The sequence below is a fragment of the Candidatus Mycoplasma haematominutum 'Birmingham 1' genome, assembly GCF_000319365.1.
Classification (GTDB): domain Bacteria; phylum Bacillota_I; class Bacilli_A; order Mycoplasmatales; family Mycoplasmoidaceae; genus Eperythrozoon_A; species Eperythrozoon_A haematominutum.
The window spans coordinates 115,344-346,029 of sequence record NC_021007.1 but is presented as its reverse complement, the minus strand read 5'-3'; the positions used below and the strand labels follow the sequence as shown (position 1 = coordinate 346,029).

The window sequence follows — 230,686 nt, the reverse complement described above, 5'->3', positions numbered from 1 at the left end:
CTCTCTCAGTTAAGTAAAGATGAGAGAACAGCTCTTTGAGAAATGCTTAAACTTTTTGAAGAATTAGAGAAAGAAAGTGCACAATTATTTCCTAAATTTAGAGATATAGACGACAAGATAAAAATAACCATCGCTTCTTCTACTAGTAGACCTGCTCGTAGCGTTTTAGAGACTCATTTAAGTCAAATGGATTGAATGTCTAGACCACAGATTAAATATGAAAATCCTCAACCGAAACCTCGTTGGGGCAGCTCTCGCATCGTAAATAGTACTGGCTACTGGACTCACTGGGCTGTAAATCCCTTTAGAACTTTTATGGAGGAAAAAGACTATAAACCCTTGATAGACAATATAAAAAAGTCTGCTCAAGACAAAAAAGTACAGAGTCGATTAGGAGCGTTACGCAGAGGATCCTATTGGAATACCTACTATCCTACACATGAAGACAAGTTGAGAGAGCAAAAACTTGCTAATGCTAAGGAAGAGCTTGTTCACAAAGTAGCGCTACAACTTTTGGGATGAATGGGCCAAGCCAAAAAACCCTTATACCCCTAGGATTACTACTTGTTAACTCGAAAGTCTAAAGGTGTAGTAACTCTCCTACTTCTAGGAGCTCCCTCAGGAGCTTCTCTATCTACCCTAAATTTAGGTAATATTTGAGTTCCTTCGGGGGGGGGCGCTAACTGGTACACAGAGTAGTAACTATGACTTTCAGGAGCAAGTCTTAAATCTTGAAGCTGAAATAAAAGACTTAAGCGTTCCTAGTCAGAGAAAAATTATCGCTCCTAGTTTAAGAGAAGTACAGGAGAAGGTCACATTTACTGCTCCACAGCATTTAAATAACCATTCTTCAACCACTTCTATTAAACACACTTACTTAGAAATAGATAAAGAGGGAAAAGCTATCAAACTCAATGAAGATAGTACTAGTAAAACTAGAGAATATCAGTTAAAGAGCAAGAAACATTTGCAAAAATATATCTCAGGAAGAGAGAAGGTAGAAAGATTTGCACAGTCTCTAGAGAGCAAACCTAGGAGGTCGAGAAGATCAGTGCAGGCGCAAGAATATCCGAAATTATCTCAGGAAGAGCGGGAATCTCTGCTAGAAATGTATAAATTATTTGAAGATTTAGAGAAGGAAAGAAACAAATTAGCACCTAAATTTAATGAGTTAGATCAGACTTCTTCAATCAATTTAGAAACTAGTAATAGACCAAATAGATCAGAGCTAGAGTCTAAGTTAAGACAATTAAGATGGTCTACTCAATCGGAAATTGAATATACTACTGAACGAGCAGCACCTTATGGCAAACCTAAGATTCCTAATTCTTGGTTAGATTGGAGTAAAAATCCATATAAATTATTTCTGGAAAGTTCCTCCGAATATACCACATTAATAGATAAAATGACCAAAGCCTCTCAAGATCGAGATAGGTATTTACAGCGACAACTCCCCTGAGGATTTTTTAGCACTTTAATAGGTCCAGGTACTGTTAAATCTACCTATTCAGCTAAAAATTCTTTCGATAGTAAAGTATCAGCCGCTAGAGCAGACTTCTCCAATAAAGTGGCACTCAAACTACTAGTTTGAATGGATCAACATAAAAAACCCATATATTCTTAGGACTACTATTTGTTAACTCGAAAGTCTAAAGGTGTAGCGACTATTCTACTTCTAGGAGCTCCTTCAGGAGCTTCTCTATCTACCCTAGATCTAGGTAGTTTTTACTCCCCCTCTACGGGGGGGGGCGCTAACTGGTCCACAGAGTAGTAACTATGACTTTCAGGAGAAGGCCTTAAGTGTTGAAGCTGAAATAAAAGACTTAAGAGTTTCCAATCAGAGAGAAAGTAGCACTCCTCATTTAGCAGAAGTTAGTAGTAATATAGATTTTTCCCAACAGTCAAAAGTAGATGAACGGGAAAGTTCAAAGATTGTTGGTGAATTAAAGTCTCAAGTTCAGAGAGAGGGAAGAGTCTTGGAGATAAATACAGAGCAGAGAGGAAAAGTTAAATCAGCTCTCTCTAAGTATGCAAGAGATTTACCTAACTTTAAAGTAGCTAGAGAATATATTCAGAAAAATTGAGAATCGTCTAAGCCTAATGAAAGAACTAGAAGATCGATCAATGCTAGACAAACTCCGGATGTTCTAGACTTGGAAAAACGTAAATCACTCTCTAATCTCTATAGAGGCGTTAGTCAACTATTTAGAGATAGAGAGAAATTGAATAATAAATTAAGTAAAGAGTCGGGAAGCTCCTCTAATTTGTCTGTTAGCGAAGGCCCTAATTCTGGAGAGGTAGAAAGGTCACTGCAACGCATAGGATGAGAAGTTCAAAGAGAGTTAGATATTAAATCTAAGCGGAATAAACCTCACTCTAGAGCTAATCAATATGGTTGAATAAGTTGAACTCAAAATCCCTACAATCTGTTTTTTGAGAGCGAAACAGACTTTTTAGCCCTTGTTCAAAAAGTTGGAGAAACTGAAACAGCACTGGCACAATATTTGTCTAGTAAGCGAGCAGCCGGAACTTTTGCACTCCTACTAGGTCCTGACACAGTAAATAGTGTCTATAGGGATAAACATAAATATGAGAATGCTGTATCCACAGCTAAATCAGATATATCTATTAGAGTAGGTGCTAAACTCCTAATTTGAATGAATCAATTAAAAAAGGAGTCCAGTAAAAATTAATTTAAGATTAGGAAGCATTCTAGATTATTAGGAGTTTTAGTAGTATTATCAGCTCCTTCAGGTATTGCTTTTTCCACTCTAGAGCTAGGTAGTTTTTACTCCCCCTCTACGGGGGGGGGCGTCAACCAACCTAATCAAACAGAACTATAGCCTAGGCTCTGAGAAGTTAGAGACAGAGGATAGTATTTCTGCAATCAATATAAATCCTGAGCAAAAGGTTGAGTCAATAAGTTTAGCTGAATTAGCACCAAAGTTGGAATTACTAGAGAAAAATAGCATTGAGAGCCATCCCTCCCTATTAATTAATAAGTCATTACGTAGTGAAATAGGAAAAGAGACTGAAGTGCTCGAAATTAAATCAGATTCAGCTAAAAAATATGAATCAGTGTTAAAAGAAACTAAACCTTATTTGAGTGATTTTCATTCGGGTAAATCCAAAGTATTAAGTTTTCAATCACAAGAGAATCGTAGTAGGTCAAGGCGAAGCGAAGCCAATAGTAGAACTTCCTTGTTGAATGTTAGAGAAAGAAGTTCTTTTTTAGAGCTTTATAAAAGTTTTGAAAAAATGGAAAAGGATAGCTTGGGATTTCTAGAAAAATTACAGAAAATATCTAGTTTAGAGCACGATCGCTCTAAATCTTTAAATAAACCTCGACATTCGGAATTAGCACAAATTCTTAATAGAATAGGATGAAGTAAGCTGCAGAAAATCCAGCTTATTAGACCTCGCAAAAAAAATGAACCTCAAGTTGCTCCAAACAGAAGAAATTCTTTCAATTGAAAGAGTTGAGCAGAAAATCCCTATAAAAAGTTTTTTAGTAGTGAGGAAGAATACTACAAATTAGTAGAAGGGGTTAATAAAGCTAAACAAGAATATGAAAACTATATGAGAAGCAAAAGAGGAACTTCGTTATTAGCTTTAGCGTTTTGCAGCACCTGTCAAGATTCTATTTTTAGTGAAAAGTCTTATTATCAGAGCAAAGTAGATTATGCTAAAAGTGCTGTAGATATGGTAATTTCCTCTAAGTTATTCTCTTGAATGAATTTATAAAAGACCAAAGAATCTCAGTAGAGTAGTAAGGGTGTAGGGAGAAAAACAGGGGGGGAAAACCCTCCCTTTTTTTCTTATTTAATTAAGTTATTTTGATTCTTGAAGATCTTATCTGTATAATTATTTTTTTATGCATCTAGAGCTGTAATTTTTTAGTTTATGTTGTTGAAATACAAGGTATTAATTCCAGCAGTTTCTGTTGTTACCGCAGGCGGAGCTTCTTATCCTCTACTATTTAGTGGAAGTAATTCCACTTTTGCAACAGGAAATTCTACAGCGCTGAAATTAGAAGGCCCAGAGATTGGGAGCAACAATAAATCTTTGGGAATAAATTCCAGCCAAGCCTCCTCCCTGTCTGTTTCAACCTTAAATTCAACTCCAAACACCTCTATGGAGTTAAAAGCAGAGTCTAGCGAAGTATCAATTGATACTCAATCAGGGATTATGCAGTCAGATTCTTTACCAATTCAGAATCTTCAGGGAGAATTACAGAAGGAAAACCAAGTAGGATCTATTTCGGAAGAACAGATGAAGGAATTTCAGGAAGCGTTAGCATATGTAAAAGAATCGCAGCAAAAATTTAAGATGCTGTCAGATAAGGTGAGCGAGTACAGAACTACTCTGACAGCTAGGGGAGACATTTCTGCTACTAGAACTTTCCACGAAAGCGGGACACAAGCTCTTTCACAACAACACAGAGAAGCTTTAATGAAGTTTTATGAAATGTATGCTAAGTTGGAGAACTTCAAGTCTGACAATCTTTTAAAATTAAATTCTTTTTATCCAAACTCTAATGTCAATAAATTATTTTTGAATAAAAAAGTTACCACAGAAGTAGTATTAGACAGCTTACAAGCTATCGATTGAAAGGAAAAAAATATCAGAATATTTCAAGACAAGGAAAAAAGAAATAATTGAGGCTGAGGGGTTTGAGATAAAAATCCTTTTAGAGTGTTTTTTGTTGGAGAAGGAATTTGAAAGAATAAGGTAGAAAAATTTCAAGATGCTTTAGATATCGCGAAATTAAATAGAAAAGATATTCAAGCGTGTTCGTCTCCTGCTTCTGCATCTATGACAGAAAGAGATCAAGCAATTCAAGCGTGATGTAAAGGAGACAATGAAAGATTTGCACAATTAATAGAAGGTTACAAATCTGAGATAGAACTTGATATAGCTTCTTGACTTTTAGATCAAATGAAATTAATTCAAACAGAAAGAGAAGAATCGCAATAAAAACTCTCTAGAGTAAAGAGTATTTAAAAGGAGGCTATAAGCCTCCTTTTTCCCCCTTTAGTCTAGGGAAATAAAATTTCTTATGAATTTTCAGACCAATGAAGAATTTTCTAAGTTATAAGAGGGCTCTGCCCGCCTCTTTAATTCTCACCATCCCCACTACCTTTAGTTATTGATCTTTTGAAAATTCAAATATAGATTTATTATCTTGGATTAATCGGGGGGGGGCGCCAACTTGAAATAAAAAATAAAGAAATAGCACCAGTTTTAGGTTCACTACCCGTAAAAGATGAAAAGCCTACATTTTTATCTGATTTCAAGCATCATTTAAGTAAAGATTCAGAAAATTGAAAAATACGAGAAATTGTAGAAAAAGATTTAACTATAAAAAATCAAGTGGATGAAAAAGGCCATTCAGTAGATTTAGTAAATAATTTGAATTCTCAAGTAAGCCTTGAATCAGGAGTTTTAAAAGTAGATCAAGATACAACTCAAAAATATTCAGATCATACAAAAGGACTTTTTATACACCTAAAAGATTTTCAAAAAGGTTTAGAAATGGTTTCAAAATTTCAACAGAAGCAAAGGCTTCGATCTCAAAGAGCAACAAAACCCTCAAAAAGAGAAGATATTTTAGTACTTAATAAACCAGCGAGACAATCAATTAAAAAATTTTATGAATCTTTTGACAAATTATCTAGAGAAGAAAAAAATTTATTAACCAAATTAAATGAGGTTAGCGGTCACAGAGAGAAGTCTAAAAAGAAATTTGATTCTCGTTATAAATTACAAGATGTACTTGTTGGTCTAAAAAGAATGGGATGAGAAGATGATGCAGTAGGTTTAGTTAGTAAAACATTGAGTAGAAAAAGGATTAAACCTACTTTAGCAAATTGATACGGTTGAGGCTCTTGGGAATCAAGTCCCTGAAAATATTTTTTTGATTCTGCTGAAGAATGAAAAAGCAAAATCTCTGTGGTCGATAGAGAGAAGCAGGCATTAGAAAAATATCTAACAAGTAAGAGAGGCTGCATAGCTTCGATGATTTTCGGAAAATGGGGAGTTGACAGGTGTTATAGCGAAAAATCTAAATATGAAGGCAAAGTTTCAGAAGCGGAGGAAGCGATCAGCCTGCATATAGCAGCTTGAATGCTGAGACAAATGAATCTTTTAAGTTAGAGGGAGGAATGATTTTATGTAAAATTATTTTTTTAAATTTTTTCAATGTTCTGAATATTCAAAACTAAATTGGGTCTATTAGTACCTTTATCAACTGTAGTTGCAGGAACTCCTATTTTTTTGTATGCAAAACCATCTTTAACTGGTACTACAACCGGGGGGGGGGGCGTCGATAAGGCCCTAACTGAGAAGGACTATTCTTTAGTAGGCAAAGAGCTTAATCTTAGCTCTCCCGGGATTCCGGGGGTCTTTTTACAGCAAGAAGGAAAGTCTAATTCTTTTTATATTGCGGAGAATCTCCAAGGCTCTTCCTCCAACAATCTACAGGAAGGTTTTAATTTATCAAGCTTTGATGATAAATCTTGATCTCAAAGTTTAAATCAGGAAATTAAAAAAGAGCAAGATATCTCAAAAGTAGGAAAAGATCAAAAACAATTGTATGAAGATGAAGTTAAAAAAATTCAAAATATAAAAATTAATTTTCAAAGCGCCCAGGAAAAAGTTAAAAAATATTTAGATTCCAAAAACGATTCAACTCCAAGAGTTAAAAGGGAAAGTCAAGATAATCAAGAAATTTATTCTCTGACTCCAGAAGAGAGAAAAGCTTTACTACATGTTTTTGAGGGCTTCTATCACTTAGATCAGCAGAAAGCTTCTCTATCCTCTGAGTTGCAAAAAGCAAGCCAAGGCAATTTGGAAACAATAACTTCCAATTTGGATGCAGGTTTGAAACAAAAAGTGAAGCAGGATTTATCAAAAATTAATTGAAGTTCTGGAGAGGTTAAGTTAAAAAAATCAGGAGAGCAGCCAAAAAAGAAAAATAATTTTTATGGTTGAGGAACTTGAGAAAGAACACCTTTTCAAAACTTTTATGATAATCAGCAAGAATGATTAAATGCTATGGAGCATTATGAAAAAACTTTGAATTTACAAAATAAGCAAGTGTCTCGAACCAGAAAGAAATGCGGTTTTGCCAATATTGGATTTAGTGGAAAAAGAAGTTCACACTCAAATACGTGTGATCTCAATATTCAAGGACATAAACAAGTTGTACAAAAACACAAAGATGTAATAGAAATGCATATAGCTAAGTGACTTCTCACTAAAATGGGTCAGTTATCTTCAGAAAAGCTAGAAAGGAAATAATTTAAAAAAAGGAAGGTAGGGGGTACGACACCCCCCCCCTTCCTTTTTTACTATTTAGCTAATAAAATAGAGTCGAATTAACTTATATTTTTTTGTGAAAGCCGATTGAAAAGTCCAGGTTGCATTACCAACCTTATTAATTAGTACAACTGTTCCCGGAATTATTTTTTCTGCAGGGGATAATTTTATGAATAATACTTCATTTGCTGTAAATACGGGGGGGGGGCGTCAACCCAGGAAATCGATAATCCTGAATCTAAAAAAATTAATTTAGAACAACTCAAAATTCGAGATTTAGATCTTCCCAAAAAATACGAGCACAAGATAATGGATTTACAGACTACATTCAATGAAGAAAGTTTTTCATTAGACAAAGAAAGGATGTTAAATAAGGAAGACTCGGAGAGATTTATTCAAAAAGCTTATTCAGAAGTCAATAAAGAAATATCCACTCTGAAAATAAAAAGCGCTCAAGCAGAAAAAGTTACAGCAGAAATACAAAAATTAAAAAATTATTTAAAAGACTTTAAAAACGGAGTCCAATTAATTTTGGATGCCGGAAAAACAAATACTCAGCTTAAATCTAAACGGTCAACTAAACTAGAGGCTGCTCCATTAAGCCAAAATCAGAGAATAGCTTTCAAGAAATTCTATGAAAGTTTTGACACTTTGAATTCAGAAGGTAAAAAATATTTTTCAGATTTAATCAAGACTAGTGAAATGACCATCTCAAAAATACCTCTTTACACTTTGAAACATAATTCCAGAGATATATCGAGACAATTGCAAAGAATTAATTGAGAAGGTAAATCCGTTGAATTTAAATTCAAAAATTTAAAGGGAAAGAAAAATTCCAGTGATGGAAATTACGGTTGAGGTAACTGGTCTAGTAACCCTTTTAGTTATTTTTATGAAGATGAAAAAACCTGAAGAGAAGCAGTATCTACAAACGATGAAGCTGAAGCTGCATTTGAATCTTATATGGCAAGAATGAGATTTCCATGTTTAGGATCTACTTTATTGGGAGCCAAAATGGTTGAACATTGTTATTCTTCTAAGAGTTGATATGAATCTCAACTAAATAACAGCAGAAGTAGTGTAGAATATCATATTTCTCGCTGGATGATTAGTCAAATGAAGTATTCGTTATAAAAAGCTTTCCAGCCGGTATATTAAAATAGTTTCTACCTGGAGGTGGTATTTGACTAATTTTGAGTCACTCTTTCGGTTCGCGACCAACTTCCTTTCGCACTTGTATCAGTATTAGCTCATTTTAAGAGGGGGTTAACCCCCCCCTCTCTACCCTCCCCCTCAGACAGTTTGCTGGGTTATAGGATATAAGAATAATCACTTAGTTTTCTTTTAAAGTTGAATCTCAACAACAGAACATTATTGACCTCTCTAGGAATTTTGTTAGCCGGAGGAGGACTTTCCCCTGCATTATCTAATCTTGATACAGTATCTTTTACCCTTCCTTTCGGGGGGGGGCGGCACTCAGCCCCTAACAGGTAAAGAATTAGATAACTTGAATTATCATCAAAACTTAGCTTTTGAAGGAAAACAATTGTCTAGCCTAAATATAAGAATGAAAGAATTTAAAGCCCAAGATATAAAAGAAGTCAGGGAGCAGATTTTAGAGTTGAATAAATCAACTCAACTGGAAACTACAAACTCTGCAGAAAAAGCTTTAGGAATAACTAGTGAAATAGGTCGAGAGACTCAAACACTACAAATTGATAAGAACTCTACTGATGAGGTAACTACAGCTAAGAGTAAAATTTCTTCTCAACTTTCTAACTATAAATCCGCACTTCAAAAAGTACAAAATTATCAATCTACAACTTCCATGAGAAAAAAGAGGAGTACCAAAAAGTCATCAATTCCTGAATTAACTCCCCAAGAAAGAAAAGCTCTTTCCGACTTTTATAAACAATTCCAAGAGCTTAAACAAAAGAAAGGTAATTTTTTAACTAGATTACAAAAAGTGGAAAATTCATCGGAAGCTATTTCAGACAGCTTCAAAACTGACTGCGAATCTTGTAAAAATGTTGAGGCTGCACTCCAAAAAATTAATTGAGAGGGTCCAACTTTAAATATTTTCACTAAAAATGATCGAAAATGAACTGGAACCTCCCCAATCCCTCAAGCTGAGAGCTGAAAAACTTTATGGGGAGATTGAGATAAAAGAGAAAATCCTTATTCACATTTTTGGGAAGTTACTAATTCGGAAAGTGCTAAAAGTTCTGCAAAAAATAGATGAATTTCCGCAGTCGACAAAATTTTTCAAAACAGAAAAAAATATTACCAAACTGTAAACAGTTCTAGTTGAAGAGCGTGCGGGTTAACTATAGGTTTATTTGGAGCTGATTGCGGTTACAGCAAAAAAGGTTCAATGGAACAGGAAATTAAAGATTCACACTCCGAGATAGAGCTGACAGTAGCTAAGGCTCTGTTAACTTGAATGTCTCAACTTAGTTAAAAATGATGTTGCACAAAAATAATAAAGTTGCATTAGCATCACTAGGTGCATTAATTTTAGGGGGCGGTACTTTGCCAGCTACTTCAGGAAATTTAAATTTTTCTCTTGATTTATTGCATTTGTCGAGGGGGGGGGGCAACCACCCAATTACAAGAATTAAAGCTTACTAGTAATCTTTTGCAACTAAATGATACTCCTACTAAAAATATGAATTTAACTGGAAAGTCAAAAATAGAAGCTAGAAAATTAAATGATATTCCAACCGCAGAAATCAATTTCCAAAAGATAGACAATGTAGAAACGGCAGAGCCCTCCCAAAATGTTAGAGAGGTTTATTCAGAAGTCAAAAGAGAAAATACAGCCTTAAATATTAATTCAGAATCAGCTACCGAAGTGAAAACAGCTACTCAAAAAATTTCTGCAGCCGAATCAGCAGCTTACAAGTCAGCTGTAGCAAAAATACAAAAATATAATGCTCCCTCCAGGAGAAAGAGAAGTGTAGCTCAAATGAAGCCTCAAATAGAAAAATTAACAGTTACAGAGAAACAAGCAATTCAAAAATATTATGAGCAGTTTCTCTATTTAAATCAAAAAAGAGATCCTCTCCAGACTCAGTTGAAGACAATAGATAGCAATACTATTTCAGAGACTACTATATCTGCTCAGAAAGATTGTGAAATTTGTCCAGAAGTTGTAGATGCAATCAAAAAAATTAACTGAGGCGGAGAGGAATTAAGTTTGTTCAATAAATCCAAAAAAGCTTGGAGGCAAACAGATAGACCCCCTCAGGAAAGTCAGGTGGTGACTACTTGAGGCTCTCAATGAAATAGAAGTCACCCTTTTAATTTTTTCTATAAGCAGGAGAATAAATTTAAAGAAGCTGTGAAAAATGTAGTTAATACTAGAAAGAAATATTATGACACCGTCAATAGCAGCAGTTGAAGATTATGCGGTTTAACCATTAGATGAATAGGAGCCAGTTGCGGCTATCAAACTAAAGGACCAATGGAACAAAAAATTAAAGATGCTCATTCAGAAATTGAATTGCATATAGGTTCTACATTATTGCAATTTATGCAGCAATTAGGGAATTAATCTAAATCTAGCCAGGATAAATATTGGATAGTTGTTATGAATTAATCGTTAAAGAAGTTAATTTTTTTCAGAAACCAAGCAAGAATTAGCTATATTTCAAAAAACTCTTGAAGCTTAGATTTAAAAATTATTTTCCATTAGCGATATTGTTGGCTGGAGTTAGCGGAGCCACTCCCTCTTGAAGCTATTTTTCCCTACCCAACTTAGCCTCGGGGGGGGCTCTCCCAGTTTAGATTTAACAGCTCAATCTTCTAGTACAAAATCTATTAATTTTGGAACTTCATACATTTCCAATATGACGGCAGTAGGAGAACAGAAAAGCCTCAAGGATTTAACTATTAAGAATTATCTGACTTCCCAGGAAATGGAATTAGCAGAAGCTATCTCCGATTTTGGTCTCTCGAAATCTCAAGAAGATTTACCTTCCCTTTTCAAAGAGATAACGAAAGAAAATAAAGTGACGGAAATTAATTCAAATGCTAAGACTTTAGTACTTCAGAATCAGTCAAAATTACAGCATAAGGCAAGATCTAATTTTCAAAAGGCATTAACAAAATTAAAGGCTTATTCAGGATTGACTTCTAAAAAAGGAAATAGTGAATTATCTAAAGACGAACGTACATCAGTGCGAGACTTTTATGAATCTTTTAGCACCTTAAAAACAGAGTCATACAAACTAAATAGAAATATTAGGAACGCAGAAGGTTTAGAAAGGGATGCAAAAGTAAGTGCAGATAGCTGTAAGGAGTGCACTCAAATTCTTAGCGATTTGACAACTGTAGGATGAACACAAGATGAATTAAATGTATTGGAAAGAACTAGAAGTAAAAGGGTTAGTTACAGAGCTAAAGCGCCTTTAAATTTAGAGCAAGTAATTTCAATGTGGGGAAAATGAGAAGCAGGCACTAATCCTTTTTATTATTTTTTTCAAGACGAAAATGACTACAAAGGAGAATTAACCAAAATGTTGCAGGCTGAAACAGCATATTTCAACGATATGAATAATGCGGGCAAAGCTTTTTGCGGAATTTTATTTTTACCTATTCAGTCCTTAAGTCGAGCATGTTACGGAAATAGAGATTCTCTTAAAAAGGCTGTTGAAAATTCCAAATATAGTTTTCAGTGAAAAATAGGTTCAAAATTAATGAAAAATATGAATCAATTAAGTTAACTTTTCTTTGCTGCAGCATAAAGTCAGGTGGGTAATTCCTGTAGCTTTATTGTCAGGGGCGGGAGGAATTGCTCCCGCATTAGGAGAGCTCTCCCCACCAACATGACCCACACTGTTCGGGGGGGGGCGTCAGCTCATTTAAAACTTTAGGAGAATCTCCACTTAATAAAAAAGCCTTAGAATTAGAAGTCCAAAAGCCCACAAATGTAAAAAATAAAAATTTTTCAACACTTGAAACTTCTGCATTAGATATAGAAGTTACTAATATTTTGGAGGGCGAAAAGATAGATAAATTGGAAATAACACAAAATGCACAACAAAACGTACCCAAGCTTTTTGCAGAACTAAAGAAAGAAGCTAAAGTTGTAGAAATTGATATTCAATCCAAGAGTAAAATTTCCTCTTTTCAAAAAGAATTAAATCGCAGCTCACATCAAAACTTTCAAAAAGCACTAGGAAAAGTAAAAAATTTTAAGAGAGAAAGTTCTAGCGCTGCCCCATGTAGCAGGCAACCGAGATCAGCTGCTACTCAAGTGCCAAAATTATCATCACAGGAGAAAAAAACAATTAGTGATTTCTTTCAAAAGTTTGAAAATTTGAGTCAAGACAAGACGAAATTTTCTGATGAATTAGAGAATTTATCTGGAGAGGTAAAAATATCAAAATTAACTGAAACGATATGTTTAAGTTGCATTCCCAAAAATCTTAGGGAAATAGGATGAAGCGAACAAGAATTAAATATTTTCGAAAAAACACCTTCTTTTAGGAGAAATCCCATTTCCACCCATATGTACTATCAGCAAACTCAAGCACTCAATTCTAGTAAAGCTAAGTCCACCTGAGGAGCTTGGGAGTCTAAAAATCATCCATATCATGAGTTATTTTCTACTGAAGAAGAATGATTAAAGTATGTAACTCAAATTAGTGAAGCTTGGAAGAAATACTATAGCTATATGAATAGTCCCAGCAGAATTGCTACTACTGTTTTTACTTTTGGAATGGCAGGAACAACTGAAAAAAGTGGACTGGAGAAAAAAATAGATGAATCTAAGGCATCTCTAGAACTGGCGATAGGCACTAAACTTATGCAATTAATGAATCAATTAAGTTAATTTTTAATTGATTCGAAATAGACTAAGGGTAGCAATTCCCCTAGCTTTGCTCGCTTCTGGCGTTGGGGGAGCAACACCGAATTTAGGGGCAATTTCACTTCCACCTTGATCTATCGGGGGGGGGCGCCAATGCACTTCAAATTCAGAAGGAAGCATCTGTAGGGCTACAAAAATTAGAGCTAGAAAGCAAAAATATTAATAATTTAAGAGATAAAAATTATGCAGAAATTTCTACCACCACAATAGAGTCACCTCAAGAGAAAATAGCAGCATTATTAGAATTAAATACTTCAGCCGAAATAGGAGCAGATGCCACAAATATTCCCACTATTTTTAAAGAAGTAGATAGAGAGAAAAAATTAGAGCAAATAGATAGAAAGTCTAAAAATAAGGTGGAAGAAGTGAGTAAACAATTAAACTTCAATGATCGTAGGAAATTTCAGTCAGCACTAGATAAGGTTAAAAATTTTGGAATAACCAACACTTTGCCCGCTCCAAGGATAAAGCGATCCCCAAAATCTATGACCACCTCTCCCCATTTGGATTTACAGGAGAAACAAGTAATTAGTGCATTTTTTAGTAAGTTTGAAAGCTTAGATAGCGAACAATCAAAATTATTTTCTGAACTGTCTAAAACCTCAGAAGTTGAACAGTTAAAAAAATTAAATTCAGCTTCCTGCATCTCTTGTATTCCTAAACATCTAAGAACAATAGGATTTACTAGTCAGGAGTTAAATATATTTCACCAGAGAACTAGACATCGTTCCAGTCCTATAAATAAATATCAATATTATTCGGATAATCCTCAATTTGAGAAAGAGCAGGCAAAAACTACTTGAGGAGCTTGAGAAAGTTCCAGTCATCCCTATAGATATTTATTCGAGTCTGAACAAGATTGACTTGATGCAGTAGGGAGAATATCTGATGTTTGAAAAGCATATTACAGCACTATGAACAGTAGGGGAAGAATTACATGTGTTGTTACAAGTATGGTGCTGCCTATAGGAAATTTATGCAATGCCGGGAAGGCGGCTTTAGAAAAAGAAATTGAAGACTCTAAGGCAGCACTTGAACTAGAAATAAGCACTAAATTAATGAATATTATGAAGAGACTGCAAACTTATAAAAATTAGGGTGAAAGACTAAATGAAGATTTAAGATTTTTTGATACTAGCTAAATTAATTAGCTCAGGCTTAGCCAGCCTAAGCGCTTCCGGATTAGGTCTTTATTTCATACCTAAGTTTTCTGATTCAAAAAATTCAACAGCTGATTTCATTTATTCCACCGGAGAAGCATTTGATAGTAAGAAATTTTCAACTTTAGAAAATAGTAGAACCTCTCTTTTACAAACGTTAGAGGGAATGAAACTTAAATTCCAGAAAATTACTGAAGAATTAAAAAAACAGCGAGAGGAGAAACACAATTCCCTGAACACTACTTTTCAGAATATTACACAGGAAGAGGAGAAACTGAAAGCTGAATATGAAAAGGGTCAGAAATGATTAACTGAAATTGGAAAAATTATTAAAGGTATTCAAGGAGCAAATTCTAAGAAGTTACAACTGGATGCAATAATTGCAGAAATTGATTATCTAAATGAATCGCTCGCAAAAATTTATAGTAATTTCCGAACTTGAGGTTTTGCGCTAGAACAGTTTATCTGCGCTATCGACAACCAAACTCAAACTAAAAAATGTGATAAAGAAGAACTTAAAGATTGATTATTAACTTCCACTAGTGAAACAAGCGCTAGAAACATTATTGCGCAAACTTCCTCGGGGGGGGCACAAAAGCCTCTCAAGAAGCACTTACTCAATTAACAGAGTCTAAAAAAATCTTGAAAGAAAAGCAGGAACAAATTAAAAAAGCACTAAAAGCATTAAGAGACAAAAATATCTCTAAATTACTTGAAGGCTCTTTATTGAAGGCTGCAAGAGATTCACTCAACAGAGAGATAGAGCTGCATAGTCAATTTTTAAAAACTTGGAATGATAAAGGATTAGAAGAATCAATGAAAGAAATTAAATCACAAACAGAAAAATTAAATTCTTCCTATCAATCTTTGGAGGAAACTTATAAAAAATGAGAGATAATTAAGCAGCATTTAAGCTCGATACATTCTTATTCATCATTGATAGTTAATTCCATTTGTAGTCAAAAACAAAGTCAGGAGCAGCAGAGCGGAGAATGTTCAAACATGTTAAATCAAACAATTTAGAAGTTGATAGGATTAGCAAAGTTAGTCAGTGTGGGATTGTCAGGACTAAGCGTTACCAGTTTGGGAGCTTTTTTCATACCTAGTCTCGCAGAGCTAGATAGTGAATCTACCGACCTTGTTTATTCGGAGGCAGAACAGGAAATTTCTGATTCGAAGTTAGTCAATTTTGAGACCAAGGAGGCAATCGTATTAAAAAAATTAGCAGACTTACTGGAAAAATTTAAGACAGCATTACAGGGAATAGGCACTACTACTAGTAAGACTCACTCCGAAATATTGACACAATTTTCGAAGGTTAAACAGGAAGAGGTAGAATTGCAACAATCGTATGAACAAAATAAATCAAAATTAGCTGAGTTAAAGAAGTTAGTGGAGGATCATTATTCTATAAATCAAAGAAAATTGCGAAATTCTGCAGAATTGCAGCAAACTCAATTTATAAATAAGTCCCTTCATTCTATTGGAACTACTGTAGATGCTTGGGGCAAGGCTATAGAAACTATTTTGTGCGAAATTCACAATTCAGCTGGAAAAACTCAATGCACAAACTTAAACAATTGACACAAAGATGACCAATATGAGAAAACCACAACATTGGAAGTAAACCTCGGGGGGGGGGCGCCAACACCACACAAGGCGAAGGCTCAAAACAAGCTATAGATACTCTTAAAGGGGTAGTTACTCAATTAGCTGGAAAAAAGCAAAAGTTGAAAGAATTAATAAAGACAAATGTAGGCTTAAATATAAAATACTGAATTCAACAGTGAAATCAAGAGCAGACAGATAAGTTCTATAGTCACCAATTGACATCTTCCCAAACTAAGCTTCAGTCCATGAATGATGAAATTCAAAAGGGAGTTACTGAGAGTAATCAGAAGGCAGAAAAATTAAATGAAACTTATACCAAATTAGCTTGATCTAATAAAAAATGAGAACAGCTGAAGCAGGCATCTTCTACTATTTATGCCTATCAAGGATTATTAAAAAATGCATTGTGCACTAATCTACACAATATAAATAAAGACGGATGTAAAGAATTAACTATAGCTAAATAAATTTATGTCATTTCCATTAGCTAAATTAATTACTTCTGGAGTATTAGGACTTAATACTTCTGGACTTGCGCTATATTTCGGCCTTCAACTTTTTGAAGGAGCCTCCACCTCCCCTCTTTTTGATTCTTCTAGTTCAAGCAATCTAGTATCAGAGGGGAAAGCATTAAAAAAATTCATAGATGGGGAAAAATTAATTATTGAAAAAATAAATGCAGAAATTTCTAAATTTATTGAAACTCTCAAAGCGTTAACTACAGAAAAAACTCAGGAATACTCTAAAATCAGGGAATTTTTTGAGAAAGTGTCTAGTACAGAACAAGAGTTAAAGACGTTTTATGATAGCAATAGGGAAATATTGGAGGAAATAGGAAAGTTAGGCAAATACGAACACGATGTGTCTGCTAAAAAATTGGAGGCAGAAGAAAGTGCTAAAAGGCTGGAATTTTTGAAAGAGAGTTTAAAGAAAGTTAGTGGGGTAATGCATGGATGAGGCGTTTCTGTGCAGGAGTTGATATGTGCGCTTGAAAACGCAGCAGAAAATAATTGTCGCTCCAAAGCCAATTCATGATTCAGCTCAAACAGTTCAGGAAGTACTAGTAATTTAACCGGGGGGGGGCGCCGACAGTTCAAATCCAGGAACAGGCTCAGATCAAGCCAAAAAACAGCTACAAGATTCCAAAGAAGAGTTAGAGCAAGAGCTTCAAAAACTCAAAAGAGAGTTCTGAACTAATTTAATGAGTCTTTGAGCCAGAACTCATGAAAAAGAAATTGTAGATACTTTTAAAAATAGAATAGAAACAGCATTAACACAGTTAAAACAACAATTGAACACCCAAAAAGAGAAGTTAGACTCTAACGCGCAACAAACTCAATTTAAGACTGAAGAGTTAAATAAGTTTTATTCCAACTTAAATGATTTTTACAGGAAGTGAGAAGGTATCAAGATGCTTGAGAGCAGCATTTCCCAATATAAGGGAGTTTTGGAAAATTACAGAAAGAAGAGTCTAGTTAGTGAGGGAGATTCCTCCCTAGGTAGATAGTTTTGCTTTCTCTAGCTAAATTAGTTAGTTCAGGTTTAACTGGACTAAGCGCTACTGGTTTAGGAGCTTACTTTACTCCCGGGCTACTTACTGATGCGGGAGAATCTTCCAATCTACTGTATTTTTCCAATAGTGATGAATTTTCTGAATCTCAATTAACAAGACTTACGGATCAAAATAAGGCAAATTTAGATAAACTAGAGGAAATATTTAAAAATTATTCAGCTTCGATTGCAGCATTAATTGACTCTATTAAGAGCGAACATAAGACAATTACATCTTTTTTTACAAAAGTGCAGGAAACAGAATCCAAATTACAGCAGCTATACGAAAAGAATGAAACTTATTTAAAACAGTTGCAGGAATTTATGAAAACTTACTATGAGACTAGTGAAAAAAAATTACAGATAGAGCAATTATTACATCAGACTAAGTACTGAAATAAATTTCTTCTTTCACTAGGAAATGTAATTTCCGGTTGAGGACTTTCCCTAGAGAAATTTTTGTGCGCCATTAATGATCAACGGGGAACTAAAAATTGTGATACTGAAACAAAAACTTGAGTTACAGAGAGCGAATCTACAGGAAATACTACCGTTCAAGCTCAGTGGGGGGGGGGGCACTGAAGCATCCAGCACTGCACTTAAACAATTACAGGAGGCAGCAGAAAAAATTAAGCAGGAAAAAGAAAAGCTAAAAAAATTATTTGTGGGTACAGGAGCACTAAATTTCGCTACTATTCATAATCAATCCTATTTGGAGCGAAAACACTCTGCATATGAAAAAGGATTATTAGCACTTCAAGAATTACAACGTCAATTTAATGAGGAAATTCAAAAGATAGATAATTCTAGCAAAAGCGAGACAGATACCTTAAATGAAAATTACACTAAACTTCAAAGTTCCATTACTAAATGAGAGGAATTTAAAAAAGTAACTTCTGCGATTCACAGATGAAGGGGAGATATTCAAAATTCAATTTGTGTGTTATCCCCCTCTTCAACTCAAGGCAATTGCGTTTTTCCCAAAAACCTTTAGTTAGAATCACTCAAAAATGCCTTTTTTAGGTTTATCTAAGTTAGTTAGTCTAGGACTTACAGGGCTAGGCTCTACAGGAGCAGGAATATACTTTACCCCTTTTTTAATAGAGGGGAAAAGTTTCCCAGGACAGCTATCGAATGATAGGGGAGAGGAAATTAATGTTTCTACCTATCTAGAAAGCGCAGCAGAGCTTGAGTCTAAATTATCGGGCTTGTATAGCAAATTTGAGTCGGTGCTTAAAAATACTCAATCGAAAAAAGAAACTCAGAGGAAAGAAATAGAAACTAGTTTTCAGAAAGTAGCTGAACGGGAAGAGAAATTGGAATCAGAATATAAGCAAAATGAAAAGTTAATTCAAGAGATGGAAAAAATTTTGAAATCTCTGTTTGAGAACAATAAAAAGAAATTAGAAGTCGAAGCAGCCTTGAAAAGTTTTTCAACCTATAATCAGCTCATGTTTCAGGCTAATTCTTATATGCATGAATGAGGTAGCTCTCTAAAGAAATTTATCTGCGCTATCGATAATAAAGGAGCAGCTTCAGATTGTGAGTCTAAAGCCAAAGAGTGATTGAAAAATCAAGGCAGCACTCAAGACGCCGAACCAGTTGCATTGGCTAGTACTTCGGGGGGGGGCACAGAAAGTTCGAAAGCGGCACTTAATCAGTTAGAACAGTCAAAACAGGCGCTTGAAACCAAGTTACAAGCATTAGCTACAGCACTAAATAAAAACTTAATTCAACAACTTAAGGTAACAGTAGCTGAAGCTTTATCTACTCAGGGAAAACAGCACTATGAAAATAAAGCAACTTTTTTAACTTCACTTTCAAATTCTTTAACTCAGAACTTACAGACTTCGGTTGCAACAAGTCAGGAAACCACTAGAGAATTAAATAAGTCTTATGAAAACCTAAAGACTAATTATCAAAAGTGGGAGATAATTAAATCCAATGAAACTGTATTACATAGACATAAATCAAGTATTCAGTCTTTTTTATGCAATGACCTCCATCCCAGAGAATCAACTGTCTGTCCCAAACAGCTTCACTAATTAATTTATGTTGTCTTCATCAACTAAATTAATTAGCTTAGGACTTACAGGGCTGGGCTCTACAGGTATAGGAGCTTACTTCACCCCTCAATTATTGGTGGGGAAAAATAGCGATTCAGACTTAATATATAGTGAATCAGCTTCTCAGGAGCTAGATAGAAGTTTTTCGAAGTTTCTCTCCTCGGAACAAGAGCTGAAATCCCAACTAGAAGCGTTGATCTCAAAATTTAAGACAACTATAGGAGATACTAATAGTAAGAAAAGTAAGACACACTCGGAAATACAACAGGAATTGCAGCAAGTGTCAGAAACAGAGGGGAAGCTGCAGAAAATCTATCAAGAAAGTAAAGATATACTCTCTAAACTAACAGAGTCATTTAAAAAGTTACATGAAATGGAGGGCAAAAGATTAGGACATGAGGCAGTACTGCAGAGTTTGGATTACTCCAATAAATCACTACATACCTTGGGAAGCGCAATTTACTCTTGGGGAGAATCACTCGAGAAAATTGTATGTGCACTAGATAATAAATCTAATTGTGATAGCTCCGCAAAAGAATGATTTAAAAAGACAATTGATGCGGCTCAATCTTCAGTTAGTGCACAGGGGGGGGGCACAGAAAGCTCAACAAATGCACTCAACCAAATTAAAAACTCAAAAGAGGAACTTACTAAGAAACAAACTGAATTAAGAGCTTTAATTACAAAAATTAGAGATGCTCACTACTCAGGATTATTGCAAGAATTATTTAGAAAAAATTTCCTCACAGGTTTTAAGGACAAAATAGAGACTAAAAAAACAGAAATTAAAAAAATTGAAGCTGAAGAATTAAAGACTAAGGTAGACGAGGGAAATCAGACAGTTCAGACTCTCAATGAATCTTATGGAAAATTAAAAGATAGTAATAGAAAGTGGAAAACCTTAAAGTCTAATGCTGCTGTTTTAGGAAGATATAGTGGTCAATTACAGCATTATCTATGTATGCTCTCTTCAAGTCAAAGTCCAGCATTATGTCAGATGGATTCAGTACAGTCTTAGAATTTTTACATTTAGGCTCTAAAATCTGCTAGTAAAGTCTTTACCTAGTTAATATGACATTTTCTCCACTCTGGCTAAAGTATGCAGTTATATTTGCGGGAGTTAGTTCTGCTTCAGTAGTTCCCCTAGCGTATTCATTTGGAGATCACTTAAATTTCTTTAATTTCAGGGGGGGGCAGTTAATTAATTCTGCAGAAATAGGGAGAGAATTAACTACTAAAGATACAGCAGGCTATGCTAATACTCTTGCGGGAGAAGCTGCATGAAATGATTTAGCTGTTAATCACGCATTCTTTGAAAATATGAAAAGAACTGTAGATTTGAGTGAATTTAAAAAATTATATGGTGCTAGGGAGTTCAAAGAAGAAGCTCTCAGTGGAGCTCGAATAACTAAAAAAGATGAAGGACCTAGTGGAGCGAAAGAGATGACAATTTTAGATGCTTGGGAAAAATTCTTCAGGGAGGATAATAGGAAAGTACCGGAGGGGAAGATTTTCTCTTACTTTAGGGAAGGTCAGGAAAAATTACCTTTTTGAAATTATGATTTTCCATACATTGCTGTAGAATTTCCCAAAAATTACGAGTTGCCTAATAATCTTGTGAAAAGCACCCTAGAAGAGGGTTGAGTTAAGGTGGATCAGCATTCACTACCTACAGAATTGGAGGAATACAGTACTAAGTGAAAAGGTTTTACAGCTTCAACTGATAATTTCCAGAAGGTTATGTCTTCTAGCGGTGCTGAGAGAGAAGAACATAAGAGAAGAGATACTCTAAATAAGATAGTTAAAGCATCTGACGATGCGGATCTATATTTAGTCTCAGCTCCGGAAAAATTACTGAGACTCTGGCTCTCTGAGTGAAAAGATTCTAAAATCACAGAATCTCAGGGAGAAAATAGTAAGTATGCTCTTTTCAAAAATAATCACTATCAAGCTACTCAGTATCATCCAGAGGTCTCAGTACTTTCTAGATGACATGAGGGCAAAACTTATAGAATGTGAATACATCACAAACCTCTTTCTGAATATCAGGCGAGAAATAATAATTCTTGAAAGCGGGCGGTAGAAGGTCGACAGAGAATTTCTGTAGGCAAAGATAAAAAATATGTAGATCCTAAGTTAAAGTGAGGAAATAACTTTTTATTAAATCTGATGAGCTGATATGCTTATACCTATAAACTAGAGGGTATAAACTCTCCTGCTAGAATTACGTACCAAAATATAGCTAAAGCAGGAGCTTGAAACCTACTAGATATTTATGAATTAGATCGTGGAGCTAATTCTAAGAATCTAGGATATAGGGATAATTTTGCAAAGTGAATTTCGGACTGATACTCTGGAGTTAATCGAAATACTCAGAGATATTGAGAGAATGTTTACAACAAGTTCAACTTAACAGATATGACTCACTTTTCGAACAGATGGGAGAGAATTCAGTGAGTAGGTAAGACAATGGATGAATTAGAGCGGGATTGAGGTCAGGTAAAGGTAACTAAACCTACATTGAAGCGGAAATAGTTGAGTGGGATAATTCCAGAGAGAAAGAGAGAGTCAAATTAGTCATCTCTAGCAATTTAATTCTCCGGAAATGCTTTTTCTCCCCAAACTGACTAGTTTAGGCTTAACAGGATTGAGCGCTTCTGGATTATCTGCATATTTCCTACCCCAATATTTGAGCAGTAAAGATACTAATTTAATTTATGAAAGAGAAGAGATTAGCGAGTTAGATAAAACTCAGTTTTCCAGATTGCTAGCAACTGAACAGCAATTGTTGACTCAGATAAGGGAAAAATATCAGTTGTTTAATAAGGCTATTCAGGGAGTAGCTAAGACTAAAAATAAAACTCATACTGAGGTAGAAGCACAGTTAAAGAAGGTAAGTACAGCAGAACAGGAACTAGAAAAAATTTATAGGGAGCTTCAGGAGTTAGTACAACAGTTGGGAAAATTAGGAGTCCAACAAACTAGGATAGCTGCTCAAAAGTTAGATATTGACTCACTAGTGTCAGCATTAAAGTACTACAATGATGCTATGCTAAAAACCGGTACTGTTATTTCTCAATGAGGAGCAGCAGTAAATCAGATTTTGTGTGCTTTTAACAATAATGACGGAGCTAAAGACTGTGCTAGTGTAAATCAATGACTATCAAACAACACGGAAGGAGTGACTACTGAAAACTCATCTCCATCCGTTAGTAGCTCCGAGGGGGGGGGCACTCCGGCCTCGAAAGAAGCAAAAACTCAACTAGAAAGCTCAAAAACAGTTTTAACTCAGCAACTGGATAGTTTGAGAAAATTGGTGAGTAAAAATGCAATTAACCACTTGTGAGGCTCATATCAAGAGACAGCTTATACTAAAGTGCAACAAGAATTAAAGACACTATCTGATGGACTTAAAAAAGTTTCAGAAGAACACAGTAAGACAATTACCACTAAGATAGAAAGCAGCAAATCTAAAACAGAAACTTTAAACCAATCCTATGCCTCTCTGCAAGAAATATACAATAAATGAGAAGCATTAAGGCAAGGAGAAAAAACCCTTGCCAATTGATTAGGTCAGCTTCAAAACTCTATCTGCAATTCTCCATTAACTCCGGATAGCTCAGTTTGCAAAACGACTAGTTAATGAGATGTCTAAAAAATCTAAGAAAGAGTCGAAGCCACAGTTAACAGAGGAGGAGAAATTGAGAAAACGATTAGAACATTTAGAAGCTGAATTAGACCAACAGGAGGTAATTATTGATGCTGCAGAGAAAAAAATATCAGAAGCTGTTCAAGAATTAGATGAAATAGAGGCTAAATTATATGAATTGGATTTAAAAGCCAAAAAATCTTAAATTTTTAGACTTTTATCTTTAGTTAATCTTTATTTTTTAGTAGAAATTTAAAATGATGTTTTCCCTTTCTAAATTTTTGCTAGGAGGAAGCACTATAGCCTCCTCTGGAGGAATAGCTTCATACTTAGTTCCCTACACATCGGTTTCTGGAGAAACTTTTTTCTTTAGATCTCAAGAAGGAGTAGACTTTCAATTAGAAAAATTAGAACAACTTCTAGGGGAAACTAAACAAAGGCTAAGTGAGTGAAAAACTAAATTTAATAAGTCCAAAGAAGCTGCTGAAGCTTCTAAAGATCAAGAATTTACTACTTCTCTAGATTTATTTGAGAAAATAGCTGTTAATGAAGCAAGCTTGACTTCCCTCTATGAAACTATTAAGTCTAAAATAGAGACTCTGAAGTCTAAGTCTGAAGAATTAAAGCAGCAGGTAGAGCAGAAATTGAAATTAGAGTCAGATTTAGCACTAGTAAAAACCTCTCTGGACTATGGGAATCAATTAAATAGGCTGCTAAGTACTTGGGAATCTTCCATGTCTAAAGTAATTGCAGAATTTCAAACTAACCAATCCTCAAGCGAGTCAAGTAGTTCGGGGGGGGGCGACAACAGAAGGTCAAAAGGCTCAAGAAACATTAACTTCAGTTAAGTCTAAGTTCGAAGAATTAAATAAAAGCATTACAGAGACTAGATCTAAAATCACCGAACACCAGCTAGGTACTGTTTTGCAGGATTGGCAACTTTATGCTCAAAAATTAAAAACCACTGCGATTATTACCTGGCTTGAGCAATATATGCAATTAGTGAATAGTACTATTCAGAAAACCAACAATAGAGCTTCGCAGACAACCAGCGAACTAAATACTAATAGTGAAAAATTGAAAAAAAGTCACGAAAATTACAATAAATTTAAGACTTTACAGGCCAATTTTCACAGTTTTGGAGAAAAATTCCAGTTAGAAATTCAAAACATTGAAAAATTTTTAGGTAGTTAATTTTTTAGAAAACCGGGGGAAAACTACTTAAACTTACTCTTTTTAAGGGTAAAATTTAGTTTTTTACCCTTTTATTAGTGAGTTTTTTAGAGTCGTTATTAGAACAAATAAGAAAAACTTTAATCTTGTTACCGTTTGCGGACGGTAACAAGATGCAGTATATCGGTGCCGGTGTAGCTATGTTAGCCGGTTGCGGTGCCGCGTTGGCTCAGGGTTTCATTGGAGGTAAGGCAATTGAGGCGTTGGCAAGAAACCCTGAGGTCGAGGCTCTGATATTTCGACAGTTCATTGTTGGTGCAGCAGTGTGTGAAAGTGTTGCTATATACGGGCTAATAATAGCGATCTTACTTATGTTTGCTGTTAATGGCTAATAATAGCGATCTTACTTATGTTTGCTGTTAATGGCAAAATTTTCAATTTTGACAAATATCAGCAAACATTACAATCAACAACCTCCAGTAAATAAGAAGCTTTTTTCCTAATTAAAAGGCGCCTTTTTCAAGGCACCGAAAAACATCTCTCTACTCTCTTGATTACGATTTATTCGGTTTTCATAGCAGCTTGGTTTTAAAGCTTTAGATAAAAAGGGAAGGAGGAGATGAGTTTAAAGCTGCAGCTATTAGGTACTTTTTTAACTACTAGTGCAGTAGCTACAGTTGCAACTCCCCTAACAATGATTTCTAAATTCTCTGTTTATGATGAACCATTCTCGGAATTAACTTTGCAGAAAATAGTTGAGGAGGCTGATAAAAGTTATAAATCTAGAGGAGGTACTAAAAAGATAGAAGATATTTTGACTGCAGAGAGAATACAAGAATTTTCTCAATTAATGGGTAAGGTAAAGTTACACTCTGCTAACAAGAGAGATATGATTAATCCACCTATAGAGTTAAGCCAAACCGAGAGGGAGTTGATAGTTAGTTTTTATGCAGCTTATTCTCTGTTAAAGCTAGAAAATACTGAACTTTTCTCCCTCTCCAGAGAGGTCGATGATGATAGCTTTAAACCTTTTGAGGGGTTGAAAGCTGGTAAGGTATTGCAGTCATTAGATAGGTTAGATTGAACTTCAGAAAATTTATCCTTTTCTAAAGTGTCAGAAACAGAGGAGGCGGGAAACAGTTCAGCAAGTTTTAACACTCTCTATTCAGAAATTCCCACATTAAGGGAGAAGTTTAAAAACCCACAAATAGAACACAGTGAAAAATTGAAGAAAGAGGCAATTTGAGACATCTCAAATTGATTAATTAGGGAAATGGAGGGAATTCATAAAGCTTACTTTTAGTGTCTTTGAGTAAAAAACATGAGATATTAATTTTTTATTCTTTTTAAAGATGTAGAGGCCTCAAAGGGCGGCGGTTTGCCGCTTGTTTTTTGAGAGGGAGGTAAAATTTTTTTACTGCATACATCTACTAATATCTAAAGGTAGTTTCTAGTTGCTTAGAAGTAGAACTAAATTAGCTCTTCCAGTAGTTGTCTTAGGGTTAGGAGCTAGTTCTACCCCTTCACTAACTAATTTCTTTTCACTCTCTTTACCCTTTCTTACTTTCGAGGGGGGGGGCACCGGAAAATTAGCAAATAACGAGCACAGCTATGTTTCTCACACTCTTTCCCTAGAGTCAGAGCTTAGTCAAGTGAAGATAAGTCCGGAGCGAAAGTTAAATGCTGAGGAATTGAGTCAAGATAATGTTCAAGTGCTGGATTTATCATCTCAGGAACAAGTGAATGAATCAGACCAAAAAGGAACTATACAGTCAATTTATTCTGAAAATATAACAGAGGGTAAAGCACTTCAGTTAGATGGAGAAAGCAAGTTAAAAACTCAGGAGTTTGCCTCCAAAAGCCTTCCCCATTTAGCAGATTACATTTCTGCAAAAGATAAAGTTGAGAGATTACTAGGTAAGCCTACCAGAAGAACAAGGAGGAGCGCAAAGTCTAATCAAGAAGTAGGACTTACATTAAAGGAGCGGAAGGCTTTGCTAGCAATGTTTAAGTTATTTGAAGACTTAGAAAAGGAGAGGGATAAACTCTCTCCTAGAGTTTATAGTCTGGATGGAAGTGAGGCGCAGCTCACTTCTGCTCAACGACCTAGTCTTGCTGAAATTGAAGCCAATTTGAGTAAAATGCAGTGAACTACTGCACCTCAGGTAAAGTATTTAGAGAATTCTGGAGGAATTTTTAGAAGGACTTCTACCTCTAGTTGAAAAACATGGACTAACAATCCATTTCATGTTTTTTTAGATAGGGAATCAGACTACACTTCTTTACTTACTAAGGTGTCTCAGGCTGAGGCGAAACTATCTAGACAGAGACAAGCTGATTCAGTTAAGGGCGGACTAAGGTATAAAGTGATACTCTCTCCAACTGCTCAGGGATTTAAGCAGGAGGTAGAGGAGGCGAAGGCAAAAATATCTATGCAAGTAGCGGCAAAATTACTGCGCTGAGCCAATCAGTGAAATTTTCAAACAGCATAAATTTAATAATCAGTCTTGAGTCATGCTAGGACTAAATTGATTGGAGCACTATCTCTATTATTAGGAGCCCCTTCAGGGGCTTCTTTGGCTGTTTCAGAGCTAAATTTTCTTGATTTAGGTAAACTGTTTAGTCCCTTGGGGGGGGGCTCCAGCTTAACTACTTCGGACTATCCCCTCAACCGGAATACTTTAGATTCAGGAGATAAAGTTCAGAGCATAAAAATAGAGCTTAAGGAAAAACAGAGCCCTTCAAGCTTGGACAGCATTAACGGCGCTGTAAATTTCACTGATGAAAAAGATATAGATCACAAATTTAAAGACTTGAACATTCAAGACATTTATATGGAAGCTGAAAAGGAGGAGAAGACATTAACTCTAAGGGAGAAGGGAAAAGTTAAGGTAAGGGAATCTCTTTCTAAAGTTCAGAAACACCTACCTAACTATCAGACAGGAAAGACTAAGTTTGACAGGTGATTGCAAATGCAGTCTAAATCAAGTAGACGAAAAAGAGCAGCTGCACATAATAGTTTCCTTTCTCTAACAAGAGATGAACGTACAGCGCTCCTAGAGATGTTTAAAGAATTTGAGAAGTTAGAGGGCAAACAAAGCATACTTATCCCTCAATTGGCAGAGATAGATAGTAATTTAGCTGGAGTAGCTGCAGCTCAGAAAGTTAAGCCGAAAAGTGTTGAAATTGAGCGAAAACTTAGGGAGATAAATTGAATGACGGGTTCAAAAATTAAATATACCCAGCCTACAGTCAGGAAACGTAGATGAGGGGCCAGCTCCCCCGCTCTCCCTGATTGAAAAAAGTGAGAACTTAATCCCTTTAATCTTTTTCTGGAAAATCAGTCAATTTATACTTCCCTAATTCGCAAAGTAGAGCAGGCTAAACAAAATAAACAGTACCAGCAACGCAGTGAGGTTTTTTCAAGGGGAATACAGGCAAAATTTTGACCCTCTTCTCAAACACAAGAATTTCAACAGAGAATAGAGAGAGCTGAAGAAGATATTACTTTCCAAGTTGCATCCAGACTTTTAAGTTGAATGAATCAAATATAACTTCTACCATTTTTTAGCCTTAAAAAAGTTTGGTTATAAACAGAAGAGTTCAACTTATGGGAGGAATGACAATCCTTTTAGCTGCACCTTCTAGCACAGCACTAACAACTCTTGAGTTAGGTAACTTTTCGCTGGGCAATCTTATGGCTTCGGGGGGGGGCTCCCATCATCTAGAAAATAAATATCCTGAGCGGACTGCTCAAACCCTTGAGTTAGAAGGAGCAGCTAAGAACTTACAGTTGAACAAATCAGAGGGAAAAGTACAGGACTACAAATTGAAGGAGAGCAGCACTGTAGACATAGATTTAACCGATAAGCAATCGGTCAGCGATTTAACTGAAGGAGATACTATCAAAACTATATATTTAGAAGAACATCGAGAAGGTGAGGTACTAAGTTTAAGTGAAGAGGGCAGGGAAAAAGCCCAATCTATTATTACTGAAAGCATTCCTCACTCTAGGGATTATTTCGCAGCTAGAGAGAAGGTCAATGCTTTTTTTAAGTCCCAACAGGTAAGCGCATCTAGGAGAAGCCGCAGAAGCGCTACTGAAAAAAGTAAAGTTATTACCTTAACCCAACATGAGAGAAAAGCTATTCTAGAGATGCTTAAATTATTTGAAAAACTAGAAAAAGAAAAGGCAAATCTTACCCCTAAAGTAAATAAATTAGATAATTCAACCCTCCCTTTAACTCAAACAAGCTTTAGACCATCGTTATCAGAGATAGAGCAGAATTTACTTCAAATTGGCTGAACTTTCCAACCCCAGGTGAAATATGAAGAGAATTCATCCAGATGATCTAGGTCAAGCACTCCAAGAAGATGAGCCAATTGAGAGCACAATCCCTACCATGTTTTTCTCTCCAGTAAGCAAGATTATGACTCCCTGATCAGAAAAATTCAAACCACTCAATCTTCTTTACAGGCCCAAAAGAATAAAGATATGCTGACAGGCGGACTACGCCGCAGAATGATACTTTCTCCTGAGGCGAAAAAGATAGAGGCTCAGGTGGAGGAAGCTAAGTCAAGAATAGCTATGAAGGTTGCAGCTAAAATGCTTATCTGATTGAATCAATTTGAAACTCCATCTATATAAAAAGGCTGATTAGCCCTACTTGCACTATTCCAGAGTTAAGTTACTTGGAGCACTTTCACTATTATTAGGAGCTCCTTCAGGAGCGACTCTTTTATCTTCAAATCTAGGTAGTCTCTCCCTAGAGAATCTATTCACCCCCTCCTTCGGGGGGGGGCTTTATCCTAGGTTAGATAGAAATATGGATCAACCGCAAGAGCTGCAGCTATCGTGAGGGGAAAAAATACAGTCTCGAAGCATTGATAAAAATTATTCAGTCGGTTCGACTAAACTCCCATTAATGTCTGAAGAGAGAATTGTAGACATGATGCAAGAGCCAATAGCTGAAAATAGTATTGCCTCTTGCACCGCAAAAACTATTGCACAAGAGGCAGAGCATGAGCAAAAAATATTGAAATTTCAGGAAGAAAGTCAAACCCCCTATTCTCAAGTGAAACAAGAGGCTAGCAAATACTTAACCCCATATAATTCCGGTAAGAAGAAGTTAGAGGCTTTTCTAGGGAAAATTAGAGGTAAGAATCAGAATATTAGAGTAGATAAGCTTTCGAAATTAGAAAGATTAGCTTTTTTGGAAATGTATAGACTTTTTGAAAAATTAGAAAGTGCTAGAGAATTATTAATACCTAGTTTTCAGGAAATTGCAAACGTAGACGCCATCTACTCGATTTCCAAGGATAGACCTAAGATTGAGAAAATCCAATCACAATTAAGGGAAATGAGTTGAACTGCTAGGGACCAGATAATATATTCTGATACTACCTCTAAAACCAGATGACCTAGACGCGCCAGTCCCTCCAAGTGAGATAATTGAACTTCCAATCCATTTAATTTATTCCTATCCAATAAAAGAGAGTATGATGATTTAGTAAATAAGGTAAAGAGCGCTCAACAAAAATTAGAACGGCAAAAACAGACCGATACTTTTCACAGGGGGAGACAAATGAGAGTTTGGCTTTCCCCACAAGCTTTAGCAATTCAAGCTCAGGTAGATGAAGCTAAAGCTAATTTAGAAATGAAAGTAGCTGCTTCGATGTTAGGCTGAATTAATCAAATAGACCCCACTCTCTTATAGGATGCAACTGCTGCTGAAGTAAAGTATGGTAATACTCCATTTCACTGAACCTGCTTTTTAGTATTCTGTAGGACTTTAGAGAGAGTCGCGGGGGAGACTCCCCCGTCAACTCTATGTAGCATTAAGGGTGCGTTAATAAATATTTTTTAGAATCACGTTTAAAAACAAATGTGTAAAATTTAATTTTTATTCATATTTAAATTAATTTAATTTAGATATGCCAGCAAAATATAGAATATTTTTTCCAACATTATCTATTCTTACTGCAGGAGGCGCGACTCTACCCTTAGCTTTTAATACAAATTCTTATAGTGCCAGTGGAGGCAGCACTTACTCAATCTCTAGCATAGACAGCCCTGCTGTAGCAGACGCCACTGTCAATAATCACTCTCTGGACTTCACATCAAATAACTCACCTTCAGCTGCTATTGCAGTTTCAGAAACTAGCTCTACTCCCGAAACAGCTCTAAACCTAGACACTGAAAGTGCTGAATTTGCATGAGAGCGAGAAGACGACATTTTAGGTTCAGATGCATTTGAAATTTCCACTTTACAGGATGAGATTGATAAGGTAGCTCAAGTTAGAGAAATATCAGAACAGCAGATAAAAGAATTTCAGGCAGCTATTAAATATGTCAAAAAATCTAAACAGGGATTTAGGGTAATTACAGATAAGGTAAAAGAGTATCAAGACACTCCTGTAGCTCAAGGGGTAGAGTCTGCTATTAGAACTTTCCAGGAAAGTGGAGCCCAATCTTTAACTAAGAAGCATCGAGATTCTCTGCTGAGATTTTTCATTATGTATTCTCGATTAGATAAATTTAAGTCCATTAATTTGTCTAAATTAGATGATTTAATGAATGCTGAACATGATTTAGCCTCTACTTTTCCAGAAGTCCCTGTAATTTCTTACAAGAAAGTAGTAACGAATTTAAATAAGATACATTGAAAGCGCAAAGATTTAAGGTTGTTTAAGGGAGAAACGGATGAAAATAATTGAGGATGGGGAAAGTGAAAAAACAATCCCTACAGCATTTTCTATTCAACTGAAGAAGTATGAAAGTCCAAGATAAATAGATTTGTAGATGCTCAGGCTTTATTCAATATGAATAAAAATGAAGAGGCTACATGTTCTGTAGATGCAGAAAACAGCGTTAGGAATCAGGCTCTACAGGAATGGTGTAAGGGAGATAAGGAGAGATTTAAGCAATTAGTTGAAAGTTATAAATCTGAAATAGAACTAGATATAGCCTCCTGATTATTGAATCAGATGAAAATGATTCACAACGCTAGATTAGCTCGAAAATAAAACTCTTGTAGCGAAAAGTTTAAAAGAGGCGGCTTTTAGCCGCTTCTTGTTATCTTTTAGATAGTGGGTTTTGCTGTAACACTTTTTTATTAATTTCTAGCAAAAAAACAGAGAGGGTAGTAGGAATATATTACCCGAGAATGTTTAAGCCCTTTTTCCGCTCCCATAAATAAAAGAGAGATTAATTCAAAATAAATTGTTGCTCAGAGTTTATAGTAAAATTATTTTTTTCAATTCCTTATATGTTTTGAAATTTCAAGGCAAAGGTTGCGCTATTAGCTCCCGTCATAGCTTCTGGAGCTTCAACCCCTATATTTTTTCATTCAAGAATAGGAGATAGTTTAGGAATCAACGGGGGGGGGCGCCGACAGAGTCCGAGGTGATAAAAATTATGCTTTAGGATTATCAACTCTTCCACTTAGAACTTCTGGTGATGCAATAGTACTACCTCCTGTTACCAACCAGAGTCAATTATCAGACATTACAAATAATCACTCAGAATATATTTCGGAAGATTTTTTAAGCTCTAAGCCACTTCTTCATATCCCTCCCAAAAATTTATCAAGTAGCTTTGCTAGAGAGATTGAAAAAAGAGATGTAATAAGTCGGGTTAATAATGAGCAGGAAAAAGCTTATTTAGGGGAAATGCAAAAAATGGAACGAATTAAATTTAACTTCACGAACGCTAAACATAAAGTAGAAAAATATATGGAGCATAATAAGAGAAGTAGCCACACAATAAAACGATCGACAGTGGACAATCAACTAGAGCCTTTAACTCCAGAGGAGAGGAAGTCTCTAATGTATTTTTTCGAGGGATTTCATAAATTAGATCAGAAAAAAAGTGCACTTTCCCTGAAATTAACTGCCGTAGCGCCTAATGAAGAAGTATTAATTTCTCCCGAGTTAGATCCAACTCTTAAGCGTAAAGTTAGACAATCTCTGCACAAAATTAATTGAGATAAAAATGAAGTGAAATTATTCAAACGACTAGAAAATTACCCTTCAGATGCCGGTAATCTTTTTGGATGAAAAAATTGACAGCAGTCTCCTTTTAGTGTTTTTTACGAGGATCAACATCCTTGAATGGAGGATATGCAAGGTTGATCTACTACCTTAAATGTTCAACAAAAAAGAGAGAAACAAGATAGGCAGCGGTGTTCTTTTTCCTCTATTGGATTTGGAGGAAAAAGAAATACAAATTCCAGAAGTTGCGCCCCTCCTAAACAAGAATACAAGAAGATAGTTCAACACAAGAAAGATGTGATAGAAATGCATATAGCATCTTGATTATTGCAGAAGATGGGCCAACTTACCCAAGATTAAATAAATATAGACATAAGGTAGTTACCTGAGAATAAGGAGGGGGCTCTCGCCCCCCCCCTCTTCTACTAAATACTACTTAGGTAAAATGGAGATTACCTTAATGTGTTCACTTCAGTTAAATGGGAAATTAAATTCAGAATTAGCAAAGAAGAAACAAGAACATTAGGAAATCGTTAAATAAATATAAAGAAGTATTGGAATGGGAAAAACAAATGTCAAGAGTAGTGTAGATTTATGCTACCCCTCACTAAATTAGTAAGTTCTGCTTTAACTGGATTAACCACTTCTGCTTTAACTATTTATTTTTTGCCTGAATCCCTAGCAATTCCGGGAAAGGAGTCAGATTTAATTTATTCTCCAGTAGATCAGGAAGATTCTACCAGATTATTAGCTAAATTTACAGCCACTCAAAGTGAACAGTTAAAAAATTTAGAAAAGTACCTAAAAAAGTTTGAGGAGGCTGGCACTAGACTTCTAACACTAATTAAGGAGGAGCACTCAAATATTTCTTCCTTTTTCAAAAAAGTACAAGATTCAGAAGAAAGCTTAAGGGAGTTCTTGGAACAATATTACAAGACTAGTGCGGAAAAATTACAGCTTGAAGCACTGCTTAATCAGTCCAAATTTTGAAATAATTCTCTCTTTAGAGTAGGTAATCTTATTTCAGGTTGGGGAAAATCTCTTGAACAATTATTATGTGCAATTAATGATGCTTCAGCTTCGCGAAATTGCAGCACTGTCGGCGCAGACTGATATAAATCTACTTCCGAACAGGTTGATGCTACTGCGTCACATTTGCAGGGGGGGGCACTCAACATTCGAAAGATGCACTCCAAAAGTTAAAGGAGGCTGCAGAAAAAATATCAACTGAAAAGAAGAAGCTTCAAGTATTATTAAAGGGTATTTCATATTTAAATTTGATGAATTATGAAAAGGAAGCTTATTTAACTGCAAAAGATAATTCCTATAAACAGGCAATAGAGCAATTTAAAAAATTCCAGGAATCGTTTAATACAGAGTTGCAAAAAGTCTCAGAAAATAGCGTCAAAGAAACAGAAACTTTAATTAAAAATTACCTAAGTCTACAAGAGTCTAATAAAAAATGAGAAAAGTTGAGGAAAATTACCTCCGGAATTTATAGTTGAAAAGGAAGGCTTTTAAATTCAATTTGCAACCTTTCCGGAGGTAATGATCAACAGCATTGCACTACTCCCACAACTCAATAATTAGCACTTAAGTAATGCCCCCCCCTGGGGCCTGTCTAAACTAATTAGTGCAGCTTTCACTAGTTTAGGTATTACAGGATTAGGGGCGTATTTCGCCCCTCATCTTTCAGTAACTAGCGGAAAAAGTCATTCTCTCTTATTTGGAGAAAGCGATATAAGGGAAAATGAGCGGCAATTATTTAAATTACTTGAAGCAGAAAATAATCTCTCAAAAGAGTGAACTGCAATTTCCGAAAAATTTAAAAAAGCGCTGAAAAACACAACTACAAAGAAGGGGGAGAAATATACAGAATTAAATGATGCTCTTTAAAAAGTATCTCAGGAGGAAAAGAAGTTGGAAGAAGCTTATCATGAGTTGAAGAAGGTTTTAAAGCAACTGGAGGAGGCTTTTAAAAAATTAGGAGATTGAGATTCCAAACGTCTAACTCATGATGCCAAAATTCACCAATTATCTTTTGCTAACACCTCTCTATTGACATTAGCGAGAACCATCTACAAGTGAGGAGAAGAGTTGGAAAAATTTGTATGTGCTATAGACAATAAGGAGAATTGCGAAACCAGCTCTAAGGATTGGGAAAAAAAGAGGAATGAAAGCCCTCCCGTTTCTCAGGCTTTAGGGCAAACACAGAATGGTCAAGCTTCAGCAGCTGCACTTCAACAATTGCAAGAATCTCGGAAGGTAATTATCTAAAAACAAGAAAAGTTACGAAAAGCTCTCTCAGCTATTAAGTTCAATAATTATGCAGGACTTATGGAAGAGTCCCCGAGACGCAATTACCAAGAGGGATTACAACGCAAAATAAAGGAACAAAAAAGCATTATTGAAAAGTTACAGAATGAACAGCTAGCTAAAAAAATAGAAGACAACAATACTCAACTGAAGAGCCTTAATACATCTTATGCGAAAACTGTTGAAACTAACAGAAAGTGAGAAAACCTAAAAACTAATGAAATGATTATTGGAAGCTACAGCGGAGCTATTGAAAATTTTCTATGCAATCTGACGTCTAATCACTCCAGTGAAAGTTGTAAGCCTAATACCTAAAAATTGACTAGTTTAGGAGGGATAGTGAAATATATTTCAGTCTTAGGAGTATATTTTTCTGGAGGACTTACACCTTTGATTTATCATACTGTAGATACTAGTACCTCAGGGGGGGGCAATCCTTAACTAAAAAAAATGAAATTAACGAATATACATTCGGGAGCTTTCCCTCCATAAGAGGCAATTATTCTAGAAGTTCCACTGATCTTCAAATATTAGAGAAAAATAAGCTTTCTCCGCTGGAGATGTTACATCCAAACAGACAGATATCTTTCTCTGAGAGTAACTGGACAAGTCGCTACTTTCCCACGGATTTTTTCGATTTAGGGGAAGAATTTTTTGAAAGATTAGATAGCCTATCATTTACCTTTCCCTCAAAACATTCGTTCTATCTCTTTCTAAAAGAAAAATTTCCGGGCGTTTCATTTACACTTCGCGAAGCTGATGTAAAGTCTAATCTCGAAGCAGCTGATATTAATGCGGCGCAAAAAGCTCAATTAATCACAATAGATAACACTAGTGAAAATGAAACTCAGCAGAAGATAAACTCTATAGCTATTAGGGAGGCGTTAGCTTACTTTTTTAGTCCCAAGTGAGAATTTGGAAGAGAGTTGAGTAAATTAAGAGGAGTGGTTCAAACTTCGCACCGCTTTGAAGCTTTTTCAGTCAATTCAGCCGAAAAGGTCAAGGTTATTTTTACGAGAGGTTATGAAGATGTAAATTATCATCTTTCTTTTACCTTAGCTGCTGATTTATTTAAAAATTGTGATTGAAGTAGACAGATGTACAGACCTCAAATTAAACAGGAGGTGCCCCCCCCCAGTAGTTCAGCTGAGTTAGAGGACAAAATAGTCATCATTGGTAGTTGAGTTCCTCCTAAAAATAGTTAGATGAGTTGATCCGCAAATCATAAAATCCCAATTGGTGTGTCTCAACTTTAATTAGTAATGCTTTTCACGTACCCAGCACTCTTAAAATATGCATTCATCTTTACCGGAGTTAGCTCAGCTACTGTGACTCCCCTAATTTATTCCCTAGGCGTAGTAGATACTTTCAGCAGGGGGGGGCACTCATATAGTCCTCACCTAGGAACAAGGGAGGCTCACTCCACAATAGATACTATAGATTTTGAAAAAATTAACGCTGCGGAAGCAAATTGAGCTGGATTATCTATAAATCACGCCTTCTATGAACATATGAAAAAAGCGGTTCCCATAGAAGAATTTCGAAAGATTTACGGAGCATTATCACTTAAAGAGGAGGACTTTCAGGGAAATAGAGTAAAGCAGAAGGGAGGACCTAGGGGAACTCAAAATATGTCTATTTTAGATGCATGAGAAAAGTTCTTTAGTGAAGGGAAGTCCAATACTTCTGAAGGGATATTTTCTTACTTTAAACCAGGAGGGGAAAAATTACCTTTCTGGAATTATGACTACCCATATGTTGCTGTAGAATTTCCCAGAGAATTGAAGTTACCGGAAGGATTAGTTCAAACTTCTCTAGATAAGGGGTGAATTAAGATAGATGGAGACACACTACCCACTGAGTTCGACCAACATAGTATGAATTGAAAGGGACTATCCGATTCATCTCACAACTTTAAGAGAATACTTGATTCCAAAGGTTATGAAAGAGAAGAGTATATCGCTCAAAATACCTTGAATAAGATAATGAGAGCTTCTCCTGATGCGCATCTCTATTTAGTCACCTCTCCAGAAAAGTTATTAAGACTATGATTGGGAGATTGGAGCGATTCAGCTCTTAGTGAAGTTCCAGTTAGAAATGAATATGCTCTCTTCAAAAACAATCACTTTAAAGCAACTGCAGATCATCCAGAGGTAACTATCTTAACTAGATGACATAAAGATAGAACCTACAGAATGTGACTACATCACAAACCATTGGTTGAAACCCAAGTTAAAACTAACAGTAAAGTTAAATCAATACTTGCGGGAAAACATAGATTCTCTGTAGATAAAGCTGAAAAACGATTAGATCCTAAATTGAAGTGAGGAGATAACTTCCTTTTAAATTTGATGACCTGATATGCTTACACATATAAGCTATCAGGAGAAGCCTCTCCCGATAAAATTACCTACCAAACTTTAGCTAGAGTTGGAGCTTGAAACCTACTAGATATTTATGACCTAGATAGGGGAGCTAATTCAAGAGACAGGAGATATAGAGATAATTTCGCAAGGTGAATTGCGGACTGATACTCTGGAGATAATTTAAATTCTCAAAGATATTGAAAGAATGTATACAATAAGTTCAACTTAACGGATATGAGACATTTCGGTGCGCGTTGAGAAAGGATTAAGTGAATCGGACAAACCATGGATGAATTAGCTAGAGAGTGAGGTCAGGTAAATAACTGAAAACCTAGAAGAACTTAGCTTTTAAATATAAGAGGGGGAACTTCCCCCTCTATTGAAAGTTTCCTACTATTTAGTAAAGATGGTTAGAGGTAAAATATTTTATACCAAAACATTTCCATCCCTAAAAAGGGATAGTAGAAAACTTTAATTTAAATACCAATTTTTAATTGTTTGATAGTAGTGATAGAATTATGACACCTGTTATGAACAATTCTTAAATATAGGTGCAAGGTTAATAGATTTAATGAAGCAATTTTAAGTCACTAGATGTTTTCTCTCTCTAAATTTTTGATAGGAGGAGGTGCCGCATCTTCTTCTTTAGGATTATCTGCCTTTCTCGCTCCCCTCTTAACTTCTACAGGCCCTAACTCTATTTTTGATGCAGATTTATCTAATGAAGTAAATTTGGAAAGATTGCAAACCTTAACGGAAGAGTTGAAGACAAAACTCGATGATTGAATTTCTAAATTTGATCAATCCAAGGGGGAAGCCCAGAAATCTAAAAACGGAGAATTCGAGAAGTCACTTTCGCTAATGACTGCAATTCAGGGAAATGAAGAAAATCTGAAGAAACTTTATGAAGTTATTCAGGAAAAACTAAAGACAATGGGAGAAAAATCGAAAGAATTAACAAGCGAAGTTGAGAATAAGTTAAAACTTCAGTCAAATTTGTCTCAACTAAAGACAGTGTTATCTAACTTAAGCTCACTCCTGCAGCTCTTATCTTCTTGAGAGAATAACATTTCTAAGGTAATTCAAGAGTTTGAGAACCATAAACCAGAGAACTCAGCAAGCACGGGGGGGGGGGGCACTGGCCAGACGACAGAAACAGAGGGCCAAAAAGCCCAAAAAACATTAGAAGAAGTTAAAGAACAGTTTAAGAAAATAAAGGAAAATATTTCAACTGTCAGTTCTAGTTTTAAGAGCCAACAGTTGCAGATATTTGGCAAAGATTGAGCAAATTACTTAGACTATTTAAGCTCTAATGTAAAAATTACCTGGCTAGAGCAGTATCTGCAACTCCTAAACAGAACTGTTCAAACTACTAATAAAGATGCCACTAAAACTACAGCAGAGCTAAATAAAAATAGTGAGTCACTTAAAAAAAGTCACGATGAATACAATCGACTTAAATTAATGGAGTCTAGCTTCCACAGATACAGTGAGGACTTTAAAAATCACCTAAAGAATATGGCAGCTTTCTAGCTAAATGTTTTATCTTTCCAGATTGCTGTTAGGAGGAGGCACTTTAGCCTCCTCAGGAGGATTATCAGCCTATTTTATACCTTCATTAACTTCTATGGGAGAAAGCACTATATTTTCAGGGGAAGAGTCGAGAGATAGAGACTTAAATTTTCAGAGACTTGAGAGTCATGCAGCAGAAACAACAGCAGCGTTAACGAAATTGATTTCTGATTTTCAAAAATCTAAAACCTTTACAGCTAGTGCAAAAGAGAATAAACATAAGAAGTCACTAGAGTTAATGGCTCAGTTGGCTACAAGTGAAGAAGCACTACAGAAACTCTATAAACATATGGAAGAAAAGTTAAAAAACCTTCAGCAGGAATCTCAAACTCTCTCAGCAACTATTGAGGAAAAGTTAGGTTTGGATGCTCAATTTCAGCAGATTAAAGTCTCTCAAGGCACTCTAAATCAATTAGTAGAGAGATTAAAGCAGTGAGAAACTCAATTGAATACGGTTATTTGCGTATTCAAACAACAAGGACAGGAAGATGGTCAACAAGATTGCAATCGTACTTCATCTACCCTGTTAAGCAGTGTTTTAAGTTCAGCTAATTCTTCAGAGGGGGGGGCGTCAGAGCAGACTGCAGTACAAAACGGAGGAGCATCAACTGAGGGAGAAAAAGCTAAGCAAACATTAGCTGCAGCTCAGAAGGTATTTCAATCTCTACAACAGTCAGTATCTCAAGCTAATTTACAGGTACAGCAAGAAGCTATGAAATTGATCTGAGAAGAGTTAAAACGTTATCCTGAATGATTGAAATTACAGTCAAAGATTCAATTAGTTGAAACTCATATACAGCTAATTAACAGAACTATTCAGAAAACTAGTGAGAGTGCAGCTACCAAGACAGAAGAATTAAATAGTCAGAATCAAGAGTTAAAAGTAACTTACGATAAATATGAAACTTTAAAAAAATGAGAATCTAGCTTTCACAGTTTTATAGCACAATTTCAGCATAAAATGAGGGAATTGAAGGGCGATTCTACCAACTCAGTTACACTCTCAGAGGGATAAAATTTAGTACAGAATCTGATGATTTCAGGTTTGGATTGATAGTTTTTTTACAATAGCTTAAATAAGGTAAAACCGGACAATTTGCTGAGAGTTTGATTCTGGCTCAGGATTAATGCTGGTGGTATGCATAACACATGCAAGTCGAACGAAGAGGGTTTACTCTCTTAGTGGCGAACGGGCGAGTAACACATATTTAACTTACCTGCACGAGGAGAATAGCAACTCGAAAGAGTTATTAATACTCCATAGGTTTGAGACCCAAATTAAAGGGAGCGTTCTGGGAAACTAGAGCTTCGCGAGCAGAGAGGAGTATGTCCTATTAGGTTGTTGGTGGGGTAATTGCCTACCAAGCCGATGATGGGTAGCTGGACTGAGAGGTCGACCAGCCGCAATGGGATTGAAATACGGCCCATATTCCTACGGGAAGCAGCAGTGAGGAATTTTTCACAATGGACGAAAGTCTGATGGAGCAATACCATGTGAACGATGAAGGTCTTCTGATTGTAAAGTTCTTTTATTTAGGAAAAAAAGCTTGATAGGAAATGATTAAGCCTTGATTGTACTAAATGAATAAGTGACAGCTAACTATGTGCCAGCAGCTGCGGTAAAACATAGGTCACGAGCATTATCCGGATTTATTGGGCGTAAAGGAAGCGTAGGCGGACAAATTGATCTATTGTTAAAGGCACTTGCTCAACGAGTTGTTTGTGATAGATATCGTTTGTCTAGAATTAGTTAGGAGATACTGGAATTCAATGTGTAGCGGTGGAATGCGTAGATATATTGAGGAACACCAGAGGCTAAGGCGAGTATCTAGGACATAATTGACGCTGAGGCTTGAAAGCGTGGGGAGCAAATGGGATTAGATACCCCAGTAGTCCACGCCGTAAACGATGGGTATTAGGTATTTGGTCTAGGACTGAGTGCTGTAGCTAACGCGTTAAATACCCCGCCTGGGTAGTATATATGCAAATATGAAACTCAAAGAAATTGACGGGGACCTGAACAAGTGGTGGAGCATGTTGCTTAATTCGATAATACACGAAAAACCTTACCGAGGCTTGTAATCTTTTGCGAAGCTATAGAAATATAGTGGAGGTTATCAGAATGACAGGTGGTGCATGGCTGTCGTCAGCTCGTGTCTTGAGATGTTTGGTTAAGTCCCGTAACGAGCGCAACCCTTCTCTTTAGTTAAATAGTTCTAAAGTGACTGAATCGTAAGATATAGGAAGGCTGGGGCCAAGTCAAGTCATCATGCCCCTTATGCCTCGGGCTGCAAACGTGCTACAATGGTAGGCATAATGTGTCGCAATCTAGAAATAGGGAGCTAATCACCGAAAACCTATCTCAGTCCGGATAAAAGGCTGCAATTCGCCTATTTGAAGTTGGAATCACTAGTAATCCTGTGTCAGCTATATCAGGGTGAATGCGTTCCCAGGTCTTGTACACACCGCCCGTCAAACTATGGGAGAAAGTACTAGTTGAAACCGTATTAAATTACGTCTAGATTGGTAATTTTGACTGGAGTTAAGTCGTAACAAGGTACCCGTACGAGAACGTGCGGGTGGAAAACTTTATATATATTTGGAAGAGGTTGTCTTGTCTAGTTTTACCCTGCAATTGTTAAAAACTATCTGAATTACATAGAGAACTTAGAATAGAATACAAAATTTTAGAAATTTGTGTTATTTGTTAAGATAAAATAGCTTAATAATTATGTCTTTTTTCCCTTTGGCTAAGGCTGCTCCTATCTTTGGGGGGTTAACTTTAGCTTCAGTGGCGCCGTTATCGCAAGCAATACCTGAAAATTTTGCAGAACGTACTTTCCAATTATCTAACTGTGTTATGACTAACTGAAATAATAATCAGGCTACTGTATTTAAGTGTTTGCAGGAACAAGATGGTACTGCTTGAGCGTTCTATTTAAATTCCCAGTGAAATACTTGATTCTATGGAAGTAGTAGGAGTGGACAGAGTGGTACTAGTGGTAGAAGTTCAAGTGGTTTGCAGGGTAATACTACCTTAAAGATTGAAAAAGGTCATTTCGAGATTGTGGTTTCCAGTGGAGGGGAGGGAGGTCAGAGCAAAAAATTAGAGGTAGTTCAGGTGGAAAACCAAAATGGTAAGGTACGCGCTTATGCTCCATCATCAGTAAATAAAGAACCAAAGAATGCAAACTTACATACTCAACTTCAATCCTCTCTTCAATCCATTGAACAAGAAGCTTCAAAAAATACATCTGCTCCCTCTCGTTAATTTTTAGGGACTTTACTGATAATTATTACCTAATTTAGGGAAGTTAATATCCTCCGAAAGGAGGATATTTTTTATTAGTCTGACTTGTTTTGGTACTTTTATAAAGCTCTTCAGGTAGTTAGATATTTATTAATTACCTTGAACTGCAGGGGGGGGCATTGTTCAGTATTTAAGTCCACTAAGATTTGTGAGCTCCTCTTTTCTTTCTAACAGAATAATTATTTTTGCATCCACTATCCAAGAAAGCACTCTCTATGTTAGCTATATTTTCCGCAGGATCAGGGGCCACTTCCTATTCTTTAGCTAGTGGAGCCCACATAGTTCCTCAATTGTCTTTTAGTGGCAGGAGGATAGTCTCCGCTTTAGATACCTTTAGTAGCTCCAATAACTTAATCTTGGAAGCCCCCTCCTCCAAAGGATTAAACGGATCCCCCTTTAAAAGCAGTGAAAATAATACCTTAACTATTAATTCCAATAATTTAGTAGAGTTAAGCACTCAGGAAAGCTTAAATCAAACATTAAATCCATTGATTTCAAATACATTCAGCGAACTGCAAAGAGAAAATAGAGCTATAGAGTTAGAGAAAGAGAGTGCTGAAGCAATTAAGATAGCTAGGGAAAAAATAAATAAAGAAGATAGTCAGCTGTTAATCGGTGTAGTGCAGAAGTATAGAGACTACAATTCTGAAGCTAAACCTAGGAGACGGAGAAGGGAGATTGACAGTACCTTTCCAACACTAAAGGAAACACCTAGTCTAAGTGATCAGGAGAGACAAGTCCTCTCTAAACATTATGGTCAGTTTGTGAATTTAAGTGAATTGAAGCATAATTTTGAGGGAGTACTTACCGGAGCAGATGGAGGGAATAATAGTAGTGAAATAGGTGAGATTAGAGAGAGAATAAGATTACGGGAGGGAATAGATTCTCTAAGGATAATGAGGTGAGATTATCCTACTCTGCAACTTTTTGGAGGGAAATACGGTGCTCAGAGAAGAGATACACTAGATCCCCAGAGGGTTAGGGCCTGAAAGAATATTGAGTGCAAAGACGAGCATTGTGGTTGAACTAGGTGAGAAGATAATCCCTATCGTAATTTTTTCGAGTCTGAGGAAACTTGAAAATCAGCAATTCTAGCTATTACTACTCCACAGCAGAAGTTAGTGGATAATATAGATAATCCTAGAAAGGTAGTATGTAGTATGTTGTTCTTCCCAGGAATGGAAACTTTTGTAAGTTACTACAGCTTCTTATGGTTGATTAGAAAAGCGTATATATCCAGAAACGGTGCTGAATTTAAAAAGCTAAGTGAAGAATCTTGCGGTTCAAATGAGCAAAATTTACGATTTAAAGAGATAGTAGAAGCCAAAAATAGCCTTCAGTTTAAGATAGGATCAGAGCTTCTAGAGAGAATGAAGCTCCTAAATATAAAAAGTTAGTCTAATTACCTAAAGGGTTCAAGGGGAGGGGGCAAGCGCCCCTTCCCGTTGTAGTAGCTAAGTTTTAGGGATTTTGGTTTCTGGAGCCTCAAATTCAAAGAGCTTGTAGGGCATTTCCTCTATATTTTTCTTAACTTCGGCTATCAATTGAGAGTTAGAGTCTTGTAATTTCTTTAGGGCTGTATTCAACTTTTCAGTTTCCTGTTTTACAGCTGCTTGTAACTTAGAATGATAGGCTTGTATCTTAGTTTCGAGCTCTGCCTTCAAGCTAGAGGTAGAATTATTTAGTTGCGCTGATAATTGATTACTCTTGCGAGAAAGTTCCACCGATTGTCTAGACTGTTGAATAGCTAAGTCTAAGGATGCTCGTTGCAATTGGTCACCAGCATTTTTTCGCGCACCGGCTTTCTCTTTAGTAGAGCTATTAGAAGCTTCAAGTGCTTTAAATTTCCTTTCCGACTGTTGTTTTTCAGCTGATAGTCTAGCCGACTCTTCAGAAATCAAGCCATCCCCTGCAGTTGATAGGGAATCTAAATCACTATTGAGACTATTTAGTGACTTATTCATGAAGTTGGAGGAGGTGCTGAAAGCTCAGGCATTGATTGCCCCTGTAAGTCCTACTATAGCTCCAAATAAGTATTTGTAGTATATCAACTAGCGCAAAGAGACTCAAAAAATGAATTATACATAGAGGCATTATGGTCTAATTAAGGTAGTAATTAGTTCCTCCCCATCAGGGGAGGAATAATAGGTGAAAAATTAAGTATTAGAGTTTGTTTGAAGTATTTTTGGTTGCGTACGCCTCCTCTAATTAAAAAAGTTTAGATGGATTTTTAAACTATTTCCCCCCCCTAGAAGGGGGAGAATGACCAGCATTTCCCTAAATTAAGGTGAGGAGTTTATTGTTAAGAAGAGGCCTTTTGCTGTTTTTCATGTAGATGAGTGCATCAGTCTTTTCCCTGCGGAATTTCCTCAAAAATGGATTCAGGCATTTTTTCAATACATAACTTAACTCTTTGAATTAACTGAGTATTAGAGTCTTGTAACTTTTTGAGAGCGTCTTCTAGCTTTTGGGTCTCTGAAGAGACAGTATTTTTTAACTGAGAGTGATAATTTTTAAATTGCTCTTCTAGTTGGGTTTTAAATTCCTGAGTTGAAGTTTGCAAACTTTTGGATAATTCTAAGTGTTTTTGGTTTAAAGTTGACTGCTGCTGATAGGATTGAAGATTGAGTGCTGAATTTTTAGATATGAGATCGTTTCCCGCCTCTCTTCTAGTTCTAGATTTAGCTTTCGCTTCCTGATTTTGAGTGTTTAATTTTTGAAAGCTTTCTGTCGAAGTTGCCTGTTCACTTGAAATCCTCTCATTCTCTCCCTCTAGTTGAGCGTCTCCCTCGCTAGAGATATTTTCTAATTCCCCTGAATAGGTTGTTAGTTCTCTTGTAATTAATGCCCCCCCCCCAGGGGACTGAAGGCTAATGCATTAACTCCTCCCGCAAGCCCAGCAATAGAAGTCAGTAAATACTTAGTGAAAATCACAGGATTTAGTGGAGAGGTTTAAATCTTTCGCAAGATGAATTTAAATAGAAGCGTTTTCAGGGGCAGCAACTACCTCAATGGGCTCGCTCTTTGATTTTTTAAGTTGCTGTTTCTTATATCTTCTTTTAGTTAATAGGGAGATAATTTTGGACAAAATAAGTCGTTTTGCAATTGCAAGAATAATTGATCTAAGTAGAGAAACTCAGAAGTTCACCATAAACTCCTAGTTATTTTGTTTAGCAGTTGATCTTAAATGCTGAGTTGCAGGGCATCAGTCTTTTTCAGGCTCAAAGATAGATTGAGGCATTTTCTCCAAGCATTGTTTTAAATCACTAATTAGCTTCTTATTAGATTCAGTTAAAGTTGTCAAGGCGGTTTCTAATTTTTGAGTTTCTGCTTGTACTGTTTGTTGCACTGACTGAAAAGCTGTCTGTACATTCGTGTCAAAAGAGGACTTCATCTTCAAATTATTGTCTGCTAGCGTCTTCTCCATCGAGAGCTTTTTAGTTTGCAATTGATAATCTTGAGAAACTCGTTTTACCCTTAATTGGACATCTGCACTAGCTAAGCTTTCTCCCGACTTTTTTCTCTCACCGGCTTTAGATTTAGTTGCATTGTTTTGATCATCTAGTTTTTTAAAATTAGCCTCTGATTTAGTTCTCTCTGTTTGAAGTCTTCCATTTTCTTTCTGAATTAAACCATCATTTTCAGTAGAATTACCCTCTAACTGATCTGAGAAATTTTTTAATTCTTCAGTGACTAGCGCCCCCCCCGAGGAGCTAAAGACTAGAGCATTTATTCCTCCGGCAAGTCCAGCTATTGCGGTAAATAAGTACTTAGTGAAAATCACTAACCTAGTTAATTTTGTCTAGGCAACAGACTAAGCAGCTGAGTTAGCTCTAAATTGTTGAGTTTCAGGGCATCAATCTTGATCAGGAGTAAATATAGCTTCTGGCATTTTTATGAGACATTTTTTCAAATTATCAATCAACTTACGGTTCGATTCTTTTAAGGTTGTAAGTGCACTTTCTAATTTATCAGTTTCTTGTTTCACTACTGTTTGTAGCGCATTAAAAGAGGCTTGAACTTTTGTCTTTAACTCAGTTTTAAATGATTCAGTTTTTGAATTTAATTCTGACTGTAATTTTGTTTTTTCTCTACCTAAAGCTGCATTCTGCGTAAGATTCTGTCAGACTAAATTGTCATTGGCCCTAGTTAAATTGTTTCCAGCTTCCCTTCTAGACCGTGAACTAGATTTAGTATTTTTATTCTCATTCTCTAGTTTTTTAAAGTTCTCAGCCGACTTAGACTCCTCAGTCTTAATTCGACTATTTTCACTATTTATTAAACCATTGTGGTTAGTTTCAGCAGTACCTAATTCACTATTCAGTTCTTCTAGTTCTTTAGAGGTTAACGCCCCCCCCGAGGAGCTAAAAACTAGAGCATTCACTCCTCCAGTTAAAGCAGCTATGGCCCCAAATAAATATTTAGTGAAAATCACTAAGTTAATGTAGAAGTTATTTTACCTTAAAATACAATTCTTTCCCCCTAATAGGGGGGGGAATAGACCAGCTACTTTAGGTAGTTTTTTTCTTTTCCTCAGCATTAATGTAATCACAGAAATTGTCATTATGTTTCTTCAGTTTATCTGGTTCTACAAATATAGAGTTAGGCATTTCTTGGATACATTTTTTAACTCGTTCAATTAATTTTTTATTAGACTCTGTAAGATTCTGCAATGCAGTTGTTAACTTCTTATTCTCAGCATCTACTGAAGCTTTAACAGTCTCAAACAGTTTTTTAACACCATTTTCTAAGTTTTGCTTAACTTCTGCAGTGCCTTTTTCAAGTGCTGACTGCAGCTCATCCTTTTTAGCATTTAATGCTCTATCTTGAATGCGTCTCTCTGAGTTAAGGTTGTCATTCACCCCTTTCATAGCATTTCCCGCATCCCTTCTAGCCCGAGATTTTGATTTAGTCTCTTCATTTTGAGTCTCTAATTTCTTAAAGTTTGATTCTGATTCTTTTTTCTCTCCATCTAATCTCTCAGCTTCTCCTGCAATGAGACCATCACTTTGAGTTGAGCTATTTTCTAATTCAGTCGAAAAGCTTTCTAACTCTCTAGTAACTAACGCCCCCCCCGAGGAGCTAAAGACTAGAGCATTAACTCCTCCGGTAAGTCCAGCTATTGCGGAAAATAAGTACTTAGTAAAGATCAAAAACTCTAATTAAAGCATCACTTTAAATAATTAGGTCTTTGAATTCTATTAAACTGTGGAGGAACGCATACTGGATGTAGCAGGGCATCACTCTTGATCAGGCTTGAAAATAGCCTGCGGCATTTCTTCTAGGCATTTTTTAAGTTCTTGAATTAGCTTTTGATTAGATGCCTGTAATGTCTTGAGCGCTTCCTCCAATTTTGAACTTTCAGCTTTTACTACTTGAGAAATTTCTTGAAAAGATTTTGTGACATTATCTTCAAGAGTAGTTTTTAAAGTCTGAGTAGTTTCACTTAATTTACTCTCTAATTTATGTTTTTTCTCAGATAATTGATAGTTAGATTTATGTTGCGTTACCCTTAATTTTTGGTCTTCAGTTGACAGTGCTACACCAGCAGCTCTTCGCATCCTAGACTTACCCTGAGTCTCTGTATTTTTAGTTTCCAGTTGCCTAAAGCTTTCCTCAGACTTATTCTTTTCTGAAGATAATCTGTCAGATTCAGTTTTTATAAGTTCATTTCTCATAGAGAAGTTAGAGTCTAATTCACTATCCATTTCTTTTAATTCTCTAGTAACTAACGCCCCCCCCAGGGGACTGAAGGCTAATGCATTAACCCCTCCAGTAAGTCCAGCTATTGCTGTAAATAAATACTTAGTAAAAACCACTAAGGATTAATAAGAATCTAGCCCTAAAAGGGCTAGAAAGCAGAAAAAATTAGGATTTAGCCGTTTTCGACTTTTGTTCAGCAACATAATCACAGTAGCTTTTTCCCTTTAGTTCACTAGCCTCAACAAAAATGGATTGAGGCAACTGTTCAATACAATTTTTTACCTTTTCAATCAATTGGCGGTTCGATTCTTGAAGCTTCGCAAGTGCTTCACTTAATTTTTGAGTTTCTTCCTGTACAGCTTTTTGGACAGTCGAGAATGCTTCTTTCGCACCGCTTTCTAACTTAGATTTAAATTCGCTTACCTTGGAGTCAAGAGTAGACTGTAGAGATTTTCGCTTTTCTTCGAGTGCACCGTTCTGCTTTATCTGGTTCAATCGTAATTCATAGTCACTTTTCTGCAGCTCTTCTCCCGTTGTTCTTCTGGCTCTAGATTTAGTTTGAGTGTTCTTATTTTCTGTATCTAACTTGCTGAAATTTTCTTCAGCCGTCTGCTTTTCCTGTGCAAGTCTCTTATCTTCACCTTCTATTAATTTATCTCCACTCTCTAAATTGGTTCTTAACTCATTCTCAAATTGCTGTAATTCCTGACTAACTAACGCCCCCCCCGAGGAACTAAAGACTAATGCATTAACTCCTCCTGTAAGTCCAGCTATCGCAGTAAATAAATATTTAGTGAAAATCATCTAACTAAGACTTCCCTTCAGCGACTGGAGACTTACATTTTCTATCTTCTTCCTTCTCCTTAAATATTTCATATGGCATATTCTCTATGCATTCTTTCACTCTCTGTATTAACTGCTTATTAGATTCTTTTAGGTTATCAAGAGCTTTAGAAAGTTTATCAGTCTCCTCATCTACTATTTTTTTAACCTCTGTTCTTAAAGTCTGTACTTTTTCCTTAATTCCAGTTTTGAAAGTTTCAAGAGTCGTTTTTAGGCTATTTTCAAGCGTTGTCTTTTGAGCATTTAGTTTAAAGTTTTGGCTTCTCCTCTCTGAGTCTAGTTTGTAGTTTTCAGATTGCAGAGAATCTCCTGCAGACCTCCTACTTCTGGATTTCCCCCTAGTCTCTTCGTTTTTATCATTCAATTCCTTAAATTTAGACTCAGAGGTTTTTTGTTCTTCAATAATTCTCTCATTTTCTTTATTGAGTTGACTCTCTCTATTTTGAGAATCGGAGTCTAAGCCCTCAGAATATGAACTCAGCTCCTTGCTGATTAACGCCCCCCCCAAGGGGCTGAAGGCTAATCCATTTACTCCTCCAGTTAAACCTGCAATTGTTGCAAATAAATATTTTGTAGAAATTATTTTAGGTAAAGATTAACAAATTTTTGAAGTCATTTTACCTGGATTAATTCTGTTATACTTTCCCCCTCCAAAGGAGAGTGGCTGTCTTGAAAAAGTTAACTTGAGTTAGAGTCTTTAGCTTGTCTTTGTTCTTCCACATAATCGCAGTAACTTTTGTTTTCTAACTTTTTAGGATCCACGAAGATTGATTGTGGTAGCTCATTAATACAATTTTTTACCTTTTCTATTAATTTTTGATTTGATTCTGTTAAATTTTTAAGAGCTTCTGATAATTTCTCATTTTCTCTATCTACTGAAGTTTTAAGAGCTTGAAATAACTTTTGAACTTTTTCTTGTACTTTTTCGCTAGCACTTTTTGTATCACTATTTAATTTTTCCTGTAGTTCCTTCTGTTTACTCTCTAGAGATTGATTACTTTCTCTTGCCTGCCTATCAAGTTGATAGTTTTCCCTAGTTAACTCTTCTCCTGCGCTTCTACGTTGCCTAGATTTTGCTTTAGTACTCTCATTTTGATCATTTAGTTGGCTGAAATTTTTCTCAGCTTCAACCTTCTCCCTATTTAAACGATCACATTCCCTAGTAATTAAGTCTGAATTAGAGTCGTCACTATCAGATATCTCCCTTTCAAAGTCCTGAATTTCTTGTCCGATCGTCGCCCCCCCCGAGGAATTGAAGACTAATGCATTAACCCCTCCTGTAAGTCCTGCTATTGTTGTAAATAAATATTTAGTAAAAACCATGTAAATTAAGTTTTTTGACTATCATACAGGCACTTGCTTTCTTCAGGCTTAGTTACAAATATCTCTTGAGGTAGATTTTCTATACATGTTCTAACTTTTTGAATTAATTCCTGGTTAGATTTTTGCAGGGTCTTTAAAGCATCCTCAAGCCTTTTAGTTTCTTCATCCACCTTGGACTTAACTTCTTGAAATGCTGTCTTAACACTAGCTTCTAGGGAGGTTTTGAAACTGTCAGTACTGCTTTTCAATTTCGCCTCTAGCTTATTTTTTGTACTATTTAATTCACTGTTATGTTTATAGTTAGAGAGCTTCAAGTTATGATCTTCCTTACTCAACTGTTCACCGGCTGATCTCCTGCTTCTAGATTTATCCTTGGTTTTTTCATTTTCATCTTCTAAATTTTTAAACTTAGTCGATGATTCTTGTCGTTCTTTATTCAGTCTACCTTCTTCTCGAGAGACTAGAGAATCTCCCTCCCTAGAGGAGTTGTCTATTTCCCCGGAATAGTTTTGCAATTCCTGCTGGATTAAGGCCCCCCCCAAGGGGCTAAAGGCTAATCAATTAACTCCACCAGCGAGACCAGCTATAGTCGCAAATAGGTATTTGGAAAATACCATAGTTTCAAACTAAATCTTAGAATATAATAAAGTCTGAGTCTAAATGAGAGTTGTTAACTTCTAACTAGAAAAGGTAGTGCCTGTATCTTTTGCCAAAGTAGCAGTGCTAGGTTTAGGAGGGGCAACTACTGCTTCCGGAGCATATCTCTTTCTAAAACCTGAATCTACTGAGGTGGATACTCGTTTTGCAACATTTTATGACTCTATGAGAGACTCTATTATTTCCGAAGAAGATAGGGAAGAACTTCAGCAAATGGGCATAGAAGTAGAGAAATATATTAGAGAGAGAAATTCAAGATTTAGTTCAGCAGCACTCTGATTGTTAGAGAAAGATAATCATAAGACTTTATTTTCAGATATTGCGAAAGTAGTAGGCAAGAAAGAAGGGTGAGAAGCTACTGTAGGTAGTTTAGGGAATAGACTACAGGAATTAGTTAGAGAAGTTAAAAAAGATAAGGAAGAAAGTACGAGAGTAGAGTTCTCAGAAGATAAGTTGGTGGCTAAGGCATTGAAAGCCGATTTGAAAAATATTACCTCTAATTTAGAGAGTTTGCGAGAATCCTGCAGACCAGATAAGAAAATTGACTGTAATTTAGAGAATCTTTATTTGCCAGTAGCTGAATTACTAAAGAGCTGGGAAAACGATGATGAAGAAGTCTTACCTAAATCAACGGAAATTACTGCTTTAACACCCAAGTCCTCAGCTAAGTAGTACTTAGCAATCCTTCTTCCCCTAGAGAGATAGTTTCCCTACAGCCCCTAAAACTGTGGAGTTTTCCACAGGGGGGGGCGAAAATCTCACTGGAGGTTAGTCAATTCTGTTAGGTTGTCTAGAAAAGAACCGGAATTACAGCTCTCAATAGTAGATGATGATAATCAGCTATCTAGAAGGGAAAGAGAGTACTTTTTTGAATCAGATAGGGTTAGAGCAGAATCTCTTAGAACTTGAAAAATTCACCTTACCATTGTGGTGTCCGTAGCATTATTGATTAGCGCTGCAGCACTTATCTATGTATTTGCAAAGGGATAATTTTTCCAATTTAGTCTAATCTCTAGCTAGAATAATTGAGTTTTGGGTACTGAATGGGCACAGTATTCAATATTCGGAGTTGTCACACTTATATTTTTAGGTTTTATATATCAGTGAAATAAAAATCCCAAAGCTAGGGGACTAGAAAAGCTCTTAAAGTTTAGGAGAGAGCTTTTCGGATTACGTAAAGATTTTCTCTTCTTAATTCAGAAGAAAGATTTACACGATTCTAAGGTAGAGTCTTTTCTCTCTGGTTTAAAAGTACCTTCAGGCAGGGGAGTTTCAGCTAAGAAGGTGACAACCACTCTTGATAAAAAGTCAGTTGAGTTTAAACAATTAGTAGCTGATGAGCAGGTATTATTACTCTGCAAGAGACGTATTCTAGAGTTAATTAGGGAGTTAGAAGAATTAAATAGTAAAGCACTACAGAAAGCTTTAAAAAGCTTTAATAAAAAAGGAGAGACTGAAAATTGGGAGGAAGAACTTTCAAGATTAAAAGAGGAGACAACAGAACTAAAGGATAATCACAGCAGGTTAAGTCACGGATTCCTAGATTTTCAGGAGAAAGCAAGGAAAAAATTGCTAACCTTTAAGACTCCAGCGTAGATTATATGCTTTCAGTGAAATCCAAGGCTAGGAATTTCATGAATAAATTATTTCCACCTGAACAGACAGAATCTATTGAGGAATCTATATATAAAAATGGGCTTGACAGTCAGATGTATTTTAGTGCTCAGCGAGAGGCGTTAAATAAAGAATTGAATCACATGCAGAAGTCCATTTCTGCGGAAAGTCTTAACGCACCGAAGCTGCTCCTCTCGGGTGCTGAAGAAATTGAATTTAGCAAGCTTAAAGAATTGATTATGAATCATGACAAATTCTGAGATACCAAAATATCAGGTGCTGAAGACTTTGTTTCTCCAAACTATACAGCTTTAGTAGAGAAGAAGGAAAAACTGAAAGCAGAGGGCAAAGCTTCTCAAGCCGAATTAGAACCAATTGAAGATAAGGAGAGAAAAATACCGTTACTCCATAACTGATCTGTAGGAGAGGATGCAGTAGAAGAGTTACTCTCTAAAAAATTAGCTAAGGCGGGGGTAAATGCACTCATCGTCTTAACTGATGATGCATACACCAGACAGTTAGTAGGTTACAGGAGAATTATCTCTATACTACAGGACCTAAAAATAGAATTTTTTGAATACACAAATATTCAGCCTTTAGTAGATAGAGATACAGCACTTAAAGTAGTAGAATATGCCTACAAATGTAGGGCTAATTCATTTTTAGTTGTAGGCTCTAATTCTCTAATTGATTTCTCTAAGTTAATAATTAAGAACCTTATAAAACCTAACAGTATAAAACTTTACTCTAATAGAAGTAAGCCAGTAGTTTCAGCATATTACTCTATTTTTTCAGTACCTACACTTGTAATGCCTAGCCCCAAGATAGTAGAACAGAGTGTACTAGTTAATAAACCTTTCCTTAAAAAATTAGACTATTTTGATCAGTCAATTTATCTCTTCAATCCTATAGATAGTTCAGACCATGTATTCTACTATCCTGTGTTTATACTAGAGTATCCTAAGAAAAAGCAGATGGAGTTACTCCATCTGCTCTTCTTTAAGCTACTATTTAGTTATTTTGATAGTGAGTTAAATAGCAAGGACCGTATGAGGTTAATTAGAGAAGTTAAGTCTATAGAGTGATATCTAAATTATTTGTTGCGAAATTCAGATCTAACCTTAGTGGATGCCAAAATCATTATGGAAATAGCTGCTAAGTGCTTTGATGGGAGATACTTTATGACTAAATCTTCCTACTGAACTTGATATAAGTTAGCAGCGAATTTAACCCAGATAACTAAGATAGAACTCTATAAATCACTGGCTCTATTCTTACCTTCCTTTCTAGAGTACATAACTCTAAATGACAAAGAGGGTCATGATAGAGCCCTTGAATTAGCTTATATTATGTACGGTGTCGTTTCTACAGAGGGTTTACTGTTATATCTGATTAAACATATAGAAAAATTTGGACTACCTACCAAATTTTTTGATATTCCATTCCTAAAGGATATAGATACTAAATTCATCCAGCTATTGATGAAGCAGGCATCCCCAATGTTATGTTCCCACAAAATATCTAAGACAATAATTCAGAATTTAGCTGTCTGGTAGCTGAGCCTTATGAGGGTGGTCTCCACCCTTATATATCTTTAGCTTTCTCAGTAAAGCTCTAGAGAGATATCTATTTTTAGGAAGCATTCTCTTTACAGCTAACATAAGTAATTTATCTGAATATTTCTCCAACATTTCAGCACCGCTCCTGCATTTTAGTCCTCCAGGATAGCCTGAATGTCTATATCAATATTCATTTTTAGCTTTATTTCCAGAGAGTCTTAACTTATCCGAATTCACTACAACTATGAAAGCACCACAATCGTATGAAGGGGTGAAGTCTACCTTCTCCTTTCCCCTGAGTAGAGTTGCTATTTTTACTGCAAGTCTACCTAAATATTCTCCCTGAGCATCTAAGAGAATCCACTTTCTCTGAGCCCAAGCCTGTTCCTTAGTTAATAGGGTAGTCTTAAACATAAACTCCTAAGCTAAAAAAGCTAAGCAGAGGGGAGGCGTTTAGCCTCCTCTAGAGTCTTAAAGTGAGTTTTACAGTACTGTTCTGCCTTAAATCCCCTTTTCCTGTGTAGCACTCCAAAAGCTCTAACAACTGCTGAAGAAGCACCTAACGGCAATTCATAGTCCAAGCTCTTGGAGAGTTTATCTACTTCCTCTAGAAATAAATATCTACTGATTATAGAGGAGATAGCACAAGATAGATATTTCTGTTCAGCTTTAGTTTCAAAAAAAGTTAAGTTTATTCCCTCTATATTAATACTCTCTAAGTGTTGATAGTATTTTTTAGCTGTACAGAATTGATCAACTATGGTTTTAGGAGGAAATAGCTTCCCTTTCTCTCTTAGAAGTTTTTCCAACTTTTCCCAAAGTAGGTTGTGTCCATAACTTAGCAGGAGGTTAATATTCTGGAATTTTTCATAAATCCGATTATATTCTGAGATTTCAAAGGAAATAGATAAGATTCTCCAGTCTAATAGCTCCTGTAATTTAGGAGCTAAATAGTATACAGTAGCATCACTTAAGAGCTTGGAATCATTAATTTTCTGCAGTATATTTTCATTTTTAAGTAGAATATAACCTTCCGAATCTAAATATGTAAGTGAAATATGAAGTCCTCCAAAGAAATCTCCCTTACCACTTTCATCTGAAGCTGCTTCAGCTTCAGTGAAGGAATATCTCAGTATTAACTCAACTGTCTGGGCGCAATTTTGAAAATAGGTAGAAGCTCCTCAAAAAGTCTAGCTACTAACTGCACTAATGCTAGTCTAGCTAATTTAGTGGTAGGATTGTAGTCATATGAAATAGAGAAAGAATCATAGAAAGAGTGAAACTTCTGAGCTAGTGAATATAAATATGCTGAGAGAATATTAGGCTTGAGAGTTTCTACCGCTTTACTAAATTTCGACTGGGAATACAAGATTGTCTGAATTAATTCAAGTTCAGTATCACTATTGAGTGCTTCGAAATTTAACTCTTCTGGAGAAATTTCTAGCTTTAGAAGTTCTGAAAGTTTAGAAGCTCTGGAATATGCATACAATATATAGAAAATAGGATTATTGTAGTCTTTATTTCGTAATTTATCTATTTCTATATCTAGTTCACTTTCTTCATCTCTAGAGCTTAAAAATCATCTAATTTCATCAATAGAGAGGTATTGTTTCAGTTCAGCAAGAGTTAGGTAGATATTTTCCCTCTTAGAGAAGATCACTTTCTTTCCATTTACAACCAATCTAGAAAGTTGAGTAAGTTTATATCTAACTACTTCTTGAGGCACTCTTAGACACTTAAAAAAGGCCCTCATTCTACCTATATGACCTTTATGGTCAGCTGCCAATGTATTTACAACAGTACCGTTTTTGCCTAAAAACTCTAATTTATAGAGATGGTAAATTAGGTCTTGACCAAAGTAAGTAAGGGCACCATCACCCTTTACAATCACATCATTTTTTCCCAAATCAGGATCAAATGCTTCTGTTCTAAATCAGAGTGCATTATCCTCTAGGTATATATGATCTTTGATTTTGGAGATAAGACTTGTTAATGCACCTTCAGAGCACAGCTTACTTTCGTAATCCCAGCTATCAATCTTGATTTTTAATTCTTCTACCTCTTTTTTTATCAGTTTTAGGAAGAAATCTACTGAGTAGGTAGTAATTTCTGAAGTAATTTCCCTATTTTGGAGTTCTCAGTAGTATCCAAAGTGTTCACCTATAGACCTCGCACAGTCGCGCACATTTTCATCAGTATATTTACACTGACTAATACTTAAATCTAGTGGAGAGGCTTTAGCTAGGTATGAATGCATATTGTGAATTGAGGCAATTAACTCCTTTATCTGAGTTCCTCCATCATTTACCAAATAGGACCTATACACTGAATTACCGTTATATTCCAATAAGTTAGAAATAGTATCTGTAATTACACCATTCCTGATATGACCTATGTGTAACGCACCGGTAGGGTTTGCAGAAATTATCTCTATGAAATATTTTGCAGACCTGTTTTCCGGCGCGTTAGCTGCAAAGATAATTTTTTCAACCTTTAGAGAAGATAGATAAAAATCTTTAATAACTTCTGGAGAGACAAAGAAATTAATATAACCTTTTGTCACTTCCATTCTGGAGATATATTCATGTTTAGGTATTTTTTGCGCAAGTATTCGTTCACTTTCTTCCAGTGTCTTTCTGTATAGAGAGGCAAGTATAAATGGGAGATTAGTATTGAAGAGTCCATATTTAGGATGTCTGGACTCTTCCAGTACTATCTTGTCTTTTAGAAGTGTAAATTGACTCTCTGCCACAACATCTTGCAGAAAATTAGTTAATCTCTCTTTAAGTTCTAGTATCACCTCTAGTTACTTAGAGTTAAGCTAAAACTCCTAAAGTTTAAAAGCTATCTCTTAATTAAATTTATCTGAATAAATTTCCTTATCTAATATATAAGTAAAGTTTTAGGGGAAGTAGAACACACCCTCCCCTTGTTTTCGGATGCGTAGTTTAATGGTAAAACAATAGACTCCAAATCTATTGAGTGTGGGTTCGATTCCTTCCGCATCCGCCATTTTTAAGCAAATTATCTAGATTTAACTTATTTAAAATTTAAAGTTTTTATTGTATAAAAAGTCTTAGTTACGATTAGGATTTTTTAATTAAGGGAATCTTCCATATTAGTTGAGTGCAATTTGAGAGCTTGCGCAGCATTGAAGGGAACTCTCGTTTGTCAGCCTCTCACTCCTTCCCCTTTCTAGCCTTCTACTTTTTACTGGGAAACAATTTGACTGATCAAAGCCAGAAGGCGTTAACTCTTATATCAAATTATTTGTAATCGATGAGAGTAGTGCTGCAGGAACGCCTGCAGCAGTTTCCGTTACCTCTACTTCAGGGGGGGGCAGTCAAGTTAGTAAATCCTATGAGATAGTACAGGTTTCTGCCGAAGCAGGAGGAAGCCGCTCCTCTTTGAATAGCAAGTTAGCTTTAGTTGCCAAAATGCCCTTAACTTCTATAGAAAATTTGTCTAATTGAGAATATTGTTTGCCTACTTCATCTCCCTTAACCACTACCACTCAAGTGCAAGTTCAGGCTGCAGTTTCTACTGAAAGTGCATCATCTGGAGAGTGTTCGTTGCAAAAATGATCTTCCAGCAGTAGTTCTGGAGAGAGCAAGAATACCTCGGGCAATCCAGAGACAATCAAATACCTCCTAGAACTAGCTTCTAAGTATATTAGATTACAGCATCAGGTAAATATGATCTATTTATTTCACGCCAAAAAACAGGAGAATTCTGCTAGCAGTTCAACTGCAAGTAGCAATGACTTATCTAAAGTGAATGGAGAATGCGGTTTCAAATCCGACACTGCAGGAGAGGCCAACTCTACCTCCACTTTAGCCCAGCAAATGCTTTTAACCTCAACAGCGAAGGTGAAAAAGTGTCTACCCTTTCCCCTATTAGTTGAAATTTATCTGAAATTGAAATCCAGTACAGCTACAACTGTAGCTTCTTCTGAATCCACTACCTCTAGCTCTATTACCCAGGAAAAGATTAAAAATGGAGAATTGTGAGGTCAACTTTCCTATGGTCTTACTGATTATTGGGGAAATGTCAAGCAAGTAAATCGCCATGGAGGAAATGAAAGTGCGCAAAAAGAACCTGTGTTAATCGAGGTCCCATTAATACTGAATTACACTCTCTCCGAACCTAGCGATAGCAGTGATGGTTGCAATTCTACAACTTCAAATAGCGATGATAGTAAGCCTAGAAATTTTGAACAGCTCTGGCAAAAGTATACAGATAGATCATTGAGGTTGTGTCACTACCTTAAAAATAAAGAAACTAAAAAGGAACGATAACTTTTAGTTCAATAAATTGTGTCGTTTCTGGAATGACTCCAGGCTTGAAAAGTTGGAGGAGTCTTTAGTGGACTAGTCCTACCCCTGTTATTATTACATTTTTCGAAAACAGAAACACCTCAGCTCGTCGTCAATGGTTGAACACTTCCAACTTTAAATGGTCTTTATTCTAGGGTTAGGCTTTTTTTAAAAAATATCAAAACACCTCAATCAAGTTCCGATATCGTCCAAACTAGCACAGGGGGGGGCAAAAGTTCAGAAAGTCAAGTTCCTGATTTAATTGTGGAGGTGCCGCTAAACTACTTTGGAATTGCCTCTAGATATAGGTACTGTTTACCAAATTCTTCAAACTTAAAGGCAAAAGTGGAGGCCAAGCAAGTTGCAAGTACGGAAACTCCCACTTGTCAACTCATTTCCCCCTCTACAAGTACCAGCGATTTAAAGGAAGAGGTATTAAATTATCTACTTGACTTAACTACTAAGTATATTTCTGTTCAGCACGCAGCTAATATGGTCATGTTTTATGATGATAAGGTAAATTTTTCAGGCTCTAGCTCCAAGTTAAAGCAGTTGAGTCGAGATTGCAGTATCTCTTCCGCTCAAGATAGAGATGTTGTAAGGGAATTTTTTCTGCACTCTATAGCTAAAGCTAAAAAATGTCTTCCTTCCCCGACTGCTGTAGAACTTAATTTGAGACTCCCAACCTCAACCAACTCTGAGGATATAGGTGCGTTAACTAGGGAGAAGCTAGCTGGTGGAAGTTTATCTGGTGTTTTAAAGTATGGTATTTTTGACTACTGGACTACTAATTTAGTAAAGTCCAGTAGTAATCAAAAGGGAGTGTCAGTTAAGGTTAATTGACCAATTGTTTATTCACTTTCAGACTCAACATTAGAGCAATGCTCACTCAATGCTTTTCACGCACGAGTAATGGAACAACAGTTAAGTATTTCAGCACTTTCTAGCTGCTTCACCTCAGCTAGGTAATAGTGAGCTTTTGAGAGTTATTTAGCCAGTGGCAGGGGGGGGCTGCTTTCGCAACTGTGTTGGCCGCAATTCCAATACTTAGTATTTTTGCACTGAGTTCTCAGGGAAGACTAAATATTACTGGTTGAGAGTCTTCAACCTTTCACGGTCTCTATTCGAGAGTCAAACTATTTATAAAAAATAATGGAGGAAGTCAACAAAACGGCACAGCCGATCTAGTGGCTCAAGTACCACTTTCGGAATTAGGGAATTATTCTAAATACAAGTGATGTATTTCTGATAGTTCTAAGTTGAAGAAAACTGTTTCGGAACCGCAAACATCTGTAAGTGCTGAAACAACTGGTCCAAAATGTGAGCTTCAATATTTTTCTGTAGGAAGTAGTGAGAATCAACTAGAGTCAGGAGTAGCCTCCTATCTACTAGAAACAATTACTAAATATCTAGAGGTGCAGCATGTAGCTAATATGTTTGTACTGTACGACAAAAATACACAGCAAGAGAATAAAAGCAGCAATGGTGCTGTTACGAAAATTGCAAATGCATGCAAGATTTCTAAGTCTGATGCTTTTGAGGTTGTGAAAGAATTATTTTTAGGTTCAGAAAAATGATCAAAAAATTGTTTAATGTCTCCAATTATTGTTGATCTTGAGCTTAAGTTAAATGGTTCAACTTCTACTACAGTAGTTACTCAAACAGCTGAAACTACACCCTCCGCATCATTAACCAAGGAGAAGTTACAGTCTGGAACTTTAAGCGGACGTATCAATTATGGAATTTTTGACTATTCTTCATATAAAAAATTGAAGGAAATTCCCTCCAGCAATAATGGAGGCAATAAAAATTACTCCCTAAAGATTAATTGACCCATTCCATATAAGTTGAGTTCACCTTCAAGAGATAATACCGATCCATGTTCACTAGAGAAGTTGCATGAAAAAACTAGAAAGCGAGAGTTGAAGTGAGAAGATATAAAGAGTTGCATTAGTTCTGTATCATAGATGCATTGAGTTTTTTCTGAACTTCTCTTTTTTAACAGTGAACACATCGGATGAGGAGTAGGTTTAGTTGCATGTATGATTATTTCTGCAGTAGCTACCTGAAAATTTGCTACCTGAAAATATTCCAAGCAAATAGGCAGAAAAGATATGATTACTGCTTCCCAGGTGAGAGAACTTTACAAGCAAATAGGCAGAACTCCCACAGAAAAGCAAATTAAGCAGATGCTGGCAGCAGTAAACAACAAAACTAGGAATTAACAAAACACTCTAGGAGAGAGGTAAGTTAAAAGTGAGTTTTTACTCACTTTTACTTCCCCCTCCAAACCTCACTGGAGCATTACATCTTGGACATCTCTGAAATATCATACTTCAAGACTTTAGGTATAAGTGAGAGGAAATTAGGAGAACTTCTACATATTGGGCTATTGGAGTAGATCATGCAGGCCTTTCCTTTCAATCTAAATTTGATTCCCTTTACGGTGCGAAATTTTCGAGGGATAGAGAATCAGAATACTTAGCTGAGATGCATAAATATGCAGAAAGTCTAAAAAGTCAGATTCACTCTCAATTTGCACTAATCTCCTCTTCACTTCCTATTTCCCGAAGTAGATATACACTCGAAGAGGATTCAAGGAAATTCGTACTTAGTGTTTTTTCAATGTTGTTCTCCCAGGGATTAATTTATAGGGCTAAAAAATTAGTTAACTGAGATATTCAACTTAAGGAGGTACTATCTGATTGCGAGATAGAATACAAATCCTCCACCTCCAAACTCTACTATCTGAAATATTTTGCAGCTGATGGGAGGGACGAAGAGTATTTAACAGTTGCTACTTCAAGGCCTGAAACTATTTTTGGAGACACAGCTCTCTTTGTGCATCCCAATGATGAGAGGTATATCAAGTGAATTGGAAAAAAAGTTTATATTCCTGGAGTTAAAAAAGAAATACCAATACTCTCAGATGTCTCAATTGATCAGGAATTCGGTACTGGAGTAATGAAGTGCACTCCAGCCCATGACCCTCTAGACTGGGAGCTAGGGAAAAAATATGCACTTGACTCAATCTCTGTTATTGATGAAGATGGGAGATTAAATGCACTTACTGAAGAATTCAAGGGATTAGATAGATTTTTAGCTAGGGAAAAAATAATAGCTAAATTGTCTAAACTAGGATTTTTAGAAAAAGTGGAAGACTATCAGACTAATCTAGCATTTTCCACAAAAAGTAATACACTCATAGAAAAAATGGTTACAGAGCAGTGATTTCTCTCAGCTGCTGTTTTAGCTAGGAAAGTTGCACGCACCCTAAGGGAAGGTGGGTTTAAATTTAAGGTTTATCCTGCCTCTCAAAAGGAGAGACTATTGACCTATCTAGATAATATGGAAGACTGATGCATTTCTAGGCAAATACCCTGGGGCATAAAGGTACCGATAGTCTATGACAGGAAATTTAGAAAATACAGAGTTAACCAAAAAGTTACTAATCCTGAAAGAGAGAGTCAGGAAGATATAGTGCTAGACACTTGATTCTCCTCAGCACTCTGACCTTTTATAGTATTTGAGGGAAAGCCTTGAGATAGGGAGAAATTTTTCCCCTTCAATACCTTAATTACAGGGAAAGATATTTTGCTACCCTGAGTCTCTAGAATGTTGTTCCTTTCATATCACTTAATTGCAAAATTGCCCTTCAAAAATGTTTATTTACACGGATTATTAAAGAATAAGGCGGGAGAGAAAATGTCTAAATCTCTGGGAAATGGAATACTTCCCGAAGCACTTTACGAGAAGTATAGTTCTGATGTAATACGAATAGCTTTTCTAATGAATACTAATTTTGATAGAGATATCAGATATAGTGAATTAATCTTTCAAAAGGCTGCTACCTTTTTACATAAATTAGAGCATATATTCAGTTTTTTTAAACAAAAAATAAATCCTGATTTGAATAGACAACTACTGGAGAAACCAGATCACTTCAATTTTCAAACATTAAGGTGAGTAGAACGCTGAATATATAGAAATTTCACACTTCTTGGTGAGCGAATAGAGGAGCTTTATGCTCAATATGATTATTTTTCACTGGTTAGGGAGATTATGACTTTTTACACAGAGAGCCTTTCCAATAGATTCCTTGAACTATTTAAGTTAGAGCAAAATTTGAGTACAGATCTTATAAAATTCCTAGCTTACACTTGAGAGGTTGCAACCAGAATAATTTATCCTTTAGCCCCAGCTTTTGCAACCAGAACATACAGAGAGATATTTGGTAGGGAAATTAGGGGAGTGTATCCCAAATATTTCTATCCAGATCAAATTACAAATGACTCTCTCAGATATGAGTGATTCTTTGAATATATGAGAGAGGTAAGGAGAATATATCAGGCACTCTCACTGGATTATTCTAGAACAGTCAAGGTGACTGTTATATTGACCCCTAAGTCTAAACATACTGAGAGAGAGTTAGAGGAGTTTGGGCACTACTTTAAGAAGTTAAATCATCTTCTAGTGCGGTGCGCTAATATAAGGAGAGAAGCACACTTCCCTACGATCAAAATCGGCGCGCTTTTTTTTGAGTTGGAAGGTGCTTTTTTTGATAGAGGTAAATATGCTGAATATGTAGAAAGAGAGGCTAGGAAATATGCTTTTGAGGTGGAGCGAGCTAAGCAAATACTTTCTCGAGAATCGTTCAAGGAGAACGCTCCGGAGGGGCTCTTAAAGCAAGAAAGAGTTAAATATAGGGACTATTCTTCAATGTACAAGTTTTACTCAGAATTAGAAGCACAGCTGAGATAATTAATGGCTGCTGAGGCAAAAGATATTTATTTTCCCACTAGGTTACTAATGTTTTGATACTGACTGACTTGCCCTCTATTATTACTAATGTTCTTCGGATTACTTTATCTGTTTCCTAAGCTTCGTTGAAGGTTAATTGCAACTTTTTGAAGTCGGCACTGAGATTATTTCAGGAACTTAATTCCATTTGCCTGAATAGTCTTAGGTACTGTTCTGCTAGTTAATACAGTGTTATCTATTTTCTATGTAATTGATATTTGAGCTATAGGAAATAACTCTAAATATTCTGTATATTGAACTGCTAATGGAAGTGACTCTCCACTTCTAAATTTTTGTTCAATTATCGGTTTCGGTGCTGTACTCTACTGAGTTGTAGGAGTAGTAAGTTACAGAAAATTTTGACTTACTCACTTTAAGTCTTCTATTCGAGAAATGATTAGAAATAGTTAAAAAATGAGAGTTATAGACATTAACTATATGAATTGCGCTATCTGAAAATTAGTGAGAAAGAATGATTATTCCTATCTTTTGTGCTGTTGTATGCTATTGTTTTTATTCCGATGTGACCTAATAGCCTGGTGTTTGCGCCATTACTTATCTGATATATCTATCTATTTCGGCTTTCCTGAGTTAAATCATTTTGATGATTAGGAGGCACTGTTGTTTTTTATCATTTCTGAGAAGCTTCTTCCCTGTTTGTTACAGAAAAAATAGGATTATCCCCCTTCCTTTCTTGCTGCAGAAGTTGACTACAAGAAAGATTGGTTAGGATAGTGGAGTCTAGGTATTCTGGGGAAACAGGAGTGGCTGTAAACTACCTACTCTTTAATAAGAAAGGAGTAGAGTTAAAACCATTTTTAACTCAGCTGAATCAACTTTCAGTCACCCACCTATTGGTGGTGAGTGGGATGCACCTAAATATTCTGAAAAAAATAATTGAGAAACTAGGGAGCCGCCTTCCCTCTAAAAAATTGAGCAGAGCTTTAGTATTAGTGGTTTTAGGTACATATAGTTGAGCTACTGCATTTTCAGTTCCCTCCTGTAGAGTTTTTTTGGAAGAATCGGGAAGTGAAATTCTGAAAGACAGGAAGACTACTCCCCTAATTAAGTGAGCAAAAGCTAGCTGATGCTCCTTTTTACTCTTCCCCCATTCTATAAATTCTCTAGGCTTTTTCCTATCATACTCCATTTCCCTTCTGTTCAGACTTATTGATAAACTAGAACTTTTAAAGTTAAAAAATTGAGTGCTAAAAATGAGCATTGCTGCTTTAATTGCTACATTTACATTCTCATACAAAACTAGAAAATTATTTCCACTTTCAATTCTTAATCAATTGTTTTTGACTCCAATAATTACACTTGTATTTATCTTCTTTCTAGTGAGTTGACACTTTCCCTTCTTAAGTAGTATTGGAATAAAAGTGTATGAATGATTTAGCTCTTTTATATTTACCTTAGGATTAAACGGTGCTTATATTGAGAGGGAGAAAGGGTCCTATTTAGAGCCTCTTTACTTTAGTGCTATACTTGCATGTTTGGGATTAATGATTTCTAAATTGTACTTGTCCTCAGGAGAGGAGTATAGGTACTCAAAAGGAGTTCAGCTAAATTCTAGGTTCGCCTAGGAGGGTAGTGCTCTGAATATATATTTCTAGAAATATTGACTCTCTAGAGCTGAAGATAGAGGAGTTCTTAGAAAAATTTAAAGGAGCGGAAATGCTACATTTGCGTAGACCAAGTTTCGAGGATATCAAGAATCAACTACTTCAGGTGCGTTTGTTTGGGGAGATAAAGCATTTTTTGTTTGAAGATTTTATAGGTTCTTTTGCAGACATAGAAAAACTATTTAGTAGCCTTGCACTTGATGCAACTATATTAATTACTAAATTGGTTGAGCAAAAGGTAACCTTACCTTGATCCTTAATAGAAAAATTAGAGGACAGAAATTATCTATTGAATAGAGCATCTTTAAAGTCAAGAATTAAATATTTAGAGTTAGTGCTCAAAAGGGAGGAGGTAACACTTTCACCTCACTATTTATCTTTGGTAAAAAAGGGAGGACTAAATAGTGCTATTCAGATTCGAGGTATAGTAGAGCAATTGAAATTGTTGGGAAGCTCTAGTCAAGATGAATTAAGCGAGTCAACTTTAAGGGCAATTATTAGTTCCAATAATGTAGTTGAATATTTAGATGAAAAATGATCCTTTTTAGAGTGATATCTTACTGGAAGAATTAAAGAATGATATTTATTTTTGCTGAAAGTCAGCACTTCTAGTAGTTTTATTCAGGAGTTTTTGCGTTCTTTCTGTAGTTCTCTAAATTACAATTTTTGAAATAGTAGACACAATATTGAAACTCTATTAGCTATCAGGGAATTAAGTTATAATTTCTTTATTTTCACAGAGTCCTATATATTTAAAATCAAAAAAGACTCTTTTTCCCCTGTAACCTACTTCTTCTGGAAGAATAGGCCGTTAAGGCCTCTCTTGTGGATGAATTAAGGTGGATATAGAGTTAAGTTAAATATGTCTCTACAAGTGAGTGAAATGGAGAGCAGAGCCTGCTCTTCACTATTTGAATTAGTCAAAGATTATCTAACTAAGTTATCTTTTTGCGGTCGCTTCCTAGATGATTTAAGTACTGGAGAGGAGGAGAGTATTGATTTCCTCACTACCTCTTTCAGTCTCTTTAGGGAGTTAGGAAAATTAAGTTTTAACTCAAATCAGGTAGAAGGATTAATTCCTAAATTCAGGGAAGCTCTTGAGAAAAGTAAATCTAAGAAGGTAAGTGTTGAGACAGTTTTTAACAGCAATTATGCTGGAGAAAAAGAGTGAGTTGATGAGGTTAACTATATATATGTTTGAGTTTTAAATAGCTATGGACTTAATCTAAAGACAAGTAATGTTAGTGAAATTCAGTCTAAATATGCTTCTATTGAGACTGTTGAAGTTGAAGTACAGCCCGAGAATCAACTTGAAGGGGAGGGGAGGACTCAGAAAGTATTGTCCGGAAAAAGGGGGAGAGCTTCATCAAAACATTGGGGAGGATTATCTATATACAGAAATATATTTCGAGTGCACAAATTGGGGGATATGGATGATGAAGAGAGCTTTGAATATATTGTTTCTAAAACTCAGGCAATGGAGAGGTTGGAGAGGGAAATCAGAAGCGGAAGAGTGTATGTTTATCTCTCCAAACCTTCAAGAAATCCTATATTGAAGAAGTATTTTTCCTATCTTTGTCTTGTGGGAATAGTCTTCAGCGGCGTTACATTTTTAGTTGCACTAATTAATGCTACCTCAAATTCAAGTGGTTCAGGTGGAAGTAATGGAAAATGACATCCTACACTCTTTACAGTGATGAGTTTTATATTTTTCTTACTCTCCTGAAGGGAAAATAATAGAGGATTAGAAAATGAAAACTTTAAGTATTGTTTTAGTAGAAAGATTTTCTTCTACTACTTTTTTCTCTCCTCTTGATTTCTGTTAAGTTCGGTTGGAGGAACTTCTTCAGCTGATGGAGGTTACTCTTCCCTATTTTCTGGAGATACTTCTGCCACTGTATTTTTTGCCCTCCTAGTTTCGGTTGTAATTATCTCAGTAACTTTTTTCCTTGTAGGATTTTTCTTTTTAAATCCTAAGAAGAATAAGGAATTAATAGAGAGATTGTTAAATAAATATTCAAGCCCTCCCTATCTAAACAGGTAATTTAAATGATTCAGGCAAGTGTACCTCTGTTGAGGGGCGCAACTCCTAGAAGAAATAAGTATAGACCATTATTGTTTTTCAATTTGATTCCAAATATTGTTTTTGGATGCTTTATAGGATTTTTTGTTCACCTAATAATTATTGCGGGAGTATTAATTGCCTTATTTACACAGAGTAGAGACTATCAATTACTTTTTTATTCCGCTATTGGAGTAGTAGTGTTTTCTATTTCCTTTGTAATTTATAGATATAGATTCTGAAAGGTGTTACGTATCCCCTCCTACAAGAGTTTTTTGATTTCTAGAAATAAATTACTAGTCTGACTGTGGTGAACTTTTAATGCTTGGTTATTAAGTTGTTGAGCCGCAATGGTGTGTGTAGGAGTATTTAATGGATTTTCTTGAACGCATCAGACATCTCCTCAACAGTTAGTGTTAACCTCTAATGGAGAAATTACTAAATTGAATGGAATTGTATTGTGAGTCGTTCACTGATTCCTAATAGCTCTATTGAGTTTGAGCTATAAGAGACTATTTGAGGTATTTAGATATGGTCAGGAAAAATTGAAATTGAGAAGGGCTCAGTTGAAACAATTTAGAATACGAGCTGAAGAGGAGATAAAACTTCAAACCGCAGCTGCCTAGAGCAGGAAATATTTGGAAAGTGAAAGGTGATTTCGACTCAATATTATGAGCTCAGTATTGGCTCTTTCAGCTTATATTGGACTCTCATTTATCTGGGATTTAATAATTAAGGGTTCAGATGCAGTTAGTGGAAAATTCCCTAGAGTTATTACTGCAATACTTACCTCAGGAATTCAGTTTGCATTTTTAAATTGACAGCCTCAATTATTACTAAAAGCATTTAAACTTCAACTTTTAAAGAACAACTACTCTTACTGAGCAGCTACCTCTCTATACCCTAAAAGCAAGAGGGCTCTTTTCGGGCTTAAATTTACCGTAGCGGGCGTTTGCCTGCTAGGGTTTCTCTCCTCTCTTTTTATATTTGCATTGGGTTGCGGACTTTCTTCAGAGGCTATAAAGAATAGCACCGGGGTTGACTATTATTTTGATAAGTGATATGCCCTTGCTGGGGCTGTATTGCTTCCTACATTGAGGGCTTTTACCTCATTAGTGTATATACCTAACTGAAGTTACAGATTGTTTTTCAGAATTTAGTATTGTGGCAGCTTTGCTCCCCTTTTTTAATAGTCAAGACAATAATACTACCCAAGAATTTATAGGAGGGGCGCTAGCAGTGACGATTTTGATACTACTCTTAGGACTATATTATAGGTGCAGCATTGAGAAGGCCCAAACTTATCAGAGATTACCTAAATTTACATTTTTGGTATTTCTCTTTATTAGGTGGGTAAAAAAGAGTTCACTTCAGATGTTGGGGGAGAGATATAAATTTGCAATTCCCTTTCTTATATACATAGTCTTTTATTTTTGAGGCACAAGTTTAGTGAGTATGTTTGGATTTCGGGGAATAGGGGCTGTTGCACTAGTACCTCTTAGCATTTCCGCTGTGGTGTTTGCCGGTACTGTAGGAATAGGTATTTCTGCAAAGGGATGAGGTTTCTGTAGAGAATATTTTGTCTGAATGAAGTGTAAGGGCAAAAAGGTAGTTCCAATTCCTGATGTATTGAAATTACTTGGAGAGTTGGGCAAAGTTGTTTCACTGGGACTTAGACTCTGGGGGAATTATTTTGCAGGAGCACTAGTATTATTTTTAGTGAGTACTTTTCTAGAATCAGTAAAAACTAGTGCAGGACTTGCAGGTTCTGCCTCAATCTCCTCTATTGCTTCATTTCCACTTCACTTCTATTTTGATGTCGTAGATGGAGCACTTCACTCTATGATTTTCCTACTTTTAACTCTTTCGTATTGGATGATGGCCAAACACGTCGAACATGGAAAATAGCCGCTGACAATGGTGGACTATCATCATTAATCCAAGACTTCATTAAATTCTTCGTGGCAGCATCTCCACAGGTAATAGTTGCACACATACTCTCCTCTATCTCAACAATAGTGTTCATTGTCTACTTTTTTTGAAAACCTACAAATAAATTCATAGTAAAACAGAAGGAGAAGTTGGATAAGGCACACACAGATTTAGCGACTGTAACTAAAGAGACTAGGGTAGCTTTAGGGGCACTTTCTGAGAGAAGGGAGAATTTAGCAGCAGAGCATACTAAGTTCCTGTCAGAGAAAGATGAGAGAGAGAAACGCATGATAGCCCAAAAAATGGAGGAGATTGAAAAGGAGAAACATGCAATTCTGAGAGAAGCATCTTTAAGGGCTAAAGAGATAGAGTTGGAGGCAAAAAGGACAGTTAATGATAAGATAATTTCCCTATCTGTAGAGTTAGCAGAAAAATTAATTAAAGCCTCAATAGATAAAAAGGTGCAGTCAAAGATTATTGGTAACTATCTAAGTGAGATAGATACTGCGTTTCAGAAAAATACCTCTCACCAGAAGAAGAGTTAAACTTAGCCAATAATGGCTAAGGGAATAGAGCAGAGTAGGGAGAGAATTTTGAAATTTTCTTCAGCTTTAATTTCTTGCTATTCTGAAAAAGATGATTATTCCAGATTGTGCGAAGAAAGCGAAAGTTTACTCACTTTTTTGAGATTGTATCCTGCATTTTCAGCTTTTCTGGAATCCCCCTCAGTTAATAATCAAAAAAAGGAAAAATTTACAAGAGAATTAATTAGATTATTTGCATTTCAACAAAAATATTTGCCCTCTACAATACTGTTATTAATCCAATTTGAATTAATTAATCACTTGGTGTTATTTTTAGAAACGTTAATAGATAAATTAGAGTATTTGTTAAGTCTGAAGTATATAAAAGTGCACAGTTCTGATAATTTGAGTAGTGATCAAAAATCTAAACTGGAGAAAACTTTAATTGCACGATTTGGAGAAAACATCAAGCTAGATTACGTATTATCTTCCGAGATGATTGTGGGCATAAAACTCGAATATGATGATGCTGTAATGGAGTGTTCGCTTTCCAAAAAATTAAGCGATATTAAAAAACAATTTCTTAGATAGAGATGTCTAAACCTAGTCAAAGATTAGAGGAGTATGCAGACATTCTTAAGAGATTAATTCAAGATAATGAGGAAGCTCTACGAGAAGAGGAAACTGGAAAGGTGCTTTCAAATCAGGACGGTATTTTAATTCTTTCAGGACTATCAGGCTGCTCTCTGAATGAAGTGGTGCAGATAGGGGATGAACGTATTGAAGCTTTGATACTTGTGTTGAGGGAAAATAGTGTAGGTGCAGTGGCACTAGGTAATTACTACAAAATTGCAGAAGGCATGACTGTTGTTAAGACAGGTAAACAATTTTCAGCACCGTTTGGTGATGCTCTGCTCGGTCGAATTGTGAACATATTCGGTGCGCCTATAGACGGGGGCGGAGCGATAGTTGTAGAGGGTTGAGCTAAAGTTGAGGATGCAGCACCGGAGGTGATGGAGAGAAGTTCTGTATGTGAGCCTCTCTATACCGGAATATTAGCTATAGATGCAATGATTCCGATCGGAAAAGGGCAGAGAGAGTTAATCATTGGAGATAGACAAACTGGTAAGACTTCACTAGCTATTGAGGCAATAGTGAATCAAAAGGGCAGAGATGTTTACTGTGTTTTTGTCTCTATTGGGCAGAAAAACTCCAATGTATTTCAGATTGCTAGGGAGATAGAGAGAGTAGGTGCGTTAAATTACACCACTATGGTTGTAGCAAGCGCTTCCGATTTTCCAGCCCTGCAATTTTTAGCACCTTTTGTGGGTATCACTATTGCTGAATACTGAATGAGAAAGGGTAAGAACGTTCTAATTGTTTACGATGATTTAACTCAGCATGCAATAGCCTATAGGACTCTCTCACTATTATTGAACTTTCCCCCCGGGAGAGAAGCATTCCCTGGTGATATTTTCTACCTGCACAGTAGACTATTGGAGAGAGCAGGTAAACTTTCCAGCGAGAATGGAGGAGGCTCTATAACAGCTTTACCTATCATTCAAACTCAATCTGATGACATTGCAGCTTATATTCCAAGTAATGTAATTTCCATCACAGATGGTCAATTATTTTTAAAGACTAACTTATTTAATTCTGGACAGAGACCAGCAATTGATCTCTCAAATTCTGTCTCTCGGGTTGGAGGTGCCGCACAGGAGAGTGCAATAAAGAGCATGACTAGTGATCTAAAACTCTTTGTCTCTCAATATTTTGAATTACTAGAATTTTCAAAGTTTTCCTCAGACTTAAATGAAGAATCTAAGAAGGTTTTAGCTATTGGAGATAGAATTTTACCTATATTAAGACAAGCTCCATTAAATCCCTATAGTCCCCAAGATGAGGTTTTGCTACTGCATTTTATTTCAGCCAAGTTGATACTGGAGATAGAGAGGGCTGAATCAGTTTCAGTAGTATGTCGTCGAGCCCTAGAATTATGGAGAACCCATAGATTGTATAAATCGTTGCCGTTGGGAGAAAAGATAGGAATTGAGACTAAAGCTGAATTAACTCAGCTTTTTAAGAGCGCTAATAGAGATGTTTCCTACTCTTCTGGTAGAGAGCTAAATATTTAACCTTCCTACTCCCCTAGGGGGAGATTCAGGTAAAGAGATAACTTAGTTAATGGGAAATTTAATACATATTTCCAGAAAAATTAAAGATATGAAATCTATTTTGAAGATAGCTGAAGCTTTACAGTTAATCTCCCTAACTAAGTGAAAAGGGTATATGCAAATGTTTCAGGAAGGAGCGGATTACAACGCAGGAATAAAAATGTTATTTGAAAAATTCTATTCAAGTTATGAACATGACCATAAGGTATCTAACTCTAGATTTAATTTAGGCGCTGCACTAGTTCATAAATTTTTTCTCTGAATAGTAATTGGTTCTGATCTATCTCTCTGCGGCAGATTCAATAAGCAAATAGTTGAAAACTTAATTGAAAATTTCGACACTAAGAGAAGTTATCTGATAGTGTTTGGTAAAAAGGTGAAATCACTATTGCAGAATTATCCTAAGATAAGTGAACGTATCATTAGTTTCTATGATTCTGAATTACCTCAGTCAGAATTAGTGAAAAAAGTGGGTGAAATCACTACTCTACTACTCCGAGAATTTATAAATAGAGGATGCTACTATCTGAGGTTATTGTACAGAGGAGTTGATAAATCCTTTAAAATAGTAAAGCTATTACCTTTTACTGATCAGTCAGAATACTTTAGGAAGAATAAAAGAAGCGTAAGATATGAGTCTTACGATTATAGAATGAAACCCCTAGATAGTGTTATTGAATTATTTCCTACATATGCTGAGCAGGCTCTCCTCATTGCGTTAATGGAGTCAAAGATAGCTGAACATGATCAGCGAAGAGAGATAATGAGCAATGCAATTAAATCAGTAGAGGAGAAACTTGCAGAATACAATCTAATATATCAAAAAGCTCGTCAAGCTACAATTACACAGGAAATTTCAGAAATTACAGCTGCACTGAAATGTAAAACCTAGTGGATTACTAGGAATTTTTTAGAGTGGTAGGGGGCTAAAAGCCCCCCCCTCTTAAAATCCTACAACCTTAGTTATTCAAATTCATCTATCTCTAGTCTTTCTATGGTATTTTTATCTTCTTTTTTTACTAATAATTCGGCCTGAGTCTTGCCAAGAAGGGTTGTTACTTGGGCTCACAGAGAAGAGATAAATTCTTCAGAGGTAAAAGTATCAAATCAATTGTTTTTTAGTAACTTAAATACTGTTCTAATTGTCTTAGAAATTTGCTTTTGTAGATTCTGGGAGTATTTAAATTTTGTGCAATTTAGAATATGATCCTCACTGTTTAAGAGCGATAGTTCCCGGCTATCTGTTAGCTTTAGGCTTAAGTCAAAATCTATAAATTTGAGAGTATTCTCCTCTACTATCGGAGGGGATGATATTTTTAGCAGGAGTGTGAAACGTTTTTCAGGTTTCAAGGTAAGAGATAAATTAAATCAGTGTTCCCTTCAAAAAAAGAGAAAAATAGGGTGCCGATTCGTGGAGACGGAATATTTTCTAAATTTATAGAATTTTTCTCGTTCTCCACCAGAGTCAACTACCTCCTTAATTAGCTCAGCTTTAAAAGGGGGGAGGAAAAATACCCAGAGGGAGGGATTTTCGAAAATGCAGTAATGCTTTTCAATAGTTTTAAATAAGTTTGCATCTTGCTTGTAGACATGAATCATTAATTGTCTTTTGTTTTTATTCACTAATTCTGAGATATTTTTTTATGCATTAATTTTATGGGGCGATTAATGGGATTCGAACCCATACATGCCTGGACCACAATCAGGTGTGTTGACCATTTCACCATAACCGCCAGAAAAACCGAGAATAGAGCTAAAATTTACGATAGTTTAAAAAGTAAGCTTTTAACTACATTTTTATTGTCCATTCACTAAACCTTACTTCTTTTTTTCAAAGTAATAGGTCTAATCTAAAAGTTTAGATTTTTATTATTTTTTTACACTTTTTGGCTAGTTAAATAGTCGCTCTGGAGTCAGGCTATATTTCTCAAATTTCTGGACCTATTGTGGATATGGTTTTTCCACTGAAATCTCAGCCTGCAATCTATGAAAAAATAGAGATATCTAGAGAAATAAAACTAGATGGAGTTTCAGCTGTATTTGAGGTAGCTCAACTTTTAGGTGATGGAAGAGTAAGGACAATTGCATTAACTCAGACAATAGGTTTAAAAAGAGGAATGAAAGTGATCAGAACCGGTGCCCCTTTGAAAGTTCCAGTAGGGCTCCAAACTCTGGGAAGAATGTTTAATGTAGTTGGAGAAACTATAGACAATTTACCCCCTCTACCTGAAGAGGGGTTGGAAAGTAGATCAATTCATGCCGCACCGCCTAACTTTGATCAACAGACTGAAAATATAGAGCTCGTTGAGACTGGTATAAAAATCATTGACTTATTAATTCCATATGCTAAGGGAGGGAAAATTGGATTATTTGGAGGTGCAGGAGTAGGAAAAACAGTAGTTGTACAGGAATTAATTCACAATATTGCAATAAAACACGGAGGACTCTCTATTTTCGTAGGCGTTGGCGAACGTTCTAGGGAGGGGAATGACCTTTATTTCGAGATGTTGAATAGCGGAGTTTTAAAAAATACTGTTTTACTTTTTGGTCAGATGAATGAGGTACCCGGCGCGAGATTAAGGGTAGCTTTTAGTGGTTTAACTATGGCAGAATATTTTAGGGATGATCTCTCAAAAGATGTACTTCTATTTGTTGATAATATTTTTAGATTTACCCAGGCCGGTTCCGAAATTTCAGCACTATTAGGGAGAACTCCCTCCGCTGTAGGATATCAACCTACTCTTGCATATGAAATGGGAAAATTACAGGAGCGAATTACCTCTACGAAACGCGGTTCTATAACTTCAGTTCAGGCAGTATACGTACCGGCCGATGACTTAACAGATCCAGCACCTGCAGCTATCTTCGCCCACCTAGATGCGAAAATTGTATTAGACAGAAAAATAGCTTCATTTGGACTCTACCCAGCAATTTCTCCCCTACTCTCCTCTTCTAACTTGTTAGTACCTAGAATAGTAGGAGAAGAACACTATGCTATTGCCTCAGAAGTGGTTAAAGTACTCCAAAAATATGAAGAATTGCAGGATATTATCTCTATCTTAGGTATTGATGAACTTTCAGATGAAGATAAAAAATTAGTCTATAGAGCGAGAAAAATTAGGAACTTCTTCTCTCAACCATTTTTTGTTGCTGAAAAATTTACGAATATTCCAGGAAAATATTTAACTAGAGCAGAAACACTAAAATCTTTCAAAGCAATACTAACAGGAGAGGTAGATAGCTTACCTGAGGAAGCTTTCTTCTATGTGGGAGATATAGAAGATGCGAAGAAAAAAGCTGAAGAGATCCAAAGGGAAAAGAGAAAATTAAGTTAGAGATTAAAAACTAAGTTATATGAGTTCCCTTAAGGATTTAAGACAAAAAATCAGTCTAAAGAAGTTTCATAAGAAGATAGATGATTTTGAGGAGAGAATGATTGAGAAGATTAAGGAGGGTTGAACTTTAATAGCTAATAGAATCTCAGAGAAGTTAAAGTCTGATGCACCTAAGAAAGGTAAGAAAGCGGAAACAGCTAAAAAACCTCTAAAGTTAGAGAAGAAGGACGCAAAGAAAGCTAAAGCAACAACTGCTATTAGGCCTTCGGTTAAAAAGTCAGCTGTTCCTTCAACTTCTACTAAAGGTTCGGTTAAACCAGCTATTACAGTCAAGAAGTCAACTCCTAAGCCTCCTGCAAAAACATTAAGTAAGGTTCAACCTAGCTCTACAGAAGTGCCTCCACAGGTGGAACAGTCTCCAGTTGTGAAAGTAGAAGAGGTAGATAAGTCCAAAAATAATGTCGGCGCTAAATCTTCTAGCCCTACCGCTAAGTCGGCTGCAATAGACTCTAAAAAGCGGGGCCGACCGAAAAAAGATGAAGGATTTGCAGTTTTGAAGCCTAGGTCGATGCCACCAGTTTCTTCTAAGAAAGCAAAAAATACCAAGAAATCTAAGTCTAGATAGTTAACTTCACTTAAAGGTAAAAGTAGGTAGACTTCTTATCTCGTTTAAGAGATAGGAAGTTCTCCCTGAACTTTCTAATAGTTTAGTATGTCTGAGGTAAAACTTTCGGACCATCAAAAGGAGATTCTAGACCATTTAGTGCATGATATTTCCACCATTTGCATTGATAGTAAACTCAACTGGACCGATATAGAGAAACATAATGTTAGGGAGATGATTTGGAGGGAAATATTTTTTCACTCGGAGTTAGGCAATGGAGAAATTGTGCGTTCCGACGCTTTATTTGGAGAGTATTTTCTAAAAATATTACCTGAAAAAGAATTGAATAAATATTGAAATCTAGAAAACTATCTAAAGGATTTGACGAGGAAGCAAACTCAACTTTATAGGGAGTCAGAGGATCTCAGTAAAAAAATTGCAGCTATGGTGCAGGAGAGGGAGGCGAAAATAACTGAGGGAAATGAGAATTACAAGCAAGCAGCAGAGCATCAACCTAAAGGTGATGCATTAACTGCAGAAGAGGAAGAATTAGAAAAAGAATGAGATGAAATAGGCTCTAAAGCTTCCGGGGAACTCAATAAAGAAAAATTACAGGAACTTATTCAAAAACAATATGAATTAAATAACAGAAAAGCAGAATTTGAGAATATGTTTTCTCAATATTTAACTAAGGAGGAAGAGATAAAAATAGAAATTTCTTCCTACAGTAAACAACTAGATAAGTATCATGCTAATTGAAATAAATTAAATAGAGAATTAATTGAAATTTCAAATCAGGTAAGTGAATTGCGACGAGTGATTATTGAATGTCAGAATCAAAAGTTGATCGAATTGCTAAAAAAGTCTAGCTAAATTTTCTCCAGACGGAGAGGGTAATTAGTCTAGAGCTTTATAGTTTAACTGACAGAGTTGTCACGATTTGTTACAGCGCCAGAAGTCTCTCTGAATTACAATTCTTCAATTTTTTTAACCCGAATATAAAAGATTGTCTAGCCAAACACTTCAGGAAAACTGAACTTGAGTTTTGAGCTGAATGCATTTCCTGATCGTCTGAACTAGAAGCCTTGCCCAAAGATATTTTGAGAGATACAGTGTGCAATCTGGGTCAATATGTATTAAGCGGAGGAATTTATTTCAAGATATTTAGGGAAATTCCAGGAGATGCATTTAACTTTCCCCTAGAGAGATCACTTCATAATGACACTTTGAGAAATTTACAGAGATCAGCTTTTGATCCTAGTTTAAGTGATAATTTAATTCAGTCAGTTTTTAAATTTTCTAGTTTAAATAGATTTTTAGAGAGGAGGAGAGATTTCTATCTTTGTAATTGAGAGCTAAATGAAGAGCCTACTCAGAAAATTAAGATATTGGGTAATCGAACTATAAATTATCTCAGAAATTGAGTTGAGGACGCAATACCCCATTTTGATAATTTTGCAGAGTCTAATTCTTTTTTGATAAACCGAAGTCTAATATATCTATACTTGGATTCAAGAAGCTATCTAAGTGATGAGGTTGCCCAAAAAATTTATTCGATTTATATGGAAGGCATCGAAAATTCCCTACCGAATTTCGAAAATATTACAAAACTAATTGCATTTAATCCTAGGTTGAATATTGAGTACGCTCTCAATCTATCTGATTTTCCGGAATTTCAGCTTTGTTAGCTAGGAAAAACTAAATCAAGCTGTAGTATTTAAACCCCCTTAAAGGGGGTGTGAAATTCCGTAACCTTTAAATACTTAAAGGGTTAAAAGTTTTGGCACCAGCTAGGGTTAGTAAATATGAGTTTTTCTCACCTGAAGAAGTTATTAGAACTTATTTCAGGGAGTTTGCAGGAAGTATACAGAATAAGTCCCACTCTAAGGCATTAGAGTACGCTCAAAAAGTAGAAAAATTAAGGGCGCATTTTGCTACTTTTTTGGGAATCGAAGACACTCATTTAGTTTCGTTTCAATTTAACCAATATTATGTGAATCGTCTTATCTTTAAATATTTAAAAATTGATGCTAACTGAATAATATTTAGCGATGATTTAGAGCTTAAAACTAGATTCTCTGAAAATCAAGTGTACTCATTAGAAAAATTATTAGACCATTCCAACTGCAATCATAAAAACAAAAGTTTAATTTGAATTAGTAAGTTAAAAAACATTAATCTAGAATTATTTGAGGCAGTTAGAAACTTTAAACATCAAAATAAAGGGACTCAATGTTATGTCTTTCTCTCTCTAGATTATCTGCTATATAGCTCTCCTGAGATTAGTGCATTTTTAAGAGAATTTTCTTTTTTAGTGTTTACTCCTAGTGTGTTATTTCAGGAATATGGGATTGTAATATTTGCATTCAGGAAGGAAATCAGCTTAATTCCTATTTTTATGGGAAGCGGAGCTGCTCAATTTAATAGGGAGACGAAAAAGTTGGAATTTAAAAAGTTACCTCATTTACTAGAGATAGGCACGCAAAATATTATTTCACTAATAATTTTGGAGCGTTACTTCTTTTTTTTAAGCACTTCATTTGAACAGATTTCAGCACGATTAAGGGGGACTGCGTTGAATTTCAATTTGAGTGAAAATTTACTACCTAAATAGTTATTTGAAGAAGCCTAGATTACTTCTAAAGTTAAGCGGAGGAGCCGTTTGCGGCACTGAAGATATATATAGTGAACAAAAATTAATCTCCCTAGCTATTCAAATTAGGGAGCTATCTCAAAATTATCTGATAGGAATTGTTATTGGAGGAGGAAACATCTGAAGGGGCAAGGAGGAAAAGTTAAGTTTTTTATCAGTTCATGAACGAGACTATATTGGAATGATTTCTACGGTCATGAACGGCTTCGTACTGGAGAAAGCCCTAAAAAGCCTAGGGGTGGCAACTAAGTTATTTTCAGCGCTAGAAATTGAGAGAGTGACAGCTCGATACGATATTACCCTGATTGATAAATTGATAAATTCAGGGGAAGTGTTAATTTTTGCTGGGGGACTAGGAGAGCCTCAGTTTAGCACTGATAGCGCCGCAATAATTCGAGCAATAGAAATAGGAGCTTCACAGATACTTATTGGAAAAGAAGGAGTATCTGGTATATATAACAAAGATCCAAATGTATTCTCTGATGCAACCTTTTACAGTGAATTAAGTTATGACCAGCTAATTCGAGAAAATATTCAGGTATTAGATCAAGCCTCCCTACAATTAGCTAAGAAAAATAATCTAAAACTCTTAGTCTTTAATCAAGAAGTAGAAAATTGTTTTATTAAAGCTTTAAATAGGGAGATTCCACTTTCAGAGGTAAGTTAAGACTTGGGAAAGAAATACGCAACTTCAAAGTCTGTCACTTCTGACATTAGGGATTGAAGTGCTGAGTTAAGTCAAGATTTCCAAAAAATTAAAAAGAGAATGAATGAAAAATTAGAGGAGTTTAGTATCTCTAGATTAAATCCTGTGCACTTTTACTCTCTAAAGGTAGAAAATGAAGGAGTGATGCAAAATTTGTCAGAATTAGCTGCTATTAATTTAGAAAAAGCTAGGGTACTTTTAATTAAGCCTTACATAGCCACTCAGAAATTATTACATGAAATTGAAAAAACTATTAAGAAGGCTAAGCCTAACATAACTATTAATTTGAAAGATGGAGAATTTAAATGTACAGTTCCGGAACCTACTGCAGAAATAAGGGAGGAAAAAATTAAAAATAGTAAGCAAGTAGTGGAAGAAGCGAGAATAGCACTCAGAAATAAGCGAAAGGAATTGCAGAAAAACTTTAAAAATTGGTACACTTCAGATAATGAGAAATTTTCCAATAGAGATTTACTAGAGCAGGAAATTTCTAAATATCTTGCTGAATTAGATGTAGAATGGACTAAAAAGGAGAGAGAATTTAGATCAATTTAGAAGAAGTGAAAGGTTAAGATTTTCTTTTTAGTGCAAAAAATTTTCACTAGTAGACTTACAACTCTACTTAATTATCTTTAGGGAATAACTTAGGAAGCGCCCCCTTTTTAGGGGGAAATTCTTCCTTAAATTAGAATGCTTTCCACTATTTGAATTTCTGTAGATGAAAAAAAAGAGCGTATGAGACATACTGTGTGATTATTTCTTTTTTTCATTTTTATTTTGATTGTGCTATCTTTCATAAATGCTCCCTCTATTGGCTCTCTATCTTCACATGGAGTAACTTTAAGATGGACATTTGCAGCAATTTTGATACTTCCTGGAATTTTTCTAGTCTATAAAAGTCTGGATGAAATATTGCTGCTGATCGTACCGCCAAAGATGTATTCAAAAACTAAATTACACAGATTTGTGCTGACTGGAATCACTTTAGGTCCCCTACTCTTTTTAGGAATTGACCAATTAGCTTCCTCTTCTAGCAGCTCAGGTAATGGAGGCAATAACTCTAAGGAAGCAATTGGGAAAATTACACATTATTTTGGCTTTCAACTTTATTTTTTAGGAGTTAACTGAGTAGGTTGAAAATTTCTCTCTAAGTTTTTACTTTCCGGGCTTTCAGAGAAAGAAAAAGTCGGCATTCAACGCTCTGGGGGAAAATTATTGAGATGACATTTTTTAGGTTGAAGTACTTTTTTTCTACTTTCCCTTTATTTTCCCATTTGGGTAGTAATTACCTGCCTCTGCCTTACATTTTTTAATAATTCTTTCGCATTTATATTTGGGAGACACTTCGGAAAAACTAGATTTTCTAAATTTAGTTCCTCTAAAACAGTGGAGGGCTTTTTTGCCTCTCTAATAGTCTCATTCATCTGTTTCAGACTGTTTATGTTTGGAATTTTCGAAACAGAAAGTTTCAAACATAAGGAGTTATCTTGTGAGCTACCTACCTGGTTAATTTGACTTTGGATACTAGGTGCCTCTATATTAATTCACCTGGGAGATCAATCTTTTAGTGTATGTAAGAGAATATTAGGGTATAAGAACTTTGGAAGGATGTTTGGAAGGCAGGTGGGAGGCTTTTGGGATAGATTTGATAGTCTTGCACCAGCCCTTGTATTTTCTTCAGTGGTTATCTGAATTTTTTATGCAGCTAAAAACTCTACGATCGGGATTCCCTAGGAGCATCCTGTAGACCTATATAGGAACCTAAAAGTTTTTCTAATTGAGTTGCACTCAAACTTTTAAGTCAAGCAACTGTTGAGAGAATTTCCGTTTGGGAAACTAAGGAAGCTTTATTCGCTGCATATTGTTTTTTTAGTCAATTGACCCCATCCACCATATTTTGAACATCATAGTAGCAATATTCCTTCAATAGAGCACTTATCTTAGTTCACTCTTTTAAATTTCTCTCCGACTCTCCTTTAATTCAATGGGAGGGGGATAATTGCTCATTGCACAGTCTTTGAATATTGTCTATATTAAATATTTCTGCATAAAAATACAGATAGAGTAGGGAAGCAGTCCTTCCTTCCTGCACTCATTCCAGTTGATCGTACTGCTTTCTCCCCTCCACTTGAACTACACCAGCTAATTTTTTGAGAGTATGAGAGCCTAAGAGAGGTCCAATAAGATTTAGGGAGCTGTAAGCAGAAAGTCTAAATCAATCACTTAAATCAACTGTTAACTCTCGTATTAGAATGCAGAAAATAGACTTGGGACAATCCCGCTCACTAAAAACCATTTGACTTAGCTTAGAGAGTCAGGTACATTCAAAGGTTTTGTTGAATGCAACATATACGACCTTACTTTGAAGCTGTGCAATTAAGTTGTCTAGTGGTTTTCTACTGTAAGCGTTTAAGTCAATTTCCTTATTTATAGGCGCAACTAACTCTTGAATGCATTCAGTATAAAAGTCTTCATCACTCGAAGCCGGATCTTTTATTAAGTCTCTCTGAGAAAATAAGCTTTCTTCCCTAAAAATCTGAACTGAAAGTTGAGTAAGCATATTCTCTCAAGACTCAAAGTCATAGTAAACTTTTCACCTAACATTGAGTATCTTGTTTTTAAGTAATTCCTCTCCCTCTCTTGAAAAAATAGAGGAGTTTAATTTTCTCTCTTTATTTTTTTTGAGTTTCGAGTACCAAAAATAAAACTTAAAAAATTTTCAAAATTAGGGGAATCTTCCCCCTTGCTAGATAATTGATCTTCTAGTTTTTCAAGAATAGAGAAGGCTTTGCGTATATCAATTAGAGGGGAACGCAAAATCGGATATTTAGGAAACAATAGAGAGATTCCAGCTTTGAAAAGTTTGCCCTCAATAGGAAAAAGTTTGGAATTTCTAGTTTCTAAATAGTGGGTTTTCAGAGAATTGATAGAGAGAAAATTACCTCAATCAAGACATTTATATCAGTTAGAAACTTCTAATTTATCAGGTAGCGAGCATTCCATTCGTTGCGCCAAATCATCTAATTTTTTTAAGCGAGGCACTATCTTCGTTTTGAATGAATTTAAGTTTGCAATAAATTCAATTTCACTATCAGAGCCTCCTTTGATAGCATTCGTGTCTACAGTATAAAATAGATGCTCCCATTCAGCCTCAGTTAAAAATTCTGAGAATATAGATGACTGAAAGTGAGGTTTTGAGAGCCCCAAAGCTTTGTAAATTGGACAATAATTTGCAGCAGCAGAAGTTAGGGAGTTAGGTTTCATAATTAGAGGGAGTGTGAAATAATAATTTATCTCTCCATTATTAACTACATGGAAGAGAGCCGTTTCACTAAATTCAATAGAGAGGAAATTTCGAAAAAAGTAATCATAGAAAATGAAAGCTCCGAAGAAAGATTTTCCAGTATTTTTAGAGTGGGTTTGAAGTAGCAATGTAAAGCTTTGTTTGTAATAAACGATTGCAGCGGGCTGTAATTGTATGGGTCTATAGAAATTCTCTATTTGCACTTCAATTAGGGGATTTAGAATAATAGCTTTTTCACGACTTAAAATTCGATTTTTTATAAATTGAGTTCACGTTGCAGCATCTCCCTCGAATGTTCAGGTATCCAACAGTTGAAGTCCAAAATTGCGCAATAAAGTTTCTCAATATTCACTTTTTTTATGTTCTTCAGCTTTTTTATTTAGTTTCTGCAGTATTAATTTTTTTTGCTCTTCCCTAGTGAAATTGAGTCCATAAAAATTCATAGTTGATTCACTATTTGCGTTCGTTTCTAACAGCTCTAAAATCTCTTCTTTCTGTAGAAACGCACATTCTAGAGGCACTTCAAAAGAGTGCTGCAAAGCGTGATAATTCAGTGCAAAAACTTTTGAGAGCTCCTCTCTCACTAGGGCAAAAAATTAATTTTTTCTGACTTTATTCCTAATGAAAGTTGCCGCTGGAATTAAATAATCTAGGAAGAATATTTTGTAGATAATTTTGCCAGTTTTAACTCTTCTTGCCTGAGCCCTAGCTTCACGTTCAGCATTTTTTAAAGCTTCCCTTTTATCTTTATAGTGTCGCAATTGCAGTGAATAAATTCAGTGAAGTTCTTTTCTGTAATCAATAATTGCAGTGAATAATATCTTGTATTTGTCTGCTCCAGCCTTTCTCGGCACTTTTAAAAGTTCAACTTCAATGGCTTCCCAGTCTGTAATTCTGCCCTCTCTGTCGATAGTTTTAAAACATACTAGGTATCGACTTCTAGAGCCTAATTTTTTATTTTTAGTAAGTTTCGCTAAACTCTCACCAATCAATTTACCTTTAATTAACTCTTGAAATTCAGCCTTAGTTGACCAATTGTTATATTCCTGTAGATAAGACTGATAGTAGGAGGATTGAGCGGCGAGCACCTTTAAAGTTTGGAGCTCCAACTCTCGATGATATTTCTCCTCGAGCGGAAAAGAGATTTTTTTTCACTTTCCGGTCCACTTGTCAACCATAACGGTTTTTAGAGATTTTCTCTCAACTTTTCGATTTAAAAGTCTTGCATTTTCCTTTTCCAGAGACTCCCTGGAGGTTTTAATATAGTCTCTGAGTGAGATAATGATATTAGTTCTGGGATAAAGCCTCAAATCGTAAACTCTATAGCCTTGCCTTCCTGATCGTTTAAGGTAGTCTTTGAGAATATATCAAGCATCTTCCTTCCGTTTAACTCGATTTGATTTCTCTCTCTTTTTTTTCGCAACAAACCAGAATGTTGCTATTACAAGCGCAACAGGTACAACGGAAGCGAAACCGCTCCCTAAAGAGCTTAAAAAGAGGGAGGAGAGCATCCTCCCTACTTTTTTAAGACTCTGGGTGTTTTAGGCTGTTTTTACAGTAGGATTAGAACCGAAAAGAAATAATGTATTGAATTTTTTAGTGCAACGAGACTTCAATCTATTTACTCTGCCCTTAGATATTAGCCCCTTGCTTTGATGACTATCTAAAGTTTTATACAGTAGAGAAAGTAGATTTTGCTTTTCTGTTAAGTTAATTTCTTGCGGGGTGTTAGACTGCTCTCTTGGAAAAAGAGAGGAAATTTGCTTTTTAATTAGTTTTCTACTTTTTCTGCGTAATTCATATCTCTGCATTTCTTTTTTATGGGCTTTCTTTCGGGAAAGAGACCTTGGTTTTATCTTGACTTTAGCCATAAGTTCTATTTAAATATCAGCGAAATTATCCAGAGGAATCTAATTCACTTGCTCTGAAAAAATCCCCCCCTCTTTCTAATATTTATGAAATAGAGAAATGCAATATACTCAGCACTATAGTTAAAAATTTCAGTGACTTTTTTCTTTCAATTATCTGACAATTCTATTAGTTCAATTACCTTAGAGTAATTTTTAGGAATTTCATATCTAATTAACTCAAACAATCTTAGGGATAGAGAGATTAACTCTATATATTTGTCAAAGGGCAGTCCAATAAGATTCTCTCTTCGGTTATTGCTAGAATACTTTTTTAATACAGTTCAGTAGTATGCTCGTTCGAATGAAGGTAATTCTTTAGGAAGATAACTTTTAATTTCTTTTTTATCAACTTCTAAAAAATGGTTATATTCGATCATATATAGAAGGGAACAGTTTACAAAATCTAACATACTTCTCCTTGGAAATTTTTGAATATGATTTCTCCAGTGAAAATTAGAAAGCTCTCCCATATTCTTCTTTCTATTTTTATATAGAAAAGAGGAAGTTGTAAATAAGAATAGGGAAACTGTCAATATTTTCTCACTATATTTCTTAAATATACGATTTCTAGCAGGATAATTTTGCTCAAAGCAGCACAGTAAATTCTGATATAGATTATTTTCCTCCAGTTTTAATCTAAAAAAATCTTTTTTTATTCGCCTAGGAGAGAGGGGTCTACTCCCTCCGACATTTCTCTCCATACCCTAAAATTTTAGAAATTTTAGCATTTTAGATTAACTTAACTCTCAGGTAATCCTACCAAATTCTCCCTTTCTAACTAGATTAATGAATTTCTCTTCAGCTCTACCTAAAGATAACTCACCTTTTTTTTCTATTAACTTATATTTAAGAGCTATATTTTTTAAAAAAGAATAGTAGTCTAGAGAATTTAAATCAGCAAGATTAATTCAATTTTTTAGTCTTGTAGGATGTTTTTCTAATAGGTAGTTAAAGCCCCATTCTGAATAGTTAATAGCACTATCAGGAGTTGTGGGGAGAAAATTGAGTAATTGAAGTAGTGCTGCTAAATTTTTATCAGCTTTATCTGGAAAAAAACCAGGACAGTCATAAAGCAGGAGATTCGTTTGCGGAATTTTATGTCTTGAGATACCTCTAGTAGTCCCGGGCTCAGCAGTTCGCTTAGCTTTCTGCTGCTTAACTAGTAAATTTATAAAACTAGATTTACCGCTATTAGCCCCTCCCATAACTACAATAGAATTAGTATTTTCTCGAGGATTAAGTTTTAATCCCGAGAGACTTGATTTAAGAAGTTTTATTATTTTGTGCCTAGCACTAGGCTGGAAGAGATTAAAGGCAGTATTAGATTTACTCTTCTCTACCAGGTCTGCCTTAGTAAAAATAGACAAAACATGTTTTTGAGGTCATCTTTTCTTGATTTCTCTTAGATATAGGGATTCTAGTAGGGGAACTCTACTATCTGTTAGTAAAACTATAAGGGAGATAAAGGGCATGATCTTAGAAATATATGTAAGAGATTTGTGTAGATGGAGAGGATAGTATTTTCAATTGTTTGAAATTTCTGTAATTAGTGACTAAATTAGACTACAGTTATTTCGAAACTCATATCCATTTCGGTGCCGATCAGTTTAGGGATAAAGTAGCATCTCTACTTCAATTAGAGCCTCGATTTCAATTTTTGAATGTAGCTACCTCTCTTCCTGAGTCCTATTTGGTAGTGCGGCAGTCAGAAAAGCTAAGAAATGTCTACTGCGCAGTAGGAGTCCATCCACTATATATCAGTAAATTTGAGGAAGATTTTGATGAAACCTCTAAAGCGCTTCAAAAATTAATACTTGAAAATGAAAAAATTGTTGCAATAGGAGAATGTGGGCTTGATTTCTACAAGGTAACTAGAGAGGCTTCACTCGAACATCAAGTCAAGTGACTGAAAATGCAGTTAGAACTAGCTTCTAAATTTGAGTTACCTGTAATACTGCACCTGAGAAATGCCCACACTGAAGCTTTAGAGGTATTAGGAGAATATAGTCACCTTAAGTTAATTATTCACTCATTTGATGGAACTGCTGAAGAATTAAAAAAGTTTCAGCAAATTTTAAAGAGATACTATATTTCTCTCTCTCCCCTAGTATTTAGAAATTTTCAAAAATTTCAGGAGCTAATTCCTTTAGTGCCTGAGGATCGTATTCTCGTGGAAAGTGATGCTCCATTTCTAGCTTCCGGTTCAGCAATTTGTAGATCTCTAGTGAGGATAGTTTCAGAGGTCAGGGGGACTCCCCTGGATAGAATGAGTGCCCAAATCTATAAAAACAGTCTAGAGGCTTTTAACTTATTATCCAAAGTTTAAGTGGTTAAAAAGATAGGATTGAAACGCAGAATTGCACCTACTGAACCCAATTGACTCTTAGAAGTGATTAGAGAATCAACTAGCGATCCTAGATTAAATAAAAAAACTCCAAGAAGGAAGAGAGTATGAGTGCTAATAGTAAGTTATAGAATTCCCGGAATGGGAGTAGCCTTGAATATTCGAAAACGTAAGTCTCTATGCAAGAGAATGTTCGAAAAGTTGAACCCCAAACAGGTTTTACAGAGCCGGTGCCCTCCCGAAGGAGAGCCTATTTGTGGTTTTCATGATGATCTTGATGAACCTGCCAGTTTGAGAAGATTACATGATCAACTAAAAATTGCAGTTATTGAAAATTTTGAAGCTTTCTTGGGAACAGATTTAGGGAAAAAAATACAGGAGAGACGTACTTTTTCAGATAACTTAACTCTCTTGTTGAGGAGGTTGCAGGCACTCTAAAATTTGGAAATATAAAATTTAAAATTTTAGTGCTTTAAGGTGATTAGCGAGCCCAAACATCAGAGACTCAGGGTAAATAGACTTACCTCCCCCAACGAACCCCTTAGGGTTCGAATAATTGGACCTACAAAGATTTTTGCAACAGAAGATGTAGAATTTGTGAAGCTAAATCTATTTGATGGCTTAATGCAGATAAATAAGAGGTATGCAGCTGTTATAGAAAAGTTAAAGGGAGGAGAAATTAGGTTGAAGTTAGCCTCACCTTCTGTTGCTGGAAAGGCTGAAAAAAAATATTCCGTCTCTCCTGGTTGAGTGATAGTTGCACATAATTTATGCGAGATTCTAGTGAAACACTGTGAAGAAATAACTTAATTTTTTATGGCTAAAGAGATTGCGAAAAAATTTTTTTTAGATTATTTTCCACAATATAGATCTCAAATTAGGGCGTTTAAGAAAATTTTGGTAGGTTTCTCCAATCAAATATTTAAGGCAACTTTACTAGATGGTAGAAGCTATAAGGTGAGGGTGGCAGAAAATAATAATTTAATCTCCCGAGAGGGGGAGATAGAGGTACTTAAGTGGGTAGAAGATCCTAACCTAATCTACTATGAAGAATCTACTGGGAATGCAATTTACAACTGAATTGAAGGGGATCAACTTAGTGTGAGATTTATTAATGAAGAAATGTTACAGAAAATAATTGAACTAGCTGAAAAGTATCATAAAGTTCCTGTAGATCAACTGCAGAATGTTCCCACTCATGACCATTTTGATGCAGCCTCTAAGGTAGATAAAGACAGGATAGAATATAGACATTATTTCCCCATTTACAGGGAATTAGTGGAAAAGTACAGGGATTTACCCTTGGTGTTAACTCACAATGATATAAGTTTAAAAAACTTAATTTACGATCCTGACTCAGGAAGTGATGAATTAATACTTATAGACTATGAGTGAGCAAGGTTAAACACCATTTACTGAGAATACGGTAACTTTATTAGGGAAAGTTTACTCTCTAAGGAAAAAATTGTATTACTCTCCAAACTACTTAAACTGGAGGAAAATATTTTGATTGATTTTGCATTTATCTCTACATACTATTCCTGACAATTGAGTTTCAATTGAGATCGATCAGAGCGACTGGAAAAATATAGATGCAAACTAATAGCTCAGCTGGAAAAATATGAAGGTTGGAGACATAAAACCTCCCTAATGGAGTAAGAGTCTAATCTATGAGGGAGAAGTCTCTCCCTAGAGTATTAATTGTAGGAGCAACTAATGTAGGTAAGTCTCAACTTTTTAATAGGTTAATTAGAGATAGACATGCAATAGTACTAAATAGAAATTCAATTACTAGGGATTTAATCTGCAGGAGAGTTAAGTTGTTTAACTCTCGGGAAATAATACTGATAGATAGTGGAGGATATTCAGAGTCACTAATCGCTCAATTTCAGGAAGAGGTCAACAAGTTATTAATTGAAGAACTGAAGAGAGCTACTGCAGTTATTTTTTTATTCTCCAAGATCGAGGGAATTAGACTTGTAGAACACAAGATAGCTAAGTTAATACACAAGCATTCAACAGGAGCTACTCTTCTAGTAGCTAACAAACTTGACTCCAAGAAGGGAGATGAGCTCTGGAAGAAACACTCACTCTCCCTAGGATTTGGAGAGCCTATTTTGATTTCAGCGGAACATGATATAAACATTCAGGAGTTAATAGAGAGGATTGAGGAAGTTATAGGTAAGGGCACTAGTTGGAGTCTAGGGTATGCGGAAAAAGCGCCGGCAAAGATGGGAATAGTTGGAAAGGTAAATGTAGGTAAATCTTCTCTTTTAAATGCATTACTCTCTATTGATCAGGTAATAGTCTCTCCCATAGCAGGCACTACTGTAGATTTAGTAGAGTATACGATAGACCATAGGGGAGAAAGTTACCTATTGATAGATACTCCTGGTTGGAAAAAAATGAAAAAAGAGGGAGTAAAAAATGAACAGTTAGAACACCTTTCTTTTGTTAGAGCACAAAAGGCTATTAAGATTGCGGAAATACTCTTATTTGTAGTAGATGTATCTAATCCTTTAGACCATCTAGATGAGAAAGTGGCTAGGGAAATCTTTAAGTCTAATCTACCTACAGTAATAGTTGCTAATAAGTGAGATATACTGAATTACTCTAATACAGTAAGGAGAGAACACTATGAAAAGATAATCAGAGAGAAGTTCTACTACCTTGTTTGAGCTCCTATTGTTTTTGTAAGTGCTAAATATTCTGATAATTTAGACAAAATATTTAAGGCTCTAGCAAAAGTTAAGAGGGAACGGGAGAGAATGTTTACGCAGGCAGAACTTGAAAGCTTTCTGGGTAGAGCAAATCTGGTGTTAGCTGATGCTCCTAGGGAGATTTCACTAAGTCAGATGATGCAGGTAAAATCCTCAATACCTACCTTTGTAGTTAAGTGCTCTAATCCTGATAACTTAAGTACTCAGCAAATGAGGTTACTGGAGACTCAGTTTAGGAATAATTTCAGTCTGATTCACTCTCCTATAACGATTTACTATAAAAAGAGGTAGTTTAAGGCTGTAAATAGTGTAAAATAGCTTTTGTATGACAAAAAAGGAGCTTATAGGGATTATTGCAAATAAGGTAGGATTGGACCATCAGAGCGTCTCAGGAGTGTTGAGGGAGTATCAGTATTTATTGCTTACCCAGTTAAAGCAAGATGGTAAAGCTACTATGATGGCGCTAGGTGCGCTGAAGATTGCAACCAGAAGTGCCAGAAGTGGTTACAATCCTGCTGTTAAAACATTCATAGATATTCCAGCTAAAGAAGTACCTAGATTTGCTGCATCTAAAAAATTAAAAGACTTTATTGCTGGAGATAAATCAGACATTTTTTCCTTCGAGTATTAACACCTACTAGGTGTAGTTATATTTGTCCAGAGAGGGGGATAAACCTCCCCTCTCTTTTCTGGAGGGAGAAAAGCTCAGGGAGATACTGAAAAAGGGAAGTGAGGTACTCTTGATTAATGCAGAAGCTCATTTAATTGAAAAAGCAGCTAAACTAATTGAATCAATGAAGGAAGATCTCATAAAGGTAATGAATATGCCTCTAAAGAATGTAGATGTATTTCACTCTAGGGAAACTTTAACCTTGCAGGAAATTGAAGACTTTTATAGTAACTGAGAGAAGGAAACTAAGAGGAGCTCAAAACTGTCTAGGTAAACCTTAGACTGTAATTTTTCTTTTCACTACAGGGAGAGTATTCGTAACTCAAAGTTATATAGGGTTTTTAGCACACTTCGGGGAGATAGCTATAAAAAGCTTTCCAAGTTACCTCCCGCTGTAGTAATTGAAGAGTCAGAAGATTGAGCTAAAGAGGCTAGAACAGCCTTAAAACACTCTAGATGCATTCGAAGTTATGTAATATTAAAACCTTCTACCTCTAAGCCTGTTTGGAAGCTAACCTATACTCTGAAGAATTCTATATATGTTCAAGATAAACTAACTACTGGGGCTTCAAACTCTCTTTTAACTCACTATCCTCCCTTTTCCTCTACTGTATATAAGTTGTTGGAAGAAGGAGGGGCGATTAAGCTGTATTCCTCTTCACTAGATGAATTTGGAATGGGTTCCCTAGGACTATTCGGGAATAAAGGTATTGTAAGAAATCCCCACTCTCCTAGGAGAGTTTGTGGTGGTTCTAGTTCAGGCTCAGCTTATTTAATCTCTAAAAAGCTTGTTGATTTCGCTATCGGTACTGATACAGGAGGTTCTGCGAGAACTCCTGCATCTTATAACTCCATATATGGGTTTAAACCTTCTTACGGCGCGGTTTCAAGGGAGGGTATACTACCCCTAACCACCTTACTAGATACTCCTGCAGTACTCTCTAATTCAGTAGACATTATTTCAAGAGTTTTCAGTGTAATTTCAGCTCCCGATCTCTATGATATGACGACCTGAAAGACAAAGAAGATTGAGTATCGTAAGTGCGCTATAGAACCATATAGAGAGCTCCAGAAACCACTAAGATTTGCGCTCCAAAAAGGAGTGAAGGTAAGATTTCTAGTCTTAAAGGAAGTTATGGATTACCCTCAGCGGAGTTTAAGTCAGCAGGAGTCTCAGATTCGGAAAAGTTTCCTAAATCTAGTTTCAAGGTTGAAGTGCACTCCCGACTGCGAGATATTAACTGATTCAATTGAATGGCCTCCTATACTTCTCGCAGAATTGGTATACAAGATAATTGCATATAGTGAGTTGGTTACTCACTACTTATCTCTGAATAGTATATTGGTTCCCTGGGATAAGGAACAGGAAAGAAGGGTAAAACTGCAGAATAGGGAAAAAAGAGGTTCAGAGTATATTAAGAGATTGAAAGTGGAAAGTTCCTACATTGATAAGGCTGCAGAGGTTAGAGCTCGATTTGGAGATGAAGTAAAGATCAGACATCTGATAGGATACTTCTTTTTGTATAGATCTAACTATGAAAAAATATATCTTCAGGCTAGAAAGATAGTAACTCTATACTTTGAGAAAATGTCTCAAATATTATCTAGAGGGGGAATTTTGCTCGCACCTGCAACTAATAACATAGCACCATTAATTGAAAGTAGTAGTACAGATTATGTAACTGATATAGCTCAGTCGATTTTACTTCTAGCTAACTTTGCCGGTACTCCCTCTATCTCAATTCCGTGGCTACATTTCAAAGTTAGAAAAAGTCTAGAGACTGTATATATAGGATTGCACCTAACCTGCAAGTCTAGAGAAGATAGATACTTACTTTCAGCAGTATCATATCTAGAGCGGAATAAATTACTCTAGTAGAGTTGGCAGCACCGATTACCGCAATGCTTGATATACCTGATGCATTACTTCAGCTATCGGAGGAGAAAGAGTCAGAGAGGACTGATGTAAGACTCAAGCTGGGAATAGAGTTGCACATTGCTGTAGACTCTTCCTGAAAAGCATTCTCTAGAACAAAGGTAGACTCTAATTCTTTTACTTCATTAGGTCTCTTAGGTACTCTCCCTCAGATAAATGTAGGTGCAATCAAATCAGCACTGAAGGTAGCCAAAATGCTTAATTGTGAAGTACCTATTCAGCTTAGTTTTGAACGGAAGTCCTATTTTTACTTCGACCTACCGAGAGGTTATCAGCTAACTCAATATTTAAACCCTATGGGCAAAAATGGATACATATATTTACCAAAATTCTCTAAAAAGATAAATATCTACTCTGTTGCACTAGAAGAAGATACAGCAGCCTATACAGAAGAGAAGGGAGTATATACTCTCTCTCCAGACAGGCTAGGAGCTCCACTTATTGAGATATCTACCCAACCAGATTTTGAAACCATAGATGAATTAATTGAATGTGTCAAGTGAATTAGATTACTCCTTTTCTATTTGAGGGTTACTAAAGCTGAATTTGAGAAGGGAAAACTTAGGGTAGACTTAAATATCTCTCTAGTAGATAGGGAAGATGCTGCTTTAACTGGTAGAGTGGAGGTAAAAAATTTAGCTTCATATAGTGCCATTAGCAGTGCTGCTAAGGCAGTGAAGAAGTTTCTGCTGCGAAAATTAGAGTCTCAAGCTGAAGATGTGATGCAGAATATTACGTGCAGTTGACTCTCTGAGGAGGAGAGTCTTGTAGTTACTCGGGAGAAGAAGAGCGGCGCTGATTATTTCTTTGTTCCTGAGAGTTCTATTCCCATAATTAAGTTAGATAGAGGAGAATTAAGAGAATTAACTAAAGAATGCGATCAAAACTATCTGACTAAACTCTATGAGACTATACATAGTTCTACATTAGCAGATAGAGAACGAGAGGAGATTACCTCAAGCTATAACTTCTTTTGAGACTGCCTCTCTTTCTATAAGGTGGTAGACCATTGAGCAGATGCTTTCTTCATACTAAAAATGGTGCGTTCAGAAGGTTGGAGAGAAGGGCCCCATCCAGAGGTGCTTAAATTTCTTTCTGAGTTAGTTAAAAAACATAAAGAGCAGAAGATTAAAGCACAGATTAGCTTTAATAAGTGAAAACTAAAGGAGTGTATTGGGAAAATTATTAAATCAGGATTGAAGGTGCAGGAAGCTAGTGAGTTGTACTTCTCCCTCCCTACAATTAAGGCCGAAGATATAGAGAAATTCTGCAGGCAGGTCTTTCTCTCTAAAACAGAGACTTTACTGAAACTAGTAGATAGGGAAGATAAACTTTCTTCCTATTTACTAGGTCAGGTGAGGTCCAACTTTAGGGAGCAGGTAGAGATGTCAGAAGCTCAGGAAGTAGTATCTAAAAATCTCTCCAACTGAAGGGAAGAATTTTTAATACCTAAAACCAAACAGGAGGAAGAGGTGAAAAAAGTAGGGGAAAATGTAACCAAGAAAACAGAAGTGCCTAAACAGGAAAGAAAATTAAAAGACAAGCAGAAAGGTACTAAAAATAGTTAAATTAATATAGGGTTATTTTGTCTAGGTAGAGATGTCTAAGGTAATTAAGGGATTAGGAATAGGAGAGGGAATTGCAGTAGGAAAGGCATTCATATTTAAGAAAACGGAATTTGAATTCGAGAAAGACTCAAAATCTGATCCAGAGAATGAGTGATACTTCTTCCAGAGTGTAGAAGAGAGGGCCATTAAACAGTTAGACAATTTAATCGAATTGACCTCTAAAAATATCTCAGAGGAGAAGGCTGACATTTTTAGGGCGCACCAGGAAATACTGAGAGATCAAGAAATAAGGGAAGAAGTGCAAAAACTACTTAAAAATGAGAGTTGTTCTCTGCCATATGCAATCTCCACCATATACGACAAGTACTCTAAGGTGTTTGAGACAATGAAAGACAGTTACTTTAAGGAGAGAGCAGCAGATATCAGGGATTTAAAGGATAGATTACTTACGATAGCTTTAAATGTTGAGAGGGGAGATTTAAGTACTATAAGTTCTGAATGCATATTAATAGCTAATGATTTATCTCCAAGTGAAACTTCTCTACTAAATAAAAAATGAATTAAGGGTTTTGTGACTGAAATGGGAGGAGTAACTAGTCACTCTGCAATAATGGCTAAGACTATGGGTTTTCCTGCAGTCGTTTCCGCAAGAGAAGCTGTCTCTCTAGTTAAAAATGATGAGTTGATAGCATTAGATACTCAAACAGGGTTAGTATATTATGGACTTAAAGATAATGAAGCCTTACTTAGAGAGTTACAGCAGAGAGAAAAGCAATTTGAGGAGACTAAATTAGTGTGAGAAAGTTATAAAACTAAAAAATGTTGCACCTTAGATGGGAGAAAGTTACAGATAATGGGAAATATAGGTCAACCTTCAGACATCTCTAGAGTGAAGGAATTTGGGGGAGAAGGAGTGGGACTATTTAGAACAGAATTTCTATATATGAAGAGTCCGGATTGGCCTTCTGAGGAAAAACAATTCGAAGCCTATAAAAAGACTGTTTCTGAATTAGGAGAAGATGAAACAATTACTATTCGGACCCTAGATATAGGAGGGGATAAATCTCTAGACTACTATACTTTTCCCAGGGAGATGAATCCCTTCTTAGGCTATAGAGCTGTTCGAATGAGCCTAAAGGAAAGGGAAAACTTTATTACTCAGTTGAGGGCTATTTTGAGGGCTGCAAAGGATGGGAAATTAAAGATTATGTTTCCAATGATTACTACATTTGAGGAATTTGTAGAAGCTAAGAAAGTAGTTGCTGAGGTGAGAGAGAAGTTAATTTTAGAGGGTCATAAGATTGCAGAGAATATCCCCTTAGGACTTATGATTGAAGTGCCAGGAGCTGCTTTGATCGCTGATAAACTCGCAAAAGAGGCTGATTTTTTTTCTATAGGATCTAATGACTTGATTCAGTATACACATGCTGTAGATAGGATGTCTGAACAGGTAAATCATCTCTATCAACCTAATTCTCCTGCAGTGCTAAGACTTATAAAGATGGTAGTGCAGGCCGCGAAAACTGCAAATATAGAAATTAGTGTTTGTGGTGAAATGGCAAGTACTGCAATTTCCTCTCTCTTACTAATGGGTATGGGTGTAACTAAACTTTCAATGTCAGCGTCTTCTATACCTATAGTTAAAAGGGTACTAAATAATGTGAGTTATAGAGAAGCTGAAGAATTAGTTGAAAAAGTATTAAATCTATCTACTGAAGTTGAAGTCATTGAAGCTGCTAGGAAATGTCTAGAGCGAAATAATATTCTCTTTTAGTTAACTAGAAAGTGTCCCTCCTTAGGGGGGCTCATCTAGCTGCCTATTTGATAGGTGCGCCGGGAGGTGCTGGAACGGCGGCTCACTTACTCTCTCAAAAGTATCTCAGTTTAATGAATTTTGAGGGCAATTTCTTCTTAGTTAAGGCTGTCACTGAACTATACGATGATGGTATTCCGAAAATTCCGGAGTCAATAAAAAATGCGGTAGAAAAAATAGTTCAACAATTGCAGCAGCAGCAGCAGCAGCAGCAGCAGCAGCAGCAGCAGCAGCAAGCTGCTGAACAAAAGAAGGAAGTTTTCACAAACAAGGGATATTGATGTAGATATTTTGACTACTCAAGGGGGGCGGCGCATGTAATAATGGAGTATGACAAAAATTGTCAGCTATACAACATTTTTGAGGTCAAGGGAACCGCTTCGGCTTCAGAACCTAAAAAAGTTAGTGCAGAAAACAGAACTGACTCAGCCTCAAACTCTACTGGAAAGGTATATGATATTTCCAAGATAAATGAGAAGGAAAAAACTATAGACAATCTCAAGCTTTCTAAAAATCAAGATTTTCAGAAAGGAGCTTTCTATCTACTTCAACTAGATAAAAGTAAATTCTCCAGGTTAAATACACTTTCACATATTGAATTGACTGAGGTAGGCACTGAAAGGTTAGCAGAGCAAACCTATCAGACTAAGATTGCGACCCTAAAGATAAAAGCTCCTCTTAAGGGAGATATAAAAGACTTAAGCCTAAATTTTGCAGACAGTAAACTTCCGTCTTCTATTTTGTTGCTCAAGAAGGTCAAAAAGGAACAACAGGCCGCGCAACAGGCTTCCAGTAGCGGAGGAGATACGGGAGGGGACTCTTCAGGAAAGTCAAAGACTCACTTTTTAAAACAGGCTTCCAGTAGCGGTGCTGGTACTTCAAGTAATGATAAATTACAGGTCTTAGGCATGTGAGAGTTTCCTCCTCAGGCAAGAGATAAAGCGGATCCTAGTCGACTAGATCCTAGGTACCTAGATAAAGTACAGTGAGATGATCTAAAAAATGGAGAAAAAAAACCCGGAACAGGAATACTAGGCTTTTTACTAGGACTTCTACCTAAAGAGTATGACAATTACTTTGTAGCTAAAACCTTAAGTGATTTCTGAAAGTACAAGGTAGGAGATAAGTTAAAGTTGGTGGAATCTCAGGAAGGTGGCAGTGCAGGTGAGCAGGTGGCAGTGCAGGTGAGCAATAGCAATGCTTCTTCCTCAAGTACTACCGAAACTGAATTAGCGGAATTCGAGGTAGTCTCTGGTTTACTCCTACACCTATCCTCTCCAATTCAGTGCATACCTCATTCAACTTCCTGGTTAGGAGAACTTATGAACTGACAATTTAAAAAGAATTTTTCACTAACAGGGAATAAATCAGTGTACAGTGAACGTAAAAACCCTACATACTGTAAACCCCAGGAGGGAATTCCTCCATATACAATGATCTTCCTTGGAAAAAATATTTCAGATATGAAAGTTTCTGAAGTCTCAAAGAGGTAGAGAAAGATGAGTCTTTTCTTTAAGTTAGTTGCCTTAAGTGCTTTAGGAGGTACTATAGGAGGTTCTGTAATATTACAACATATGGAAACGCCCCCCCCCGAAGACTCAAGTGGAGGAAAAAAATCAGACTCCTAAACCTTCTAGAGATCTAAGGGAGATGCCAAAAGTTAACTTGCGTTAACCCTATCTAGCAAGTTCTACCCCTCCCCCTACTGGGGGAGGTTAAGCTACAGCGACTTAGTTAATTTTTTTCTAAGTTTTCAGCTTTTTCATTAGCGGAAATAGCATCTTTCCAAAAGTCTGCTACACTTACCTCCTCGATAATCAATATTGAATTAGGAATTTTACTAGTCTGTTTAGAAGCGAAATAGTCTGAAATCAATTTAGTAATCTCCTGTTGTAGTTTCGCTGAATTAAGTTGCAATTTCGGATTTTCCAGTATAGACTCCAACTTCTGCACTATCAGTCTATTTAATTCCCTGAGTATTTCTCCTGAGAGGGAGAAGGGGAGTGACCCTATTGTTGAAATCGGGGAAAGATCTAGTATGACTCTCTCTTTAGGATCTAAGGTTAGGGAAAGCGCGACTAGCCCGTTTTGAGCCATCTGGGTGCGTTCAGCTAGTATTTCCTTCCCCCCTTCAGTCAACTTGTTTTCTAGTATGTAACAGGGACTGGAAAGAAAAATATCTTCTTCCGGTGTTGTTTTAGTTACATTACCGTTTAAAAGTGAAAGTTTAGCTCCATTTTTTAAGATGAAAATATTTTGATTAGGCACTATATTAAGTTCTGCGACATTTCGTTTGAGGTCGTGAAGCATTTTCCTCTCTCCATGTATAGGTGCTAGAAACCTAGGGGAGATAAGGGAAATAAATAGCTGTTGCTCTAATTTGGTAGCGTGACCAGAAGCATGTATCCTGCACTCAGGAGAATTTAGATAGATGTTACAACCTGATTTATAGAGTCTATTTACTAATTCATTGACTGCCTGTTTATTTCCTGGGATTGCATTCGAAGAAAAGATAATATCATCTGTCGGCTTCAACTGAATAGTAGTATGTGCATTTCTAGAGATTAAACTGAGGGCTGAAGCCTCCTCTCCTTGCGAACCGGTACAGATCACAAGGATTTCGCTGTCATCATAATTTTCCATTTCCTGGGGAGAGATGAAAACCTCTTTTAATTCATTGGCATTTAGCAATCCCACTGTTTGCGAGCACTTTAAGCTACTATCTATAGATCTCCCGAACACCACTATTTTCCTACCCTTAGAGTGAGCTAATTTCACAATTTCCTCTATTCTACCAAGATTAGATGCAAAAAAAGTAATGATAATTCTACCCCTTGAAGAGGAGATAATATTTTTTAACTCTTGAATAATAGTGGCTTCGCTTTCATTGAATCCCGGTGTTGCTGCAGCAGTAGACTCACAGAGCAGTAGATCTACCTGACGACCTCCAATATTTATTAATTTTTGAAAGGCCTTGCTATTTATCTTGTTTTTTAGGTCAAATCTAAAGTCTCCACTAAACACTACAGCACCATTAGGGGTAGAAACAAAGAGACCATAAGAGTCTGGAATAGAGTGATTAACTTCAAAGAATTCTACTGCAAAATTCCTAGTAACTATCAGAGAATCTGCATCATACACCTCTAATTTAGAGTTAAGTTCAACTTTATTTTCCTCTAACTTTTTCTTAATTAACTCTAGAGCCAGTGCAGGTGCGTAAATAGCCGGCACTTCTAATCTAGCTAGTAAGTGGGGCACTCCTCCGATGTGATCTTCATGTCCGTGGCTGATGAATAGTGCTGAAATTTTCTCCTTATTTGCAGTCAGATATTCCAAATTCGGCACTTCTCCTGTAATTCCTGGTTGAGTAAGTTTATTCCCGAATTTGATTCCGAAATCCATAATTATAAGCTCATCTGGAGTCTCAATGCAGTAACAGTTTTTTCCTATTTCCTCTATACCTCCGAGAGAATAAACATGAGTAGGTACAGTTTTTCTAGTTTTTCTAGCCTCAAAAAGATGCTGTTCTATTGTGTGAACAATCATGTTCTTAGGGCATTAAATATGTAGAGTCTACACTAAGGGACTGGGGGAGACCCCCTGTCCCCTTAAGTTTCCTAAAGGGAATTATTAGAGTAAAGGTTAAGTAGAGAGCTACTGATTACTCCGCTTTTAGCTTTTTCCCTCAATTTTTTAAGTGCTTTTTCCTCTACTTTCTTTATATGTTCTGTTACTAATTTAATACTAGAGGCAGATGCGCCAGGCTTCCCCTTCCTTCTGGCAGTAGGCTTTGGAGCGCCATCTAGCTCATCGTCAGCTTCCCCCGTACTAGGTCTAAGTAACTGTTTAATACGCTTATCCTGTAGCTTAGAGTAGAATGACCTATCTTTCAAAAACAACTGAGCTAATTGATCTATGGAATAAGAAGAATTATTGCCTAATCCAAAGAGAAGGGAGAGAATTAGCAATTCATCAGCATTTAAAGTCTTTTTTAACACTTTCTGAAGACCCTCTCCAACAAAATTTTTAGAAGCTAGCAATTCAGGGTTTGAATTCTCACCATCTTCTCGCACAAAATCAGAGAAATTTGAATTCTCGTTGTTTGAAATAGGCTTATCCAAGGAGACTAAGTCTACATTTATCTTTTTGATTTCGCTAATTTTTTGAGGTGTGAATTGCGTACCGTATTTCTGCATTTCCGAGGATAATTCTTCCAGAGAGGGAGTATTCCCATTTTTAAGTATTAGGTCCTTTTCAGCCTTAGTTAGTTTATTAATTATTTCCATCATATGCACTGGGATTCTGATAATTTTAGACTGATCTGCTATAGAACGGGTGATAGCCTGTCTAATTCATCAAGTTGCATATGTTGAAAATTTATTCCCGAACTTGTAGTCAAACTTAGTAATAGCTTTTCGGAGCCCAAATACTCCCTCCTGAATTAAATCTCCTAAATTGAAACCGCAATTTAAATATTTCTTTGCGACTGAAATAACCAATCTTAGATTAGAAGTCATTAGTTGTTTTTCAGCAAATCCCTTTCTCTCGGGAGTATCCATTAACTGGGCAATCTGTTTCTCTTCATCTGCTGTCAACATCTTGGAGAAGCATAAAGTGGAGAGAAAAGACTTAGAGGAGTCACTCATCTTATCCTTTGTACTGGATGAGTGATAAAACTTGAAGGAAGCAATATTCTCATCTTGATATTCTAGGTGCGCATCCTCTTCCTCCTCATCAAGTTCTGTTATTTTTATATTGTTTTCAGCTAATTTAAAGGCTAGGGCAGCTCAAAAATCTTCAAATAAAATTTCATGATCCTCTAGATACATAAATAATTCTCTCTCAGTTAACTTATTTTTTCCCTTTTTAGGTTTTGTAGCCTGATTAAATAGTGTAGGTCATACAGTAGTGAGCAGGCTTTTAGCATTTTTATACTTAGCTTTTTTAGAGCCTGATTCTAGTACAAAAGCCCTTTCATAATTATTAGCTTCTGCTTTCTCCAATGCTTGAAATGCCAACAGCTCTTCATTAACTGTTTGGAGTCTCTCTAGATTGGATTTATAGAGTTGAGACTCCAATATCTTCTGGGTTTTACTAGACTTAGTTTCTTTAACTCCAGGAGAAGCTTTCTTAGCTGTAGACTTAGATAACTTTTTTTCCGGTGCTTTTGACTGCTTATCGCTTTCCCTCACTTTAGCATCTACCTTCAGGGTTTTAGGTACTGCTTTCTTTGTAGCCATATTAAACTAGCTTAAGCTACAAAAACTTGATCTTAATAAACACGCTTAACTCTTCTTAGGTGCACCTAAATATAAACTTTCTACTCCTGTAATTTTCTTAGAAAACTCTAGAAGTGCTAAATTTATTCTTCGTTCATTTTCCTCGCAATCTCGCTGAAGTCTAATGCAAAGTCTATCTAACTTACTGTGAAGTCTACTTAATTCATAGGAATACTCTTCATATCTACTACAGTACTCCTCTTTTTTATCTCATAAAAGCTGCTGAGCTTGCTTAAGTTTTTTTAACTCTAGATATACTTTTTCCTTCTCTTCTTCCAATTTTCTACGCTTCTCTAGATTTTCCTCCACTTTTTTATTAAGTTCAGTAATTGACTTATTATCTCACTCCTTCTCTAATTTCTCCTCTTCCTCAAGTTCTAGAGAATCTCTTAGCTTGTAGTATTTATGTATTTCCCTATTATTAAATTCCTTTTGCTTTCATAATTGTTCTATTTTTAATCCAATTTCCCCCTGCTTTCGCCTCTTTAAATCTTCTTCCCTTCAGAGTTCTTCCAATTCCATAAGCTGATCCTCCATATTAGAAAAACTTTCATCTAGGTTAATCTCACTCTCTCCTATTGCTTCCTTAACTATATCTATATATTCCCAGAGCAACTCTCCTGTAAGTTCTTCATTTTCTGAACCTAATCCCTGTTCAAAAAATATTTCCCTTCAGAGCATATTTCTCAGGCTGTGCTTTCCATAGTCCTGTAGTGTATCAAGAGAAAGCAATTCTATAAGTTTTTTAAGTAATAGATCTATCTGTCTCTTCTGAGAAATAGATAGACTAACTTCCTGGGTTTTTTTCAATTTTCTGGAGATAATATCTAGGGGGTAATGTAGAGTCTAGACAGAAAACTGTCTAAATTTTTATTTTAATCTAATAGCGACTGTTCGAACTTAATCTTTTAAGATTAAAGTTTCAATTATGGGGCTATAGCTCAACAGGCAGAGCACACCTCTTATAAGGGTGCGGTTATGAGTTCGAACCTCATTAGTCCCACCATTTTAAATTTTAGATTCTGCTAGTCTTTTTTGAAGCTATGAGAGCTAATAATTATCGGAGGGGGTCCAGCGGGCGCTACAGCAGCAATTTACTGTGCAAGAGCCTGCATTAATGTACTTATCTTAGAAAAAGGATTAATAGGAGGTAAATTAAACAAAACCCTCTTTATAGATAACTATCCAGGTTATCTAGATAGAAATGGATTCAAACTTTCAGAAAACATAGAGTCCCAGCTTCAGGACTTAAAGGTAACAACATTAATAGAAGAAGTAGTAAGTATTGAAGCTGCTGGAAAACACTGAACTGTCAAAACTAAAAACAATCACTATAACACCCTTGCTGTACTTATCACTACGGGAATGAGGGAGAAAAAATTAGAGATTGAGAATGAAGTTGAATACTATAGTAAGGGAGTATCATATTGTGCAATCTGTGAGGGCAATTTATATACAGGACAGGAGGTAATAGTGGTTGGAGGAGGTAATAGTGCACTAGAAGAATCTCTCTACCTAACTTCTATAGCCTCTAAATTGAAGTTAGTACATAGAAGGAGAGAATTTAGGGGGGATGAAATCTTAGTTAGAGCACTTCAAGCTAGAGAAAATTTAGATATCTATACCCCCTTTAAACCGGTGAAAATTCTAGTAGAAGCAGATAAAGTGGTAGGACTAGAAGTAGAAAATACAGAAACTGGAGAAAGGAAGAAATTATCTAGTGCAGCGGTGTTTATATTTATAGGATTACTTCCCGAAATAGATTTTCTCTCCAATCTACCACTTAAACGAGATGAACGAGGTTTCATCTATGTAGATTCAGAAATGCAGACAAATTTGCCTGGAATTTTCGCTGCTGGAGATGTAATTCACAAGGATTTAAGACAGATCGTTACAGCAATGAATGACGGCGCTATTGCAGCTATCTCTATAAAAAACTATCTAAAAACCCTCAGGGGAAGTTAGGTTGCAACTTGTACATGTACTTCTCATCGAATTAGGCTCCCAATATACTGAAGTTCTATCCAGGAGGCTTCGGGAATTATACTGTAAGGTCACTAAACTCTCCCTAGAAAAGGGTCCTCCAGCCCCCCCCAGGCGATAGATATCTTTTCAAAAATTTTCAGGTAGTTGCCCTTAGCGGTGCACCTCTCCTGATCGATGAATCGCTTGACACGCCTTCAGTTCGCTGACTTAAAGCACAATTGATTGAAAACAGTGCAAAGCCTGTACTTGCTGTTGGGAGATCGGCTCTTCTCATACATCGTCTTTTTGGAGGACGGATAGAAGAGGGTAATCCTCTCCTCGGGGGAGGAGAGGTTCACAAATTCAGGGACCACCTTCTGCTACAAAATATTCCCAACAGATTTAGTGTCTGAGGCTCTACTACTGCATGCATCTCTAAATGAGGCAATGGATTTTTTCCAATCTCCACTAGAGATTCAAAATGTATGATTGCGGGTCATGTATCTAGACCTATTTGTACATTTTCATTTCACCCTGAACTATATGAAAGCGAATTCGGTACTCAATTATTTAGAAACTACTTTAGCTATGTTGCGAACCTTGAGCTCTTTAATTCTAGGGATATTGACTTTACAAAGCGAACTGAACTTCTATATAGGTCACTTGAAAAAAAGTATAGAGATGAACTGAAAGATTCTAGGATAGTTGTGGCTCTCTCTGGAGGCATCGATTCTAGTGTACTAATTCATCTGCTAAGGGAATTAATACCTGAAGATGATATCTATCCAGTATTCATTTCTACCTCTTTATTCCCCAGGGAAAAAGAATTAAAAATTATCAGATACTTTAAAGATAGATTCACTAACTTTCAGGAAATAGAGTGAGGAGAAGAGATATTTGAGAAACTTCGGGGAGTGACCTCAGCAGATGAAAAGAGGAAAATTATCTCACTGGAATTTCAGCACAGCTTCTCCAAAGTACTACAAAATTGAAGCACTGAGGGACTTACACACTTTGCTGAAGCTTCTGTATATTCAAGCTACAACTCTAGGGGAGATAAAGCTCGAACTGAGTATTCAATGTTAGATAAGGCAAGTGCAGCAAACCTGAAGATAATTCAACCTTTTTCCACCCTTTTTAAGGACCAGCTCAAACTCTTAGGCTCTTGCTTTAATATTCCTCCATTTTTGCTATCTTCCCAGCCCTATCCTCCTCCAGGTCTAGCTATTAGAATTGCTGGAGAAGTAACAAGGGAAAAGGTATCATTGCTCTCCAAAATTTCACTGTTTTTAGAAACTGAATTTAAGCATCGAAGGTTAGAGCGCTACAGCAGTCAGTATTTTCCAGTGCTACTAGATTCTAAGACAATCTCTAACAGGGGAGGCAAAAGTGCTGTAGGTGCAGTAATACTCTTACGGGCAGTTGAAGCTGTAGATTTTATGAATGCAAAAGTCAGTCAACTCCCCCTAAATGAGTTAGTACTTATCTCCAGTAAGCTGATTGAAACTTTTCCTGAAATCAGTAGAGTGTTGTACGATTTGACTACTAAACCTGCGGGAAATATAGAGTGAGAATAACTTAAGCTATTCTCAACCTTTCTTCAGGATTTACAAAATTTTGCTTGTAAGGTCTAGGTCTAGTGTAGTATAGGAGCAAATTCGGTACGCCCATTTGGCCCACAAACATCAACATCATCAAAAGTATGCCTCCTACTCATTTCTTGTGAGATTCCCCGGAGGCTAGCCCGGAGGTATAGCCCAGGGAGAGCCCGGAGGTACCGAAAGCCGAAGCGGCTTCAAAAAGGGCAGCATGTTTCTCGCTTCCCCCTCCTGAAGACTGTCCGTTATTTAGATTAGGCATAAATAGAGAAACTACTGTTATCAGTACAGCAGAAACAAAGAATACTATATATGCATTCTCTATTGTCTCATTAGAGATAGTTCTAGAAAAAACTGAGAGTGACCTGCGGCCTCGTATAGTGATCCACACTTTTCCAAGAATTAAGAACAGGGTGATACTTCTAATACCCCCAGCAGTAGAGGCGGGGGAAGCTCCTATAAACATTAATACAAGTAAAGCTCACTGAATTTTTTCATCCAAACTCTTAAGATCAACTCCAGCAAAACCCGCAGATCTACTAGAAAATACTAAATACACCAATTGTCATCCCTTCTCTCAGTAGTTAAGGTTACAAGGCTTGAGAGAGGGAAAATTATTAGTCAAATAGGCTGCGAATAAAATAAGTCCACTTGCTAGCACAGTAATAGAGAAATATGTAGTAAGGGAGATTTTGGAAAACAATGAGAGACTAGCTCAGGCTGACTTAGTTTTACGTCTATTTACAATCCATCCTTTAACCTCATAGAGTACTGGATATCCAATTCCCCCTACTACAGAAGCGAGCACAAATACCACTGTTAGTATTACGCCCCATCCAGAGGAGTAGGAAGAGACAGAGTTATTCTTAGAGATAATGTCTAGTCCTGCATTATTTACTGCTGAGATAGCATGAAACACTCCCCGATGCAGCGATTTTCAGAAATCAGACTTAGAGCTTGTAGCTTCACAAGAGACAGCTGGAGTAACAATATAGAAGAAATAAGTTAAAAAGACAGAAAGTAAAATTTCGAGCGCAAATAGAGTCTTAAGTGCTGATTTCACAACATCATATGAAATTCCCTCACTCACTCCTCCCCTCTCAGAGAAGAGATTCATTTTCTCCTCAATAGTATGTTTCCTAGCCTTAAAGAAGAGATGCTTCAGAAAGGTTCAGATAGTAACTACTCCCATTCCTCCTATTTGGATGAGAATTAAGACCACTATCTGACCTACAGTATCTAGGGAGTCTAGCGGTGCTTTTATAGAAAGGCCTGTGGTAGTAAATGAGCTTACAGCAGTAAAGAAGTTTGCAAAATGATCACTAGATCCTCCATCGCTAGCTCTTGCAAAAGGTAAACTCAATGCTCCAAATCCCAATAAAATAACAGCTGCATACAGCCTAGCTAATTTCTGATATACTGTTCTACCAAAAATTAGATTCCCTAATCTCTGGTATCTAACCTCTCTCCCCCTGCGAGGACCAGGGAAAGGAGCTTGCACTCCCATTCCCCTCCTCCTCTAGAAGTAGACCTCTATCCTTCTATATAAGTAGAACTTTTTGAAGCACTATAATTTTTGATAAATATTTATAAACTGAAGGAACAGGAATTTAACACAAAAAAATGAGCTTTCTTTAGAAGGGCCTAGGGCCCTCTAACTCCTAGAAAATTGTTAGGTATTGGAGGTAAAAAGCAAGAATTAGAAAAAGACTATTGCATCATCGGGCTCAATGAATTTGGATATGCTATTGGAAAAATTCTAATGGGGGAGGAGCAAAATGTAACAGTAATTGAGAAAGACACTGAATTGCTAAATAGGTGGGGCACTGAATTCACTAATTCAAGCAACTACGATGCTATGCAAGTCAAAGATTTACAAGATTTAGGAGTACAAGACTTTGACTATGTAATAGTATGTATTGATGATATAGAAGAGTCTATCTCTATCTGTTCAAATCTCAAGGAATTGGGAGTAGAAAACATACTAGCTAGGGCTAAAAATAAGCTGCATCAAAAAGTACTTAAGCTCATAGGAGTAGATCATAGCTTTATACCAGAATTTGATATAGTGAAGGATTTGGTCTATCAAACAATGTTTGGACTCAAGGTAGATCGACTCTCTTTCGGTGCGTCCAGCAATAGTCCTAGTGAGGAATTATTTAGTATTCGGATGGAGGTAGAAAATCCCCAATTGTGAGGTAGAACAGCTGCCTCCCTCAGCTTTTTAAGGGAAAATGAAGCAACTCTAGTAAGCATTAAGAGAGTAGCTCAAATCTTAATTCCAGTGCTCCCTGAAGAGACACTAAAAGAGGGAGATATAGTCTTACTCGTTTCTAGAAAAGAGCATATCTCTAATTTAAAGAATTTATTCGAATACGGTGCTACCAAAGATAACAACTAAGCTCACTTAAGGGAAGAACAGAAGACCTCGCTAGTCGCGAGGATCTTCCTTTTTCCCCTACTTAAGCTTTACCTACAGCTCCAAACAACCTAAATTTCTCTTCAATTACCTCGAGAATACCGTTATACCCATAACTCAGTAATTTTCTAGGATCAAATCCCTTAGCATTCATATCTAAGTCTTTTTTTTCCTCAATATACCTTCGTGTTTCAGCTGCAAATCTCAGCTGCAGCTCACTATTCACATTTATCTTTGTAACTCCCAGCGAGATTGACCTTTTAATATTTTCATCCGAAATTCCAGTACCTCCGTGAAGTACTAATGGTCTCTGGGTAGCCTTAGAGATTTCCTCTAAGAGATCTAAGTTAAGTCCTTTTCAATTGGGGGGATAAGGACCGTGCATATTTCCAATTCCTGCGGCAAGCATAGTAGGGTTTAATCTACTTATCTCAACACACTCTCCTACATCAGCTTTTTCTCCCTCTCCAATAACTCCATCTTCTTCTCCTGCTAGAGTACCTATCTCTACCTCTACAGATGCTCCATATTTATTAGCTAGTTCAATAATTTCAGCAGATTTAGTGTAATTCTCTATAAATGGTAGGTGAGAACCATCAAACATTACGGAGGTAAAACCTACCTCTAGAGCCTTCTTACATCCCTCAAAAGTGCCGTGATCCAGATGCAGTACTATAGGCACAGAAATGCCTAAATCCTGAATCATAGCCTTCACTAATGCTGCGGCAGACCTATATCCCCCAAAATACTTAGCAGCTCCCTCTGAAACTCCTACGATAACCGGTGCGCTACACTTCTGGGCAGTTAACAATATTGCCTTAGTTCACTCTAGGTTATTTGTATTAATTTGAGCAACTGCATATTTCCCCTCAAAAGCCTTGCGCATCGGTTCATGGGCACTTACTAGAGACAAGTTAAATTCCTACTCTCACCTGAGCTAACTTAATTACCCTATCATGAAGCTTATATCCCTTACTAAAAATGTGCACTACCTTATTCTTTAGTGAATCCTCATTAACTGGAGTAGTCTCAAGACTCTCCATTACCTCAGAATCAAACTCCTGATGTAATCTAGGTACTATTTCAGCTATATTTCAGGAACTAAAAAGTTGCTCAAACTGAGTTAAAAATAACCTAAAACCTGCTAGATAATTTTGAACCTCTCTATTTCCTGAGGCTGATTTAACTACTCCCTCAAGTCGTGCAACTATATCTACAAGTTCTGAAAGTTGAGACTCATATATAAATTTCTTCTGCTCTTCAAACTTCTCAAGATATTTCCGTTCAAGCTCTCTCTCTTTTTCCTGTATTAACTTAATAGCTTCCTCACTTTTTTTACTAATAGCAGAGAGAAATTTTTTATTAAGTTCATCTTTTAAAGTCTTCTCTTGAGCTTCATATTTAGCAACTTTAGACTCTAATTCCTCAATTCTACGGGAAAAAAAAGATGACAACTTTTTCTTCCCAATACCTTTTTCACCTTCACTTTCCTCTTCAACTAGTTCCTTTTCTACAACTTCCGGTGCTTCACTAGTTCCCTGAGTAGACTTACTACTATTTTCGACTGTCAAAACTCTCTAAGACTTTTTAAGCTCTCCATACTCTTTTTTAAACTGTTTCATTAATTCAGTAGCTTCACGAGGCTCGGCTAACGATAAAGATTTTATTTTCTCCAGTTCAGCCCTATTATACCTTAGTGAAGCTACCTCTAATTTCACAAATAAATCTTTAATTCCCCTCTTTCCAAAATTAATTCCCATATTTTTAATCTTCAGTAAACTGCTTGTATTAGAATTTGCAGGAATCTTAATACTCTTAGGACCATAGGGAGTAGGCACTTCCACTGTTCCTCCCAAAATAATTATTAGGGGATTTACATACACTTTTGTATGCAATTCATCTCCCTTTCTCGTAAATACACTAGAATTCTCAACCTGTAAATCTAAAAAAATTTTCTGCTTGTCATAAGCTGTTGCATCAGTAAATACTAGAGAATCTCCATCCTTAACTCCTCCAGGAATCTTGATATTCAACTTCTTTGTCTCCGAAACTGATCCCTGTTGCTTACATGTAGTGCACCCTTTTGTAATTTTTTCTCCAGAACCGCCACAGTACCTACAGTGAGTTTTAGTCTCAACTACACCAAATAGACTTTTATTTCTCACTATCTCATAACCATATCCCTTACAGATAGAACAGTTGTATATATAACTCTTGTCTCCCATATAGGCTCTATTTCCCCTACATTCAGTACACACTTTATTAGACTTGTATGAAATTTCATAATCGCATCCAGTAATTGATTCCAAAAAGGATAATTTTATCTCTCTCCTGGTATCTCTAGTTTCCCTTGTTCTTCGAGTACTATATGTAGTACCTCCTCCCTGAAAAAATGAAGAAAAACCATCCTCTTCATCAGCTCTAGAGAAGAATTTACTGAATATATCATTTATAGGATCTCCAGTACCTCCTTCATATCCAGGGGAGAAGCCTCCCCCCTCGAAAGCAGTACCGAATCTATCATAATTACTTCTTTTCTGGGGATCTCCTAGTACTTCATATGCAGCATTAATTTTCTTAAACTTCTCTTCTGCTCCCGGAGATTTATTTAGATCAGGATGATACTCCTTTGCTAGTTTTCTGTATGCTTTCTTAATCTCTTCTTCAGTAGAATTTCTGTCTACTCCAAGTGTTTGATAGTAATCCTGACTCATTAATTAGGGGAGAACGAAGGTAGAGAGCCTCCTACTTTCCCTCTCCCAAGAAACCTGGAATATCCTTGAGTAAATTTTTAGGAAGTGGTTGGTAGTGAGAAAATGACATAGAGTAGACTCCTCTTCCCTGGGTTAGGGATCTAAGTGTAGTTGCGTACCCAAACATCTCTTTCAGTGGAATCTTACACTTAATAGAGCTAAAGGCTGCAGCTAATTCTGTCCCAGTAATAAGTCCACGTTTTGAGGTTATATCTCCCATTACAGCACCGAAATACTGTGGGGGAGCATTTACCTCAATCTCCATAATAGGTTCTAGAAGTATAGAAGCACACTTCTTGCTCGCTTCTTTAAGTGAAAGGGAAGCTGCAATCTTGAATGCCATTTCATTAGAGTCAACTTCATGGAAAGAGCCATCATACAGTGTAGCTTTTATATCAATTACAGGATAACCTGCCAGTTGTCCCGATTTCATAGACTCTACTAATCCTTCTCTGATTGACTTAATATACTCTTTGGGTATTTTTCCCCCTACAATTTTGTCTACAAACTCAAATCCCTTCTCTGGATTAGGTTCATACTTTATTCAGACGTGACCATAATTTCCCCGTCCTCCAGTCTGCTTAATATATTGTCCCTCTATTTCCCTAGTAGCTGTAAAGGTTTCCCTATATGCTACTTGAGGCGCACCGACATTCACTTGAAGTCCAAAATCTCGCTTCATTCTGTCAATCAAAATCTCCAGGTGAAGCTCTCCCATTCCAGAAATCAAGGTTTGACCAGTCTCATTATTCGTAGAAATCTTGAAGGTAGGATCTTCATCTGCGAGTTTTTTCAATACTATGGAAAGTTTCTCCTGGTCTGATTTAGTCTTAGGTTCAATGGCTAGAGAGATAACAGGTTCTGTGAAAACCATAGATTCTAGTAGAAAATTACTCTGGGGAGAGTCAGTGATAGTATCTCCTGTTTTAGTTTGCTTAGGACCTACGAGTGCACAAATTTCTCCTGTTTCTGCTACTTCAATTTCTGTCTTATGATTTGAGTGCATTTTCACTAACTTACCTACTCTTTCCCTAATCTCCCTTGTAGAGTTATATATCATAGAACCTTTTTCTAATTTTCCAGAATATATCCGAGCAAATGTAAGTCTTCCCACAAAGGGATCTGTTGCAATCTTAAAGGCTACAGCCACTAGCGGCGCATCTTCCCTATTCTCTATATAGAACTCCTCTCCACTTCGTTTAAATGCTTTTGTAGTAGGAATATCTAGTGGAGAGGGAAGATACTCTACTATAGCATCCAGTAAGAACTTAACTCCCTTGTGCTTAAAGGAAGAGCCGCACAACACTGGAAAGAACTCTCCTGTTAGGGTAGCTTTTCTAATACATGATTTAATTTCACTGATAGAGATCTCTTCCCCTCCGAGGTATCTATTCAATACACTATCATCAAACATAAATACTTCATTAAAGAGAGAATCCCTCAATTCCACAACTTCTGACTGTAAATCTTCAGGAATACTAACTTCCTCCGCCTCTTCTTGCTCTCCCTCCTTAAACCTATATGCTTTTCGCTCTACTAAGTCAATTATTCCCCTAAATTCTGACTCATTTCCTATATTTAGCTGAATAGGTGCACACTTGATATGCAATCTTTCCCTTAGAGATTTAATTGAGGAGGAGAAACTAGCTCCTACTTTATCCATTTTGTTACAAAATATGATTCTCGGTACGTTATACTTGTTGGCTTGACGTCACACAGTCTCAGTTTGGGGCTCTACTCCCATCGCGCCGTCAAGCACTACAACAGCACCATCTAAGACTCTAAGTGAGCGTTCAACCTCAACTGTAAAATCTACATGCCCGGGTGTATCAATTAAATTTAAGGTATAATCTTTTCACTGGGTAGTAGTTGCTGCAGAGGTAATGGTAATCCCCTTTTCCCTTTCCTGCTCCATTCAGTCCATAGTGGCACTCCCTTCATGCACCTCTCCCATTTTGTGAATCTTCCCAGTATAAAATAAGATTCTCTCGCTGGTCGTAGTTTTTCCTGCATCTATATGTGCCATAATTCCAAAATTCCTTAACCTTAGGAGACGGTCGCTAGCAGGCATAACTAGCTAGGAAAGTCTATAGTATGCAAATGCTTTGTTACTTTCAGCTGTTTTAATTACCTCTATCTTGCGTTTAATAGATAATCCAGTATTATTTGATGCATCTATGATTTCTGCGGCTAAAGCCTCTGCTATAGTTAATTCTGTACGTTTTCTGCTATATCTTATTAACCATCTAAGTGCTAAGGCTTCCCTCCGTTCAGGTGTGGACTCTACCGGTACCTGATAGTTAGCCCCTCTAATTTTCTTGGTCTTAAGCTCTATATGGGGGGCTATATTTTTAAGTGCTAGTTTAAAAACTTCTAGGGGATCTTTTTGGGTTTTTTCCCTAACTTTTTCAAAAGCCTCATAAATTATTCTCCTAGCTAGTTGTTTCTTCCCATCTCACATAATTACATTTATCGCTTTAGCTACTAAAACAGACCTATAGAGTGTGTCGGGGAGAGGTACTCTTTTCTGAAGTTTTCTCTTTTTTCTTATTGTCTAGTTAAGTCTTTTTTTCTCTCTTAACTCCATATTTAGATCTTTCTTTCTTGCGTTTGTCTACAGGCGCTGCATCTAATTTTCCCCTGATGATATGGTACTTAACTCCTGGAAGGTCTTTAACCCTTCCTCCTCGAATCATCACGACGTGGTGCTCTTGAAGGTTATGCCCCTCTCCCGGAATATAGGCTAAAACTTCATGATTGTTTGATACCCTAACTTTTGCAAATTTTCTGAGTGCGGAGTTAGGCTTTTTTGGAGTCATTGTAGAAACTTTAATGCAAACAGCTCTCTTCATTGGATTTGCCCGCTTCAGGGCCTTTCGTCTAAGAGAATTTCAACTTTCCTGAAGTGCCTGAGACTTAGACTTCTTTTTCTTTCTCGCTCTTCCATATTTTGCTAATTGTTCTAAGGTAGGAATAGTCTAAAAGTTAGATAATTTAATGTTTAGACAATGTTTTTTAAAGTTCTTTTGATTTAAATTTTAAGTTTCAAAATTATCAGAAATCTATCTATTTTAATAAATCTCCCTAATTTTTAATTCGATTTTTCTGAACTATAATACTTCCTGGTGCAGTTGGAGGGGCGTCTATGCTCGCTTTAAGCGCAGTCTGGTGAATACCTAAATTAAATGAAGCTATACAACAAGAGCAGTCGAGGCAAACACAAAATGGAGGGGGGGGCAGTTCAGCCGGAACAAAAAAGTAGTTAGATTTTGGAACACAATTGCGTGTTTTGCGCTATCTCTGCTTCCCTGCAATCCCAGTCTAATTTAATACTAGAGGGCAAACATACCTTTGTTATTCCAGATATAAAGCCTATCTCAAAAGGTCATGCACTAGTTATTACTAAAGCTCATTTTCAAGATCTCAGCTCCTCTCCTGATGAGGCGCTGGCGGAAGCCATCGCACTGGCTAAAGAGTATTCTAAAACCTTAAAAGCGCAAGATGCTTCAATTCGGGGATTCAATTTTGTCTCCAATCAGGGAGCCAAGGCTAATCAGGTAGTATTTCACTTTCACCTACATATAATTCCCAGATATTAGGCTTAAAATCTATAACCTTATTTATAGGTAGGGGAGCTTAGCTAATTATGGAAGACAACCAGAATGAAAAGATCACTATAAAACTTCAGGTAAGTAAAGACCTATATGAACGTTTACAGAGACAATTAGAGCTCTTAAAGGCTAACAATATTATGCCCCTTCAAGAGGCTAATACAGTTGAAGATTTAATAATGTTTCTGCTAGAGCACTGCACTATTGGAGATGAAAATATCAAAAAAATAGAGGAGAGAATGCAAACAGTACTGGAGACCCTAAAGGATGAGGGAGTAGATATTCTAGATCTCTTTAATACATTTCACAGAAAATTCCATGAGACTAAGGAGCCGGAAGAGAGGGAGGAAAAGAAAAAACTAACCCTTCCAGAGAAAAAAAAGAGCTAGAAGAGAGACTAGGTAGATTAGGTTTAAAAGTAGATCGGAAGTTAATTCCGAATCTACTTACCTCTTCAAGATTTTTCTTCGGTGCGTTTGCTGCCTTACTCTATCTCCTCTCTATTGTTTTAGGTGATTGCAAGAGAATATTTATTTCATTCAGTCTGGTTCTTCTGATTATTTCAATAGTCACCGATTACCTAGATGGAGAGTTGGCTCGTCGCTGAAACTGCTGTTCTAATTTTGGGAAAATATACGATCCTCTAGCTGATAAATTAATCGTTTCTTCATTTCTAGTGCTTTTCTCCTTCTCTTCAGTGCTGCACTGAATAGTGCCTCTGTTTTCCGTACTGAGAGAAGTAATTACTGAGTGAATTAGATATCAACTCAAGAAAATTGGGGTTTTTTTGGCTGCAATTAAAAGTGCTAAGTATAAAACTGCGCTGCAATTTGGTGGACTAACAATCGCTCTTTTTAGTTCAATTTGATGAACTTCTAGTACATTTGCGAGCCTTTTATTTCTGCCCTCCCTGCTTTTAAGTTTTCTCTCCCTCTCTAGCTATCTCTCCAAATACTGAGAGTATTACTAGTTACTACGTAGAGTGTGGCTGACACTCCGTTAATTGCCTGCACGCTTTTCTTTAGTTGTGTTACCTCCCTGTGAGTTGCGTACCATGTTGTCAGTGATAGATTTTTATTCAAAAAATATATCTGAAAACTATTTAGGAGAACTAAAATTTCCGCCTCAGAATTTGAAGCTTTCCTATATTCTTTCGCTAAAGTTTTACTTAAATTTTCAAGGGAAAAGATAGGAGCATTAATAGTTATAGAGAAGTATCATAATCTCCAAAAGTACATAAATTTAGGATATGAAGTGCACTCCAAGTTTTTTGCAGATTTTCTGTACAATGTCTTTCTAAATAAAAAATCAGCAATGCATGACGGAGGGGTAATTATGAGAGGATTAGAGATAAAATCTATTTCTTCTTACTTCCCTATTACCTCCAATAAAAATATTCCCAATAAGTTAGGTTCTCGTCATAGAGCTGCAATGGGAATTACCTCTAAGACTGATGCAATAGCTTTCTTAGTTTCAGAAACTAGTGGCAAAATTATGTTCTCGCAAAAGGGTCAAATTTTTGAGTTAAACAAAGATAATATAACTCTCCTAATAAAGAAGTTAAATTCACTCTTGAACTTCCATATAAATTAGCTTTTTAGTGCTTTTTTAGCTTTAAAATCTTTTCTGAACGAGGCGTGGATAGGTGCTTGGAGGGCGCGCAGCTCAGTTGATTTTCTCCACTCAAAAACAGTATTCAAATAGGGAAGACAGATCCCTCGCTAGACTTTTAACTAGATTAACTAAAGCTTATGAGTTGAAGAATTATGCAACTTTTAGGGAAATTTCAAATTCAGTACAGGCTACTACACTTGTTAAGGCACTAGAAAAACTCTCTAACTATGAGTTAACAAATATTATGCTCTTGGCATTGAGCCCTGAGAGAATGGGAGACTTTTTTCTCTCATTTTCTGCTGAACATAAATTGGGAATACTTAGAACCATTAGACCTGCATTACTTGCAAAAATCTTAGAACAATTGCAGGCCGACCAGGTAGCTGAACTCATTTCCATAGTTGACAGTAACTTGTCCAAAAAAATAATCTACCTTTCAACTCCTCAGCTACGAAAAGAATTACGTATCATAGGTTCATTCTCCCACTCACAGGTAGGAAGCATTATGAATACCTCCACAATTACAGTGCCAGAAAACTTTAACATTCAGCAAGCTTTAAGTTATCTAAAGAAAAAGAAGGAAAAACTTGAAATAGGAGATGAAATATTTGTGGTAAATCTTAAGCAAGAGGTAGTAGGTTTGGTAAGTTTACAGACTCTTTTCTTCTGTAATAACAATGCTTTAAAAGTTAAGGAAATGGTTGAAAAAGACTTTATATTTGTGTTCGCGACTGATCAAATAGGGGAGGCTATTGATCTATTTCAAAAATATCCTTTTTCATCTGCAGCGGTATTGAATGAGCGAAATCAACTATTAGGCGTAGTCACTAGTAAAGATATCCTCCCTGAGGTATTTGAGGAAAGTATAGATGATGTCTATAGATTCTATGGTATTGTCAACCTCGAACATTCGTATATGCAGGCAACTGTATGGGAAGTAGTTAAATCTCGACTTTTCTGACTAATCATCTTACTCTTCGCTACTACTCTTACTACCCTGATAATCGACAAATTTGAGGCTTTAGGATATGAACTGACTTCTGGTTTATCTTCTGCAATATTAGTGCCCCTAGTGCCCCTGATTACAGACATGTGTGGTAATTCTGGAAGTCAAACTGCAGCCTCAATTATTCAGTCCTTTGCTAGTAATGAATTAAGTGCTAAAGACTTCTGATATGTACTTAAAAAAGAACTGAAAATTTCTGCCCTAATTGGTGGAATTATTTCTGCCCTAAATTTTGCTAGACTACTACTCTACTTCCTCTTAGTTTCTCCAATACCGACTTCAAAAATTAGTCAGGCAGGTGCTTCTCAAGCAGCTGTTCAGGCTAGTTCAACTCCATCTACTATTTCGAAGAACTACCAGATAATTCAAGCTAGCTCTTCCCTACCACTATTACCTTTTACAACTGTATTAACCCTAAATAACCAGACAAATAATAACTATAAGACTGAACTCTTAGGAGTGTTAGGTGCAGCTATTTCTTCTCTTGCTCTCTTCCTTGTAATTATGCTCTCTAAAATAGTTGGAGTAATGATTCCCTATTTAGCTCATAGAAAGAAGAAGGATCCTGCTTCCCTTACAACTCCTGTCTTAACTACACTTTTAGACGCTATCGGTACGCTTATATTCTTCTCTATAGGGGTAGGAGTGATTAGCGCAAGTATGAACATTCTAAAAAACAATAGTTAAGCCTTGGCTCTCCTTTTCTAAATCAACTCCAAAACATTAAAGTTTATTGGGTATAAATGGGAGCTCGAGCAGTACTCCATCCCACTGAAGGGAGGGATGTAGCACTCTCGCAATTAAAGAAAAAAGAACTAAAACTTAAACAGGATTTTCTTGTCAAGGCTGCAGGGTACCAAACCGTCTGTAATGAACTAATAGGTGAATTAGGGCTTACAGGTGTTACCTCAGAATTCTTAGTTTGAAATTTTTCAAAAATACTGAAACAACTTATATTATTTCCCCTTACAGGGGGAGGAAATCTACTCTATTTTCTATACAACAGAACTAAAAAACGTAGCGCTACTGTACTTGGTGAGCTTAAAAAATTAGAACAAAAAAGAAGGGAAATTGAGAAAGCGCAGGAATACTTTCGGAATCTCTCCACAACTGAAAACGAGAAAGAATTATCTCAACCCAGAGAGTTAACTCCTTGAGTAGAAAAATTAGTTGCAAGCTCACTTACTGTTATGCCCCAAAACAGTTATGAGGAACTTCTTCGGAAGAGAAAGGATCCCTACCTCAGACTGCTCCACATATATGCATACTTGATTGCCTTCCTACTCTCTGGAGGACTCATTATCTTCTATCTAATATATCGTAGAACTAGAGATCCTAACTACAGATTTCTAGATAGCGAACTCTCTAAACATGTAATAGAACGCGCTAAATTCTCTAACTACCTGAAGGAACTGGTAGAAAAAGAGAGAAACTACGATTCTATCACTCACTTAGCTCACTTCTACTCTAGAGACTGTGAAGATCAGACAAATCAAACTTACTACTCTACTAGAGTGTTTAAAAGTAATGTACTAAAAACCTTGTTTATGATTTCAATGACATTCTTCACTGGAGGGTTTCTACCTCTCTATATATATTGGTGCTCAGCTAAATATAGAAAAAACAAAGATTACTTTTACAGATGATGAGCTAAACGGAGAACCTATGGAGAAAGGGTAATCTCTCCGCTAGGTCATATCTCTAGAAAGTGATGGGGAAGGGGGGTGCAGACAATTCACAAACTCTGAACAGATCTACAACTCTCAACCTTTTTTTCTGAGATTACAAATAATGCGATCACTACCTCTTTCTTTAAGCCTAAGCTAGGCTTCAAGAGAGTTAATTGAGCATTATTCTGAATGTTTACCTCTCCCCTAAGTAAGTGAATAGTGAATCTACTTCTCCTGATGTTGACATACACATTCATACTCATTTGAAGCTTGCAATACAGTTTTGCTTTCAGCCTTACCTCTTGACCTATGTTTGCGGTCGCTTTCAGCGGACTACTTTTCCTGTTGATGTCAGGGTACCACATTTACCTAATAATCTAAGTACTTTTAACTATTTTCTCCCTCTACCCTCTTAAAGCCTAATTAATAGAGCTAGTAGACTCTCCCTTCCCCTCCTGGGAAGGGTCTGCCTACTAAGGCCCTTTAGTTTTCTAAATTTTTCGGCTGTACTTGGAGTAGTTCTCTTCTTCCTGGGATATGTATTCTTCAAGGCTTATAGCTCTGCCTCCGAAAATGGGAATTGAACCAAATTTTTTCTGTCTTGAGGAGCTGGTCAGCATGCTCCAAATGTTGCTGTCTGACCAGTGGTACTCTACACTATCATTCTGGTATTTTTATCTTTTGGTATCACCCATTTTAGTGCTTTCAAGTCAGCTAAATACCTTTTTAGGCTGAAACATGAGTTAAGACAGATAATCTGATGATGTCTCAAAATCTTAGCTATTCTTCCCTCCTTTGCTACCTCTTTTATTATCTTTGAGGCAATCGCGCCGTATGTGCCTTACATTCTAGGTTTTACCTCAAAGTTTGAAATTTTATTTCCATTTTTAGTGTTTTTTACGACTTTATTTCCTATTGCATGTTTAACATACTTTCACTGATTTAAATCTGCAGAAGTCCGAAAAATTGATTCTTCTCTACTTTCACTTTCATTGACCCATAAGTGAAGGGAAAAAATCTTTCCTAAAGTTTCAAAACGTATTGTTTTTCTAACTTGAGCGCTTGCAGTCAGTAAGGCTTTTGGAGAAAGTGTTGCACTTCGATGATTTGTAGCTGATGATAAATATGCAAAACCTTTTGAATCATTCCTCTCTTTTTTCTCTGCTGATTCTCACACTGTCTCCAGCTTAATCTCTTCCTTCTACCTCTCTGATGGAGGTTCTACCTCAAATCGTGCAGCTATGTTCGTCTACGGTGCTACCTTATTTGTGCTCGCATTCACAATTAACTGATTCTTTATTAGAAAAGGTTCTACCTTCAAATATAGAGATACATATCTAGGAAGATATAAGAGAATGTTTAAACACTGTTTACTTTCACTTATTGAGAAAAAAATTAGATTCACTAATATTTCTTGCTACATCTCGAGATATGCAGAGCACAGATACTATGGGGAGAAGTGAAATAAGCGTGAAGCTGATAGAGAAGAGTATAGAAAGATTAAGGAAAGAGCTTTCCTAGTACTTACATTAAGTCTTTTAATGCTAATACTTATTGCTATTTTGATGAAGGGAAGTTACTATACTGTCTTCAATATCTTTAGGGGCTTTAACACTACATTTACTGCGGAGGGGATTCTAGTACCTCTTTGAAATACATTGCTACTCTTGTTTTTTGCAATTACATGGTCTTTTCCTATCTGTTTTTTTGCAGCCTTCTTTCTATGTGTATATCTACACAAGTGAAAGAGGGTAAAACACTTCTTTGGAGGTTTTATCTCTGGGTGCAGTACAGTACCTCCTATGTTGTGGGCCATTTTCGGTTCTGTAGTATTTATGTCTTATCTAAAACTTGGATTAACTAAGACTTCCATTTTTGGAGGTATCTGTACCCTTACAGTATTAAATATTCCATTTTTGTTTGCAAGATGCTTTAACTTTATAGAAGGTTATCTCAAAAAATATACAGGTGCTTTTATGACTTTGGGACTTCACCCAGAGTCGCTACTTGCACTAATGATGGAAAGTGGAATAAAACGAGTGAAGGCATTTACTGCTGACTCTGTAAATAGGCTGAATGGAGAAACTGCGCTACTCTGACTAACTACAGGTGCATCTCCAAATAGCAGAATTACCATCTGGGGACATGGTCAAACCCTAACTACAAAGATGATGTCAGAACTACTAAGTTACAAGGTAAATAATGCAAGATCTGTAATTTATGAAACTATGATAGTACTTTTAGGTACTTGCATATTCCTGAATTCCCTATTCATCTACTTTTGAGCTAAATTCTGGAATCAAACAGTGAAAAAAGCTCTTCAGAAGGTATTTTTTAGGAGTTATCTAACTTTGAGCAGTCAAAATTGAAATATGAGATCACCTCTATTCTCTAAGTATGCTTAACTAGGTGAGTCTTAGTTCTCTGGTAAAACCTAAATTTGACCTAAGGGAATTATTCGACTCCCGTAAACGACCTAAAGATGAAAAAACTAAAGCTCAAAGATTAAAGAAGGCTGCACTAAAAAAAGTTTGCCTCACTAAAGCTAGTAAGTTAAGACTCTTTGAGGCGACAGACAGGGAAGAGTTTCTACGTATTCAAAATTTTTCACTTTGAGTAAATGTGAGAAAATTCTCCAGGAGACAGCAAATACTTTTAGACAATATCTCGCTGGAGGTAAAGAAGAATACTGTACTTGGAATCATAGGTCCTTCAGGTGCTGGAAAATCCCTGCTGCTTTCCTCAATGACTAAGGGAATATTTGACACGAATAATACTACCCAATTTAAGTGCAATGGTCAAATCTTCTTCAAGGGGACGGAAATTTTAAGTACATATTTTCCTGTAGAATTGTTGAGACGCAAAATAGGTTGAATATCACAGACTCCTGTGTTATTTCCCCTAACAGTGAGAGAAAATGTATTATTTGCGCTCAGAGCTAGGGGATTGTATGACTCTAAAATTCTGGAGAAAAAACTAGAAAATGTACTTAGAGAATGTGCACTTTGAGATGAACTTAAAGATCGACTTGAAAGCTATCCTATTGATACTCTGTCACAGGGCCAAGCTCAGAGGTTGTGTATTGCTAGGGCACTCATACTGGAACCTGAAATACTCTTGATGGACGAACCTACTAGCTCTCTAGATCCAGCCTCAACCTCTAAGATTGAACAATTAATACTGAATATTTCTAAGAAAATGACAGTCATATTAGTCTCTCACTCTCTCTCTCAGATAATGCACGTATCAGACTATGCTGCATTTATCAAGGGGGGAAAAATTCTAGAAAGTGGAACTTCTAAAGAATTGTTTACCTCTCCTAAAACAAGGGAACTGCGAAACTTTATCTCAGGCCTCTACTAGCGGTCTAGTCTAACAGCCGTGAGCAGTTCCTACTGCTTCGGCCTAAAAGGGAGAGAACTAGGTAGTTGAAAACTCTTTTTAATCTCTCTTTCCTCTATGCTGGGTGTAGGAGTATTTCTAAAGTCTAAAACTCTCAGTGAATTGTCTCACTTTGAAATATGACCTATTCTTGCGCTGTTCTGTCTTGCAGGATTTTTAATAATTTCAATGACTTTTGTATTCACTAAATTAGTAAAACAGCACTCTCTAAGTGGAAGAAGTTTTATAGAGTGGGTAGAAGAATACTGTGGTCTTAATTTCAGAAATTGAGCTATTAGATTTACAAGAGATTTTGCGCAGCCAATAGGACTAATTACTACCTCCCTCTATTTGCTGCAGTGAATAATGGGTGAATCTTTTCTCTGAGTCTGGGAAAGTGCAGTATTAGCCTTACTCCTGGGAGGTGCAATTAGTACATTGACTGCCTTTTCGTTTAAGTGGGCTGAGCGGCTTCAACGTTGTCTCTCTTGCTGTATTTTCATCACTATGATTGTGTTTACCATCTTCGGTGTGATCTCTATATTTCGAAGCGATGCTAACAACGGAAACGGTGCTGCACAACAGTTAAATACAGCTGGATTTAACTCACTTAGTGGTTGAACAATTATGCTCTCAGGTCTTCCCTCTATATTTTTCATGTATGACGGTTTCTACTCAGTATTGGCTCTAAAAACTAGAGCGAAGGCTCAAATTGCATTCTCTAAATTAGTACTCTATTCAATGGCTATAGTAACACTCCTATACTTTGCCCTAATTGCTATCTCCCTTTTGGGAGATAAAAAGGGAGGAGATTTCCTAAATTTTTACAACTTAAAAAATGATAAAAACCTAAAAGATGTGCTAACTATACTGATTATGCTTACATTCCTATCTAGTCTAAATGTATCTACCATTTGTGGGTCTAATCAACTTGTAAATCTGTATTTAAAATACAACTTCAACTCTTTTAACAGCTTGAAACGGCAGATAATAAATAGGGGAAAACATCTGAAAAAATTTGGAATTGAAACTAGACTAAGTGTCTGACTCTTTTTGCTCAAGCGAATTGTGATAATCGCACTAACCCTTGCCGCAATTGCACAGCTTAACTATTGAATCTCCTCCAGTGATAGAGCTATCTTTTGGCAGTTGAACGACACTCTAGCGGAGCTTAATTCCCTGGTGATTTTCTGCTTACTTGGCATCGTTATCTGAATAGCAAGTTTCAGGGAGCTCAGCTACTGAGCTAAACCTCTCTATAGATTCTCTTCCCTCAGCATCTTTGTAGGAGCGATTTACTACATCTTGAACAGCCTCTACTCCTTTATCAGTACACATCAGATAATCTACCTTTTCAAGCTAATCTTCCTGGGAATAACAGTAATAGCTCCTGCGTTTCCCTGACTTAAGACTAACTGAGTGCTTATTACTCGCAAGAAATATAACCTGATTAGACAGAGCCATGAACTTAAAGGATCATTTAACCTACTGTTTTTAGGCGCTCAATCCAATAATCCACTCTAGAGCAGCTAAAATCCATAATATATGTCATATCAACCGAAAAGAGCTGTTGATTCAGCTAGACGGAAGATGATTACGAGACAACAATGTTCTGATTTAATCTCTTACGGTGCTATCACAACTAAGTTAAGTTGTGCACGCTCCACTCAGAGATATCTTGAGAAACTTATTACTATCTCCAAAAAAGATAATTTAGTAACAAGACGTAAAGCTTACTCCATCTTGCTTAGAACTCCAAAGTACACTCAGCAGGAGCTAGTAAAGAAACTATTTGAAGAGTTAGCCAAAAAGTATCAGACTAGAAAGGGTGGTTATACTAGACTTTTAAGAACTGCTGAGGGTAAATTTATAGTGCAACTAGTATAGCCTAGAACAGGAACAGACTAAAACAGGAGAATAAGGCCTTTCGGCCTTATCTCCCTTCTGTTGTACTAGCTAGTTATTAACCTCCTGAGTGTTAAATTCCGTGTTCATTCAGTATATTTGTTAATTCTCTGGAAAGTTCCTCCTCATCTTCTCCTTCGATTTTGAATATCACAATAGATTGAGATGAAGCTCCTAAAGTCAAGAGATTAATAATTGACTTAGCATTTACTACCTTACCATTAAACTCTAACTTTACGCTAGACTTATACTTCGAAAGAGACTGTACTAGTTTAGATGCAGGTCTGGCATGAAGTCCTACTTTATCTTGAATAGTATATTCTACTATCTTCATCTAGTAAAATTTACGTCTCATATCAGCTCTCTTCTTCTTTTCCTTTCGCTTTAAAGCTGGTCTAAGGTGATAGAGATATTTCATTGCACTTCTCTTTACCTCAGTAGATAATCTTCTAAACTCAAACATTGCCTGTTCTATATTATTTTCCCTCACCTTGATTACAGGCATCTCCTACTTTTTAACTATACTAGACCTCGGCTTTAGTCTCTTCAGTTTTAATGGTAGTGATTCAGTAGTTCTTAAATATGAAAGATAGGCTCTTCTAGACCTTCCCTCTTTTACCCTCTCTATGTTACGCACTGAAGGGGAATGAATGAAAAAAGATTTTTCTACCCAAAAGTTTCTAAATTTTTCCCTGAGTAGAATATTTTCCCCAAGCAAACTTCTCCTTTTCCTAATTAAGATGCCCTGAAACTTCTGTATTCTCTCCTTCTTCTTTTCATCTATAAGCCTTTCATATACAGCGACAATATCACCTGCCTTTAGACTCCTAAAAACCTGGGTTTTTGCTTCATCCCCCTGAAGAGAGTAGAAGAGTTTCTGAGCCTCTAGTAATTTCACTACTTTTTCCTAGCTTTTTTCTGTTTTTTAGGTTTGTGAAGTGCAGCTAAAACACTATCATGCTTCTCTAGAAGAGCAGCACTTTCCTGTATCTGCCAACTTTCTGGAGAAACTAGAGAGCTAAATTCTAATTGCTTGCGCAGTGGAACTTCCGGTAATAGTCTTCTAATTAATCTTGTAAGTGCACTATTTAGCTGACAACCTGATAAAACATAGTGAAGTAGTACCTCTCTATCAATTACGAGAGAATCTGAAGCTGGAATATAGGCTCCTATTTCCCTTCTATTTACCAAGAGAACTTCCCTATAAGACTGATGCTTTGACTGTGGTGAGGTATTCGAACGTCCCTCTAGGTTTACCCTCATTGGAAAACAGGTAAGTGCCCATCAATCCCTTAAGTTAGACTCAGGTACTAGATTATCTGAAGTGTAGACTACTATCGGAAAATAAGTTGAACTGTAAAAGCTGCCCTCACCCTCTACAGGTGCAGTTAAGATAGAGAGCCTAAACCTACTAGAAATGAGAGAGCTTTGGTTGAGCCTTCAACAATACTAGTAAATTTTTAGTAGGTTGAGCCCCCCTAGAGATTCACTCCTGATAGAGGGTCATATTTAATCTAAAATAATCCTTTTTAGGTTCATATAGTCCTAAATTTGCTAACTCTGCTGAATCTCTACCTCTCTTAGAGTCTATCGCAATGATTCTATATACAGGATTGTGCGATTTACCCATTTTCTTCATTCGAATACGAACCACTATTTACTAAACGTAGGTAGGGGTGGAGCTTTAAAAGAATGCAGACTAAACAAATCCGGTGCCTTAGACTCTAGTGTTGAGATTCACTCTTGATCGTATTTAAATGTAGTTTGGCCTTCTAACTCCTCAAGCTTTCAAGAGGGGAGTAACTTTAACTTAGAGTCTTTGTCTACTGAAAACATGGGCAGAATCTCAAGTTTCTTGTTTAAATATATCTGTAGATTTCTAGCCCCTGCAATAGTAGGGAACACTTTTCCCTTAAATTTGATTTCTTCTGGATGTATTAGCTTAAAGTTGAGCTTAGACTTTGGATGTGTAAATACCCTCTGGTTGTAATTGTCTATTATTTCATGAAAATCAATATCTGAGATAGATGAGAGTACCTGTTTTATCTGAGACTTTCAACTAGGATAGTCAATAGTAGAAGTTTCCTCTGAAAAGGGTTCAGGGAGTTGCAACTCTGTTCTCCTTTCCCTTAACTCTAGTAGGAGAGAGTATACTAGCTCTCAGTTCGTAGGAAGCAAATATTTCTTATCTTCAGTAGAGGTAGCTAATTCTCCTCAGTTTTCATAGTATTCGCTTAGGGAATGATAAGCGCAGGGAAGGGGTAAAACTTTTCCTGGAATGGCAGAAAAAGAAAAACTTCTATGCTTTAAAAAAGGGGCAAACAATTTAGAGGTAACTAACACTCCTTCTACTGTAAGTCCTGTAATCTTTCCCAGTACAAGATGATCAAAGTTTAACACTCTAAAGTAAACCACTTTCCTAAAGTATCTCTAGTATGGTAATCTTGTAACTCTTCTTTAATCCTTCTACTAGATAAGTTCCTCCAGCAGGTTTGCCTAATATAGTTTTTGCAATCGGAGACTCATTAGATATCTTGTGTTGAGCTGGATTAGCATCTAAGCTCCCAAGTATCTCTAAAACATATTCCTGGTTAGTGAGAGAATGATATATTCTCACCTTAGAGCCTATCTCTACAACTCTATCTCGTTTTTTAGAAGTTGTTTTCTCCTGGGCATTTATTAGAGAGTAGTTCTTCAGTATAGCTTCAATCTCCTGAATTTTTTTCTCCAACTGAGCTTGCCTATCTTTAGCACTATCATAGTCAGCATTTTCTGATAAATCTCCTAGACTTCTAGCTTGCTTTAACTCCTCAAGTATTATAGATCTCTGAACATCCACCAGATTAGATAGTTGAGCCTTTAACTCCTCAAGTTTTTCTTCAGTTAGATAGTTAACTACCCTTTCTGAACTCATTTATCTAATTTCGGTGCCTAAACTTTAATTTTAAATTAAAATTAGACTTTAAACTTACTGGGAGTTGACCCTTCCTGCACAACTAAGGAAGAGAAGATTCTATATCTTCACACTTTTTCCTGAAGAAGCTACCAATTGACTAATTCACTCTATCACCTTAAAGTCTATATATCGAGCACCTATAGAGTTTAAGGTGATAAATATTAGGCAAAAGGTGAGAGAACAGGTAGATTATCCTCCATACGGGGGAAAAAGTGGAATGGTGCTGTCTATAGTTCCCATCTACAACCTTTTATCACGATACAACCTACTTAAGACTGCTCACATTATCCTACTCTGCCCTAGGTCTCCTAAATTTACACAGTCTAAGGCTAGGGACCTGGAAAAACTTTCTGCGGACAAACCTCTAGTGTTCATCTGCGGACACTACGAAGGCATAGATGAGAGAATTAAGCACTTTATCTCAGAAGCTATCTCTATTGGGGACTATATACTCTCCTCTGGAACGCTCGCAGCTTCAGTACTGGTTGAGAGTATAGTGAGACTTATTCCCTCAGTAATAAAGACTGAAAGTTTAGAATCTGAAAGTTTTAACTCTACTGATTCTATTGAAGATCTAGACTTTCCTGTATATGCTCCTCCCAGAGAATTTCTAGGTTATAAGGTACCGGAAGTGCTCTTCTCGGGGCATCACTCTAAGATAGAAGCGCACCGCAAGAGAGAAAGTAAAAAAGCCCTAAAAACTTAATATTTGATACTCTTAAAAGCATTATTCTTTCTACCTAAATGAGTTAGACGCTGTGTCTACCTAGGAGTATTAATTAGTGGGGGAGTAGTGGCTAAAAAATATCTAGCTGAAGTTAAATCACTAGTAGGTCTCACCTCTAAGGGAGAGGAAACTCAAAAAAAATAAATAGGTAGAGGGATAAGGGGAGCTGACGCTCCCCTTCCCCTTGAAGGTTAACTCTTTATCTCAGTTTTAGGCGTGGTTGGCGCAGCTCCTCCTACCTTATAACCTGCTTTTATCAATTTTTCCCTTATCTCTGAGAGAGCCTTTCTACCTAAATTTCTGAATGAAGCAAGTTCCTCAAATCTTGCAATCAACTCTGAGATGGTGTTTATACCCTTATTTTTCAGAATGTTGTAATTTCGCTGACCTAAATCAAGTGAGTCTATTGAGGTTGCTGCCAAAGTACCGATTTTGGTAGAATCTTCCTTCGCAATAATATGTCAGTCTCTAGGCTTAGTATCGATTTTATATACATTCACCTTTTGCTCAGAGATTTTTGCAAACAAGTTAACTAGTATTTTGGAGGCATACCAGATTGCTTCCAGTGCTGAAATAGAGCCATTAGTGGATAAGCTCAGCTTTAATTTATCGCTAATACCTAATTTAGTAGTCTTTTCTTCAGTAACCTTTCACTCCACCATTAAAACTGGAGAGAAGATAGCATCTATCGGAATTAAGGAAAGTGTACTAATTAAAGCTCTATTTTCCTCTGAGCTCTTATACCCCCTGTCAACTGTGCAAAACAAATCTAATTCAAAACCCGCACCGTCAGTGGTCACCTCGCATATTCTAAGCTCTGGATTGACAATCTCAATACCTGCAAAGCATTCTATATCTTTAGCGTATACAGTTCCCTCTGTATTTTTTCTCACCTTCAGATAAGGTCATCTCTCAATTGGTTCATTTTTTAACGCCTCAAAATCAATAATTTTTTCATCTACCTTAAGTACTAATTTTCTCACTGCTAGTATTAACTGAGTTACATCTTCTGCTACCCCCTTAATTGCTGAGTACTCATGAGGAAGTGAAGAAATTCTAATTGCAAACACAGCTGCAGAGGGAATGGAGCTTAAGAGTAGTCTTCTCATAGTATTTCCTAAGGTGTTCCCGAAGCCTCGTTCGAGTGGAGAGAAAATTACTGTAGCTGAACTATCACTAGCATCTACTACCTCTGTCTCAATCTGAAAATCCATGAATCTCTCAAGCATATCTACCTTAATTTGAGTAGACATAACTCTAACGAGGCTTCTTGCTTGGAGTGCATCCATTATGCTGTAGTGGAGTCTTATCTGCAACTTCTGTCACCTCAAAACCTAACCCCACTATGGTTCTAAGTGCAATCTCCTTTCCCCTTCCAATTCCCTTTACATGAATAGCTATAGATGAAACTCCCAGCTCCTTAGCCTCTTTCCCAATCTTAGAAGCTACTAAATTAGCAACATAAGAGGTAGATTTCTTAGTTCCCTTATATCCTAACGTACCGGAACTCTCCTGAAGTAAGACATTCCCCTCTGGATCAGTAAAGGAGATAATTATGTTATTCATTGAGGTACTTATATGCATAATACCACTGGAGACTGAAAGCTTTTTCTTCTTAGAAACAGATTTCCCTGTAGTAGCAGACACCTAACTACTTTTTACCCTCAATTTTCTTATTTGCCACAGTCTTTCTAGGACCTTTCCGAGTTCTAGCATTAGTTCTAGTACGTTGTCCATGGACTGGTAGAGATCTTCTGTGGCGCAGCCCTACATAAGATGCAATCTCCTTAAGGTTAGTCAGATCATCACTAATTTTTTTTCTAAGATCTCCCTCCAGTAGAAGTCTCTCCCTTAGAAGTTTTTCAGTAGAATTTTTGTCCTGAACTGACTGAAGTTTAACTATTGTCTGAGAGAGAGAGGCTATCTCCTCTGCCTGAAGTGTATGTACCCTCTTAGTTTTTAGTTGATGTAAACGGTCCTTTTCCTCTTGAGTTAAACGGTCTTCCGAAACTATCTTATTTAAAGCCCAATATTGAATAATCTTTTCTGAGGTAGTTCTACCAATTCCATAAATTTTAGTGAGAGCTATGAATAACTCCTTCTTGTCAGGTAATATTACACCAAGTATACGAGCCAAAAACTAGTACTCCAAACACTTAATAGACTTAAACTTCTCTATTTTTACCAAATTCCCTCAATTTTAATTTTAAGCCCAATTAACTCTTAAATCTACTTCTGACGTTGTTTATGTTTGGCGATCTTACATATTACCCGAAGTCTATTTTTACGTCTCACAATCTTACAGTGATCACATATTCTCTTAACTGAAGCCCTTACCTTCACTCTACAACTCTAAACTTTTTTTTCAGGCATAATTCTCTCTATAATTTTTCCCTTATTCAGATCGTATAGATCTAACTCTACAATTACCAAATCTCCCTCCAGTAGATAGGAACTATATCTCCTTAATTTCTTAGCTAGATGGCAGTCTATTATCTTTTTATTTACCAACTCTACCTTAATGTACTCGGAAGTCACCATCTTAACAATCTTACCTTCCAGTGAAAACTTTTCAATCTCTGAGCTCAAACTACAGCTTCTTCACTAACTCTCATGTACTCTTCAATTCCCTCATTTCTTGTAGACTCGCAGTTAAGACTTCAACTCCATCTGCTTTAACTGCAACCAAATGTTCATAGTGTAGGGTTTGAGCATTTCTATCTTTTGCATAGACACCGCAATCTCCCTCCCGCTGTATTCAAGAACCGTCTTTCTGTTCAATTATCATAGGTTCAATGCAAATTGTAGAGTTAACTGGAAGTGCAACTCCCTCTACTTTCCTCATTCCAAAATTGTGCACTCTCGGAAATTCATGTAATTTTTTTCCTATACCGTGACCCGTAAACTTTTCCAGCAGTGAATACTTTTTGGGAAAATATTTACAAAAAAAATTTTCAATACGTTCTGTTATTGCTCCAGTTAATTCCCCAGCTTTTAAGCCTGAAATTGCCTCATAAAATAGTGCCTTAGTGAGTTGATCTAGATAGGAGTATTCCTCTAATTTTTTTATTCCTCCCCTTCCCAGTGTTTTTTCCTCTTCTTTTTCAGGATGAAAAAACATCGAGAAAGCAGCATCTATATTTAAGCCTAAATAGCTAAATCCAAAATCGAGTGTAAGTTTATCTCCGGGCCTAATTAACTCCTCTGAAGCGGCGCCGTGAACGACACAATCATTCAGGGAGAGACACATAATTGAGGGGAAATCTCCGCTTTTGTCAAAGGAAGAAACTACTCCATACTTCCCAAATTGAGCCTTTGTTAACTTCTCTACCTCCTTAAGACTCATTCCGGGCTTAACACTATCTACTAGGTAATCTCTAATATTCTGTCAGATCAATCCTCCCACTCTCATAGTCTGAAGCTCAGCCTCACTCTTTTGAGCTACTACCCCTACACTGAGGTTTAACTTCACTAATTAAGTACAATCTTGCAGAAAGAGTCATAGAGCTCTTCAACTGTTGAACTACTGTTTAAAACAATTGATCTAATATTTTTCTGCTTATAGTACTCCCAGATGGGAGTGGTTAGAGACTCATGCTGAGATAATCTTTTTTTAATTGTTTCTGCCTCCAGATCATCCTGTCTCTTAATTAACTTAGAACCATCTTTTGGACATCTACCATCTTGTGGAAAATTATTGAGTGCATTAAATATATGTTCGTGAGCTTCACAAAGATATCTATTGTTTAATCTCTGTGAAATTTGACTTTCATTTAACCCTTCTAGCTGCACTACTATCAATTCATTTTCTGCTGCTCATCACTCCAGCTTTTTAGCCTGACCTATTGTTCTAGGATAACCATCTAGTACTATATAAGACCTAGGGAAAGCTCCCTTAAGGGCTGCTTCCTGAATAGAGTCTAACTCCTGAATCATATACTTATTTACTATTTCATCAGAGAGGTAACCTCCCTTATTTACCTCTGCTAACTCTTGGCTACCTTCCGCACTTCTTGAAATCAAAGTCCTAAATATTTTTCCAGCTGAAAGCACATAAAAATTTTTGCGTTCCCTCAGTAGTTCTGAAAGGGTTCCCTTTCCCGAACCCGGAGGGGCCAGCAAAACTATTAAAACTAACTCTTTGGGCTCGATTTTAACTCTCTAAGTCACACCTTTAAAGGTTATCACAATAGATAGGGAGAAGGCTTAAGTCCAGTGGAGTATAGCCTTTCTTCCAGGGAGTGCAACTCCTGCTCTTGCTCAGCTTTATATTTGGTAATTATGTGTGTAGACAGTAACTCTTCATACACATTTAGGGCTGTAGAGACGAGTAGGAGCATTCCAGTACCTCCAAAGGCAATTTGGGAGGGCAAGCCTGTTCAAATATTTAGTAAATTTGGCATAATGGTAACTAAACCTAGCATCGGTGCGCCCAATCAGTTGATCTTATTAAGCACCATTTTTATGTAATTGTGTGTCTCCTGCCCAATCATTATTCCCGGTATAAATTGAGCAGACTTCTGGAAGGACCTACACATCTCATCAGTATTAAACTGCACCTGACAATACAAAAAGGAGAAGAGCACAATCAAACAGAAGTAAATGAGCAACCCAGTAGAACTCCCGAAGGAGATATATTCCTGTATAAAAGCATTAAATCCTGGAGAGGCGGATTTACTTATCTCAGCTATACCTACAGGCAGAATCATTATAGATCCGGAAAAGACTACAGGCATTATACCTACAGGCATTAACTTAAATGGAAGATATCCTAATTTACGCTTATCCAAAATTAAACCTGCACCTATTTGCTGTATCGGAATTCTACGCACAGAACCGTTAATGAAAACCATTAGTGCAATTACCACAATATAGAAAAAGACATAAATAGAAAACTTAAAGATGTTCATAAGCAGTTGAATGTTTTCAGTACCTCCCTCAAAAGAGGCTAGGAACTTATAGGAGTTGTAAAAATTTTCAGGAAGGGAGGAAATAATTCCAGAAACAATCAGAAGTGAGATGCCATTTCCCAATCCCTTTTTAGAAATCAAATCAGAAAGAAAGAGTGCAATATAAGTTCCGGTCACAAAAACTAGCACCATCAATGCCTGCTGAATGAAGGGCAATTTTCCCAGTGTAATAAACTGTGCGCCTCCCTTTAAGTTGGAAGAAGCATCGGCATCTACCCTCTCCAGTGTAGGGTCAACCGGTTCCGGTTCCCAAAGATACTTAAAGCTAACTCCCTCATTATTTAAGAGGTAAAGAGTACCTAGTGAGGTAATTATTGCAAAGGGCATTGTCAAGAGTCTAGTGTAGAGTTCTAGTTTTACCCTACCTAACTCACCAGCCTTTCGGAGTTCATTAAGCTTTTTAACTAAATCATTTGACATTAGCTGAATGATGATCTGAGCCGTTATATATGGGGAAATTCCTACAGAGAAAATACTAGCTCTCCTAAATCCACCTCCTCCAAATAAGTTCAGTAATTGGGCCAATCCTGAAAGGTTAGAAGCTGTTCTTCTTTCGATCATAGGCGCTGTTATATGCGAACCGACCTGAAATAAAAATAGAATTGCACATGTAGCCAGTAGGGAGATAATAGTCCCCCTATTCTTAGCGAAAAAAGAGGAGGAGGCTGAACGCCTCCCCCTAGCTGTAAGCGCTAACTGAATGGCTTTCTAGGAACTAGCACTCTAGCAACTGATCAGGAGCTAACTTTACTAGCTTACTCCCACTTTTTTCAGCTCACTCTACTACTCCCCTGGAAAACTCATGCGCATAAATAGTAACTCCAGATAATGCAGAAGTATCTCCAATGATTTTGAGCCTCCTATCTCTAGAATTCAATAATCTCTTTTCTCTCAAGGTAATTCAGTTAAACTCCCTAACATCCTTAAAAAAATCCAATCTTTTTAAAGGTATCACTTTTTTAGCTGTTTTAAAAGCTCTATGATTAAAACCATATTTTCCTATTTTTCTGAAGAGGGGCATCTGCCCCCCTTCAAAACCTAGTCTTACAGTACCAGATTTTCTAGCATTTTGACCTTTCGTACCACGCGTGGATCTCCCTCCAATTCCACTGCCAAAACCTCTCCCTACTCGTTTACGTCTCTGACCCCTAGAACCTCTTGAATACTGAAGAGTATGTAACTCCATTGCCTAAATATTATTGTGAGAGCTCAGTAGCCTCTTCTACCAATGTACTTGCTCGAGGAGGGAGGTGAAATAGTTCCTCAAAAGTCTTGTCTCTTAACCGCGCTATTTGCTTCGGAGATTGCTGGGAGAGCAAGGCATTAAAGGTAGCGCGCACCATATTGACAGGATTATTAGCTCCTAGATTTTTAGAGTAAAGATCTTTATATCCAGCTAAAAGTAACAATTTTTTTACAGGACCTCCCGCAATAATTCCTGTACCGCTCTTGGCGGGTTTCAATAATACCTTTGAAGCATTATGCTTTCCCAAAAACTCATGATAAATCGTTCCCCTGCTATTCATTGGAACTTTAATTGCATTTTTTACAGCTTTTCTAGCAGCTTTCCTAAAGGCGAGGGAATACTCTCTAGACTTTCCAATTGCGAACCCCAACTTTCCTTTCTTATTCCCGGCAGCCACCAATACTCAAACTCTACTCTGACGACCCCCTCTCGTAGTCTTAGATACCCTCTTGACCTTAATCACCTTTTCCTCAAATTCATTTAGCTGAAGATTTAAGAGTCTCTTATCATCTTCTTTACGTTCTTCAACATTCTTTAAGATTCTAGAACCGCCTGGAATATTTTCTCCCTTCTTAGCTTCATTTTCCCTAACCTTTTTTCTGTAATCATAAAGTAAAACGGTTTTCTTAGCTTCTACCTTAGTACTCACTATATTTTTATCCCGTTTTCTAGAAGGCGCTCTCTCACCTTCTGAATAGTACCATAATAGCTATGATATCCCCTATCCAAGCTCAGGCTATCTATCTTTCGTGCATTCAATTTTTCCAGTAAAGAAGCCACTATCTTTTCTAAATTCTCCACACCCCCTTTCTTGATTTTCAGTTGAAGCGAAGAAGCTGAAAAAAGTACCCTTCCATCCTTAGGAGACTTCACTAAGAGATATAGGTGCAAATTAGTCTTTTTCACCCTAAGAATGTGTTTTCTCCCCTCTCGAGCCTTCGAGAGTACTTTAGTAGCTCTCCTGCTTCGTCTAGACTGAATTTCAGCAAGGCTATCCCGAGAAATAGTCTAACTCGACCTATTTTTTAGCTCCTTCAGCACTCTTTCCCTGCTTCCTAACTACTATTTCTCCCTCAATTCTGATTCCCTTCCCCTTATAAGGTTCCACGGGTCTCTGCTTCTTAACGAGGGCAGCAAATTCTCCTAATATTTCCTTATTGTGAGAACTAAGTAAAATCTCCTTTCCGGAGGAGGGGATAGACAGTTGAAGCTCTCCCGGTACCTGCAAAATTTTCTCCCTTGAATAACCTAGAGATAAATGCAGCTTATCTCCCCTCTGAAGCGCCTTATATCCTACTCCTTCAATAATCAATTTTTTCTGGAATCCCCTAGTTAAGCCTATAATAGCTCCATAGCAAAGTGAATTTAAAGTGCCCTGCATCATATTAGAAAATTTAGAGTTATTTCCCCTCTCAAAGCTCAGAATTTCATTTTCATACCTAACCTTCACAATCTTAGAATCATACATAATCTTTCTACTCTTCTCTCCCTTTTTAAAAAGTAGGTAATTTTCTGTAAGCTCAAATTCTAAGCCTTCCGGTACCGTTAAACTCCTATTTCCTATTCGAGACAATCTAAATTTTTATCCTATCATACATAAGCTAAAATGATTCCCCCTAATTTACGTTTTCTAGCTTCCTTCTCGCAGAGTACTCCCTGAGAGGTACTCACAATTACAGTAGCAAGCCCAGACATCACTATAGGCAATTCCCTTCATCCCGCACTTACCTTTCTGCTAGGGGTAGTAATCTTTCTCAATCCAGTAATAGAGGAGACACCATCCTTATATTTCAAGTAGATAGTGCTTCTACGTTTATTATTCTCCACTTTAGTAATAAAACCTCTAATATATCCCTCCTCCTCCATCACCCTCAAAATTTCCTCGAGTAGCTTAGAGGATCAAAAAGATACCTCCTTCTTTTTAACGCGACTGCCTAACTTAATTTGATTCAACCCATTCGCAACTAAATCTGTTACCATGAGGCTTTTTTAACTCCTGGGATGTAACCCCAACTAGCTAGTTCCCTAAAGCAGAGCCTGCACAGCATATAATCCCTAAATACTGCTCTCGCTCTACCGCAACGACCACATCTAGTATATGCCCTGCACTTAAACTTAGGCACTTTTTGTTGCTTATAAATCAGCGACTTTTTAGCCATACTACCTAACCTCTAGCAAATGGACAGCCTAACTGGGCAAACATAGCTAAAGAGGCTTCCCTATTACTATTAGAAGTCACAAAACTGATATTCATTCCCCTCAATTTTTTAACCTTATCGTAGTTTAATTCAGTAAATATAATTTGCTCCTTTACTCCAATATTTAAATTTCCCTGACTGTCTACAGCGGATCTCCGTATTCCCTTAAAGTCTCTAGCTCTAGGAAGTGCGACCTTAAAAAACTTCTCTGCAAAAGACCACATTCTGTCATTTCGTAGAGTTACCTTCAACCCTACTGGCTGACCCTCACGTAACTTAAATTCAGCAATTGAAGCTTTAGATTTAGTAATTAGTGGTTTCTGAGCCACTATCAACTCTAACTCTCTAGCCGATGATTCTATAAACTGTTTATCTTTTGAACCATCTCCGCAGCCTATATTAATTACTATCTTTTGCAGTCTAGGCACTTGCATTGGAGAACTAAATTCAAATTCCCTCATAAGGGAGCTAATAATCTCAGTCCTATACTTCTCCCTTAAACTTCAGCTAAAATCGCTCACTTCTATGTTTTAGCTTTTTTCCTACTTATCCTCTCTTTTTTACCCTCCTTGATTAAATAGGAGACTTTAATAGCTCCCTCTTTCTTATTAGACGACAGTAATGCCAAATTTGAGAGGTGGATAGGCCTCTCAAATTCTATTAAACCTTTACCTCTCTTATATACAGTACACTTATATACTCCCTCCACCACAGCAGCCTCCCTCTCGACTAAAATACGTTTAATTTTGCCCTCCTTACCCTTCTCTGAGCCCCTCATAACTAGCACTTGATCTCCCTTCTTTAACCTCCTCACCTGCCTTAAAAAACAAACTCAGCAATTGAAATTAACTTATTGTAACCCTTCTCTTTGAGCTCTCTTGAAAGGGGGCCAAATACCCTAGTGCCCAAAATAGAACCATCATTTTTAAGCAAAACACAGGAATTCTCATCAAATGAAAGAGTTGCACCTGATTTTCGCCTTACTTTAGACTTTGTCCTCACAATTAAAGCTTTAAACATCTCTCCTTTTTTAACTCCAGAAAAGGAGGAGAGTTTCTTGACTGAGACTAAAACTACATCTCCTACACCTGCATACCTCCTTCTAGTGCCTCCATATACCTTTATAACCCCCACCTCTTTAGCTCCAGTATTGTCGGCAACATTTAGTCTTGAGAGGACCTGAATCACTATTTAGACAGTTTTTGCTTTCTATAATCTGGAGGAAGTAATACCCATCTTTTTAAGGCCGATCTAGGTCTAGAACTCAAAATGCTTACAGTATCTCCAACCGCTGCACTATTCAACTCATCGTGAGCATGACATTTCTTATACCGCGTTTTAGTCACCCCATATTTAGGTATCTTATAACTTCTTGCTACCCTCACTACTATAGTCTTAGGCCTCACTGAAATTACCTGACCAGTCAGGATTTTTCCCCTAAGTTCTCGCACCGCCTCTTCCATATCTATCTATTTTTTCTAGCTAATTTAGAGCGCTCTTCAGCATCTGCTAACTTCATATAGTGAGCTAAATCCCTATTACTAAAGCTTTCCTTTCGCTCATGCAAAATTGTGAGAATTCTCGCAATCATTCGCTTAGTTCCCTTAATTAAATTAGTATTCTTAAGGGAACCTTGAGAAAGTTGAAATCTGTACTCCACTAACCTTACCTTAAGATCGAATAGTAATTTTTTTAGTTTTTCGGTCTCAGTAGCCCTTAACTCTTTAGTCTCGCTAGCCATCTGATTTAAATGGTTAGTTCCCTAAATATTGTTTCAGTTTTAATAGGAAGTTTCGCACTAGCTTTGTAGAAAGTCTTTAATATCTCCTCTTTCTCTAAACCTGCAACTTCAAATAAAATAGTGCCCTCTTTAACTGTAGCTACAAAGTGGCTAGGAGCTCCCTTTCCGGAGCCCATTCTAACTTCTAATGGCTTTTTAGAGAGAGAAAGGTGGGGAAAAACTCTGATTCACATTCTTCCTGTTTTCCCTAACCTCTTTGAAATGGCAATTCTCGCAGCCTCCAACTGTCTCTCCGTAATTCAAGCTCCCTCTAACGCCCTAAGTCCCGCAACACCGTAAGAGATATATCTATTACCCTTTGCCTTTCCCTCATAGCTAACCTTGTGAGGTTTTCTCCATTTAGTTCTCTTAGGCTGCACCTACAACCTTTCTATGTACTCTCAGCAATAACATATCTTCCTGTTTCATCTCTAAACACCTTTACCTTTTCAGGCATTGGTGCATAATACTCTCCAAAATATAACCCCCTATTAACTCACACTTTTACACCTAAAACTCCATATGTAGTTCTAGCTACTTTATATGCATATTCAATATTTGCGCGCAATGTAGAGCAGGGTATTTCCCCCTCTGTTGCACTTTCCGACCTAGCCATATCAGCTCCGTTAATTCTGCCTGAAACTTGTATTCTTATTCCCTTTGCTCCAGCATACATCGCAGTTTTTATGGTGCGCTTCAATGTAATTCGAAGAGGCACCCTATCTTCCAACATAGTTACCACTTCATTAGCTAATACAATTGCACTAACTCCGGGATTCTTAAGTTCCAGGAATACTATCTCCACTTCTCACGCACCGCTTATGAGTTTCTTAAGCGCCCTAGTTAATCTCTCCCTCTCCTTTTCATGATCAAATAATCCTACCTCAACCAAGTGAAGTGTAATGGTAATCATTCAAGTGCCAGTATAGTTCATAAACCTATCAAGTTCAATTTGAGCAAGTATTCCCTCTCTACACTCAGTATTAAGATACTTTCTAATTTTTTCATCCTCTAGTATCCACTGAGCCGCACTTTTCTTATCTGGAGCATTTCACCTAGAGAGTCAATTTTTATTGAAGCCTAGTCTTACGCAATTAGGATTACTCTTTTGACCCATGCTTTAAGCTCCCTCTTGAGCCTGATCATCTATTTTCTTAGTACTTAATTCTGCTCCCAATTTAATTGACTTTAGTTTAGGTGCTTTTCTAGAGCTAGTAGAAACTCTCTCCTTTTCCTTCAATACTACCTTTAGGTGAGAAAATCTATGTAGCCTTAAATCAGTTCTACCCTTTGCCCTGGGAAAGCCTCGTTTTAGTGAAGCTCCTTTAAGGGCAGTGCACTCATGTATCTCCAAAATATCTCCATTTAACGCGTAATTATGTACAGCATTATTAGCTGCTTCCTTAAATAATTTTTGGAGTAAAGTTACAGTCTTTTCCCTTGGAATGCTTTCTAGAATTCTATAAGCCTTTTCGAGTGGCTGTCTATTCACGAGTCTACACACATGTATAGCTTTTCTGGGAGAAATCCTAATATTTCTATGCACTACCTTCACTAACATTTAGACTCTACTTTTTACTTTGCGCTGTCTTAGCTAGTGTATGTTGTTTGAATACTCGAGTTGGTGCAAATTCTCCCAACTTATGACCTAGCATATACTCATTGCACTGAACAGTCACAAAAGATCTTCCATTATGTACTAAAAATGTCAGTGAGAGAAATTCGGGATAAATCGTACTATTTCTCGATCAAGTCTTGATAGCTTTTTTCTTTTCCTGTTGCTGCATCTTAGCAGCTTTCTTAAGTAAACTAGGCAGAACATATAATCCCTTTTTACTACTTCTTCCCACGCTCTAACTTGCTCCCCTTCTCTGCACAATCATCCTATTAGAGGGAGACCTTTTAGACCTGGTCTTTACCCCCATATGTCGCTTTCCTCAGGGGGTTCTTGGCGCATCCCTACCAATAGAACATCTCCCCTCTCCCCCTCCGTGTATATGATCATTAGGATTCATAGCTACTCCTCTGACTGTAGGTCTCACCCCTAATTTTCTATTTCTACCCGCCTTTCCTAGTCTCACTAAATTATGGTCTACTGCCGACAATTGTCCTAGTGTCGCTCTCGCCTCATTTTTGATTTTTCTCATTTCCTTGGAAGGCAATTTAATAAGAGTGTAAGCTCCAGTTAAATCCTTTCCTAAAATTTGTGCTTGTCCTCCAGCGGATCTAACTAACTGTCCTCCAGCTCCTGGTCTTAACTCGATATTGTGCACCATCATCCCTTCAGGAATAACTCCTATCGGCATGCAATCACCCACCCTTAAGCTAGTTCTCTTCAGACTAGAAAGCACTATATCTCCCTCCTTCACTCCCTCAGGAGTTAAAATGTATCTCTTCTCTCCATCAGCATAATTGACTAGTGAAATAAAACAAGATCTATTGGGATCATACTCAATTGTCTTTACCCTTCCTGGTATCTCAAATTTATTTCTCTTAAAATCTACCAACCTATACTTTCGTTTCCGCTCTCCCCCTTTATGACGTACTGTAATTTGACCAGTATTATTTCTACCTGCATGTTTTTTTCTAGTTTTTAAGAGAGGTTTGTGAGGTTTATATCCCCTAGTAAGTGTGTTTCTGTAATCTATCGTTAAGACTACCCTCTTTCCTGAACTTCGTAATACTGTCTGTTTAATAGCCATTACCTACCTATGCTTTTTTTCTTTTTCTTCTTTTTAACGGCGGCTTGCCTGGGTTGAGTCTTGGTTTCCGCTACCTGCGCCCCCCCCCGAAGCTTCACTTGCAGGAGACTTCTTTTCTGGTTTACATTGAGCTAAGTTATTTAAAGTCTGATCATGGAATCCTCAGACACACACATCATCCCATCTTTCAGCCAATAAGTCATCAGATAATTTTTCCCAAGGTTTAGAACTCGAATCGCTCCCTCCAGTTGCGGATGCCTCTTTCTTAGTATCAGTATGTGCGGTTGGATCACTCATAAATTTGCACATTTCTTCATCGAGAAGGCAAATCTCTCCAAATTTACTTTCCTCTCGCTCCTGAGTAACTTCAGCGGAAGTGGGCATTCCCCCTGTCACTACTGCTGCTCCGTAAGGGCCGGCACCCAAGCCTGTTCCAAATAGCAAAGAAGTCAATAATTTACTAGGAGCTGGCATTATTTTTTAAACTCTAGTTCCTAAACAATGATCATAGAAAGCTATAAAATTTACAGCTTTAAACCTAATGTTCCTACTGTTTTACTCATTTCAATACTCCTATGCTTTTTCTCGTTACCCCTAATCTGCATTTCCCTCACTCTTAATTTTCTCTACCTGCTTTTCCGCTTTGGCCAGCTCCTTTTCTTTTATCCCTTGTACAGTTTCAGTATTCGTAGGCACTGTCTTAACTTCAACCACTTCTTTTGATTCTTTTAATAGTTCTTCCTCAACTGCCTCAGCTCCCTCTATTTCCTTCTTAAGATTTAAAAAATCCTCCTTAGTGAGAGAGATATATGCAATTTTCCTAGCTTTTGTAAAATTGTGACGCCCGTATTTAGTAACTCTAGTAGGTTGTGGATGTTTTACAAGAGTGTTAACACTTTTTACACGCACTCCAAATATTGCCTTAAATGCCTTTCGAATCATAATTTTGTTTGCATTCCTGTCAACTATAAAAGCTAGCACAAATGTAGTTTGGGTTTTATTACCAAATCGCTTCCCCGGAGTATAAGGTTCTCTAATAACATTAATTAACTCCATTTCTGAAAATGATTAAGCTTTAGCCATTCTAGTCCTGAAGTACTTAATACTAAACTTGTAGCCTTCATCAAATTATTAAGAGAAATAGACTCTGCTAAGCATACCTCAACTCCCTCAATATTTCTAGCTCCCAACACTAGAGGCTCTTCTAACTTTTCAACTAGTAAAAAAATTCGTTTGGGGTCGCATTCAGCTTTTTTAAGTAATCTAGATATTGTTTTAGTCTTATTAGCTGGAAATCCCTCTAACTCTTTGGTATCAATTATGAAGAGCTTATCCCTAACTATGGCCTGAGTTCAACAAGATTTAACTGCAAGAGCCCTCACTCTTTTATTTACCTTTTTATAGTGATTTACCTCCTTACGGGGACCAAATACCACTCCACCTCCCACAAACTGGGGATTTCTCCTTGAACCCTGTCTCGCTCTACCTGTATGCTTCTGTCTATAGGGCTTTTTCCCGCCTCCAGAGATTTCTCCCTTAGTCTTAGTATGGGGTCTGGCTAATCTCGTAGAAGAGAGCTCTGAAATAACTGTCTGAAATACAGCTTCTGAGTGAAAAAATGTAGGATCCCAATTGCTCACAATATCTTTTACTTGTAACGATCCCATCTGTTCTCCATCAAGACTGAAAACTTTTAAGCTTCTATCCACTCTAAAGGGCCACCAACTTCTCTGGTACGATAGGTCTTGCTTTATGAATAGACTTTAGTCTCACTAATGATTTTTTTCTGCCTGGTACAGAGCCGCTTAACACTACCATATTTTTTTCGCTATCTATGTGCAAAATCTTCAAATTCTGAATAGTACACTTTTCTGCTCCAGCCCTTCCAGACATTTTTTTCCCCTTCCATACCTTTTGAGCTGATCTGCCCCCTCTTCCAGTTTCCAGCGAACCTTGATATCTGTGAGGATAACCTGACCCATGGGTCTTCGGGCTTGTTGCAAAATTTCATCTTTTGATCGCACCTGTAAAGCCCATACCCCTAGAAATTCCCTGCACCTTAATTAACTCTCCTACTTGAAATAATTCCGCTATCTTCACGAAATCTCCCCTCTTATACTCTTTCTCTTCATCTCAACTGAGCTCTCCAATTTTACGCCTTAAGGGTAATTCTCCCTCCCTAAATTGACCCTGAACTGGTTTAGAAATATGCTTAGGGGTAGATTCCTCTCCTATTCCTACCACAATTGAAGAGTATCCAAACTTTTCCCTTCTCTTTACAAATAGCACCTGAGTAGGAACTGGCCTTACAAATGTAACTGGGATAAATTCCCCAGATTGAGCAAACACACTACTCATTCCTATTTTCTGACATATAACCTCTCTCATCCCCTTAACCTATTAGGGAAATTCTTAAATCTAAAGAAGCGGGAAGGCTCATTCTCTCAAAATATGAAAGTAATTTACTATCATACTCTGAAATTAAGATCAAACGTCTGTGCTCTTTCTTCTCAAAGTGCTCCATTGAAGGTTTATTAACGTGAGGAGACTTCAAAACCGTATAAAGTTTAGTTTTAGTAGGTAAGGGAATTGGGCCCTGAATCTTAGAATTATGCTTCAAAGCTAACTCCACTATCTTCTTCACCCATAAATCTAAAAGTCTATAGTCAAAGGAAATTAACTTAAGTTTGAGTGTAGAATTCAACTTATTTTAAAGTTTATCTACCTTAAAGAGTCATTATTTTAATAATATAGCCTAAATTCTCCTAAAAAACATAACATTAAATCAAAGGCTAGGCTTTTTTAAGCCGGATTAGTTTAGTGGTAAAACGAGTCAATGGTAATGACTTGAGAAGTGTTCGATTCACTTATTCGGCACCAATGTATTAAATAGGGAAGAGCAAGAGACTTTTCGCTTTCGCGAAAAGCCTCTAAAAAGCCCCTCCCCTACTTAGAAGCTGGTTTGAATTCTACAGTTGCTCCTATTGCCTCAAATTTGGACTTCAACTCTTCAAACTGAGAAGAGGGAATATCTGCCTTAACAAGTGAGGGAGCACTATCTACTATTTTTTTTGCTTCCATCAAACCTAGTGAGGTCAACTCTCTAACCAATTTAATTACACCTATTTTATTAGTGCCTGCAGCTGTCAGATAGAGGTCTTTGTTCGCATCAACTTTCTCTCCCTCTTCTTCCTTTTTTTCTCCTGAAGTCGGTGCTGCAAAACTTGTAGCGCTGACATTAAATTCTGTTTCTAATTCCCTTACCAACTCATTTAATTCCACTACACTAAACTCTTTTAAACTTGCAATAATCTCCTTACTGTTTAACTTTGTAGACACTACCTAACCTCGCTCTTAGCTGCTATAGCCTTTATATTAAATATTAATGAAAGAATAGGATAATTCAAAAGATATGCAAATTTAGAAAGTACTGCTTCTCTATCTAGTCAGTTTGGAATATACTCTCTCTGTTTTTCTGTTAAAAACTTGTTATTACAGTAAACAGCACCGAAATTCAGTAATTCATATTTTTTAACTAGCTGAGCTAGCAATTTTAAGGGGGCAATCTGTTCAGACTTGATTAAAAGCAAAAAATGCTGGCCTGCAATTTCACCTACTTCCGCACCTTCAGTAAATTGAGCGAGAGCCCTCTTCAACACATTATTAGAAACCATTTTTACCTCTCCTTCATACTTTTTTACCTCCCTCCTAAGTCACTCAGAAGACTTAGCTCCTAGTGAACTGTATTTAACTGTTGCAAAAGAAGCAGATTCCCTCATTTTCTGCACTAACACTCTTACCTGTTGCTCTTTTACAGTATGGCTAGACCTCATAACTTTATTTAAATAGCTGTATCATATAAAAGGGAGAAATTAAAAATTCCCCTCCAATAGGGGAATTTCACTAGTTTTTAGACAGATAGTGAGTAGCTTTTGAAAGAAAGAGGAAAGTCCATGCTTGCATAGTCTGAGATGACTATAGTGTTTGTGTAAGTATATAAAAAATAAAACTTAACAATTAGTGAAAACTAGTTGATGGCAGAGATAACTTCTAAGTATTTTGAACAGCTCTTATATGAAGTTATCTCCATAAAGTGCCACAGAGACGAGCTTTATAGAAATATAAAGTGTGAAACGCGGTAAACCCCTCAAGCAAGAAACCTAAAAATTGGTAAGGGAATTTAGACAAAGGAATTCAACTGAGTCTAGAAATATAGAAATTGTTTCCTATATTAGATTAATTACTCACCTCTAAGCCCAGCTTAGATACAGAACATGGCTTATCGTCTGCCTTTAATAGTATTATTTCTCCCCCTTATTACTAACTTCTATTCGCAAACAATTCATTGTAGAGTTCTGAATAATGTCTGATAGGTTTCAAGTGGATTTTATCCAAGATATCAGAGGGTACATCTTCTAGATATCTCTCACTTTCTTTAGGGAAAAAAATAGTATCTACTCCTCCTCTAACGGCAGAAATAATTTTTTCCTTTAAGCCTCCTATAGGAAGTACTTTCCCCCTAAGTGTAATCTCCCCCGTCATTGCTACATTACTTGGAATAGGTACTTTCAGGAAGGCAGATAACATTGCTGTAGTTATAGTAATACCTGCAGAAGGACCGTCTTTTGGAACACCTCCGGCTGGAACATGCAGATTTATATCTAAATTTGACCATTCAGTGTCAGAAAGTTTAAATTCCTCTTCATTAGCCCTGATATAGGAAAGCGCAACATTCGCTGATTCCTTCATAGTATCCTTTAAATTACCTGTCAATAGTAAATTTCCCTTTCCTGAGTAGAAGTTAATCTCTACAGGCAGTAAGTCTCCTCCATATTCTGTATATGCCATTCCATTTACTACTCCAGGAATTGAAATTTCATCCTTAACTGTATATTCATACTTTTCAGTTGAAAGATATTCTCTAACCTTTTCTTCACTAATTTTTTCTGACTTAAGATTTTTATCCGTTTCTTGCTTTTGCACAAATTTTCTAGCTATCTGAGAAAGACACTGTTTTAAACCCCTTACTCCCGCTTCGCGAGTATATCTCTGAATAATATACTCCACTGCCTTGTCTGAGAAAGTTAACTCACTATCTTTAAGTCCATGTTCTTCCAATACTTCTGAAATCAAACTGGTTTTAGCTATAAACATTTTCTCCTTTTCAGTATAGGAGGTTAATCTAATAATTTCTAGTCTATCCAATAATGGTTCTGGAATATTATCCTCATAGTTTGCTGTAGCTATAAACATAATTTTGGAGAGATCTATCTCCTCCTCTATGTAATTATCTAGGAATTTACTATTCTGATTCGGATCCAATACCTCTAGGAGAGCTGATACAGGATCTCCGTGATGTCCTGCTGCAACTTTATCAATTTCATCAAGTAAGAATACTGGATTATTGACCTGAGCTTGTTTTAAACCCTTAACTATCTTTCCTGGCATTGCTCCAACATAGGTTTTTCTGTGGCCCCTAATTTCTGCCTCATCACTCATTCCTCCCAGGGAAATTTTGACACAAACCTTGTTAAGTCCCCTTGCTATAGATTGAGCTAGCGAAGTTTTACCTACTCCGGGAGGTCCAACGAGGCAAATAATCGTGCCTTGAGCTTTTTTAGTTTTCTTCTGTACTGCCACAAATTCAATAATTCTGTCCTTAACTTTTTCAAGCCCACAATGTTTTTTATCTAACTCTTTTCTCACTTTCTGAATATTTGACTGATCTTTAGAACTCTTAAATCAGGGAAGAGAAATTAATCAGGAAACATAGTTGTGAAGTACTAAAGATTCATTACTTGACATTGAATTAGTATATTCCATTTTCTTTAACTCTTCTGCAACTCTCTCCTTAATATTTGAGGGGGCATGCTCTCCCTTTAACCACTCTCTAAACTTTTTCAACTCTGAGTCTTTGGTAATTCCCTCTCCTAATTCTTCCCGAATTACCTTTATTCTCTCTCTCAGATAAAATTCCCTCTGCTGTCTGGAGATATTTTTATTTACCTTACGGGTGATTGAACTATTAATATGTTCTCTCTCAATTTCAGAAAGATAATCGTAATCTAACATGAGTGAGATTCTCTTAGAAACATTTAACTCTTCTAGCCATTTTTGCTTTATTTCAACACCATCGCGTTCTGAGAGAGGTCAAAGTCCGCAAAGTCTATCAATTAGCAATGTGCAATTCTCCAGATCCTTCTCTTCCCCTCCCTTTTCATCTACTATTGCTAGTTTTTTCACCTTTTCATAGTCTTCCCCCTTAAGTGAGAAAAGTTCCTCGCAGAATTTAAACAACTCATCGATGGAGGCTTTATTTTTCACTATTGAAGAATTCTTCTCCTTTAAAAACTCAAAATTGGAGACTCACATCTTACCTAACTCTTCCTGTCCTGGATGTCTTGAGAGATGCGCATTAAACAGTTTTACTCGGTGGAGGCCTTCTAACACTACTGTCAGAGAACCATCCTTGTGTTCTTTTATGGATTTAATATTTGCGATTGTTCCTATTCTGTATAAGTCCGCAGGCATGGGAAAGTCCACTTCAAATTCTTTTTGCGCAACAATGATTATCTTGTTCTTGAAGCAGCGTTCAGAACATCTGATTGCACTAACAGAACATTCTCTACCTATTTCTATTGCACTCTTTGTGTGGGGGAATAAGACTAAATTTCGAGAGACTAAAACAGGATATTGCGTATTCAATTCCAATTCTGATATCAGCTCTCTTTCTCTTTCTCTTTCTCTCTCCTTTTTGGGTGCCGCCATGCCTCTTATCTAAGTTATAGTTCTAGAATTCATCTTCTATTTTAGCAAAGAAAAATTTGATTGCTAAAAACTCCCAATATACTACCAAGGGAAGAACCCCTTAAATTTAATAAAATCTAAGTTTAACGACACATATTTAAGTCGATACGACTGAAAATTAGCTACCTTTTTTAGGGAAAATAACCCCCTTCCCTAAATTTTTCTAGGTGATGAGATAATCTCTTCTAAGGGTATGCAATTCACTCAGGTAAGGGCAGCTTCCAGGAGAAAGAAAAGCCGAGTTAATGTTATATTAACACCTTTAGCTGATTCCCAATCCGGAGAGGCTGGACATAAACTATCCATATTAGTAAAAAAAGGGGAGAGTTATAGAGACTGAACTCCAGCAGATTACTTTAAGGATAAATACCTAACTCCTGTAATATTAAGTCCTTTTTCATTTCTGCCGTCTAGATTCTTATCCCAAAATTATGAAGTGAAAGCTTATCCTAGAGGGGGAGGATTAAGCTCTCAAGCTAAGGCGATGACTATCGCGATCGCTAGAGCTTTAGTGCAATACTATCCGGAAATGCGTAGCTCGCTTCGAAAGGCTAACTTACTCACTCAAGATAGTCGAATTAAAGAACGGAAGAAAATTGGAAAATATAAAGCTCGTAGATCTCCTCAATTTACAAAACGTTAGACACTATGGCTACTAAAAAAGGTAAATTTACACCCAAAATTGGATTAGGTACAGAATCCCTGAGAATTATAGAGATTTTAGCTCCTTACCTAAAAATGGCTAATGACAATAACTATGACTTTGTAGATTGTGCCTGAAAATACGGAAATGAGGCAATCATAGGACTTGCACTAAAAAATCTTAAAAAAGAGGAGGATAAATTTGAATTTCTACTTTACTTTCAGTCTAAGGTGTGGCCTTCTCAATTTTCGGGAGGAATTATGAAATCCCTCAAGTTTTCCCTAAATAAGATGGGCTTCAACAATACTATCCATACCTATTTTTTACATAGACCATCTACGAATTTAGAATTAAATCTTTCTGCATACAAGCAATTAATTCAGTGCAAAAATAATGGACTAACTGAAAGAATAGGATTATGTAATTTCGATAAAGATACAATAGAGTGACTTTTTAAGTTAACGGGAGTACTTCCAGATGCTCACCAATTTGAGTGTTCTGTAAATAATATGCGTTGAGATAGAATAAATTACTGTAAAAAGCGAGGAATTGAGATACAGGGGCATAATCCTTTTGGTAATTATGATAAGAATGCAAAAGATCCAGTGTTAATTAAGATGGCTAAAAAATATAAGTTATCTCTTAAAGCATTGCTAGCAGCTTTCCTCCTAAATCACGAGATAATCCCTATTGTTGTGCCTAGTTCATCTGATGAAATTGAAGAGATAATTAAATCTAAAAAAGTCAAGCTCAGTGCTGAAGATTTAAAAATACTAACAGAACTGAATGACTATGACAGTCAAACTTTTGAAACTTTTCCAATGGAATATCCTAAAGAATTACAGGCATAGCTTAAAAAGTGAGTGAAAAAAATAGTGCTTTATGTTTTGAAATTAGAAATAAACAATATTTGTGCAATCCCGGAGATGAACTGTATGTTGATCACTTTGCAGAAGCCAATCCCGGAGATGAACTCTCTTTTCAAAAGATATTACTGTGGGAGAGCTCTTGAGGTTCTCCTTACGTACCGAATTTAGAGGTTAAGTGTAAAGTTATAAAACATGTAAAGGATAAAAAGATACATATTTTGCACTTAATTTCTCAGAAGCGACACAGAAAGAGAAGGGGATTTAGAGCTAAGAAAACCTTATTAAAGGTTGTAGAGGTTAAACAACTATCCTAGGGAAAAAAGCTAAAAAGCTTGAACCCCCGACAAAAAATGTCGTCTATAGGTATTTCTTTTCAGGCACTTATATTGAACGGATTGACAAAAAGGGGAGAGTACATATCCCCCTGCTCTGGAGGCATGTTTTAAAGGACAAGGCTGTAGTTACAAAGGGACATGATGGATGCCTAGCGCTCTGAACTACTGACTTTTTTCAGTATTTCTCTAGATTAAAAGTAGATAGATGTACTACAGAAGCTGAACGGAAAATTGAAAAAAGATTATTTATCGGTAATGCAAGAACTCTTGATATTGACTCCAAAATGAGAATTATTATTCCTGAAGATATGTTAGAGCTTTTTGAAGAGGATGGAATAATGTATTTTATAGGTGTAGGAGACTATATTGAAATTTGAACTAAAGAATTATTTAATAGTTGAAAAGAAAGTCAGATGCCCAAAGATGTACCAGATGATGTAAAATAGTGTCTTTTCCCCACATCTTGTAGGTTTCTTACTCCCCCTCCTGGGGGAGTAAATTAACTTATGACTTTTTTTTAAAGCAGTGCATGTACCTGTTTTATTGAAAGAGGTGCTAGAGCATTGAATTGTATCTCCCTCGGGATTTTACATTGACTGTACTTTTGGGAGAGGAGGCCATACTAAAGCTCTTTTGCAACAATTATCACCAGATTCTGCTGTTTTGGGAATAGATATTGATCCTAATTCCAGTGAGCCCGCAAACTCATTGCAACTGAACGATTCAAGATTTCAATTTTTAAATGCTAACTACTCCTCCCTTTACAGATATTGAGCATTACATCAACTTCCACAAGCTGACGGAATTTTATTTGATTTAGGCTTCTCTACCTTCCAACTCAATGATCCTTCACGTAATTTTAGCTACAATGGCATCTCCTCTGGACTGGAGCTTCGATACGGAGTAGAAGGAGTCAGTGTCTATACTATTCTGAATGATTATTCTGAAAAAAAATTATCAAAGATTTTAAAACACTATGGAAACATTAAAAATTCTGAAAAATTAGTGAGAGAGCTTGTTGAATATCGAAAAAAGACTCCAATTAAGGAATTGTCTCAATTGAAAGAAATTGTTAGTAAGGCAAATTTGCTCTATACTAGGAAAAATAAAAATCCCCTGAAGTTAATCTTTCAGGCACTGAGAATTGAGTGTAATAGTGAATTAGATAATTTACGAAATGCGCTTGAGAAGGTGGGGAAAATCCTAAAGCTGGGTGGAAAGCTTTTAATTATTACATTTCATTCCCTGGAAGATGAAGTTGTGAGAGAATGGGCTAAAAAATTTACTCAAAAGCTAAAAATTATAGATTTAGGTATAATGATCCCTCCAATGTTTAAAATGCACCCTAATTCTCCAATTCTCCCCAGTGCGGGAGAAGTGGAAAAAAATTGAGCCTCTAGAAGTGCTAAATTATGAGTTTTTGAAAAGACAAAAGATGTTTAAACATTTTCTAGATTCTACTTTTTGGGCCTTATTCTTCCATTAACATATATGGATCTTACCTGTGAAATTTTTAAGTTACAGTAATAGAGGTTCTATTATTGAGGAAATAATGCATAATACCGCTCAGTATTACAGGGAGCATAAAATTGCATATTTCAGAAAAACAAACCCCTTATATGCTCATCTCTCCAAGAAAAGCAAGCACTCTTTTGGAGGGCTATTAGAAGGGGAGGGGAGAGAGATGAGAATCAAATTTACGTATAAAGGGGACTTGGATTATTACGGTCTCTATAGGGGAAGATATTTTTCTATTGAATTAAAGGAAACCCAACAACCCACTTTTTCCCTACATCTTATAAAGGAGAATCAATTATCACAGCTGGAAGAAATAGATCATCTTGGAGGAATTGCGCTAGTGTTAGTACACTTCATACATGGAGAAAAACCTTTTTGATTAATTACTTATTCGCAATTAAAGAAACTGCAATCTTGCAAAAAAACCAAAAAATTTAGTATTTCTGAATTTGAGAGTGTAAGTGCTGTACCTATCGAAATAATATATCCACACATCTTGAATTTAGAGCCAATCCTTAAGCAATTAATGAAAAGAGAAAAACAATAATTTCGGTTATTTTCGTGCTTCGATTATATTGAGATTTTCAAACACCTTGAGAATTTTTACATTTAACTTAACTCTAGCTTCTAAGTCTGCTCGATTAGTATATTCTCCGTGAGCAGCCCTCTCTTCTTCCAATTGTGTGGCTGTAATAGCTCCCAATCCGGTAATTGAAGAAAAGGGTAAGAGTACTGTTCTATTTCTAGGGTCAGGCTTAAAGGTAGAGGCTCATGATTCATTAATATCAATCATTCGAAATTTAATTCCCCTCGCAATCATTTCCATTGCAACTTCATAAATATTTACTAGATATTTAGTCTTTTCTACATTTTCTTGATCAGCCTTCCCCTTAATCATGATTTTTCCGGCGCAGTATTTATTCTTAATGAAACTTAAATCATTAGTCATTATTGTTTCGATATCAAAATGTTTATTCGTAATTGTGAGATAAGCTGCATAGAATTCTACTGCATAATATAGTTTGAAAAATGCAATTTTTCAACACATTAAAACATAGGCGGTAGCATGAGCTTTTGGAAAAATGTATGTAATTTTATTAGCGCAATCAATATATCAATCCGGTACTCCAGCAGACTTTAAAAAAGGTAAATCTTCTGGAGAAATTCCAAATCCTCTACGAACACTTTCTGTTATTTTGAAAGACTGCTCTATACTTAATTTTTTCTCCAAAAGATAGTTCATAATATCATCCCTACATGTAATTACTTCAGTTAAAGTTAAATTTCTCTTAGTCATTAATTGCTCTATATTTCCCTTTCAGACATTTTTTCCGTGACTGATTCCAGAAATCCTAACTAAATCGGAGAAGTAATTGACTTTCCCTTTACATGCTTTAATTATTTCTCGAGTTTTTTCTGTACCAAATTCGGGTAAACCTAGAGTACCGGTACTCTCTCCCAAAATTTCCAGTCTCTCGGGGGGAATTTCTAATACTGAAATATCTCCGAACATTTTCAAAATTGATGCATCTCTATACTCTATTTTTTCTAAATTTACACCCGTAAATTTAGAGAGTAATGCCAGAATGGTGGGGTCGTCTTGTCCAAGTATATCGAATTTAAAGAGAGAGTCTTTCAGCGCATCTTTTTCAAAATGAGTAGTTAATCACTCGCTGGTTATATCATTTGCAGGATAGTTGACAGGAGTGTATTTATAAATGGAATCTCCCTTAGGAATTACTATTATTCCTCCAGGGTGCTGTCCAGTGGTGCGCTTTACATCAATAATTCTCTTAGCTAATCAGTGAAGCTTTCCCTTGTTGAAGGGAATATTATTATCCATTAGATAATTTTTGGCGAGTGCGAAAGATGTTTTTTCAGCTACAGCAGAAATAGTTCCTGTTCTGAAGGTATGGTCCTTACCGAATAGTTCTCTTACAAATCTATGTGCTTTTTGCTGATATTGACCTGAAAAATTGAGGTCTATATCGGGTACTTTTTTTCTCTCTAATCCCAGGAAAGTTTCGAATGGAATATTCTGACCATCTGTAAATAACTCAATTGCGCAATTAGGACATATCTTTGGCTCTAAATCAAAGCCGGATTCCCTAAATTTCTCGTTCAGCAAGAAATAGGAACATTTATTGCAAAAATAATGAGGCGGTAAGGGGTTGACCTCACTTATTTCCAATACATATGCTAGAAACGAAGAACCTACTGACCCCCTAGATCCTACTAGAAAACCCTCTGCTTTTGATCTTTTGACCAACAGATGAGCGCACCAATATACTGATTCAAAGCCATTTTCAACAATTCCACTTAATTCTCGATATATAGTGGTCTGCAAAAATGTGTTAGGTTTAGGGCCGTATTTTTCTCTCAATCTTTTTGAAATATGCTCTTTAATATTCTCTAGAGCTCCACTAATTTTCGGTAAAGACAACTTGGTGAGATTAATCTGAATATTTGGTGAGATTTCAGCGACAAGGTCTTCGCGATGCTCAAAAAATAGTTCCTCAATTTGAGCCTCATTCAACTTGAGGAAGTCAAACTCTCTAATTAATTTTTCTGTAGTTCTCAAAGAATAATCGGGAAGTACTTCGTTGCTACTTTTGCTTGAATATAAAGGATGTCTTTTGCCTCCTATATTTTTTGCGTGCACTAAAACTTTGTATTGCTCTATTTCCTTATAGAACATATATTTGAGACAGTAATTAGCAATTAATTTAAATTGACATTTTTGAGACCAATCATAAAACTTTTGAAGCAATAACTGAATATCTTCAAGGCTGTAATAGCCGCGATTAATTTCATGCAAAAATAGTGAGGGGGGAGGTAAGCTTAGATAGTCTATTCTTTTTCCTTCTTTTTGGAATTCTGAAAAATCATCCTTAAAAACTGCGCTCAAAACTGCACTATTTGAAGGCGATGACAGTAATACCAAATTTTCCCTCAATGACTCTATATCAGATCAATGTAGTCTAGGTCGTTCTGCAAAATTTTCTGTATGAGCTTTGGAGATTAGCTCATATAGGTTATGTAATCCCTCCTGATTTTTTGCAAAAATAATTAAGTTGGAACCAAAATGATTCACCAACAATTTGTGATATTCAAAAGAAGTATTTAATTTGTTAAGGCTTTCATATAAATAGGGATCTAGGGAAAGTTCAATTAATTGCTTCTCTCATATCCTTCAAAGTCTAGCGAGGCAGTGAGTGTCATATTCCGAAGAGTGCAGCTCTTGTTCAACTATATTGACACACATTTTTTTCGCCACGGCGGCAAGTGAATATGACTTTGATTTTTTATCCTTTTCTAACGCTTTAGCTAACAATAAAGTGTCTAACAGTGGCATGTCTAGAGGTTCTAGATTAGCTTTTTTATATTGTGCATTCAAAAAGGGTAAATCAAAATCTGCTCCATTATGGGCGATCAAAATAGTTCCTGCCACAAATTCTCTTACTTCTCTCAAAACATCCAATTTATCCCTACCTAAAATATCTAATTTTTCTGCAGTAATATGGGTTAAATTAATAATTTCTTGACTTAATGTTTTATCGCATTTAAGATAGCTGTGGAAGGTATCCAACACCATTCCGCGACTATATTTCAAAATGTAAATTTCAATAATTTCATCAAACAAAGGATTCAGTCCTGTAGTTTCTAGATCAAAAAGAGAGAAGATAATTTCCTCTCCCTCGGGAAAAGACTCTAAATTCGAGATAATCTGTAAACGTTCCGAAATGACCTCCATTTCCGCCCCATAAAGAGGTTTGAGACCATATTTGTGAATAATTTTTTCTGAATCTGGAAAAGAGTGGGTATTATTGAAATCTGTTAATGCTAAAACTGGATAACCTAAAGTAGACATTGTGTCGGCTCATTCCTCTGTAGAAAATAATCCATCAAAACTGGAATATTTGGTGTAAACATTTAGTGGAAAAGCTTTTCTGGGGGACCTATCCTCTAGTTGAAACTCACTAGGTGCTTCGGTAGGAATAATTTTTAAAATTCTGCCATCATATTTAGTGGTGTTTTTGAGATCTAACTTAAATTCAATTTCAAATCATCTATTGACTTTCAATTGAGCCAGGAATTCTTCCTTTCCTTCTTCGGGTATTACCCTATTATTTAAGGAGAGATAATATTGTTCATAAAAGTTAGTAAAGCCTGTCTTGTAATTAAGTGTTTTTTTTCCAAACATCTGCACCCCATATCTACTTTCCATAGATTCCAAAAAATACAACTTGAAAATTCCCCGTTTTTGGTCTAATCGTTGATCATAAAAGCCTAAATCTCCCCTTGCCATGGGGGCTTCTAAGGAAGGATTTGATAAAGCTGAATTGACAGTTTCGGTAGCAGCAGAAATGTTTTTAAAGGGTAAATTTTCTACCTTCAGAATTGAAATAAATATTTGGCTGTAGTCAAATAAAAATTCAAGAAAGTTTTTCAAATTTTTTAAGTGCAACTGAAAGAATTTTTCGTGTGCAATATTTTCTGCCTTAAGTAAAAATTGTGGAAACTCAAAAATTAGGTGCTTTTCCTTAAAAGTGGGAATTGTATTTGTAGCTGGCGCTAACACTTCGTCCCCCCTCAAATTATCGAATCATTTATATAAAAGGGTGAACATTGACTGAGGATTATACATATAATTCAGCTCAATTCTGAGAACGCATATACTTGAAGTAAAGTAAAAAAGTTTAAGTAATTCCTGAAAATCAGGCTCAGCAAAATAGACAATTGTAAGTATGAATCTTTTTTTATATTCAGAAAATTTTCCATAAAATTCTGCCTTTTCTTCTAACTTTTCAAACTCTTCTGGGGAGAAAAGGTGCAATAGTTGAACAAAAAGTTTTTGAAATTGCACACTTTCAGTCTCTTTAATCATTGTTAAAAATGATTATTTAATTTCCGATATAGTCACAGGTTACGGGGGGAGGAATTTAAAACTAGCTCCGAAGAGCTAGTTTTAAATTTATGAAGCTAATATTTCAGAAGTTTAGGAAATATTTTTCCTTCTCAACTGGTTATAAGTATGTAAAATTCTTTGAATTGCAGAGCTCGAACTCATAGAATCTAATTTTGAATAATTATCGATATGACTTCCTCAATACTCTAAAAATAATTCAGGAACATCCAAATTGGAACAACTTCTTTTTAAATAGTTAGAAAATAACAAAATAGGATAAATTTTTTTCCTATATTTAAGATATTCCTCCTTAATTAAAGTTCAGCCATTTGCTTCCAATCATTCAAGAATGCGGATTGGATTAGTATGAGATAAACTAATCAAACATAATTTTTTAGAAAGTCATTCTTTACTCATTGCTTGCAGTATGGAAAGAGTAGTATTAGCTCCAAAACCTGCTAAAACTATCACTAGTGAATTTTTTCCAGCCCTTTCTGGCTCTAAATTTTGAAACCCATCAGAATAGATAAATTCTGCCCTATTAATCAATCCTTTTGACTGATATATTTTTTTAGATCGCTCTAATGCTGCTCTACTTAACTCTACATTTCAGACATAATCCACCTGATTATTTTCTAACAATATTTCTCCTAAACGACCAAGATCGGCTCCAATATCAATTAACAACACATTCCGTAAATCCTTAAGCTCAGCAGAAAAAAGCGCCTGAAGGCGCTTTAATCTTATAAAAGGATAGTACTAGGAATATCTAGTATACCACTCAGTGACTGTTGCTTCATTTAGGTCGAGATTTATTTCAGACCTCTGAGGATAACGAATATAGATAGCCTTATACTTGCCTTCCATTTGTAGAAAATCAGGTGCAATAAATTCCGGATAATAGTTAACTATTGGTAAGTGTTGGCTTTTTGGCTTTATTTCTATAGAAGAAGACGGTGCCACAATGTAGGAAGGTATATCCACTTTTTTTCCATTAAGTAGAACATGTCCGTGTGAGACTAACTGTCTTGCAGCTCTCCTTGTATTTGCCATCCCGGCCCTAAAGACTAAATTATCTAACTTACTTTCGAGCAAGAGTAAAAAATTCATGGACAAAGAACCTTTCATCTTCTGAGCAATAGCAAAAAAACGTCTCATTTGATTTTCCCTGAGTCCATATAGAATGGCCATTTTTTGTTTTTCTCTCAATTGTTCTCCGTGAAGGCTATGTTTTTTAAATTTAGTAGGTCCATGCTGTCCAGGGGGATAAGATCTTTGCTTACCCTTTGAAAATTCTCTCTCATCCTCATAAAAGGAGAATCCAAACTGTCTCGACTTTTTATATAAAGGTCCTAAATATCTACCCATTTATTTAATTAATCCTTGCTTTTTTCAAGTTCGTACAGTTTTGACTGAGGTCCTCACTGAAAAGGGTTTGCCTGTTTTGGCGCACACTAATCTAAATTGCTGGATATTCAAATTTCAAGCTCTCTTAGTAGCATTCATTGCTTTAGATCTATTATTACCTGTAATCGAACGTCTGCCAGTCTCTCGATCTAGTCTGCAGCCCAAAGTTACTGACTTTTAGCATTTTCTTCCTCGCAATTCTTTTTCTGCTCTTCTAATTTTTTGCCTATTTCCTCAAAATTGAGGTCAATTCTATCTGACTCATCTGAAAAAATTTGATTTAATTCTCCCTCTCTTTGCTCTAGATATTCTTTAATATCTTTCAATTCTGTTTGCATGTCTGAGCTAATCATCTCTCTTCTAGCTCGTTCAAACTCGCAAGCCTCTCTATAATTTCCCGATGCCTTTTGAAGTGATTGAATTTCCTTTTCTAGGGAAGTAATTCCATCCTTAATTTCATGAATATCTATCTTTCCCTTTTCCTCTCTATACCTCTTGAAATTCAACTTCGCTCATTCTTCAAGGGAGGGCATTAAAGGCTTCTTTACAGGTTTTATTTTCTTGCGCTCATACTCCTCTTCCCTCTCTTCTATAGCCTCCAGAATAGAGAGATATCCATCATCCTCAATATCGTAAAGTTCTGTTTCATCTAACTTAAAAGAGGTTGCAGAACAGGATTCAACAAGACTTAATTTTTCCTTTGATTTCACAAAATAATCTCACTCACTCAATCTATCTACCATATCCGGATCATGTAATTCCCCTCTATCCGAAATATTTAACTGATTTCCTCAATTTTCTACTCCCTTTAAGGTAAAGATTTTTTTCGATAATTGAGTTAACAAATCCTTAAATTTATATCTCACCTCTGAAGTTGTAAAGTGCGTCTCCTTTCAATTGTGAAATTGAGCTTTTTCGAAAGTCTTTAATCTTCTAAAGCTAGCTTCTTCGTCAGCTTCTTGTGGAAATCGAGTTTCAAAATACATAGGCCTAAAAGCATAATTTTTACTCTGTAACCTTTTATGCATATCTTCCTGAGCTTTTTGTAGTCTTTTTTCAATTTTTCTCATATTTTTTTCCCTATCCTCTTTTTCTAATTTTTCCTTTAATTTTCTCTCTTGAATTGGAGTCAATTTAGTTCACACTTGATCTATTACTAAGAATTCTTCATCATTTAATAATTTAGGGGAAAGGCCTATTAACTCATTTACCTTAGGTGCTGTATATTTCAGGCTTGGTTTATAGTAAATTAATTTTTTCATTTCTGGAGATAAATTAAATAGGGATTTATCCATTTTAGGGAGATACTTATAAAAATATTCTGAAGGTTTAGGAGATTCTAGATAATACCCTAGGGTTTTAAATTCATCCACCATCTCCCTATACACTTTTTCCCATTCAGCCTTACGCTTTCTGGATTCTTCCAGCAAGCTATCTTGAGAAGCATACATTTTTTTTAATTTCAGTATTACAATTTCTGAAAAATCTCTAATTAATTGCTTTTTTCTAGAAAGTATTTTTTCAATATGATCTATTCCCTTATTAGTCCAATCTGCTCACACCCTATTCATTGAATCGTTAAGTAATCCTACATGACTTGAATAGTGATTACTTACTTCTTGTTGGAATGCCAAAACTTGATCTCTAATAGAACCTAAAAAGGCTGAATATTGTTTTTCTACACTCTCGACTTTTAATTTCAAAGCATATAGTTCTTCTCTATAATCTTCCACTTTCTGACTAAATAATTCTTTTTGTTCCTTCAGCTTTCTGGATTCTTCTTCATATTGGGGGATATTCTCCATTCTGTTAAGATCATCCAAATATTTCACTAGCTTTGTGCGCTCTTCATTAATTTGCTTTTGAACACTTGTCTTTGCCAAATGCAGAGAACCCTGCAACTCCAGCTGCCTTAATTGATCTTTCCGGTGTGCATCTTTTTCTGCTTGTAATCTTCTCGTAATTAATTTGGAGAGACTAGCATCTTGAGCTAAAAATTCTAGCTTCATTTCTGATTTCTTGGCTCTATGTAGAGTGCTTACTCGTTCTAATAAAACCTTCTCAATTTCTCGTTGATAAAAAACAATTTCATTTAATTGATTATTTAACTCCACTAATGCATCTCCAACCCTAGCATCGCTTTCATTGAGTAAAGTTTGAGAGCCAAAAATAGATAGATAAAACTTGGCGTCCATTCCTGGATGCAATGAAGAAAACTTTTCAATTTGTTGCTCAAACTGATTAATTACCTTATCAGTGCCCTCAATTTCTTCTAACACCTCCTTTTGTTCTTTTTGGGTAAAAAGATAGGCTGCATTTTCTGCAGGATTTTGACCATCATCAATTATTTGAGTTTTAAGTACTTTTAAATAGGAAGATAACTCTCTATTTTTTTCCCTTAACTTGGTAAGCTTGTCATCTAACAACTTTTTAAAACTGCTATTTTTTTGTGCATATCTTCCCAGGCCGGGCTTCCTATTTAATTTTTCCCAAATGTGCGCAGTTTCAGGAGTAATTCTTTTTTCTTCCAGTTGATCTATTTCATGTGGACTTAAAGCACTATAAAACTCTTTCAGTTTCAAAACAAAAGAATCGACGTTGTTATATTGAGGTGTAATCATAGTTCAAAAATGGTGATTTTTATTTAAATCTGTAACTTGAGTAAATGGAAGATTGGGATTAAAGAAACTAGCCCTTTTGTTATCTTTAACTAATTCAGTTATTGTCTGTCTATAACTTTCTACTGGGGAGGGAATTAACTCGGTGATATCTGCAGTGATTGTTTTAGGATCTTTAGTAGTATTGGACTTCAATAATTCTGTATATTTGGAATCTTCCTCTCCATCCCCTTGGCTGCCGCTAGAATCGGAGGAAATTCCCCCACTAGACACAAAATTTACAGAAGAAAATACATCAGCTGCAGATTTAAATGTAGATTTTCATCCAAAATCAGCCTTCTTTCTCTTTTCTTCCTCTTTCAGTATCTTCTTGATATCTGCTCCCTTTTCCTCATAATCAAGCTGATAGGAGACATTTCTTTTGTCATCTTCATTCATCTTTTGCGCAAATTCTTTTTCTATAGTAGGGGTTTCCAACCTATCCCCCCTATGTTGCAACTCCTTTTCAAATGCATCCTTAATGGGGAAGGGCGCCTGATCTTTTTTGTCTGCTGATCACTTACGTCACTTCATATCTTGCTCTTTTTCTCGGGAATGATGTTGGAAAAATTCTCTTTCCGAATCAAGTACTATATATTCATCAAAAGCACCAAATTTTTGATTTAAATTAATCACCTTCCAACTTTCCTGCAGCCGAGCAAGTTTTTCGCACTTATGAATAACATTTCTAAAATGATCTTCCCTGGCAAGTATGTAATAGTCTTCTTCTAGCCACTTAAAGTAATAATTTTTTTGCTTCCAATGGAATATATAAACGGGTCTATATTGAGTGCCAAATTCTCCTGAAACTGTTAATTTATTTTTTTCCCTAAGGAGCCAGAAGAGGCGGGGAGACGCTGAGAAAACATACTTTGAAGAATGGGTCTTAAGCAGAGCAACTAATTGAGCGAAAAGTGCAGTGTAATCTAGAGGCATACCTATCTAAAGGTTATACATGATAACTAAAACGGCCAAACTTGATTTTAGGGTTTCTGTGGAAAGGGGCAATAAGCCCTCCACAACTCCTATACTAAAGTAGGAAAATAACTACCTCAAAGTTTTTTCTTGAGAAGATTTAGAACTCTCTTCCGAATTTTCCATCGACTTATCATCTAGTAATAAATCTTCCTCCAATTCTTCTATCTCGATATCCTCCTCTTCAATTTCACTTTCATCCTCGGTTTCCTCTCCTTCAGGTAACTCAAACTCATCTAGCTCACCTTCAGACTCCTCACCTGCAGTATCTTCCTCATCTCCATTAATACTTTCTAGAGAATCTAAAAATGAATCATCACTATTTTCTATTTCATCTTCGGTGAATGAATCTATCTTCTTCCATTTGTTATTTTTGATCGGTGCGTGGTCCTTTGGCTCCTCTTCCTCCATTTCGGTTAAAATCTCATCTTTTTTAATTCTCTTTTTTGGGAAGATAGGTCCCCATTTTCAATTAGCTACTATCTCGACTGCATTCTTAATAGTGCAAGAAATTAAATAGAAAACCGTGACACAAGGAAGTACCATCACGAAGGAAGGAGCTGATACAACAATCGCTGCAATCGCTCCTGCGATGACAAAAAATCTGCGCCATCTGCCTCACTCTGATCACCTCAAACTACACAAATTTAAAAAATTTTCCTTCGTAAATTTTTCATGCAAATTCAATTTATCCATAGCCAAAACTGTGGATTTATTAATTTTGAAACTAACAGCTTTTTTAGGCATTTTTTTACCTTAATTTCACTACTTACCTAAAAGTGCAAAAAGTACCTAAGACTGTGCCAAATAATGATAATTTTATCAGCTAGAGTTCTTTTTTTTAAGCGCTTCTTGAGCGATATTTTCTATCAATTCTTCCTCAGAATAACAGGGTAGCAAATCTCAAAAATGCTCTTCTCTTAATGTCTTCGCTAAATGAGAGGCAAAGGGAGGATTTAATGATAATTCAAAAAAGAAAGAAAAAGGTAAATCAAATAATTCATTTTTATCTCTTATATGAGATACTATTTGGCCATGAGAAAAAATAATAATTTCATCCGCACATAACAATTCCTCCATATCATGTGTAATAGAAATAACTGTTTTCTTATACTCAGAAGATAATTTTTTCATGAGTTTAACAATCTCTACTTTTTCAATGGGAGAGAGCATTGAGCTCGATTCATCAAATAAGAAAAGTGAAGGGTTAAAAGCTAAAACTGAGGCAATAGCTACTTTCTGTTTTTGACCCCCAGAAAGTGTATTTGGAGCTTTATCTTTAAGAGCGTATAAATCTAAAGAATCTATCAATTGCTCTACTATCTCTTTCATAAATTTTCTAGGTACTTTTTTATTCTCTAGCCCAAATGCCAATTCTTCCTCAATAGAAGAGGTGATGAATTGACTGTCTGGATTTTGAAAAACTACTCCCAAACAAGAAAAAATGCGTTGATATCCTATTTTGGAAATAGATTGGTCCAAAATTCTAACATATCCGGACTGTGGTTTTAACAGCCCTGTTAGTAATTTAGAAAAAGTAGATTTTCCTGAACCATTGTGTCCTACTATGCAATAATATTTAGATTCTTCCAGGGAAATAGAAAGATTGTAGATAAATGGTTTTTCTGGGTGATAGGAAAAGCAAATTTTATGCATTTCTACAGCCATTTTTGGAGTTCGCTCAACCAACATGAAAGATTAAAAAGCCATTAAATTTATCGCCCAGGGGGGGGATTTTGCCTTTTCGCTTCTTTAATTTTGACCGCCAAATATCTAATAACATAAATAACTAAAACTATCCCAAAAAGCCCGGCAGCTTCCGCTCATTTGTTCTGACTAAATCCCATTACTAAGCAAATTACTATAAGAATAATTCAAAAAAGAGATACTAAAACACTCTTGATTGTCTTGTATGTAAATCGAAAGAGGGGTTTTAATGTTCTTCAGAAAGATTTACCCAACTATTGTGGTGATGTGTAAAAAATTATGTAGCTAAGAGCAAGAGAGGATCTATGGGATTAAAAGGGGAAAAATAATAGGATGAAGCAACAAAATAGAAGCATAAAACAATAAATGTTAATGTACTGCTAAAACCTATTAAATGTTTTTTATATAGATGATAGGATCTTAGATTAGTTCTAGTAGCTTTAGGCAAATACGCCCTAGAAATCATCGCGTTTGCCAATTCTTTGGATTTAATCATAGAAATAATAAATAAAGGGATAAAAAGGGATAAAAATGCCGAAACTTTATCTCTTAGTCTTCCGTTTTTAAAATCAATCCCCCTGCTTGACTGAGCTTTAACAATTCGCATAGTTTCAGATAACAGGGAAGGAATAAATCTTATAGCTAGAGAAATAATAAGCGTTATTTCTTTAACTGGAACTCTGAAAAAAGATAGAGGTTTAATAAAGTGGCCTACCGCGTGTGTGAAAGCGGTAAGATCGGTGGTGTGACTTAACGCTCTGGAGAGCGCGATAATCATTACTAATTTATTGGAAATATTAAATGCAAGAACCGTTTGCAACAATGTGAATGTATATCACTTAGGAATAAATCCAACGTATTTTTTTCCACTAGAAGTGAGAACTGCGAAGGTTTTCATTTTTGAAATCCCTGGATAGGTAGAGTTGCAAGATCCGGATCCATTTGAACAGCAGCTAGATCCTCCTCCTGATCCATTAACGCAACATCCGCAGACTTTCTTAAGCTCTTCTACAGAAGAAGCTACAGCAACTGCAGTACAGCCTGTTCCACTGTTAGAGCAAGAACAGCTCCCAGTGCCTGCCGCGCCATTTTTAATGCAACCCTTGACCACTTCTCCCCCCAGAAAAAAACCTGTTTCTATCGACTCCCCTGAAGCGGAGCCATTGGAAGAGGTAGTAGAGCTAGAAAAAGGCAATCTTGAAAAAATCTTGGAAATTTGAGCACCGAAATCATAAAACTGAGAGTTTAAATAATTTTTATCTCAAAATCCTGGATTTTTATTAAAAATTCAATTAACAAAAAATAAAAAGCAATAAATCCCTAGATAAAGTGCAATTAATTTTTTGTATAAATTTTTTAAACATCCTGAAAAAAAAAGAACTCCAAATGTAAATACAAATAGAGAAAGGTGCAACATGATGCCTAATTTGGAAAAAATCAAAAATGTCAATAATACAAATAAAAATAATTTGAGGAATGGATGAGCTTTGATTTCGGAAGCGAGAGCTCGAGCCGAAGCTCGAGAATCTAACTCGCTCCTAACTAAAGCATTGAGTGACATTTACTATCGCTTTGGCTAATTGAGTGACATTTCTAGGTTTATGATTTCAGACTCCAATAAAACGATTATTTTTTTGCACTAATTTTTCTATAAATTGAACAACCTTGGGTTTGATGAGGGAGGGGGGACATGTTCTAAAAAAAGAATAAACATCACTGTCTGTACGTAATCGACCATTTTCAAAAAATAAAACTCTGTCTGCTACCTCCAAAATGAAGTCCATATTGCTTGAAGCCAATATTATAGTAGTTCCTTTGCTGTGAAGCTGTTTCACAAAATCTATAACTTGAAGAATTGACTGTGGATCTAAGCCCAGTGTCGGTTCATCAAAGACTATCACTGCAGGATCAAGAATTAATATTCCAGCTAAAGTCACTTTTCGCTTCTGACCTCCTGATAATTTAAAAGGAGAGGAGTGTATTAACTCAATGGGAAAAGATAGTTCTGACAAAATTTTTTTTGCTTTTTCTTCTCACTCATACATTTGACTGTGATGCAAATTAGAAAGTATTTTTGGACCAAAAGTGATATCTTGCAGCACAGTTTCTTTAAATAATTGATATTCAGGAAATTGAAATACCATTCCAACTTCTCTTCTGATTGCCTTATAGTTTTTTAGCTTAGATTTGAAAAATAATATTCGCTGTCCGCTGGCAAAATATATATTCGCTGTCTCGGACCGTAATAATCCATTTAAATGTTCACAAAAAACACTTTTTCCGGAACCTGGAGGTCCTACAATTCCATAAACTTTACCTTTTTTAAACTTACAGGAAAGAGAGTGTAAAACTCTCTTTTCCTTAAAGCTGCAGTTTAAGTCAAAAACCTCTACAGCATTATCTGGGCTTGGCTTATGTGAAAGAGCATTTTTTTTTATGTTTATATTCAATAAATTCTTCATAATTACAGAAACGTTTTCATTTTTTTATTTTCTGACTCATACGTCTAAATTACAAAGAAACCGCAATGGACGACTTTAATTTTATGTAGCAAAAAGTACAATTTAAAAATTTTCCAATTGAGATATTTCTCCAGTCTTATTTGAAAGATTACTTCAAACATTAATTTCCTCATTTTTAGGATTTAAAAAATTCAGTTCTTTTAAAAATTGAGAAATTTTAGGTTCTGCTGAAACAGACTTAATTCTTAAAGCTGCATTATTAAACTGACTATTTCTCCTGGTGGAATATAAATCACTAACTAGAAATAATTGTTTTTTGGCTCTAGTCATCCCAACAAAAAGAATTCTCCTCTCCTCTTCAATATCTTGTAAAGTTCTGGCATAGTGTTTAGGAAATTTTCCTTCTCGTAAATTAAGAATGAAAACATAGTCAAATTCACAACCTTTAGCGCCATGAACTGTAGAGATATTCAAATATTGAGTTTCTGTAGTATGTCCTACAAAATGCTTCACATATGCTAGCAGCAAATCAAAAATTTTTTTTACATTAAAGGATTGTTGTCCACTATAAAAAGTCAAAATAGTGTAAAAATGAATGATATTTTGAATAGCTATATATTTTTGAGAGGTTATTAATTTAGTCAGATCCGATTTTGAATTGTTTTTAATTCAGTCCATTAAAGATTCTTTATTTGAAATAATTGTTTTTTTATATTTTTGGCCTTCTCGGAATTCATATCTAATTAAATTTCACAACTGTCGTATTTTAGAAATATTCTTTTTATCTTCTGGGGAAACTCACTTATTCCCGAAATTAGTTTTTAAGCAATGTTGAATGCTTTCGATGGTGTTAGAGGAGTATTCCTCTATTTGATCCCTAAGGTAGTCTGGTATTTCATATTTTTCAAAAAAAGATCTAGAAATATATTTAACAGCAAAAGGATCTTTCTTGAATTTAAGAGAGATATAACAGATTAAAAAGTAGCTCTCATTGTTTCAGGAAATATGTTTGGAAAAATTGAAATCCAAAATTTTTAAACCTTTAGATCACAGCCTTTTTCGTAAGCTTTTGGTTTCAAGGTGAGTTCTAGATATGATTGCGATTTTATTTAGATCAACCCCCTCTGACTCTAACTTTTTAATCATTTCATAAATTTGCTTATTGGCTCCTCCTGGTTTATCAGATACTAACCAATGAATTTTATCTCCCCCTTCATTTAGGGTGAACATTTCGTTAAAAATATCTTTCTGATCATTTTTAGTAATCAACTGCTGAGAAATATTCAAAATATTTTGAGTTGATCTATAATTTTGAGATAAATTAAAAAACACTGTAGAAATATCTATGTTAGTTTTAAAGTAGTTAAAAATTTCTGGATATGCTCCTTGAAATCCATAAATAGCTTGATTAGGATCTCCCACAAAAAAAATATTTTTCTTAAATCCGGAAATTTCAGAAATAATTAAAAGTTGCAAAAAGTTCATATCTTGAAATTCATCTACCAATATTTTCTCGAACCTTGACTGTACAATCTTTTTTCTTTTAACGCTCTTGTGGACTAAATAATGAAAATAAATGATCAAATCATCAAAATCAAACATCTCTCTCTTGTCTAAATGATTTTGATACTCCAAAAATATTGACCTTAAAATTCCAGCTATTTTATCTCTGCAAAAATTGTATCTCTCCTCTATTTTTTTATTTAATCTCGAAGAAAATCATTCATATTTTTTAACTTTTAACTGAAAATTGTTATTTAAGTAGTTTTCGATTTTATTGCGTGAGAGAGCATTTTCTGTTTCTTCTTTAACAATTTCGTGAATACTATTTTCTGTTTCTTCCGATGCTCCAGGAAAAAAAATTTTTATCTGACGTTCTATTTCCGAATTTAAGAAAGAATTTTTTTCAGGACCATCCCAAATAGATAAGCGATTAATTTCCTGCCTCAATAATCTCGAAAGATCATTTTTAAACTCTTCTTCTAGGAATTTTTTACAAATAGAATGTAAAGTTCCTGCATATTCAAATTCCCTGCGGGCTTTCACAAATTTATCTATTCGAGCCTTGATTTCGACAATACCTCTATTGGTGTAGGTAACCAATAGTATCTTTCTCGGTTCGATTTTTTGAGCCAAATAAAACCTAATTTTTTCAATAATTACAAATGTTTTGCCGGAACCAGGTCCGGCAATAATTCCTACATTTTGCCTCTCATCAAAGTTAATTGCATTCAATTGCTGTTCATTCGGGACTTGGGTATGCCGCAAACTTAAAACACTCTGAAACCGAAAGATCCCGCTCCATAAGGTGACTGAATTATCTTTAAGACCTTTCTAAATGTTCTATCTAAATAAAAATGGACTAAAAGGATATACAGTAGTTAACTACCTACAAACTGAAAAATTTCGAGAACAAATAAAACCGCAAATAATGAAATTAATTAACAAGAAGTGAATACATAAATCTTCGATTCTTCCAATTTTTGAATTAAAAACGAAGATCACGGAATCTCTTAACAACAAATTAGATAAAGATTCCATCCAAAAAGTAAATGAAAATTGTAGCTATCTAGGTAAGTGAAGTGAGTTTTTTCTGGAAAATCTAATTAATTACTGTCAAGATAAAAAAATAAAACAGTGAGATCAATTAGATTTGCGCAAAAACTGAAAACTGGTCAAAAAAACAACTGAAGAAAGTAAAAAATATTTTTCTCATAGAGTGCAAAAAAATATGTATTTAGATTGACTTCTGAATTTAATAGAGGGGGGTTCCTCTACAGTGAGTTCTAAATATGCATTTTTTCTAGAACAAGAAAACTTTAAAAATCATAAGTATTCTCATATTTTTTTAAAAATAATGGATCACTTTAAAGCTTTTCTACCTCACTGCAAAAGCTATATTAGTTGAAATAAATTTACCAAGTTGTATACTATTAAGCCATCAAAGGATTGCAAAAATGAATGCGAAGTTACGGGTTGAGAATTTGACTTCTTCAATTCTGAAGATCAACATATCGTGGACTTTAAATTTCAAAAAAAGAGTTGGGATGCCAATTGAGTTTGGCAGCTCTTACTCTATGTTTATTTACTAGATTTTTATTATGGAATTCAAGCTAAAGGAATAACTTTAATAAATACATTTTCTGGCGAAAAGTGATCCATTACATTAGAAGAATTGTTTGAAAAAAATAAAACCAATTATTTCTTCCAGCTTTTAAAACTTGAAATTTCTGATTATGAAAAAATACGATTTATGAATAGAATTCTCTCCTGTTTTAAAGAATGGACTGAGGAAAGTAAACTGGAAGAAATAATTGCAAATAATTTTTTTTGCAAAACATCAGATGGCCAAGTCGATAAATATAAAAGCTTTATAAAAAAATTAAATGTGCAAAGGCAAGAAGTCAATTTTCTCTCAAATATTCATTCTCCTAAGTGAGTTTGGGAAGAGTGAATAAATTTTTCTAATTAATTTTTTGCTAGTTCAAAGCCATCAGAAAATTTTTCATTTTTAGATTTTTGTTGATGTTGCATTAGCAATTGATCCAATTTATCTCTAGAAAAATTAATTTTTTTCTCTCCTAACACTTTCTCTATCAAAGGGAGGGGCACTCCCTCTCTTTCTATGAGTGTAAAAATTTTTTGTTCTGCTTCTAAATGGCTAGACTTAAATGATTTTTCTATTTTATGTTCCATATTTCTCAAAATTTTGAAAAAAACTTTGTATTCTAGTAACATTTGATCCTGCAACCAAACAACGTTTTTCTTTAACTCGGGATGTATGGGCAATAATGATTTAATCGCTATTTGAGACAACAAAACTATAGCGGGTTCTACCTCTAAAATTTCCAAAATACAGATAGATACAAAAGCTCTTCTCAATAATTTTCGCACTACATAACCTCTCCCTTTTTTATCTGGAACAACTCCTTCACTCAAAAGAATTGTGGCTGTTCTTAAATGATCGGCAGCCACTTGAAAATGAGACTTCAAATGATCGGGAAGGGAGTCATTTTCTGAAAAATATCTAAAATGGGTAAAGCGCTCTAATCCTTCTATGAGGGGCTTAAATAAAGAACTATGATAGATATTCTCTGCTTGCTCTAGTATTGTAATTAACCTTTCAAAGCCTGCGCCGGTATCTATATTTTTACGCTCTAGCTCTATATATTCATTTCCTTTTTTTCAGTATTGACTAAAAACTATATTTCAAATTTCAATATATCTGGCATTATCTATATTTTTCTCAATCAACTGAAGACCTAAACCCTTTTGATCATATTTTCTACCGCGATCATAGTAAATTTCTGTACAAGGGCCGCAGGGTCCGTCTCCAATTTCTCAAAAATTCTCTTTCCCCAATTTCAATATAGGTGCATATTCACCGAGATGTTCTTTCCAAATAATTGCACTTTCTGCATCATCTTTGTGAATGGTTACGACTAATTTAGATGCATCAATTTTTAAAACATTTTTTAGAAATTCCACTGCATATTTAATAGCCTCTTTTTTAAAGTACCCGCCAATAGAAAAATTGCCCATCATTTCAAAATAAGTGCTATGCCAAACATCTTTTTCGATACTAGACATATCAACTGTTCGAACTACCTTTTGCACGCTAGTAAACATTTTGGGAGTGGATGAATCTTGAGATATAAACTCTTTTTTAATTGCGCAAAGTCCTGAATTAATAAATAATGTAGATTTATCATCTTGGGGAGGAATTAGGGAAAGAGGTGGAACTATCTGATGCTCTCTTTCCCTGAAAAAATTCAATCAAGCATCTCTCAACTCGAGTGCAGTAATATTCAATTAAAAAATTGCTTCTTTGTACAAGCCGGCACCTAAACATCTAGTACCGTCTCGAGAATAAAAAACAGCAAATTGGCCAGGACTAGGAATTAAAACTGGCTCATGTGAAAAGCGGTACATGCATTCATTTACTGACTCTAATTTTCCTTTAATAAATTTGCCTGTGTACTTGAATTTCATACATAAAATATCTCCCGTTCTAGGCTCATCATGAATTCAAATAATTAAATGCACTATGCAGCCGGAACTTACTAAATATTTCTCCCTCTGACTTTCCCTACAAACATATAAAGTTGATGTTTCTGCATCTTTTTTACAAACATAGTATTTCTCTGACTCTCCTGAAACATTTACTCCTTTGCGTTGATTAAGTGAATACATTTGCACTCCCATATGTATTCCTAATTTTCTATTATCTTCTATATCTACCACAAAACCATACTCCTTCTCTAAATACTTCATAATAAAATTCCCAAACTTTCGTTTTCCAATAAAACACATCCCCTTGCTCCCCTTTTTATTTCAGTTGGGAAAATTATTTTCCCGAGCCATCTTTCTAACTTCTTCCTTGCTTTCAACTTCGCTTAGAGGGAAAATTATCTCCCTCAATTGTGCTTTAGTGAGTCTAGATAAAAAATATGTTTGATCTTTTTTTACATTTTTAGGAACCTCTAAAAATGGAAAATCATTATCTCCTTCCCAGACTAATCTCGCATAATGTCCGCTTGCGACCTTTACATCTTCGCCAAAATCTTTTTTTACTCTCCTTAGAAAAACACCAAATTTAATTCTCGTATTACAAAAAACATCTGGATTCCCTAGACAATTTTTTTGCAAAAAAGCCATGAAGGGACAAAAAATTTGATCTCAATATTCGCAGGAAAAATTGTATACAGTCAAGGGAATATCTAAGATTTTGGCCACTGCTCTCGCATCTGCTAAGTCTTGTGATTTACTTTCACACTCTGCATTTAAATCTAATTCATTTAATTGTTTGTCTCAATTAATCATGTAGGCACCAAAAACCTCATATCCCTGTTGTTTAAGTAAGAGTGCTGCTACCGAAGAATCCACTCCTCCAGACATGGCGACCACAACTCTAGGCTTTAAAGGCACTCTCTCCCTAAAAGTGTTATCTAAACATATTTTTTATTAATGGAAAAGAATAAGAAGATACAGCAATTGAGGGAAGAGATACTAAGTCATGATGAGAAATACTATAAGGGAGAAAGTGAAATTCCAGATGAGCTACATGATTTTAAGGTTAGAAAATTGAAAATTCTGGAAGGGACAAATACAGGAGTTGGTCACGTTAGTTCAGAAAGGAAAAATTTTAAAATGCGACACGAATATCCGATGTTATCCCTAAACAACGCGTTTAATGAAGAAGAGTTATTTTCTATTTTTTTTAATGCTCATAAAAAAATACTAGGAATTGAGTCAGTGAATACACCTATAGAGTATTTTGTAGAACCTAAGATAGATGGTGTCAGTGTCAGTCTACACTACCGTTATGGGCAGTTAGTTAAAGCCATTAGTCGAGGTGATGGCCAATTTGGAGAAGATTGAACTAATCAAATAAGTCACATTATGGAAATTCCTAAGCGGGTTCCAATGACGGAAGAATTTTATGTGCGAGGAGAAATTTTCGTCTCTAAGTGTAATTTCCGCAAAATACAATCTTCCACTAAAGAGGGGGAAAAATCTTTTATCAACTCAAGAAGCTATGTTTCTGGTGCATTAAGGTTAAAAGATTCAGCAAAAATTGGAGAAAAATTACTATCTTTTATTTCATATCAAGTACTGTTTATAGATGGCAATAAATTTAAAACTCAATCAGAAAGCATTGAATTTTTAAGAAAATCGGGCTTTCCTACACATCAATCGCAATACTCTCTGAAAAGCTCTCAATTACATGAAATTCTCAATTTTTTATCCAAATTTGGAGAGAAAAGAAAAGATTGAGAAATACCCAACGACGGATTGGTGCTCAAAGTAAATGAATTAACATTGCATCCAACTATAGGAAGTACTTCTAAGTTTCCAAAATGAGCCATCGCCTATAAATATCCTAGCTTAATTAAAGAAACCATCTTAGAACGAATTGAGGCTACTGTAGGTAGGAGTGGAAGAATTACATACATTGGGAAATTATCCCCTATATATATTGATGGCAGCTGAATTAAGTGAGTGACTCTACATAACTATGAAAATGTGAAAATGCTAAAGCTCCACGAAGGAATAGTGGTACAAGTTTACAAGTCCGGAGAAATAATTCCCAGGGTAATTTCGGCCACGCCGAAGTTCGATAAGGCTTTTCCGATAATTTCTCACTGCCCCTCTTGTCAATCAAAATTAATTTTTAGGGAGGGTGAAAAATTGCAGTACTGCGTAAACGACAATTGCGAAAGACAAAAAATTTGCAAAATTATCTATTTTTGCTCCAAAAAAGGAGTTAATGTTGAAGGTTTATCAGAGCAAATAATTACAAAGTTATATTCTTCAAAAATAATTAACACCCTAATAGATATTTTTTACCTAAATAAAAGAAAACAAGAGCTATTTAAGCTCACGACTTTAAATATCAGAGAAAAATCATTTCAAAATTTAATGCACTCCATTGAAAAGAGCATAAAGGCTCCGCCGGAAAAAATATTATGTGGTTTAGGGATAGATTATATAGGTATTACAGTTTCCAGGCTGTTGCTCAAAAAGTTTAGCTCGATAGATAATATTTTCAATTCTTCTCTGGAAGAAAAAATAAATATTGAGGGAATTGGTCCTAAGAGTGCGAAATCGATTCAAGATTGGCTTCAAAATCATGAAAATCAATTGCTAATTTATGAATTAAAAAAGATTGGCTTCAATTTCTCTGTAGGGATTGCTGAATCAGTGAAAGTGGATGTTAATCACTTTCTATTTGGAAAAACTGCAGTAATTACTGGCACATTTTCAATAAGTCGAGAAAAAATAAAACAAGCATTGGCTATTAAATATGAATTGCAATTCAGGGATTCTATTTCAAAAAATGTTGATTTTTTGCTAGTTGGCGCGAATGCTGGATCAAAAGTGCAACAAGCTCATCAACATAATATTGAAATACTAAATTTGCAGGAAGTAGAATCTATCATCTCCTCGCTGGACTAAAATTGCGAAATCAAGCCATCAAGGTCTTGTTAAATTATGATCCTTCTAATCTGCCCAATCATCTTGTGGAGGTAAAAGGATGAATTAAATCAATGCAAGAATTTAACTCTATTATTTTTTTAGTGATTAATGATGGAAGTGATATTTCTGGTTTGCAGGTGATTCTAAAACCTGAACAATGCAAGAGTATAGAGTTATCTCCCGGTTCCGCTGTGAGCATTTGCGGTACGCTGGAAATGTCCAGAGGGGGAAAACAAAAGCTCGAGCTTAGAGCTCAAGAAATTACATTACTAAAAAAGGTAGGGGAAAATTTTCCCCTCCTTCCCTTAAAGCTCTCTTTAGATTATCTAAGAACTCAACAGTTAGTTAGACATAGAACGACTATTTTTCATGCAGTTTATGAAATACGCAGGGAGTTAATACAGACCATATTTAGTTTTTTTTATAAGAATCATTTTTTTCCAGTTATGGCTCCGATTTTGAGCCCAAATTCCTGCGAGGGTGGTGCTGAACTTTTCTCCCTCTCCAGAGAGGATTCGAATTTTTTCAACAAAGATGAAGTCTTGCTGAGTGTAAGTGGACAATTCTACTGCGAAACTATCTCTCTAGGACTCAAAAATAGTTTCTCTTTTGGTCCTACTTTTAGAGCGGAAAAATCTAATAGTCTAACTCATTTAGCAGAATTTTGAATGATTGAAGCTGAAATGGCTTTTACCTCTCTAACTCAAATTATTGCATTTACATATACATTTTTTAAAACATTAGTATCTTCCGTAATCCATAATTGTCATGTAGCTATAACTGAACTGTCTAAGAGGGTGGGCGATAAAGACAATTTAATGGATTACTTGAAAGCATTGATTTCTAAAAACTACAAAATTATTACCTACAGCGAGGGGATAGAATTGATTTCTAAAAACAAATCTATCAAATGAGGTGACAATCTTTCAAGGGAAGATGAAAATATGCTCTGTCAATTAACTGGCTCGAAAATATTGTTTATTACTGAATTTCCAGTAACTCAGAAACCCTTTTACATGAAGAGAGACCCTGCTGGTATTTTTACATACTCTTTCGATATGTTGGTAGAAAATATTGGAGAAATAGCGGGAGGATCTGAGAGAGAATCATCCCTCCCTAAACTTGAGGAGAATATTAAGTCCTCGGGCCTAAATAAAAAAGAATTGGAGTGATATTTAAAGCTGCGAGAATTTGGTTACCATTCCTCCTCTGGTTTTGGGATGGGTTTCGAACGTCTATTAATGCTGCTCACTGGTTTAAAAAATATAAAGGATTTATCTGTTTTTCCGAGATACTATGAACATATGCAGCTCTAACTATGCTTGACACAACTCACACTCTTCTGGTTGTAAATTTTTAGTTCTTACATAATACAGAGACTTTAGGCCTTTATGATGAGCATACAAATACAATTTCACTAAATCTCGAGTGGTAGAATTATTAGTCACGTAAAGAATTGTTGAAATCCCTTGATCTATGTGAGTTTGAATTGTAGCTGACATATCTATTAATTTTTTTTGGTCGATGTGATAGGCTGAACAAAATAAATGTTGATTATCTTTAGATAGGAAAGGCATCGGAAAATAAGTGATCGAACTTCCGTACATTCGAGTTTCTATGGGAGAAATTATGGGTTGAATAGAAGCGGTGGCTCCTTGCAGGTAACTAATGCTCTGAGTGGGAGCGATAGCTAGTCTATAGGAATTATAGAGCCCATCATTCTTAACCTTTTCTCTTAGCTTAATTCAATCTCCCCTGGTGGGGAGTTTTAAATGTGAAACTAATTGTCTTATCTTTTCGCTTTTGGGTAAAAATTCTTGTTCGCAATAAAGTTCAAAAAATTTTCCTGATGCATAATCGGATTTTTCAAAGTCCTTGAAAATGATTTTTCTCTCCTTGGCGATCTTCGAGCTAGCTAGCAGAGAATAATAATTAACAGCTGCAAAAAATACATCTGCAAATTCCAATGACTCTGGAGAGCCGTATTCTATATTATGTTTAATTAAAAAGCCTGTAAAATTGAGAATTCCTAACCCTACTGATTTGTATTCCTCATTAGCTTTTCGCACGCTAGGTGCATTTTTAATAGAAGTTAGATCACTAACGGCACTTAAAGCTCTCATAGACACCTCAATAATCTCTTCTAGATTTCCGTCCTCAATTACATTCACTAAATTTAAAGAGGCTAAATTGCAAGAAACATCATTTCTGATGAGATCTTCCTCTCCATAATCTGTAATGTGAGAGCTTTCCTGAATTTGAAAAATTTCAGTACATAAATTACTCATTTTTATTTTTCCAAGAGCTTTCAGGGGATTTTGTCTATTGGCATTATCAATAAAGATTACATAGGGATATCCTGATTCAAATTGAGTTTGAGCTATCTTGGTTAAAATAGCCCTCGCGGACAATTGTTTTTTAAGAATTTCAGTATCGTTAGCTAATTTTTCATATCACTCATCAAAGTTTAGATCGGAGAGAAAAACTCCATATTTCTGATAAATTGTGTTAGGTTCAAAAATAAAAAAATCCTTATTATCTTTGGCTAACTCCAGAAATTTATCAGGTACTATTAAACCTATAGACAGTGTTTGAATTCTGGATTTTTCATCTGCATTAATTTTTTTGCAGTCTATGAAATCTATTAGATCGTAGTGAAAAATATTTAGATAAGCTGCTCCACTTCCCCTTCTCATTCCTAATTGATCTGCATAGTCAAAAACATTTTCCAGAATCTTTAAGACTGGCAATACTCCTGAGGCTGTACTATCTATTTTTTTGATTGAAGCTCCTCTTCCCCTGAGCTTAGATAAATTAATAGCTACTCCTCCTCCTATTTTGGAGAGCTGCATAGAAGTGGAAATTACATAATTAATAGAATTGATGGAATCTTCTACTTCCAGCAAAAAACAAGATACTAATTCTCCAGACCTTTTTTTTCCTGCATTTGAAAAGGTTGGAGTAGCGGGTTGAAAAATTTGTCGAATAATCAAATTAGCAATTTTACTGGCTAATTCAAAATCTCCATTCCCTAAAAATAGGGAGGCAACAATCACTCTATCTTCATAACTTTCGAGAATATACTTTCCGCAGTTACTGCGCATCGCAAAACTTTCAAAAAATTTAGAGATAGAAATATAACTTTTCCACTTAAAAGGAGTATTATATACGGTTTCCGATAATTTATTTATTTGTGCTTCGCTATATTTTTGGACTAATTCTGGTAGATAATATTCCTCTTCAATTAGTCACTTAATTCTTTGGTGACCTCTTTTTTTTTGGGAATATCTTTCAGTTTCAGAAATATACTTTTGATATTCTTTTATTGCTAATTCATCCTTCTCTAGACAATAGAATCCATCCTCTCCCATCATAGTGACTTGATTATTCAAAATTAGAGAATCATAAAAAGCTTGACTTACTATTTTTTTTGGTTTATTCATTTTGCAGTTAAGTTAATCCAAACTCCAGTAGTATTTTTTTAAAGTTTTCAAGGTCATTGTCAGATCCTTGTAAATCAAAGGTCATGAGTAAAGGCACTTTATATTTATCTCTAATAGTGAAAGCTGACTTACAAAAATTCTTTCCAAAATTTCTATTTCCACTTCCCGCTACTCCCCTTAAAAATAAATGATTTTTAGCCAAAAATTTGGATACTATTCCCGGAACCTCTCCAAAACCATCAGTATAGGTTAGCAAGATATATTCCTGACTGGCAATTTCATCTCCGCTGTTAATTCGTAATACATTATTGAATTGAAGCTTGGAAACTATTTGCTCAACTTGGCCTGTTCTACTGGCAAATCACAAGTTCAATCTAAAAATTTAAAATCAAAAACTCTCTTAATGTTGTGATCATTTTTTAATGGTTTTTCTTAACTTGATTAGCAAAACAGGTAACCTAAATTTTATGCATTTAAGGCCTTTAAAAACATAAGAAATACATTTATACTCTATCTATAAAATGCTTCCTTGTATTTAGATATTTTTTAGGATTTATACACCTTAAACATTCTTAAATAGTGAAAATTAAATACATCAACCCTTCTGAACAATACACCTGGGAGGGTGTCAACTGGAATGAAATTAATTCCAAATTTACCAAAATCTTCTGAGACCAAAATGTAAGACAATTTTGAGTAGATGAGGAGATACCCTTAAGTGGAGATAAATTAGTTTGGCAAACTAAGTTAAGCGAGAAAGAAAGGGAGGTTTATGTAAAGGTTCTGGGCTCTTTGACTCTATTAGATACTCATCAAGGTTCAATTGGAATGAATAAAATTTGCCTTTCTATTTCAGATCTTCCTACAAAAGCTGTACTACAATTTATGGCTATGATGGAGCAGATGCATGCAAAAAGCTATTCCTCTATTTTTTGCACGCTCTTAAATACTGAAGAAATTGAGGAACTTTTTAAATGAATCAAGGAAGAGCCGTCCCTACAAAAAAAAGTTGATATTATTATTTCCCACTATAACAATATCAAGAGTGCAGAGACACTATACATGGCGATGGCTGCTTCAGTCTTTCTGGAGTCTTTCCTCTTTTACTCTGGATTTTTTTATATGCTTTACCTTTCTGCTCAAGGATTAATGGTAAATAGTGGAGAAATCATTAATTTAATTATTCGAGATGAAGCGATTCATGGATTATACATTGGAAATTTAGCATCTCAATTGTTCCAAACATTCTCTGCGGAAGTGCAAGAAAATTTGAAAAAACAGGTGAATGACTTGCTGGAAAAACTAATGGCAAATGAAATAGAATATACCCAAAAAATTTATACACCCATAAAATTAAATAATCAAGTTATTCAATTTTTGAAATATAACGCAAATAAAGCGTTACAAAATCTCAATTTAGGAAACAAATATGACATTACAGAAAAAGACATTAATCCAATGATTTTTAATGGATTAAATACCTCCACTCGAAATCACGACTTCTTCTCTACTAAAGGTAACGGTTATATCAAAACTACACAGGTAGAAACTATACAAGATGAAGACTTTATAGTCTAATTAATAGCTAAGGTTCAAGGCCGTATGGCCTTGATCTCTTCCGTATCTCTGTTATATTTATGTTTTGACTCAAAAAATGCTCAAAATAATAAAAAGAATAGTACAGTAGTGATTCAGACAGCCAAAAATGAAAAAAATGCTAGCTGAAAATTGTAAACAATAGGAGCATTCTGGCCATTATCAGCACTCGCAACAGATAAATTATCTGTTCGGACTCAACTTCAATTAGCGATTGCTCCATAAGGTAGTGCTTGAGATTGATCTATACAAAAATAAATATTTGCTAAAGCATTAACTACCCAATAAGTTAAATATTTCAAAAGAGATCGCGTTTTAGAAAAAAATCTCTCTCGTCTATAGGAGTTATATCTATAGGAAAGCAAATTTAAGAATGCAATTAAAGTGACAAAGTGATTTCAAATATTTCAGAAAACATAAACGGCGGTAGGAGTTGCATAAGTTCTTTCATAGAATAAATTCAAATTTAAATACACAGGTAGTAGTAAAAAGGAAAAGATAATGGATGCTGTTGAAAGCAGGGCGGCACATGCTACAAATAAAGCGTTTGAATAAAAAATAGGAAGGCAGGGTTTCCAAAGATATACGGTAGGTAATAGAAAAGCTAGAAAATTAGACTGTCACGTAATCTGCCGTATTAATACAAATAAATTTCTCAGCGAAAACTCATAATAAAGGCTTACTCCAAAGCCTATTAAAAAAACAGCACCGGTAAAGGTAGAAAGCTTGTAGGGGTTAACCCAGTAGTAGGGGGCTGAAAAGCTCCCCTTTCTACTGAGTTGTAGTTCTTGTGTGATTACAAGTTATCTAGTAGTCTCTCAGATGTAAAAGAATTGCATTATCTAAAAAAAGCAAATATCAAGAGTAGAGCGAATAAAACAGTAGAAAGAATTGTAGCTCAAATGATTCTCAGATCTTTCTGCTCTTGTCTATCAAAAACCTTTCTATGCAGATAAGAATCTATCCTATACTTCTTAAATAACGGAAATATTTTTTGAAGTTTATCCTCTATTTACCCCTATTTAAAAAATCTTTTTATTCCTATAATAACCACATTTGCATACAAAATGCATCTTTAGTAGTCTAGCGCATTTCGGGCACAACATCAGTGGAGCTATGTCTCTGATGCCATCGTGTGAATTTTTCATTCCCTTTCGGGATTTAGATACCCTCCTGGGAGAAACTGCCATTAAAAATTAAAAAGATTTAAAGTGCAAACTTTAACTTTTTGGACAGCAAGGCTCCAGCTCCTGCAGTTACCCCTCCTCCAGCCACTAGACTAGAAACAATAGTAGGAATTATCGCTGGGTCATTCCACACTCCTCCGCTTGATCTGTTCATATTTCTATCGAATTCCCCGACTGCAGAGGAATAAAAATAAGTAGGGGAAGTGTCTTTGGTATTTAAAGATACATAATTTTCTCTTTTATTAAGTTTAAAAGTATTTTTACCCTTTAACTTCACATCTTTGTAAGTCTCACTTGCGAGAGTTAATTCTTGCTTATTGATGTATTCTACTTCAATTTCCACAAAATCTTGGTCTTCTCCCACCTTTTTAAATGAAAAATCTGAAAGGCTTAATTTTAGATCATCGCCCTCACTGGAATTTATGGTAAATAAAGAAGATAACTCATTTGTACTAATTTTGCTGCCTATATTGGAGGCATTTGCATTGGGAATTAAATATTTTTTGAGAGAATTTTTAACCTTAAGGCGAGTATTTTTATAGTGAGCATCTCATGCATCTTCATCTTTAACTGGGGCTTTAAAACTCAAAGAATATTCTTCCACTCCATCCAAAATATCTTTGGACTCCATTTTTAACTCAACATTATCTCAAAAATACTTGCCGATAGTTTGGGAAAGTTGGGAACTAACTAATTCTGGTAATGATGAATATTTCTCAGTTTTGGAAAACTCTTTATGTTCGAAGTTTGGGAGAGTTAACAATTCAGAAGATTCAATCTGTTTTTCTTTGCCCTCTAAAAAGTCATAATACTTCACAACAGCTGAGGAGCTCAAGTCGTTACCCAAAAACTCTAAATTCAATAAATTTATTCACTTGTCTGTCAATTTATACAACATATATTCAGCCTCTTTAGGTTTTTTAACTGCAAAATAGAATATCTCATCCAATCTCTGCTTCTTCTTTAATTCTGAGTAATAAAAATTCTTAAGGGCTTCCTGTCGTGTAATTATTTTTCTAAAAACATTAAATTGTTGCTGAATTAACTGTAAATTGACCTCAAATTTAAATTCATTTGTGCCTGTTCTGGAGCTTAATTGAATTTTGGAATTGTCGGAATAGGTGGCGAACTCAAAATTTGAGAAAGCTAGATTTGATTTATTTTCTAGATTGACAAATTCTGTATTCATAGACAGGGAAAATGATTTAGACTCCAAAACTTCTTTAAGTGTGAATTTTACCTCTTTTTCCTCAGAGTTAACGCGAAACTTTAGCTTATATTTCAGTGAGGAAGCCACTTTAAAAAAGGTATCCAAATTTTTTTCGGGAATTTTTGAGTAATCAATATAAATAGACATTTGCAACTCCCCTTTTTTTCCAGCTCCATCGGTCGCGGAATTCTCTACATATTTAATATCTGGTACAAAAACATTATCGAAGTTTACATATCATAAATTTTGCTCCCCCTTCTCATCATTAACCTGAGTGGATGATGGCTTATCTAACACTCAATTTCCTAAAAAATAGAAATAATAGTGAGTGTTTCAAGAAGCTGGTTTAATAGTTTTGTGACCTACATATCCTGAAGAGAAAATACTTTTAGTTCTTCTATTGTAAAAGAAGGATCAGAATCGTAATAAGTCAATTTGATCGCATTTAGCATCAAATCCCTCCTCTTCCGCTTCCTCCCTGGAATTTCTTAAGTCTATATTTTTTACATCTTCAAACCGTTCACAAAGGGTTTTGGTAGAACTTCCATAAAATACATCCTGGGCATTTTTATACTTGTGTTTTAATTTTCCGTAAGTAACATTCTTGATTAAATTATTATCCGCATTCATTGTTCCCTTTTTTCAATATCCAGCATAATGATTTAAGGTTGGGCTCATGAAAAATGACTGGTCTAATTCAATAGATTTTTTATGTGTTTCAAAAGGACTTTCAATTTTTTTGGGAGCATTAAGAGATAATAAATTTCTTAATTTATGGTCAGAAGCGCCTCCATCTATTCAACTAATATTGTTTTCATCTCTTTTTTCTGGATATTGATACATATAAGTGTCTTGATATTTATATTCCTTACTATGTTCCAGGGAATCCAATCACTCATCTTTATAAAAATCATCCGAAGGGGATAAAGGTTGTTGATGTTCTTTTGAATTAAAAACTAATACTCTGTCCTTATAGGTATATTTGTCAAAATATTTTCACTCTGATAACCTTTTGTAATAATTATCGAAAATAACTAAATTTACAGGAAGGAATAAATCTAATTTCTTCCCATTTTCTGTATCAGGATTATCAAAAAGAGATTTTTTTTCATCCTTATATTTTTGGTTTTTTGTTTGATTTTCTGAAATTAATTTACTGCTATCAATGGTGGCGGTATCTGTCAAAACAGAATTGGAAGCCAATATGGCGGTTTGCAATCCAAAAAAAGGTTTTATAAGGCTCATCTAAAGCTATCGTTATATTGTGCTGCATTATGTTAATGTCTTGTTTTATTAAAAAAAGAATAAATTTTTGACTTTTAGTCAAAAATGTTATTTACTTCCTTAATAGATAATTTATAGGATCTGAAAGCAATTTATCAGGTAATTGAATAAATTTCTCAAATAACTGAAATATTTCTCTTTCTAATTCACTGATAACGCCCCATTCTGACAATGTAAACTTTTCCATTACATATTTTTTGATAACCAAGTTTTTTCTATACTCTGGCCCTATTCCTACCTTAATTTTCAAAAAAACTGCTTCTGGAAAGTGTAAAGTTATATCTTTAACTCCCCTGTGAGAAATTTGAGTTTCTCTTCTTTTTGTAACTTTTAATTTACCCAAAGATACATCTAATTCGTCATAAATTATTAGAACGTTGTCAACGGGTATTTTTAGCTGATCTATTATTCTTCGCAACGTTTTTCCCGAATCATTCATAAACTCAAAGGGTTTGCAAAGTAAAAATTTATAAGAAGCTAAGGAATTATTTAAAGACACTTGGGATCCTAAAAGGGGGGAGAAGGGGGTACACCCCCTCTCTTCTAGAAATCTATCTACAAAATAAAAACCTAAATTATGTCTAGTGCGTTCATATTCTAAACCGGGATTACCTAAGCCCACTATTATTTTCATGTTTTATAAAACAATCATCAAGAATATATTTGAACTTAATGTTAGTCTGAATTGTGGACAATTTCAAACAATTCAGTAAAAGATCTTGATTTTCCAAAATGCTTTTACGCAATTTTGGTTGTTCAATTTGAGTTGCTGAATTAAGTAGATTATTAAGGGTTTTATATTTATTAATTAGTTTCTGTGCTGTTTTTAATCCCACTCCTGGCACTCCTGGATAATTATCGCACTGATCGCCCGCCAGAGCCTTTAAAAGTGGAATTTGGGAGGGAGTTAACCCTTCATTTAATTTTGTGAAGTTTAAGTGATTGTAAATTTCTAACATAAAAGCATTTTTTATTTTGTAGATGGAAACTAAATAATTGACTAATTGAAGTAAATCCTGATCTGTAGTAAAAATATCTACCTTAAAATCGCAATTCGTAAGTTGTTTCGATACTGTACCTATCAAATCGTCACCCTCGTAACCTCTAGGACAATAAACTGTTTTAATTCCTAGCTCTGTAATTTTTTCTATAGCCTCTGGAAGTCACTCTAATAATGTGGGAGGGGTGGGATCTCTATTGCTTTTATATTCAGCGAACAATTCGCTCCTAAAGCTTTTTCTATCTATATCAAAAACGGCTAGACCGAAAGTATAGTGGTTTAAATTCATTCACTTTTTGATTTGGTAAATTAAGGTACTGAAGAACCTCTTTTTAAGTTGTGGATCTTCTAAATCATTCTTAGCGGGATCAATTGAAAAATAACACTTATAAACTAGAGCACTTCCATCTATCAGTATGGCTCTCCTAGTCACTTAATTTAACTTAAATTTCTCTCAATTAATATTCAAATTTTTCAATTTTGCTCGTTGAAAATTTTTTGCCTCGCTCTGGCTGCCGGTTTTAGACGCTATTTGAATTGAAAATTCTCCATAAATTAGCTTATTGAATAGGTAATCTCAATTGAGATGCAAATATAAAGGGTTTTGATGCTCTGTGAAATAATTTTTAAATGCATTCAAAAAATTTAATTGCATTATTTCCTCTCTAACAAAACCGTTAGATAGTAATAAAAACACTATGGAACCTAAATCATGTTTGAGGGGCTCTTGAATCTTGCGTTTAATTTTCTGTAATTTTTGAAATATAATTTCTGAATTTCGCCTTAAACAATTTAAACCAATAGTGTAAGTTTTACCCTTTTCGTCAAATTTTCCTAAAAGTGTTCAATCCAATAAATTTGATGGAGCTAATATCTTAAATCCTAGGTGAATTAATTCGGATAGTATATCATCCGATATTCCTTCTTTTTTAATAAGTTCAGCATAAAATAGTTCTTTAAAATTCGCCTTTAAATATGCTGCTTGATAGGCTGAAAGTGCATATGCAATAGCATGAGATTTATTGAAACTATAAGCTCCAAAGGATAGAATAAAGCTTCACAGTTTTTCGGTTTTTGTATTTTCTCTGCCCTGTTGAACGGCTAATTCAAAAAACTTTAACTTAAGTTTTTTTAACTCTAATTTTTGTTGATTTTGTAATGCAATTCTATATTGGTCTGCTTCCGGCAAAGAAATATTTACATAGGTAGATACGATCAACATAATCTGTTCTTGATATAAAATGATGCCCCTGGTAGAATCAACGATTTTATATATATCAGTATCAAAGTCCTGCAAATCGAATTGATAATTTAAAAATTTAAAAATATGTCTATTAATTCCTGGTCGAATAATTGAAATTAATTGCGCCAATTCTTCAATGGATTTTGGTTTAAATTGTTTCAATATTTTTTTAATTGCGCCACTATCTAGATGAAATAATCCATATGTTAATGATTCCCCAATTATTTCAAAAGTTTTTGAATCCTCTAAAGCAATTTTGCCTATTTGAATGTCTTCTCCTCTTAATTCCCCAATTTTTGATAACAGGGTAGAAATGAAATCTAAATAAGGTGAAGAGAGTAGATCAAATTTCTGAAGCCCTAAATAACTAATAATACTGTAGTCAAAAGGAGAAATGGGGAAGGGGGAACCTTCCTCCTCTTGAACGCTCAAAAACTCTTTTTTTACTGTAGCGGGAAGAAAGATGAGAGAGGAGGGGTGTGGATGCCAAGCGTAAGGCAGTCCTACCAATTGATTTAGAAGATGGGAATCCTTCCTTTCCTTCTCAGGTAAAACTTTCTCTAAGAGTGGAGATAAAACATTGATATTTTTGACTTTTTTCACTATTGAGGGAATGACGAAGCTATTTTTTCCAAATCGAATTGCTAAAAATCGCAAAACTTCTGATTTTCTACCACTTTCAATATCTAAATCTAAGTCAGGAATCCTTTCGGAAGATTCATTCAAAAATCTATCAAAAAGTAATGAATATTTCAGTGGATCTACCTGAGTAACTCCCAATAAAAAAATAATTAAGCTGCTGCAGGCTGATCCTCTTCCTGCGCTAGTCAACACTCTTGTTTTTTGAATAAATTGCATGAGCTCATAAAAAATAAAACAATAATCTCAATATTGTTTAGTGCTGAAAACATTAACTTCTATTTGAAATCTTTCTAAATATTGGTGTGATTGTTTAATGTTGAGATCAGAAAGATATTTCAATAATTTTTGATAACAATAATTCACTATTTCCTCCCTGCTTGTAGATTTAGTTTTTGAATTTTGAGTAAGATTGAGAGAATAAAGTTGACACTCTCTTAAAAGTTTGACTAAATTTTTTTTTCAAGCCTTGTTCTTGGGATCCTGTTGGAGGAGATATGAATCCTGAAGGTGTGAATTCAGTGCCAATTCTTGTTGTAATGTATTCTGGGTCTTCAGCGCTCTAACTAGAGAATATTTGGCATACTCGCCTTGCCCTAGGAATAAATTTTCTCTCAGATAGACTCCCTGCGGCTTTTCGGAATTAGAAATAAAAAAATCTTCTCCTGCTCAAGGCCTCTGCTCTTTTATTCCGGAAATGAAAACTTTTGTAATTGAATTTCACTCAAGATCTTTTACAGAAATATTTGCAGTTAATTTCAAGAGAGATTGATATCCTACAAAATTTTTGGGAATAAATATCCATTCTGAGGAATTTTCCCATACATAGTGCAAGGTTAAAACAGGAATCAAATTATTTTTGCTAGCTTGATAGTGAAAGAGGGGAAAATGACTTATTTTTTGAGATTCAGTAAGTATTGCATATTTATGCTTATTGGATAAATGGAAATTAATAATCTCCTCAATAGAAATAGTGGACTCAAAAAAAGAATGACTAGATTTCACGAAAAGCTGAGGCAAGGCCAAATTGGCCATGCCTAGCCTTTTAAGCTACTTAGTGTTTAGCCTTTAAGAAAGGGAAATGGAATTACATCTTTAATAGAATTTTGCTGTAATAAAAACATAACTAAACGATCTATTCCGATTCCTACTCCTCCAGTAGGTGGTAGTCCATATTCTAGACAAGAAAGGTAATCATAGTCAATTGTTTTTTCCCCAACATCGTGCATTAATTGTTTTTTAAATTGAGCTTCTTGAACTTCAGAATCATTTTGTTCTGCAAAGCCGTTAGCAATTTCCCTTCCATTGATATATAGTTCGAATCGTAATGCAAAAAAATTGTTTTTAGGATCTTTTTTTGCTAGGGGAGACAATTCTGAACTAAATCCAAACACAAATGTAGGTTCCTGCAAATTAGGTGAAATCAATTCTTCAAATAATTTTTCATAAATTTCAGCAACTATTTTTTCATCTTCCCTGAGTTGAATTCCATATTTTTCAGCGATGGATAATGCTTCCTCTAAAAGTACCTGTTTACTGTAAAAATTTACTCCTATTTTTTGCTCCAAAAGTTCTCAAATGGCAACTCTCCTAAAAGAGAGAGTTTTTGGAGCTGAATCTGCATGAAATTTCTCATAAAGATGACATATTAATTCTTCTGTAAGATTCATAGTTTCTTGTAGGCCAAAATAAGCTGTATAAATTTCTATTGAACTAAATTCAGGATTGTGAAAATTATCTACTCCTTCATTTCTGAAAGATCTTCCTATTTCATAAACTTTCGTAAATCCTGCAGTAATTAATCTTTTTAGATAAAGCTCTGGCGCGACTCTTAAAAATAAATCTTCTTTTAGTGAGTTGTGATAAGTTTTAAATGGCTTAGCCAGTGCTCCACCTGCAATTTTGTGCAAAATGGGAGTTTCAAATTCGGTATAACCTAAATTATTGAGGTGGGTGCGAAGCGCAAAAATTATTTCAGCCCGCTTTTGCAAGGTACTAAAAAGAGTGGGATTTGTAATTAATGCACCTACTCTATTGCGTACCATTAATTCATCATTAGTGATTCCTAATCGTTTTTCCGGAAGTGGTTTTAAAGCTTTAGAGACTAGTTTTAAATCAGACAATCGCAATGTCAGCATTCCAGTCTTAGTTTTAAAAATAGTTCCCTTCACTCAAAGATAATCCCCTATGTCTAGATACCTTTTAAAATAGTTGTACAATATTTTTCCCCTTTCTTCCTTTATATCTATATATAGCTGTAATCTGAAATTATTTTCAGAAAGCACAAAAAAAGTTTGTCTAATAAAGAGAATTCGCCCGCCACAACTAATTTCACTGGAATAACTCTCATCCAAGCTCAATATTTTCTCTAAGGAGTAATTTGTCAATATTGACTCAACCAAAAAAGGGCAGTTCGATGATTGTCTTAAATCCTCTAGTTTTTTTCTTCTAACAATCTCTTGATCATTCAATTTTCTTATCATAAAATGCTTAGTTTCTAGTTTTTATGCTTACTCTTTTTACATTCAAAAAAGTATTATTTTCGAGCTCTATCGGTACTGCTATAATTGCTCCTATTGTGGCAACTTCTCCAATAATTAGAGAATTTAGTTGAAGTTCTAGCTCTATTTCTCCCCTAAAAGAGGGATTGCAAGATTTTACGAAAGTAGATATATATGATGGCGAAAGTGTAGGCTCATTCCTAAAAAAAGCTCTGTTACACAAAGAGGGTCAGGAAGGGCTAGTAGAATCTTTTGCGCAAGAATTGGCGAAGCGCTGATACTTAGCCCAGCCAAAATCCTGAATTAATTCTCAAATTCGTTCGTGAGATGAGCTGCATGAAGCCCAATTTAAAAAAGCCTGAGAGACATTGAAACCGCAAAATCCCCAAAGAGACTTTTGGGATAACTATTGAGGTTCTAAAGAGAGTATGAATTCCTATGGACTAAGGTTTAAAAGTCATGAATTAGTACAATCTTTCCTTATGGATTTCAAGCAGGCAGATTTCAAGATAAATAAACAAAACAATAGTGGATGAAATGGAGAATTGAACAATTCAAACGATTGAAGTAAATATTTTACAGGTAAGTATTCATTTGCCACAAAACAAGAATTAGAGCAACAAGATAATTGATCAAAAATTGGTTTTTTCCCTACAAGAGTACAATCTGCTGAAAACATGTGAGAAAAAATTACATTAGGCAAATTTGAATTCATTAACTGGGTTTATAAAAAATGAATTGAAGCTAAGCTGCCTATTTATCTTTGAAAAGTTAGTTGAAATTACGATACAGATGCAAAGGAAGACAATCTAAAGGAAATCTACAATTTTGCAGCACTGGGAAATCATGCGCCCAGAAGTGCTAATTATGAATTTCCTGCATTTTCTGGCAAAACTCTCTCTAAATTTAAGGAATTTATAAAAAAAATTCAACAGTCTAGCAGCTCGTCTTCCGGAAGTGCGCAAAATGGGAGCACAACAAGTAGTACTTCTTTAAATCTTCAAGAGTACCATATCCCTAATTGATACAATGATCAGAATACTAGTGGAGAAATTATGGAGTTATTTGAAGCCTTTGAAATAGAAACTCCAGAGATGGCCTCCGCTCTAAGTTATCTAGTAAATAAGTATTCTCAATCAACAACTTCCGATACTAAAGATACTGTTTCTACAAATAACTTAATCAACAAAATGTCACTGAATTCCGATAATAATTACGACAATATCATTGAACTATTTTTAGAAAATACAGACAAGCAAGATAAATCTATTGAAATTAACTCAAGAATCATGAAACAAAATCATATATCTAAATTTTCATATGATGTTCGAGAAACTGATTCTGGATGAATATTTTTTAGAGATTCTAAGGGAGTTCACGCAATTGCGCTTGATGGGCACAAAAGTCTAAAGGGGGCGGGATCTCAGAATTTAACTAATTGATTCAACTTTAGAAACTTGCAAACTTATATAGCTATGAAAACCTCTATGGATCATAAAGATTTAATTTCCGTCAAACAAGATTGATTTATGATGTTTGCCAAATTTTTTAAGGATAATTTCAACTACCTATTTTCTGAGTACTATATAGAAAAGGGAAGTACAAGCTTACTATTTAAAGATCTACCCATTCATCACTATTTCAGCAACTATAAATCAGCTTTACAAAATTTATTCACCTTTCAGAAAGAGCAAACTTTTAATTCAAGGTTGTTTAAGCTTCGTAAAAAAATAATTGAACGTTATAGCGGTAGAGATTGGGAGCTACCCTCTCACTTAATTGCTATTAATAAACCTAAGGTTGCCCCCAAATATGGATTATCTTCTATCTTCCCCTACTCCATAAAAACAGAAAAAAATAACCCCATGAGATTTCCGGAACAAGAAAATGTTTTAAGCATTTTTACTAAGAATGATAAAAAGGTGGAAAAAGTAAGCGCTGATGCTTCTCCTTCTCTTCGGGGAAATAATTTACTCTCTCATCTGGAAAAATATTATGCAGAAGTTAAAAAACTTTTAGAGAATCAATCTATAAATCTCAAAACGAGAACTAATGGTTTTAACTTTGCAGACAGCCAGAGAATATTTATTCAAGATCCAATATTTGATTTTTTACTAGATAAATTGTTTGCGCAAAAAGAATTTTTGAACTATATAGTAAAGGAAGAAAAGTTGTTGAATAGTTCATTTTTTGAGAAAAATAAATTACTGGGCGAAAAGAATCGTCTTGATCCTTCGAGTGGTTGATCAGCATTATTAAAGCTCCCTCCTAAACCAGAAGTAGCTAACAATCTTCAAAAAACAGCTAATGAATCTACTGATGGAGTCGCCGCTACATGCAAATACACAATAGAGGCTGAATCTCAAAAACAAGAAATGCAGAAGCTTTTTAGTTTATTGATTAAAAACTATCTATTCAGAAATTATCTCAAAAAATTAGATAGTGACTATTTCAATTTTTGAATAGAATTTGAAAACTATAAACGTCCTACAAATAATACTTCTGCTAGTGAAGAGGGTTCAACTCAACAAAAGTTATCTGACTTTGAATTATTCTCTTTATGACAAAATTTTGCACTCACTGATATTAAAAGTAAAGAATCCCTACTAGACTTTTTGCTTTCCCTAGATTATCTAACCAAGAATAAATTTGAAAATTTAAAAAAATTTATGACTTCTCAATTAGAAAACAAAAATAAATATCACTATCTATTCTTTGATCTAAAAAAGATAGAAGAAAAAAATAGTGAAGATAAGACAGTCCATCCATTTTTACCTACCAACACTCAAAATGGAAATCAAAAATATTTTGCATCTAGACAAGAATTAAGAACTTCCATCCGAGAAAATTGAAAACCATCCGATAACTATAAACCTGAACAAATTAGTGAACAGAAAGGCGACTCATCTCCAGCAGAAACAAGCTTTCCGCTGATTTTAAATGAACTAAAAATTAACCAGGAACAAATCCCGGATAAGAACAAAAACTTATTTAATTTCTCCAGCATAGAAGGTCTAATTCAATATATTAAAGAGGTCAAGTCGAATCGAGAAATGGACCTTTTAGTAACTCAACTTTCTCTTTTAAATTGAAAGATTTATCCCTCTTTTTATAGAGCAGATAAGATATTCCATAAACAAGATGATCAAAAGGCGAAACGGGTACATCAGGAGAAAAAATTGTATTTGGAGGATAAGAAAAAGGCTTTAATCTACCAAATTAAAAACAAAGATCAAAGCATTTACGCTTCCAAAATTTTTTCTAAAGATGAAATTGAAAAGATGTTTGCTGCCAATCTCTTAGAAAACGCCTCTATAACAACTGCACAAACTCAAGAGGCGACATCATCTCAAAATCAATTTGATGAGAATTTATTTAAAAGGCATCAGGGAAAGATAAAAGGGGGGTATTTCATTCAAATTGCACAAGCTGATTTTTCGGATGATGAGCGCATGTGTGCTTTATTTAAAATGCTTCCGGGAGAATTATTGGGAGAATTCATAATTCAACAAACTGATGAAGCTATGAATAGACAAGCCTCCCAAGATAAATTCTTTGAAGAGATACCAAAATTAAAAATTCATGATCTGAAATTTAAAGGTCACTTAGATAGTAGATACACAAGTTAGTAATGCTATTTATAAAAAAACTACTGTTAATTAGCGCTCTTGGAGGAGGTATTACTGTACCTACTGTACAAGCCGTTTCCTATGTTGAGCCTGATGAAAAACTACTGGAATATGATGCAATTACCAAAAAATGAGAGAGACTTCTAAAAAAAGTGCCTCAAGAACAACTTTCGAAGAAATTGTCTTCACTATTCTCTGCTAATTTAACAACTTTTGCTAAAGCGGCAATGGAAAACACTGCCAAACAGCTATTAGTTAATTGAATTATTGAAATTTGAGAAAATCCGCAATATTACTATCCGATTTCCTATAAATTAAATAAATTCTTCTCTGACTATCAGGTAAGTCACTGAAAAATTAAAAACGATGTTGATGAGCTTTCTTGGGACCTCATCAAATCTTTCTTTACGGATTTCTTCTTTAAGGAGAAGGGTTGATTGTATCTCTCTTCATATGGAGACTTTAGAAATTTTGTTTTGCAAGATTGAATTGAACGAGAGAAGCCTCTCACTCTATATGAATGAAATATAGAATATACTAATCCGGCCGGCGCGTCCAAAACATACACAGAAGAAATACTCAAAACTCGAACTTCTAGCGATCCCTATCTATGGCCCGAATTTTCCTATAATGAACAATTCTCTACATTTATCTCGCGATTTAAAAATGCAAGCAAAGTAGAGTTAAATGCGTTTTCCAAAAAAATATATACACTATCAGAGCTCACAAAAATAGAAGATGGTTATAAATTGGGAGCGCTACTCCATCTGCTAACTTATGTGGGCGCAAGCTCAAGTACTATATCTCCAGAAAATATCAGCGCCTTAACATTGCAAAAACAGTCTCAAACTGATGAAGATAAAAAAGATAGCTACCTTGAAAATCCCTTGTTTCTATTCTTAGAGAGAAAAAATCAACAAGACGAAACCAAGGAAAACATATCTGAATTAGCTCAACCTTCTGATTGTTTTCTAATAAAAAATTCCATTTTTAATACTGATTTTGCGAAGAGAATTTCTAATTATGACTGAAAGAGGCCTTCTTATCATTTCTTTTCCAGTAATACTCATTCCTGTTTGTATGGTTTTAGAGAATTAAAAAATAGCCTTCGACAAAATGAAAAATTATTTGCTTCAAGAGAATCTAAGGGAATCAGTTTATATTATTTACCGCACCATAAAGTAGACTATGTGATTGATAATTTAGCCCCGGAAGTGAGTCAAAAAATAGAAAAGTACCTCAAGGATAATTTCGAAAGTATCTTTTTTAAATATTTGAATGATAAGCAAGCCAACTCTGATACAACGGGAGCATTCAATTTAAGCTTGACTTCCTCCCCTCCTTCCTCTTCCAGTATAGGAAAGTGGGATTTTTCCACTCATTACAAACAATATCAAGATCTACTAACTGCTGCACTGGAATATAGAGAATCTCTCTACTGGATGAATAACATTTACGATTTGCAAAAAAACCTTTCTAAAACTTACAGCAAATTACCCTTAAAAATATTACTTAGAGAATTAAAGCCTAGTACGACAACTCAAAATGGTGACAGTGGCTCATCAAATAACTCAAATTGGAAAATACAGTTGCATGAAACAGAAGGTTTATTTAGCCCTCTACCATTCAAGAAAACTGCAGACTCTAACTCAGAAGATCAGGAAATCAAATTCTCTGAATTAAGATCTTCGCAAAGTAAAACAAAAAGAAGTACCAATAATAAACAGAGTAAGAATGATGGTTTCTACAGCCATCTTTTTAAATCTTTAAATCCTAAAGAAAACTTCTATGCTTTAGAGGAAAAGGCACATACTTTGAAGCAAAAACTAACAGAAAAAATAACCACGAATGATATTAAAAATTTATTTCTAAATGATCTATTTTTAAGAGCCCAATTTGACAAGCTGACTGAGAGTGCGGAGATCAGTGAATTTTCTCTATTTAAGTTGTGGGCCGAGAAAATACTATTTAATGGTCAAAACAGTGATTCATCCAACAATTCCGACTTCAGCGAAACACTTTCTTCCTATATAACAACCAATTTAAAAACGGAAGCAGGTTCACAAAATGGTACAAACAATGGATGAACTGACTTAATTGAAAAAACAATATTTTTGGAAAAATACATTACTTTACCTATGGGAGAGAAATCAATTTTTGGAAATTATCAACACAACTATGAGAACAAAAACACAGACAATCAGAAGTCTATAACTATTTCTGAAGATATAGACAATAAGAAAATCTCAATGAAAGCTAAAAATTCTTGAATTTTAAAAAATTATTACCTCAGTGACTCAGCATATGAGAGCGCGTCAGAAGAATACAGAAATTTCCTAGCTTACCTATATGCTGTGTATTGAATGACCCAAAATAACTATGAAAATCTTCCAAGACTGATAAATCATATTTTTAAACGTAATAAAAATCAAAATGCTTATCTTATTTGATTCCGAGACATTGATGAAGCGGGTTTATCTACACTCCAGAGTTCATCTGAACAAACTGAGAATAATACGGAATCTAAACTAATTCCACTATTTGAATCCAAAATTTCCAATGATATCCTGCATCCTCTTTTACTGGGAAAAACATCAATAGAAATCAAAAACAACACTGACACTCAGCAAAATGATGGAAAAAATAATGCAATTCAAGAATTGACATTTAAAGCAGACAATATTCTCTTTAAAACTCAAGGATACTCTACAAAAAATCAAGAAACATCAGAGCATGAAACCCCCAGTCATGTAGAATTAGCGGGCTTTGCCGGACTCTTCACCCCTTCTTTTTCAAGTAGGGAAATTCCACCAAAAGTTAAAGATGCTATTTTCAATTCTTTTTGGCTAAAAAATTCTTCCCAGAATACTAATTATTCTGATGAGTCAGCCTCTCAAACTTCATCCTCTACAGACAACACTATAAGTGGTCTTTTTTTCGAAGACAATCATGATGAAACTTTTAAAAATAATGAGGATTTGAAAAAATTTTTACTAAACCTGAAAGCTAAATGAAAAATACAAAAATATTTAGAAGTTGACAGCGATCTTAGACCCTATCCCCAATTACTGTCAGCTATCACTTCCTCTGAGGAAAATGAACAGGATTCTGGGAAAAAAGAAATAGAAAATTTAACTATTGAGGAATTAAAGGAGAAAATCAAAAAGGTATTAGGAGGAAGTGGTGCCATAAAAGTTGAGAGCTCCCCGAAGGGAGCCTCAACAAACTTTACTAATCTATATAAGATGTGAAATCGTTTCTCAGGATATCTTTATCACGGACAAAGTCAACAATACCCCTATGTTTTAGATGTAGAAGAGGGGGGGAAGACAAAACACTATCTGGCATTTCTATATCAGGTCAATAAATTCGATTTTGAAAAAGGAAAAATATCTAAGTTAAAGGAAAAACTTTCAGAAAAAACTCTTCATTCTATGATTTCCCTTCTAGCCTCCAATAAGGAGGTTAGTGAGTGAATTTACAAATTTGGACTAGCTAGTAAACTAAGCTTGTTCTAATAATGGAGATTGATAATCATAGTGTATAGACTTTGCCAATTCTAGGGCTGTTTCTCGACTGGAAAAAATTTCTACTACTAAAAAAGCTAGTGCAAGAGCACAGCCTGCTGCTTGAGCAGTAATAAATTTATTTTTAAAGTCTACCACTATAGGTTTGTTGACTCATAATTTTGAATAATCTCTAGTTAACTTAATATCGTTGTAGCACGTAAATCTTGTTTTGTCATCTAACTCTCTCTCCAATATAGTTACTAGCGCAGCAGGTGCTGCGCAAATAGAGACTAGTCACTTGTTTTCATCCTTATAAAATTTCTTAATGGTCGTGTGTAATTTTGATTCATTCAAGTCCTTCTTGGTGGCTGGAGGGGAAAAATAAGCCTTAAAGCCCGGTCCTCCAGGAAAGAATAACACATCATATTGATCTAAATTTGTGAGCTTCAATTTAAGATTTGTACTAATCTTTAAATTTGAATAATTTAGAGATGCTGAATTTTTTACCTCGCAAGAGATTGTTTCTACAGCAAATTTAGCTCTCCTTCAAATATCTAGGGGAACTATTAATTCCATGTCTTCCATATTGTAGGCAACGATAACCCCTATTCGAACTATTTTAGGCATTGACATCTAAAAAAAATTAGATTTTAAAGAGCTTTAACTATACAATGGTGGAAGTAATGGGTTACTCTCCCATCTCCGAGAAAAATCCTCTTTAACTTACTCCTTTACTCTGTATTTAGAGTGCGGCGAAATTTAACCTCTTCCTTTTAGTTAAAAACTAAACAGTCAGAACTTGTGGTTGACTGCTTATTCCGCTTCCGACTAAATTATTTATTAAGTTTTTTGGATGTTTTTTTAACAGTTTAAGGCACTGCAAGGCCTTGCCGCAGAGCAAGTTGAACTTTTTCGTCAACTATAAAAATACTCCCATAGATAAGGTTAATGAATTTAAAATAATCTAATTTCACGATGAGATCTGCTCAAATAAAGAGAGTTATCTCAACTTATTTTTTTGATGCTCAAAAGTTGTCTAAAGCTTACTCTAAGGAAGAAGTGATTATGCAATTTTTTCAACGAGAAGATAATGCAATTCTCTCTGGCATTCAAGAGGTTTTGGAGTTATTAACTCCTGATATAAAGGGCCAAAAAATAAAAGTTCGACATTTGGAAGAGGGGCGTCGGATCTCTTCCTGAGAAGTTGTGCTAGAACTTCAGGGATTATATGAACATATTTCTATCTATGAAGGACTTATAGATGGAATATTATCTAGGTCTAGCTCACTAGCAACTAATGCTAGGTTGTGTATAGAAGCATCACAAGGAGTCGAAATTATCTGTATGGCTGATCGTTCAGATCACTACCGAAATATTGAAGCTGATTGCTGATCTTACTATATAGGAGGAATAAGATCTTTTTCCGCTCCAAACCTTACAAAAAACAAGTTTTACAGGAGTTTATCTGCAGAAAAACGGGAAAAAATCAAGGTATATCATTCACTGCCGCACGGCGCTATTCAAATTTTTAGGGGAAATACTCTAAAAGCGATGGAAGCTTATCTTTCTACATTTCCCAAACTACCCATGGTCGCCTTAGTAGATTTCAACAACAACATCGTTAAAGAAACTCTGGAATTATTTCAGCGATTTGGTAAAAAATTAAAGGCTGTAAGAGTAGATACTAGCAAAGAAATAAAGGATATTTCTCTAGCTGAATTTCCAGATACCGACGAATATAAAGGGGTAAATATAACCTTAATTCAAAAATTACGAAAAGCATTAGATGAGATTGGGGGTACAGCTGTAAAAATTTATCTATCGTCTGGATTTACCCCAGAGAGCATTTCTAAATTTATATCCTCTGGAGTAAAAGTGGATGGCTTTGGGGTGGGGCAATTTTTAACTCGGGTAAATATTTTCTTTACTGGAGATCTAGTTAAATTGGGAGATTCCTTTATCTCTAAAGCTGGTCGAGGGTATAGAGAAAATGCTGAATTAAAAGAATTTTCTATATAACATCTATCAGTTTGCCAACATGAAGATAAGAGAAATGAAATTATGGAAAAAATGAATAAATATGGTAAATCAAATATTTCTAAATTTCCTGTAGGATCAGGCAAATATTGCTCCTCCCACAGCATAGGGTAAAAGTCTAAAAATAGTCTCTCTCTCCACTCTCATGTGAATCATTCCAAAAATAAATGCGGAAGCAGCGATAACTGAAGGGTGGAAGGAAGCTGCTCTTAAGAGAGATCTTCTATATACTAATTCTTCAATTACTGGAGCAAAAACTAGTGTAGAAGTTACGCTAATGAATCATCTTCCGGGATCAGTACTTTTCAACTTAGTCTCAACAGTAGTTTGGTTTTCCCCCTTCGCGGGATGACTTGGGACTAAATATTCTATCAATCTTAAAAACATTGAAGAGGAAACGACATCAGCTGCTAAAAAATAAAAAATCTTTGTAAAGTAAAACTGAATTCTCTTTTTATCAACAATTCCATTACTATTCCTAAAAAGAATTCAAAAATGAGAACTTAAAGTGCTTCAGGATTGTTTGATATAGAGGAAAATGACTCCAAAGTAGGAAAGTTGTGTGAGTAGGAGGAAAAAATGATACAGTTCTGAAGGATTTTTCTGGTCAATTTTTTGTTGTGTGAGTAGGAGGAAAACTTCAAAAAGTGGATAGATAATGGAGCAAAAAAATCAGAGAAAATAATCAGCTAGAAAATCTCTATTATCCTTTTTATATTCAAAGGGAGCTGGATCTCACTTGAAAAATTTAAAATAGAAGGCGAAATAGGCACCGATAAAGCATAAATAGAGTATGTTTAGGGTGTAAAAATATTTCCCCATATATCATCGTTTTGATACAGGATCTGTCTGTTGTTGAGCAGCTAGTGAATTTCAAAAAACTGATACAGCGCTTAAAACGCTAGCTTTTGTTGCCGCTTCCTGTTTGGGCTCGACAAAAAAAGCGACTGTGGAACATATCAATATAAAAAATTCAAATCCAAAGGGTAGTAAAAAAAATACGTGTAATTCTTTAAGTGTAAGTGGTGGGGTTCTAGGGCCATTAAAGGGTTTAGGGTGTTTAGGCTCTACCCGATAGTGTTCAAAATCTCCACAATTATTTGAATAGAATAGTGAATAAAAAAAGCTAATAATTTAACTGAAAGGACAGAGAATTCGATACCCTTCGAATTCTTCTCTAAAGAAAACTAATTTAAAATATCAAGCTTCTCAGGTGAGAAGACGATAGACGCTACAAATATAACCTAGATCTTAGTTTAGGTCTAGAAGCCCTCTACCCGAGGGCTTTCTTGATGTGAATTTCCCTTTTTTTAGGGTATTGTCTCTTCTGTTTTAACTGATTAGTGTTTTCTAAATTGAAGGGAACTTCTAACGGAGATAATGGAAAAGATTCGGCTAGTTCGGGTTGAAGTGCATTATTTCCAGCAATAGCCAGTGGAATTGCTGCAGAATCTGTAAATTACTCAGTGACAGCCGCAAGGGGAATTTTCACCATTCCTGCCTCATTTATACTGACAAAACTAGGTTATCGTAAGGCATGTTTATTGGCTTGCGGTCTTGCAACTACTGCATTGCCCTTAATTTTCAGCCCTCACTGAACAGTGTTAATTGTTGGAAGGATAATTATGGCTGCTGGAGGAACTCTCACAATAATTTATATTTCTCCACTTCTATCTAAATTAACTCTGCCAGCAAAACGTAAAAAATTGGCCGCATTAAATGGATTTACCTTCGCCATTTCCGGATTAGTAGTAAATGTTCTTTTTATGATTCAGTCAATTTCTACCTTCTTGACAACTCACTGACGATGGGTATCGGCCACTTCTGCCATAATGTCTTTCATTCCGCTGCTATTGTTTTACAGATATGGGGGAAATTTTGAAATAAGTTCGCTCTCTGAAAAGCTAAAAGTTAGGATCCCGGACAACTATGAAACTCTACTTAGAGATAAAGAAGCGTGAACTTGAATAATTACATACAGCTTCCTGTTGGTAGTTTCTATTCTTTTCTCTAGCTTTGTTCCTGGGAGGCTAAGTGATTTAATTCCTAGCATCAAAACTTCTCTTTCTGGTTTAGATTGAAGTTCTCTCTATACAGTTATTTTCTTTGTTGGTACTTGCTGCGGTTTATATGTGTTGGGAAGATTTAACTTACAAGACGTTCGAAGAACTTCAATAGTAAGTCTTGCTATTAAATTAACCATCGCCTCTTGAGGGCTAATTACTGTAGCGGCGGTTATATACAACTCTACTCAATCTGTGGTTGCAAATATTTTGATGTTAATTGGAGTATTCTGCCTTTCATTTTTTGGTTTAGGAGTTCAATCTGTGCTACTTTACATTCCACTAGAATATAAAAATTACAGCCCACAAAAAACTGCAACTTTCTTCAGCTGCTTATGGGGGATTGGATATATCATCCTCACTCTTTACTATATCCTTTCTTCCGCCCTTAATCAACTTGCTGGAGCTGCATATTCCTTAATTTTTATTACTGCTTTATTAGTATTGTTTTATTTCTTCACTACCAGATTAAGAGAATCTCGGCCTGAATTTGCTACCTTCTGGAATTGAAGGCGACAACGGAGATTAGCTATTCAAGGACTATAAAACATTTAAGCGAATAGTTTAGTATCTTTAAGATATTGTGCAACTTTCTTATTTAGGAGAGTGAAGTCTACATTCTCCCTAACACTTGAAGAAGAGTGAATATAGATTGGATTATCTAAAAATAATAATTTTGAAGTCAACTCTGGGTGTAACTTTATCAGCTGAACAGCTGTCGATCTTCTAAGAATGACTACAGTGATTAAGTTAACCAACTCATCTATATTTTCTCAAGTGTGCAAAGTAGAGAGATGATCATCACCGAGAAGGAAAAATAATTCAGCATCTTTGAAGAAATTTCGAAAATGTCTAATCGTGACTATTGACTGAACTGGTTGCTGTAATGAAAGTTCAAAAGTAGAAATAATAGTCTTCTTTTTGTTTCTTGAAATTTCCAACATATATTTTCTCTCCTGACCATTTAAATAGCTACATTTATGCTTATCTACTGATTGGAAAGTGGGAATAAAAATTAAAAAATCTAACTTTAATTTTTTAATTGCAAAATTGGATAACTTCATATGCGCCTCGTGAGGAGGATTGAAGGAGCCTCCAAATAAGCCTATTCTTATTTTTTTATAGGGATACACAAATATAAATAATTAATTATTAGTTCATGCTAGGGGGGCTCCTCCCCCTAGATAGAAACTATTTAATTATCTTTAAATTCCTCGATAACAATGGGGGAAGAATAGGGAGTGGTTCAAACATCTGTGTCTGTTAGCTCTTTATGATTTGATGCGCTATTACTATTGAATGTTGTTTCGGGTTGTGAATTAACTCCATTAACATCACAAAAATCTTTTGACTTTAAAAGCGCTAGTTGAGTTTTTACCTCATTTAGTTCTTGTTTCAGCATATTTATTGTTATTTCTCTCTCTGCTAATGTTTGGGAATAGTTTTCTATGTATTTGGAAAGTTCGTTATTTGGTGGTACATTTCTATTTGAATTTTGTAGATAAAACTCCTTATACTTACTAAGCTCGGCAACATCTTTTCTAAGTTGAGTTTTAGTTAAGTCATTGTAAAACTCTAAACATTCTTGAATGATTTGTGACTGTTTTTTAACTGCTTCTTCTCCTTTCGCTAATTCACTATTTCTTTCCTGCAATTGTTGTAGTTGAACATTTTGAGCATTAATATTCTGAGTCAATTTCTCAATGGTGCTATTGGCATAATTCAATTCTTTCTCTGATGAAACTAATTTGTTTTGTAACTCCACAATTTGCGCTGTTGTTGCATCATTAGAGCCTTTAGACATAATTAGCTCATCATTTAATCTTTTCATTTCTTTATTTGTATGTTCTTCTACAGATTGAAGTTTTCGAAGTCTTTCGGTAAGGTTGGATGCCGTTTGTTTGGAGTTATTTAAAGACTCTTGGTTTTCGGATAATTTGGATTTCAAGTTTTGATTGTCTCTATCTAGATTTTCAATAGTTTGCTTGGAATAATTTAATTGGGCTCTTAAATTAGCCAATGTTTCTCGCTGTTCTTGAAGCTCGCGAAGCGCCAAATCCAACTTTTCTTGAAGCGCCTCTTGGTTAGATAGTCTTTCCTGTAGGTTTTGTTGAGTATTTAGTAATTGTTCACTGATTCTTATATTCACTTCTTTATAGCCTTGCATCTTTTCTTCCAGTGTTGCAATTTTTTGGATAGCTTCTTTTTCATTTTGGGCAAGTGACTCTCCCTGAATTTGAGAGTTTAATAACTTTTGAGTTAATATTTGATTCTGTTCTTCCGTTAATTTCAATTTCTCTTGAATTTCAGCTAGTTTACTCATTAGTTCTTGATTCCTATCGCAATAAAAAGATTCTGCTTGCTCTTTTTCAGTAGTAAGTTTCAGTAATTGAAGTTCTAAATTCTTTAAGGCTTCTCCCAATTCTTGAGACCGACTTTGGTGACTAATGATATCAAGACTTAATTTCTTCTCAGCCTCTAAATGTGCTGATTCTCTTTCTTCTTTCTGGATCAATGTAGCTTGTAATTCTCTTACCTGCGCCTCTAATTCAGAAGTACCCTGTCTCTGTAAATTCAACATTTCTTCGAAACTCTTTTTTCCCTTTATGAGCTGAACTAATCGACTGCGTTGCAACTTTACCAGTTTCTGTAATTTCTCCTTCTCTCCTTGAAGTTGTTCTAATTCCCTAAGCTTTTCGCTTGAGGGAAAAGTAGTGGAGAATTCATCTTCATTTAACTCAAACTCGGTTCTTCTTTTTTTATCAACATAGAAATGTTTTCAACCGGCAAGTACAACTCCTAGCAGAACTATAGTTAAGGTAGTAGCTGAAAGTCCAGTGGAGGCATCGTAAAAAATAGACACGGCCTAAGCTTTTAAAGGCCCTTGTCGAGGAGTCCTTCTCTTTAATATACTCATAATTTAAGGAGTATTATATTTGTTTTAATTTAAAAGGATGAATTTACTCAAAACTTTTAATTTTAGTGGAACATCTATCAATGTTTCGCGACATATGGCTTAGAAAAATTGGTGGAGCGTGGGGGAATAGAATCTTCCTCTAGGTCTAAACGTCCTCTGATTTCGCTGGAAAAAATGGTTGAATTCGATCTTCACTTAGGTATGCAATCTAGGCTCTGGAATCCTAAAATGTCTCCATTTATAGTTCAAAATCATAAATATAAAAAAAGACATATTATTTCCCTTCAAAAGACAATACAACATTTAGATAGTATTTATTCTTACCTCTTTGATCTTTCCAGATCTGGACTTGAAATTATGCTGGTAGCTTCTAGAAATAAGGTTATCTCAGAAATTGTGAGAGATGCGGCGCAGAGGGTAAATGCTTTTTATATCACCCATAGATGGCTAGGAGGATTGTTAACTAATTTCAAGCAAGTGAATAAAACTTTAAAGATCTTAACTGAATTGGATGACATGCTACAAAAAGAGGACATTTCTAAGCAATTAACTAAAAAAGAAATTCTGCAATTAAAGAAAAAGAAATTAAAAATTGAAAAAAATTATGCAGGAATTAAAGGTTTGACTAAATTGCCAAATGTACTTATAGTTTTTAATCCAGTAAATGATTTAATTTCTATTCAAGAGGCCAATAAAATGGAAATTCCTGTAGTTGGAGTAGTAAATAGTAATAATAATCCTGAATTAATTAATTTTGTAATTCCAGCCAATAACACCTCTCCCAAGTCAATATATTTAATTGCTAATTTATTGTGTGATGCAATTGCTGAAGCCGTAGGTCAAAATACAGTTATTGCATACAAGGAAGATAGTGAAATTGTGCTACCCAAACATTTAGAAATTATTACCTCTGTTCCCCTACAGGAGCGTACAACTCACTAAATGGTGTTTGAATTCCGAAGATAAAAGCTTTCGGCTTCGAAAGCGCATCTCAATATGTGAAGCTATTTATGCAAATTTAATAATTGATAATCTTAAAGCTCAATATGATAAGTCCTCCTGAACAGGATTCGAGCGAAAAATATATAGACAGTACCTTAAGAGAAAAGAATATTTTATGAATAGTATTAGTCAACTTTTGAAGGTTGGTTGAACCTTACAGAGGTTGAACCTTACGATTCTTGCAATCATACTGGAGGCTATTGTCGAATATGAAGTATTTAAGACAGAGCCTGCGATATTAATACATCAATCTCTTCTCATTTCGAAAGAATATGGGGGTGGAGAGGACAAATTGGTACACGCTGTCATAGATAATTACCTTAAGAAAAAATACAGACAGGAGGACAAAAATTAGTACTTAGGTGAAAACACAGTTATTGATATTGAATGTTTTTCAGTGTATTTGCCCCGGCAATTACTCTAGCAATAGCAATAGCAATAGCAGCGAAAAATTCTATGAAACCAAATGAAACTGGCAGCATTGTAACCTTATCTGTAAGTTCTCCACTATATTTAACTGCTTTTTTCTATTATGTATATCAGTCTTTCAGGGAAAACTATCCTTTGAGAGAATTTATAAAACCTACAAGAATAAAATACTTTCACTCTGGATTGGTTTCTGCTTTTTCACTATTTGGCTCCTATTTGGCTCTCTGAGTGGTTGCCTATAAAACCGAAAAAGACTGAGTGTGATACATAGATTTAGGGCTTGTGATGCTATTTGGGTTGATTACCACCATCTATATTTCGCTTTATGAATTTTGCATCTCTTTCGATGTATTCTATAGCAAAAATAAACGCGAATTAGTGCACAACTTCCTGGAAAAAGCTACCGGGAAGAAGTTAGATTTAATCGCAGATTAGGGTGAAAAAACTAAATCATGAAATTGATAACAAATATTTCTTGGATGCTATTTCTAAATTATCTGTTGCTTGTTCTCTAGATAAAGAAGGAATTGCAGAATTTCTGGCTGAATCTTTCAAATATGTTTTAACTAGGGAATATTCAGAATGTCCTACTGAGGTAAATATCGATATAGAAAATTGCAAAATCGATATTTTTAAGCAGTTGAAAATTGTCTCTGATGAATATTATTTCGGAGAGGGAATGGAAGACTCGGAAAACTTCATTCCAATGAGTAAAGTCTTAAAAAAGACTAAAGGTAAGAAATTAGAGGGAGAGATTTATTCTGAACCTATTTACCTTCATAAACTTGACTCTAAAATTGTGAAAAATATTTTGCTACACTTCCAGAAATTGACTCTTGAGGCCATGAATCAAAAAATATATAACAAGTGAATAAAGCGTAAGGGGGAAGTATTTGAGGGAATGGTGGAAAGGGTACTAGAGACTAAGGAAAAACTCCCTAAGGAAGCTGTAGTAACTCTAATTGATCCTGAAAATGAACTTGAAACTACAAAGGGAGTGCTGCACAGAATGGATTTTGTACAGTCTCTATCTAATAGTGGATATAGAATATATGAAACCCTAATACCTGGGAAAATATATTATTTCCAGGTAAAAGATGTTGTAGAGAATTCAGCGGGGTGTCCTATTCTCTTATCTAGAACGAGTCCTGAAATAGTGAAATATTTAATGAAGCGACATATCTCGGAATTACATGAAGGATTAGTAGAAATCAAGGCTATCTCTAGAATTTCTGGAATTAAAAGTAAAGTATTGGTGAGTACGAAAAATAATAATATAGACCCTGTAGGCTGCTGTATAGGCCCTAAAGGGAGTAGATTAAAGGTAATTTCCTCCCAATTAATGAATGAAAGAATAGATGTAATTCTCTGAAATTCAGATCCAATTAAAAATATTGTGAATGCTTTTTCGAATGCAACTATTTTGGGTTACAAAATATTGGAAGAAGAAGAAAATACAATTCTTTTAATCTCAACACTTGAAAATCTATTATTGGCAATTGGCCGAAGGGGAGTAAATGTTAAATTGGTTTCCCTTCTAACTGGTTGAAAAATATTTATAAAAACTATTCAAGAAGCGAAGAGTGAGCGAATTGACTATATCCCTATAGATGAAGGATGGGATTCCAAAACATCGGATATTTCGGGCAGATTATATAGGCTGCATAAATTTAAGTATTCAGATAGGGAGAACTCTTCCGAAGAACAGGAAGCGAATTAAGGTTTTTTTCTAAGTCTCCCTTCGCGGGGAGATTGAAGGACTAAAAATGACTGAATTTAAATACCAAAATAAAGCAGTTTCAGTTAAATATTTCTCTGAGACGACTCAAATTCCGCCAGTTGAAATTATTAAGTATTTCTTTCTCAGGGGAAAGGAGATGACACTTAATTCCTGACTAAATGAAAAATACTGTAGAGAATTGTGCGATGAATTTGGATTGAAATTTTTGAAGGAAGAAAGGGAAAGATTGAGTAAATTTCAGCTAGAGTCTGAGCTTTTATCAGGAAGAGAAAATAATTCGGTTGAGTTAGTGAAAAAAATCCCAGTAGTAGCTGTGATGGGTCATGTAAATCATGGAAAAACTACATTATTAGATCGGATTAGAAAAACAAATGTTGCAGAAAGAGAATATGCGAGAATCACTCAACATATTTCTTCCTACCAAATTAAGTTCAAGGATGCATTTATTACCTTTTTAGATACTCCAGGTCATGAAATTTTTCAAAAATTAAGAAACATTGGTGGGGTAATTGCAGATGTAATCGTGCTTGTAATTTCAATAGAGGATGGTGTGCAATCTCAAACTAAGGAGGTAATTGAATACTACAAATCAAATAATCTCAAGTTAATTATTTTCGTCAATAAGATAGACAGGGGTGATCACTCTATCGAAAATTTGAAACAGCAACTCACGGGAGAGGGAATTGAACTAGAAGAATGGGGTGGAGATGTATTGTTAGTAAAAGGTTCTGCGAAGACTGGTGCTGGAGTGGAAGAATTGTTAGATACTATCCAATTGCTTGCAGAAATGGAGGAATACTGTACCACACTCTCTCCTCCTGCCATTGGAATTATCTTGGAATCGCGAATGGAAAGAGGGCTTGGAGCCATTGCTGAGATCATAACCATTAGGGGTACTCTAACGGCTGGAGATTACATTTCAGGAAAAAAAGTGTACTGTAAGATCAAGGCTATTCTAGGAGAAGGAAGAGAAAAAATCACAAAATTGGCGCCCGCTACTCCTGCGACTATTTCTGGCTTTGAAACTCTTCCTCCCCCCGGTACTCGTTTTTTCTCTTTTGTCTCCAAAGAGCAAGCGCTACAAAACTACAGAGAATTGGGGGAAGGTGAAGACTCCTTCCACTTTAAAGAGGGAAGTGAATTAGCTGAAAGGGAAAATCCTACTCATTTTTCTTTTATTGTGAAGAGTAGAGTTTGCGGCTCTTCTGAAGCTATACAAGCATTTCTCGGTAGATTTAACTATTCAGTAATTTCGATGGGGGCTGGAGAAATTAATGAAACTGATTTAAAACAAGCTTCTATTAAAAAGGCAATAATTATTAATTTTGAGCAAAAAATTTCCAGGAAAATAGAGGATCAATTGAACTTTTTGAATATTCCTGTTTGGTCCATCCGATCAATTTATGAACTAGAGGAAAAGATTTTAGATCATATAGAAAAGCATAGAATTGTTGAGAAAATTGAAAAAATTTTAGGAAGATGTAAGGTTATTCGATTGTGATCTCACTCCAGAATTGGTACTATTGCGGGGTGCTCTGTACTGTCGGGAAAAATTCAATTGAATCATAAAGTCAAGTTAATTCGAGAGGGAAATTTACTCACTAAAACTACTATTAAATCTTTCAAAATAGAGACTTTTGAGGTAAAAGAGGCGTTGGAGGGACAAGAATGTGGGATTGTATTAACGAATTGAAATAATGTTGAACTTGATGATGTAATAGAAAGCTATGAGATAATTGAACGAAAAGTTTAAAAGAATTGTATCTAAAGCATGAAAAGCTATCAAAAGATATTTATGCCGTGTTGAGACGTATTTGACTTAGTGAATTAAACGAACAATTTTATGCTTTCATAGGTATAAATTTCATAAAAATTAACAAAAGTGTAAGTCAGGTAGTAATTTACCTAGATTTAGACTCTCTTGCTCCTAAATGGAGCAAGGAAGAAACTCTACTAAAGCTTAGGAAATTATCCCCCTTTTTTAAGAGGCAACTAGTGGAAAAATTGAAACTACCTACCTACTGTAAATTGATTTTTCAGGAAGATAACTTTATAAAACAAGCTAGAAAAGTAGAAAATCTCATTACAGCTGAACTAAAAAAATAAAAGTTATGTCTGAAAAGTTAACTTTGGAACAAATTGAGGATCAAGAGTTGGCTCAATTATTTATGCACAAAAATTTTGAGAGTACCAGTAGTGAGAAATCATTTATCTCTGATATTTTTGTACATTCTCGAGAAGAATTTTTCGAAAAGAATCCTACTCCCTCTAAAACGCTCTATCAGAGGCTTCAATCAGAAGAGGGGATCAAAGATTCTATCACAAAAAGCCTTGAAAAGGCGCTAGAAGCTTATCATAGTAGGAGAGAATTTAGGAAAAAAATGAATGCCTTATTCAGATTGAGTATTCGTAAAAAGGGGGAATTGATGACAATGAATATTCCTTTTTTAGGTGCTGACTACAGATATTTCTATACCTATCTTGCCTACTACAAGAAAGAGCTTAAGGCTTCTTGGGGAGAGTTTAATGCCTTTGTGGATATTACATTGAAAATTCCTGGAAATTTTGCAAAACTTAAAAAATTTGAACTTAGAGGCGCTGGCGCTTTATTGATGCTGATTATCGGACTACTGGTGGCGAGAACTTTTTTGTCCAATTGGGAGTCAATTAAAAGTATTAGTGCTCATTCTCATTTTTTCTCCTCATGACTTGAGGCGATGTTGATTCTCTGCATTCTAGCTGGAATAGCTCTAGTATTTCCCTACATTGTGCTGGGAATTTTTTACTTTATAAACATTAACTATCTCTATCAGTCGAAATATTTTCACTATTTTATTGTGTTATGTAGCCTCGCTGCGGGAATACTATTTTTACTGGCGTTTTTTAACTTTTTGTTTTATCAATACATATTGCTAACTGGAGGATGAGGCATAGTGGACCTTAAATATCAAAGCGATTCTGCACAGAAATAACACAATCATTTTCAACTGGAAACTAGAGGTATTTGATATTTAAAACTTACATTAGAATCGGGAGCTGGAGGGGATGGAATTATCTCCTGAGCTAGAAATCGATATAACTCCAGAATGGGTCCCGCTGGAGGGGATGGGGGAAATGGTGCTTCAATAATTTTTCAGGTAGAACCCAAAATATTAGATTTTGCACACATTCAACCTCAAAAATTAAAAGCTTTAAGGGGGGAAAATGGTCAAAAAAATAATAAAAACGGAAAATCTGCTGCGCATTTAATTCTCAAAGTTCCCCCCTCTACTGAAATCTACGATCCAACTAAAAAAATGAGATTATCGCATTTAAAAAGAGCGGGAGAAACTTACTTGGCATGTAAGGGGGGCCGAGGAGGCAGGGGCAACAAATCTTTTAGAAATGCTAAACTGCAATCTCCCTGACTATATGAATTGGGAGAGAAAGGAGCAAAAAAAGAGGTATTCTTAAAAGTTGAAAATTCAGTGTTAATCGCATTTTGAAATTTTTTAGATACCAAATGTAAGCCTACTGATATTTTTGAAAAATCCGTTTTATACAGCTCAAAGATTGAATTTTTAAGGCTTTCCAGCGCTGACTTAAATAATTATCCAGAAGCCATAAAATTTTGTGCAACTTGTATATTTCTCTTGAAATCAGAAGATAGCAAAAATATAAAGTTAGCTCAAAATTTTTTAGAAAAATTTAACAAATTTAAAGTGTTAACAATATTGATACAGTCAGAAAACTCTGAATATAAAGGGGAAAAAATATTATCTAGATATGGAGTTGTATGGCCCCTCCCCCTGGAGGAACTTCAAAAACAAATTATGAGTAAAAAATTAGTTGAATTTGTCGCTTCCCTTCCTTCTCCTCTTCCTGCATTATCTCCCGAGAATAACACAGACGCTGAATATGTGGAATATTCAGATGAACTCTTTCCTGAAAAGGGAGAACTAAAAGTTTTAAAGACTCCTGAAGGATGAGAGGTTAATTCGCAATCCATCACCTATTGAGGGGAAAGGATTCCCCAGACAACAATACATAATATAGAGAGGTTGAAGCAAAAAGTTAAGTTAGAGGAAATTATGAAACAGTTAAAAAGAACAGGGGGGAAAAGGGGGGAAAAGCTTAAGGTCGGTGCGCTTGAAACTGAAATTTACTAAATCTAAATGAAGATAATTTTCCTGACTGGTGGTGTATATTCTTCACTGGGAAAGGGAGTCCTTCTCTCTTCAATAGGTAAGGTGCTTCAGTTTGAGGGATTCAGCTGTAATGTACTGAAATTTGATCCCTATTTAAATTACAATTCGCGATTTTTATCCCCATTGCAGCATGGAGAAGTTTTTGTTACTAAAGATGGTGAAGAAACTGATTTAGATTTGGGACATTATGAGCGATTTTTGGATCTAGAATTAAGCTCTCAATCATGCTATACCTCTGGAAAAATTTACTATGAGTTACTCGAAAAAGAAAGGAGGGGTGAATTTCAGGGAAAAACTGTGCAGGTAGTTCCTCACTTAGTGCAAGAAATTATCTCTAAAATAAATCATTTTGAGTCTCAAAATACAGACGTTTTACTAATAGAGTTAGGAGGGACTGTTTTTGATATAGAGCAGAAACCGTTTTTAATAGCTGCTTCTCAATTGAAAGCCCGAAAAGAAAACAGTGATATGATTTTCATACATGTGGCTCCTGCCTTGACTTTAAATCACAATGGAGAAATTAAAACAAAGCCCATTCAACATTCAGTATCTCTTTTAAAGGAAGTAGGAATAAATCCTGATCTACTAATTATTAAGGGAGAGTCAGTATTAACGGAGGCTGAGCTCACCAAAATAAGTCAAAATTTTCCCTCAATACCTGGTGAGAGAATAGTTTCAGCTCCATATCAGTTAAATATTTATGAAATACCCAATTATCTTTATAAAAAGGAAAAATTGTTTTCTAAACTGTCAACTTTACTTCAATTGGAAAAACGAGAAACTAATACTCAATTAATAGCTTCCTGAGAGTCTTTTAATGCCCAACTTCAGTCCAAGCATTCAAAAACTATAAATGTAATCATAGTGGGAAAATATTCTGCCTCGAGGGAATCATATTATTCCATTATTCAATCTCTAGAATTTGCTGCAAGTTCGCTTTCAGCTAAATTGAATATAGAAATTATTCAATCTGATTTACTCACTACAGAAAGTCAGTTGAAATCAGCTCAGATAATTTGTATTCCTCCAGGATTTGGTCATAAATCTTTAGATGGAATATTTCTTGCAATTAAATATGCTAGAGAAAAAAGAATTCCATTCTTGGCGCTATGCTTAGGCATGCAGTTAACAATCATTGAATTTTTTAGAAATGTGTTAAATGTTTCTCTAGCTAACAGTTTGGAGTTTGACTCTGCAGCTGAGTACCCAATAATTACCTCCTGAAAACCCAACAGGGAAATGAGAATAGGTGACCAAACTATTAAATTTAGTGAAAATTCACTAATTTACAAAGTATACTCTTCGGCCGAAAAGGTTGCGAGACATCGACATAGATATATATTTAACTGGGAATTATCTCAAAAGGAGGCTAATTTTCAAAAATCTTCCCTAAAAGTTACTGCTTGATCAGATAACATTGCTGAGGGAGTAGAATTGCAGGGGCACCCTTTTTTTATAGGGGTGCAGTACCATCCAGAATTTAATTCTCGACCTTTATCTCCAGAACCCTTATTTTCAAGTCTGATATCTGCGGCAATACAGCAAAACTATTAATTAAAAATAAGAGGCCTGCAAGGGCCTTAAAAACTTAAAACTTAAATGTTAACTCAACCGAGAGGCACAAAAACCCTGTTAGGAGAGAGACTTGAGAAAAAAAGATGATTGCAGGAGGAGTTAACTAAATGGGCGGAAAAATTTAATTTTCAGGAAATAGAAACTCCTACATTCGAACACAGTGAGTTATTCGTTGGAGAGAAGCCAGATAGTGAAAGTATATTAGAAAAAGAGCTATTCTATTTGGAAGGCAAAAAATATGCCTTAAAGCCAGAGGAGACAGCTGCAATCTCTCGAGTAGTTTTTACAGATAAACTTTTACAACGCTCTTCCTCTCCCCTAAAGTTTTTTTATTTTTCGCAATGTTTTAGATATGAACGACCGCAAAAGGGGAGGTTTCGAGAGTTTACTCAATTTGGGGTAGAGCTAATCAGATGCAACTCTATCTTTCATGAAATAGAACTTATTCTATCGCTTGATGAATTGCTGAGAAAAACATTTAACCTAAACCTAGAACTGCGCATTAATTATTTATCTAATTCCGATACCAAGAGAAAATGATCTCGTCAGTTAACTACTTATTTTGAATCTTCCCCTCAGCAACTCAGCAAATTATCTCAAGAAAGAATATTTAAAAATCCTATAAGAATATTAGATGATAAGCGAGACTCTCAGACAGAATTAGTTAAATCATCTCCAAAAATAAGACATCTTCTCACTAATATAGAAACTTTAAATCTTGCTGAAATAAAAAGATATTTAACTAAATTAAATGTTCAGTATGTATGAGATGAGTCTTTAGTGCGCGGTCTAGACTACTACACTGGTCTAGTATTTGAGTGAAATTACAATGGTTTAACTATCGCAGGAGGGGGAAGATACGATGAAATGTTTCAAAGATTTGCAAAGGATGCTGATCATATATCTTCTATAGGCATGGCTTTAGGTTTAGAGAGATTACAAGAAGTGCTAGATGAAACTTCATTTAACTGGCCATTACGAAAAAAGATAAAAGTATATCTTTGCTATTTACTAGACAATATTGAGTTGGAAATTTTACTATTCATAAAAAGAATGAGGCTTCTAGGAATAATTGTGGAAACTAATTGAGATATCAGGGAATTAAAAACTCACTTTAGACTCTCTGAAAAATTAAATATTCAATGACTTCTAATTTATGGAGAACAGGAAAAGACAAAAGGTGAAATAATACTAAAACAGCAACTGAAAAATTACAAAATTCACTTTTCGCTAGCTGATGGAAATTCTCTAGTGAATGAAATAAGAAGGGTAGCTTTCCAAGAAGCTTAGGCTTCTTAATTGCTCTCGGGGAAAATCCCCATAGATAAAGTTAGAGAATTTAATACCCAAAAAATTGTCATTGGGGGATTTGTGGAACATGTTAGGAAATTAAAAAATATCGCCTTCGTGATAGTAAGGGACTGCACCTCTTCTATTCAGGTAGTTTTTCCAAAAGATAAATTAATTCCACTGAGTAAGGAGAGTGTAGTTTTCATTGAGGGTGTTGCCTCCAAAAAAAGGGGAGAGGAGAATTATGAAATTTTTGGAGAATCTATTCAAGTATTATCGAGGGCTGAAAAAGCTATACCTATAGACTTGGGAGAAGAAAAAGTGAGTGAAGAGCGACATCGAATGAAATATAGATATCTAGACTTAAGGAGAAAAAAAATCAAAAATTCTATTGTATTTAATTCAAGAGCAAAATTTATTGCCTCTTCATTTTTGCACTCTCTGGACTTTATTGAAATTACTACTCCCATTCTTTCCTTTCCCTCGAAAGAGGGAGCTCAAACTTTTTCAACTCTTCCAAATTCAGTCTCCCCTAGTAGCTTTACACTGGCTCAGTCTCCCCAAATGTATAAACAATTACTTATGATAGGAGGATTTGAGAAATATTTTCAGTTCTCAACCAGTTTTAGGGCAGAAAAATTAAGAGAAGATAGACAATTCGAGTTCACTCAATTAGATATAGAATTATCTTTCTCCGCTAGAAAGGAAATTTTTGAGTTAATTGAAAACTTGATTAACAAAATATGCTCCGAATTACTCCCAAAGGTTGCAATACCTAAAAATTTTTCTGTCATTACATACAGAGATGCTATCTGGAAATATGGTACTGATAGCCCTGATTTGAGAAATCCCATAGAAATTTTTGAGTTATATGAAAAAGTGGGCGATTCTCTAAAGAGTGGAGAATATTGCTTTTGCATTTTACTTGATAATTCCTATCAACTCACATCAGAATTTTTCGCAAAATTGGATTCAAACATTAATTGGATTCAAACCAATGATAAAGGGAAGAGGGAAGGAAATTATGAAGAGTGGATTCTCTCCTACCTCAATAAATTAAATTTTTCGAGAGATAAAACGCTTTTGTATCTCGCTAGCGATGATAAAAACTACATTTCTCAGCTCAGAAAATTGGGTGAGTTGAGAAAGGTAATCTGAGAGCAATCAGCAGTATTTACAATGAGCAGAGAGCTTAAATTTGTCTGAATAGTCGAATGACCTTATTTTGAATTGAGTGACACGAAGGAACTTAAGGTGATGCATCATCCCTTCACATTACCTAATATTCCAGAAGAGGTGAAAGAAGATCACCTGAAATGAAACTCTTGTGGTTACGATTTAGTGCTTAATGGGGTAGAGATTGCCTCTGGAGGAGAAAGAATTACAGACCGCAATCTCCAGAAGAGAATATTCCAACTTTTAGGTTTAACTGATGTACAAATTCAGGAAAACTTTGGATGATTTCTAGAAGCTCTCCAATATGGTGTTCCTCCTCATCTAGGAATAGCTATAGGGTGGGAGAGATTCATTCAAACGATCTTACATCTTTCCTCAATTAGAGATGTAATTGCATTCCCTAAAAACTCTCATGGAGTATGTTCAATGAGTTCCTACAAACCAGTTAATTAATTTAATCTCTCTTTAACGACATCTCTGAGGGAAAAAAAGTTTTATCTGAGATACAGCACAAGTGAAAGGATAGGTGAGAGAGGGAAAATACATATAAATTTCAAGACGATCTTCTTAAACCTAAATACTATGTATTAGATATGTTTCCCTACCCTTCGGGGGTGGGATTGCATGTTGGTCATGTAAAAGGATATCTAGCTACGGATATTATTGCAAGGTACAAAAAGATGAAGGGATTTTCTGTATTACATCCCATTGGATGAGATGCCTTTGGTCTGCCTGCGGAACAGTTTGCGAACGAAAATAAATCTGATCCAAATACATTTACACAGAAAAATATCTCAAACTTTCGAGCAGAATTGAAATCCCTATTTTTTAGCTATGATTTCTCAAAAGAGATAGATAGTACTGACCCTAAATACTATGCAATAACTCAGTGAATTTTTATCCAACTATACCTCCGGGGATTAGCGGCAATAGAGTCACAAAAAGTTAACTGGGTAGCAGAATTACATACTGTTTTAGCTAATGAAGAGATTTATCTAGGTGAGGATGGTAAATACTATTCCGAAAGGGGAAATTTTCCAGTAGAACATAAAAAATTAAACCAATGAGTGCTCAAAATTACTAGGTATGCTAAGGCTTTAAGTGAAGATTTGAAATTACTGGATTGGCCTGAAAGAATTAAAACAATTCAGAATGAGTGAATCGGTCTACAAAAAGTCTACAAATTTACCTTGAAACTTAAAGGAAGAGAATTCTATCATTTTGAGTCTGATCTTGATCAATTGCGATCCATTTCTGGTTTTTATATCTATCAAACATCTGAAATATATAAATTACTAAATTTATCCAATACTCCTAAAGATGGGGAAGTTCTCTTTTACTACAACGATGCTCAAACCATTGTAAAAATACCTATTCAGTTTAAAGTTGGAGAACCTCCCTCTGACCAAGAATTATTTCCAATCTATAAAAAATTTATGAGTAAAAAACAATTACCCTACTACATTGATTGAAAAATGTTGCCTAGAGAGACTTCCTTTAAATTACAAGACTGAATTTTCTCGAGACAAAGGTACTGGGGAGAGCCTTTTCCTATTTATTATGACAGCGATGGTCATATTTTCACTGAAGAGGAGCTTCCCTTAAAGCTGCCTCCATATAAAGTTATTGAACGGAAAGAAGGATATTCGGCTCCATTAGAGCACTATGAAGAATGAATGATTAAATCTCCCGGTTTTAAACGAGACCCTAATACTATGCCTAATTGAGCTGCCTCCTCCTGATATTTCCTAGCATATTTACTTAAAAAAGAGGGGGGAGGTTATCTCCCCCTCTGGTCTAGAGAGGCTAGAACATTAATTGAAAGGTGAATGCCAGTAGACCTCTATATTGGGGGTCAAGAACACGCAACAATGCATTTAATTTATGCTCGTTTTTGATACAAGGTTATATGTGAAATACTTAATTTAAAAACTCTACCAGAACCCTTTAAATATTTAGTTAATCAGGGAATGATACTTGGAGAAGATGGAAAAAAAATGTCTAAATCTAAAAAAAATTATGTTTCTGTCTCAGGTCTGCTGGAGAAATACGGAGCTGATGAAATTAGGTTAAGTGTTGCCTTTTTAGGCCCTTTAGAGTTAACCCAATTTTGAGATAACAGACAATTACATAGTTTTCAAACGTGGTTGGAAAAAATATACTCCTACTTCGTCTCAATTAAGTCAGTAATTAGCAATCATGGTCTAGATGAAAATACACTGGCAGCTTTTCTCTTAAAAATTGAATCTAATATTACCTCTTTCAAATTCAATATGTTGGTCTCAGAGCTAATGATTTACTTCAAATATCTTAAAAATAAGGAATTAAAAAATTTAACTGAAGCTAAATCATTTATTCAGGTACTTTCCTATCTAGCGCCTTCAGTGGCTGAAGAAATTTGAATAGAAATTCTACATCAACGAGAATCTGTATATCTCTCGACCTGACCTACAATTGCAGCATCAGATACCAAAAAAGTTTCTAACTACTCTATTCAACTAAATAACAAATATAGACTCTCCATAAAACTTCCGAGAAAATTGAAGACTCCAGAGCAAATTTTTGCACATTTTTCTCAAACTCCAGAATACCAAAATTTAATACTAAATAAAACTCTTGAAAAGTATATAGTGATTCCTCACAGGGTAATCAATTTAATTACAAAATAATAGAGTGAAATTTAAAAATTATCTCTATCCTGAAGATTTTTACTTCGCAAATAATCAAATTATTCTGACTAATTTAGGCAGAATAAAATCCACAAGATTTCGGAGAAAAATTACAGGCTCAAGAATTGCTGCAGTCATTGGAAGAAATAAATATCACTCTCCTTTTCAGGTATGATGTGATATCCTTGGATTCACTGAAAGTGAAATCGAGCCGTATTTTTCTAATGCTGGTACTGTGATTGAAAAAGTATTGCTTGAATATGCAAAGAAAGAATTAAATAAAAGTTTCAAATCTTATGACTCTAAAGAAATAGGGTATGATGCTTTTCCGGATCATGAAATATTTGGGGGAATTCCTGATGGAGAAGAAATTGTGGGTAAAAAAGTGCAATCAGTAATTGAAATTAAAACTACACCTATTGACAGTTATATTTATACCTTTAAGGACAATGAATTGAGACTAGTTAAAGACAAGGAGGGCATCCCTAAGGTAAAAGAATACAAGGGAAATATACATAAATGATTTGCTTTCTCTGAAAACCAGCTAAGAATTCCTGAAGAATATCAGTATCAATTAGCGCTATATCTATATTTACGTCAGATAGAAAAGGGATATTTCTGCATTGGTTTCTTAAATACTTCTCACTATCTAAAACCTGAAACTTTTACTGCCAGGCCTAAAGCTGAATTGGGAAAAACTAATCCTCAGATAGTAATAATTGATGAGATGAATATAGATTTAGAAAAATTTTCTCAGGTAATTGCAGAGGCTGAGAGTTGATATAGAAGACACGTTATAAAGGGGGTAAGCCCCCCTATGACTCCCCAGGATCTTAACTGAATCCGATTTGGTTTTCCTGCACTTTAAAAAGTGTCTGAGCCCAAACTCCCTCAAACCAGGAGGGTAATTGAAACTTTTGGACTCAAATTTCTACAAAAAATTAAAGAATATAGGTATATCTGTCTATTTTTACACGTTAAACCTGACTGTGATTCCTATGCTTCTGTGTTTGCATTACACAAATGATTAAAAAATAATTTTCCGAAAAAAAAGGTCATTATCTGAATAGAACCGGCACAGTTAACTAAAAATGAAAAACTATTATTTCACTGAACTGAGAAAATCAAAACTAAACTTCCTGATGAAAAATTAAAAGAAAGTCTTGGAATAATAGTAGATACTCCTATTCAAGAGAGGGTACTATCTCAAAAACATACACTTTGTAGGGAGACTATTATTATTGATCATCATCCAAAAATGGACTTATTCTCACAGTTGGAATTTGTAAATCACTCTTACTCTTCTACATCAGAAATATTAGCTGAACTCTTCCTATTTTTAGAAGAACAAAATGAAAAATACATTTTTGAAACTCACCTATCTAGATATCTATATGTAGGAATAATTACAGACAGCAATCACCTAAAGGATAATGTGACTCCCTCCACCTTCTATATTCTGTGAAGAATACTCTCTAAAGGTATAAATAGAAAGTCAATAAATGATTTAATTGTGGAAAATTCTTTGGATCAAAAATTATTTGATCAAGAAGTAGTGAAAAATATAAGAATCACTCCTAATGGTCTTGCTTTCTCTATAGTGACTAATAGACTTCTCCAAAAATATTCAATCCAAGATTATTTGCCTGCCATCTCTAATCTAGAAAATATTGCAGGAATCGAAATTTGGGTAATAATTATCTATGATAAATCAATCAAGAGGTGAAAATGTTCTATCAGATCTAAGGAATTGCCAATAGATAATATTGCTCAACAATTTAAGGGGGGCGGACACAAGAAAAGTGCAGCTGTCCTGTTTAAACATAAATGAGAATACTGAGAATTGTTAAACTTACTAGACGATTATTTAATCAAATTTGGATATGCTAATAGTTCGGGAGGAGAGAAATTCGGGAGAACTTATGCTCTCCCGACTTATCGGAAACTGTCCCAAAAATTAAATTTCCGAAAGAGTTAAATTAGGGACTTCTCTCACTGGAATAGTACTCAAGTGATTTAAGAGGGCAGCTTGGAGAGCTGTTAGATAGAGTATATCTCTATGCGGAGGTTTGAATCCTCTCTATTCCGCCAAAATATCTCAGTAATCTATACTAGATTTCTGGGGGTGTAGTTCAATTGGCAGAACATCAGTCTTCAAAACTGAGTGTTGCGGGTTCGAGTCCTGCCACCCCCGCCATAATATGTAATTACTTTTTAAAAGATATAATTTTGTCTTCACTACTTCATTTAATTAGATAAAACAGAGGGATACTCCTACCTCCCTTCAGGGGAGGTACTGGAGCCTCTCTTAAGTGCTACCCTCTCTCTTTGAAAATTCCTTCTTACTTCTATTTTTTTTCTTAATAACTAGTGCTGGCATTCTGTATCTTTCCTTTTTATTTACAGAAGCTATCAAAGCTGTATTGAGTAGATTTAGACTGGCTGAAAATTTTGTAGGTTCCAGCTTATTGGCTGCTGGAACTTCCCTAGCTGAAGCTATTAATGCTATCACAGCAGGTATTTACGATCGAGTTTCAGAGAAGGAGAGCACTGAGGGAGTAAAGTACTCCCTAGATTCTTTCTATAACCTAACTGGAGCTATTTCGGTCCAATTGGTATTTCTATCTCTAGTGGCTGTAATTCGAAAGAGCAGATTGGCTCAGACTAGGAATGCAAGACAAGAGTATAGGGCATTCACGAGCGCCATTTTTCAGGACAAAATTACACTTTGGGCTATCTCCACTGTGGAGATTGCAATTCTCGCTATTTGTTTTATTTTCCCTGATATCTCCAAAAATATCAGTATAGGTGCGTATAACCTTATTCCCTTACTCTTCTTAATCCTCTGAATTATCTACCTGCTTTGTGCTAAAAAAACTAATTCAGAGACACAAGTGGAGACTGTTCCTAACTACACTAATATATTTGAAAAATACAGAAATGGCCAATTTCTATGTCTTTTTTCACTAATATTTTTCGCTTTTACGGCATTAGCCTTTTTCAATTTCAACTTAGTTTCTAATTTCGAAAAAGTGTTTTCTATTCCTAAAAATATTGGACTCGGAACGCTACTAAGTCTAATTACCTCTTTTCCTGAATTCGCATCATTTACATTCCTATTTTTAGCTAAGTGTTACAAAACTGCCTGTGCAGGATTTCTTGGCTCTGCATTATTTAATCTAGTGTTACCTGTACTTACTCAATCAATTAAAGGGGGTTGATTATTTGAGCCACTTTCCTCTGACTATAGTGAACAAATTTCTATAGTGATCTGACTCTCAAGTATTCTATTGATAAATCTTTTCTTCTTTCGAGGTTTCTATAGTGTGGAAAGTAGAAGCTATGTCTGAAACTCCAGAAAGGAAAATCAGGTAATTCTCTGGGGTGGCTTAGTTATCTTGACATATATTCTTGTTGCATGCGTTATTCCAATAATTTCTAAGGACAATAGAGCAGGAGTTACACAATAATACGGGATCTCCTTCCCAATTTAATTCGGTGCATTCGTTATCTTGAGAATAGAGCAAACAACGAGGACATTTCTGTAATTGTGTTTTAAATATTTGAATTTTTTTTTCAGAAGTTTTAGCTACTTCTGCAGCTCCCAGCAGATGAGCTCAAGTGTCAGTATCAAAATATTTCAATTCCTCGGAAGGAATGTGTATTCTTGCCTCCCTAATACTAGTCAACTCTTTTGAAGAATATTTTTCTTCTAATTGAATTAAAATGTCCGTTCTTACCTTAAAAAAATGATTTCATGCTGCTTCATCCACCGGTACTAAATTCCTGATCTCCTCTATCTTGTAATCCTCCAATCAGAGAGATTCTTTTTTAGAGGGAAAGTTTAAATGGCTATAGACTTCCTCTGCTGTCTGCGGAATAAAAATAGAGAGTAATTGCAGAGAATATTTAAAAATTGCAGCAATAGTATCTATTATTTCGGACTTGAGATTATTCTCATTTTCTCGAGAATAGAGAATGGGTTTTGCCAGCTCTAGATATCAAGCAGAATATAACTCTACAAATTCTGAAAATAACTTAATAATTTTCTGAAAATCTAAACATTCGCATTTGCGGTGCGCTTCGCTTAGTGTATTTACAAAAAAATGCAGAATATATTGATTCCCTAATTGTTTTGGTTTTAAAGCTGAAATCTTTACTGCACTTCAGTCAAAATTAGGCAATACAGAGAGGGAAAATTTAAACAAAACATTTCTAAATTTTCTATATTGCTGCTCAATTGAGCTTAACTGGTTTCAGCTAAATCGAATATCTTTATAAAAATTTGAAGAAGCTACCCAAAGCCTAAAAATGTCACTACCAACTTTTGAAACTATTTGAAGAGGATCTACTACATTTCCCTGAGATTTAGACATTTTATAACCTTTCTCATCTAGTATAAAGCCATGGGCTACTAATCTTTGGAAGGGCAGTTTTCCTCTCTGAAATACTGACAATATAGTGGAGGAATTAAATCAACCCCTCAGTTGATCACATCCCTCTACATAGAGAGCTGATTGAAAATCGCCCATCTGCATAAAAGCTGTTCCTGAATCAAATCAAACATCCAAAATGTCAGTGCATTTACTAAAGTAACTTAACTCCTCTTGCGTCAGAGTTTCTCCTAAAAATGTCTCAATTGGGAGAATATGTCAAGCCTCAATTCCCCTTTCAACTAAGATTGAAATATTTTTCTTTAATTGTTTAAGCCCTCCATAAATTTCTCCATCTTTAAAAATTACTGGAATTGGAACTCCCCAGCTGCGTTGTCTAGATAAACATCATTCTTTTCTGGAGAGAATAGTCTCTCCTAATTTGTCAGCTAATCAAGAGGGTTGTGATATTCAATTTCCTTTTTTGAGAGAATTTGCTAATTTCTCCCTTAATGCTTCCAAATTTAAAAATCACTGCTGCGTAGCCCTATAAAAGGTAGGGGTGCCTGTCCTCCAATCAGTTGCATTTTTATGCTTGATGGTCTGAACTAAAATCAAATTTTTCGAAGCTTCTAAAAATTCAATAACTGTTTTAGAAGCCTCCTGATAAAATTTTCCGGAAATTGGAGAAAATTTAGCCTCTTCCTGAAAATATCCTTTTTCATTAATCACGCAATAAGGTGAAAGCTGATGCTCTCTGCAAATTAAGTAGTCTTCTTCACCTAAACCTGGTGCCAAATGGACTAGCCCGCTGCCAACTCCTCCCTCCAGAAAAGAGGCGGAAAAAATGGGATTAATCTCCCCAGTTAGATTATTTAGATATCGAGAGTTTTCTAATTCTGCAGCAGCTACCTTGTCTTCACTAGTGATTAGATAATCTGCACAATTAAAAAGAGAGCTTGCCTTGGAAATGAATTCTTCCGAAGCTAAATATGTTTGATGCTGATATTTAAAGGTGGAGTAGCTTAATTTAGGGTTAAAAGCCACTGCAAGATTTGCCTCTAGGCTATAGGGGGTGGTAGTCCAAATGATTAATTTGACCCCCTTTAACTGAGTATTAGGAGAGTCTACTATCTCTCAGCAAAAATAAATGCTTTCACACTCTACTTCCCTATAAATTAATTCAGATTCAGCTAAGGCTGTTTCTGAAGAATAAGATCAAGCTACAGGTTTTAATTCTCTGTAGATTAACCCTGCTGATCACAATTCTGTAAAGAGGGAATACTCATTTTCTATAAATTTTCTGTCCGAGGTGAGATATTTTTTATCCAACGAAAAACAGAGATTTAACTGAGATAGCTGATTAGTTTGCAGCTCTACCTGAGAGAGTGCGAACTCATGAGCGACTCTCAGTTTTTCTGACTCCGGTAGGGTTTTAAAACCCCTGACATCTTTTTCTACCTTATTTTCAATGGGTAGGCCGTGTACGTCCCAACCGGGAATAAAACTGCATTGGTAACCTGAGATATTTTTTCAACGTACTACAAAATCTTTCAATATTTTGTTAAAAGCATGACCCATGTGAATAGCACCATTAGCGTAAGGAGGTCCATCTAAAAGCCTGTATTTAGGTTTTCCCTCATTTAGGGATAACCTTTTATGGTAAATAGAATTTTCCCTTCAAAAAGTTCAAAACCTCTCTTGCTTAGCCACTAAATTAGCCTTCATTGGAAAATCTGTCTTAGGTAAAAAAAGAGTATCTTTGAACTTAACCATTTATGAAAATTTAAGTTATATAAATCGAGAGGTTAGACTAGTGTATTAACTCTTCTCTAGTTGGTCCAGGGAAAACTTTTTGTTGTCTGTGGTCCTAGCGGTGTTGGGAAAAAAACTCTACTTTCTAGATTGGTAAAGAATACAAAATTAAATCTTCACGTTAATATTTCATGCACATCCAGAGCCCCCCGGGAAGGGGAAATTGATCAAAAAGATTACTACTTTATTACTAAGAAGAGGTTTCAAGAGTTAATAAAAGAAGAGAAATTTCTGGAATATGCTTACTTCTTTGGAGAGTATTACGGCACTCTACAAGCTCCACTAGAACTGCTGCTTAACTCGGGAAAAAATGTAATTCTAGAAATAGAAATTATTGGATTTCAGCAACTTAAGAAGAAGTTAAAAGACTTTGTCTCTATATTTATCTATCCTCCTTCTGCGAGTAAATTAAAGGAAAGGCTAGAGGCACGCTGCACTGAAAATGAGCAAGAAATTAAGGAGAGAATTCAAAAGGCTGAATCTGAATTAAAGGAAATTTCCCAGTTCAAATATAAGGTGCTAAATGACTTTGTAGATAAAGCATTACGCGAATTAACTCAAATATTTTCTAGGGAATTAGGTTTAAATAGCTAGTTATTGTCAGAAAAAGAACTCAAATATTTATGCAAACCTCAGATAAAAATTATCTTTAGTGACCTTGACGGGACACTTTTATCTCCGCATAAATGATTCTGGGGAAAAATAAGAACTTACACTCTATCCACTATAAGTAAATTTCTGGAAGATGGAGAGCATCACTTTATACTTGCTACAGGAAGAAATGTTTCAAGGGCACTAGCAATCTCCAACTGGTTAGAGTATAGGTTAGGAGGATATAAAATTCCATACCTTATCTGCCTTAATGGAGGAGTGCTTTTTGACAATAGATCAAAAGAGGTAATTTACTCTCAAAGTTTTAGATGCTCTCAACTTTTGAGCTTAATTCAATATTTAAGGAGACACTATGTAGTGATTTTTTTAATTTTGACTGAAGATAAAGAATTATATACAGATGATCAGAGCCTTTCACTTATTGTGGGCAGAAAATTTGCGAAAAAATATGATGCTGTACTCAAAATTAGTACTGTTGAAAATTACAGAAATGGGTGAGGCAAAATTCAAAAAGTAGTCTTCATTACACTACATAAAAATTCCGATAAACTAAGGGTGCTAATAGAGACTAAGTTCTCTGAATTTTATGTAGCCACTCACGGCGCGTGACTATTTGAGGTAATAGATCGAAAAATAAATAAATTTTCAGCAATTAGGGAAATAATAAGAAGAGAGGGGTGAGCTTTATCGGAATGTTGCGGAATAGGAAATGAACAAAATGACGTAAGTATGATTGAGGGCTGCGGTTTTGGAGCAGCAGTTGATTTTTCACCAGAGATAACTTTTAAGTATGATCCTAACTTAATAAACTTTTACACCTCTAATGTTGATGGAAAGGCAGTAGCAAGAACTATAGAAAAATTTTCTACCTAATTTGAATAAGCGCGACACAATAATCATATGTGGTAGCAATAGTAAACAGTCTAAAAGCAAGGAATTAACAGAAGGCCTTTCAAGAGAGCTCTCGATTTGAGCGCTCTACTTTAATCCCACTGAAATAATTCCGATATTGAGTAATGAGGTAATTGCAGAAAAAGAACTTCCTGCTTCAATTTCTTTTTTGGTAGAAAAAATTAAAACCCATCATAATTTAATTTTTGTATTCCCGCAATATAACTACAATTTTTCAGCGTTTTTTAAAAATGTACTAGATTGATGTAGTCTTAGCTCTAGAAACATATTCTATGCTAAAAGGGTAATACTTATTGGAGTGAGTTCCACTGAAATAGGTACTAGAGAATTTGAACAAGTTTGTGTAAATACCTTTAATTCTTTGGGAGCAGAAGAGATAAAGTTTGTAAATACTACTAAAGAAAGCTCTATGCAAAAACTAGTAGAAAAATTACGAGTATATGTCTAGTAGCTGTGCACTTGCTTGCAATCCCCCTATACCCTTATATGAGGCAAGGGAAAATTCGAGACCTTCTTCCCTATTTTTACAACTACTTACTAGAAAAAGATTAATACTATTTTCCCTATTTGGTCTTACTCTCCTATTACTTGTAGTTAATCTCCTTAGACAGCTCCCCAAGTGGGAGCTGGAGGAATTCTTAGGCCCTCTCTTTGGGTCTAGACCAACTCAAAATTCAGGCAGTGAAAGTCCAAATTATGAACCTTATCAGAAGATAGTATGAATTTCTATTGCCTCTATACTTGCAGCGGTTTTACTTGCTATCTCTGGAAATATCTCTCAGTCACTACTTCAAAACCCATTAGCTGATTGCTCTACACTAGGAATGATTGATGGTGCTGCCTTTGGACTAATGCTATTAAAAGTGTTTTTGGGTGCTGAAATAGGAAATTTTTATTTTGCGCATTTCCTGATGGCTTTTTTTTGTGCTTTCCTTGTATTTATGCTTATCCTTTTTATATTCAACAGCAATGTTTCCTGAGAGAGAAAAAATATCTGCACACTCATTATTCTCTTCGGACTTGTACTCAATATCTTTTTCAGAACAGCTACTCATCTTGTAAAAGCCTATAGTGTTACCTCAGTTAATACCTCTTTTGCGCTGGCACTTGGAGGGGCTGAAAATATATTTGAATTATTTCCCTCTCAATTTCAATTACTGCAATATGCAATGCCTATCACAGTGCTTCTTTTTTTGTTTACTAGATGTCTAGCTAAGAGTCTTAATTTAGCTGAACTAGGTTTTGATCAAGCACACTCTCTGGGAGTAAATATTAGAATGTTGCAATTTCTAGGCTACTCCACTATTTTATGTTGTAACACCTTAACTATTAACCTAGTGGGAAATATCTCATTTGTAGGTTTAATAAGTACTCACTTAGCGCGAAGGATTCTAAAAACTCGAAAATATGAAGCTATTATTCCCTCTTCTTCTCTAATTTCAGCTCTGCTTTTAATGATTGCAATTACAGTAAATAGTTACGTACCGGAAATCTCTACCTCTAACTTAATACTTGCGCTAGGCGCAGCTTCTCTCTTTCTCTTGACTAGGGAGTAAGCCTTTTGAATAAGGTTAATGCCCTCCAGTTAAGCTACCAGTCCGCACCGACTAAATGAATATCTCTGGGAATATTAAGTTGTTCTGCCACCTTCTTTATGTTGTTCTCCCTAAATGGTCAGTACGACTTTTCCTATCAAGCGATCAATCCAAGACTCTGACAATATTTTCTAGCAGTATTCAGTGGAGGGGCGCTAGGTGTTGCGGGACTGCTCCTCCAAAAGTTAACCAAAAATCCCCTAGCTGACATCTCTCTACTGGGGATCGGCTCTCTAAATATTATTGCAATCAGCCTATTTATCTACTTCCATTTTGATGGAGAAAAAACTTCTCTCCCTCAACTAAAGGTGCTTCTCCCCATTATCTCCCTAGCATCTTCTATCATCGGCACTGCTATAGTATACAGACTTTCTTCAAAACGTAAAAGTGCTCAATCTTTTGTGATATCTGGAATATCCTTCCAATTCTTTTGTGAAGCTATTAGTATTGCAATTCTCCAATTCTCCAATAAATCAGATAAGAATAACTCTACTCAGCTCTCAGCAGAGATCTCAGCATACAGTTATGGTAAATTACCTAATCTTGGAGTAACTTCCCTCTTTCCCGAGTGGAGAATTTCAACTATTCTCTCTTTTGTACTAATCGCTATAGTCTCTGGAGTAGTTTGACTCTATAGGAGAGAATTAGAGCTGCTAGAGATTGGAAATGACTATGCAGCTTCTCAGGGAATAAATGTTGTGGGGTTAAAAAAACTACTATTTGGACTTATCTCTATACTAGCGGGACTAGAAAGTGCACTAGTCGGTACTATCTCTCTTTTGGGAATAATTGCTCCACATCTTGCGAGATTTATCTTTGGAAATAAAGCTTCATCTAATGTAATAGTTAGCTTCATATGTGGAGCTCTCCTGGTGGTGCTAGCAACTTTCATCTCTATAAATTTAGATCAAAATATCCCTATAGGAATTCTTTCTACAGCAATTATTACACCTATTTTTCTATTTTTGGTAATTAAACACAGTAGATAAAGTTGTTTAAATCCCTAGTGCTATCTACATTTTCCTCTCTCTCTGTGTTAAGTGGAATCGCCACTTCCCTGGTAAATAATCAACTAGAAACTAAATATCAATCCCTCTCTGCAGCTTCTTTTCTAACCTCTAATACTTCTAGTAAAAACACTCAGAGCATACCCTCTCACAGTGCCTGATATTTAATGCTTAACTCAGGTAGCTTCTCTTATCTCACAAAATTAGTAAATCAACTAGATATAGACTCAACTCCTCAGCCCACTCAGGTAGCTAGTGCGGGAAATTTCTCAAGTAGTGCAGAACTCTATCCCCAGAAATTGCAACAATTAGTTAACTCTTTTTTAAAAGATCTCAGTTGAACTCATCTAATCGCAGTATTAGAAGAAAAAAAGGATACAACTGAGAATACACAACAAAACAATAATTCTACTTCTAACATAAATACCCTTTTCCCAGACTTTAAAGCTAAATTTTTAAGCCTCAATCACTGAGTTGAGCTGTCTGTATTTACACTTACTGTCTGTATACTTTGTGCAGTTGCTCTTTCCGCTTCAGCGTTGTACTTTTGTTCTAACTTCAATAATCTAGAAAAAAAAGAAAAGTTAAAGTGACTTATCTACCATCTTTTAACTCAACTGCCTGGATGAATGCTTAAATACCGGAGAAAGCTATCACAATTTGCACAATATAGGGAACTTCCCAAATTAGCTCCCCTATGCTCTAAGGATCCCGATCTCCTTTGCCTCTCTAACCTAAGCTACTCATTGGAAAATTCGGAAATACTTAAAGATATAAATCTAAAACTGCAGAAAGCTGAATTTTATGCAATCATAGGAGCTAACGGTGCGGGCAAGACTACACTTCTAAAGCAGCTTGCAAAATTATTAACTCCTAGTAAGGGAGAAATTCTTTTGAACTCTAGATCGCTTAATTCTATTAAGAATAGAAACTTCTGAGCTAGAGTAGCTTATATTCCCCAAGAGCTTACAATTCCTCCAGATACTCCAGTGTATGATTTTTTACTTAGCTCTAGATTTATTACACTCGCTAGAACTCAAAGGGCTACTCCAGTAGATCACTTAAGAGTGCTAAAGGCTATTCAAAATTGTCAGCTTCAGCACCTAAGGTGAGCTAAAATAGGAGACCTCTCTGGAGGCCAACGACAAAAGGTAATACTGGCCAGTATTTTAGTCAAGGATGCTGAACTCATTCTGTTAGACGAACCAACCACGTTTTTAGATACTGCAAATAGGGCTTTCTTAGTGAATTTCTTTAGAAAATTACATTCTCAAGGTAAAACAATAATTGCTAATCTACATAATTTTGCAGAAGTCAATAAGTTGGCAACTCAGGTAATAGCTATGAAGGGAGGTAGAATACATCAGATAGGTAAAAAAGATAAATTATTAACTCCCTCACTCTTAAATGAACTTTACGACTTAACTCTTCCTAGAGAGAAGTGAAACTCTCTTCTCTGGAATACTTCTCTAAATTATTAGGGGGTTAGCATACTTTCTATTAAAGAGGTGATACCTAAAAATACCTCTTAAGACTGCGCTAAGATGAAGTTCAATCAATCACTTAGCTGCACTAGTTTGAGCCCTACTCTCTGCTTTTTTTCTATATATAGACTCTTTTCGCTTTCAATCTCTTCCCTTTATGAGAGGATTATCTATTTTCTCTCTAATCTGTCTTTTTCTGCACTGAATCATTAAAGCAGGACTAATACTGAAAATTTATTCTTCCTGAACTAATGTAGATAGTTGGTTTAAATTCTGATTCTCAGTAGAAGGTATATTTAGCCCTTTCGGTGCTGTACTCATGAGATATCCCCTATCTTTCTTTCAGGTCTATTCTTGAGGTGAGCAAGCTTCAGAGGAGAGAGTACTAAATTGCTCTAGAGCACCCTACCTGAAGGGAGCGTTTCCAGATACTAAGCTAGTCAAAAATAAATTACTAGTACTGTCAAATCTGTCTTTTAAATACTCTAGAGCACCGCTAAGGCTAAAAAGGCTTCACAATTATATCTCTAAATTAGAGAGATTTTCTAACGTCTGAAAAGATTATCTGCAGGCAGAAAAAGATATTCAGTTAATAAAAAACATCAATTTGAGTCTTGCATCAAATAAATTTATTGCAATAGTTGGTAAAAATGGTTCTGGAAAGAGTACTATCGCAAAAATAATAGTTCACCTGCTCTCTAACTATGAAGGTCAAGTGCTCTGAGCAGGAAAGGAACTTAAGGAGCTCTCCATTAAATCATTTGCGCAAAATATTTCATACATACCACAGCACTCGATTATCTATCACGATATCTCAATACTTGATTTCATAGCCATAGGTTTTTATCCGCAGGAAGGAATGCTCTCTAAAAAGATAAGTGAAGCAGAAAAAAAGCAAAAAGTGCTAAAGGTATTAAAGGGACTTAATTTAGAAAAAGAAGCTCACAAGTCTCTCTACTCTCTTTCAGGGGGAAATAAGCAAAAAACTATTATTGCTAGGGCTATTATTCAGGGAGCGAAGATCATAGTATTGGATGAGCCTCTCAATTTTTTAGATATAAAAAGCAAGATACTAGTACTAGAATATCTGAAAGAATTACAACAGAATTACGGTGCGTCTATTATTATGATTCATCACGACATAAGTGAGGTAAAACAGTATATTGATGAATTAATAATTATTGATTCAGGATATTTAGTCAAGCATATAAAATTGGAAAACCTTAAGAATGACGAATTAAAGGCTATTTAAGCCTTTCAGAGTAAAATCTAGGAGAGAATGGGCTTCAGCTCTAGATCGAAATTATGTTTATCCTTAACTGCTGGAGGAAGTTGTGCAATAGGTACTCCTGTTTTTCTTCACTACACTGGCTCTAGTGAAGAAACTGCCTCAGCAACTCAGGCAGATGTAGGGGAGCTAACCCAAGTTAGTTCAGAAATTGAAGACAAATTAACAATTGGCCCCGAAAATATATCTCAAAACTCTAATGAAACTGATAATGTTCAAAATCAGGAAAGGGAGTCAAAATTTAGTGAGTTGTGAACCAAAATAACTGGGGAATATCTGAAAAAACAAACCGAAAATAAAGAAGCTTCAGAGAATATACTTTCCTGAAAAACTGAATTACAAAATATATTACTAGGTAAAAGTGTCTCTAATAGTGAGTGAAGAATTGAAGCGCAAGAATATAAGGATTGCGCCTCTATTTCTGGAGGAAAAACAGACTATTGTGGTTATCTTAAGTTAAAAATTGGAGGAGAGGAGTATAGGTTAAAGTTTGACAGATATGGAAAGGGAGGCGGTGGAAAGAAGTGAGCTGTGACATTAGTAACAAAGAATGGAAGTAATATTCAGTGGTATTCTAAAACTTCCAATAAATGAGATAATTCCAGGGCTACTAATATAGATAACTTTCAGGGAAGTGCTCAAAGTGCTAATAACTGGTGAAGTACATTAACGGGAGTCTCAATAGAAATTTAAGGTAGCCTAAGAATATGGCACTTATTCCCATGACAAGACCTCAATTGGCACTGGCCTGTGCAACAGGCACTTCATGTCTAATCGGTGCGCCGACTGCGATCTATTTTAACTCAACTGATACTCAGGAAAAAGATGGAGAAACTAGAGAGCTTTCAGAATTGTATAGTGAAAAGCATACTCCTCAACAGATTACTATGGAGTTCAGTGATGAAATTTCCCAGCGAAATTCAGAAACTGGGGAAAAAAATAATGCAAATCTTGAAGAAGTATGGGCTGAAATAAATCGTGCTTATATTGAAAAACAAAGTGAAGTGCAACGAAAGGAAAGAGGCTTAAACTGAAAGGAAGAATTTAAAGCCATCTGAGAAAAAGAACAAAATACAGGAACATTGAGATTAGTCTCCCAAGAGTGAAAAGACTGTAAAGCTATAGGAGGTCAAGATGCATATTGTGGCTTCCTAAGCTTCGAGAGAGGTGATGCTAAATACAGATTAAAAGTAGATCGTTACAGTACTTCTGGGAAGGAGTGAGAAGCTACATTAATTAAGGAAGTTGGTACGAAAATTAAGTGATATGACGGTATAGGTAAAAATTGAAGGACAGAAAACCACTCAATAAATAAATTTGGAGGAGCCAATACAATGGCCAATAACTGATGAGTAAAGATAACAGGAACTTCTATCACTAAATAGATATAGAAAACTATTAAAAAAGAGGGGGGGGCTTCCCCCTCTTTAGTTCCTCCTAGTTAAAGAGAGAGTTTAGCGGCTCAAATAGGAGTTAAATCGTATTTAGATAGTAAAGTTGAAATTGCAATTGAACTATCTAAAATAAACATTTGACTAGAGAAAGTTTGATCAGAAATTATTTTCCTAATTTGTTTCTCCACTATACTATCTAGATTAGGTATATTAGGATTTTTAGAAAGTAAGTTTTCCCTCAATTTTTGTTTTTCTGCGTTTACCCATGCTGTGGTAACTTGATCTTCCGTTAGAAATGTACTATCTGCAGCTGCATAGTGCAGTGCTAATTTTTTTAATTCTGCATAATCTATAGTAGTAGAAGGGTTGTTCTTTTTTAGTGTAAGTAATACACCTAATTTAGAGTTATGGTGCTGATAAGAAAGTGTAATATTATCCCTGCCTCTGGGAGAGATTCAAAGTTCAGCTAGTTGAATTTTCTCTTTTGTAATAGCAGAAAGGGAGAGTATCTTATCTTCTAAAGTTAAATTGTCCCTACTATCTCGGATGAGTTGTGCCTCTGATATGGATAGAGTATTAATATCATTAGTTTTTACGTAATTTAATAGAGTTTCTCCTATTGTACATTGAGTTTGTTGAAATCCTGCTGAATTGGTTACAAAATCAGTTTGTGCCCTTAAGCTAAACATTACTCCTACGGTATAGTCTTCACTATTAATAGAAAGTACACGTCCCTCTGGGAGTGCATTCTCTGAACTTAAATTTGATTTAGCCTTTAAGATGCTTTTACTGAAAAGTGCTTTTTTTGCCTCTTCGTAGTTATTATTACTAGAGATGAGTGCTTCTGAACAGGCCGAAAACGGTGCTAATGTCTCCCTCCTCAACTTAACTAGTAAAGTTTTATTTACTTCCACAATAATTAAGAGTTTAAGTCTTTTCTAGCATGAATAAAGTTCAGGCCACTAAACTGTTACTTAGCCTAGGAGGTTCACAGGGAATAATAGTTCCCTCTGTATCAACAGGAGATAGTGGAATAAAAACAATTACCCTAGAGGGAAGTGCTTCAATGTACGATCCTATTAGGGTTATGAGTCAGGTGTTAAAAGCTTCTGGACAAACTCTAGAAGTCAATATACTTCCCCTAGGTTCTTCTATGGGGAAAGAATCTTATTCCTCTAAGTCGATAGACTTTATACTCGCGTCTATTGACGAGCGAAAAAGTGAGAATACTAATCCCTATAGCCTAGAAAGTGAGATTACTGAAACTAAGGAGGGGGGATATCGTCAGGTGTATTTTGCCCAAGATCCGTTAGTTTTTGTATTCAAAAAAGATCCCAAATGTACTCAGGAGATAACTTATAAACCATATGATTTGGACCAATACCTCGAAAAGGGGGATTCAGATGGAAAGGGGGATTGGAAGGGGAATCGAGGAGATTTAATCAAACTTTTCACTACTGGACAAGGCAACTTTAGCGAGTGTAATTACGGTGCGTTTATACGGGAGGGCGGTGAATTACGATCAAACCTTAATAAAGCTTTCTTAGCGACCCCAGAAAAAGGTATCTCGGAAGGTCTGCTAGATGACTGCTACTTGAAAAAGACAATTCAAGAAGCCAACTGCAATAAGCTGGTTTCTGAAGACAATCTAACCAAATGCCCAAACATCGCTGATTACTACTGTTGACCAAAATCTACCTCTAGTCTGACAAGCTTTAGAGGGAGTCAGCTTCCAGAGAATAACTGGCTGGCGCTTGAACGCTTCAAGCGATCAGCCCCTCTGGGAAGCTCTATTTTCTTCCCCCGCTCATTCTTCGACGCAAACCCCTCGCTGTTTGCTGCGTCTGACTTAACAGTAGTGCATGCTCAAGATCCCGTAACAGAAGACGACAAAGCACAAGATGATCCATCTTCTTCGGACGGAAGTGCTATGAATATCGGTACACCCAAAAAAAATGTTTTTAAACGCAAATACTACCTGCAATTTCAAGTAAGTGATCAATCTTCGAACACAGAGAATCAAGCTTGAATAAAGAAATTGCTCCTAGATAACCAATTTCTTTATTCCTCACTTGACCTCTTAACCCCCAGATACTATGACAAGAGCCAGCAACAAGTGAGTTCTGATTCTGACCAGAGCTCGAATCAGAACTCACAAAATAAGAAGACAATAGAAATAACTAAAAACAGATAAAAAAAAGGGGGGGGCTCCCCCCCCTTAATTAAACGTTTAGATTAGGAAGTTACCTTCTGTTTAGATAGTTCTGGAGAAAATGTACAAGCATATTGAGTTTTACTCACAGCTTTTAACTGATCTATAGCTCTCCCTTCCTCCTTAATTAACTGGCTAAAGCGCTCACATAAACCTCTCGCAATTTCCTTCGTAGCATCTGAAAGCTCAAACGGTGCTTTTATAAATAGTTGAACCTTTTCCCCCGAAGAGAGTCACTGCTTAGTTTTTTTTACCTTCCACTCCAGATCATGTTCATCTATTTTTAACTTCAATACAATTGACTTCAACTTCTGTAAATTCTTATTTTTAGAATTCTTCACTGCCTGATATGCCATCTTTTCTCTCTCCCTAACAAATGCAAGATAATCTAGTAACTTAACTACAGGAGGTTTCGCATCCCCATTTACTAGGACTAAATCCAGAGACTTAGATTGTGCAATTTCAAACATTTCTTCTCTATCTACAATCCTAGAAACACCATCCTCAATTACTAACCTGAAAGTTTCCCCCTCAATCTCTTCATTAACTAATAAATTCTTGTCATTTTTATGTTTCAGAACTAAGTTTCTACCTCATCCAGTTAAGCAGCCTTGGCGGCAGAAGCCTCTGTTCCTTCCTTTCCAGCTTCTCCAACACCGGAAGGAGTAGAAGGAGAGGCTGGGGCAGCAGGAGTTGGAGTAGCACTAGCTTCAGTAGAAGTTGGGCTTGCTGCAGCCTCTCCTGACCCCTGATCACTTTGAGCTCCCTCATCAGTCTCCCCTTTCTGATCCTTTTGACTAGTCGACTCTTCCTCTTCTTTTGAACGTTGCTCAGCAACACTCGCTGGAGTGAAAAAAGCAGCAGAAGTTCCCCCTCCAATGAGAGACAAGGGTAAAACTACCTTTAGTGGAAAATTCAACTTAAATTAAATATAGGGTCTCGCTCTTATGGCGAAACAGGTA

General features: G+C 35.5%; 246 protein-coding genes, 7 tRNA genes, 1 rRNA gene, 1 other RNA gene and 1 pseudogene (2 of these 256 only partly in view). 156 read left to right on the top strand and 100 right to left on the bottom strand.

Annotated elements, in window-relative coordinates:
- The 41 genes from MHM_RS01900 to MHM_RS02970 form a co-directional block, all read left to right on the top strand.
- Positions 1–555, top strand: the 3' portion of a protein-coding gene (locus MHM_RS01900; protein WP_015511752.1) for a hypothetical protein. It extends 504 nt beyond the left edge of the window; 555 of the gene's 1,059 nt are visible here — the last part of the coding sequence; its start codon lies beyond the left edge, outside the window; its stop codon occupies positions 553–555.
- Positions 556–564: 9 nt separating this feature from the next.
- Positions 565–699, top strand: a complete 135-nt coding sequence (locus MHM_RS03085; RefSeq protein ID WP_281086567.1) for a hypothetical protein — start codon at positions 565–567, stop codon at positions 697–699.
- Between the two features lie 268 nt (positions 700–967).
- Positions 968–1,624, top strand: a complete 657-nt coding sequence (locus tag MHM_RS01895) for a hypothetical protein (protein ID WP_043902132.1) — start codon at positions 968–970, stop codon at positions 1,622–1,624.
- Positions 1,625–1,633: 9 nt separating this feature from the next.
- The gene (locus tag MHM_RS02990) at positions 1,634–1,771 is read left to right on the top strand and encodes a hypothetical protein (RefSeq protein ID WP_015511750.1); all 138 of its coding nucleotides are present in this window, start codon (positions 1,634–1,636) and stop codon (positions 1,769–1,771) included.
- Between the two features lie 205 nt (positions 1,772–1,976).
- Positions 1,977–2,693 carry a hypothetical protein gene (locus MHM_RS01885; protein ID WP_146222378.1) on the top strand — a complete coding sequence of 239 codons (717 nt, stop codon included), beginning with the start codon at positions 1,977–1,979 and terminating at the stop codon, positions 2,691–2,693.
- Between the two features lie 253 nt (positions 2,694–2,946).
- Positions 2,947–3,744: a hypothetical protein gene (locus MHM_RS01880; RefSeq protein WP_015511748.1), complete on the top strand. Its 798-nt coding sequence runs from the start codon at positions 2,947–2,949 to the stop codon at positions 3,742–3,744.
- A 159-nt stretch (positions 3,745–3,903) separates the two neighbouring features.
- Positions 3,904–4,977, top strand: a complete 1,074-nt coding sequence (locus MHM_RS01875; RefSeq protein ID WP_015511747.1) for a hypothetical protein — start codon at positions 3,904–3,906, stop codon at positions 4,975–4,977.
- A 396-nt stretch (positions 4,978–5,373) separates the two neighbouring features.
- Positions 5,374–6,156: a hypothetical protein gene (locus MHM_RS01870; RefSeq protein ID WP_043902129.1), complete on the top strand. Its 783-nt coding sequence runs from the start codon at positions 5,374–5,376 to the stop codon at positions 6,154–6,156.
- 45 nt (positions 6,157–6,201) lie between these two features.
- Positions 6,202–7,302: a hypothetical protein gene (locus MHM_RS01865; RefSeq protein ID WP_015511744.1), complete on the top strand. Its 1,101-nt coding sequence runs from the start codon at positions 6,202–6,204 to the stop codon at positions 7,300–7,302.
- Positions 7,303–7,396: 94 nt separating this feature from the next.
- A complete protein-coding gene (locus MHM_RS02985) occupies positions 7,397–7,576 on the top strand; it encodes a hypothetical protein (protein WP_043902128.1) in 180 nt (59 codons plus the stop codon).
- Positions 7,577–7,629: 53 nt separating this feature from the next.
- Positions 7,630–8,454, top strand: coding sequence for a hypothetical protein (locus MHM_RS01855; RefSeq protein WP_043902127.1), 825 nt, complete (start codon positions 7,630–7,632; stop codon positions 8,452–8,454).
- Between the two features lie 298 nt (positions 8,455–8,752).
- On the top strand, positions 8,753–9,781 hold the full coding sequence (locus MHM_RS01850) for a hypothetical protein (RefSeq protein ID WP_043902126.1): 1,029 nt from the start codon (positions 8,753–8,755) through the stop codon (positions 9,779–9,781).
- 2 nt (positions 9,782–9,783) lie between these two features.
- On the top strand, positions 9,784–9,951 hold the full coding sequence (locus MHM_RS02980; protein ID WP_015511739.1) for a hypothetical protein: 168 nt from the start codon (positions 9,784–9,786) through the stop codon (positions 9,949–9,951).
- Complete coding sequence (locus MHM_RS01845) at positions 9,887–10,876, top strand: hypothetical protein (protein ID WP_146222377.1); 990 nt, start codon at positions 9,887–9,889, stop codon at positions 10,874–10,876. The genes MHM_RS02980 and MHM_RS01845 overlap by 65 nt, the downstream gene beginning before the upstream one ends.
- Before the next feature lie 178 nt (positions 10,877–11,054).
- Positions 11,055–12,047 (top strand): hypothetical protein, encoded by a 993-nt coding sequence (locus tag MHM_RS01840; protein ID WP_043902124.1) that lies wholly within the window; start codon positions 11,055–11,057, stop codon positions 12,045–12,047.
- 269 nt (positions 12,048–12,316) lie between these two features.
- Positions 12,317–13,159 carry a hypothetical protein gene (locus tag MHM_RS01835; protein WP_015511734.1) on the top strand — a complete coding sequence of 281 codons (843 nt, stop codon included), beginning with the start codon at positions 12,317–12,319 and terminating at the stop codon, positions 13,157–13,159.
- A gap of 7 nt (positions 13,160–13,166) precedes the next feature.
- Complete coding sequence (locus tag MHM_RS02975; RefSeq protein ID WP_015511733.1) at positions 13,167–13,358, top strand: hypothetical protein; 192 nt, start codon at positions 13,167–13,169, stop codon at positions 13,356–13,358.
- Between the two features lie 193 nt (positions 13,359–13,551).
- Positions 13,552–14,292 carry a hypothetical protein gene (locus tag MHM_RS01820; protein WP_187286218.1) on the top strand — a complete coding sequence of 247 codons (741 nt, stop codon included), beginning with the start codon at positions 13,552–13,554 and terminating at the stop codon, positions 14,290–14,292.
- 31 nt (positions 14,293–14,323) lie between these two features.
- Positions 14,324–14,980 carry a hypothetical protein gene (locus MHM_RS01815; protein ID WP_015511731.1) on the top strand — a complete coding sequence of 219 codons (657 nt, stop codon included), beginning with the start codon at positions 14,324–14,326 and terminating at the stop codon, positions 14,978–14,980.
- A gap of 17 nt (positions 14,981–14,997) precedes the next feature.
- On the top strand, positions 14,998–15,378 hold the full coding sequence (locus MHM_RS01810; protein WP_015511730.1) for a hypothetical protein: 381 nt from the start codon (positions 14,998–15,000) through the stop codon (positions 15,376–15,378).
- 3 nt (positions 15,379–15,381) lie between these two features.
- Positions 15,382–16,038 (top strand): hypothetical protein, encoded by a 657-nt coding sequence (locus MHM_RS01805; protein WP_015511729.1) that lies wholly within the window; start codon positions 15,382–15,384, stop codon positions 16,036–16,038.
- 47 nt (positions 16,039–16,085) lie between these two features.
- Positions 16,086–16,433, top strand: a complete 348-nt coding sequence (locus MHM_RS01800) for a hypothetical protein (protein ID WP_043902121.1) — start codon at positions 16,086–16,088, stop codon at positions 16,431–16,433.
- Between the two features lie 4 nt (positions 16,434–16,437).
- Positions 16,438–17,163 carry a hypothetical protein gene (locus MHM_RS01795; protein WP_015511727.1) on the top strand — a complete coding sequence of 242 codons (726 nt, stop codon included), beginning with the start codon at positions 16,438–16,440 and terminating at the stop codon, positions 17,161–17,163.
- Positions 17,164–17,167: 4 nt separating this feature from the next.
- Positions 17,168–17,473 (top strand): hypothetical protein, encoded by a 306-nt coding sequence (locus MHM_RS01790; RefSeq protein WP_015511726.1) that lies wholly within the window; start codon positions 17,168–17,170, stop codon positions 17,471–17,473.
- Between the two features lie 2 nt (positions 17,474–17,475).
- Positions 17,476–18,120: a hypothetical protein gene (locus tag MHM_RS01785; protein ID WP_015511725.1), complete on the top strand. Its 645-nt coding sequence runs from the start codon at positions 17,476–17,478 to the stop codon at positions 18,118–18,120.
- On the top strand, positions 18,014–18,511 hold the full coding sequence (locus MHM_RS01780) for a hypothetical protein (RefSeq protein WP_146222373.1): 498 nt from the start codon (positions 18,014–18,016) through the stop codon (positions 18,509–18,511). Before MHM_RS01785 ends, MHM_RS01780 begins: the two co-directional genes overlap by 107 nt.
- 16 nt (positions 18,512–18,527) lie before the next feature.
- A complete protein-coding gene (locus MHM_RS01775) occupies positions 18,528–19,562 on the top strand; it encodes a hypothetical protein (RefSeq protein ID WP_015511723.1) in 1,035 nt (344 codons plus the stop codon).
- A 7-nt stretch (positions 19,563–19,569) separates the two neighbouring features.
- Entirely contained in the window at positions 19,570–20,601 is a 1,032-nt protein-coding gene (locus MHM_RS01770; RefSeq protein ID WP_015511722.1) for a hypothetical protein, read from the top strand.
- Between the two features lie 53 nt (positions 20,602–20,654).
- Positions 20,655–22,118, top strand: a complete 1,464-nt coding sequence (locus MHM_RS01765) for a hypothetical protein (protein WP_015511721.1) — start codon at positions 20,655–20,657, stop codon at positions 22,116–22,118.
- A gap of 70 nt (positions 22,119–22,188) precedes the next feature.
- A complete protein-coding gene (locus tag MHM_RS01760; protein ID WP_015511720.1) occupies positions 22,189–23,226 on the top strand; it encodes a hypothetical protein in 1,038 nt (345 codons plus the stop codon).
- A gap of 4 nt (positions 23,227–23,230) precedes the next feature.
- Positions 23,231–23,437 carry a hypothetical protein gene (locus MHM_RS01755; protein ID WP_015511719.1) on the top strand — a complete coding sequence of 69 codons (207 nt, stop codon included), beginning with the start codon at positions 23,231–23,233 and terminating at the stop codon, positions 23,435–23,437.
- 52 nt (positions 23,438–23,489) lie between these two features.
- On the top strand, positions 23,490–24,080 hold the full coding sequence (locus MHM_RS01750) for a hypothetical protein (RefSeq protein WP_146222372.1): 591 nt from the start codon (positions 23,490–23,492) through the stop codon (positions 24,078–24,080).
- The gene (locus MHM_RS02910; RefSeq protein ID WP_015511717.1) at positions 23,980–24,426 is read left to right on the top strand and encodes a hypothetical protein; all 447 of its coding nucleotides are present in this window, start codon (positions 23,980–23,982) and stop codon (positions 24,424–24,426) included. Before MHM_RS01750 ends, MHM_RS02910 begins: the two co-directional genes overlap by 101 nt.
- A gap of 152 nt (positions 24,427–24,578) precedes the next feature.
- Entirely contained in the window at positions 24,579–24,797 is a 219-nt protein-coding gene (gene atpE / locus MHM_RS01740) for an ATP synthase F0 subunit C (RefSeq protein WP_187286234.1), read from the top strand.
- Positions 24,798–25,024: 227 nt separating this feature from the next.
- On the top strand, positions 25,025–25,708 hold the full coding sequence (locus MHM_RS01735; protein WP_015511715.1) for a hypothetical protein: 684 nt from the start codon (positions 25,025–25,027) through the stop codon (positions 25,706–25,708).
- Positions 25,709–25,859: 151 nt separating this feature from the next.
- Positions 25,860–26,897 (top strand): hypothetical protein, encoded by a 1,038-nt coding sequence (locus MHM_RS01730; protein ID WP_015511714.1) that lies wholly within the window; start codon positions 25,860–25,862, stop codon positions 26,895–26,897.
- A 15-nt stretch (positions 26,898–26,912) separates the two neighbouring features.
- Positions 26,913–27,959 (top strand): hypothetical protein, encoded by a 1,047-nt coding sequence (locus MHM_RS01725; protein WP_015511713.1) that lies wholly within the window; start codon positions 26,913–26,915, stop codon positions 27,957–27,959.
- 65 nt (positions 27,960–28,024) lie between these two features.
- Positions 28,025–29,053, top strand: coding sequence for a hypothetical protein (locus MHM_RS01720; RefSeq protein WP_187286217.1), 1,029 nt, complete (start codon positions 28,025–28,027; stop codon positions 29,051–29,053).
- Positions 29,054–29,072: 19 nt separating this feature from the next.
- Complete coding sequence (locus tag MHM_RS01715) at positions 29,073–30,122, top strand: hypothetical protein (RefSeq protein WP_015511711.1); 1,050 nt, start codon at positions 29,073–29,075, stop codon at positions 30,120–30,122.
- Between the two features lie 217 nt (positions 30,123–30,339).
- Positions 30,340–31,431, top strand: a complete 1,092-nt coding sequence (locus MHM_RS01710) for a hypothetical protein (protein WP_015511710.1) — start codon at positions 30,340–30,342, stop codon at positions 31,429–31,431.
- Between the two features lie 242 nt (positions 31,432–31,673).
- Positions 31,674–31,817, top strand: a complete 144-nt coding sequence (locus tag MHM_RS02970) for a hypothetical protein (RefSeq protein ID WP_187286216.1) — start codon at positions 31,674–31,676, stop codon at positions 31,815–31,817.
- A 3-nt stretch (positions 31,818–31,820) separates the two neighbouring features.
- On the opposite strand, the gene MHM_RS02965 is transcribed toward MHM_RS02970, so the two are convergent.
- Positions 31,821–31,985, bottom strand: a complete 165-nt coding sequence (locus MHM_RS02965) for a hypothetical protein (RefSeq protein ID WP_187286215.1) — start codon at positions 31,983–31,985, stop codon at positions 31,821–31,823.
- A 100-nt stretch (positions 31,986–32,085) separates the two neighbouring features.
- On the opposite strand from MHM_RS02965, the gene MHM_RS01705 reads away from it, so the two are divergent.
- The 13 genes from MHM_RS01705 (at position 32,086) to MHM_RS01645 (ending at position 43,358) form a co-directional block, all read left to right on the top strand.
- Positions 32,086–32,757 (top strand): hypothetical protein, encoded by a 672-nt coding sequence (locus tag MHM_RS01705; RefSeq protein ID WP_187286214.1) that lies wholly within the window; start codon positions 32,086–32,088, stop codon positions 32,755–32,757.
- A gap of 234 nt (positions 32,758–32,991) precedes the next feature.
- Positions 32,992–33,600: a hypothetical protein gene (locus MHM_RS01700; protein WP_015511708.1), complete on the top strand. Its 609-nt coding sequence runs from the start codon at positions 32,992–32,994 to the stop codon at positions 33,598–33,600.
- Between the two features lie 77 nt (positions 33,601–33,677).
- On the top strand, positions 33,678–33,983 hold the full coding sequence (locus MHM_RS01695; RefSeq protein WP_015511707.1) for a hypothetical protein: 306 nt from the start codon (positions 33,678–33,680) through the stop codon (positions 33,981–33,983).
- A 334-nt stretch (positions 33,984–34,317) separates the two neighbouring features.
- Positions 34,318–34,674, top strand: a complete 357-nt coding sequence (locus MHM_RS01685; RefSeq protein WP_015511706.1) for a hypothetical protein — start codon at positions 34,318–34,320, stop codon at positions 34,672–34,674.
- Between the two features lie 60 nt (positions 34,675–34,734).
- A complete protein-coding gene (locus MHM_RS01680; protein WP_015511705.1) occupies positions 34,735–35,028 on the top strand; it encodes a hypothetical protein in 294 nt (97 codons plus the stop codon).
- A 3-nt stretch (positions 35,029–35,031) separates the two neighbouring features.
- Positions 35,032–35,154, top strand: a complete 123-nt coding sequence (locus tag MHM_RS03080; RefSeq protein ID WP_015511704.1) for a hypothetical protein — start codon at positions 35,032–35,034, stop codon at positions 35,152–35,154.
- A gap of 119 nt (positions 35,155–35,273) precedes the next feature.
- Positions 35,274–35,918 (top strand): hypothetical protein, encoded by a 645-nt coding sequence (locus MHM_RS01675; protein WP_043902115.1) that lies wholly within the window; start codon positions 35,274–35,276, stop codon positions 35,916–35,918.
- A 57-nt stretch (positions 35,919–35,975) separates the two neighbouring features.
- On the top strand, positions 35,976–37,424 hold the full coding sequence (locus tag MHM_RS01670; RefSeq protein WP_015511702.1) for a hypothetical protein: 1,449 nt from the start codon (positions 35,976–35,978) through the stop codon (positions 37,422–37,424).
- Positions 37,425–37,673: 249 nt separating this feature from the next.
- On the top strand, positions 37,674–38,612 hold the full coding sequence (locus MHM_RS01665) for a hypothetical protein (RefSeq protein ID WP_015511701.1): 939 nt from the start codon (positions 37,674–37,676) through the stop codon (positions 38,610–38,612).
- A 4-nt stretch (positions 38,613–38,616) separates the two neighbouring features.
- Complete coding sequence (locus tag MHM_RS01660; RefSeq protein WP_015511700.1) at positions 38,617–39,666, top strand: hypothetical protein; 1,050 nt, start codon at positions 38,617–38,619, stop codon at positions 39,664–39,666.
- 80 nt (positions 39,667–39,746) lie between these two features.
- Positions 39,747–41,246: ribosomal RNA gene (locus MHM_RS01655) — 16S ribosomal RNA — on the top strand.
- A 136-nt stretch (positions 41,247–41,382) separates the two neighbouring features.
- Positions 41,383–41,922: a hypothetical protein gene (locus tag MHM_RS01650; RefSeq protein ID WP_015511699.1), complete on the top strand. Its 540-nt coding sequence runs from the start codon at positions 41,383–41,385 to the stop codon at positions 41,920–41,922.
- 254 nt (positions 41,923–42,176) lie between these two features.
- The gene (locus MHM_RS01645; RefSeq protein WP_015511698.1) at positions 42,177–43,358 is read left to right on the top strand and encodes a hypothetical protein; all 1,182 of its coding nucleotides are present in this window, start codon (positions 42,177–42,179) and stop codon (positions 43,356–43,358) included.
- A 57-nt stretch (positions 43,359–43,415) separates the two neighbouring features.
- Here MHM_RS01645 and MHM_RS01640 read toward each other — a convergent pair whose 3' ends face one another.
- The 11 genes from MHM_RS01640 to MHM_RS01590 form a co-directional block, all read right to left on the bottom strand.
- Positions 43,416–44,012: a hypothetical protein gene (locus tag MHM_RS01640; RefSeq protein ID WP_043902113.1), complete on the bottom strand. Its 597-nt coding sequence runs from the start codon at positions 44,010–44,012 to the stop codon at positions 43,416–43,418.
- A 251-nt stretch (positions 44,013–44,263) separates the two neighbouring features.
- A complete protein-coding gene (locus tag MHM_RS01635) occupies positions 44,264–44,524 on the bottom strand; it encodes a hypothetical protein (protein ID WP_043902112.1) in 261 nt (86 codons plus the stop codon).
- 411 nt (positions 44,525–44,935) lie between these two features.
- The gene (locus tag MHM_RS02960) at positions 44,936–45,112 is read right to left on the bottom strand and encodes a hypothetical protein (RefSeq protein ID WP_015511695.1); all 177 of its coding nucleotides are present in this window, start codon (positions 45,110–45,112) and stop codon (positions 44,936–44,938) included.
- A gap of 6 nt (positions 45,113–45,118) precedes the next feature.
- Complete coding sequence (locus tag MHM_RS01625; RefSeq protein ID WP_015511694.1) at positions 45,119–45,745, bottom strand: BAR domain-containing protein; 627 nt, start codon at positions 45,743–45,745, stop codon at positions 45,119–45,121.
- 30 nt (positions 45,746–45,775) lie between these two features.
- Positions 45,776–46,396, bottom strand: coding sequence for a hypothetical protein (locus MHM_RS01620; RefSeq protein WP_043902110.1), 621 nt, complete (start codon positions 46,394–46,396; stop codon positions 45,776–45,778).
- Positions 46,397–46,472: 76 nt separating this feature from the next.
- The gene (locus tag MHM_RS01615) at positions 46,473–47,114 is read right to left on the bottom strand and encodes a hypothetical protein (protein WP_015511692.1); all 642 of its coding nucleotides are present in this window, start codon (positions 47,112–47,114) and stop codon (positions 46,473–46,475) included.
- A gap of 48 nt (positions 47,115–47,162) precedes the next feature.
- Positions 47,163–47,780, bottom strand: a complete 618-nt coding sequence (locus tag MHM_RS01610) for a hypothetical protein (RefSeq protein WP_015511691.1) — start codon at positions 47,778–47,780, stop codon at positions 47,163–47,165.
- Positions 47,781–47,829: 49 nt separating this feature from the next.
- Positions 47,830–48,468 carry a hypothetical protein gene (locus MHM_RS01605; RefSeq protein WP_015511690.1) on the bottom strand — a complete coding sequence of 213 codons (639 nt, stop codon included), beginning with the start codon at positions 48,466–48,468 and terminating at the stop codon, positions 47,830–47,832.
- 4 nt (positions 48,469–48,472) lie between these two features.
- Positions 48,473–49,015, bottom strand: coding sequence for a hypothetical protein (locus MHM_RS01600; RefSeq protein ID WP_043902109.1), 543 nt, complete (start codon positions 49,013–49,015; stop codon positions 48,473–48,475).
- 170 nt (positions 49,016–49,185) lie between these two features.
- Entirely contained in the window at positions 49,186–49,830 is a 645-nt protein-coding gene (locus MHM_RS01595; RefSeq protein ID WP_015511688.1) for a hypothetical protein, read from the bottom strand.
- Positions 49,831–49,835: 5 nt separating this feature from the next.
- Positions 49,836–50,447, bottom strand: a complete 612-nt coding sequence (locus MHM_RS01590; protein WP_015511687.1) for a hypothetical protein — start codon at positions 50,445–50,447, stop codon at positions 49,836–49,838.
- A gap of 76 nt (positions 50,448–50,523) precedes the next feature.
- Here MHM_RS01590 and MHM_RS01585 point away from each other — a divergent pair, with 76 nt between their 5' ends.
- The 4 genes from MHM_RS01585 (at position 50,524) to MHM_RS01570 (ending at position 53,657) form a co-directional block, all read left to right on the top strand.
- The gene (locus MHM_RS01585) at positions 50,524–51,159 is read left to right on the top strand and encodes a hypothetical protein (protein ID WP_015511686.1); all 636 of its coding nucleotides are present in this window, start codon (positions 50,524–50,526) and stop codon (positions 51,157–51,159) included.
- A 114-nt stretch (positions 51,160–51,273) separates the two neighbouring features.
- Positions 51,274–51,477 carry a hypothetical protein gene (locus tag MHM_RS01580; protein WP_015511685.1) on the top strand — a complete coding sequence of 68 codons (204 nt, stop codon included), beginning with the start codon at positions 51,274–51,276 and terminating at the stop codon, positions 51,475–51,477.
- 42 nt (positions 51,478–51,519) lie between these two features.
- Positions 51,520–52,083, top strand: a complete 564-nt coding sequence (locus tag MHM_RS01575; RefSeq protein WP_015511684.1) for a hypothetical protein — start codon at positions 51,520–51,522, stop codon at positions 52,081–52,083.
- A gap of 5 nt (positions 52,084–52,088) precedes the next feature.
- Positions 52,089–53,657: a dehydroquinate synthase/iron-containing alcohol dehydrogenase family protein gene (locus MHM_RS01570; protein WP_015511683.1), complete on the top strand. Its 1,569-nt coding sequence runs from the start codon at positions 52,089–52,091 to the stop codon at positions 53,655–53,657.
- Here MHM_RS01570 and rplM read toward each other — a convergent pair.
- Genes rplM through argS form a run of 3 tightly spaced genes read right to left on the bottom strand, consistent with a single transcriptional unit; the run spans position 53,643 to position 56,460 of the window.
- Positions 53,643–54,074, bottom strand: coding sequence for a 50S ribosomal protein L13 (gene rplM, locus MHM_RS01565; protein WP_015511682.1), 432 nt, complete (start codon positions 54,072–54,074; stop codon positions 53,643–53,645). The two genes, MHM_RS01570 and rplM, sit on opposite strands and share 15 nt — an antisense overlap.
- Positions 54,075–54,094: 20 nt before the next feature.
- Positions 54,095–54,793: a ribonuclease HIII gene (locus tag MHM_RS01560; RefSeq protein WP_015511681.1), complete on the bottom strand. Its 699-nt coding sequence runs from the start codon at positions 54,791–54,793 to the stop codon at positions 54,095–54,097.
- Positions 54,794–54,795: 2 nt separating this feature from the next.
- On the bottom strand, positions 54,796–56,460 hold the full coding sequence (gene argS / locus MHM_RS01555; RefSeq protein WP_015511680.1) for an arginine--tRNA ligase: 1,665 nt from the start codon (positions 56,458–56,460) through the stop codon (positions 54,796–54,798).
- A gap of 137 nt (positions 56,461–56,597) precedes the next feature.
- Here argS and MHM_RS01550 point away from each other — a divergent pair.
- From MHM_RS01550 to MHM_RS01470, 17 genes are all read left to right on the top strand, one after another.
- Positions 56,598–56,672 (top strand) — tRNA-Trp (locus MHM_RS01550).
- A gap of 110 nt (positions 56,673–56,782) precedes the next feature.
- Positions 56,783–57,958 (top strand): hypothetical protein, encoded by a 1,176-nt coding sequence (locus tag MHM_RS01545; RefSeq protein WP_015511679.1) that lies wholly within the window; start codon positions 56,783–56,785, stop codon positions 57,956–57,958.
- Between the two features lie 18 nt (positions 57,959–57,976).
- The gene (locus MHM_RS01540) at positions 57,977–58,945 is read left to right on the top strand and encodes a hypothetical protein (protein ID WP_043902107.1); all 969 of its coding nucleotides are present in this window, start codon (positions 57,977–57,979) and stop codon (positions 58,943–58,945) included.
- Positions 58,946–58,947: 2 nt separating this feature from the next.
- The gene (locus MHM_RS01535) at positions 58,948–59,943 is read left to right on the top strand and encodes a hypothetical protein (RefSeq protein WP_015511677.1); all 996 of its coding nucleotides are present in this window, start codon (positions 58,948–58,950) and stop codon (positions 59,941–59,943) included.
- Positions 59,944–60,201 (top strand): YneF family protein, encoded by a 258-nt coding sequence (locus MHM_RS01530; protein ID WP_015511676.1) that lies wholly within the window; start codon positions 59,944–59,946, stop codon positions 60,199–60,201.
- Positions 60,202–60,232: 31 nt separating this feature from the next.
- The gene (gene valS, locus MHM_RS01525; RefSeq protein WP_015511675.1) at positions 60,233–62,737 is read left to right on the top strand and encodes a valine--tRNA ligase; all 2,505 of its coding nucleotides are present in this window, start codon (positions 60,233–60,235) and stop codon (positions 62,735–62,737) included.
- Positions 62,738–62,824: 87 nt separating this feature from the next.
- Complete coding sequence (locus MHM_RS01520) at positions 62,825–63,187, top strand: hypothetical protein (protein ID WP_146222369.1); 363 nt, start codon at positions 62,825–62,827, stop codon at positions 63,185–63,187.
- 110 nt (positions 63,188–63,297) lie between these two features.
- Positions 63,298–64,362, top strand: coding sequence for a ComEC/Rec2 family competence protein (locus MHM_RS01515; protein WP_187286213.1), 1,065 nt, complete (start codon positions 63,298–63,300; stop codon positions 64,360–64,362).
- 7 nt (positions 64,363–64,369) lie between these two features.
- On the top strand, positions 64,370–65,239 hold the full coding sequence (locus MHM_RS01510; protein WP_043902105.1) for a hypothetical protein: 870 nt from the start codon (positions 64,370–64,372) through the stop codon (positions 65,237–65,239).
- Positions 65,240–65,263: 24 nt separating this feature from the next.
- Positions 65,264–66,445, top strand: a complete 1,182-nt coding sequence (locus MHM_RS01505) for a hypothetical protein (protein WP_015511671.1) — start codon at positions 65,264–65,266, stop codon at positions 66,443–66,445.
- Positions 66,446–66,450: 5 nt separating this feature from the next.
- Entirely contained in the window at positions 66,451–67,089 is a 639-nt protein-coding gene (locus MHM_RS01500; protein ID WP_015511670.1) for a hypothetical protein, read from the top strand.
- Between the two features lie 45 nt (positions 67,090–67,134).
- The gene (locus MHM_RS01495) at positions 67,135–67,623 is read left to right on the top strand and encodes a hypothetical protein (RefSeq protein ID WP_187286212.1); all 489 of its coding nucleotides are present in this window, start codon (positions 67,135–67,137) and stop codon (positions 67,621–67,623) included.
- Positions 67,624–67,627: 4 nt separating this feature from the next.
- Positions 67,628–68,371: a F0F1 ATP synthase subunit A gene (locus MHM_RS01490; RefSeq protein WP_146222366.1), complete on the top strand. Its 744-nt coding sequence runs from the start codon at positions 67,628–67,630 to the stop codon at positions 68,369–68,371.
- Positions 68,335–68,940 (top strand): F0F1 ATP synthase subunit B, encoded by a 606-nt coding sequence (locus MHM_RS01485; RefSeq protein WP_015511667.1) that lies wholly within the window; start codon positions 68,335–68,337, stop codon positions 68,938–68,940. The genes MHM_RS01490 and MHM_RS01485 overlap by 37 nt, the downstream gene beginning before the upstream one ends.
- A 12-nt stretch (positions 68,941–68,952) precedes the next feature.
- Entirely contained in the window at positions 68,953–69,510 is a 558-nt protein-coding gene (locus tag MHM_RS01480; protein ID WP_015511666.1) for a F0F1 ATP synthase subunit delta, read from the top strand.
- Between the two features lie 2 nt (positions 69,511–69,512).
- A complete protein-coding gene (atpA, locus tag MHM_RS01475; protein WP_015511665.1) occupies positions 69,513–71,054 on the top strand; it encodes a F0F1 ATP synthase subunit alpha in 1,542 nt (513 codons plus the stop codon).
- Between the two features lie 49 nt (positions 71,055–71,103).
- Positions 71,104–71,985 (top strand): F0F1 ATP synthase subunit gamma, encoded by an 882-nt coding sequence (locus MHM_RS01470; RefSeq protein ID WP_015511664.1) that lies wholly within the window; start codon positions 71,104–71,106, stop codon positions 71,983–71,985.
- A gap of 71 nt (positions 71,986–72,056) precedes the next feature.
- Here MHM_RS01470 and MHM_RS01465 read toward each other — a convergent pair whose 3' ends face one another.
- On the bottom strand, positions 72,057–72,716 hold the full coding sequence (locus MHM_RS01465) for a DUF402 domain-containing protein (RefSeq protein WP_015511663.1): 660 nt from the start codon (positions 72,714–72,716) through the stop codon (positions 72,057–72,059).
- A 34-nt stretch (positions 72,717–72,750) separates the two neighbouring features.
- Positions 72,751–72,826, bottom strand: a tRNA-His gene (locus MHM_RS01460).
- Between the two features lie 174 nt (positions 72,827–73,000).
- Here MHM_RS01460 and atpD point away from each other — a divergent pair.
- The 8 genes from atpD (at position 73,001) to MHM_RS02840 (ending at position 80,125) form a co-directional block, all read left to right on the top strand.
- Entirely contained in the window at positions 73,001–74,428 is a 1,428-nt protein-coding gene (gene atpD / locus MHM_RS01455) for a F0F1 ATP synthase subunit beta (protein ID WP_015511662.1), read from the top strand.
- Positions 74,429–74,447: 19 nt separating this feature from the next.
- Entirely contained in the window at positions 74,448–75,053 is a 606-nt protein-coding gene (locus MHM_RS01450) for a hypothetical protein (RefSeq protein ID WP_015511661.1), read from the top strand.
- Between the two features lie 87 nt (positions 75,054–75,140).
- Positions 75,141–75,905: a hypothetical protein gene (locus MHM_RS01445; protein ID WP_015511660.1), complete on the top strand. Its 765-nt coding sequence runs from the start codon at positions 75,141–75,143 to the stop codon at positions 75,903–75,905.
- 212 nt (positions 75,906–76,117) lie between these two features.
- Positions 76,118–76,720 carry a hypothetical protein gene (locus MHM_RS01440; protein WP_043902104.1) on the top strand — a complete coding sequence of 201 codons (603 nt, stop codon included), beginning with the start codon at positions 76,118–76,120 and terminating at the stop codon, positions 76,718–76,720.
- Positions 76,721–76,812: 92 nt separating this feature from the next.
- Positions 76,813–77,646, top strand: a complete 834-nt coding sequence (locus MHM_RS01435) for a hypothetical protein (RefSeq protein WP_015511658.1) — start codon at positions 76,813–76,815, stop codon at positions 77,644–77,646.
- Positions 77,647–77,650: 4 nt separating this feature from the next.
- Positions 77,651–78,352, top strand: coding sequence for an amino acid kinase family protein (locus tag MHM_RS01430; protein WP_043902201.1), 702 nt, complete (start codon positions 77,651–77,653; stop codon positions 78,350–78,352).
- Positions 78,353–78,355: 3 nt separating this feature from the next.
- Positions 78,356–78,946, top strand: a complete 591-nt coding sequence (locus MHM_RS01425) for a ribosome-recycling factor (protein ID WP_015511656.1) — start codon at positions 78,356–78,358, stop codon at positions 78,944–78,946.
- A gap of 135 nt (positions 78,947–79,081) precedes the next feature.
- Positions 79,082–80,125 carry a phosphatidate cytidylyltransferase gene (locus MHM_RS02840; protein ID WP_015511655.1) on the top strand — a complete coding sequence of 348 codons (1,044 nt, stop codon included), beginning with the start codon at positions 79,082–79,084 and terminating at the stop codon, positions 80,123–80,125.
- On the opposite strand, the gene MHM_RS01415 is transcribed toward MHM_RS02840, so the two are convergent.
- The 6 genes from MHM_RS01415 to MHM_RS03060 all read right to left on the bottom strand — a co-directional run bounded on the left by MHM_RS01415 (position 80,106) and on the right by MHM_RS03060 (position 84,810).
- Complete coding sequence (locus MHM_RS01415; protein WP_043902102.1) at positions 80,106–80,951, bottom strand: DUF2779 domain-containing protein; 846 nt, start codon at positions 80,949–80,951, stop codon at positions 80,106–80,108. The two genes, MHM_RS02840 and MHM_RS01415, sit on opposite strands and share 20 nt — an antisense overlap.
- Before the next feature lie 98 nt (positions 80,952–81,049).
- Positions 81,050–82,279 carry a hypothetical protein gene (locus MHM_RS01410; protein WP_015511653.1) on the bottom strand — a complete coding sequence of 410 codons (1,230 nt, stop codon included), beginning with the start codon at positions 82,277–82,279 and terminating at the stop codon, positions 81,050–81,052.
- 12 nt (positions 82,280–82,291) lie between these two features.
- Positions 82,292–83,206: a DUF5385 family protein gene (locus MHM_RS01405; protein WP_015511652.1), complete on the bottom strand. Its 915-nt coding sequence runs from the start codon at positions 83,204–83,206 to the stop codon at positions 82,292–82,294.
- A 30-nt stretch (positions 83,207–83,236) separates the two neighbouring features.
- The gene (gene rpsT, locus MHM_RS01400) at positions 83,237–83,566 is read right to left on the bottom strand and encodes a 30S ribosomal protein S20 (RefSeq protein WP_015511651.1); all 330 of its coding nucleotides are present in this window, start codon (positions 83,564–83,566) and stop codon (positions 83,237–83,239) included.
- A 5-nt stretch (positions 83,567–83,571) separates the two neighbouring features.
- A complete protein-coding gene (locus tag MHM_RS01395) occupies positions 83,572–84,306 on the bottom strand; it encodes a hypothetical protein (RefSeq protein ID WP_015511650.1) in 735 nt (244 codons plus the stop codon).
- Between the two features lie 33 nt (positions 84,307–84,339).
- A complete protein-coding gene (locus MHM_RS03060; RefSeq protein WP_245529192.1) occupies positions 84,340–84,810 on the bottom strand; it encodes a GTPase in 471 nt (156 codons plus the stop codon).
- Positions 84,811–85,154: 344 nt separating this feature from the next.
- Between MHM_RS03060 and MHM_RS01385 the strand changes: the two genes are divergently transcribed.
- Genes MHM_RS01385 through MHM_RS03075 form a run of 12 tightly spaced genes read left to right on the top strand, consistent with a single transcriptional unit; the run spans position 85,155 to position 96,284 of the window.
- The gene (locus tag MHM_RS01385; RefSeq protein ID WP_015511648.1) at positions 85,155–85,931 is read left to right on the top strand and encodes a TatD family hydrolase; all 777 of its coding nucleotides are present in this window, start codon (positions 85,155–85,157) and stop codon (positions 85,929–85,931) included.
- On the top strand, positions 85,932–86,387 hold the full coding sequence (locus MHM_RS01380) for a hypothetical protein (protein WP_015511647.1): 456 nt from the start codon (positions 85,932–85,934) through the stop codon (positions 86,385–86,387).
- A 39-nt stretch (positions 86,388–86,426) separates the two neighbouring features.
- A complete protein-coding gene (locus MHM_RS01375) occupies positions 86,427–86,759 on the top strand; it encodes a hypothetical protein (RefSeq protein WP_015511646.1) in 333 nt (110 codons plus the stop codon).
- Positions 86,760–86,765: 6 nt separating this feature from the next.
- Positions 86,766–87,608 (top strand): phosphotransferase, encoded by an 843-nt coding sequence (locus tag MHM_RS01370; protein WP_015511645.1) that lies wholly within the window; start codon positions 86,766–86,768, stop codon positions 87,606–87,608.
- An 11-nt stretch (positions 87,609–87,619) separates the two neighbouring features.
- Positions 87,620–88,960: a ribosome biogenesis GTPase Der gene (gene der, locus MHM_RS01365; RefSeq protein ID WP_015511644.1), complete on the top strand. Its 1,341-nt coding sequence runs from the start codon at positions 87,620–87,622 to the stop codon at positions 88,958–88,960.
- A gap of 34 nt (positions 88,961–88,994) precedes the next feature.
- Complete coding sequence (locus MHM_RS01360) at positions 88,995–89,300, top strand: HU family DNA-binding protein (protein WP_015511643.1); 306 nt, start codon at positions 88,995–88,997, stop codon at positions 89,298–89,300.
- A gap of 22 nt (positions 89,301–89,322) precedes the next feature.
- The gene (locus MHM_RS01355; RefSeq protein ID WP_015511642.1) at positions 89,323–89,613 is read left to right on the top strand and encodes a hypothetical protein; all 291 of its coding nucleotides are present in this window, start codon (positions 89,323–89,325) and stop codon (positions 89,611–89,613) included.
- Between the two features lie 3 nt (positions 89,614–89,616).
- The gene (locus MHM_RS01350) at positions 89,617–91,215 is read left to right on the top strand and encodes an amidase family protein (protein ID WP_425393237.1); all 1,599 of its coding nucleotides are present in this window, start codon (positions 89,617–89,619) and stop codon (positions 91,213–91,215) included.
- Positions 91,216–91,220: 5 nt separating this feature from the next.
- On the top strand, positions 91,221–92,843 hold the full coding sequence (locus MHM_RS01345) for a glutamyl-tRNA amidotransferase (protein ID WP_245529191.1): 1,623 nt from the start codon (positions 91,221–91,223) through the stop codon (positions 92,841–92,843).
- 31 nt (positions 92,844–92,874) lie between these two features.
- Positions 92,875–94,617 carry a phosphoenolpyruvate--protein phosphotransferase gene (gene ptsP, locus MHM_RS01340; RefSeq protein ID WP_015511639.1) on the top strand — a complete coding sequence of 581 codons (1,743 nt, stop codon included), beginning with the start codon at positions 92,875–92,877 and terminating at the stop codon, positions 94,615–94,617.
- An 11-nt stretch (positions 94,618–94,628) separates the two neighbouring features.
- Positions 94,629–96,149 carry a hypothetical protein gene (locus MHM_RS01335; protein WP_015511638.1) on the top strand — a complete coding sequence of 507 codons (1,521 nt, stop codon included), beginning with the start codon at positions 94,629–94,631 and terminating at the stop codon, positions 96,147–96,149.
- 6 nt (positions 96,150–96,155) lie between these two features.
- On the top strand, positions 96,156–96,284 hold the full coding sequence (locus MHM_RS03075; protein WP_015511637.1) for a hypothetical protein: 129 nt from the start codon (positions 96,156–96,158) through the stop codon (positions 96,282–96,284).
- Between the two features lie 106 nt (positions 96,285–96,390).
- Here the strand turns inward: MHM_RS03075 and MHM_RS01330 are convergent, their stop codons facing one another.
- The 3 genes from MHM_RS01330 to MHM_RS01320 all read right to left on the bottom strand — a co-directional run bounded on the left by MHM_RS01330 (position 96,391) and on the right by MHM_RS01320 (position 100,745).
- The gene (locus MHM_RS01330; RefSeq protein WP_015511636.1) at positions 96,391–98,202 is read right to left on the bottom strand and encodes a ribonuclease J; all 1,812 of its coding nucleotides are present in this window, start codon (positions 98,200–98,202) and stop codon (positions 96,391–96,393) included.
- A 71-nt stretch (positions 98,203–98,273) separates the two neighbouring features.
- Positions 98,274–99,896: a sigma-70 family RNA polymerase sigma factor gene (locus tag MHM_RS01325; RefSeq protein ID WP_015511635.1), complete on the bottom strand. Its 1,623-nt coding sequence runs from the start codon at positions 99,894–99,896 to the stop codon at positions 98,274–98,276.
- Between the two features lie 45 nt (positions 99,897–99,941).
- Positions 99,942–100,745, bottom strand: coding sequence for a hypothetical protein (locus tag MHM_RS01320; protein WP_043902101.1), 804 nt, complete (start codon positions 100,743–100,745; stop codon positions 99,942–99,944).
- Positions 100,746–100,865: 120 nt separating this feature from the next.
- Between MHM_RS01320 and MHM_RS01315 the strand changes: the two genes are divergently transcribed.
- From MHM_RS01315 to MHM_RS01305, 3 genes are all read left to right on the top strand, one after another.
- Positions 100,866–100,941 (top strand) — tRNA-Ile (locus MHM_RS01315).
- Between the two features lie 29 nt (positions 100,942–100,970).
- Positions 100,971–101,900, top strand: a complete 930-nt coding sequence (locus MHM_RS01310; RefSeq protein WP_015511633.1) for an NAD(P)/FAD-dependent oxidoreductase — start codon at positions 100,971–100,973, stop codon at positions 101,898–101,900.
- Between the two features lie 239 nt (positions 101,901–102,139).
- Positions 102,140–103,477 (top strand): GMP synthase (glutamine-hydrolyzing), encoded by a 1,338-nt coding sequence (locus tag MHM_RS01305; RefSeq protein ID WP_015511631.1) that lies wholly within the window; start codon positions 102,140–102,142, stop codon positions 103,475–103,477.
- Between the two features lies 1 nt (position 103,478).
- Here the strand turns inward: MHM_RS01305 and MHM_RS01300 are convergent, their stop codons facing one another.
- The gene (locus MHM_RS01300) at positions 103,479–105,005 is read right to left on the bottom strand and encodes a TrkH family potassium uptake protein (RefSeq protein WP_015511630.1); all 1,527 of its coding nucleotides are present in this window, start codon (positions 105,003–105,005) and stop codon (positions 103,479–103,481) included.
- Positions 105,006–105,167: 162 nt separating this feature from the next.
- Here MHM_RS01300 and MHM_RS01295 point away from each other — a divergent pair, with 162 nt between their 5' ends.
- Entirely contained in the window at positions 105,168–105,899 is a 732-nt protein-coding gene (locus MHM_RS01295; RefSeq protein ID WP_015511629.1) for a potassium channel family protein, read from the top strand.
- A 61-nt stretch (positions 105,900–105,960) separates the two neighbouring features.
- Here MHM_RS01295 and MHM_RS01290 read toward each other — a convergent pair whose 3' ends face one another.
- Genes MHM_RS01290 through rpsL form a run of 6 tightly spaced genes read right to left on the bottom strand, consistent with a single transcriptional unit; the run spans position 105,961 to position 111,645 of the window.
- On the bottom strand, positions 105,961–106,830 hold the full coding sequence (locus tag MHM_RS01290; RefSeq protein WP_015511628.1) for a ketose-bisphosphate aldolase: 870 nt from the start codon (positions 106,828–106,830) through the stop codon (positions 105,961–105,963).
- Position 106,831: 1 nt separating this feature from the next.
- Entirely contained in the window at positions 106,832–107,488 is a 657-nt protein-coding gene (gene grpE, locus MHM_RS01285) for a nucleotide exchange factor GrpE (protein WP_015511627.1), read from the bottom strand.
- A gap of 6 nt (positions 107,489–107,494) precedes the next feature.
- Positions 107,495–108,631, bottom strand: a complete 1,137-nt coding sequence (locus tag MHM_RS01280; protein ID WP_015511626.1) for a DnaJ domain-containing protein — start codon at positions 108,629–108,631, stop codon at positions 107,495–107,497.
- 31 nt (positions 108,632–108,662) lie between these two features.
- Complete coding sequence (fusA, locus tag MHM_RS01275) at positions 108,663–110,741, bottom strand: elongation factor G (protein WP_015511625.1); 2,079 nt, start codon at positions 110,739–110,741, stop codon at positions 108,663–108,665.
- Between the two features lie 6 nt (positions 110,742–110,747).
- Positions 110,748–111,221, bottom strand: a complete 474-nt coding sequence (gene rpsG / locus MHM_RS01270; RefSeq protein ID WP_043902099.1) for a 30S ribosomal protein S7 — start codon at positions 111,219–111,221, stop codon at positions 110,748–110,750.
- Positions 111,222–111,228: 7 nt separating this feature from the next.
- Positions 111,229–111,645, bottom strand: a complete 417-nt coding sequence (gene rpsL, locus MHM_RS01265; RefSeq protein ID WP_015511623.1) for a 30S ribosomal protein S12 — start codon at positions 111,643–111,645, stop codon at positions 111,229–111,231.
- 309 nt (positions 111,646–111,954) lie between these two features.
- On the opposite strand from rpsL, the gene MHM_RS01260 reads away from it, so the two are divergent.
- The 10 genes from MHM_RS01260 (at position 111,955) to rplQ (ending at position 121,839) form a co-directional block, all read left to right on the top strand.
- Positions 111,955–112,269, top strand: a complete 315-nt coding sequence (locus MHM_RS01260) for an HIT domain-containing protein (RefSeq protein ID WP_245529190.1) — start codon at positions 111,955–111,957, stop codon at positions 112,267–112,269.
- Between the two features lie 47 nt (positions 112,270–112,316).
- Positions 112,317–112,670, top strand: a complete 354-nt coding sequence (locus MHM_RS01255; RefSeq protein WP_015511621.1) for a hypothetical protein — start codon at positions 112,317–112,319, stop codon at positions 112,668–112,670.
- Between the two features lie 17 nt (positions 112,671–112,687).
- The gene (locus tag MHM_RS01250; protein ID WP_342661853.1) at positions 112,688–113,251 is read left to right on the top strand and encodes a CDP-alcohol phosphatidyltransferase family protein; all 564 of its coding nucleotides are present in this window, start codon (positions 112,688–112,690) and stop codon (positions 113,249–113,251) included.
- A 14-nt stretch (positions 113,252–113,265) separates the two neighbouring features.
- Positions 113,266–113,874 (top strand): diadenylate cyclase CdaM, encoded by a 609-nt coding sequence (gene cdaM / locus MHM_RS01245; protein WP_015511619.1) that lies wholly within the window; start codon positions 113,266–113,268, stop codon positions 113,872–113,874.
- A gap of 52 nt (positions 113,875–113,926) precedes the next feature.
- Positions 113,927–115,588, top strand: a complete 1,662-nt coding sequence (locus tag MHM_RS01240; RefSeq protein ID WP_015511618.1) for a magnesium transporter — start codon at positions 113,927–113,929, stop codon at positions 115,586–115,588.
- Between the two features lie 56 nt (positions 115,589–115,644).
- A complete protein-coding gene (locus tag MHM_RS01235; protein WP_015511617.1) occupies positions 115,645–116,952 on the top strand; it encodes a hypothetical protein in 1,308 nt (435 codons plus the stop codon).
- A 263-nt stretch (positions 116,953–117,215) separates the two neighbouring features.
- Positions 117,216–118,976, top strand: coding sequence for an ABC transporter permease (locus MHM_RS01230; RefSeq protein WP_146222361.1), 1,761 nt, complete (start codon positions 117,216–117,218; stop codon positions 118,974–118,976).
- Between the two features lie 4 nt (positions 118,977–118,980).
- Positions 118,981–119,934 carry a phosphate ABC transporter ATP-binding protein gene (locus MHM_RS01225; RefSeq protein WP_015511615.1) on the top strand — a complete coding sequence of 318 codons (954 nt, stop codon included), beginning with the start codon at positions 118,981–118,983 and terminating at the stop codon, positions 119,932–119,934.
- A gap of 18 nt (positions 119,935–119,952) precedes the next feature.
- Positions 119,953–121,476 (top strand): amino acid permease, encoded by a 1,524-nt coding sequence (locus tag MHM_RS01220; protein ID WP_015511614.1) that lies wholly within the window; start codon positions 119,953–119,955, stop codon positions 121,474–121,476.
- A gap of 21 nt (positions 121,477–121,497) precedes the next feature.
- Complete coding sequence (gene rplQ, locus MHM_RS01215) at positions 121,498–121,839, top strand: 50S ribosomal protein L17 (RefSeq protein WP_015511613.1); 342 nt, start codon at positions 121,498–121,500, stop codon at positions 121,837–121,839.
- A gap of 91 nt (positions 121,840–121,930) precedes the next feature.
- Here rplQ and MHM_RS01210 read toward each other — a convergent pair whose 3' ends face one another.
- The 7 genes from MHM_RS01210 to greA form a co-directional block, all read right to left on the bottom strand.
- Positions 121,931–122,191 (bottom strand): HPr family phosphocarrier protein, encoded by a 261-nt coding sequence (locus tag MHM_RS01210; protein WP_015511612.1) that lies wholly within the window; start codon positions 122,189–122,191, stop codon positions 121,931–121,933.
- Entirely contained in the window at positions 122,192–122,362 is a 171-nt protein-coding gene (gene rpsU / locus MHM_RS01205; RefSeq protein ID WP_015511611.1) for a 30S ribosomal protein S21, read from the bottom strand.
- 3 nt (positions 122,363–122,365) lie between these two features.
- The gene (locus MHM_RS01200) at positions 122,366–122,755 is read right to left on the bottom strand and encodes a 50S ribosomal protein L19 (RefSeq protein WP_015511610.1); all 390 of its coding nucleotides are present in this window, start codon (positions 122,753–122,755) and stop codon (positions 122,366–122,368) included.
- Positions 122,755–123,120, bottom strand: coding sequence for a hypothetical protein (locus MHM_RS01195; RefSeq protein ID WP_043902098.1), 366 nt, complete (start codon positions 123,118–123,120; stop codon positions 122,755–122,757). Before MHM_RS01195 ends, MHM_RS01200 begins: the two co-directional genes overlap by 1 nt.
- A gap of 148 nt (positions 123,121–123,268) precedes the next feature.
- On the bottom strand, positions 123,269–123,511 hold the full coding sequence (rpsP, locus tag MHM_RS01190; protein ID WP_015511608.1) for a 30S ribosomal protein S16: 243 nt from the start codon (positions 123,509–123,511) through the stop codon (positions 123,269–123,271).
- Entirely contained in the window at positions 123,511–124,272 is a 762-nt protein-coding gene (locus tag MHM_RS01185; RefSeq protein WP_015511607.1) for a hypothetical protein, read from the bottom strand. The genes rpsP and MHM_RS01185 overlap by 1 nt, the downstream gene beginning before the upstream one ends.
- Positions 124,273–124,276: 4 nt before the next feature.
- Positions 124,277–124,771 carry a transcription elongation factor GreA gene (greA, locus tag MHM_RS01180; RefSeq protein ID WP_015511606.1) on the bottom strand — a complete coding sequence of 165 codons (495 nt, stop codon included), beginning with the start codon at positions 124,769–124,771 and terminating at the stop codon, positions 124,277–124,279.
- A gap of 64 nt (positions 124,772–124,835) precedes the next feature.
- On the opposite strand from greA, the gene MHM_RS01175 reads away from it, so the two are divergent.
- Positions 124,836–125,519 carry an RNA methyltransferase gene (locus MHM_RS01175; protein WP_015511605.1) on the top strand — a complete coding sequence of 228 codons (684 nt, stop codon included), beginning with the start codon at positions 124,836–124,838 and terminating at the stop codon, positions 125,517–125,519.
- Positions 125,520–125,522: 3 nt separating this feature from the next.
- On the top strand, positions 125,523–125,684 hold the full coding sequence (locus MHM_RS02955; RefSeq protein ID WP_187286211.1) for a hypothetical protein: 162 nt from the start codon (positions 125,523–125,525) through the stop codon (positions 125,682–125,684).
- Positions 125,685–125,731: 47 nt separating this feature from the next.
- Here MHM_RS02955 and MHM_RS01170 read toward each other — a convergent pair whose 3' ends face one another.
- The 29 genes from MHM_RS01170 to rpsJ form a co-directional block, all read right to left on the bottom strand.
- Positions 125,732–126,829, bottom strand: coding sequence for a DNA-directed RNA polymerase subunit alpha (locus tag MHM_RS01170; protein WP_245529188.1), 1,098 nt, complete (start codon positions 126,827–126,829; stop codon positions 125,732–125,734).
- Positions 126,798–127,187: a 30S ribosomal protein S11 gene (gene rpsK, locus MHM_RS01165; RefSeq protein ID WP_015511603.1), complete on the bottom strand. Its 390-nt coding sequence runs from the start codon at positions 127,185–127,187 to the stop codon at positions 126,798–126,800. The genes MHM_RS01170 and rpsK overlap by 32 nt, the downstream gene beginning before the upstream one ends.
- A gap of 4 nt (positions 127,188–127,191) precedes the next feature.
- Positions 127,192–127,677 (bottom strand): 30S ribosomal protein S13, encoded by a 486-nt coding sequence (gene rpsM, locus MHM_RS01160; protein ID WP_015511602.1) that lies wholly within the window; start codon positions 127,675–127,677, stop codon positions 127,192–127,194.
- 92 nt (positions 127,678–127,769) lie between these two features.
- Positions 127,770–127,883, bottom strand: coding sequence for a 50S ribosomal protein L36 (gene rpmJ / locus MHM_RS02890; protein ID WP_015511601.1), 114 nt, complete (start codon positions 127,881–127,883; stop codon positions 127,770–127,772).
- 9 nt (positions 127,884–127,892) lie between these two features.
- A complete protein-coding gene (locus MHM_RS01155; protein ID WP_015511600.1) occupies positions 127,893–128,129 on the bottom strand; it encodes a translation initiation factor IF-1 in 237 nt (78 codons plus the stop codon).
- A gap of 1 nt (position 128,130) precedes the next feature.
- Complete coding sequence (locus MHM_RS01150) at positions 128,131–129,012, bottom strand: M24 family metallopeptidase (RefSeq protein ID WP_015511599.1); 882 nt, start codon at positions 129,010–129,012, stop codon at positions 128,131–128,133.
- Positions 129,012–129,662, bottom strand: coding sequence for an adenylate kinase family protein (locus MHM_RS01145; RefSeq protein WP_015511598.1), 651 nt, complete (start codon positions 129,660–129,662; stop codon positions 129,012–129,014). The genes MHM_RS01150 and MHM_RS01145 overlap by 1 nt, the downstream gene beginning before the upstream one ends.
- Before the next feature lie 59 nt (positions 129,663–129,721).
- Complete coding sequence (gene secY, locus MHM_RS01140) at positions 129,722–131,083, bottom strand: preprotein translocase subunit SecY (protein ID WP_245529209.1); 1,362 nt, start codon at positions 131,081–131,083, stop codon at positions 129,722–129,724.
- A gap of 142 nt (positions 131,084–131,225) precedes the next feature.
- Positions 131,226–131,696, bottom strand: a complete 471-nt coding sequence (gene rplO, locus MHM_RS01135; RefSeq protein WP_015511596.1) for a 50S ribosomal protein L15 — start codon at positions 131,694–131,696, stop codon at positions 131,226–131,228.
- 10 nt (positions 131,697–131,706) lie between these two features.
- Positions 131,707–132,405, bottom strand: a complete 699-nt coding sequence (rpsE, locus tag MHM_RS01130) for a 30S ribosomal protein S5 (RefSeq protein WP_015511595.1) — start codon at positions 132,403–132,405, stop codon at positions 131,707–131,709.
- On the bottom strand, positions 132,405–132,737 hold the full coding sequence (locus MHM_RS01125) for a 50S ribosomal protein L18 (protein WP_281086571.1): 333 nt from the start codon (positions 132,735–132,737) through the stop codon (positions 132,405–132,407). Before MHM_RS01125 ends, rpsE begins: the two co-directional genes overlap by 1 nt.
- A gap of 37 nt (positions 132,738–132,774) precedes the next feature.
- Positions 132,775–133,329, bottom strand: a complete 555-nt coding sequence (locus MHM_RS01120; RefSeq protein WP_015511593.1) for a 50S ribosomal protein L6 — start codon at positions 133,327–133,329, stop codon at positions 132,775–132,777.
- A 14-nt stretch (positions 133,330–133,343) separates the two neighbouring features.
- The gene (locus tag MHM_RS01115; RefSeq protein WP_015511592.1) at positions 133,344–133,736 is read right to left on the bottom strand and encodes an uS8 family ribosomal protein; all 393 of its coding nucleotides are present in this window, start codon (positions 133,734–133,736) and stop codon (positions 133,344–133,346) included.
- A complete protein-coding gene (locus tag MHM_RS01110; protein ID WP_015511591.1) occupies positions 133,730–133,915 on the bottom strand; it encodes a type Z 30S ribosomal protein S14 in 186 nt (61 codons plus the stop codon). The genes MHM_RS01115 and MHM_RS01110 overlap by 7 nt, the downstream gene beginning before the upstream one ends.
- Before the next feature lie 5 nt (positions 133,916–133,920).
- Entirely contained in the window at positions 133,921–134,475 is a 555-nt protein-coding gene (gene rplE, locus MHM_RS01105) for a 50S ribosomal protein L5 (protein WP_015511590.1), read from the bottom strand.
- A gap of 2 nt (positions 134,476–134,477) precedes the next feature.
- Entirely contained in the window at positions 134,478–134,768 is a 291-nt protein-coding gene (gene rplX, locus MHM_RS01100) for a 50S ribosomal protein L24 (RefSeq protein WP_015511589.1), read from the bottom strand.
- Positions 134,769–134,773: 5 nt separating this feature from the next.
- The gene (gene rplN / locus MHM_RS01095) at positions 134,774–135,142 is read right to left on the bottom strand and encodes a 50S ribosomal protein L14 (RefSeq protein WP_015511588.1); all 369 of its coding nucleotides are present in this window, start codon (positions 135,140–135,142) and stop codon (positions 134,774–134,776) included.
- Positions 135,142–135,417 carry a small ribosomal subunit protein uS17 gene (locus MHM_RS01090; protein WP_015511587.1) on the bottom strand — a complete coding sequence of 92 codons (276 nt, stop codon included), beginning with the start codon at positions 135,415–135,417 and terminating at the stop codon, positions 135,142–135,144. Before MHM_RS01090 ends, rplN begins: the two co-directional genes overlap by 1 nt.
- Before the next feature lie 2 nt (positions 135,418–135,419).
- The gene (rpmC, locus tag MHM_RS01085) at positions 135,420–135,695 is read right to left on the bottom strand and encodes a 50S ribosomal protein L29 (protein WP_015511586.1); all 276 of its coding nucleotides are present in this window, start codon (positions 135,693–135,695) and stop codon (positions 135,420–135,422) included.
- Positions 135,696–135,700: 5 nt separating this feature from the next.
- Positions 135,701–136,114, bottom strand: coding sequence for a 50S ribosomal protein L16 (rplP, locus tag MHM_RS01080; RefSeq protein ID WP_015511585.1), 414 nt, complete (start codon positions 136,112–136,114; stop codon positions 135,701–135,703).
- Between the two features lie 11 nt (positions 136,115–136,125).
- The gene (rpsC, locus tag MHM_RS01075; protein ID WP_015511584.1) at positions 136,126–136,851 is read right to left on the bottom strand and encodes a 30S ribosomal protein S3; all 726 of its coding nucleotides are present in this window, start codon (positions 136,849–136,851) and stop codon (positions 136,126–136,128) included.
- A gap of 3 nt (positions 136,852–136,854) precedes the next feature.
- A complete protein-coding gene (locus MHM_RS01070) occupies positions 136,855–137,295 on the bottom strand; it encodes a large ribosomal subunit protein uL22 (protein ID WP_015511583.1) in 441 nt (146 codons plus the stop codon).
- 7 nt (positions 137,296–137,302) lie between these two features.
- Positions 137,303–137,584: a 30S ribosomal protein S19 gene (rpsS, locus tag MHM_RS01065; RefSeq protein WP_015511582.1), complete on the bottom strand. Its 282-nt coding sequence runs from the start codon at positions 137,582–137,584 to the stop codon at positions 137,303–137,305.
- 3 nt (positions 137,585–137,587) lie between these two features.
- Positions 137,588–138,436, bottom strand: coding sequence for a 50S ribosomal protein L2 (rplB, locus tag MHM_RS01060; RefSeq protein WP_015511581.1), 849 nt, complete (start codon positions 138,434–138,436; stop codon positions 137,588–137,590).
- A gap of 33 nt (positions 138,437–138,469) precedes the next feature.
- Positions 138,470–138,910 (bottom strand): hypothetical protein, encoded by a 441-nt coding sequence (locus MHM_RS02835; RefSeq protein WP_015511580.1) that lies wholly within the window; start codon positions 138,908–138,910, stop codon positions 138,470–138,472.
- Between the two features lie 120 nt (positions 138,911–139,030).
- A complete protein-coding gene (gene rplW / locus MHM_RS01050; RefSeq protein ID WP_015511579.1) occupies positions 139,031–139,492 on the bottom strand; it encodes a 50S ribosomal protein L23 in 462 nt (153 codons plus the stop codon).
- Positions 139,483–140,145 (bottom strand): 50S ribosomal protein L4, encoded by a 663-nt coding sequence (gene rplD, locus MHM_RS01045; RefSeq protein WP_015511578.1) that lies wholly within the window; start codon positions 140,143–140,145, stop codon positions 139,483–139,485. The genes rplW and rplD overlap by 10 nt, the downstream gene beginning before the upstream one ends.
- A 1-nt stretch (position 140,146) precedes the next feature.
- The gene (rplC, locus tag MHM_RS01040; protein WP_015511577.1) at positions 140,147–140,824 is read right to left on the bottom strand and encodes a 50S ribosomal protein L3; all 678 of its coding nucleotides are present in this window, start codon (positions 140,822–140,824) and stop codon (positions 140,147–140,149) included.
- A gap of 4 nt (positions 140,825–140,828) precedes the next feature.
- Positions 140,829–141,140, bottom strand: a complete 312-nt coding sequence (rpsJ, locus tag MHM_RS01035) for a 30S ribosomal protein S10 (protein WP_015511576.1) — start codon at positions 141,138–141,140, stop codon at positions 140,829–140,831.
- 102 nt (positions 141,141–141,242) lie between these two features.
- Here rpsJ and MHM_RS01030 point away from each other — a divergent pair.
- A tRNA-Thr gene (locus tag MHM_RS01030) sits at positions 141,243–141,316 on the top strand.
- A gap of 66 nt (positions 141,317–141,382) precedes the next feature.
- On the opposite strand, the gene rplL is transcribed toward MHM_RS01030, so the two are convergent.
- Positions 141,383–141,775 (bottom strand): 50S ribosomal protein L7/L12, encoded by a 393-nt coding sequence (gene rplL / locus MHM_RS01025; protein WP_015511575.1) that lies wholly within the window; start codon positions 141,773–141,775, stop codon positions 141,383–141,385.
- Positions 141,775–142,269 carry a 50S ribosomal protein L10 gene (gene rplJ / locus MHM_RS01020; protein ID WP_015511574.1) on the bottom strand — a complete coding sequence of 165 codons (495 nt, stop codon included), beginning with the start codon at positions 142,267–142,269 and terminating at the stop codon, positions 141,775–141,777. Before rplJ ends, rplL begins: the two co-directional genes overlap by 1 nt.
- A gap of 81 nt (positions 142,270–142,350) precedes the next feature.
- On the opposite strand from rplJ, the gene rnpB reads away from it, so the two are divergent.
- Positions 142,351–142,723, top strand: an RNA gene (gene rnpB / locus MHM_RS02865) — RNase P RNA component class B.
- Positions 142,724–142,756: 33 nt separating this feature from the next.
- Here rnpB and lon read toward each other — a convergent pair.
- Entirely contained in the window at positions 142,757–145,204 is a 2,448-nt protein-coding gene (gene lon, locus MHM_RS01015; RefSeq protein WP_015511573.1) for an endopeptidase La, read from the bottom strand.
- 232 nt (positions 145,205–145,436) lie between these two features.
- On the opposite strand from lon, the gene rpsI reads away from it, so the two are divergent.
- The 7 genes and pseudogenes from rpsI to MHM_RS00985 all read left to right on the top strand — a co-directional run bounded on the left by rpsI (position 145,437) and on the right by MHM_RS00985 (position 149,155).
- Positions 145,437–145,886: a 30S ribosomal protein S9 gene (gene rpsI, locus MHM_RS01010; RefSeq protein ID WP_015511572.1), complete on the top strand. Its 450-nt coding sequence runs from the start codon at positions 145,437–145,439 to the stop codon at positions 145,884–145,886.
- Positions 145,887–145,891: 5 nt separating this feature from the next.
- A complete protein-coding gene (locus MHM_RS01005; protein ID WP_015511571.1) occupies positions 145,892–146,737 on the top strand; it encodes an aldo/keto reductase in 846 nt (281 codons plus the stop codon).
- A gap of 8 nt (positions 146,738–146,745) precedes the next feature.
- Positions 146,746–147,069, top strand: coding sequence for a 50S ribosomal protein L21 (gene rplU / locus MHM_RS01000; RefSeq protein ID WP_015511570.1), 324 nt, complete (start codon positions 146,746–146,748; stop codon positions 147,067–147,069).
- A pseudogene (locus MHM_RS03070) lies at positions 147,063–147,233 on the top strand (division/cell wall cluster transcriptional repressor MraZ); the annotation flags it as partial. The gene rplU and the pseudogene MHM_RS03070, both read left to right, overlap by 7 nt.
- A gap of 141 nt (positions 147,234–147,374) precedes the next feature.
- Positions 147,375–147,536 (top strand): MraZ C-terminal domain-containing protein, encoded by a 162-nt coding sequence (locus tag MHM_RS03045; RefSeq protein ID WP_245529186.1) that lies wholly within the window; start codon positions 147,375–147,377, stop codon positions 147,534–147,536.
- A gap of 79 nt (positions 147,537–147,615) precedes the next feature.
- Positions 147,616–148,533 carry a 16S rRNA (cytosine(1402)-N(4))-methyltransferase RsmH gene (rsmH, locus tag MHM_RS00990; protein WP_146222358.1) on the top strand — a complete coding sequence of 306 codons (918 nt, stop codon included), beginning with the start codon at positions 147,616–147,618 and terminating at the stop codon, positions 148,531–148,533.
- A gap of 61 nt (positions 148,534–148,594) precedes the next feature.
- Positions 148,595–149,155 (top strand): Holliday junction resolvase RecU, encoded by a 561-nt coding sequence (locus MHM_RS00985; protein ID WP_015511567.1) that lies wholly within the window; start codon positions 148,595–148,597, stop codon positions 149,153–149,155.
- A 6-nt stretch (positions 149,156–149,161) separates the two neighbouring features.
- On the opposite strand, the gene MHM_RS00980 is transcribed toward MHM_RS00985, so the two are convergent.
- The 9 genes from MHM_RS00980 to MHM_RS00930 all read right to left on the bottom strand — a co-directional run bounded on the left by MHM_RS00980 (position 149,162) and on the right by MHM_RS00930 (position 164,993).
- Positions 149,162–153,496: a PolC-type DNA polymerase III gene (locus tag MHM_RS00980; protein ID WP_015511566.1), complete on the bottom strand. Its 4,335-nt coding sequence runs from the start codon at positions 153,494–153,496 to the stop codon at positions 149,162–149,164.
- A gap of 111 nt (positions 153,497–153,607) precedes the next feature.
- On the bottom strand, positions 153,608–154,207 hold the full coding sequence (locus MHM_RS00975; protein ID WP_015511565.1) for a tRNA (adenine(22)-N(1))-methyltransferase TrmK: 600 nt from the start codon (positions 154,205–154,207) through the stop codon (positions 153,608–153,610).
- A gap of 69 nt (positions 154,208–154,276) precedes the next feature.
- Positions 154,277–154,885 (bottom strand): 30S ribosomal protein S4, encoded by a 609-nt coding sequence (gene rpsD / locus MHM_RS00970; RefSeq protein ID WP_015511564.1) that lies wholly within the window; start codon positions 154,883–154,885, stop codon positions 154,277–154,279.
- Positions 154,886–155,091: 206 nt separating this feature from the next.
- On the bottom strand, positions 155,092–158,517 hold the full coding sequence (locus tag MHM_RS00960; RefSeq protein ID WP_015511562.1) for a hypothetical protein: 3,426 nt from the start codon (positions 158,515–158,517) through the stop codon (positions 155,092–155,094).
- 111 nt (positions 158,518–158,628) lie between these two features.
- Positions 158,629–159,303 (bottom strand): hypothetical protein, encoded by a 675-nt coding sequence (locus tag MHM_RS02830; protein ID WP_015511561.1) that lies wholly within the window; start codon positions 159,301–159,303, stop codon positions 158,629–158,631.
- A gap of 72 nt (positions 159,304–159,375) precedes the next feature.
- Complete coding sequence (locus MHM_RS00950; protein ID WP_015511560.1) at positions 159,376–160,248, bottom strand: ATP-binding cassette domain-containing protein; 873 nt, start codon at positions 160,246–160,248, stop codon at positions 159,376–159,378.
- A 292-nt stretch (positions 160,249–160,540) separates the two neighbouring features.
- Positions 160,541–161,824 (bottom strand): energy-coupling factor transporter transmembrane component T, encoded by a 1,284-nt coding sequence (locus MHM_RS00940; protein ID WP_015511558.1) that lies wholly within the window; start codon positions 161,822–161,824, stop codon positions 160,541–160,543.
- On the bottom strand, positions 161,802–162,725 hold the full coding sequence (locus MHM_RS00935; protein ID WP_015511557.1) for an ATP-binding cassette domain-containing protein: 924 nt from the start codon (positions 162,723–162,725) through the stop codon (positions 161,802–161,804). The genes MHM_RS00940 and MHM_RS00935 overlap by 23 nt, the downstream gene beginning before the upstream one ends.
- Positions 162,726–162,827: 102 nt before the next feature.
- Positions 162,828–164,993, bottom strand: a complete 2,166-nt coding sequence (locus MHM_RS00930) for an ATP-dependent helicase (protein ID WP_015511556.1) — start codon at positions 164,991–164,993, stop codon at positions 162,828–162,830.
- A 70-nt stretch (positions 164,994–165,063) separates the two neighbouring features.
- On the opposite strand from MHM_RS00930, the gene MHM_RS00925 reads away from it, so the two are divergent.
- Complete coding sequence (locus MHM_RS00925) at positions 165,064–166,197, top strand: hypothetical protein (protein ID WP_015511555.1); 1,134 nt, start codon at positions 165,064–165,066, stop codon at positions 166,195–166,197.
- On the opposite strand, the gene MHM_RS00920 is transcribed toward MHM_RS00925, so the two are convergent.
- Positions 166,194–167,537: an alanine--tRNA ligase-related protein gene (locus MHM_RS00920; protein ID WP_015511554.1), complete on the bottom strand. Its 1,344-nt coding sequence runs from the start codon at positions 167,535–167,537 to the stop codon at positions 166,194–166,196. The two genes, MHM_RS00925 and MHM_RS00920, sit on opposite strands and share 4 nt — an antisense overlap.
- Positions 167,538–168,653, bottom strand: coding sequence for a tRNA 2-thiouridine(34) synthase MnmA (gene mnmA / locus MHM_RS00915; RefSeq protein ID WP_015511553.1), 1,116 nt, complete (start codon positions 168,651–168,653; stop codon positions 167,538–167,540).
- Between the two features lie 39 nt (positions 168,654–168,692).
- Here mnmA and ligA point away from each other — a divergent pair, with 39 nt between their 5' ends.
- Together ligA and asnS are read left to right on the top strand one after the other, a co-directional pair.
- A complete protein-coding gene (gene ligA, locus MHM_RS00910; RefSeq protein ID WP_015511552.1) occupies positions 168,693–170,684 on the top strand; it encodes an NAD-dependent DNA ligase LigA in 1,992 nt (663 codons plus the stop codon).
- 65 nt (positions 170,685–170,749) lie between these two features.
- Entirely contained in the window at positions 170,750–172,021 is a 1,272-nt protein-coding gene (gene asnS / locus MHM_RS00905; RefSeq protein ID WP_245529185.1) for an asparagine--tRNA ligase, read from the top strand.
- Here the strand turns inward: asnS and nrdE are convergent, their stop codons facing one another.
- Both nrdE and nrdI read right to left on the bottom strand, forming a co-directional pair.
- Positions 172,022–174,148 carry a class 1b ribonucleoside-diphosphate reductase subunit alpha gene (gene nrdE, locus MHM_RS00900; protein ID WP_015511550.1) on the bottom strand — a complete coding sequence of 709 codons (2,127 nt, stop codon included), beginning with the start codon at positions 174,146–174,148 and terminating at the stop codon, positions 172,022–172,024.
- A gap of 7 nt (positions 174,149–174,155) precedes the next feature.
- A complete protein-coding gene (gene nrdI / locus MHM_RS00895; RefSeq protein WP_043902096.1) occupies positions 174,156–174,521 on the bottom strand; it encodes a class Ib ribonucleoside-diphosphate reductase assembly flavoprotein NrdI in 366 nt (121 codons plus the stop codon).
- Positions 174,522–174,727: 206 nt separating this feature from the next.
- Between nrdI and nrdF the strand changes: the two genes are divergently transcribed.
- Positions 174,728–175,726 (top strand): class 1b ribonucleoside-diphosphate reductase subunit beta, encoded by a 999-nt coding sequence (nrdF, locus tag MHM_RS00890; protein WP_015511548.1) that lies wholly within the window; start codon positions 174,728–174,730, stop codon positions 175,724–175,726.
- Here nrdF and MHM_RS00885 read toward each other — a convergent pair.
- From MHM_RS00885 to lysS, 7 genes are all read right to left on the bottom strand, one after another.
- Positions 175,723–176,208: a hypothetical protein gene (locus tag MHM_RS00885; RefSeq protein WP_052306549.1), complete on the bottom strand. Its 486-nt coding sequence runs from the start codon at positions 176,206–176,208 to the stop codon at positions 175,723–175,725. The two genes, nrdF and MHM_RS00885, sit on opposite strands and share 4 nt — an antisense overlap.
- 558 nt (positions 176,209–176,766) lie before the next feature.
- A complete protein-coding gene (gene rpmF / locus MHM_RS02885; protein ID WP_015511546.1) occupies positions 176,767–176,934 on the bottom strand; it encodes a 50S ribosomal protein L32 in 168 nt (55 codons plus the stop codon).
- Positions 176,935–176,950: 16 nt separating this feature from the next.
- Positions 176,951–179,386 (bottom strand): hypothetical protein, encoded by a 2,436-nt coding sequence (locus MHM_RS00880; RefSeq protein ID WP_015511545.1) that lies wholly within the window; start codon positions 179,384–179,386, stop codon positions 176,951–176,953.
- Positions 179,387–179,477: 91 nt separating this feature from the next.
- Complete coding sequence (gene pth / locus MHM_RS00875; protein ID WP_015511544.1) at positions 179,478–180,059, bottom strand: aminoacyl-tRNA hydrolase; 582 nt, start codon at positions 180,057–180,059, stop codon at positions 179,478–179,480.
- Complete coding sequence (locus MHM_RS00870; protein WP_015511543.1) at positions 180,034–180,858, bottom strand: 5'-3' exonuclease; 825 nt, start codon at positions 180,856–180,858, stop codon at positions 180,034–180,036. Before MHM_RS00870 ends, pth begins: the two co-directional genes overlap by 26 nt.
- On the bottom strand, positions 180,859–183,342 hold the full coding sequence (locus MHM_RS00865; protein ID WP_015511542.1) for a DNA polymerase III subunit alpha: 2,484 nt from the start codon (positions 183,340–183,342) through the stop codon (positions 180,859–180,861).
- 26 nt (positions 183,343–183,368) lie between these two features.
- Entirely contained in the window at positions 183,369–184,790 is a 1,422-nt protein-coding gene (gene lysS, locus MHM_RS00860) for a lysine--tRNA ligase (protein ID WP_015511541.1), read from the bottom strand.
- A gap of 23 nt (positions 184,791–184,813) precedes the next feature.
- Between lysS and MHM_RS00855 the strand changes: the two genes are divergently transcribed.
- Together MHM_RS00855 and MHM_RS00850 are read left to right on the top strand one after the other, a co-directional pair.
- On the top strand, positions 184,814–188,437 hold the full coding sequence (locus MHM_RS00855) for a DUF3713 domain-containing protein (RefSeq protein ID WP_015511540.1): 3,624 nt from the start codon (positions 184,814–184,816) through the stop codon (positions 188,435–188,437).
- Positions 188,438–188,439: 2 nt separating this feature from the next.
- Positions 188,440–191,955, top strand: coding sequence for a DUF3713 domain-containing protein (locus MHM_RS00850; RefSeq protein ID WP_015511539.1), 3,516 nt, complete (start codon positions 188,440–188,442; stop codon positions 191,953–191,955).
- Here MHM_RS00850 and MHM_RS00845 read toward each other — a convergent pair.
- The gene (locus MHM_RS00845) at positions 191,941–192,579 is read right to left on the bottom strand and encodes a DJ-1/PfpI family protein (protein WP_015511538.1); all 639 of its coding nucleotides are present in this window, start codon (positions 192,577–192,579) and stop codon (positions 191,941–191,943) included. The genes MHM_RS00850 and MHM_RS00845 overlap by 15 nt on opposite strands.
- Before the next feature lie 342 nt (positions 192,580–192,921).
- Here MHM_RS00845 and MHM_RS00840 point away from each other — a divergent pair, with 342 nt between their 5' ends.
- Positions 192,922–193,965, top strand: coding sequence for a nicotinate phosphoribosyltransferase (locus tag MHM_RS00840; protein ID WP_015511537.1), 1,044 nt, complete (start codon positions 192,922–192,924; stop codon positions 193,963–193,965).
- Between the two features lie 3 nt (positions 193,966–193,968).
- On the opposite strand, the gene MHM_RS00835 is transcribed toward MHM_RS00840, so the two are convergent.
- On the bottom strand, positions 193,969–194,946 hold the full coding sequence (locus tag MHM_RS00835) for a CPBP family intramembrane glutamic endopeptidase (RefSeq protein ID WP_043902093.1): 978 nt from the start codon (positions 194,944–194,946) through the stop codon (positions 193,969–193,971).
- 380 nt (positions 194,947–195,326) lie between these two features.
- On the opposite strand from MHM_RS00835, the gene MHM_RS00830 reads away from it, so the two are divergent.
- Positions 195,327–196,592: an MFS transporter gene (locus MHM_RS00830; protein ID WP_245529184.1), complete on the top strand. Its 1,266-nt coding sequence runs from the start codon at positions 195,327–195,329 to the stop codon at positions 196,590–196,592.
- 5 nt (positions 196,593–196,597) lie between these two features.
- Here MHM_RS00830 and nadD read toward each other — a convergent pair whose 3' ends face one another.
- Positions 196,598–197,179 (bottom strand): nicotinate (nicotinamide) nucleotide adenylyltransferase, encoded by a 582-nt coding sequence (gene nadD, locus MHM_RS00825; protein WP_015511534.1) that lies wholly within the window; start codon positions 197,177–197,179, stop codon positions 196,598–196,600.
- Positions 197,180–197,241: 62 nt separating this feature from the next.
- Positions 197,242–198,909: a coiled-coil domain-containing protein gene (locus MHM_RS00820; protein WP_015511533.1), complete on the bottom strand. Its 1,668-nt coding sequence runs from the start codon at positions 198,907–198,909 to the stop codon at positions 197,242–197,244.
- Positions 198,910–199,074: 165 nt separating this feature from the next.
- Between MHM_RS00820 and rpsB the strand changes: the two genes are divergently transcribed.
- The 17 genes from rpsB (at position 199,075) to MHM_RS00735 (ending at position 216,502) form a co-directional block, all read left to right on the top strand.
- Positions 199,075–199,905 (top strand): 30S ribosomal protein S2, encoded by an 831-nt coding sequence (gene rpsB, locus MHM_RS00815; RefSeq protein WP_245529183.1) that lies wholly within the window; start codon positions 199,075–199,077, stop codon positions 199,903–199,905.
- A 7-nt stretch (positions 199,906–199,912) separates the two neighbouring features.
- The gene (locus MHM_RS00810) at positions 199,913–200,320 is read left to right on the top strand and encodes a transcription antitermination factor NusB (RefSeq protein WP_015511531.1); all 408 of its coding nucleotides are present in this window, start codon (positions 199,913–199,915) and stop codon (positions 200,318–200,320) included.
- A 32-nt stretch (positions 200,321–200,352) separates the two neighbouring features.
- Positions 200,353–200,829 (top strand): hypothetical protein, encoded by a 477-nt coding sequence (locus tag MHM_RS00805; protein ID WP_015511530.1) that lies wholly within the window; start codon positions 200,353–200,355, stop codon positions 200,827–200,829.
- A 1-nt stretch (position 200,830) separates the two neighbouring features.
- Positions 200,831–202,114, top strand: a complete 1,284-nt coding sequence (locus MHM_RS00800) for a NusA N-terminal domain-containing protein (protein WP_015511529.1) — start codon at positions 200,831–200,833, stop codon at positions 202,112–202,114.
- Positions 202,115–202,160: 46 nt separating this feature from the next.
- Positions 202,161–203,888, top strand: coding sequence for a translation initiation factor IF-2 (infB, locus tag MHM_RS00795; RefSeq protein WP_015511528.1), 1,728 nt, complete (start codon positions 202,161–202,163; stop codon positions 203,886–203,888).
- 5 nt (positions 203,889–203,893) lie between these two features.
- Entirely contained in the window at positions 203,894–204,241 is a 348-nt protein-coding gene (locus tag MHM_RS00790; RefSeq protein ID WP_015511527.1) for a ribosome-binding factor A, read from the top strand.
- Positions 204,242–204,246: 5 nt separating this feature from the next.
- Positions 204,247–205,107, top strand: a complete 861-nt coding sequence (locus MHM_RS00785; protein WP_015511526.1) for a hypothetical protein — start codon at positions 204,247–204,249, stop codon at positions 205,105–205,107.
- Between the two features lie 15 nt (positions 205,108–205,122).
- Positions 205,123–206,283, top strand: a complete 1,161-nt coding sequence (locus MHM_RS00780; protein WP_222808994.1) for an Obg family GTPase — start codon at positions 205,123–205,125, stop codon at positions 206,281–206,283.
- A 6-nt stretch (positions 206,284–206,289) separates the two neighbouring features.
- Positions 206,290–207,876, top strand: coding sequence for a CTP synthase (locus tag MHM_RS00775; RefSeq protein ID WP_015511524.1), 1,587 nt, complete (start codon positions 206,290–206,292; stop codon positions 207,874–207,876).
- Positions 207,877–207,921: 45 nt separating this feature from the next.
- On the top strand, positions 207,922–209,187 hold the full coding sequence (hisS, locus tag MHM_RS00770) for a histidine--tRNA ligase (protein WP_015511523.1): 1,266 nt from the start codon (positions 207,922–207,924) through the stop codon (positions 209,185–209,187).
- A 9-nt stretch (positions 209,188–209,196) separates the two neighbouring features.
- Positions 209,197–210,816 (top strand): aspartate--tRNA ligase, encoded by a 1,620-nt coding sequence (aspS, locus tag MHM_RS00765; RefSeq protein ID WP_015511522.1) that lies wholly within the window; start codon positions 209,197–209,199, stop codon positions 210,814–210,816.
- Between the two features lie 140 nt (positions 210,817–210,956).
- Positions 210,957–213,032, top strand: a complete 2,076-nt coding sequence (locus tag MHM_RS00760) for a class I tRNA ligase family protein (protein ID WP_015511521.1) — start codon at positions 210,957–210,959, stop codon at positions 213,030–213,032.
- A gap of 4 nt (positions 213,033–213,036) precedes the next feature.
- Positions 213,037–213,900, top strand: a complete 864-nt coding sequence (locus tag MHM_RS00755) for an MPN551 family DNA-binding protein (RefSeq protein WP_015511520.1) — start codon at positions 213,037–213,039, stop codon at positions 213,898–213,900.
- A 3-nt stretch (positions 213,901–213,903) separates the two neighbouring features.
- Positions 213,904–215,010, top strand: coding sequence for a DHH family phosphoesterase (locus MHM_RS00750; RefSeq protein ID WP_015511519.1), 1,107 nt, complete (start codon positions 213,904–213,906; stop codon positions 215,008–215,010).
- 19 nt (positions 215,011–215,029) lie between these two features.
- A tRNA-Ser gene (locus MHM_RS00745) sits at positions 215,030–215,123 on the top strand.
- A gap of 30 nt (positions 215,124–215,153) precedes the next feature.
- Positions 215,154–215,229: transfer RNA gene (locus MHM_RS00740), tRNA-Trp, on the top strand.
- Between the two features lie 115 nt (positions 215,230–215,344).
- A complete protein-coding gene (locus tag MHM_RS00735) occupies positions 215,345–216,502 on the top strand; it encodes a hypothetical protein (RefSeq protein ID WP_015511518.1) in 1,158 nt (385 codons plus the stop codon).
- On the opposite strand, the gene ileS is transcribed toward MHM_RS00735, so the two are convergent.
- Entirely contained in the window at positions 216,422–219,181 is a 2,760-nt protein-coding gene (gene ileS, locus MHM_RS00730) for an isoleucine--tRNA ligase (protein ID WP_015511517.1), read from the bottom strand. The two genes, MHM_RS00735 and ileS, sit on opposite strands and share 81 nt — an antisense overlap.
- Before the next feature lie 60 nt (positions 219,182–219,241).
- Here ileS and gmk point away from each other — a divergent pair, with 60 nt between their 5' ends.
- The 9 genes from gmk to MHM_RS00680 all read left to right on the top strand — a co-directional run bounded on the left by gmk (position 219,242) and on the right by MHM_RS00680 (position 227,503).
- Positions 219,242–219,814: a guanylate kinase gene (gmk, locus tag MHM_RS00725; RefSeq protein WP_015511516.1), complete on the top strand. Its 573-nt coding sequence runs from the start codon at positions 219,242–219,244 to the stop codon at positions 219,812–219,814.
- 3 nt (positions 219,815–219,817) lie between these two features.
- The gene (locus MHM_RS00720; protein ID WP_015511515.1) at positions 219,818–220,705 is read left to right on the top strand and encodes an HAD-IIB family hydrolase; all 888 of its coding nucleotides are present in this window, start codon (positions 219,818–219,820) and stop codon (positions 220,703–220,705) included.
- A 1-nt stretch (position 220,706) separates the two neighbouring features.
- Positions 220,707–221,192, top strand: a complete 486-nt coding sequence (locus MHM_RS00715; RefSeq protein ID WP_015511514.1) for an NADPH-dependent FMN reductase — start codon at positions 220,707–220,709, stop codon at positions 221,190–221,192.
- The gene (locus MHM_RS00710) at positions 221,185–222,300 is read left to right on the top strand and encodes a FecCD family ABC transporter permease (protein WP_015511513.1); all 1,116 of its coding nucleotides are present in this window, start codon (positions 221,185–221,187) and stop codon (positions 222,298–222,300) included. The genes MHM_RS00715 and MHM_RS00710 overlap by 8 nt, the downstream gene beginning before the upstream one ends.
- Positions 222,301–222,305: 5 nt before the next feature.
- Positions 222,306–223,328, top strand: coding sequence for an iron ABC transporter permease (locus MHM_RS00705; RefSeq protein ID WP_015511512.1), 1,023 nt, complete (start codon positions 222,306–222,308; stop codon positions 223,326–223,328).
- 17 nt (positions 223,329–223,345) lie between these two features.
- Positions 223,346–224,827, top strand: a complete 1,482-nt coding sequence (locus MHM_RS00700; RefSeq protein WP_187286210.1) for an ABC transporter ATP-binding protein — start codon at positions 223,346–223,348, stop codon at positions 224,825–224,827.
- Between the two features lie 160 nt (positions 224,828–224,987).
- A complete protein-coding gene (locus MHM_RS00690) occupies positions 224,988–226,082 on the top strand; it encodes an ABC transporter ATP-binding protein (protein ID WP_015511510.1) in 1,095 nt (364 codons plus the stop codon).
- Between the two features lie 27 nt (positions 226,083–226,109).
- Positions 226,110–226,811, top strand: coding sequence for a hypothetical protein (locus MHM_RS00685; RefSeq protein WP_015511509.1), 702 nt, complete (start codon positions 226,110–226,112; stop codon positions 226,809–226,811).
- Positions 226,812–226,825: 14 nt separating this feature from the next.
- On the top strand, positions 226,826–227,503 hold the full coding sequence (locus tag MHM_RS00680; protein WP_015511508.1) for a hypothetical protein: 678 nt from the start codon (positions 226,826–226,828) through the stop codon (positions 227,501–227,503).
- 56 nt (positions 227,504–227,559) lie between these two features.
- Here the strand turns inward: MHM_RS00680 and tsf are convergent, their stop codons facing one another.
- Positions 227,560–228,426: a translation elongation factor Ts gene (gene tsf / locus MHM_RS00675; RefSeq protein WP_146222356.1), complete on the bottom strand. Its 867-nt coding sequence runs from the start codon at positions 228,424–228,426 to the stop codon at positions 227,560–227,562.
- Between the two features lie 29 nt (positions 228,427–228,455).
- On the opposite strand from tsf, the gene MHM_RS00670 reads away from it, so the two are divergent.
- Positions 228,456–229,706: a hypothetical protein gene (locus MHM_RS00670; protein ID WP_015511506.1), complete on the top strand. Its 1,251-nt coding sequence runs from the start codon at positions 228,456–228,458 to the stop codon at positions 229,704–229,706.
- 41 nt (positions 229,707–229,747) lie between these two features.
- Here MHM_RS00670 and infC read toward each other — a convergent pair whose 3' ends face one another.
- Positions 229,748–230,275 (bottom strand): translation initiation factor IF-3, encoded by a 528-nt coding sequence (gene infC, locus MHM_RS00665; RefSeq protein WP_083859411.1) that lies wholly within the window; start codon positions 230,273–230,275, stop codon positions 229,748–229,750.
- Between the two features lie 50 nt (positions 230,276–230,325).
- On the bottom strand, positions 230,326–230,643 hold the full coding sequence (locus tag MHM_RS00660; RefSeq protein ID WP_015511504.1) for a hypothetical protein: 318 nt from the start codon (positions 230,641–230,643) through the stop codon (positions 230,326–230,328).
- 22 nt (positions 230,644–230,665) lie between these two features.
- Here MHM_RS00660 and MHM_RS00655 point away from each other — a divergent pair.
- A tRNA-Leu gene (locus MHM_RS00655) sits at positions 230,666–230,686 on the top strand; it runs 66 nt beyond the window's last position.